The 226,097-nt window shown below is 67.4% G+C and carries 228 protein-coding genes and 4 pseudogenes (2 of these 232 cut by a window edge); 133 read left to right on the top strand and 99 right to left on the bottom strand.

Translation table 11 applies throughout. The features are described 5' to 3' along the window. A protein-coding gene (locus tag ACH438_RS28700) for a DUF1707 domain-containing protein (protein WP_397010657.1) crosses the window boundary here: on the top strand, positions 1-525 show its 3' portion. It extends 114 nt beyond the left edge of the window; only the last 525 of its 639 coding nucleotides appear in the window; its start codon lies beyond the left edge, outside the window; the stop codon is at positions 523-525. 133 nt (positions 526-658) lie between these two features. Here the strand turns inward: ACH438_RS28700 and ACH438_RS28695 are convergent, their stop codons facing one another. The 4 genes from ACH438_RS28695 to ACH438_RS28680 all read right to left on the bottom strand — a co-directional run bounded on the left by ACH438_RS28695 (position 659) and on the right by ACH438_RS28680 (position 2,849). Continuing rightward, the gene (locus ACH438_RS28695; protein ID WP_397010655.1) at positions 659-1,438 is read right to left on the bottom strand and encodes a VOC family protein; all 780 of its coding nucleotides are present in this window, start codon (positions 1,436-1,438) and stop codon (positions 659-661) included. A 100-nt stretch (positions 1,439-1,538) separates the two neighbouring features. Further along, positions 1,539-2,063 (bottom strand): SRPBCC family protein, encoded by a 525-nt coding sequence (locus tag ACH438_RS28690; protein ID WP_397010653.1) that lies wholly within the window; start codon positions 2,061-2,063, stop codon positions 1,539-1,541. Continuing rightward, positions 2,060-2,416, bottom strand: a complete 357-nt coding sequence (locus ACH438_RS28685; protein WP_397010651.1) for an ArsR/SmtB family transcription factor — start codon at positions 2,414-2,416, stop codon at positions 2,060-2,062. The genes ACH438_RS28690 and ACH438_RS28685 overlap by 4 nt, the downstream gene beginning before the upstream one ends. Positions 2,417-2,459: 43 nt before the next feature. Then, a complete protein-coding gene (locus ACH438_RS28680) occupies positions 2,460-2,849 on the bottom strand; it encodes an ArsR/SmtB family transcription factor (RefSeq protein WP_397010648.1) in 390 nt (129 codons plus the stop codon). Between the two features lie 81 nt (positions 2,850-2,930). Between ACH438_RS28680 and ACH438_RS28675 the strand changes: the two genes are divergently transcribed. Together ACH438_RS28675 and ACH438_RS28670 are read left to right on the top strand one after the other, a co-directional pair. After that, complete coding sequence (locus ACH438_RS28675; protein ID WP_397010646.1) at positions 2,931-3,626, top strand: hypothetical protein; 696 nt, start codon at positions 2,931-2,933, stop codon at positions 3,624-3,626. 31 nt (positions 3,627-3,657) lie between these two features. Then, positions 3,658-4,449: a hypothetical protein gene (locus tag ACH438_RS28670; RefSeq protein ID WP_397010644.1), complete on the top strand. Its 792-nt coding sequence runs from the start codon at positions 3,658-3,660 to the stop codon at positions 4,447-4,449. Between the two features lie 47 nt (positions 4,450-4,496). On the opposite strand, the gene ACH438_RS28665 is transcribed toward ACH438_RS28670, so the two are convergent. After that, positions 4,497-5,150 carry a class I SAM-dependent methyltransferase gene (locus tag ACH438_RS28665; protein ID WP_397010642.1) on the bottom strand — a complete coding sequence of 218 codons (654 nt, stop codon included), beginning with the start codon at positions 5,148-5,150 and terminating at the stop codon, positions 4,497-4,499. Positions 5,151-5,250: 100 nt separating this feature from the next. Here ACH438_RS28665 and ACH438_RS28660 point away from each other — a divergent pair, with 100 nt between their 5' ends. The 4 genes from ACH438_RS28660 to ACH438_RS28645 all read left to right on the top strand — a co-directional run bounded on the left by ACH438_RS28660 (position 5,251) and on the right by ACH438_RS28645 (position 8,461). Beyond that, the gene (locus ACH438_RS28660; protein ID WP_397010640.1) at positions 5,251-6,366 is read left to right on the top strand and encodes an alcohol dehydrogenase catalytic domain-containing protein; all 1,116 of its coding nucleotides are present in this window, start codon (positions 5,251-5,253) and stop codon (positions 6,364-6,366) included. A 180-nt stretch (positions 6,367-6,546) separates the two neighbouring features. Beyond that, on the top strand, positions 6,547-7,287 hold the full coding sequence (gene dapB, locus ACH438_RS28655) for a 4-hydroxy-tetrahydrodipicolinate reductase (RefSeq protein ID WP_397010809.1): 741 nt from the start codon (positions 6,547-6,549) through the stop codon (positions 7,285-7,287). 41 nt (positions 7,288-7,328) lie between these two features. Further along, positions 7,329-7,775, top strand: coding sequence for a hypothetical protein (locus ACH438_RS28650; RefSeq protein WP_397010807.1), 447 nt, complete (start codon positions 7,329-7,331; stop codon positions 7,773-7,775). Positions 7,776-7,825: 50 nt separating this feature from the next. Beyond that, positions 7,826-8,461 carry a hypothetical protein gene (locus ACH438_RS28645; RefSeq protein WP_397010638.1) on the top strand — a complete coding sequence of 212 codons (636 nt, stop codon included), beginning with the start codon at positions 7,826-7,828 and terminating at the stop codon, positions 8,459-8,461. Between the two features lie 196 nt (positions 8,462-8,657). On the opposite strand, the gene puuE is transcribed toward ACH438_RS28645, so the two are convergent. The 6 genes from puuE to ACH438_RS28615 form a co-directional block, all read right to left on the bottom strand. Next, on the bottom strand, positions 8,658-9,542 hold the full coding sequence (gene puuE, locus ACH438_RS28640; protein WP_397010805.1) for an allantoinase PuuE: 885 nt from the start codon (positions 9,540-9,542) through the stop codon (positions 8,658-8,660). 29 nt (positions 9,543-9,571) lie between these two features. Further along, on the bottom strand, positions 9,572-10,600 hold the full coding sequence (alc, locus tag ACH438_RS28635) for an allantoicase (RefSeq protein WP_397010636.1): 1,029 nt from the start codon (positions 10,598-10,600) through the stop codon (positions 9,572-9,574). After that, on the bottom strand, positions 10,597-11,811 hold the full coding sequence (locus tag ACH438_RS28630) for a DUF6986 family protein (protein WP_397010634.1): 1,215 nt from the start codon (positions 11,809-11,811) through the stop codon (positions 10,597-10,599). The genes alc and ACH438_RS28630 overlap by 4 nt, the downstream gene beginning before the upstream one ends. Next, positions 11,808-12,551: an aspartate/glutamate racemase family protein gene (locus ACH438_RS28625; protein WP_397010632.1), complete on the bottom strand. Its 744-nt coding sequence runs from the start codon at positions 12,549-12,551 to the stop codon at positions 11,808-11,810. The genes ACH438_RS28630 and ACH438_RS28625 overlap by 4 nt, the downstream gene beginning before the upstream one ends. 177 nt (positions 12,552-12,728) lie before the next feature. Then, positions 12,729-13,463, bottom strand: a complete 735-nt coding sequence (locus tag ACH438_RS28620; RefSeq protein WP_397010630.1) for a GntR family transcriptional regulator — start codon at positions 13,461-13,463, stop codon at positions 12,729-12,731. A gap of 100 nt (positions 13,464-13,563) precedes the next feature. Further along, a complete protein-coding gene (locus tag ACH438_RS28615) occupies positions 13,564-13,998 on the bottom strand; it encodes a MarR family winged helix-turn-helix transcriptional regulator (protein WP_397010628.1) in 435 nt (144 codons plus the stop codon). An 86-nt stretch (positions 13,999-14,084) separates the two neighbouring features. Between ACH438_RS28615 and ACH438_RS28610 the strand changes: the two genes are divergently transcribed. From ACH438_RS28610 to ACH438_RS28600, 3 genes are all read left to right on the top strand, one after another. Further along, a complete protein-coding gene (locus ACH438_RS28610) occupies positions 14,085-15,509 on the top strand; it encodes a DHA2 family efflux MFS transporter permease subunit (protein WP_397010626.1) in 1,425 nt (474 codons plus the stop codon). A gap of 86 nt (positions 15,510-15,595) precedes the next feature. Then, positions 15,596-16,300, top strand: coding sequence for a helix-turn-helix transcriptional regulator (locus tag ACH438_RS28605; protein ID WP_397010624.1), 705 nt, complete (start codon positions 15,596-15,598; stop codon positions 16,298-16,300). A gap of 101 nt (positions 16,301-16,401) precedes the next feature. Next, complete coding sequence (locus ACH438_RS28600; RefSeq protein WP_397010622.1) at positions 16,402-16,785, top strand: VOC family protein; 384 nt, start codon at positions 16,402-16,404, stop codon at positions 16,783-16,785. A gap of 213 nt (positions 16,786-16,998) precedes the next feature. On the opposite strand, the pseudogene ACH438_RS28595 reads toward ACH438_RS28600, so the two are convergent. Next, positions 16,999-17,835: pseudogene (locus tag ACH438_RS28595) on the bottom strand (CoA transferase); the annotation flags it as partial. Positions 17,836-18,431: 596 nt separating this feature from the next. Here ACH438_RS28595 and ACH438_RS28590 point away from each other — a divergent pair. The 4 genes from ACH438_RS28590 (at position 18,432) to ACH438_RS28575 (ending at position 21,993) form a co-directional block, all read left to right on the top strand. Then, complete coding sequence (locus ACH438_RS28590; RefSeq protein ID WP_397010620.1) at positions 18,432-18,884, top strand: flavodoxin family protein; 453 nt, start codon at positions 18,432-18,434, stop codon at positions 18,882-18,884. Positions 18,885-18,993: 109 nt separating this feature from the next. Continuing rightward, positions 18,994-19,674, top strand: a complete 681-nt coding sequence (locus tag ACH438_RS28585; protein WP_397010618.1) for a LuxR C-terminal-related transcriptional regulator — start codon at positions 18,994-18,996, stop codon at positions 19,672-19,674. Continuing rightward, a complete protein-coding gene (locus ACH438_RS28580) occupies positions 19,671-20,963 on the top strand; it encodes a sensor histidine kinase (protein ID WP_397010616.1) in 1,293 nt (430 codons plus the stop codon). The genes ACH438_RS28585 and ACH438_RS28580 overlap by 4 nt, the downstream gene beginning before the upstream one ends. Beyond that, positions 20,950-21,993 carry a hypothetical protein gene (locus ACH438_RS28575; RefSeq protein ID WP_397010614.1) on the top strand — a complete coding sequence of 348 codons (1,044 nt, stop codon included), beginning with the start codon at positions 20,950-20,952 and terminating at the stop codon, positions 21,991-21,993. The genes ACH438_RS28580 and ACH438_RS28575 overlap by 14 nt, the downstream gene beginning before the upstream one ends. 104 nt (positions 21,994-22,097) lie before the next feature. Here ACH438_RS28575 and ACH438_RS28570 read toward each other — a convergent pair whose 3' ends face one another. Next, the gene (locus tag ACH438_RS28570; protein ID WP_397010612.1) at positions 22,098-22,550 is read right to left on the bottom strand and encodes a hypothetical protein; all 453 of its coding nucleotides are present in this window, start codon (positions 22,548-22,550) and stop codon (positions 22,098-22,100) included. Positions 22,551-22,697: 147 nt separating this feature from the next. On the opposite strand from ACH438_RS28570, the gene dapA reads away from it, so the two are divergent. Beyond that, complete coding sequence (gene dapA, locus ACH438_RS28565; RefSeq protein WP_397010610.1) at positions 22,698-23,606, top strand: 4-hydroxy-tetrahydrodipicolinate synthase; 909 nt, start codon at positions 22,698-22,700, stop codon at positions 23,604-23,606. Beyond that, positions 23,603-25,807, top strand: coding sequence for an RNase J family beta-CASP ribonuclease (locus tag ACH438_RS28560; RefSeq protein WP_397010608.1), 2,205 nt, complete (start codon positions 23,603-23,605; stop codon positions 25,805-25,807). Before dapA ends, ACH438_RS28560 begins: the two co-directional genes overlap by 4 nt. A gap of 109 nt (positions 25,808-25,916) precedes the next feature. On the opposite strand, the gene ACH438_RS28555 is transcribed toward ACH438_RS28560, so the two are convergent. Both ACH438_RS28555 and ACH438_RS28550 read right to left on the bottom strand, forming a co-directional pair. After that, positions 25,917-26,480, bottom strand: a complete 564-nt coding sequence (locus ACH438_RS28555) for a hypothetical protein (RefSeq protein ID WP_397010606.1) — start codon at positions 26,478-26,480, stop codon at positions 25,917-25,919. 31 nt (positions 26,481-26,511) lie between these two features. Further along, positions 26,512-26,928: a DUF4189 domain-containing protein gene (locus tag ACH438_RS28550; RefSeq protein ID WP_397010604.1), complete on the bottom strand. Its 417-nt coding sequence runs from the start codon at positions 26,926-26,928 to the stop codon at positions 26,512-26,514. A 253-nt stretch (positions 26,929-27,181) separates the two neighbouring features. On the opposite strand from ACH438_RS28550, the gene ACH438_RS28545 reads away from it, so the two are divergent. From ACH438_RS28545 to ACH438_RS28520, 6 genes are all read left to right on the top strand, one after another. Beyond that, complete coding sequence (locus ACH438_RS28545; protein WP_397010602.1) at positions 27,182-27,799, top strand: TIGR03085 family metal-binding protein; 618 nt, start codon at positions 27,182-27,184, stop codon at positions 27,797-27,799. A gap of 99 nt (positions 27,800-27,898) precedes the next feature. Beyond that, positions 27,899-30,841: an AfsR/SARP family transcriptional regulator gene (locus ACH438_RS28540; protein WP_397010600.1), complete on the top strand. Its 2,943-nt coding sequence runs from the start codon at positions 27,899-27,901 to the stop codon at positions 30,839-30,841. 32 nt (positions 30,842-30,873) lie between these two features. Next, complete coding sequence (locus ACH438_RS28535) at positions 30,874-33,528, top strand: DNA translocase FtsK (RefSeq protein ID WP_397010598.1); 2,655 nt, start codon at positions 30,874-30,876, stop codon at positions 33,526-33,528. A gap of 57 nt (positions 33,529-33,585) precedes the next feature. Further along, positions 33,586-34,806 (top strand): acyl-CoA dehydrogenase family protein, encoded by a 1,221-nt coding sequence (locus ACH438_RS28530; RefSeq protein ID WP_397010596.1) that lies wholly within the window; start codon positions 33,586-33,588, stop codon positions 34,804-34,806. Between the two features lie 61 nt (positions 34,807-34,867). Then, entirely contained in the window at positions 34,868-35,353 is a 486-nt protein-coding gene (locus ACH438_RS28525; RefSeq protein WP_397010594.1) for a peptidylprolyl isomerase, read from the top strand. A gap of 257 nt (positions 35,354-35,610) precedes the next feature. After that, positions 35,611-37,209, top strand: a complete 1,599-nt coding sequence (locus tag ACH438_RS28520; protein ID WP_397010592.1) for a GMC family oxidoreductase — start codon at positions 35,611-35,613, stop codon at positions 37,207-37,209. Here ACH438_RS28520 and ACH438_RS28515 read toward each other — a convergent pair. The 5 genes from ACH438_RS28515 to ACH438_RS28495 are packed head-to-tail and all read right to left on the bottom strand — an operon-like array spanning position 37,196 to position 44,351. Then, entirely contained in the window at positions 37,196-40,660 is a 3,465-nt protein-coding gene (locus tag ACH438_RS28515) for a thioester reductase domain-containing protein (protein ID WP_397010589.1), read from the bottom strand. The two genes, ACH438_RS28520 and ACH438_RS28515, sit on opposite strands and share 14 nt — an antisense overlap. An 11-nt stretch (positions 40,661-40,671) precedes the next feature. Beyond that, the gene (solA, locus tag ACH438_RS28510; RefSeq protein WP_397010587.1) at positions 40,672-41,820 is read right to left on the bottom strand and encodes an N-methyl-L-tryptophan oxidase; all 1,149 of its coding nucleotides are present in this window, start codon (positions 41,818-41,820) and stop codon (positions 40,672-40,674) included. Further along, a complete protein-coding gene (locus ACH438_RS28505) occupies positions 41,817-42,878 on the bottom strand; it encodes an LLM class flavin-dependent oxidoreductase (RefSeq protein ID WP_397010585.1) in 1,062 nt (353 codons plus the stop codon). The genes solA and ACH438_RS28505 overlap by 4 nt, the downstream gene beginning before the upstream one ends. A gap of 33 nt (positions 42,879-42,911) precedes the next feature. Then, positions 42,912-43,097: a 4-oxalocrotonate tautomerase family protein gene (locus tag ACH438_RS28500; RefSeq protein ID WP_397010583.1), complete on the bottom strand. Its 186-nt coding sequence runs from the start codon at positions 43,095-43,097 to the stop codon at positions 42,912-42,914. A 12-nt stretch (positions 43,098-43,109) separates the two neighbouring features. Continuing rightward, the gene (locus ACH438_RS28495; RefSeq protein ID WP_397010581.1) at positions 43,110-44,351 is read right to left on the bottom strand and encodes a DegT/DnrJ/EryC1/StrS family aminotransferase; all 1,242 of its coding nucleotides are present in this window, start codon (positions 44,349-44,351) and stop codon (positions 43,110-43,112) included. A 182-nt stretch (positions 44,352-44,533) separates the two neighbouring features. Between ACH438_RS28495 and ACH438_RS28490 the strand changes: the two genes are divergently transcribed. The 12 genes from ACH438_RS28490 (at position 44,534) to ACH438_RS28435 (ending at position 57,636) form a co-directional block, all read left to right on the top strand. Continuing rightward, positions 44,534-45,568 (top strand): ketoacyl-ACP synthase III family protein, encoded by a 1,035-nt coding sequence (locus ACH438_RS28490; protein WP_397010579.1) that lies wholly within the window; start codon positions 44,534-44,536, stop codon positions 45,566-45,568. Between the two features lie 9 nt (positions 45,569-45,577). Beyond that, positions 45,578-47,185, top strand: coding sequence for a (2,3-dihydroxybenzoyl)adenylate synthase (locus tag ACH438_RS28485; protein ID WP_397010577.1), 1,608 nt, complete (start codon positions 45,578-45,580; stop codon positions 47,183-47,185). Continuing rightward, complete coding sequence (locus ACH438_RS28480) at positions 47,182-47,451, top strand: phosphopantetheine-binding protein (protein ID WP_397010575.1); 270 nt, start codon at positions 47,182-47,184, stop codon at positions 47,449-47,451. The genes ACH438_RS28485 and ACH438_RS28480 overlap by 4 nt, the downstream gene beginning before the upstream one ends. Further along, entirely contained in the window at positions 47,448-48,872 is a 1,425-nt protein-coding gene (locus ACH438_RS28475; RefSeq protein ID WP_397010573.1) for an AMP nucleosidase, read from the top strand. The genes ACH438_RS28480 and ACH438_RS28475 overlap by 4 nt, the downstream gene beginning before the upstream one ends. After that, the gene (locus tag ACH438_RS28470; protein WP_397010571.1) at positions 48,869-49,798 is read left to right on the top strand and encodes an NADP-dependent oxidoreductase; all 930 of its coding nucleotides are present in this window, start codon (positions 48,869-48,871) and stop codon (positions 49,796-49,798) included. The genes ACH438_RS28475 and ACH438_RS28470 overlap by 4 nt, the downstream gene beginning before the upstream one ends. 320 nt (positions 49,799-50,118) lie before the next feature. Then, positions 50,119-51,264: a hypothetical protein gene (locus tag ACH438_RS28465; protein WP_397010569.1), complete on the top strand. Its 1,146-nt coding sequence runs from the start codon at positions 50,119-50,121 to the stop codon at positions 51,262-51,264. A 13-nt stretch (positions 51,265-51,277) separates the two neighbouring features. Beyond that, positions 51,278-52,087 (top strand): menaquinone biosynthesis protein, encoded by an 810-nt coding sequence (locus ACH438_RS28460; protein ID WP_397010567.1) that lies wholly within the window; start codon positions 51,278-51,280, stop codon positions 52,085-52,087. 10 nt (positions 52,088-52,097) lie between these two features. Continuing rightward, positions 52,098-53,519: a phenylacetate--CoA ligase family protein gene (locus ACH438_RS28455; RefSeq protein WP_397010565.1), complete on the top strand. Its 1,422-nt coding sequence runs from the start codon at positions 52,098-52,100 to the stop codon at positions 53,517-53,519. 3 nt (positions 53,520-53,522) lie between these two features. Beyond that, a complete protein-coding gene (locus ACH438_RS28450; RefSeq protein WP_397010563.1) occupies positions 53,523-53,744 on the top strand; it encodes a response regulator transcription factor in 222 nt (73 codons plus the stop codon). Positions 53,745-54,077: 333 nt separating this feature from the next. Then, on the top strand, positions 54,078-55,517 hold the full coding sequence (locus ACH438_RS28445) for an NCS2 family permease (RefSeq protein WP_397010561.1): 1,440 nt from the start codon (positions 54,078-54,080) through the stop codon (positions 55,515-55,517). 228 nt (positions 55,518-55,745) lie between these two features. Next, on the top strand, positions 55,746-56,453 hold the full coding sequence (locus ACH438_RS28440; protein WP_397010559.1) for a hypothetical protein: 708 nt from the start codon (positions 55,746-55,748) through the stop codon (positions 56,451-56,453). A gap of 109 nt (positions 56,454-56,562) precedes the next feature. Further along, complete coding sequence (locus ACH438_RS28435; protein ID WP_397010556.1) at positions 56,563-57,636, top strand: GGDEF domain-containing protein; 1,074 nt, start codon at positions 56,563-56,565, stop codon at positions 57,634-57,636. Positions 57,637-57,645: 9 nt separating this feature from the next. Here ACH438_RS28435 and ACH438_RS28430 read toward each other — a convergent pair whose 3' ends face one another. Both ACH438_RS28430 and ACH438_RS28425 read right to left on the bottom strand, forming a co-directional pair. Then, complete coding sequence (locus tag ACH438_RS28430; protein ID WP_397010554.1) at positions 57,646-58,104, bottom strand: hypothetical protein; 459 nt, start codon at positions 58,102-58,104, stop codon at positions 57,646-57,648. 108 nt (positions 58,105-58,212) lie between these two features. Continuing rightward, a complete protein-coding gene (locus tag ACH438_RS28425; RefSeq protein ID WP_397010552.1) occupies positions 58,213-58,866 on the bottom strand; it encodes a peroxiredoxin-like family protein in 654 nt (217 codons plus the stop codon). A gap of 104 nt (positions 58,867-58,970) precedes the next feature. Between ACH438_RS28425 and ACH438_RS28420 the strand changes: the two genes are divergently transcribed. Both ACH438_RS28420 and ACH438_RS28415 read left to right on the top strand, forming a co-directional pair. Further along, on the top strand, positions 58,971-59,579 hold the full coding sequence (locus ACH438_RS28420; protein ID WP_397010550.1) for a TetR/AcrR family transcriptional regulator: 609 nt from the start codon (positions 58,971-58,973) through the stop codon (positions 59,577-59,579). A 45-nt stretch (positions 59,580-59,624) separates the two neighbouring features. Continuing rightward, positions 59,625-60,683: pseudogene (locus tag ACH438_RS28415) on the top strand (alpha/beta hydrolase family protein). On the opposite strand, the gene ACH438_RS28410 reads toward ACH438_RS28415, so the two are convergent. From ACH438_RS28410 to ACH438_RS28400, 3 genes are all read right to left on the bottom strand, one after another. Beyond that, entirely contained in the window at positions 60,675-61,469 is a 795-nt protein-coding gene (locus tag ACH438_RS28410; RefSeq protein ID WP_397010803.1) for a PaaX family transcriptional regulator C-terminal domain-containing protein, read from the bottom strand. The pseudogene ACH438_RS28415 and the gene ACH438_RS28410 overlap by 9 nt on opposite strands. Positions 61,470-61,951: 482 nt before the next feature. Beyond that, entirely contained in the window at positions 61,952-62,737 is a 786-nt protein-coding gene (locus tag ACH438_RS28405) for a cation:proton antiporter (RefSeq protein ID WP_397010548.1), read from the bottom strand. Beyond that, positions 62,674-62,898, bottom strand: a complete 225-nt coding sequence (locus ACH438_RS28400) for a hypothetical protein (protein ID WP_397010546.1) — start codon at positions 62,896-62,898, stop codon at positions 62,674-62,676. Before ACH438_RS28400 ends, ACH438_RS28405 begins: the two co-directional genes overlap by 64 nt. Positions 62,899-63,037: 139 nt before the next feature. On the opposite strand from ACH438_RS28400, the gene ACH438_RS28395 reads away from it, so the two are divergent. After that, positions 63,038-63,181: a hypothetical protein gene (locus tag ACH438_RS28395; RefSeq protein WP_397010544.1), complete on the top strand. Its 144-nt coding sequence runs from the start codon at positions 63,038-63,040 to the stop codon at positions 63,179-63,181. Between the two features lie 3 nt (positions 63,182-63,184). On the opposite strand, the gene ACH438_RS28390 is transcribed toward ACH438_RS28395, so the two are convergent. Further along, entirely contained in the window at positions 63,185-64,189 is a 1,005-nt protein-coding gene (locus tag ACH438_RS28390) for a PHP domain-containing protein (protein WP_397010542.1), read from the bottom strand. 173 nt (positions 64,190-64,362) lie between these two features. Next, positions 64,363-64,791 carry a TIGR03668 family PPOX class F420-dependent oxidoreductase gene (locus tag ACH438_RS28385; protein ID WP_397010540.1) on the bottom strand — a complete coding sequence of 143 codons (429 nt, stop codon included), beginning with the start codon at positions 64,789-64,791 and terminating at the stop codon, positions 64,363-64,365. Between the two features lie 135 nt (positions 64,792-64,926). Here ACH438_RS28385 and ACH438_RS28380 point away from each other — a divergent pair, with 135 nt between their 5' ends. Then, the gene (locus ACH438_RS28380) at positions 64,927-65,772 is read left to right on the top strand and encodes an SPFH domain-containing protein (RefSeq protein WP_397010538.1); all 846 of its coding nucleotides are present in this window, start codon (positions 64,927-64,929) and stop codon (positions 65,770-65,772) included. A 14-nt stretch (positions 65,773-65,786) separates the two neighbouring features. On the opposite strand, the gene ACH438_RS28375 is transcribed toward ACH438_RS28380, so the two are convergent. Both ACH438_RS28375 and ACH438_RS28370 read right to left on the bottom strand, forming a co-directional pair. Continuing rightward, positions 65,787-66,071 carry a YciI family protein gene (locus tag ACH438_RS28375; protein WP_397010536.1) on the bottom strand — a complete coding sequence of 95 codons (285 nt, stop codon included), beginning with the start codon at positions 66,069-66,071 and terminating at the stop codon, positions 65,787-65,789. A 41-nt stretch (positions 66,072-66,112) separates the two neighbouring features. Beyond that, positions 66,113-66,655: an amino-acid N-acetyltransferase gene (locus tag ACH438_RS28370; protein WP_397010534.1), complete on the bottom strand. Its 543-nt coding sequence runs from the start codon at positions 66,653-66,655 to the stop codon at positions 66,113-66,115. A gap of 246 nt (positions 66,656-66,901) precedes the next feature. Between ACH438_RS28370 and pgsA the strand changes: the two genes are divergently transcribed. The 14 genes from pgsA (at position 66,902) to ACH438_RS28300 (ending at position 79,817) form a co-directional block, all read left to right on the top strand. After that, positions 66,902-67,486 (top strand): CDP-diacylglycerol--glycerol-3-phosphate 3-phosphatidyltransferase, encoded by a 585-nt coding sequence (gene pgsA / locus ACH438_RS28365; RefSeq protein ID WP_397010801.1) that lies wholly within the window; start codon positions 66,902-66,904, stop codon positions 67,484-67,486. Then, positions 67,479-68,003 carry a CinA family protein gene (locus ACH438_RS28360; RefSeq protein WP_397010799.1) on the top strand — a complete coding sequence of 175 codons (525 nt, stop codon included), beginning with the start codon at positions 67,479-67,481 and terminating at the stop codon, positions 68,001-68,003. Before pgsA ends, ACH438_RS28360 begins: the two co-directional genes overlap by 8 nt. Before the next feature lie 81 nt (positions 68,004-68,084). Then, positions 68,085-68,540: a helix-turn-helix domain-containing protein gene (locus tag ACH438_RS28355; protein ID WP_397010532.1), complete on the top strand. Its 456-nt coding sequence runs from the start codon at positions 68,085-68,087 to the stop codon at positions 68,538-68,540. Between the two features lie 198 nt (positions 68,541-68,738). Further along, positions 68,739-69,578: a phage shock protein PspA gene (gene pspA, locus ACH438_RS28350; protein WP_397010530.1), complete on the top strand. Its 840-nt coding sequence runs from the start codon at positions 68,739-68,741 to the stop codon at positions 69,576-69,578. Positions 69,579-70,634: 1,056 nt separating this feature from the next. Then, positions 70,635-71,228 (top strand): hypothetical protein, encoded by a 594-nt coding sequence (locus tag ACH438_RS28345; protein ID WP_397010528.1) that lies wholly within the window; start codon positions 70,635-70,637, stop codon positions 71,226-71,228. A 170-nt stretch (positions 71,229-71,398) separates the two neighbouring features. Beyond that, the gene (locus tag ACH438_RS28340) at positions 71,399-71,572 is read left to right on the top strand and encodes a hypothetical protein (protein ID WP_397010526.1); all 174 of its coding nucleotides are present in this window, start codon (positions 71,399-71,401) and stop codon (positions 71,570-71,572) included. 114 nt (positions 71,573-71,686) lie between these two features. Then, positions 71,687-72,631, top strand: a complete 945-nt coding sequence (locus tag ACH438_RS28335) for a zinc-binding alcohol dehydrogenase family protein (protein ID WP_397010524.1) — start codon at positions 71,687-71,689, stop codon at positions 72,629-72,631. A gap of 161 nt (positions 72,632-72,792) precedes the next feature. Next, positions 72,793-73,962, top strand: coding sequence for a sugar ABC transporter substrate-binding protein (locus tag ACH438_RS28330; protein ID WP_397010522.1), 1,170 nt, complete (start codon positions 72,793-72,795; stop codon positions 73,960-73,962). Between the two features lie 8 nt (positions 73,963-73,970). Beyond that, positions 73,971-74,744, top strand: coding sequence for an ATP-binding cassette domain-containing protein (locus ACH438_RS28325; RefSeq protein WP_397010520.1), 774 nt, complete (start codon positions 73,971-73,973; stop codon positions 74,742-74,744). After that, positions 74,741-76,213, top strand: a complete 1,473-nt coding sequence (locus ACH438_RS28320) for a sugar ABC transporter permease (protein WP_397010518.1) — start codon at positions 74,741-74,743, stop codon at positions 76,211-76,213. Before ACH438_RS28325 ends, ACH438_RS28320 begins: the two co-directional genes overlap by 4 nt. A 45-nt stretch (positions 76,214-76,258) precedes the next feature. Then, on the top strand, positions 76,259-77,413 hold the full coding sequence (locus ACH438_RS28315; protein WP_397010516.1) for an ROK family protein: 1,155 nt from the start codon (positions 76,259-76,261) through the stop codon (positions 77,411-77,413). A 37-nt stretch (positions 77,414-77,450) separates the two neighbouring features. After that, complete coding sequence (locus tag ACH438_RS28310; protein ID WP_397010514.1) at positions 77,451-78,164, top strand: PIG-L deacetylase family protein; 714 nt, start codon at positions 77,451-77,453, stop codon at positions 78,162-78,164. A gap of 119 nt (positions 78,165-78,283) precedes the next feature. Beyond that, positions 78,284-79,447 (top strand): glycosyltransferase, encoded by a 1,164-nt coding sequence (locus tag ACH438_RS28305; protein WP_397010512.1) that lies wholly within the window; start codon positions 78,284-78,286, stop codon positions 79,445-79,447. 178 nt (positions 79,448-79,625) lie between these two features. After that, entirely contained in the window at positions 79,626-79,817 is a 192-nt protein-coding gene (locus tag ACH438_RS28300; protein WP_397010510.1) for a DUF3046 domain-containing protein, read from the top strand. A 9-nt stretch (positions 79,818-79,826) separates the two neighbouring features. On the opposite strand, the gene ACH438_RS28295 is transcribed toward ACH438_RS28300, so the two are convergent. Beyond that, a complete protein-coding gene (locus ACH438_RS28295) occupies positions 79,827-80,351 on the bottom strand; it encodes a CGNR zinc finger domain-containing protein (RefSeq protein ID WP_397010508.1) in 525 nt (174 codons plus the stop codon). A 156-nt stretch (positions 80,352-80,507) separates the two neighbouring features. Between ACH438_RS28295 and ACH438_RS28290 the strand changes: the two genes are divergently transcribed. Beyond that, complete coding sequence (locus ACH438_RS28290; RefSeq protein ID WP_397010797.1) at positions 80,508-81,389, top strand: pyridoxamine 5'-phosphate oxidase family protein; 882 nt, start codon at positions 80,508-80,510, stop codon at positions 81,387-81,389. Between the two features lie 13 nt (positions 81,390-81,402). Continuing rightward, on the top strand, positions 81,403-81,852 hold the full coding sequence (locus ACH438_RS28285) for a nuclear transport factor 2 family protein (RefSeq protein WP_397010506.1): 450 nt from the start codon (positions 81,403-81,405) through the stop codon (positions 81,850-81,852). 109 nt (positions 81,853-81,961) lie between these two features. Here ACH438_RS28285 and ACH438_RS28280 read toward each other — a convergent pair whose 3' ends face one another. Then, entirely contained in the window at positions 81,962-83,362 is a 1,401-nt protein-coding gene (locus ACH438_RS28280; protein ID WP_397010504.1) for a DHA2 family efflux MFS transporter permease subunit, read from the bottom strand. 94 nt (positions 83,363-83,456) lie between these two features. On the opposite strand from ACH438_RS28280, the gene ACH438_RS28275 reads away from it, so the two are divergent. From ACH438_RS28275 to recX, 3 genes are all read left to right on the top strand, one after another. Further along, positions 83,457-84,479: an Lrp/AsnC family transcriptional regulator gene (locus tag ACH438_RS28275; protein WP_397010502.1), complete on the top strand. Its 1,023-nt coding sequence runs from the start codon at positions 83,457-83,459 to the stop codon at positions 84,477-84,479. Positions 84,480-84,628: 149 nt separating this feature from the next. Beyond that, on the top strand, positions 84,629-85,672 hold the full coding sequence (recA, locus tag ACH438_RS28270) for a recombinase RecA (protein ID WP_397010500.1): 1,044 nt from the start codon (positions 84,629-84,631) through the stop codon (positions 85,670-85,672). Between the two features lie 2 nt (positions 85,673-85,674). Further along, positions 85,675-87,591 carry a recombination regulator RecX gene (gene recX / locus ACH438_RS28265; protein ID WP_397010498.1) on the top strand — a complete coding sequence of 639 codons (1,917 nt, stop codon included), beginning with the start codon at positions 85,675-85,677 and terminating at the stop codon, positions 87,589-87,591. Between the two features lie 105 nt (positions 87,592-87,696). On the opposite strand, the gene ACH438_RS28260 is transcribed toward recX, so the two are convergent. The 5 genes from ACH438_RS28260 to ACH438_RS28240 form a co-directional block, all read right to left on the bottom strand. Continuing rightward, positions 87,697-87,975, bottom strand: a complete 279-nt coding sequence (locus ACH438_RS28260) for a hypothetical protein (protein ID WP_397010496.1) — start codon at positions 87,973-87,975, stop codon at positions 87,697-87,699. 152 nt (positions 87,976-88,127) lie between these two features. Then, positions 88,128-89,033, bottom strand: a complete 906-nt coding sequence (locus ACH438_RS28255; protein WP_397010494.1) for an amino acid ABC transporter permease — start codon at positions 89,031-89,033, stop codon at positions 88,128-88,130. Next, entirely contained in the window at positions 89,030-89,710 is a 681-nt protein-coding gene (locus ACH438_RS28250; RefSeq protein WP_397010492.1) for an amino acid ABC transporter permease, read from the bottom strand. The genes ACH438_RS28255 and ACH438_RS28250 overlap by 4 nt, the downstream gene beginning before the upstream one ends. Positions 89,711-89,726: 16 nt before the next feature. Further along, positions 89,727-90,560: a glutamate ABC transporter substrate-binding protein gene (locus ACH438_RS28245; RefSeq protein WP_397010490.1), complete on the bottom strand. Its 834-nt coding sequence runs from the start codon at positions 90,558-90,560 to the stop codon at positions 89,727-89,729. Between the two features lie 30 nt (positions 90,561-90,590). Beyond that, a complete protein-coding gene (locus ACH438_RS28240) occupies positions 90,591-91,319 on the bottom strand; it encodes an amino acid ABC transporter ATP-binding protein (RefSeq protein WP_397010795.1) in 729 nt (242 codons plus the stop codon). Between the two features lie 195 nt (positions 91,320-91,514). On the opposite strand from ACH438_RS28240, the gene miaB reads away from it, so the two are divergent. Both miaB and ACH438_RS28230 read left to right on the top strand, forming a co-directional pair. Further along, complete coding sequence (gene miaB / locus ACH438_RS28235; RefSeq protein ID WP_397010793.1) at positions 91,515-93,068, top strand: tRNA (N6-isopentenyl adenosine(37)-C2)-methylthiotransferase MiaB; 1,554 nt, start codon at positions 91,515-91,517, stop codon at positions 93,066-93,068. A gap of 498 nt (positions 93,069-93,566) precedes the next feature. Further along, a complete protein-coding gene (locus ACH438_RS28230; protein ID WP_397010791.1) occupies positions 93,567-94,148 on the top strand; it encodes a hypothetical protein in 582 nt (193 codons plus the stop codon). A 126-nt stretch (positions 94,149-94,274) separates the two neighbouring features. Here the strand turns inward: ACH438_RS28230 and ACH438_RS28225 are convergent, their stop codons facing one another. Beyond that, positions 94,275-94,625, bottom strand: a complete 351-nt coding sequence (locus tag ACH438_RS28225) for a hypothetical protein (protein WP_397010488.1) — start codon at positions 94,623-94,625, stop codon at positions 94,275-94,277. A gap of 287 nt (positions 94,626-94,912) precedes the next feature. Between ACH438_RS28225 and ACH438_RS28220 the strand changes: the two genes are divergently transcribed. Next, entirely contained in the window at positions 94,913-95,425 is a 513-nt protein-coding gene (locus ACH438_RS28220; RefSeq protein ID WP_397010486.1) for a fluoride efflux transporter FluC, read from the top strand. After that, on the top strand, positions 95,422-95,784 hold the full coding sequence (gene crcB / locus ACH438_RS28215; RefSeq protein WP_397010484.1) for a fluoride efflux transporter CrcB: 363 nt from the start codon (positions 95,422-95,424) through the stop codon (positions 95,782-95,784). Before ACH438_RS28220 ends, crcB begins: the two co-directional genes overlap by 4 nt. 3 nt (positions 95,785-95,787) lie before the next feature. On the opposite strand, the gene ACH438_RS28210 is transcribed toward crcB, so the two are convergent. Further along, a complete protein-coding gene (locus ACH438_RS28210) occupies positions 95,788-97,188 on the bottom strand; it encodes an MFS transporter (RefSeq protein ID WP_397010482.1) in 1,401 nt (466 codons plus the stop codon). Positions 97,189-97,282: 94 nt separating this feature from the next. On the opposite strand from ACH438_RS28210, the gene ACH438_RS28205 reads away from it, so the two are divergent. Further along, complete coding sequence (locus ACH438_RS28205; protein ID WP_397010480.1) at positions 97,283-98,287, top strand: GlxA family transcriptional regulator; 1,005 nt, start codon at positions 97,283-97,285, stop codon at positions 98,285-98,287. A gap of 9 nt (positions 98,288-98,296) precedes the next feature. On the opposite strand, the gene ACH438_RS28200 is transcribed toward ACH438_RS28205, so the two are convergent. Next, positions 98,297-99,079: a phosphatase gene (locus tag ACH438_RS28200; RefSeq protein WP_397010478.1), complete on the bottom strand. Its 783-nt coding sequence runs from the start codon at positions 99,077-99,079 to the stop codon at positions 98,297-98,299. Positions 99,080-99,148: 69 nt separating this feature from the next. Then, positions 99,149-100,597, bottom strand: coding sequence for a DUF349 domain-containing protein (locus ACH438_RS28195; RefSeq protein WP_397010476.1), 1,449 nt, complete (start codon positions 100,595-100,597; stop codon positions 99,149-99,151). A 174-nt stretch (positions 100,598-100,771) separates the two neighbouring features. Here ACH438_RS28195 and ACH438_RS28190 point away from each other — a divergent pair, with 174 nt between their 5' ends. After that, a complete protein-coding gene (locus ACH438_RS28190; protein ID WP_397010474.1) occupies positions 100,772-101,644 on the top strand; it encodes a hypothetical protein in 873 nt (290 codons plus the stop codon). Beyond that, positions 101,620-102,567, top strand: coding sequence for a tRNA (adenosine(37)-N6)-dimethylallyltransferase MiaA (gene miaA / locus ACH438_RS28185; RefSeq protein WP_397010472.1), 948 nt, complete (start codon positions 101,620-101,622; stop codon positions 102,565-102,567). The genes ACH438_RS28190 and miaA overlap by 25 nt, the downstream gene beginning before the upstream one ends. Here the strand turns inward: miaA and ACH438_RS28180 are convergent. After that, complete coding sequence (locus ACH438_RS28180; RefSeq protein ID WP_397010470.1) at positions 102,550-103,212, bottom strand: TetR/AcrR family transcriptional regulator; 663 nt, start codon at positions 103,210-103,212, stop codon at positions 102,550-102,552. The genes miaA and ACH438_RS28180 overlap by 18 nt on opposite strands. Positions 103,213-103,318: 106 nt before the next feature. Between ACH438_RS28180 and ACH438_RS28175 the strand changes: the two genes are divergently transcribed. The 3 genes from ACH438_RS28175 (at position 103,319) to dapF (ending at position 106,101) form a co-directional block, all read left to right on the top strand. Beyond that, on the top strand, positions 103,319-104,233 hold the full coding sequence (locus ACH438_RS28175; RefSeq protein WP_397010468.1) for an SDR family oxidoreductase: 915 nt from the start codon (positions 103,319-103,321) through the stop codon (positions 104,231-104,233). A 101-nt stretch (positions 104,234-104,334) separates the two neighbouring features. Next, positions 104,335-105,156 carry a TrmH family RNA methyltransferase gene (locus tag ACH438_RS28170; RefSeq protein ID WP_397010466.1) on the top strand — a complete coding sequence of 274 codons (822 nt, stop codon included), beginning with the start codon at positions 104,335-104,337 and terminating at the stop codon, positions 105,154-105,156. A gap of 51 nt (positions 105,157-105,207) precedes the next feature. Further along, the gene (dapF, locus tag ACH438_RS28165; protein ID WP_397010789.1) at positions 105,208-106,101 is read left to right on the top strand and encodes a diaminopimelate epimerase; all 894 of its coding nucleotides are present in this window, start codon (positions 105,208-105,210) and stop codon (positions 106,099-106,101) included. Positions 106,102-106,146: 45 nt separating this feature from the next. On the opposite strand, the gene ACH438_RS28160 is transcribed toward dapF, so the two are convergent. Next, entirely contained in the window at positions 106,147-106,455 is a 309-nt protein-coding gene (locus ACH438_RS28160; protein WP_397010464.1) for a hypothetical protein, read from the bottom strand. On the opposite strand from ACH438_RS28160, the gene ACH438_RS28155 reads away from it, so the two are divergent. After that, entirely contained in the window at positions 106,411-106,638 is a 228-nt protein-coding gene (locus ACH438_RS28155; protein WP_397010462.1) for a MarR family winged helix-turn-helix transcriptional regulator, read from the top strand. The two genes, ACH438_RS28160 and ACH438_RS28155, sit on opposite strands and share 45 nt — an antisense overlap. Here ACH438_RS28155 and ACH438_RS28150 read toward each other — a convergent pair whose 3' ends face one another. Then, the gene (locus tag ACH438_RS28150; protein ID WP_397010460.1) at positions 106,639-107,748 is read right to left on the bottom strand and encodes an alkene reductase; all 1,110 of its coding nucleotides are present in this window, start codon (positions 107,746-107,748) and stop codon (positions 106,639-106,641) included. 60 nt (positions 107,749-107,808) lie between these two features. Between ACH438_RS28150 and ACH438_RS28145 the strand changes: the two genes are divergently transcribed. The 5 genes from ACH438_RS28145 (at position 107,809) to ACH438_RS28125 (ending at position 113,870) form a co-directional block, all read left to right on the top strand. Then, positions 107,809-108,180 (top strand): MerR family transcriptional regulator, encoded by a 372-nt coding sequence (locus ACH438_RS28145; RefSeq protein ID WP_397010458.1) that lies wholly within the window; start codon positions 107,809-107,811, stop codon positions 108,178-108,180. A 42-nt stretch (positions 108,181-108,222) separates the two neighbouring features. Continuing rightward, the gene (hflX, locus tag ACH438_RS28140; RefSeq protein WP_397010455.1) at positions 108,223-109,731 is read left to right on the top strand and encodes a GTPase HflX; all 1,509 of its coding nucleotides are present in this window, start codon (positions 108,223-108,225) and stop codon (positions 109,729-109,731) included. 208 nt (positions 109,732-109,939) lie between these two features. Next, positions 109,940-111,607, top strand: coding sequence for an AMP-binding protein (locus tag ACH438_RS28135; protein WP_397010453.1), 1,668 nt, complete (start codon positions 109,940-109,942; stop codon positions 111,605-111,607). Positions 111,608-111,746: 139 nt separating this feature from the next. Next, positions 111,747-112,547 carry a lysophospholipid acyltransferase family protein gene (locus ACH438_RS28130; RefSeq protein ID WP_397010451.1) on the top strand — a complete coding sequence of 267 codons (801 nt, stop codon included), beginning with the start codon at positions 111,747-111,749 and terminating at the stop codon, positions 112,545-112,547. A gap of 177 nt (positions 112,548-112,724) precedes the next feature. Beyond that, a complete protein-coding gene (locus ACH438_RS28125) occupies positions 112,725-113,870 on the top strand; it encodes an acyl-CoA dehydrogenase family protein (protein ID WP_397010449.1) in 1,146 nt (381 codons plus the stop codon). Between the two features lie 589 nt (positions 113,871-114,459). On the opposite strand, the gene ACH438_RS28120 is transcribed toward ACH438_RS28125, so the two are convergent. After that, a complete protein-coding gene (locus ACH438_RS28120) occupies positions 114,460-114,849 on the bottom strand; it encodes a hypothetical protein (RefSeq protein ID WP_397010447.1) in 390 nt (129 codons plus the stop codon). Between the two features lie 161 nt (positions 114,850-115,010). On the opposite strand from ACH438_RS28120, the gene ACH438_RS28115 reads away from it, so the two are divergent. The 3 genes from ACH438_RS28115 to ACH438_RS28105 are packed head-to-tail and all read left to right on the top strand — an operon-like array spanning position 115,011 to position 117,695. Then, entirely contained in the window at positions 115,011-115,265 is a 255-nt protein-coding gene (locus tag ACH438_RS28115) for a hypothetical protein (RefSeq protein WP_397010445.1), read from the top strand. Beyond that, positions 115,253-116,203, top strand: coding sequence for a hypothetical protein (locus ACH438_RS28110; protein WP_397010443.1), 951 nt, complete (start codon positions 115,253-115,255; stop codon positions 116,201-116,203). The genes ACH438_RS28115 and ACH438_RS28110 overlap by 13 nt, the downstream gene beginning before the upstream one ends. A gap of 31 nt (positions 116,204-116,234) precedes the next feature. Next, positions 116,235-117,695 (top strand): aldehyde dehydrogenase family protein, encoded by a 1,461-nt coding sequence (locus ACH438_RS28105; protein ID WP_397010441.1) that lies wholly within the window; start codon positions 116,235-116,237, stop codon positions 117,693-117,695. Positions 117,696-117,698: 3 nt separating this feature from the next. Here ACH438_RS28105 and ACH438_RS28100 read toward each other — a convergent pair whose 3' ends face one another. From ACH438_RS28100 to ACH438_RS28085, 4 genes are all read right to left on the bottom strand, one after another. Continuing rightward, entirely contained in the window at positions 117,699-118,196 is a 498-nt protein-coding gene (locus tag ACH438_RS28100) for a hypothetical protein (RefSeq protein WP_397010439.1), read from the bottom strand. 67 nt (positions 118,197-118,263) lie between these two features. After that, positions 118,264-118,698 carry a VOC family protein gene (locus ACH438_RS28095; protein WP_397010437.1) on the bottom strand — a complete coding sequence of 145 codons (435 nt, stop codon included), beginning with the start codon at positions 118,696-118,698 and terminating at the stop codon, positions 118,264-118,266. Between the two features lie 97 nt (positions 118,699-118,795). Then, on the bottom strand, positions 118,796-119,647 hold the full coding sequence (locus ACH438_RS28090) for a hypothetical protein (protein WP_397010435.1): 852 nt from the start codon (positions 119,645-119,647) through the stop codon (positions 118,796-118,798). A 232-nt stretch (positions 119,648-119,879) separates the two neighbouring features. Continuing rightward, positions 119,880-121,085, bottom strand: coding sequence for a PucR family transcriptional regulator (locus tag ACH438_RS28085; protein ID WP_397010433.1), 1,206 nt, complete (start codon positions 121,083-121,085; stop codon positions 119,880-119,882). A 150-nt stretch (positions 121,086-121,235) separates the two neighbouring features. Here ACH438_RS28085 and ACH438_RS28080 point away from each other — a divergent pair, with 150 nt between their 5' ends. Beyond that, positions 121,236-122,081, top strand: a complete 846-nt coding sequence (locus ACH438_RS28080; RefSeq protein ID WP_397010431.1) for an alpha/beta fold hydrolase — start codon at positions 121,236-121,238, stop codon at positions 122,079-122,081. A gap of 30 nt (positions 122,082-122,111) precedes the next feature. Here the strand turns inward: ACH438_RS28080 and ACH438_RS28075 are convergent, their stop codons facing one another. Next, the gene (locus tag ACH438_RS28075; protein ID WP_397010429.1) at positions 122,112-122,966 is read right to left on the bottom strand and encodes a nucleotidyl transferase AbiEii/AbiGii toxin family protein; all 855 of its coding nucleotides are present in this window, start codon (positions 122,964-122,966) and stop codon (positions 122,112-122,114) included. Next, positions 122,963-123,595 (bottom strand): hypothetical protein, encoded by a 633-nt coding sequence (locus tag ACH438_RS28070; protein WP_397010427.1) that lies wholly within the window; start codon positions 123,593-123,595, stop codon positions 122,963-122,965. The genes ACH438_RS28075 and ACH438_RS28070 overlap by 4 nt, the downstream gene beginning before the upstream one ends. Before the next feature lie 115 nt (positions 123,596-123,710). Here ACH438_RS28070 and mptB point away from each other — a divergent pair, with 115 nt between their 5' ends. The 3 genes from mptB (at position 123,711) to ACH438_RS28055 (ending at position 126,979) form a co-directional block, all read left to right on the top strand. Continuing rightward, positions 123,711-125,375, top strand: coding sequence for a polyprenol phosphomannose-dependent alpha 1,6 mannosyltransferase MptB (gene mptB / locus ACH438_RS28065; protein ID WP_397010425.1), 1,665 nt, complete (start codon positions 123,711-123,713; stop codon positions 125,373-125,375). Between the two features lie 42 nt (positions 125,376-125,417). Then, complete coding sequence (locus ACH438_RS28060; protein ID WP_397010423.1) at positions 125,418-126,395, top strand: NAD-dependent epimerase/dehydratase family protein; 978 nt, start codon at positions 125,418-125,420, stop codon at positions 126,393-126,395. 86 nt (positions 126,396-126,481) lie between these two features. Beyond that, positions 126,482-126,979: a DUF4442 domain-containing protein gene (locus tag ACH438_RS28055; protein WP_397010421.1), complete on the top strand. Its 498-nt coding sequence runs from the start codon at positions 126,482-126,484 to the stop codon at positions 126,977-126,979. Here ACH438_RS28055 and ACH438_RS28050 read toward each other — a convergent pair. Further along, positions 126,972-127,514: a helix-turn-helix domain-containing protein gene (locus ACH438_RS28050; RefSeq protein ID WP_397010419.1), complete on the bottom strand. Its 543-nt coding sequence runs from the start codon at positions 127,512-127,514 to the stop codon at positions 126,972-126,974. The genes ACH438_RS28055 and ACH438_RS28050 overlap by 8 nt on opposite strands. A 63-nt stretch (positions 127,515-127,577) precedes the next feature. Here ACH438_RS28050 and ACH438_RS28045 point away from each other — a divergent pair, with 63 nt between their 5' ends. Further along, the gene (locus ACH438_RS28045; RefSeq protein WP_397010417.1) at positions 127,578-128,408 is read left to right on the top strand and encodes an alpha/beta fold hydrolase; all 831 of its coding nucleotides are present in this window, start codon (positions 127,578-127,580) and stop codon (positions 128,406-128,408) included. 10 nt (positions 128,409-128,418) lie between these two features. Here the strand turns inward: ACH438_RS28045 and ACH438_RS28040 are convergent, their stop codons facing one another. Further along, complete coding sequence (locus ACH438_RS28040; RefSeq protein ID WP_397010415.1) at positions 128,419-129,615, bottom strand: FAD-dependent monooxygenase; 1,197 nt, start codon at positions 129,613-129,615, stop codon at positions 128,419-128,421. Positions 129,616-129,731: 116 nt separating this feature from the next. Between ACH438_RS28040 and ACH438_RS28035 the strand changes: the two genes are divergently transcribed. Beyond that, complete coding sequence (locus tag ACH438_RS28035) at positions 129,732-130,328, top strand: TetR/AcrR family transcriptional regulator (protein ID WP_397010413.1); 597 nt, start codon at positions 129,732-129,734, stop codon at positions 130,326-130,328. A 92-nt stretch (positions 130,329-130,420) separates the two neighbouring features. Next, the gene (locus ACH438_RS28030; protein WP_397010411.1) at positions 130,421-130,894 is read left to right on the top strand and encodes a flavodoxin family protein; all 474 of its coding nucleotides are present in this window, start codon (positions 130,421-130,423) and stop codon (positions 130,892-130,894) included. Between the two features lie 7 nt (positions 130,895-130,901). On the opposite strand, the gene ACH438_RS28025 is transcribed toward ACH438_RS28030, so the two are convergent. After that, entirely contained in the window at positions 130,902-131,504 is a 603-nt protein-coding gene (locus tag ACH438_RS28025) for a TetR/AcrR family transcriptional regulator (RefSeq protein ID WP_397010409.1), read from the bottom strand. Between the two features lie 51 nt (positions 131,505-131,555). On the opposite strand from ACH438_RS28025, the gene ACH438_RS28020 reads away from it, so the two are divergent. Next, positions 131,556-132,506: an SMP-30/gluconolactonase/LRE family protein gene (locus ACH438_RS28020; protein WP_397010407.1), complete on the top strand. Its 951-nt coding sequence runs from the start codon at positions 131,556-131,558 to the stop codon at positions 132,504-132,506. A gap of 55 nt (positions 132,507-132,561) precedes the next feature. On the opposite strand, the gene ACH438_RS28015 is transcribed toward ACH438_RS28020, so the two are convergent. Further along, a complete protein-coding gene (locus tag ACH438_RS28015; RefSeq protein ID WP_397010405.1) occupies positions 132,562-132,903 on the bottom strand; it encodes a DUF732 domain-containing protein in 342 nt (113 codons plus the stop codon). 121 nt (positions 132,904-133,024) lie between these two features. On the opposite strand from ACH438_RS28015, the gene ACH438_RS28010 reads away from it, so the two are divergent. After that, positions 133,025-133,480, top strand: coding sequence for an SRPBCC family protein (locus tag ACH438_RS28010; protein ID WP_397010403.1), 456 nt, complete (start codon positions 133,025-133,027; stop codon positions 133,478-133,480). 106 nt (positions 133,481-133,586) lie between these two features. Here the strand turns inward: ACH438_RS28010 and ACH438_RS28005 are convergent, their stop codons facing one another. The 9 genes from ACH438_RS28005 to ACH438_RS27965 form a co-directional block, all read right to left on the bottom strand. Next, entirely contained in the window at positions 133,587-134,675 is a 1,089-nt protein-coding gene (locus ACH438_RS28005; RefSeq protein WP_397010401.1) for a glycosyltransferase, read from the bottom strand. 40 nt (positions 134,676-134,715) lie between these two features. Next, positions 134,716-135,672 (bottom strand): alpha/beta hydrolase, encoded by a 957-nt coding sequence (locus ACH438_RS28000; RefSeq protein WP_397010399.1) that lies wholly within the window; start codon positions 135,670-135,672, stop codon positions 134,716-134,718. Further along, a complete protein-coding gene (locus ACH438_RS27995) occupies positions 135,669-136,556 on the bottom strand; it encodes a PIG-L deacetylase family protein (protein WP_397010397.1) in 888 nt (295 codons plus the stop codon). Before ACH438_RS27995 ends, ACH438_RS28000 begins: the two co-directional genes overlap by 4 nt. Before the next feature lie 400 nt (positions 136,557-136,956). Continuing rightward, positions 136,957-138,324 carry a dihydrolipoamide acetyltransferase family protein gene (locus tag ACH438_RS27990; protein WP_397010395.1) on the bottom strand — a complete coding sequence of 456 codons (1,368 nt, stop codon included), beginning with the start codon at positions 138,322-138,324 and terminating at the stop codon, positions 136,957-136,959. A 27-nt stretch (positions 138,325-138,351) separates the two neighbouring features. Continuing rightward, positions 138,352-139,335, bottom strand: coding sequence for an alpha-ketoacid dehydrogenase subunit beta (locus tag ACH438_RS27985; protein WP_397010393.1), 984 nt, complete (start codon positions 139,333-139,335; stop codon positions 138,352-138,354). Between the two features lie 19 nt (positions 139,336-139,354). Further along, positions 139,355-140,635 carry a pyruvate dehydrogenase (acetyl-transferring) E1 component subunit alpha gene (gene pdhA / locus ACH438_RS27980; protein ID WP_397010391.1) on the bottom strand — a complete coding sequence of 427 codons (1,281 nt, stop codon included), beginning with the start codon at positions 140,633-140,635 and terminating at the stop codon, positions 139,355-139,357. Positions 140,636-140,646: 11 nt separating this feature from the next. Beyond that, positions 140,647-142,122 carry a dihydrolipoyl dehydrogenase gene (gene lpdA / locus ACH438_RS27975; protein WP_397010389.1) on the bottom strand — a complete coding sequence of 492 codons (1,476 nt, stop codon included), beginning with the start codon at positions 142,120-142,122 and terminating at the stop codon, positions 140,647-140,649. Between the two features lie 158 nt (positions 142,123-142,280). Next, on the bottom strand, positions 142,281-143,498 hold the full coding sequence (locus ACH438_RS27970; RefSeq protein WP_397010387.1) for a PucR family transcriptional regulator: 1,218 nt from the start codon (positions 143,496-143,498) through the stop codon (positions 142,281-142,283). A 49-nt stretch (positions 143,499-143,547) separates the two neighbouring features. Beyond that, positions 143,548-144,177, bottom strand: a complete 630-nt coding sequence (locus ACH438_RS27965) for a TetR/AcrR family transcriptional regulator (protein WP_397010385.1) — start codon at positions 144,175-144,177, stop codon at positions 143,548-143,550. Positions 144,178-144,302: 125 nt separating this feature from the next. Between ACH438_RS27965 and ACH438_RS27960 the strand changes: the two genes are divergently transcribed. Continuing rightward, the gene (locus ACH438_RS27960) at positions 144,303-145,703 is read left to right on the top strand and encodes a cytochrome P450 (protein WP_397010383.1); all 1,401 of its coding nucleotides are present in this window, start codon (positions 144,303-144,305) and stop codon (positions 145,701-145,703) included. A gap of 1 nt (position 145,704) precedes the next feature. Here the strand turns inward: ACH438_RS27960 and ACH438_RS27955 are convergent, their stop codons facing one another. From ACH438_RS27955 to ACH438_RS27935, 5 genes are all read right to left on the bottom strand, one after another. Continuing rightward, entirely contained in the window at positions 145,705-146,706 is a 1,002-nt protein-coding gene (locus ACH438_RS27955) for a hypothetical protein (protein WP_397010381.1), read from the bottom strand. Then, complete coding sequence (locus ACH438_RS27950; RefSeq protein WP_397010379.1) at positions 146,703-147,065, bottom strand: RidA family protein; 363 nt, start codon at positions 147,063-147,065, stop codon at positions 146,703-146,705. The genes ACH438_RS27955 and ACH438_RS27950 overlap by 4 nt, the downstream gene beginning before the upstream one ends. Further along, entirely contained in the window at positions 147,062-148,159 is a 1,098-nt protein-coding gene (locus ACH438_RS27945) for an alpha-hydroxy acid oxidase (protein ID WP_397010377.1), read from the bottom strand. Before ACH438_RS27945 ends, ACH438_RS27950 begins: the two co-directional genes overlap by 4 nt. After that, the gene (locus ACH438_RS27940) at positions 148,156-149,580 is read right to left on the bottom strand and encodes an amino acid permease (protein WP_397010375.1); all 1,425 of its coding nucleotides are present in this window, start codon (positions 149,578-149,580) and stop codon (positions 148,156-148,158) included. Before ACH438_RS27940 ends, ACH438_RS27945 begins: the two co-directional genes overlap by 4 nt. A gap of 188 nt (positions 149,581-149,768) precedes the next feature. Next, positions 149,769-150,935 carry an MFS transporter gene (locus ACH438_RS27935; protein WP_397010373.1) on the bottom strand — a complete coding sequence of 389 codons (1,167 nt, stop codon included), beginning with the start codon at positions 150,933-150,935 and terminating at the stop codon, positions 149,769-149,771. A gap of 119 nt (positions 150,936-151,054) precedes the next feature. Between ACH438_RS27935 and ACH438_RS27930 the strand changes: the two genes are divergently transcribed. Beyond that, positions 151,055-151,636 (top strand): TetR/AcrR family transcriptional regulator, encoded by a 582-nt coding sequence (locus tag ACH438_RS27930; protein ID WP_397010371.1) that lies wholly within the window; start codon positions 151,055-151,057, stop codon positions 151,634-151,636. Positions 151,637-151,651: 15 nt separating this feature from the next. Here the strand turns inward: ACH438_RS27930 and ACH438_RS27925 are convergent, their stop codons facing one another. Next, positions 151,652-152,218, bottom strand: a complete 567-nt coding sequence (locus tag ACH438_RS27925) for a TetR family transcriptional regulator (protein ID WP_397010369.1) — start codon at positions 152,216-152,218, stop codon at positions 151,652-151,654. 137 nt (positions 152,219-152,355) lie between these two features. Here ACH438_RS27925 and ACH438_RS27920 point away from each other — a divergent pair, with 137 nt between their 5' ends. From ACH438_RS27920 to ACH438_RS27900, 5 genes are all read left to right on the top strand, one after another. Continuing rightward, positions 152,356-153,279, top strand: a complete 924-nt coding sequence (locus ACH438_RS27920; RefSeq protein WP_397010367.1) for an NADP-dependent oxidoreductase — start codon at positions 152,356-152,358, stop codon at positions 153,277-153,279. Between the two features lie 127 nt (positions 153,280-153,406). Then, on the top strand, positions 153,407-153,724 hold the full coding sequence (locus tag ACH438_RS27915) for a hypothetical protein (protein ID WP_397010365.1): 318 nt from the start codon (positions 153,407-153,409) through the stop codon (positions 153,722-153,724). Next, complete coding sequence (locus ACH438_RS27910) at positions 153,721-154,140, top strand: hypothetical protein (protein ID WP_397010363.1); 420 nt, start codon at positions 153,721-153,723, stop codon at positions 154,138-154,140. The genes ACH438_RS27915 and ACH438_RS27910 overlap by 4 nt, the downstream gene beginning before the upstream one ends. Continuing rightward, positions 154,130-154,720, top strand: a complete 591-nt coding sequence (locus tag ACH438_RS27905) for a TetR/AcrR family transcriptional regulator (protein ID WP_397010361.1) — start codon at positions 154,130-154,132, stop codon at positions 154,718-154,720. Before ACH438_RS27910 ends, ACH438_RS27905 begins: the two co-directional genes overlap by 11 nt. Before the next feature lie 234 nt (positions 154,721-154,954). After that, positions 154,955-155,455: a hypothetical protein gene (locus ACH438_RS27900; RefSeq protein ID WP_397010359.1), complete on the top strand. Its 501-nt coding sequence runs from the start codon at positions 154,955-154,957 to the stop codon at positions 155,453-155,455. Between the two features lie 6 nt (positions 155,456-155,461). Here ACH438_RS27900 and ACH438_RS27895 read toward each other — a convergent pair whose 3' ends face one another. Further along, a complete protein-coding gene (locus ACH438_RS27895; protein ID WP_397010357.1) occupies positions 155,462-156,934 on the bottom strand; it encodes an APC family permease in 1,473 nt (490 codons plus the stop codon). A 114-nt stretch (positions 156,935-157,048) separates the two neighbouring features. On the opposite strand from ACH438_RS27895, the gene ACH438_RS27890 reads away from it, so the two are divergent. Next, on the top strand, positions 157,049-158,233 hold the full coding sequence (locus tag ACH438_RS27890) for an ROK family transcriptional regulator (protein WP_397010355.1): 1,185 nt from the start codon (positions 157,049-157,051) through the stop codon (positions 158,231-158,233). 51 nt (positions 158,234-158,284) lie between these two features. Here the strand turns inward: ACH438_RS27890 and ACH438_RS27885 are convergent, their stop codons facing one another. Further along, positions 158,285-158,776, bottom strand: a complete 492-nt coding sequence (locus ACH438_RS27885; protein ID WP_397010353.1) for a hypothetical protein — start codon at positions 158,774-158,776, stop codon at positions 158,285-158,287. A 303-nt stretch (positions 158,777-159,079) separates the two neighbouring features. After that, entirely contained in the window at positions 159,080-159,880 is an 801-nt protein-coding gene (locus tag ACH438_RS27880; RefSeq protein WP_397010351.1) for a hypothetical protein, read from the bottom strand. Between the two features lie 389 nt (positions 159,881-160,269). On the opposite strand from ACH438_RS27880, the gene ACH438_RS27875 reads away from it, so the two are divergent. Both ACH438_RS27875 and ACH438_RS27870 read left to right on the top strand, forming a co-directional pair. Beyond that, positions 160,270-160,764, top strand: a complete 495-nt coding sequence (locus ACH438_RS27875; RefSeq protein ID WP_397010349.1) for a hypothetical protein — start codon at positions 160,270-160,272, stop codon at positions 160,762-160,764. Positions 160,765-160,868: 104 nt separating this feature from the next. Further along, positions 160,869-161,318, top strand: coding sequence for a hypothetical protein (locus tag ACH438_RS27870; RefSeq protein ID WP_397010347.1), 450 nt, complete (start codon positions 160,869-160,871; stop codon positions 161,316-161,318). 59 nt (positions 161,319-161,377) lie between these two features. Here the strand turns inward: ACH438_RS27870 and ACH438_RS27865 are convergent, their stop codons facing one another. Further along, complete coding sequence (locus ACH438_RS27865; protein ID WP_397010345.1) at positions 161,378-162,034, bottom strand: SDR family oxidoreductase; 657 nt, start codon at positions 162,032-162,034, stop codon at positions 161,378-161,380. A gap of 79 nt (positions 162,035-162,113) precedes the next feature. Here ACH438_RS27865 and ACH438_RS27860 point away from each other — a divergent pair, with 79 nt between their 5' ends. After that, the gene (locus tag ACH438_RS27860) at positions 162,114-163,016 is read left to right on the top strand and encodes a LysR family transcriptional regulator (protein ID WP_397010343.1); all 903 of its coding nucleotides are present in this window, start codon (positions 162,114-162,116) and stop codon (positions 163,014-163,016) included. A 5-nt stretch (positions 163,017-163,021) separates the two neighbouring features. Here the strand turns inward: ACH438_RS27860 and ACH438_RS27855 are convergent, their stop codons facing one another. Continuing rightward, positions 163,022-163,426, bottom strand: a complete 405-nt coding sequence (locus ACH438_RS27855) for a hypothetical protein (RefSeq protein WP_397010341.1) — start codon at positions 163,424-163,426, stop codon at positions 163,022-163,024. Between the two features lie 162 nt (positions 163,427-163,588). Here ACH438_RS27855 and ACH438_RS27850 point away from each other — a divergent pair, with 162 nt between their 5' ends. Then, positions 163,589-164,188 carry a hypothetical protein gene (locus ACH438_RS27850; RefSeq protein WP_397010339.1) on the top strand — a complete coding sequence of 200 codons (600 nt, stop codon included), beginning with the start codon at positions 163,589-163,591 and terminating at the stop codon, positions 164,186-164,188. 6 nt (positions 164,189-164,194) lie between these two features. On the opposite strand, the gene ACH438_RS27845 is transcribed toward ACH438_RS27850, so the two are convergent. After that, complete coding sequence (locus ACH438_RS27845; RefSeq protein WP_397010337.1) at positions 164,195-165,208, bottom strand: NADP-dependent oxidoreductase; 1,014 nt, start codon at positions 165,206-165,208, stop codon at positions 164,195-164,197. A 30-nt stretch (positions 165,209-165,238) separates the two neighbouring features. Beyond that, positions 165,239-165,886, bottom strand: a complete 648-nt coding sequence (locus tag ACH438_RS27840; RefSeq protein ID WP_397010335.1) for a TetR/AcrR family transcriptional regulator — start codon at positions 165,884-165,886, stop codon at positions 165,239-165,241. 111 nt (positions 165,887-165,997) lie between these two features. On the opposite strand from ACH438_RS27840, the gene ACH438_RS27835 reads away from it, so the two are divergent. Both ACH438_RS27835 and ACH438_RS27830 read left to right on the top strand, forming a co-directional pair. Then, positions 165,998-167,011: an oxygenase MpaB family protein gene (locus ACH438_RS27835; RefSeq protein ID WP_397010333.1), complete on the top strand. Its 1,014-nt coding sequence runs from the start codon at positions 165,998-166,000 to the stop codon at positions 167,009-167,011. Positions 167,012-167,342: 331 nt separating this feature from the next. Further along, positions 167,343-168,599, top strand: coding sequence for a lipopolysaccharide biosynthesis protein (locus ACH438_RS27830; protein WP_397010331.1), 1,257 nt, complete (start codon positions 167,343-167,345; stop codon positions 168,597-168,599). Here ACH438_RS27830 and ACH438_RS27825 read toward each other — a convergent pair. The 6 genes and pseudogenes from ACH438_RS27825 to ACH438_RS27800 form a co-directional block, all read right to left on the bottom strand. Then, positions 168,575-169,792: an Ig-like domain-containing protein gene (locus ACH438_RS27825; protein WP_397010329.1), complete on the bottom strand. Its 1,218-nt coding sequence runs from the start codon at positions 169,790-169,792 to the stop codon at positions 168,575-168,577. The two genes, ACH438_RS27830 and ACH438_RS27825, sit on opposite strands and share 25 nt — an antisense overlap. A gap of 164 nt (positions 169,793-169,956) precedes the next feature. Then, positions 169,957-170,610 (bottom strand): annotated as a pseudogene (locus tag ACH438_RS27820) (metallophosphoesterase family protein); the annotation flags it as partial. A gap of 66 nt (positions 170,611-170,676) precedes the next feature. Further along, positions 170,677-171,366 (bottom strand): ubiquinol-cytochrome c reductase iron-sulfur subunit, encoded by a 690-nt coding sequence (locus tag ACH438_RS27815; RefSeq protein ID WP_397010327.1) that lies wholly within the window; start codon positions 171,364-171,366, stop codon positions 170,677-170,679. Next, positions 171,363-171,938 carry an RNA polymerase sigma factor gene (locus ACH438_RS27810; RefSeq protein ID WP_397010325.1) on the bottom strand — a complete coding sequence of 192 codons (576 nt, stop codon included), beginning with the start codon at positions 171,936-171,938 and terminating at the stop codon, positions 171,363-171,365. Before ACH438_RS27810 ends, ACH438_RS27815 begins: the two co-directional genes overlap by 4 nt. Before the next feature lie 142 nt (positions 171,939-172,080). Then, complete coding sequence (locus ACH438_RS27805; protein WP_397010323.1) at positions 172,081-173,205, bottom strand: TDT family transporter; 1,125 nt, start codon at positions 173,203-173,205, stop codon at positions 172,081-172,083. Positions 173,206-173,285: 80 nt separating this feature from the next. Next, positions 173,286-174,734: an ABC1 kinase family protein gene (locus ACH438_RS27800; RefSeq protein ID WP_397010321.1), complete on the bottom strand. Its 1,449-nt coding sequence runs from the start codon at positions 174,732-174,734 to the stop codon at positions 173,286-173,288. A 119-nt stretch (positions 174,735-174,853) separates the two neighbouring features. Between ACH438_RS27800 and ACH438_RS27795 the strand changes: the two genes are divergently transcribed. Further along, entirely contained in the window at positions 174,854-175,651 is a 798-nt protein-coding gene (locus ACH438_RS27795) for a GntR family transcriptional regulator (protein WP_397010319.1), read from the top strand. A 98-nt stretch (positions 175,652-175,749) separates the two neighbouring features. Continuing rightward, positions 175,750-177,087 (top strand): ABC1 kinase family protein, encoded by a 1,338-nt coding sequence (locus ACH438_RS27790; RefSeq protein ID WP_397010317.1) that lies wholly within the window; start codon positions 175,750-175,752, stop codon positions 177,085-177,087. Between the two features lie 13 nt (positions 177,088-177,100). Here ACH438_RS27790 and ACH438_RS27785 read toward each other — a convergent pair whose 3' ends face one another. Together ACH438_RS27785 and ACH438_RS27780 are read right to left on the bottom strand one after the other, a co-directional pair. Then, positions 177,101-177,229 carry a hypothetical protein gene (locus tag ACH438_RS27785; protein ID WP_397010315.1) on the bottom strand — a complete coding sequence of 43 codons (129 nt, stop codon included), beginning with the start codon at positions 177,227-177,229 and terminating at the stop codon, positions 177,101-177,103. A gap of 6 nt (positions 177,230-177,235) precedes the next feature. Further along, a complete protein-coding gene (locus tag ACH438_RS27780; protein ID WP_397010313.1) occupies positions 177,236-178,216 on the bottom strand; it encodes an SDR family NAD(P)-dependent oxidoreductase in 981 nt (326 codons plus the stop codon). 99 nt (positions 178,217-178,315) lie between these two features. Between ACH438_RS27780 and ACH438_RS27775 the strand changes: the two genes are divergently transcribed. Beyond that, entirely contained in the window at positions 178,316-179,245 is a 930-nt protein-coding gene (locus ACH438_RS27775; RefSeq protein WP_397010311.1) for an SDR family NAD(P)-dependent oxidoreductase, read from the top strand. On the opposite strand, the gene ACH438_RS27770 is transcribed toward ACH438_RS27775, so the two are convergent. From ACH438_RS27770 to ACH438_RS27760, 3 genes are all read right to left on the bottom strand, one after another. Then, the gene (locus ACH438_RS27770) at positions 179,239-180,501 is read right to left on the bottom strand and encodes a KasA/KasB family beta-ketoacyl-ACP synthase (RefSeq protein WP_397010787.1); all 1,263 of its coding nucleotides are present in this window, start codon (positions 180,499-180,501) and stop codon (positions 179,239-179,241) included. The genes ACH438_RS27775 and ACH438_RS27770 overlap by 7 nt on opposite strands. Positions 180,502-180,594: 93 nt before the next feature. Beyond that, positions 180,595-181,191, bottom strand: a complete 597-nt coding sequence (locus ACH438_RS27765) for an SRPBCC family protein (protein WP_397010309.1) — start codon at positions 181,189-181,191, stop codon at positions 180,595-180,597. Between the two features lie 19 nt (positions 181,192-181,210). Next, entirely contained in the window at positions 181,211-181,654 is a 444-nt protein-coding gene (locus ACH438_RS27760) for a phage holin family protein (protein ID WP_397010307.1), read from the bottom strand. Between the two features lie 116 nt (positions 181,655-181,770). Between ACH438_RS27760 and ACH438_RS27755 the strand changes: the two genes are divergently transcribed. Continuing rightward, positions 181,771-182,748, top strand: a complete 978-nt coding sequence (locus ACH438_RS27755) for an oxidoreductase (protein ID WP_397010305.1) — start codon at positions 181,771-181,773, stop codon at positions 182,746-182,748. Positions 182,749-182,752: 4 nt separating this feature from the next. Here ACH438_RS27755 and ACH438_RS27750 read toward each other — a convergent pair whose 3' ends face one another. The 5 genes from ACH438_RS27750 to ACH438_RS27730 all read right to left on the bottom strand — a co-directional run bounded on the left by ACH438_RS27750 (position 182,753) and on the right by ACH438_RS27730 (position 188,423). Continuing rightward, positions 182,753-183,814: a YbhN family protein gene (locus tag ACH438_RS27750; protein ID WP_397010303.1), complete on the bottom strand. Its 1,062-nt coding sequence runs from the start codon at positions 183,812-183,814 to the stop codon at positions 182,753-182,755. A 317-nt stretch (positions 183,815-184,131) separates the two neighbouring features. Continuing rightward, positions 184,132-185,154 carry a hypothetical protein gene (locus tag ACH438_RS27745; protein WP_397010301.1) on the bottom strand — a complete coding sequence of 341 codons (1,023 nt, stop codon included), beginning with the start codon at positions 185,152-185,154 and terminating at the stop codon, positions 184,132-184,134. 90 nt (positions 185,155-185,244) lie between these two features. After that, a complete protein-coding gene (locus ACH438_RS27740) occupies positions 185,245-185,697 on the bottom strand; it encodes a hypothetical protein (protein ID WP_397010299.1) in 453 nt (150 codons plus the stop codon). Beyond that, on the bottom strand, positions 185,694-187,883 hold the full coding sequence (locus tag ACH438_RS27735; protein WP_397010297.1) for an MMPL family transporter: 2,190 nt from the start codon (positions 187,881-187,883) through the stop codon (positions 185,694-185,696). Before ACH438_RS27735 ends, ACH438_RS27740 begins: the two co-directional genes overlap by 4 nt. A 9-nt stretch (positions 187,884-187,892) precedes the next feature. Beyond that, on the bottom strand, positions 187,893-188,423 hold the full coding sequence (locus tag ACH438_RS27730) for a hypothetical protein (protein ID WP_397010295.1): 531 nt from the start codon (positions 188,421-188,423) through the stop codon (positions 187,893-187,895). Positions 188,424-188,532: 109 nt separating this feature from the next. Between ACH438_RS27730 and ACH438_RS27725 the strand changes: the two genes are divergently transcribed. The 16 genes from ACH438_RS27725 to ACH438_RS27650 all read left to right on the top strand — a co-directional run bounded on the left by ACH438_RS27725 (position 188,533) and on the right by ACH438_RS27650 (position 203,423). Continuing rightward, the gene (locus tag ACH438_RS27725; RefSeq protein ID WP_397010293.1) at positions 188,533-189,141 is read left to right on the top strand and encodes a hypothetical protein; all 609 of its coding nucleotides are present in this window, start codon (positions 188,533-188,535) and stop codon (positions 189,139-189,141) included. Positions 189,142-189,224: 83 nt separating this feature from the next. Then, positions 189,225-190,121: an MlaE family ABC transporter permease gene (locus ACH438_RS27720; protein ID WP_397010291.1), complete on the top strand. Its 897-nt coding sequence runs from the start codon at positions 189,225-189,227 to the stop codon at positions 190,119-190,121. 27 nt (positions 190,122-190,148) lie between these two features. Beyond that, entirely contained in the window at positions 190,149-190,982 is an 834-nt protein-coding gene (locus ACH438_RS27715; RefSeq protein ID WP_397010785.1) for an ABC transporter permease, read from the top strand. Positions 190,983-190,985: 3 nt separating this feature from the next. Then, a complete protein-coding gene (locus tag ACH438_RS27710) occupies positions 190,986-192,140 on the top strand; it encodes an MlaD family protein (RefSeq protein WP_397010289.1) in 1,155 nt (384 codons plus the stop codon). Then, a complete protein-coding gene (locus ACH438_RS27705; RefSeq protein ID WP_397010287.1) occupies positions 192,137-193,141 on the top strand; it encodes an MlaD family protein in 1,005 nt (334 codons plus the stop codon). Before ACH438_RS27710 ends, ACH438_RS27705 begins: the two co-directional genes overlap by 4 nt. Further along, entirely contained in the window at positions 193,138-194,187 is a 1,050-nt protein-coding gene (locus ACH438_RS27700) for an MCE family protein (protein WP_397010285.1), read from the top strand. The genes ACH438_RS27705 and ACH438_RS27700 overlap by 4 nt, the downstream gene beginning before the upstream one ends. 3 nt (positions 194,188-194,190) lie before the next feature. Beyond that, positions 194,191-195,366 (top strand): MlaD family protein, encoded by a 1,176-nt coding sequence (locus ACH438_RS27695; RefSeq protein ID WP_397010283.1) that lies wholly within the window; start codon positions 194,191-194,193, stop codon positions 195,364-195,366. 5 nt (positions 195,367-195,371) lie between these two features. Further along, entirely contained in the window at positions 195,372-196,526 is a 1,155-nt protein-coding gene (locus ACH438_RS27690; RefSeq protein ID WP_397010281.1) for an MlaD family protein, read from the top strand. Continuing rightward, entirely contained in the window at positions 196,523-197,476 is a 954-nt protein-coding gene (locus tag ACH438_RS27685; RefSeq protein WP_397010279.1) for an MlaD family protein, read from the top strand. Before ACH438_RS27690 ends, ACH438_RS27685 begins: the two co-directional genes overlap by 4 nt. Positions 197,477-197,493: 17 nt before the next feature. Then, on the top strand, positions 197,494-198,126 hold the full coding sequence (locus tag ACH438_RS27680) for a hypothetical protein (RefSeq protein WP_397010277.1): 633 nt from the start codon (positions 197,494-197,496) through the stop codon (positions 198,124-198,126). Positions 198,127-198,136: 10 nt separating this feature from the next. Then, entirely contained in the window at positions 198,137-198,790 is a 654-nt protein-coding gene (locus ACH438_RS27675) for a hypothetical protein (protein ID WP_397010275.1), read from the top strand. Positions 198,791-198,807: 17 nt separating this feature from the next. Then, a complete protein-coding gene (locus ACH438_RS27670) occupies positions 198,808-199,431 on the top strand; it encodes a hypothetical protein (protein WP_397010273.1) in 624 nt (207 codons plus the stop codon). A 129-nt stretch (positions 199,432-199,560) separates the two neighbouring features. Then, positions 199,561-200,499 carry an acyl-ACP desaturase gene (locus ACH438_RS27665; protein ID WP_397010271.1) on the top strand — a complete coding sequence of 313 codons (939 nt, stop codon included), beginning with the start codon at positions 199,561-199,563 and terminating at the stop codon, positions 200,497-200,499. A gap of 112 nt (positions 200,500-200,611) precedes the next feature. Continuing rightward, entirely contained in the window at positions 200,612-200,920 is a 309-nt protein-coding gene (locus ACH438_RS27660; RefSeq protein WP_397010269.1) for a hypothetical protein, read from the top strand. A gap of 72 nt (positions 200,921-200,992) precedes the next feature. Then, positions 200,993-202,681, top strand: coding sequence for an alpha/beta hydrolase (locus tag ACH438_RS27655; RefSeq protein WP_397010267.1), 1,689 nt, complete (start codon positions 200,993-200,995; stop codon positions 202,679-202,681). A gap of 157 nt (positions 202,682-202,838) precedes the next feature. Continuing rightward, complete coding sequence (locus tag ACH438_RS27650; protein WP_397010265.1) at positions 202,839-203,423, top strand: hypothetical protein; 585 nt, start codon at positions 202,839-202,841, stop codon at positions 203,421-203,423. Here ACH438_RS27650 and ACH438_RS27645 read toward each other — a convergent pair. Next, positions 203,417-204,121: an NAD(P)-dependent oxidoreductase gene (locus ACH438_RS27645; RefSeq protein WP_397010263.1), complete on the bottom strand. Its 705-nt coding sequence runs from the start codon at positions 204,119-204,121 to the stop codon at positions 203,417-203,419. The two genes, ACH438_RS27650 and ACH438_RS27645, sit on opposite strands and share 7 nt — an antisense overlap. A gap of 103 nt (positions 204,122-204,224) precedes the next feature. On the opposite strand from ACH438_RS27645, the gene ACH438_RS27640 reads away from it, so the two are divergent. Both ACH438_RS27640 and ACH438_RS27635 read left to right on the top strand, forming a co-directional pair. Further along, the gene (locus tag ACH438_RS27640) at positions 204,225-204,941 is read left to right on the top strand and encodes a TetR/AcrR family transcriptional regulator (protein ID WP_397010261.1); all 717 of its coding nucleotides are present in this window, start codon (positions 204,225-204,227) and stop codon (positions 204,939-204,941) included. Positions 204,942-205,039: 98 nt separating this feature from the next. Continuing rightward, on the top strand, positions 205,040-205,501 hold the full coding sequence (locus tag ACH438_RS27635) for a DUF2231 domain-containing protein (RefSeq protein WP_397010259.1): 462 nt from the start codon (positions 205,040-205,042) through the stop codon (positions 205,499-205,501). Between the two features lie 112 nt (positions 205,502-205,613). On the opposite strand, the gene lexA is transcribed toward ACH438_RS27635, so the two are convergent. Further along, positions 205,614-206,276 carry a transcriptional repressor LexA gene (lexA, locus tag ACH438_RS27630; protein ID WP_397010783.1) on the bottom strand — a complete coding sequence of 221 codons (663 nt, stop codon included), beginning with the start codon at positions 206,274-206,276 and terminating at the stop codon, positions 205,614-205,616. Between the two features lie 344 nt (positions 206,277-206,620). Here lexA and ACH438_RS27625 point away from each other — a divergent pair, with 344 nt between their 5' ends. From ACH438_RS27625 to nrdR, 3 genes are all read left to right on the top strand, one after another. After that, positions 206,621-207,025, top strand: a complete 405-nt coding sequence (locus tag ACH438_RS27625) for a hypothetical protein (protein ID WP_397010257.1) — start codon at positions 206,621-206,623, stop codon at positions 207,023-207,025. Positions 207,026-207,279: 254 nt separating this feature from the next. Then, positions 207,280-208,440, top strand: coding sequence for a hypothetical protein (locus tag ACH438_RS27620; protein WP_397010255.1), 1,161 nt, complete (start codon positions 207,280-207,282; stop codon positions 208,438-208,440). A 106-nt stretch (positions 208,441-208,546) separates the two neighbouring features. Further along, positions 208,547-209,023 (top strand): transcriptional regulator NrdR, encoded by a 477-nt coding sequence (gene nrdR, locus ACH438_RS27615; RefSeq protein WP_397010253.1) that lies wholly within the window; start codon positions 208,547-208,549, stop codon positions 209,021-209,023. Positions 209,024-209,095: 72 nt separating this feature from the next. On the opposite strand, the gene hrpA is transcribed toward nrdR, so the two are convergent. Then, complete coding sequence (hrpA, locus tag ACH438_RS27610; RefSeq protein WP_397010251.1) at positions 209,096-213,253, bottom strand: ATP-dependent RNA helicase HrpA; 4,158 nt, start codon at positions 213,251-213,253, stop codon at positions 209,096-209,098. Between the two features lie 160 nt (positions 213,254-213,413). On the opposite strand from hrpA, the gene ACH438_RS27605 reads away from it, so the two are divergent. Next, positions 213,414-214,043 (top strand): Pr6Pr family membrane protein, encoded by a 630-nt coding sequence (locus ACH438_RS27605; protein WP_397010249.1) that lies wholly within the window; start codon positions 213,414-213,416, stop codon positions 214,041-214,043. A 3-nt stretch (positions 214,044-214,046) separates the two neighbouring features. On the opposite strand, the gene ACH438_RS27600 is transcribed toward ACH438_RS27605, so the two are convergent. Next, positions 214,047-214,502, bottom strand: a complete 456-nt coding sequence (locus tag ACH438_RS27600) for a GNAT family N-acetyltransferase (RefSeq protein WP_397010247.1) — start codon at positions 214,500-214,502, stop codon at positions 214,047-214,049. 118 nt (positions 214,503-214,620) lie between these two features. Between ACH438_RS27600 and ACH438_RS27595 the strand changes: the two genes are divergently transcribed. From ACH438_RS27595 to ACH438_RS27585, 3 genes are all read left to right on the top strand, one after another. Further along, complete coding sequence (locus ACH438_RS27595) at positions 214,621-215,019, top strand: DUF3759 domain-containing protein (RefSeq protein ID WP_397010245.1); 399 nt, start codon at positions 214,621-214,623, stop codon at positions 215,017-215,019. 80 nt (positions 215,020-215,099) lie between these two features. Further along, positions 215,100-216,158, top strand: coding sequence for an ATP-binding protein (locus ACH438_RS27590; RefSeq protein WP_397010243.1), 1,059 nt, complete (start codon positions 215,100-215,102; stop codon positions 216,156-216,158). Positions 216,159-216,161: 3 nt separating this feature from the next. Then, the gene (locus ACH438_RS27585) at positions 216,162-218,003 is read left to right on the top strand and encodes a hypothetical protein (RefSeq protein ID WP_397010241.1); all 1,842 of its coding nucleotides are present in this window, start codon (positions 216,162-216,164) and stop codon (positions 218,001-218,003) included. Between the two features lie 62 nt (positions 218,004-218,065). Here the strand turns inward: ACH438_RS27585 and ACH438_RS27580 are convergent, their stop codons facing one another. Continuing rightward, complete coding sequence (locus tag ACH438_RS27580; protein ID WP_397010239.1) at positions 218,066-219,586, bottom strand: APC family permease; 1,521 nt, start codon at positions 219,584-219,586, stop codon at positions 218,066-218,068. 239 nt (positions 219,587-219,825) lie between these two features. Here ACH438_RS27580 and ACH438_RS27575 point away from each other — a divergent pair, with 239 nt between their 5' ends. From ACH438_RS27575 to ACH438_RS27555, 5 genes are all read left to right on the top strand, one after another. Then, on the top strand, positions 219,826-221,292 hold the full coding sequence (locus tag ACH438_RS27575; RefSeq protein ID WP_397010237.1) for an APC family permease: 1,467 nt from the start codon (positions 219,826-219,828) through the stop codon (positions 221,290-221,292). A 6-nt stretch (positions 221,293-221,298) separates the two neighbouring features. Beyond that, positions 221,299-222,027: an IclR family transcriptional regulator gene (locus ACH438_RS27570; protein WP_397010235.1), complete on the top strand. Its 729-nt coding sequence runs from the start codon at positions 221,299-221,301 to the stop codon at positions 222,025-222,027. A 151-nt stretch (positions 222,028-222,178) separates the two neighbouring features. Then, positions 222,179-222,859 carry a DUF5134 domain-containing protein gene (locus ACH438_RS27565; RefSeq protein ID WP_397010233.1) on the top strand — a complete coding sequence of 227 codons (681 nt, stop codon included), beginning with the start codon at positions 222,179-222,181 and terminating at the stop codon, positions 222,857-222,859. A 106-nt stretch (positions 222,860-222,965) separates the two neighbouring features. After that, a complete protein-coding gene (locus tag ACH438_RS27560) occupies positions 222,966-224,192 on the top strand; it encodes an aspartate aminotransferase family protein (RefSeq protein WP_397010231.1) in 1,227 nt (408 codons plus the stop codon). Between the two features lie 50 nt (positions 224,193-224,242). Beyond that, positions 224,243-225,124 (top strand): amidase family protein, encoded by an 882-nt coding sequence (locus tag ACH438_RS27555; protein WP_397010229.1) that lies wholly within the window; start codon positions 224,243-224,245, stop codon positions 225,122-225,124. Here ACH438_RS27555 and ACH438_RS27550 read toward each other — a convergent pair. Together ACH438_RS27550 and ACH438_RS27545 are read right to left on the bottom strand one after the other, a co-directional pair. Then, a pseudogene (locus tag ACH438_RS27550) lies at positions 225,100-225,306 on the bottom strand (MBL fold metallo-hydrolase); the annotation flags it as partial. The gene ACH438_RS27555 and the pseudogene ACH438_RS27550 overlap by 25 nt on opposite strands. A gap of 28 nt (positions 225,307-225,334) precedes the next feature. Continuing rightward, positions 225,335-226,097 carry the 3' portion of an alpha/beta fold hydrolase gene (locus ACH438_RS27545; RefSeq protein ID WP_397010227.1) on the bottom strand. It continues 44 nt past the right edge of the window, so 763 of the gene's 807 nt are visible here — the last part of the coding sequence; its start codon lies beyond the right edge, outside the window; the stop codon is at positions 225,335-225,337.

Genomic DNA, 226,097 nt, shown 5'->3' with positions numbered 1-226,097 from the left:
GAACGAACCCACACGGCAATGTCGGCCAAGACCCGCGGCGAGTTGTCGGCGCTCACCGTCGATCTGCAAGGCCCGCCACTCGATTTCGGGCCGCCGCCCGCCGCGGCGACCCCGGTCCCGGCACCGAATCGGACCCGGCTCTGGATTCTCCTCGGCGCCGGAGCGATCGCGCTGATCGTGCTCGGCGCTGTCCTCGCCTGGGCCTCGAACAGCAACAGCAAGCCCGGCGTTCAGACCCCGGTACCCGCGTCGTCGGCCTCGTCCGCGCCGACGACCAGCATGTCCGACCAGGGCCATGTGGTGACGCGGAACGAGCTGGTCAACGCGATCGGCTCGGACTTCCGGAACGACGAGGGGCACAACGCGGATCGGATCACCTGCCCGAGTGACCTGCCCGCGCAGAACAGCGCGATCGTCGTGTGCACGATCACCGACCGCGGCAATCAGTACCCCGCGACGATCACGGTGGTCTCGTTGCAGGGCAACAACATCACCTACAACGTGCGCATCGACGGACTGCCGTGACCGGCGAGCGCGTCCGCACAGGGGACCATCGGCGACCTGTCCCGGCCGAGTATCCGGAACTCACCGTGTGATCCGCCGTGCCGGGAACCCGCAGGTTTCCGGCACGGTTACCGATCGGACCGGCGGCCGCGGATCAGGCCGTCGGCGTCCCCTTGAGCAGGGCGAACTGCGCGCCCGCCGGATCGGCGAGAATGGCGAACCGGCCGACGCCCGGAATATCCATGGGCGGCACCAGCACCGAGCCGCCCGCCTCGGTGGCGGCCGCGACCCGGCCGTCGACGTCCTCGGCGCCGAAATACACCAGCCAGCGCGGAGTTTCGCTCTCCTCCATGAACGGCGCGATACCACCGAACGAGGACGCCTCCTGCTCGCCCTCGCCGGTGGACAGGATGGTGTACGGCATCCCCGGCATATCGTCGGTGGCCGTGCGCCAGTTGAAGAGCGTGCCGTAGAAGGTCGCCGCCGCGGCGGTGTCGGCGACGTGCAGTTCCACCCACACCAGCGCATCCGGCTCATTGGCGAGGTCGACGCCCTTGATATCGCCCGGCTGCCAGATCGCGAACTCGGCGCCCTGCGGATCGGCGAGATCGGCCATCCGACCGGCGGTCATGACGTCCATGGGCTGGCTCGCGATGGTGCCCCCGCCCTGCTCGACCGCCTTGGCGGTGGCGTCCGCGTCGGGGGTCGAGAAGTACACCTTCCACGCGGGGCTCGCCTCGGGGTTCATCACCGGTCCGAGGCCGGCGACGGTCTTGCCGTCCTTCTGCAGGAACCCGTATCCGCCGGCTTCCGGCGGACCCGCCATGAAACTCCATCCGAACACCGCCGTGTAGAAGGCGGCCGACGCCTGCGTGTCATTGCTGCCGAGGTCGAGCCAATTCGGAGATCCGGTTACGAATTCTGTTGTAAGCACTGTGAACAATCCAATCGTCAAGGTGTGGAATCGCCGGGATTCCCGGCGATTCCAAGAATGTCACCGTGCCCGGTGTGGCGATCGCGTGTCGGGCAAGAATTCACTTGCCGGGAATTATCGCGCCCGAGGGTGTGCCCGCCGCGATGTAGGCGGCGTAGAGCTCGTCCCAGGCGGGCGTGTGACCGGCGTGCGGACCGCCGAAATCCCGGCCCGCGGCGTACGCGTCCAGGGCGCCGAGGCAGACGTCCCAGCCCGCGCCGTTCCGGGCGGCGGTATCGGGAGCGGACAGGACATTGGTGAGCGTGAACCGGGTTCGATTGTCTCCCAATGATTCCAGGTCGAAACGGAGTTCGTCGGTGCTCCAGCTGAAGGCGAGGTGGTGCGGCGGATTCACCGACAGCACCTGACCTTTCGTGTCCTCCAGGCTCGGGTCGCCGCTGAAGCGGATGCTGCCGCCGGGGCGCAGTTCGATCTCCGCGCGGGACGGAAACCAGTGCGCGAGTTCGTCGGCGTCGGTGACGAGGTGCCAGACGTGGTCGATCGGGTGATCGTATTCGCGGGTGAGGCGGACGGCGGGGCGGCCGTCGTCGAGGATGAGGTAGGTACCGGTCGGGGTGACGGTCATGACGATCGGTCCTTTCGGGGTTCGGCCGGGTCTGCGCGTGGCGTCGCGGTGGCGTCGAGGCGGCGGCCCAGCGCGTCCAGGCGTTCGCTCCACAGCTGCCGGTAGGGCGCGAGCCAGGCGTCGAGGGCTGCCATCGGGGCCGGGTCGAGGGCGTAGACGCGGCGTTGCGCGTCCACGCGGACCACCACCAGGCCCGCCTCGCGCAGGACCCGCAGATGCTTGGAAGTGCCGGGTTGACTCAGCCCGCATGCCTCGGCGATCTCGGTCACGGGTCGCGGGCCGGCCAGCAGCAGCGCGAGGATCGCGCGGCGTTGCGGATCGGCCAGTGCGGCCCAGAATGCGGCATCGGGCATGCGCTCAATATTCCTTAAAGGTTATATGCCTGTCAAGGAATATTCACTTCTCGACGAGCGGGACGCCGTGCGCCGGCCAGTAGGCGATGAGGTTCAGTAGGCCGGGGAAGCGTTCCTCGAGATCCTCGACGCGGACGTGGCTGCGGCGTTCCAGGCCGTATTGCCGCTGCCGGATCAACCCGGCCTCGCGCAGCGCCTTGAAGTGGTGGGTGAGTGAGGACTTCGGGCGGTCGATGCCGAACCAGCCGCAGGTGTGGTCGAAGGCCTCCCGGTCGAGCAGCAGCCGCTGGACGATGAACAAGCGCAGCGGATCGCCGAGGACGCCGAGCACGGCTTCCAGGCGGAGGTCGTGAATCTCTGGTTCCGGCAGGGCATTCGGGAGATTCCCGGGTTCGGGGTGCGCCTTGAACCGGTGCGTCGCGGTCGCTGACATGCCTGTTTCCTCCGGTCGAAAACCTCTTGTACGACTTTTCTCGTACTGCTGCTAAGTTCGGAAACCCTGCCGGGGCCGACGGTGACGGTGTTCGTGGTGGAGGCGCTGCTGCTGGTGACGGCGATCGTCACGGTGCTGCGCATGCCGATCACCCGACCGGCAACCCGGGGCAGTGGTTCATGGGTGCGGATCCCGGGCGTTCCGAAGGGTTACGGCCGGCACCCGATTCTCGGGATCGCCGTGTTCGCGCCCGGTATCACCGCGACCTCCTTCGTACTGTCACTGGGCCCGGCCCTGCTGTCCGGCCTGCTCGGCTCCAGTAGCCGAATCATCGCGGGCGCCATGGCATTCGGCATGTTCCTCACCGCCACCGCGGTGCAGTTCGCGGTGCGTTCGGTGGACCGGCGCACGATCATGCTCATGTCCGCGGCGGGCACGATGCTCAGCATGATCGCGCTGGTCGGTGCGGTGCAGCTGGAGTCGATTGCGCTGCTGCTCGCCTCGGCCCTGCTGGCGGGCGCGGGGCAGGGGCTGGGGCAGCTGGGTGGCTTGTCGCTGCTGAACGCGCATATCCCCGCCGCTCGCCTGGCCGAGGCCAATGCGGCGCTCAATGTCGGCGGTTACCTGCTCGCCGGCGTGCTGCCCGTCACCGCCGGCTATCTCAGCGATGCGGTCGGACTGCCCACCGGCACAACCCTGTTCGGTGTGGCGCTGATGGTTCTCGCCCTGCTGGGTGGCGTGATTGTCGGATTGCCTGCCCGTCGTGCGGTGCGATAGCTTGCAAGCTTCGTCGAGGTAAGGGTTTGTGGTGGGGACGCACGGGGTGTGGGTGGCGGTCGGGATCGCGATGGCACTGCTGATTCCGGCCGCCATGCTGGGTGGTTCGGCGATCGTGCAGCAGCGACGCACCGCTCGGGCCGCGCGCGGCGGTGCGCCCTTGGTCGTCGGCGGAATGCTCAGGGCGACCACGGTACTGGCGGTCTTCGGATGGGTGGTGCTGGTATCCGCCCTGGTGTCGGGCTATGTGCCCGTCACTGCGGACACCCTCGCGGGCACTGCGATTCCCGCACCGCCCGACCTCGTGCAGGCGGGGATACCCGCCACCTTCCCGACGTCCGACGTGCCTCCCATGCCCGATCCGATCGCCCAGCTCAAGGTCGGTGATTGCGTGGAGGTCCCCATGGAACCCTCCACCGACAAGTCCGGCGCACCGACCTGGCAGCCGGGTGCTCCCGCTCCCGCCGACTGCACCACTCTCGACGCGAATTACCGTGTGGTGCAAACAGACCCGGGCCCCTGCACCGATCCGCTCTACCGGCTGGAGACCAGCCATCACGACCGCGCCGGCAAGCTCGCCTACCACCTGTGCCTGGCCTTCGATTGGCGGACCGGCGTCTGCTACGACACCACCCACCTGGACGAACCCAGCAAGGTCGACTGCGGCACCCGGGGTGATCACGTGGTCCAGGCAACCGCTGTATTGGAGAACACCACCGACGGCAATGGCTGCCCCCGGGACGGCCGCGGTGCGGTGTGGGTCGTCTGGGACAAAATGCGGTTGACGGTCTGCTTCCGCGGCGCGGACACGCCGGGCCGCTGACCACCTCGCACCGGTGCGAAGTACACCTCGCACCGGTGCACGGTTCGCTACTTGCGGCGTCCCACCGTGATCACATCCGGGATCAGCCAGGACGGCAGGGGCCGGCTGATCTTGCGCTGATCGACCACTTCGAAACCGGCGTCCTGCAGCAGCTTCCGGGTCTCCCGCGGCGACGGCGCGTGCGCCGGCCAGATCGGATTGCGGGTGAGCCGCTGGATCGGCCGGGCCGTGGGCGCCGACGGATGCATGGTGGCGATGGCCGCCAGGCCGCCGGGCACCAGCACGCGCTGGAATTCGCGCAGCGCCGCCGGATGGTCGAAGAAGTGGAAGGCGCTGGTGGACACCACCGCATCGATCTCGCCGTCGCCCAGCGGCAGATGCTCGGCCGCCGCATGCCGCCACTCCACCTGCGCGGAGCGGGTGCGGGCCTGCGCCAGCATGCCGGTGGAGGCGTCGATGCCGTACACGATGTCGGGGTGCAGTTCGCGCTGGATGCGCGAGGTGAGAATGCCGGTGCCGCAGCCGATATCGGCGATGCGGCGGGAACCGGCCGCGCGCAGTTCGGCGATGACCTGATCCTGCGGCGGGCGATAGACGACGTGTTGCAGGGCGGCGGTGTCGTAGGCACGGGCGACATTGCCGAAGAACTGTGTCACCACGTGATTGAGGGCCCGGTTGCCCGTGGCGAGAGGTGTGCTCATGCGTGCTCCTATCCGCTGTCCATCGAAGCAGAGAACGGACTGTCTGGGAAGGTTCCGAACCGAACCGATGCCGTACTTACGATGGAGTAGCGTCGGGCCCATGAGGATTCGTGGTGCTGTCCTGGAACGAATCGGAGCCGACGCCCCGTTCGCCAAGTCCGAACCGATCACCGTCAGCGAACTGGACCTGGGCGATCCCGCCCCCGGTGAACTGCTGGTCCGCATCGAGGCGGCCGGACTCTGCCATTCGGATCTGTCCGTGGTGGACGGCAATCGGGTGCGCCCGGTCCCCATGCTGCTCGGCCACGAGGCCGCGGGCCGCATCGAAGCCGTCGGACCGGGGGAGAACGATCTGCAGATCGGCCAGCGGGTGGTCATGACCTTCCTGCCACGGTGCGGCGAATGCGCGGGCTGCGCCACCGACGGCCGCACCCCCTGCCTGCCCGGCAGCATGGCCAACAATGCCGGTGAACTGCTCAGCGGCGGGCGGCGACTGCTGCGCGACGGCGCGGAAGTGCATCACCACCTGGGCGTCTCGGCCTTCGCCACGCATGCGGTGGTGGACCGCCGCTCGGTGGTGCCGGTCGACGACGACGTGCCCGCCGAGGTGGCGGCCGTGCTCGGCTGCGCGGTGCTGACCGGCGGTGGGGCGCTGCTGAATTCGGCGAAGCCGGCCCCGGCGGACCGGATCATGGTGGTGGGACTCGGCGGTGTCGGGATGGCCGCGGTGCTGGTCGCCGCCGCCCTGCGCGCGGGCACCGGCCGCGAGATCATCGCCGTCGACACCGTCGCGGAGAAGCTCAAGAGCGCCATGGAACTGGGCGCCACCTCCTCCTATACCCCCGCCGAGATCGCCGAGCAGAACATTCAGGCCGAGGTCGTGATCGAGGCGGCGGGCAATGTCCGTGCCTTCGAGACCGCCGTCGCGGCGACCGCGCCGGGTGGCACCACCGTGACGGTCGGCCTGCCCGCTCCCGACGCCCGCGCCAGCATCTCCCCGCTCGGCCTGGTCGCCCAGGGCCGTTCCATCGTCGGCAGCTACCTCGGCTCGGCCGTCCCCGCCCGTGACATTCCGGAGTACGTCCGAATGTGGCGCGAGGGCACCCTCCCGGTGGAGCGCCTGATCTCCTCCCGAATCCGCTTGGAGGACATCAACAAGGGCATGGACGAGCTGGCCGCGGGTCACGCCCTGCGTCAGGTGATCGTTTTCGACTGAGGTCAGAGGGGGTTTCGCGGGTCGATTCGGCCACCCGATAGGCTCGACGGCATACAACCCGACCCACGGGGTTTCAGGGGCTTGTCCCGGCGCCGAGTGGGGGAGCCGCGAGTTCCGAGAGTTGGGCTGTCGTATAGGCGTCGTCGAGAGTAAGAGGGTGACCAGGTGACCACGAACCGGATTCGTGTCGGTGTGCTCGGTGCGCGCGGCAAGGTCGGGCAGGCGATCTGTGCCGGCGTCGAGGCCGCGCCGGATCTGGAGTTGGTCGCCCAGGTCGACAAGGATGACGCACTCGAAGCGTTCACCGCCGCGGGCACCGAAGTGGTCGTCGACTTCACGCACCCCGATGTGGTGATGCCGAACCTGAAGTGGCTGGTGGAGAACGGCATTCACGCCGTGGTCGGCACCACCGGCTTCGACGCGGACCGCCTCGATCAGGTGCGCGGCTGGCTGGCCGCGAAGCCCGAGGTCGGTGTGCTCATCGCCCCCAACTTCGCCATCGGCGCGGTGCTGTCCATGCGTTTCGCCGAGCAGGCCGCCCGCTGGTTCGATTCGGTCGAGGTCATCGAACTGCATCACCCGAACAAGGCCGACGCCCCCTCCGGCACCGCCTTCCGCACCGCGGGCATCATTGCCGCGGCGCGGGAGAAGGCCGGGGTCGGCCGCAGCCCCGACGCCACCAGCCAGGAGCTGGAGGGCGCGCGCGGCGCGGATGTGGACGGTGTGCGCGTGCACTCGGTGCGCCTGGCCGGTCTGGTCGCGCATCAGGAGGTGCTGTTCGGCACCCAGGGCGAGACGCTCACCATTCGCCACGATTCCATGGACCGCACCTCGTTCGTTCCCGGTGTGCTGCTCGGTGTCCGCAAGACCCCGCTGCGCCCGGGCCTGACCGTGGGCATCGACCCGCTGCTCGAACTGTGAACGCGACGGCCGACAACAATAATCGCGAGGTCCTCAAGCGGATGGCGTTCCTCGCCATCCTGGTGCTGGTCCTGGCCTTCTACTTCATCCTGCTGGGCCGCATCGCGATCAGCCTGATGGCCTCGCCTTCGGTGCCGGGCATCATCATCGGGATCGGTGTGCTGATCCTGCCGGTGGTGGGCGTGTGGGTCGTGTACTCCAGTGTCCGTGCGGCTTTCGCGCATCAGCACCTGGCCCGCCGCGCGCACGCCGAGGACTGCGAACTCGACGTCTCCGAGCTGCCACGCCGCGCCTCCGGGCGCATCGAACGCGCGGCCGCCGACGAGCTTTTCGAGCAGGTCAAGACCGAATGGGAAGCGGACCCGGACAACTGGCGCACCAGTTACCGCGTCGCCCGCGCCTACGACTATGCGGGTGACCGCAGTCGCGCCCGCGAAATCATGCGCCGCGCAGTCGATCTGGAGAAGGCGGAGCGCACCGGTAAGTAAGCGCTCGCATTCCCCGAGCGGGCCGTGCGAGAACGGGTTACAGTTCGCCCGTGAAATTTGTAGTGGGGGGCTGCTTATCGGCCCTGGCCCTGGCGGTAGTGGGTGCGCCGGTGTCGCATGCGGATACCGCGCCGGTCTGTACCGAAACCGGCAACTCGTACACGGCAGGCTGGCAGTCCGACTGGGCGGCATACGAAGCCGCCGAACAGAATCCGGCGGATACGCGATCCCGGCAGACGGTGGATCTCCCGATCACCATCGCCGCGCCCTTCGAGAAGGTCTGGACGGTCTACTCGAACCTGCGGAACGATCTGGGCCGGCATCCCTTCATGAAGGACATGATCAACCACCGCACATGCACCGACGCCGACTCCGAGACAATCGATTTCACGGCCCTCGACAACATCCCGGTGGGCCCCTTCAGCTACCCGGCCCTCACCCAGGCCGAACAGCGCATCTACCCCGCCGAGCACTACTACTTGTCCGACAGCTGGGATCAGCCCGGTGTCACCACCCACCAGAAGATCACCTTCACCGACAACGGCGACGGCACCACCACGGTCAACGAGCACATCACCTTCGTGGCCAACCCCCTCCTGATCGCCTTCACCGTCGACAACGGCAGCTCCTCGCACCGCGAATACCAAGCGGCCCTGAAACGCGACATCGAGAACGGCACCCTCTGAAAACGGCGAATGCGGCCCGGAACCAACAGGTTCCGGGCCGCATTCTGGTGCGTCCGGCCGAGGCGGATCCCGCACACCTCGACGGGTAATCGGCGCTCACGCGGTGGAAGCCGGTGAGAGCTCGGGGCACGGGCAGGGCCGGGCGCGTCCGATCCGCCGGGGCCGGATGACGAAACAGCCCCGGCGGCAATCGGGTTCAGGACGCCGGGTGCACCTGCAGCCAGTGCTCGGCGATATCGATGCGGCGGGTCAGCCACACCTTGTCGTGCGACTGCACATAGTCGAGGAAGCGCTCCAGCGACTTGGCCCGCGAGGGGCGGCCGACCAGGCGGTTGTGCAGGCCGATCGACATCATCTTCGGGGCGCCGGCGGCGCCTTCGGCGTAGAGCACGTCGAAGGCGTCCTTCAGGTGCGCGAAGAACTCGTCACCGTTGGCGAAGCCGGCGGGGGAGGAGAAGCGCATGTCGTTGGTCTCGAGCGTGTACGGCAGCACCAGCTGGTTGTGCTCGCCCACCTTGATGTAGAACGGCAGATCGTCCGCGTACGAGTCGGAGTCATAGACGAAACCGCCGTGCTCGACCACCAATTCGCGGGTCTGCGGCGAATCCTTGCCGGTGTACCAGCCCTTCGGCGCCTCGCCGAACAGCTTGGTGAGGATCTGCACGGCCTCGGCCATGTGCGCGCGCTCGGTCTCGGCATCGATCTCCTGGTAGGAGATCCAGCGCAGACCGTGGCAGGCGATCTCGTAGCCGAGGCGCTGGAAGGCCGCCACGACTTCGGGATTGCGTTCCAGCGCCCGCGCCACACCGAAGATGGTGAGCGGGATCGCGCGCTCCTCGAACAGCCGCAGAATGCGCCAGACGCCGGCCCGCGAGCCGTACTCGTACATGGTCTCCATGCTCAGGTGCCGGTTCGGGAAGGCCGTCGCCGGAGTGATCTCCGAGAGCAGCACCTCCGACTCCCCGTCACCGTCGAGGACGCTCTTCTCGCCGCCCTCTTCGTAATTGAGCACGAAGCTGACCGCGATGTTCGCCTCGCCCGGCCAGTGCGGATGCGGCGGGTTCGGCCCGTAGCCGACCATATCGCGGGGGTAGTCCAGATCGAAGTCGCTCACGCGAGTTCCTCCTGCTCCTTGCGCAGCCGGTCGCGCGCCGCCTCGGTCAGCGTGCCGAAGAGACGCAGCCGGGCCATACCTCCGTCCGGGTAGGCGTCCAGCCGGGCCTGCACCACCGGTTCGTCCGAGTCGATGAAGAACCGGTGCCGGGTATCGGGCTGCAGCACCGTGCGGCCGAGCAGCTCGACCTCGGTGCCGTCGGCGCGAATGCCGGTGAGCGACACCGCACCCGGGCTGTTGAACAGGAAGTACGAGGTGTCGATCTCGACGGCGTTCAGCACGCCCTCCTCGACGAGCTGCACCTGCACCCAGTCGTTGGCATTGCGGTCGCGGCCGCGCGCGGTCTCCCAGCCGTCACCCATGAGGCGGGCGCGGCCCGGCATCAGGATGTTCAGCGGGTGCGAGAAGAAGACATTGGAGCAGTCGGCGATCCGGCCGCCGTTCTCCAGCGCCGCCAGATCGAACGGGCCCGCTTCCAGCCAGCGCAGATCCGGCTTGGCCAGACCGTGCACGCGCAGCCGGGCGATGCCGCCGTCCGGGAACATGCGCAGGCGCACGTGGGTCCAGCGCTTCGCCGAATCCACCGCGAACGGGTTCGGGGAGTCGCCCTGCACCTTGGCGCGCTCGACGATGGTGGTCCAGCCCTCGGCCGCGACCAGTTCCTCGACGGACGGATAGCCTTCCAGCGCAATGGCTTCCACCGAGACCTCGGGCGGGTAGTTGCCCTTGAACCAGGCGGTGTCCACCACCACGCCCTTGATCACGCCGGGCACGCCGAGCCGCACGATGGCGGTGTCGGCGTCGTCGCCCGCCGGATGCGCGCCCACGTCACCGCGCCGGCGGCGGGTTTCCCAGCCGTCGTAGACCTGGCCCTTGTGGCCGAAGGTCGCGGGGGAGTAGGTCGCCGCTTCCGGGCGGATCAAATTCTCCTTCTCCGCGAAGGATTCGTCGTTCGCCCACAGGACTGCGCCGCCCAGGGTACGGACGGCCAGATCTGGAAGTCGCGTGAAATCGTTGTCGCTCATAGAGCCGGGATCTTCCTTTCTCGCAATTGCTGCAGCACCTCGACGGTGGCAGCCGGAACCAGCGCGGTCACATCACCGGGACCAAAAGCGCCGCAAGACAATCCGCGCAGTACGACGGTCGCCAGTGCCTGCGCGGTGGCGGGCTCGTCGACGACCGCGCCGCCCTGGCGATCCAGGTAGCGGCCGATACGGGGCGCGGCCACGCTCAAGGCGTGGCGATAGAACGCGAAAGTGGCCGCCCAGCGCGTCACCAGATGGCCGGGACCCATGTCCCAGCCCTGGTAGTAGCCGTGCTCGAGCGAGCGCGTGACCAGGCGGTAGTGCCGGGCCACGGCCGCGGCGACCTCGTCGGGGGAGCCGAGCGGCAGCACCTGGGTGGAACCGTCGCACACCCACACGCCGGTCTGGGCGGCGGCGGCCTGCATGACCGCCTTGGCGTGATCGGCCACCGGATGCTCCAGCGACTGGAACTGCGGTGCGATACCGCAGGCCGCACTGTAATCGTAAGTGCCGTAATGCAATCCGGTACAGCGACCGGCGGAGCGATGGATCGCCTCGGCGACGGGCGCGGTGCCGTCGGCGGCGATCACGGCCTGTGGGGACTCGATCTGCAGCTCGAACTTCAGTGCGCCGGAAGGCAATCCGTTCGACGACTCGAGCGACTCGCACAGTTCCACGGTGATGTCGACCTGCCGCAGCGAGCGAATCTTCGGCACCGTGAACACGAAGCCCTCCGGCACGCCGCCGGCGCCGTCGAGGACCTTCTCCAGGGTCCGCACGGCACGCGCCCACTCCAGCGAGGTGAGCCCCTTCATGCGGATACCGCGCGAGCTGATCTCCGGCGGCAGCTTGGCCAGCACCTGGCCCGCGCGCACCGCGTCCGCGTCCTCGACCGCATCCGGCCGGGTGCCGTACCCGTCCTCGAAATCCAGGCGCAGATCCTGGATCGGCCGCCGCCGCAAGGTGATCAGGACCTGGTTGACCACGTCTTCGCCCGCGAGCTCGATCAGCAGCTCCCGCTGCCGCTCCGCGAGGTCGATCGCCACCGCGCCCCATTCGGCGGGCAGCGTCTCCGAGGCATCCGCCCCCGAGACATACGCGGTGTGGATCGGCTGCCCGGGGCGATCCCCGGGATACAGCCGCGCCAGTTCCGCATCGACTGTGTGCAAACGCGATTCGATACCAGCCAGCACTTCGCGCGGCAGGCTCACGAACGGACCTCCTCGGTGATCGAGAAATCGGACAACAACCCGGTGTATTGCTTGGGCAGGGGGCGGGCGAACTCGCCGCGGCCGGACTTGCGGAGTCCCATGGTGATCAGCGACTGCACCTGCAAGGTGGCGGCGGCGACACCGTCGACCACCGGCACGCCGACCTCGGCGGTCAGGTACTCGCACAGATCCGCCATGCCGGCGCAGCCGAGCACGATGGCGTCGGAGTTGTCGCTGTGCACGGCATCGCGGCAGGCATCGGCGATGACCCGGCGCGCCTTGGGATCCTCGAGCTCCAGCACGGGAATCTCGCACCCGTGAATGCCGAGGCAGAACCGCTGCATGCCATAACGTTCGGCGAGATCCGCGGCCCGGCCCGCGGTGCGCGAGAGCGTGGTCACCACGCTGAACCCGCGGCCCAGATGACTCGCGAACTGCATGGCCGCCTCGGCGATGCCGAGGACCGGACCGCGCGCCAGCTCCCGCGCCGCGTCCAGTCCGGGATCACCGAAACAGGCGATGACGTAGCCGTCCACGCCCTCGGCCTCGCCCTGCGCGATCTCGGCCAGCAGGCCCGGCACGGAAAGCGCCTCGTCGTAGTGGCTTTCGATGGAAACCGGCCCCATGGCGGGGGTGATGCCCTCTACGATCGTTCCCGGGGCCGCGACAGCTTTCGCGGATTCCTCGATGACGGCGGTCATGGCCGCCGTGGTGTTCGGGTTGATGACTCGAATGCGCATGTGACTCACCGCTTCTCGAAGCGGCGGGCGGGGCCTTTCACCTGCGCGTGCAGGGAGGCGCGGTCGTCATCGACGGTTTCAGTCATGTCGCACATCCGATCTCTCAGGGTCCCCGCCATTGGGGAGCAGAGGTGTGCGAGACGCTACCGGGCGGCTATTTCCCGGTTGTTGCTGAAACTATATATCTTCCTGACCAGCGGGTTCGGCGAAAAGTCCGATGTCCGTAGGCAAATTCTCCAGCACCCCGTTCAGGCGCTGATGGTGCAGGTCGGTGACTGTCAGCAACGCGTCCGCATCGCGGGCCAGGAACGCCGCGAGCTGCTTGCTGTGGTCCGCGTGCAGGACCACCCGGTCCATGGTGCTCACGTGCACCATGGGCTGCACCGGCTCGGTGATGTTCCAGGCGTACTCCAGCATGTGTACCACGCGCGGCATGCCCGAGGGGCGGACCAGCGCGAGATGGAAGTTCCGGGTTTCCCGGTGGTAGGCCACCGCGTTCTCGGTGAGTACCGCCTCTTCCAGCCGGGCGTGGATCTCCTTGGCCAGCTCGTGGTCGGCGCGAGTGGCGCGGGCCGCGGCGGCGGCCAGCGCGGCCGACTCCAGCCGCTCCCGCACCACATACAGCTCGCGCAGCTCGGCCGAGGTCAGCATGGTCACCTGATAGCCGAAGTTGGGCCGGTGCTCGACCAGCCCTTCACCGATCAGCGTCTGCAGTGATTCCCGGACCGGGATGGCGCTCACGGTGAACTGCCGGGCCAGATCCCCGAGCGGGAGACCGGTGCCCGGCGGCAGGTTCCCCTCCAGCACGAGCCGGCGTAATTCCGCCAGGATCTCGTGTTGCGCGTAGCCGCGCCGGGCGTCCAGCGGCGGCGTGAGCTGGGGTAAACGGGGTAGCCGCGGTCGAGAAGGCACGGGACCACCGTATATCTTCTCGTGCCGGCCCAGAGACCCAGGCCATGCCGGCTCGTCGACCAATGGCCCTGGTTACGGGCTCCTGACGTGGATTGGTTAATCAGAGTTCGCCCAGGTCCCAGCCGATTGCTTTCAGCGAAAGCCGGTGCAGTTCAGTGCGTTCCGCCGGGGTGAGCCGGAACAGCTGGGCCGCGGTCGCCTCCTGGATCAGTGCGTCGGTCTCCGTCCACCGGCGGCGGCCGGCCTCGGTGATGGTGACGGTGTTCTTGCGCCGGTCCTCGGCGCTGCGGGTGCGGGTGACCAGGCCCGCCTTCTCCATGGTGTCGATGAGCCGGACCACCTCGCTGCGGTCGATGGCCAGCGCGTGCGCCATTTCCTGCTGCGAGATGTCGCCGCTTTCGGCGAGGTAGGTCAGCACCCAGTGCTCGCGCAGCGGGGTGCCGAGCTCGGCGTGGACGCTCTTGTGCAGCTTGCCGAACACGTAGGTCGGATAGTGCAGCAGGCCTCGGGGGTGGTACTCGCGGTCATCGGGCACTCGCTGATTCTACCTATTGTTGAGTAGCTCAATCATTGATAACCTCCACTATCGAGAAGCTCATCTACAACTGAAGGAGAGGTCCGATGACGCAGGCGCGCACGGACGCCCCCGAACTTCGCGGCCCGGCCGCGGAACTTCCCGACACGATCCCCGCCCATGTCTGGCGCACCGCCGGCGTCGTCGTCTTCGGCGCGGTCATGGGCATGCTCGACACCTCGCTGGTCAATATCGGCCTGCACACCATCGGCGCCGACCTGGGCGCGTCACTGTCCACGATTCAATGGGTCGCCAGCGCATACCTGCTGGCCCTGGGTGTTTCGCTCACGGTCTGCGGCTGGCTGGCCCGCCGCGTCGGCGTCGGCCGGTTGTGGCTGGGCGCGCTGGTCGCCTTCACCCTCACCTCGGCCCTGTGCGCGTTCGCGCCCACCGCGGGCTGGCTCATCGCCGCGCGCGTCCTGCAGGGTCTGGCCGCGGGCGTCATGATCCCCGCCGGGCAGACCATCATCGGCCAGGCGGCCGGACCCAAGCGCATGGGCCGCGTCATGGGCGTGGTCGGCATCGCCGTGGTCGGCGCACCCGCCATCGGCCCGACCATCGGCGGCCTCATGCTCGCGCACTGGAGCTGGGAGTGGTTGTTCCTGATCAACATTCCACTCGGCGTCATCGGCCTGGTCCTGGGCCTGCGCTACCTCCCGCGCACCGCCGGTGTGCCGGTGCACGGTCTCGACGTGGTCGGCCTGATCCTCGCAGGCGGCGGCGTCTCGGCCGTCGTCTACGGCCTGTCCGAAATCGGCGCGAACGGTTCTCTCACAGCGGTTTCCGTCTGGCTGCCGTTCCTCGCCGGCGTCCTCGCCCTGACTGCCTTCCTGGCCCGCACTTTGCGCAGCGCCCGCCCCCTGATGGACATCCGCCTCTACGCGAACCACACCTTCGCCGCTGCGAACGCCGCCCTGTGGTGCTCCGGCGCTTCGATGTTCGGCGTCATGGTCCTGCTACCCCTGTACTTCCAGGTCCTGCACCACGACGGCCTCATCCGCACCGGCCTCCTCCTCATCGCCTATGGCGCCGGCGGCATCCTCATGCTCCCCCTCGGCGGCCGCCTCACCGACCGCTTCGGCGGCGGCGCCGTCGCCGTGATCGGCAATCTCCTGGTAGCCGCCACCTTCCTCCCCTTCGCCTTCCTCCCGCCCGACACCAACACCCTCCTCACCGAATTCCTGCTCTTCGCAGCGGGTTCCGCCACCGCGGTAGCCTCCATGCCCCTCGTCTCCGCCGCCTACGCCGCGGTCCGCCACGACCAACTCCCCGACGCCACCGCCTTCGTCAACATCGTCCAACGCATAGGCGGCGCCATAGGCGTAGCCATAATCGCCGTAATCCTCTCCCGCACAACAACTCCCACCGCAAACCCCGCCACCCCCTACCACCTCGCCTTCGCCGCCGTCACCACCCTCTCCCTCCTGGCAGCCGCCACCGCCACCATCCTCCGCCGCCACCAACGCCGCTGAGTGAACCCGCAACGACCCGCCGGTCATCGCACCCGGCGGGTCGTCGGCGTGCGAAACCTGTCGGTGCTCGCGCCTATGGTGAGGCCGTGAATCGGACTGATCGGCTTTATGCCATCGTCGAGGAGTTGCGGGCGGTGGCGCCGCGGGTGCGGTCGGCGCGGGAGCTGGCCGGGCGGTACGAGGTCAGTGTGCGGACCATCGAGCGGGATATCAGTGCGTTGCAGCAGTCGGGCGTGCCGATTTATGCGGATGTGGGGCGGCGTGGGGGGTATGCGCTGGACAAGAGCATGTCGTTGCCGCCGTTGAACTTTTCGGCGGCGGAGTCGGTGGCTTTGGCGGTGGCGTTGGAGCGGAGTTTGGATCAGCCGTTCGCGCATGCGGGGCGGACCGCGTTGCGGAAGATACTCGCCGCCATGTCGGAGGCGGATGTGGTGGCGGCGCGGGAGCTGGCCAATCGGGTGGGGTTGTTGGAGTCCGGTGAAACTGTTGTGTCGCAGGGGATTCCGCCGCTCGTGGAGCAGGCCGTGCTGACGCATCGGGTGCTGGAGTTCGAGTATCGGGATCGGTTCGGGGCGGGGACGCGGCGGCGGGTCGAGCCGATGCTGTTGTTGAACGGGCCCAATGGGTGGTACCTGGTGAGCTGGTGCCGATTGCGGGATGCGGCACGGTGTTTCCGGCTGGATCGGATGGTGGATGTCGCCCTCACCGACGAGCCGACCCTGCCGCGACCGCTGGAGAGCTGTGATCTGGATATTCCGGATCGGAAGCTGCGGATCGTCGCATTCGCTTGAACCGGCCGGAAAGTTCCGGAAACACCGACAGGGGGTTGTCGCCGGGGCGGGAGATCGTGAAGGAGCGAAAACGCACTGACCACATCTCGGGAGGAATTCTCATGACCGCACCCGCCATCAACACCGTCGCCTGGTTCCAGATCGGCAGCGACACCCCGGAGGAGGCGAAGAGCTTCTACAACAACCTCTTCGGCTGGACCTTCGCCGCGGATCCGGACCTCGGCGGCACCTACGACCTCGCCACCTACGCCGGCGGCGACCATGCCGTCGGCGGCATCACGCACACCGATGACGCGGCCGCCAACCACGCCATCTTCTTCGTCCTGGTCGCCGATGTCGCCGCCACGGTGGCCGAGGCCGAACGCCTCGGCGCGAAGATCGATGTCCCCGTCGTGACCACGCCCTCGGGCCTGGTCTTCGCGCACCTGCTCGACACCTCGGGCAACCGCTTCGGCGTCTTCAATCCGGGCGCGCCGCAGCAGTAAATCAGCGCCACACCGGATGGCTCGAACCCCGCGGAACCAACGGCGGCTCGGGCCAGGCCGGTGGCGTGTGCGAGAACCGGACCGGCGGAGCGAGCATGTGGATATCGCCGAGCGGGCCGGGGCGTCATAGGCGGCAGGATCACGTAGCGAATGCTCGTCATCAGTGCCCGCGCCGGCCGGGTCGACCAGGCCCAGCGTCTGATACCACATGGCCGTGCGCGTGAGATTCACTGTGACGTGCCAGGATCCGCCCTCGGTGGCGCGCTTGCTGAGCGCGGCGAGCGCGCCGACCGCACCCATATGACCGGTGATGAAGTCGTTGATCATGCCGGTGACAGGCAGTTTCGGATCGTCGGGGCTGCCTTCGAGCGTCATCAGCCCGGAGGCGGCCGAACCGTTCATATCGAAGCCGCCGCGCGTCCGCCAAGGCCCTTCGGAGCCATAGCAAGTCACCGAAACGACGATGATGCCCGGGAACCGGGCCGCGAGCTGATCCGGGTCGAGACCCAGCTGCTCGAGCTTGTCGCCGCGATGGTTGTTGACCACGATGTCCGTATCGGCCAGCAGCTGTTCGGCGCGTGCCCGACCGGCCTCGGTGGTGAGATCAAGATAGGCGCTGCGCGAGCCGACATTCGCTTCGGCGTAGATGAAATCGTGCTCGTAGTCGTTGGGGCGGGTCGCGCACAGCACATCCGCGCCCTGCTCCGCGAGCGTCCGCCCGACGGTCGGCCCGGCAATGGCGTGCGTGAACGACAGCACCCGCACACCGTCCAAAGGCCTTGCCGAAGCACCGAATTCGTGCACCGGGGCATCGCCGATGCGACGCAGCCCGATCACCGGCTGCCCCGCCAGCAACGCGCCCTGCGGGTGTGCGAGCCATTCCTCGGGTGTGCGCGCGACACACAGCGGCAGTCCGGCCGCGTTCGCGGTTTCCTCCAGCTCGAACGCCTCGCGCTTGGCGAACGCGGCCGCCACTTTCGCGTAATCCGGTGGTACATCGAGGAATCGGCACCACTTCGCCGCCAGATGCGGATACACCCCCGACGCCATGACGGTCCGACCGTCGGCGGTGCGATAGGGCGCGAGCAGGAACGGATTGTCGGCGACGAGTGGGAACGGCGGCAGCTCACCGGCGAGGGTCGGATGCCAGAACGCATGCGGCGTAATCCCGTGCACGGCCTGCGGCAGATCCAGCCGCAGATCCTGATCCGGCCCGCCGCGCCGCCGATGGAATGCGACCGCGGTGCTCGGCTATCGGCCGGATACGCCCGCGGGGCGTCAGCGCTGCATCTCGCGCTCGCGCTGCATCGGATCAATCTCAACGGGTCGCTGCCGTGAGATAGCCGACGGGCTTTTCACCGCACCCGATTCCGTGCTTAGGTTTGCTGTGCGGAAACTGCGCTTGCGGGCTGTATCGGGTGTTGTGGTGGCGGTCGTACTGGGCGCCGATCAGTCCGGTCGATCAAAAAGATTGCCAGGTCGGAGCCCAATGGTCATGCGGTCGAGGACTTTTCGTCATGTCTGGCACGGATTGTCATGAATTCGATCTTTCGGCCGTGCGCGCGAATCGCCGTCCCGGGCCCCGCCGGCCGGCCGGATGCGATGGCCCGCGCGCGCCGGAACGGCCGGGCGTTACGCTCGAATTCGTGCCGACGTTGCTGATCATTCATCACACGCCCTCACCGTTCATGCAGGAGATGTTCGAGGCGGTCGTCGCGGGTGCGACCGATCCGGAGATCGAGGGCGTGGACGTGGTGCGCCGCGCGGCGCTGGCGGTCAGTGCCACCGATGTGCTCGAAGCGGACGGTTATCTGCTCGGGACGCCCGCCAATCTCGGCTACATGAGCGGCGCGCTCAAGCACGCGTTCGACACTTTCTACTACCCGTGCCTGGATTCCACCAGGGGCCGTCCGTACGGCCTCTACATTCACGGCAATCAGGGCACCGAGGGCGCGGAACGCAGCGTGGCGAGCGTGACGACCGGCCTCGGCTGGGAGCAGGCCGCCGCCTCGGTGATCGTTTCCGGCCCGCCCGCCAAAACGGATATCGAACGCTGCTGGGAACTCGGCGCGACCGTGGCCGCCCAGCTCATGGCGTAATACCGGCCCGCTATGACGGCGCAGCGGTGCGCCCCCGAATTCTGGTGGCTGACACATCGGAGCCCACGACCGTCATACTCGAGAAGACATTTCAGGAGTGTGGAGAGAGGTGAAGGCCGCCGTGGAGGCGCAAGAGTCGGGGATACGCCGGATCGGGCTGGTCGAGGATCATGAGTCGGTAGCGATCGGGCTGGCAGCCATGCTGGCGCCCGAGGCCGACCTGGAGTTGGTGATCACCGCGGGCACCGTGGCCGAATTACTGGTGGCGGGACCGCAATTGGATCTGGTGGTACTGGATCTACGGCTCGCCGACGGATCACAGCCGGAGGACAATGTGCGCGCGCTCCGCGAGCGCGGCATCGAGGTGCTGGTGTTCACCGGCGCCGACAATCCGTACATGGTGCGGTCGGCCGCACGCGCCGGCGTGCTGGGTGTGGTCCGCAAATCGGAGGATGTGCCGACCGTGGTGGCGGCCGTCCGCCGCGCCGCACAGGGCGAACAGGTGGTGACCACCGACTGGGCGGCCGCCATCGACGGCGACCCGCAACTGTCGAACGTCGGATTGAGCCCGCGGCAGCAGCAGGTGCTGCAGCTGTACGCGTCGGGTGAGAAGGCCTCGCGGGTCGCCCGCATGACCGGCCTGTCCGAGCAGACCGTCAACGATTATCTGGGCCGGATCCGGCAGAAGTACTCGGACGCCGGCCGTCCCGCGCCCACCAAGACCGACCTCTACAAGCGGGCCGTCGAGGACGGGTGGTTGCCTGTCCCCGAACGGGATCCGCGCACATGACCGCAACGTCCGGCACGCTGGACGCCGCTCGGCCCGAGCGGTCCATACCCGCCGTCACCCAGCTCGTCCAGTGGCTGCGCGTGGGTTTCACCGTCGCCGAGGATCCCTCGACGGCGGCCTACGACCGCATCATGCGGCGGCTCGGTCTCTCGGCGGGCATCGCGGGCATCATCGTCGGCTGCGCCGAACTGCCCGAGATCGCGCAGCAGGGCCGGCCGCAGCCGGTGTGGTGGTCGGTGCTGGCGGTGGTGCTGTGCTTCGGCTGGTACCCGGTGCTGGTGGTGGTGTCGGCGGTCTCCGGGCCGCGGGCCATCCGCATCGTGTGTGGTTGTGCCGCCGTGAGTTTCCTGATCGCGCTGGCCACCATTCCGCTGGCGGTGCGACTGCATTCGATCGACGCCAATTCGGTGTGGCCCTATCGGGTGACCGCGCTCGCGGTGTGCGCGGCCGTACTGGCCTTCCCGACCCGGGTGACCGTCACCTATCTGCTGGCGGCCTCGACCTCGGCGGCGCTGGCCACCATCTACACGGTCAGTGCCGTGACACCACAGAATCTCACCGAGAACTTCCTGCGCTCGGCGGGTTTGTCGGCGCTGTTCGTGTGGTGCGGCACCGCCGCCACCGGCGCCGCGGCCCGCGTGGACCGGGAGTCCGCCATCGCCAGCCGCCGCGCCGCCGCACAGGCCGCCGCGCAGGCGCGGGATCGGGAACGCGCGCGCTTCGCCGCGCTCATCCACGACGCCGTGCTGTCGACCCTGCTGGAAGCCGCACGCGCGGGCACCCATTCGGATGTGCTGCGCCGGCAGGCCGAACGCACCCTGGAACAACTCGACGAATGCCGCGGCGACGACCGCGATCCGGATCTGCTGGACGCCCGCTCGGCGGTGCTGTTCCTGAGATCCGCCGTGCAGGACGTGAATTCGGGCATTCGCTTCGCCACCCGCACCTGGCCGGGCTACGACGATCTGCGCATGCCGGTGCAGGCCGCCGGCACCATTGCCGCCGCCCTCACCGAGGCGGCGCGGAACAGCCTGCGGCACGCCTCGATTCCCGGCCGCGACGTGCGGCGCACCGTCACGGCCACCATCAGCGCGGGCAGTATCCGCATCGTGTTCACCGATGACGGAGCGGGTTTCGACCTCGCGGTGGTACCCGCCGATCGGCTGGGCATCTCGATGAGCATTCTGGGCCGCATGCGGCAACTGGCCGGCGGTTCGGCGTTCGTGGAATCGGCGCCGGGAGAGGGCACCACGGTCACCCTGGTGTGGGGTGGCGATGGCTCCCATTGAAACCCGTGTGGTGGAACTGGATTCACGGTTCGGCCTGCGGGATCTGCTCGGCCTGCGCGGACGCGCCGCCTGGCTGTTCCTGCTCATGCTGGAAGCGGTCATCGCGCTCTACATGATGCCGGCCTTCGCCGACACCCCGTTGTGGGCGGCGATAGTGAGCGCGCTGCTCATGCTGATCGCGGGCGGGCTGGTGACCGCCATCCCGGTGGATCCGCTGCCGCTGCCGGTGGCGTTCTTCGCGGTCGTCGCGGCGACCGCGGCCACCGGACTCTCGGTGATGCAGCCCGCGCCGTCCATGTCGCACCAGTCGGTGTGGTCGGCCTTCGCCTCGTCCTATGTATTCAGTGTGCTGGTGTTGCGCGGGCGGATTCGCACCGCGTGGGCGGGCGCGCTGGCGGTGGCGAGCGCGGTGCTGCTGGCGGGCGTCGGCGAGCATCTGCCCGCACCGACGCTGGTCGGCTCGCTGGTGCCGATCGGAACCCTCACGGCCATCTCGTTCTTCACCGCGATCATGCGGCCCATGCAGCGTTCCTTGCGCATGCTGCGTGAGGACGCCATGATGCGGGCCGCCGCCGAGGCGACCATGGCCGCCGCCGACAGTGAACGCAATCGCCAGCTGGCGCGCCTGGACCTGGTGGCCCGGCCCATCCTGGAACGCATTGCCGACGGCGCGGAGCTGACCGCCACCGAACAAGAGGAATGCCGGCTGCTGGAAGCCGAACTGCGCGACGGCCTCCGGGCCCCGCAGCTGGTGACCGAGGAACTCAGCGGCGCGGCGCGCGGCGCGCGTGGCCGCGGCGTCGAGGTGGTGCTGCTCGACGACGGCGGTTTCGCGGGTGTCCCCGAATGGGTGCGTAAACGCGTGATCGACGCCGCCACCAGGGAATTGGATGCGGCGAACCACGGTTCGGTCACCGTGCGCGTGCTCCCGCTGGGCCGCCACGTGCTGGGCACGGTCCTGGCGCACGCGCCCGACCACGACCGCCGCACCGAGATCGACACGGATGGCCGGGTCAGCGTAACCGACTGAGCTGCAAGGCTTTTCCGGGCCGCCGTGTGGATTCGTCACCAGCTTTGCTGGATGTCCCGCCGGGGCGGGCGCGGCCGGGGAATGCCCGCCAGGGGGTTTCGTGGCTACGGCGTATCGCAGCGGCCGGGGCCACCCCTCTTCATCTGGTCGCGCAGTGCGCCCTGCACCGCGGTGGACAGCCACGAGTTGAGGGATTGCCCGCTCTGTGCGGCGGCCTCCTCGGCGCGGGCCTTCATCTGTTCCACCAGGCGCAGGGTGACGCGGCTGATGTCGCCGGTCATTTCCTCGAAGGTGGGCTGGTGGGGCTCGTCGGATGCGGTCTTGCGCACATCCACGTGCGCGTCGGTACCGTCGACGGAGACGTGCACGGTGCGGTCGCCGAGGGTGTTGCTGACCTCGGTGGCCAGCTCGGACAGCGCCGCGAGCAGCACCAGCCGGGCCGAGTTCTCGGTCGCGGCGGCCAGTGCGGCGGCCGTGGCCTGCGTCTTCTCATCGCCGAGTGCGGCGGCGGCAATGAGGTTCTCGCGCAGTTGCGCGGTGTACTTGTCGAGATCCATGACACCAGTGTGACGTCACCGATGACATCATTCAAGGAAACTCTTGACGCCATATCCAGTCGGCTGACGCGAATTCCCCGCCCCGCACGAGACCGTTCGGGTATAACGGTGCAAACCCCGTTTCGATGACGCGTTACGCTTCTGACTATGACGAACGGTGAATCGACGCGAATCGAGCTGCACGCGTCCGGCACAGTAGGTGTCGCGATGGTGACCCCCTTTACCGTCGAAGGCAAGCTCGACGTCGATGCCGGTGTCGCCCTGGCCGCCCGTTTGATCGACGGCGGCGTCGACCTGCTCGCCATCTCCGGAACCACCGGCGAGTCGCCGACCACCACCGAATCCGAGAAGTTCGACCTGCTGCGGGCCGTCGTCGACGCCGTCGGCGACCGGGCCACCATCATCGCCGGCGCCGGCACCTACGACACCGCGCACAGCATCGAACTCGCCCGCAACGCCCAGCGCGCGGGCGCCCACGGTTTGCTGGTCGTCACCCCGTACTACTCGCGTCCCACCCAGGACGGTCTGTTCGCCCACTTCACCGCCGTCGCCGACGCGACCGATCTGCCGGTGACGCTCTACGACATTCCACCGCGTTCCGTGGTCCCCATCGCCACCGACACCATTCGCCGGCTCGCCGAGCACCCGCGCATCGTCGCGGTGAAGGACGCCAAGGGTGATCTGAACGCCGGCGCCGAACTGATCGCGGAGACCGGACTGGCCTTCTACTCCGGTGACGACGCGCTGAACCTGCCGTGGCTGTCGCTCGGCGCAACCGGATTCATCAGTGTTATCGGCCATCTCGTGCCGGATCGCCTGCGCGCGCTGCGCGAGGCCTATCTCGCCGGGGAGGTGCAGCGCGCCCGTGAGATCAATGTCGGCCTGCTGCCGCTCAATCGGGCCATGTCCCGCCTGGGTGGCGTCGCCATGACCAAGGGAGCACTGCGCCTGCTCGGCATCGAAACAGGGGAGCCACGTTTGCCACAACTCATGCCGACCGCGGACCAGCTCGACGCGCTCGCCGTCGACCTCCGCGCCGCCGGGGTGCTTGCGTGACGGGCCCGGTGGGACGCCGGCCGCGTCGTACCGCGAGCCGCGCCGCGGGAGCACCCGCGCCGACACCGGACGCACCGGAATATCAGCCGAAGGCAGCGTCTTCGGCGGACGCGGGCGCGCAAGCCGCCGCGACCGAGACCACCGCGGCCGCGAAGTCCGCTGCCGCCGGGGCTGATTCGAACGCCTCCGCCGGTGCGAGTTCGACCGCCTCTGCGGGCTCGGGCCGCGCTGCCGGGAAGTCGGGCGCCGCTGCGCGTGGCACCGGTCAGCAGGATGCCGGAGGCGGTGAATCCGCTACTGCCGCAAGCGAATCCGCCAACGGTCGATCGGCCCGGGGTCGCGGCCGCAATGGCGCGTCGGCAGAGGCGCAGGACGCCCCGGCCGCCGGTCGTCAGGACGACAGCCGTGCGCGTCAGGATGATTCCGCCCGTGGCCGTCAGGATCGTTCCCGCCGGGGCGGCGCGCGTTCCCGCCAGTCGGGCCGCGGCGATCGGGCCGAGAACACCGCGCCGCCGCAGCGGGATCCGCACGCGATGGGCGCCCCGCCGAAGGCGCCGAAGGGCGGCCTGCGCGTGTTCGCGCTCGGCGGTATCGGTGAAATCGGCCGCAATATGACCGTTTTCGAGTACGACGGCAAGCTGCTCATCGTCGACTGCGGTGTGCTGTTCCCCGAGGATCAGCAGCCCGGCGTGGATCTGATCCTGCCGGACTTCGGTCCCATCGAGGACCGCATGGACGATATCGCCGCGGTCATCCTCACCCACGGGCACGAGGATCACATCGGCGCGGTGCCGTTCCTGCTGCGCCTGAAGCGCGATATCCCGGTCATCGGTGCGAAGTTCACGCTCGCCCTGGTCGCGGCCAAGTGCCGGGAACATCGCCTGCAGCCCAACCTGACCGAGGTCACCGAGGGCCAGCGCACCCAGCACGGCCCGTTCGACTGCGAGTACTTCGCCGTCAACCACTCCATCCCGGATGCCATCGCGGTCGCGATCCGCACGCCCGCGGGTATCGCCCTGCACACCGGTGACATCAAGCTGGACCAGCTGCCGCTGGACGGCCGCCTCACCGACCTGGCCGGGTTCTCCCGCCTCGGCGACGAGGGCGTGGACCTGTTCCTGGTCGACTCCACCAATGCCGAGGTGCCGGGCTTCGTGACGCCCGAGCGCGAGATCGGCCCGGTGCTCGACAATGTGATCGGCAAGGCCAAGGGCCGGGTCATCGTGGCGTCCTTCGCCTCGCACGTGCACCGCATCCAGCAGGTGATCGATGTGGCGCAGCGCTACGACCGCCGCATCTGCTTCGTGGGCCGGTCCATGGTGCGCAATATGCAGATCGCGCAGGACCTCGGCTACCTGGATGTGCCGGACGGTCTCGTCGTGGATCTGGATCAGGCCGCGAATCTGCCGGTGCACAAGCTGGTGCTGATCTCGACCGGTTCGCAGGGCGAGCCGCTGTCGGCGCTGTCGCGGATGGCGCGCGGCGATCACCGCCAGATCAATATTCGCGCCGACGATCTCGTGGTGCTGGCGTCCTCGCTGATTCCCGGCAATGAGAACGCCGTGTTCGCCGTCGTGAACGGCCTGGCTCGTCTCGGCGCCACCGTGGTGACCCAGCAGAACGCGAAAGTCCATGTCTCCGGCCACGCTTCGGCGGGCGAGCTGCTGTACCTCTACAACGCGGTCCGTCCCACCAATGCCATGCCGGTGCACGGCGAGTGGCGGCACCTGCGCGCCAACGGCGCGCTGGCCGTCGCGACGGGCGTGCCCGAGGAGCGAGTCGTGCTGGCGGAGAACGGTGTTGTGGTCGACCTGGTCGACGGCATCGCCTCCATCACCGGCCGCGTCCCGGTCGGCCAGGTGTACGTCGACGGCCTGTCGGTCGGCGATGTCGGCGAATCCACCCTCTCGGACCGCCTGGTCCTCGGCGAGGGTGGCTTCATCTCCATCACGGTCGCGGTCGACTCGACCACCGGAAAGCCGGTCAGCGCACCGGAAGTCCACGGCCGCGGCTTCTCCGACGACCCGGACGCGCTCGACGACGCCCAGGAACTCGTCGAGGCCGAACTGCGCCGCCTCACCAACGAGGGCGTCACCGACACCCACCGCATCGCCCAGAGCGTCCGCCGCGTGGTCGGCCGCTGGGTGGCGGAGAAATACCGCCGCCGCCCGATGATCGTCCCCACGGTCATCGGCGTCTGACCGGAATCCTCACGGCCGCAAGAGAAATGGCCCCCGCAGCTATTGCTGCGGGGGCCATTTCGGCGTATAAGGGCCAGCGGGCTTTATTGAGTCATCGGGCCCTGCTGTCCTACTTGTCCTGGCAGGCGGCGGAGTCGAGCTTGGCGGCCTTCACGATGCTGCAGGCGTAGTTGTGGTCGATCTTCCACTCGGTGCCGTCGGCGACGAAGGAGACGGTGGCGTTGTTCACCGGGGAGCCGTCGATGGTGACGTCGGCGTCGGCCTTGAGCTTGCCGTCGACCGGATCCTGCACGTTGGTGATCTTGATCTGGACGTTGTTCTTCTTCGCGGCGTCGACCAGCTTGGCGGCCAGCTCCGGGTCCTGACCGGCGTCCTCGATCCAGCTGGTCTTCGTCTTGGAGTCGATGGACGGGTCGAACGCCTTGGTGACCTTGTCGTTGAGTTCCTGCACGGTCGGCTTGGGCAGGTTCGGCACGGCGGTGGTCGAGGGGGCGGCGCCGGTGACCTTGGTGTCACTGTCGGTGTCGCCCTGGAAGTTTCCGGCGGGCGCGGCGGCGGAGGTGGTGGTGGTGGACGGCGAGGCCGAGTCACCGGACTTGCTGCAGGCGACCAGCCCGAAGGCTGAAGTGGCCAGCAAAACCGCGGCGGTGGCGCGGAAGATGGTGTGCTTCAACGAAATTGCTCCCCTGTATCGGAATTCGTGGCTAGAGCTGGTAGCCGGTGGTGCAGTTCCAGTGGATGATGGTGGCGTCGCCGTAGTTGCGGCCCAGCGCCTGACTCTTGGCCGCCGAGCGCGAGGACGCGGCGCCGAAGGTGTAGTAACCCTCGTTGTCCGAGTAGGCGACTGCGCCACAGCCGTCGGCGAACTTCGCCACGACCTTGCAATCGTTGTAGGTGCACTCGTTCACCGCCGCGGTCTGCGCCGACGCGCTGTCCGAGTAGTCGTACGAGTAGCCGATCTTGCCGGTCGACACCGACAGGGCGATCGCGCCGAAGTTCAGCGACTGGGCAGAGGCCGGAGCCGCGGTGCCGACGAGCAGGGAACCGGCGGCCGCGACCATCACGGCAGCGCCGGTGACGATCTTCTTCAAAATGTTGCCCTTCTTGTACTTGGGATCCACGACCCTATGGACCGAGGAGTCAAGCTACCGACCCGAATTGGCGGATGCCAACCCGGCAGCGGCTCGAATCCGCGATGTTCACCGACATCGTCCCGATGTCCGCGACTGGAATCATGATCGACTGCGCCGCTTATCGAAGGCCGGGTGATCCGCTTAAGACCCCGCTGAGAGGGCCGAAATCCGAACCGAGCAGGGCGAACCCCCGGAAAACGCGGCCGTGCGCGGGAGGTCGCGGCCGGGATAGGGTTCAGCCATGAGTATGGCCCAGAGGGAACGCCAGGCCCTGGTGCAGTCGATGGCCGAAAAGGGCCCGGACGCACCGACCCTGTGCGGGGAGTGGACCGTCCGGGATCTGGCCGCACACCTGATCGTCCGGGAACGCCGCCCGGATGCCGCGCCCGGCATCATGCTGAAGCCCTTCGCGCCCTACCTGGAACGCGTGCAGGAAAAGGTCGTTCGGCGTCCTTTCCCGCAACTGCTCGACGAGGTGCGCACCGGCCCGCCGTTCTACCTGCGCCCGGTGGATTCGCTCATGAACCTCACCGAGATGTTCGTGCATCACGAGGACGTCCGCCGCGGCACACCCGGCTGGGAACCCCGGCAACTCTCCGCCGCCGACGAGGACGCGCTGTGGAAAGTGCTGGCCCGCCTGGCTCGGATGGCCTATCGCAAGGCGGACCTGACCGTCGCGCTGGCGACGCCGGACGGCCGCCGCGTCGTCGCGCATCAGGCGGGCGATCGCAGCGTCGTATTGGCCGGCCTGCCGTCCGAACTGCTGCTGCATGCCTTCGGCCGCAATGAAGTCCGGCTCGAGGCCACCGGCGCGCCGGACGACGTGGCCGCGGTGCACGCCCTCGACCGCAGCGTCTGAGGTACCGCAGCGTACGGCGGCCTTCCCCGGTCATGAAACGATCACGCGGTGCTCGTTAGCGTCCGTGACAGTCAGTGGTTCGTGGGGAGGTAGTTCGCAATGGCCTGGGAGCTCGCAGTGCTGGGACCGGTCGAGTTGAGGTCGGATGGCGTGCCCACCGCGACCATGCCGCCCAAGCAGCAGGCCGCCCTCGTCATGCTGGCCTGCGCGCGCGGACGCGCGCTCTCGGTCGAAGAATTGGCCGACGGCATCTGGGGTGTGACCCGCCCGCCCTCCGCCGTGGGCGCCCTGCGCAACTACGCCTGGGCCCTGCGCAAACTCCTCGCCTGCCAGGAAACGGTCACCGCGCCCACGCAACAGGTTGTGACCGTGAACGGCACGGTGACCGCCGACCCGGTCACACTGTCCTCGGAATCGCGTGGCTATCGGCTGTCCGGCCCGCTGGCCATGGATGTGGACCGCGTCGAAGCGCATCGTGTGGCGGCCGATACCGCTCGAGCCGCCGGGGAATTCGATCGCGCCGACGCGATCGTGCGTGCGGCGCTGCGGGAATGGCGGGGCGATCCGCTCAGCGGAGTTTCCGGTCCCTGGGTGGAGATCGAGCGGGCACGGCTGCGGCGATTGAAGCGCTCGCTCGAGGAAGACCTGGCCGACCTGACGGTGCAACGCGGCGACTACCCGCGCGCCATCGCCGATCTGGAGGCGCTCATCACCGGTGATCCGCACAGCGAGCGATTGCGCGGGCTCATGATCACCGCCCTGTACCGGGCGGGCCGGCGCACCGAGGCCCTCGACGAATATCAGCGGATCCGCAAGCTGCTGGTCGCCGAGCAGGGCATCGAACCCGGGCCCGCGCTCTTGGAACTGCACCGGCAGATCCTCGCCGACGAACTGCCCGGAACCGACACGATGACCGCGGCCATCGCGGTCTGCACTCCCGAACCGGCGCAACTACCGCCCGACACCGCCGATTTCACCGGCCGCGAGGACCTGGTGCGGGAACTGTGCGGCGTGCTCGCCGACAGCATCCGGCCCATTGTCGCCCTCTCCGGCATGGGCGGCGTGGGCAAGACCGCGCTGGCCCTGCATGTGGCGCACCGCATCCGGGACTGCTACCCGGATGGTCAGCTCTACGCCGACCTGCACGGCGCCGGTGCGGCACCCGCCGATCCGGAACATGTGCTGGGCGCGTTCCTGCGCGCACTGGGTGTTCCGCAGCGCGCGGTCCCGTCCGGTGTCGACGAGCGGGCCGCGCTGTTCCGGTCGGCGCTGAGCGGCCGCCGCATGCTGCTCGTGCTCGACAATGCCTGCGACGCAGCGCAAGTGGTGCCGCTGCTGCCCGGCGAGCCCGGCTGCGCGGTGCTGACCACCGCGCGGCGCCCGCTGACCGCGCTGCCCGGCGTGTACTCGGCCGCGCTCCGGGTGCTCGAAACCGGTGAAGCCGTGCGGCTTTTCACCCGTATCGTCGGCGCGCGCCGGACCGCCGCCGAACCGGAGGCCGCCCGGCGCATCGTGGAACTGTGCGGCCTGCTGCCCATCGCGGTGCGCATCGTCGCCGCGCGTGTGGCGGCCCGGCCGCAGTGGACCATTGTCTCCGAGGCCGACCGGCTCGCCGCGGAACGCCATGACCTGGATCGTTTCCGGGCGGGGGAGCTGGCGTTGACGGCCGCGTTCCGGGCCGGCTACGAGCAACTGCCGCCCGCCGCCGCCCGCGCCTTCCGATTGCTGGCCGCCGCCCAGCTGCCCGATCTGCCGCTGGCCGCGACCGCCGCCGTGCTCGACACCATCGAACCGCTCGCCGAGGACGTCTGCGAGGAGCTGGTGGATCGCGGCATGCTCGAAACCGCGGGCCGCGGCCGCTACCACTATCACGACCTCATGCGGCTGTTCGCGCTCGGTCACGGCCGTGATCCGGACGCGGATGTGGTCGCGCGGTTGCTCGACTACTACCTGGCCACCATGAAAACCGTGCTGCGCGTGCGGCATCCGGGCCTGCGGCTGCGGCTCGCGCCGACCGGTCATCCGGGCACCCGCCTGACGGATCTGGATGCCACCCGCGCGTTCCTGCAGGTGGAACGCCGGAACCTGGTGCGGCTCTACCATCTCGCGGTCGCGGGTACCCCGCGGCACCGCACCCTGGCCGCGGATCTCGCGCTGGCGGTGGCCGAAACCATGCTGGCCGGTGATGCGACGGTCGACATCGAGAAGACGCTCGACGAACTCATCCGCGCCACCGAAGCGGACGGCAATAGGGTGGCGGCCGCGCGGGCCCGCCTCGCGCTGGTCTTCGTCCAGGTCTCCGAATTCGCCGAACCGCACCGGGCCGCGGAGCACATTCGATGGCTGCTGGCCGAGGTCGACGCCGCTGCCGATCCCTGGGTAGCCGGTACCACCAATGTGTACGCGGGCGCGCTCGCCCTCTACAGTGCGGATCCCGCGTGCGCCGCAAGGTATTTCGCCGAGGCGCTGCGCCACTACCGGGCGGGCGGTAGTCCCGAATGCGTCCGCGTCGCCTACTCCCTGCTGGCACAGGCCTATTCGGCTGCCGGGCGGAACCGCGAAGCCTTGGCGGCCGCCGCCCGGGCCGTCATCGGTGACAGCCAGCTCGGTCCCCGCCGCAATGTGATCTGGGCGCTGACCGAGGCAGCCTGGGTGCTCAGCAACGAGGGCGACGCCGAATTGGGCACCCGCCTGTTCGAGGCTGCCCTGCGAGTCGCCCGCCGCGCCGGCAGTCCCCGCTTCGAATCCACCATCCACGCTCGCGCCGCGCTCGCCCATCTGGCCGGTGGCCGCCTGGCCCAGGCGGTCGAACAGGCCGAACGCGCCGAAGCCACCCGCGATTCACCCCGCATCGGCATGGTCCACACCAATACGATGCTGGTTCGCTATACCGCGCTCCGCCGACTGGGCCGCACCATCGACGCCGCGGAGTACTACCGCACCGCCTGCACCCAGATTCCCGACTTCGAAGCCGCCCTGACCCGCTGGACCGCCCACCCCCCGACCCCGACCTTCAAACTCCTGGATTCCGCCGCCCCCTGACCCGCGGGGTAGTGAGCGTCACGGTGTCTGAAATGGGTGGGTCGAGTGTTGCGGATGGTCCGGGTGGGGCCGTTGCGGCTAGCCTGGGGTGCATGGCAGGTAAGGCCCGCGGCACCGCATCCTCACGTTCGCGCGCGGGATCGACGCGGGGACAGTCTCCTGCGCGGTCCCAGGCGCGTACTCCGCGTACCGGTACGCGGGCGCGTAAGGCGGCGCCACGGCGGGCGCCCGCGCGGAAGGCCCCGGCGCGGCGGAGTTCGAACACCGCGCCGCTGGCCGTCGTGCAGCGGGGTGTGACCAGCGGCTGGAACATGATGGCGCGCGGGCTGGGAGCGACCACGCGGGCCGTCAGCCGGGCGGGGGAGATCGAGCACGGGCATCGGCGCGACGGGATCGCGCTGGGGCTGGTGGCTTTCGCGTTCGTGATCGCGGCGGCCGTGTGGTTCACGGCGGGTGGCCCGGTGGGGCATTGGGTGGATACCGCGGTGCGGATGGTGGCCGGATCCGCTTCGGCCGCATTGCCGTTCGTGACCATCGGTATCGCGGTGATTCTCATGCGCACCGAACCGCATCCGGAGATCCGGCCGCGGCTGGTGCTGGGTGGGTTGCTGGTCGGGCTGCCGTTGCTGGGTATCTGGCATCTGGCGGCGGGTGCGCCGGCCGATGCGCACGGGCGTGAGCATGCCGCCGGATTCGTCGGATATGTGGTGGGCGGTCCGCTGGCGGACGGGCTCAGCGCCTGGCTGGCGGTGCCATTGCTGATGCTGGCGATAGGTTTCGGCATCCTGCTGCTCACCGGCACCACGGTGCGCGAGGTGCCCGAGGCGCTGCGCGAGATCTTCGGCACCGGGAGCCGCGGTGACGAATACGAGGGCTACTCCGACGAACCCGGCCTCTACGATCCGGACGGCTATGACGCCGACGGGTTTCCGCTGCACCGCCCCGAGGTGCGCCGCCGCCGCGGCAAGACGCCGTCCGAGAACTACCCGCCCGACGAGTTCGGCGGCTCGGACGCGGCCACCGAGGTCATCGGCGAACCCCCGCTGCAGGACGCGAAGGAGATCGCGCCCGAGAAGCCGAAACCCAAGCCGCGCAAGGCCCCGAAGGTCGTCGATCAGACCCCGCCGCCGCCGGAACCGCAGCAGCTGGAGTTCGTCACCGAGCGTGAGGTCGAGGGCGACTACCAGTTGCCGCCGCTGACGCTGCTCACCGATGGTGATCCGCCCAAGAAGCGTTCGGCCGCCAATGAATCCATGATCGAGGCGATCACCGAGGTCCTGGTGCAGTTCAAGATCGACGCCGCCGTCACGGGTTTCGTGCGCGGCCCGACCGTCACCCGCTACGAGGTCGAGCTGGGACCCGGCGTGAAGGTCGAGAAGATCACCGCCCTGGCCCGTAACCTCGCCTACGCGGTGGCCACCGAGAACGTGCGATTACTCGCGCCCATCCCGGGCAAGTCGGCCGTCGGCATCGAAGTGCCCAATGCCGACCGCGAATTGGTGCGCCTGGCGGACGTGTTGAAGGCCCCCTCGACCCGCACCGACCATCACCCGCTGGTGATCGGCCTGGGCAAGAACATCGAGGGTGAGTTCCTCAGCGCCAACCTGGCCAAGATGCCGCACTTGCTGGTGGCGGGTTCCACCGGTTCCGGTAAGTCGAGTTTCGTGAACTCGATGCTGGTTTCACTGCTGCACCGGGCCACCCCCGATGAGGTGCGCATGATCCTCATCGACCCGAAAATGGTGGAACTCACGCCCTACGAGGGCATTCCGCACCTGATCACCCCCATCATCACCCAGCCCAAGAAGGCCGCCGCCGCGCTGGCCTGGCTGGTGGAGGAGATGGAACAGCGCTATCAGGACATGCAGGCCAACAAGGTCCGGCACATCGACGACTTCAACCGCAAGGTCAAGTCGGGTCAGATCACCGCGCCGCTGGGCAGTGAACGGGTGTATCGCCCGTACCCGTACATTCTCGCCATCGTCGACGAGCTCGCCGACCTCATGATGACGGCGCCCCGGGACGTGGAAGACGCCATCGTCCGCATCACCCAGAAGGCCCGCGCCGCAGGCATTCACCTGGTCCTGGCCACCCAGCGCCCCTCGGTGGACGTGGTCACCGGCCTGATCAAGACCAATGTCCCGTCCCGATTGGCCTTCGCCACTTCGTCTCTCACCGACTCCCGGGTCATCCTCGACCAGCCGGGCGCGGAAAAGCTCATCGGCATGGGTGACGGCCTGTTCCTCCCCATGGGCGCGAGCAAGCCGACCCGTCTGCAAGGCGCCTTCATCTCCGACGAGGAGATCTCCGCGGTCGTCGATTTCGCCAAGAACCAGGCCGAACCCGACTACCAGGAAGGCGTCACCGCCGCCAAGGCCGGCGAGAAGAAGGACGTCGACCCCGACATCGGCGACGACCTCGACTTGCTCCTGCAGGCAATCGAATTGGTGGTCACCTCCCAGTTCGGCTCCACCTCCATGCTGCAGCGCAAGCTCCGCGTCGGCTTCGCCAAGGCCGGCCGCCTCATGGACCTCATGGAAACCCGCGGTGTGGTCGGCCCCTCCGAGGGTTCCAAGGCCCGCGACGTCCTCATCAAGCCGGACGAACTGGACGGCCTGCTCTGGTCCATCCGCGGCGGCGACGGCACACCCCCGGCCTCCGACGAGGACGACGAAGAGGGTTCCTGAGTAGAACGTGTTCTATATTCGGGGGACAGTTCCGGCTATCCCTCGGGAGTTCACGACATGTACCAGTGGTCCGACGAAGACCTGATGTTCCGCGACGCCGTGCGCGGCTTCATCGACAAGGAGATCAAGCCTCACGTCGACCAGCTGGAGAGCGGTGCGCTGCCGCCGTTCGACATCATTCGCAAGCTGTACGCGACCTTCGGCCTCGACGAGATGGCCCGGGAAGGCCTGGAGAAGGCCATTGCCCGCGAGGAGGCCGGGACCGCGGGTAAGGCAGGTGGCGGGTTCAGTGGCGCGGGCAGCATGGGCGTCATTCTGAACAGCGAGCTGGCCGGGGTCAGCCTGGGTCTGGTGGCCTCGATGGGCGTGAGCCTCGGTCTCACCGCGGGCACCATCCGGAGTCGCGGCACGCTCGCGCAGAAGAAGCGCTGGCTGCCCGAACTGGTCACCATGGAGAAGGTCGGCGCGTGGGCGATCACCGAACCCGATTCGGGCTCGGACGCTTTCGGCGGCATGAAGTCCTACGTCCGCCGGGACGGCGCGGACTACATCCTCAACGGCCGCAAGACCTTCATCACCAATGGCCCGTACGCGGATATCACCGTCGTCTACGCCAAGCTGGACGAGGAGGACGGCACCGACCGGCGCGAGCGCAAGGTGCTGACCTTCGTGCTGGACCAGGGCATGCCGGGCTTCGTGCAGAGCGCGCCGTTCAAGAAGATGGGCATGAACTCCTCGCCCACCGGCGAGCTCTTCTTCGACAATGTCCGCATCACCCCCGATCGGCTGCTCGGCGAGACCGAGAATCCGGCCAAGGGCGACGGAAAGGACAGCGCCAAGGAGTCTTTCGCCGCCGAGCGCATCGGCATCGCCTCCCTGGCGCTGGGCATCATCAACGAATGTCACCGGCTCTGCGTGGATTACGCGAAGTCGCGCAAGCTGTGGGGCAAGGAGATCGCGCAGTTCCAGCTCATCCAGCTCAAGCTCGCCGAGATGGAGATCGCGCGGATCAATGTGCAGAACATGGTGTTCAACGCCATCGAGCGCACGGCCGCGGGGGAGAAGGTGTCCCTCGCCGAGGCGTCGGCCATGAAGCTGTACTCCTCGCGCGCCGCCACCGAGGTCGCCATGGAGGCGGTGCAGCTCTTCGGCGGCAACGGCTACATGGCCGAATACAAGGTCGAGCAGCTCGCCCGCGACGCCAAGTCGCTGATGATCTACGCGGGCAGTAATGAAATCCAGGTCACCCACATCGCCAAGGGCCTGCTCGCCCGGTAGTCCGCCGCCGTCGGATACATTTGCGCGTCCGATACTTCCTTTTGCGAAAGGGCCCCGCACCATGGTGATCGACTCCGACAAGGTTGTCTCCATCGAGTACACCTTGACCGACGACGCCGACGAAGTGCTGGACACTTCGGTCGGCGACACCCCGCTCGTCTACCTGCACGGCGCGGACAATATCGTCCCCGGCCTGGAGCGCGCCCTGCACGGCAAAACCGTCGGCGACGAGGTGAACGTCGTCGTCGAGCCCGAGGACGCCTACGGCGAATTCGAGGCCGAACTGGTCAGCGTCGTCGACCGCAGCATGTTCGACCTCGACGAGCTCGAGGCGGGCATGCAGTTCGAGGCCGAGGCCCCGGACGGCGAGACCCAGGTCGTCACCATCGTCGACGTCGACGGCGATGACGTCACCATCGACGGCAACCACCCCCTCGCCGGCCAGCGCCTGCACTTCGCCGTCAAGGTCGTCGACGTCCGCGACGCCACCGAGGAAGAACTCACCCACGGTCACCCGCACGGCGAAGACGACGACCACGACCACTGAACCGCACTCCCCCGGACGACCGGGGTTGCTTTCGGACGGAACGAACAGGGCCGCCCCCGGTGCTCACCGGGAGCGGCCCTGATGGTTCCGGACGATCCGGCCGCGAACTCCCGCCGGCAGTCTGACCTCTCACTCGCGCACCAGTTTTCGGGCAATCAAGGCGCCGAAACCGTACCGGCCGGGACACATCCGGGAGGAGAATCGTCCGTATTTCGTCGGCGGATCGCGGCGGAAACAGGTGGGCAGGGAGGCCGGTCGTGGCGGTGACGGATTACATCATCATCGGTTCCGGGAGTGCCGGGGCGATCATCGCGCGCCGGCTGGCGGATTCCGGGGCCGGTGTCACGTTGATCGAGGCGGGGCGGCGGGACAACACCAGGCTGGTGCGGAAGCCCGGGCTGATCGGGCCGCTGCATGCGGTGCCGCAGTTGAAGAAGATGGTCGACTGGGGGCATTACACCGTCGAGCAGAAGCATGCGCTGGGACGCACCATTCCACAGACACACGGGAAGGTCGTCGGCGGGTCGAGTTCCGTCAACGGCATGGTGTTCGTGCGCGGCAACCGGCGCAACTTCGACGATTGGGGCGCTGCGGGTAACAGCGGCTGGTCGTATGACGAGGTGCTGCCGATCTTCAAGAAGCTGGAGTCCTTCGAGGACGGCGCGAATCAGTTCCGCGGGGACTCGGGGCCGATCAAGGTGATCCGCGCTCGCGATCTGACGCCCGCATCCGAGTCGTTCATGCAGGCATTGACCGAAACCACCGGTGTCGCACGTAATCCCGATTACAACGGCGCCGAGCAGGAAGGGGTCTCGATCTTTCAGCAGAGCAACAGTGACGGGCTGCGCTACAGCACGTCGGTGGGTTACCTCGACGGTCGGCCGAAAAACCTTACGGTGCTGCCGAATACGCATGTCGTGCGGATACTCGTCGAGAACGGGCGGGCTGTCGGCGTGGAATACCGGACCGAACGGGGGAGTGAAGTCCTGCGTGCCGAGCGCGAGGTGATCGTGAGCGCCGGCACCTTCGGGTCCGCGCAGTTGCTCATGCTCTCCGGGATCGGACCCGCCGATCATCTCCGCGCCTTCGGGATCGATGTGGTCGCCGACCTGCCGGTGGGGGACAACCTGCACGACCATCTGTTCGTGCCGATGAGCTTCGCCATGCCGACCGCCGTGCACCGGTCGGCGCCGGGCTACTTCGCCCGCGCGATGGTGCGGGAGTCGTTGCGGAACAACAGCACCTGGCTCGCGCGGAGCGTCCTCGAGGTGGTGGCGTTCCTGCGCACCCCGTATACGGAGGGGATACCGGACCTGCAACTACATGTGCTGCCCTGGGGGTATCCCAGCCCTAATCAGGATGCGCCGATTCGCCACACTCCCGATCCGCGGCGGTCGCTGAGCATCCTGGTGACGATGATCTACCCGCAGAGCCGGGGCACGCTGCGCTTGACCTCGGCCGACCCCACCGTCGCACCTGCCATCGACCCCAACTATCTCGCGGAACAGCGTGATCTGGACACGCTGGTGTACGGCATGGAGCTGACCCGGGAGATCATGGCCGCGAAGTCGATCGGCTCCCTGGTGGAGACCGAAATCGCGCCTGGCCCGGGGTTTCCCGGTCACGCGGAGCTGGTGAGCGAGGTCCCGAACCGCGCGACCACCGTCTATCACCCGGTCGGCACCTGCCGCATGGGTGTGGACGAGCGTGCGGTGGTGGACCCGACGCTGCGGGTCCGCGGAGTGCAGGGACTCCGCGTCGCCGACGCCTCCATCATGCCGAGCATCGTGGGTGGCAACACGAATGCGGCCACCATGATGATCGGCGAACACGCGGCCTCGCTCATTCTGTCGTGAACAACAGCTCCTTCACCTGGAAGTCATTGGCGTACTTGATGATCAGATCCTGATCCAGGTGGGGGATTGTTGCTCCCGAGCGCTCCGCCAAGGCTTGTTCGAAGTGCTTGGTGGAGACCGAGGTCCCGGGCTCGGCCGCGGCGGTTGCCGTCAAGGAGTGCAGTAGCGGCAATATGGATTGCTGTCGCTGCGGCTCCGGCAGTGCCCGCAGGGACTGTTCGAAGCGGGCGAGCCATTCCCGATAATCCGGGATCCTCGTGATGGGATGGCCTGCTGCGTTGAGCCAGTCCACGAAGGAATCGAGATTCACGCCGTCATCATGGGAATTGGCCGCGTGGAAAGTGGCATAACCCGAGTCCGTGATGAGCTCTGAAACAGCCTCGGCCACAAAATCGGCCGGCAAACCGTCGTAGTGCGGCCGAGTCCCGGCGCCGGTGCTCCCGTAGAAGGTCTGCGGGGCCAGGCCGGTGCGGAGGATGCTCCAGAATAGGCGGCTGAAGCTGTCGGCCGCGTTGAACTGTCCCGAATACTTGCGGTGCCCGAGGATCATGCCGGCGCGGAAGACCGTGACCGGCAATCCATATCGATCGTGCGCCTCGCGGAGCAGTATCTCGGCGGCCCATTTGGTGTCCCCGTACCCGCTCGCATAGCCGTGCCGGCTGTCACGCACAGGATCGATCTGCCGAAGATCGCTGTCCTCGAGGTAATCGGCGATGGGGACTCCGCTGCCGTGGATCACTCCCACGGAGGATATGAAGGCGACGGGGATGCGCCGCGTGGTCAGCGCCAAGCGAATCACTTCGGCGGTACCGAATACGTTGGGCCCGAAGAGTTCCCTGTAGGGAAGCACATGGTTCACCAGGGCGCCGGCGTGGATGATCAGGTCCACGGATTCCGCGAGACTGCGGAAATCCTGTTCACTCAGTCCGAGATCGCGAGTGTCGAAGTCACCGGCGATCACCGTGAGCCGAGGCCTGAGGGATCGGTACTCCGCCCGGAGATCGGGATCCCCGGCCTCGAATACCGCATCCAGCCGGGCTTGTGCGGCGGCGTCATCCTGCCCGCGCACCAGGCAATAGAGAGTGCCGTCCGTTTGCTCGAGCCGATGCAACCACTCCAGGACCAGGAACCGGCCGAGATATCCGGTGGCGCCGGTCAGCAGGACGCGTCGAGGCGGCCACATTCCTTGCCCGGCATCGGGATTCAGGGATGCGCTGTCGATGAACGTGTCGAGTACCAGATCACTGGCCTCGAGTCGTGGATATGCCGGATGTACGGCCGTTGCCGACAGGCCGGCCGACTCGTTATTCTGCTGTGCCGCAATGGATTGCACGATTCCGTCGATATCCATGGCCGGATTGGTGACCGTAGCGACGGTGATCCGCACCCCGTACATATCGTTGAGCAGATCGGCCAAGGTGACCGCGGAGATCGAATCGCCGCCCAGGTCGGAGAATCTCATGGATCCGGAGACGGTCTCGACCTCGGAATCCAGCATTGCGGCGACAGCCATGCGCACGCCCTGCTCGGGCGGGATGGCCGCCCCGGACCCCCGCAGCGCCCTCATGAGTTCGGCGCCGGTGTCCTCCAGTTCCCGATACTTGTTCTCCAGCCGATCGCGGTAGAGCTCGATGACCCTGGGGCGCAGCACTTTGTGTGCATCCGAGACCATGCCATTGGCTTGGGTGAAGGGCTCATCGGCAAGAAGTACCGCACGGGGCGCCTCGTAGGGCTGCAGCTTCTGCTCTTTCGCATGGCGAACGAGGTCTGCGACGATGCTCTCTGCCAGCTCCCGGGAGTCGGGGATCTGCTGCCGGGCTGCGGTCGTGGGAACCACCACCGCCAGGGGATAGGAGCGACCCGGGTAGGCGTACAAGACGATCTGGTGCACGCGCTCCGAGGTCAGATAGCTTGCCTCCAGCGTGGACAGCGGCAGGAACTCGCCCTGCGCCAGCTTCACCACGTTATTGCGTCGATCCAGATAACTCAGGCGGTCGGTCTCGATCTTCGCGAAGATGTCACCCGTGCGGTAGAACCCGTCGGCGGTGAAGATCTCGTCATTGAGCTCGGGGCGGCCCAGATAGCCGGAGATGACGGTGCGGGACTTGATCTGCAACTCACCCCGCGGATACGGCCGATCGGTCGTGTAGTACCCCAGCTCCGGAACATCGACCAGCCGGTAGGCGTCGATCTTGTGGTGCATGACGTAGCCGTTGATGAGGAGGCCGCTGCCGGCTTCCGTGGAGCCGTAGCCGTTCAGCATCTCGAAGCCCAGGAGGGCTTTCATGAACTTCTCCAGCAGCGGCGTGGTGAGGGCACTCCCCACCATGGCGGAGACCACCCGGCCACCCAGTAGTTCGACGCGCATACGCTCCAGCGTCGGCGTATCGAACTCCTCGCCTTCCGGCGGCGTACCAGACTCGGAAAGATATATCTGCCACAGCATTTCGCAGATTCTGGGGACGAAGAAGATCTCCGTCGGCCGGATCGACGCCAGGTCGGCGAAGAACGCGGTGTCGTTCTCGAATCCGGTGAAATACGCTGTGCCTCCGCACGCCAGCGTCAAGAAGACCGACACGCGGCCCACCATGTGACTCATCGGGTAGAAGTTGACGGTCACCATGCCCGCACCCGTGGCCATCCGGAGGTTGGGATCCAGATTCCAGATGATCCGCTGGTTCGAGATCCGTTGCAGGGCGCCTTTGGGAGTTCCGGTGCTGCCGGAGGTGTAGATGACGAAACTCAGGTCATCATCCTGCGAAGCAGCCAATGCCGGTACCGGACAGGAGCTTCCGGCGGCAACGGCCGTGTCGAGAGTTGCCACGGCGATGTTGTCCAGCCGTTGCTTCGCCCGAGTCACCGCGGTGCGATGTTCCGGCAGGTCCTCGTGGTAGTCGAAAACCACTATTTGAGCGATGGTTTCGCTCGTCAGGGCGCCCTCCACCGCCTTGTCGAGATTTGCGGCACTGGTAGCCAGCACCCGGGGCCTGCTGTCGGCGAGGACCGTCCGCACGGTGTCGCCCGTGGCAATGGATTGCATCGGCACCGAGACCATGCCGAGCCATATCCCGGCGAGCTCCACAGTCAGGTAGTCCACGCCGGTGACGCCGAGCGTGACGAGGAAATCCTGAGCGCCGAGTTGATGGCGATCACTCCAGTGAGCGGCCAAAGCCCCTGCCCGGGACCATAGTTCACGGTAACTGAGCGCCGTCATCTCCGGTTCGCGCGAGGGCGTGCGATACCCGACAGCCTGACGGTCACCATAACCGCGCATCAGGACGTCGACCTGTTCCGCGAAGGAGAGACCGGGCCGCGCCGCAGCCGCTTCGACAGCCGGATCGGGCTGGACCGCAGCGAGTTCCGGATCGCCCTCCGCCAGTCCGGCCAGGCGCTGGAACACTCCCTTGAACCCCTGGCTGAGAGGCGTCTCAGCGCTCGTGGTTTCTGCCATTTCTTCCCGCCTCACCACAGACGCCGCACATCGGCGAAGGACAGATCGATTCGTGGCCGCTCATCGCAGGCGAGATCGGCGAGGTATTCGCCGATGCCTGCGGCATGTTTGAAGCCGTGGGCATTGTCGCCACCGCCCACCAGCACACTCGAGGCCGTGGGTAGCGGTCCCAGCAGGAACTGACCATCCGGGGTGATGGTCAGCATGCCGAGATCGATGCGCTCCGGATTCGGTTGCAGGCCGGGCAGATATCTGGGCAGCAGTGCGGAAAGCTCCGCCCAGTCGATAGCGCCGATGGACCGATCCATGGTCTCCAGGTCCAGGCCCACTCCGTGCGCGCCGAACTGCTCCAGACCGAGTTTCACGTCGTAGTCGCCTTCGGCCCCGCACCCCCACAGCACGGTTTCGGCGTCGAGTTGCCGCATGAAGACCGGGAAATCGGCCAGCTGGTAGGAGAGGTTCGTCCCGGTCGGGCGGAACCAGGTGACCGGCATCCGCAGCACCCTGGTGCCGGGCAGTTCGACCAGCGACGGTAGCCAGGAGCCGGCGGTGATCACCGCTCGGCGCACTCGCAAGGAGCTGATCGAGGTGTGGATTCGCACCGTGTCCCCGGACTGCTCGACACCGAGGACCTGAACCCCCGAATGAACTTGCGCGCCGGCCTTCTCCGCGCAGGTCAAGGCGGCCGCCACTGCCTCCTCCGGACGGATCAGTCGTGCCGAGGGTTCCCAGACCCCGATGTCGTCCACGCCGATATCGCTGTGCTGCGGATAGCGGGCGAGCAGTGCCGCGCGATCCAGCTTCTCGATGGGGATGTCGTGCTGTGCGGCCGCGGCGAGCGTGCCCGAAACCACCTGACTGTCAGGCGATCCGATGAGCAGCCCACCGGATCCGAAGAGCAGCTCCCGCCCACTCTCGCGTTCCAACTCGCGCCAGAGGTCCAGCGAGCGGCGCGCCAGCGGCACCAGGCCCGGGTGCTCCAGGCAGGTGATCCGGAACATCCGGCTGCCCCCGTGGGAGGCCCCGAACCGGTGGGCTCTGCCGAATCGGTCGAGGCCCACCGCCCGCACCCCACGGCGCGCCAGCTGCCAGAGGGTGGAGGCGCCCCAGGCGCCCAGCCCGATCACCGCGACCTCGGCGTCCAGCGCCGCTTCGGTCACGCCTGGTTCCCGCTGTCGAACAGCGGCAGTACCTCATCGGCGAACAGCCGCAGCGTGCGCTCGGAGGTCTCGTAGTCCAGATAACCGGGATTGATCTGGATGCTGACCGAGAGATCATCGCCGTACCAGTCGCGAATCGAAGTCAGTTGCTGGGCAACATCTCCCGGCGTGCCCGCGAGCACCTTGCAATCGGTGAGCGACTTGCCGAAGTCGTAGCGCCGTACCTTGTCGATCAGCTTCTCGTAGCCGGCGTACTGATCCGAGCGCGTCTGCGCCCAGGAGGCCACCGCCTGCGACATGAGCGCGACGTAATTGTTCTCCAGCTCTTCGCCGCGTTGCAGCGCCTCGTCCCGATCCTCGGACAGATAGCAGGTGTACTTGATCTGGATTCGGCCACTGGTGTTTCCGGGCCACGCGCCACGGTAGGCGGCGAGCATTTCCAGCAGTTCACCGTGGCTGACGATGGAGGGCACCACCTGCAGGTGATAGCCCGCCGCTCCCGCCGCGGCACAGGATTCCGCGCTCGACGCCGACGCGAGAAAGATCGGCGGCGTCGGTTGCTGAATCGGCCTGGGCAGCAGGGTGACCGGCCCGAACGAGGAGAACTCCCCGTCGAACACCACATCGGTCTCGCTCCACAAGCGCCGGCACGCCTCGACGCCCTCGGCGAACCGGCGGCGGCTCTCGTCCATGGGCACGCCGAACCATTCGAATTCCTCGGGCAGGAAACCCCGGCCGAATCCGACGTCGAGCCGCCCGTCCGACAGGTTGTCGAGCATTGCGAGCTTGCCCGCCAGCTTCAGCGGGTGCGTGAAGGCGGGGATCACCGCACCGGTGGTGATCCGGATCCGCTCGGTGACCGCGGCGATGGCGGCAAGCAGGGTCACCGGGTCCGGGCTGTAGCCGCCGTACGGTGTGCCGTAGTGCTCGACGGTCTGCACATGCTCGAATCCGAAGGCATCCGCCAGCTTCGACAGCTCCAGCACCTCGCGGAAGTATTGAGCTCCCGTTTTCCGGTCCGGCGTGAAGACGGGGAAGAAGTTCAGACCGAATTTCATGGTTCTCTCCTGGTACAGAATGTCGCGGCGTGATCAGGACACGGGTTTTCCGCCGATACCCCACCGCTCCGCGGGAATCGGCTCCAGCACGATCCACACGTGGTCGCGGATCTCCTCGCCGTAGGTCTCCACCACGGCATCGGTCAGCTTCGCTATGAGCAGATCCTTGTGCTGCGGGTCGATTCGCTTTTCCAGGATCTTGACGTTGATGAAAGGCATTGCTGTTCCTCGTTATCGAAGGTGATTCAAAGAGTTCTCCAGGGCGGCGCACATCAGCTCCACCTGCTCGTCCGAAAGCGACGGATGGCAAGGGAGATTCATGTGCTCGGAGAACCACAAACGTTCCGCCACCGGACATTCACCCGGGCGATGGCCGCGCGATTGCCATTCCGGGGTCAGGTGCAGGGGGAAATACCGCAGCTGCACCTCGACGCCCTGCTCGTCCAATGCTCGGATCAGTCGATAGCGCGCTTCCTCGCCGGTCCGCACGAAGAAGGTGTACAGGTGGTACGCGTGCTCGTCACGAGGGTCGACGGCCGGCAGCCGGACCAGTTCGGGATGCGCGGCGAGCACCTCGTCGAGGCGAGCCGCGATCATGCGGCGCCGTGCGACGAAGCCGTCGAGCTTGTCCAATTGGACGATGCCCGCGACACAGGCCGGCTCGCAGAGCACCGCATTGGTTCCCGAGCCGAGAATCTGGGTGTAGGAATGCCGATAGGCCCCGTCGGCGAACTTCATCCAGGGCAGCGCGGACGGCGGCAGGCCCAGTGCGCTGCCCGGCGGGCCGAGGACGGCGTCCACCTCGTTCGAGCGGATGCGGTCGGCGCGTTCCGCCCACTCGTCCCGATCGAAGGTGATCATGCCGCCTTCCCCGAGGGTGGTGATGTTCTTCGAGGAATGGAAGCTGAAACAGCCGATATCCCCGAGCGAGCCGGGCTTCCGGCCCCGATACGAGGCGCCTATCGCATGCGCGCAGTCCTCCAGCACGAGCAGTCCGTGCTGATGTGCGATAGTGCAAATCTGGTCCATATCAGCGGGATTGCCGCCGTAATGGACGAGGATCAGGGCCTTCGTATCCGGGGTGATCAGGCCGGCAATCGCATCGGGGTCGATATTCGCCGTCTCGGCGTCGATATCGCAGAACCGGACCCGGACACCGAGGTCGAGCAACGGCTGTATCGACGCCTGAAACGTCTGGCAGGTGGCGATCACCTCATCGCCGGGTCGAAGATCGAGCAGCCGAATCCCTATCTCCAGTGCGGTGGTTCCGCTCGTCACCGAAAGTGCGTACCGGCTGCCGATATGCTGCCGGAATTTCTCCTCGAATCTGTCCCGCCACTCGCCCGCGGACAAAGGGGCATTGTCGGCGAGCAGATCGCAGACCGCGTTCAGCTCGTTCGCGTCGAGTATCGATCCCCGCCGGGGAAACGCCACCGCGTACTTCTCCGTGCGCACCATAGACGTCTGATTCATCCGAGACCCCACTCCTTCAGCGCTTCGTGTTCATGATTGCGGCGGCGTGCGGCTCCGGCCAGACGCCCGACTACTCAAGTTCGGGTCCCGGCTACTCAAATCCGCGGAAAGTTCTCGAACGCAAGGAAATTGAGTAGTTACTACTCATGAGATCGGGCCGCGAAGATGATCTCATCGAGCTCATGCGGACGCACGACCTCTTCCTGGCGGGCATCGGAAGCCAGGTACCGGAACTGATCGCGACGGAGTCGGCGGTGGCCGCGGGCTGGTTCGACGAGGCGGCGCGAGACTCCCTGGGCTACCGGTCGATTGCCGTGAGCGCGGGCACCTCGGCACCGGATCTGGCGATCGAGGCGGGCCGCAAGGCCCTGGCCGCGAGCGGGCATCGGGCCGACGACATCGGCGCGCTGCTGCACGCCTACACCCACCATCAAGGACCGGACGGCTGGTCGGCGTCGCACTACATTCTGCGCCACACCGTCGACCGGCCGGTTTCGGCCGTGGAGCTCAAACAGGGTTGCCTCGGCATGCTTTCCAGCCTCGAGATCGCCGCACACCGGCTGGCCGCCGACCCCTCGCATGATGCGGTGCTGATCACCACGGGCGACAACTACTCGACCCCCACCGTCGATCGATGGCGCGGTTCGCGGCTCTTCGTCATGGCCGACGCCGGTGCGGCCGTGGTGGTTTCGCGGCGTGCCGGATTCGCGAAGGTACTCGCGGTCGGTTCACGCTCCGATGCCTCGATGGAGGTGCTGCACCGCGCCGGCGAGGAGATCTTCCCGCCGGGCATCACCCGCGGCATCGGACTGAACTTCGACGACCGCGAAACGAAGGTCGTCGAACTGTGGGCCACCGGGCAGGCGCCGCCCATCCACAACCTCGGCACCCTGGTGGCCGCGACCGCCCGGCAGGTCCTCGACGAGGCGGGCGTGAGCATGGACAAGATCACCAAGGTCTGCCATATCGGCTTCGGCCGCGACTCGGTGGAAGCCACCGTCGTGCTGCCACTGGAAGTCGAAGAGCACCAAGAGGTCTGGGAGTACCTGCGCACCATCGGGCACACCGGCGCGGCCGATCCGTTCCTCGCACTCGAACACGTATGGACCACCGGGCAGGCCGGGCCCGGCGACCACGTGCTGATCATTGCCGCCGCCCCCGGAATGGAAGTCGGCGCGGCAGTGGTGGAAATACTCGCCCCGGCACCGACGGCTTAGGAGAAACCGATGTTGGCAGGATGCACCCCTTGGCCCGACGAGACCGCCGAACAGTATCGGCAGCAAGGTATCTGGCGCGGCGAGCCGCTCGGCATGCTGCTCACACAGGCGGTCGAACGGGATCGCGACGCCATCGCTCTGGTACATGACGAGCGCCGGATCACTTACGGTGAGCTGGACGACTGGGTGAACCGGCTGGCCGCCGGATTCGCTCACCACGGCATCGCCGCCGGCGAACGAGTGGTGGTGCAGCTGCCCAATACTCCCGAGTTCGTCGCGATCATCTTCGCGTTGATGCGGGTGGACGCGAAGCCGGTGTTCTCACTGATCGCGCACCGGGACACCGAAGTCGACCACCTGGTGCGATTGTCGGGAGCGACCCACTACATCTTCCCGGAAGCGCATCGCGGTTACGACCATCGTGCGCTCGCCGCCCGCATCGGCGCCGGGAACGCGCTGCTCAGAACATTGTTCGTGGTCGGCGAGGCCTTGGGCGACATGGTGGCGGTGGATGCCCTTGCCGGCGCGGACGATTGGACTCCGCCGCCTGTGGACCCCTCGGATGTGGCCTTCTTCCTGCTTTCCGGCGGTACGACGGCGCTGCCGAAACTGATTCCCCGCACCCACGATGACTACGTCTATCAGGTGCGGCAGACCTCCGCCGTGTGCGAACTCGGGAAAACCGATGTCTATCTGACGGCCTTGCCGATCGAATTCAATTTCACCTGGGGCTGTCCCGGCGTCATCGGCATCCTGGCCGCCGGTGGCACAGTCGTCATGGTCGACAATCCGAGTCCTACATTGGGCATGCCCCTGGTCGAACGCGAGCGCGTCACCATCACATCGCTGGTGCCCTCGGCCCTCACCCTGTGGCTGGAAGCCGCCGAGTGGACCCCGTCGGATCTGAGCAGCCTGCGACTTCTGCAGGTCGGCAGCGCGAAGTTGAGCCCCGCCATGGCCGCGCGGGTCACTCCGGCGCTGGGCTGCGACCTGCAGCAGGTTTTCGGGATGGCGGAAGGACTGCTGTGCCTGGTGCGCGCCGACGCGCCGCAAGAAGTGAAGCTGTCCACCCAGGGCCTGGCGATCTCGCCCGCGGACGAGATCCGCATCATGGACGGTGACGAGCTGGTGCCGGAGGGCATGATCGGCGAACTCGTTACTCGCGGGCCCTATACCATTCGCGGCTATTACCAAGCGCCCGAACACAATGCGCGCGCCTTCACGGCCGACGGCTTCTACCGCTCCGGTGATCTCGCCCGCCTGACGCCGGGCGGCGAACTGGTGATCGAAGGCCGGATCAAGGACGTGATCATCCGCGGCGGCGACAAGATCAACGCCGCGGAGATCGAGGAATACCTGCTCGCCGACGACACCGTCACGGCGGCCGCGGTGGTGGGCATGCCGGATGAGCTCTTCGGCGAACGCAGTTGCGCCTTCATCGTGCCGGCGGAGGTCGCCCCCACGCTCGCGCACCTGCGCTCGTCCCTGCATGCGCGCGGCGTGGCCGACTACAAGCTGCCCGACGAGATCCGAATCGTCACGGAGCTGCCGCTGACCCCGCTGGGCAAGATCGACAAGAAGGCGCTGGCCCGCACCGGGGAAGTGGTGCCGTCATGACGAACACTGCCGCTCAGGCCTTTTCGGCGGTGCCGGGCGAGCCCGAACTGCGGGCACTGCTCGCGGAGACCCTGAAACTGAGCGACCCCGCCGACCTCGACCCGGACGCGAATCTCGTGCTGCTGGGCCTGAGCTCGCTGCAGGTGATGCGAATGGTGGGTCTCTGGAACAAGTCCGGAGTGCGCGCGGACGTCGAGGCGCTGACGACGACTCCGACACTCGGATCCTGGCTGGCCTTCTTCGCGAAGCTGGAGCAGGATCGATGATCGCGATGACGGGACCGGAGCAGGTCGAGGAAGTGATCGGCGAGCTGGGCCGCCGCTACCGGACCTCGATCAGCGGTCTGGCCGATGCATTGGACCGGGCCGTCCGCGGGGAAGAACCGTCCGGGGATCCGCATCGGTTCACCTATCCCACACTGAAACTGCACGTCCCCGCCGTCGATCGCTTTGCGGGACCGGAAAGCTTCGGAGTGATCGACGAGCCGGGCGTCTACGAAGGATCTTTCGTCGGCTCGGGCCTGTTCGACGGCTACCTGCGGGAGCAGCTGAACATCCTCGCGTCGAGGTACCGCATCGACGCCGAGGTGACATCGGGCAGCACTCCGATTCCGGTGCAGTATCTTCCCGGCGAAAGACAGCCGGATCTCGCGATCCTCGAGCGGTTTCCGCGCGTCGACATCATGAAGATCGACGATTCGATTGCGGACTCCGGAGTCTCGGCAACGCATCGCAATCGTCCCCTCTTCCTCTTCGAGCCGCTCCGCGTGGAGCTCGCACTGCGCCGCCTGCAGCACTACACGGGCTCGGAGCCGGAGGACTTTCAAGACTTCGTCATCTTCACCAACTACCGGTTCCACCTCGAGTGCTTCCTGGAATACGCCGCAGCACTCAGCGAGAACGGCGGCAATGACACCTCCGGTCTCGCACACTACGAGTCGATAACCGGACCCGGCGGGTGGTCCGCCAGGCTGGACAAAGGCCCGGTCGCGCTTTCGGAGTTCCTGCGCGAATTCCGGGACAGCAGCGGGCGTCAGCAGATGCCCGCCTGGCATATGAAGTCCGATCGCGCCGGAATCACCATCATCGATATCGGCGTCGGTCCCAGCAATGCCAAGACCATCACCGACTGCCTGGCCGTACTGCGCCCGCACTGCTGGCTCATGATCGGGCACTGCGCCGGCCTGGACCACCGGATGCGGATCGGCGACCTCATCCTGCCGAACTCGTACCTGCGCCGGGACCACGTCCTCGATCGATACGTGGCCACCGATACCCCGATCCCCGCCATCGCCGAGGTACAGGCCGCCCTCGAGTTCGGCATCGAATCTCCGGCACGCACCGGCACCGTCATGACCACCGCCGACCGGAACTGGGAATGGCAGCCGGCCGGCGATATCGACAAACTGTTCGCCGCCGTCGCGGTACTCGGCGTGGACATGGAATCGGCGACCATCGCCGCCAATGGCTACCGGTACCGGGTGCCGTACGGCTCCCTGTTGTCCATCTCGGATATGCCGCTGCACAACCAGCCCAAGCTGCCGAGCTCCGCGCGAGAGTTCTACCTGAAATCGAAATTCGACCATCTGCGGGCCGCCATCGTCGCGTGCCAGAAGATGGCGGAGAACAAGAACCGCATGCACAGCAGGAAGCTGCGCAGGATCGTGAACGAGGTCCCTTTTCGATGAAAGCAATCGTCCAGAGCGAGTTCGGTGACCCTGCCGTGCTGCGAGTCGTGGAAGTCGGTGATCCGCACCTGATTCCGACCGAGGTACTGGTCCGCGTCCGATCCATCGGCCTGAATCCCGTCGAGTTCTACATCCGCAGCGGCGATTTCAAGATGCTCGGCGAACCACCGTTCACGCTGGGCTGGGACGTCGCGGGGACCGTCGAAGCCGTGTCTCCCGGGGTTTCCCGGTTCCAGGTCGGAGACGAAGTATTCGGCATGCCGTTCTTCCCCCGCGCCGCCAACGGCTACGCCGAACTGGTGGCCACCCCGGCGCGGCAACTGGCCCGGAAGCCCGCCAACCTGACCTTCCAGGAAGCCGCCGCCCTGCCCCTGGCCGGACTCACGGCCTGGCAGAGCCTCGTCGACGGAGCGGGAATCGAAGCGGGACAACGGGTTCTGATTCACGGTGCGGGCGGTGGCGTCGGACATCTGGCGGTCCAGATCGCCAAGCACTTCGGCGCGTACGTGGTGGGCACCGCGAGCGAGTTCAAGCACGAGTGGCTCCGCGGCCTGGGGATCGACGAGGTGATCGACTATCGCACAAAGGATTTCAGGCAGGCCGTCTCTGACATCGACGTCGCGCTCGATTGTGTCGGCGCCGTGACCGCCCGGGCCTCGATCGAGGTCTTGAAACCAGGAGGCACCCTGGCCACCGTTGTCGCCAGCTACGATACCGCCCTGGCGAACGCCGTGACCGACAGCGGCCGCCGCTTCGTCGGCATCGTGGTCGAGCCCGACCGCTACGCCCTGGAGCAACTCGCTGCGCTCGCCGAGTCGGGCCGGCTGAAAGTTCATGTGGAGCAGGACTTCCCGTTCGAGGATGTGGCCAAGGCCCACGAGATCCTGCAGCGCGTCCCGAAGGGCAAAATCGTGCTCTCCGTTTGATATATATTTCTGCGCTCGACCATCCGCGCATGCGAGCATGATCCGAAATCGGATTGTGTTCGCATGCGCGGTTTTTTGTCTGCGCCGGCGTCGTAAATGCGTAAATTTATTTGCGGAAAACATCCCCGAGCACGGCTGGTTGAACCTACAATGTCGTGTATTGATCGGGTTGTAGGATAACAACAGGCGCCGGGTTTTATTCGGCCTCCGGTGTAGAGGTTCCTCCAACTTTCCCTGAATGATATTGACCGGTACGAGACGTGATCGATACCGTCAGGTGACGGAAATCTCCATCGCTAATGCGGAAGCCGGCCACAAACATGCAGAAGACTATCAACGGCGTGGCAAATCTCGTTTACCGTAAAATCGGGGTTGAGCAGGGTTACGTTGATACTTTAGATCTCGTTGAATACTGGAGAGAAGATGTCCAGAAACTCAGCCACCTGATCAAGGGTGCTCGACTGGATGAGATTCGGAATCTCGCATGCCAGTGTTTCGTCAATACCGTGCGTATCGCACAGGAATATCACATCGCGTTCGGACCGCATTACAAGGCCGCAGTCAGCAGCCGAACCGACTCGGCGGGAAAGGATGAGAGGCTACTCGCTATTTCCGCCGGCCTGGTTGCCCACACCGAAGAGCTGCTCGCCGCTCTGGGTTGGTATCTCCATGGCGTCGGTGCGGAACCGAGTCAGTCCATCGCCCGCTCGGCGGTATCCATACAGAACGTCCTGATAGAGCTGGGCGAAGTCCTCGAGTTCGATTTCAGCACGTCGTTGATCGAATTCATCTCCACCGAATCGGATAACACTCACAGGCGTGGTCCCGCACGCATCTCCTCGCTGACCACCGACCAGTCCCTGCGGCTGTTCCATCAAATCAAGAATCAATCGGTCTGTGTCTTCGCGAAGGCCTCCACCGCGTGGGGAATCACCTTCTCGGGCACTGTCGGCAATGATCTCGAGGAATGGGTGGACCGTACCACCCGGGCACTGGATTATCTGTCCAGGGTCACTCAGTTCGAATCCGTGGACGCACTGCTGTGCATGTTTCCCGGCGACATAGGGGAGACGCTCCCCGTGCTCTCCGAGGCCGCACGGCTCTTCCTGGGTGGGATATTGAACAACGACCCCGGCAACGAGGGCCGACTCGATAATGTCCACGAACGAAACTGGAGATTCCGGATCTCCGGCATGACGTATTTCATCCAGGTGTTCGCACCGTGCTACGACAGCAATAACACTCGTTTCACCTTCGGGTCCGACAAGGTGTTCATCCAATTCATTTCGGAGTCGGCCTTCCATCGCGCGGTAGATCGCGATCGATGGCAGCATCCGAGAAATCTGATCCGCGAATCGGCCGCGCTGAGCGGCCGGCCCTACGACGTCCACGACAGGGAAGCGGACACCTTCGTACACAACCTGCGGGCCAAGATGCCACCGGTTCGGTGGTATGAACCAAGATAGAAATGAAGCACGTATGAGGCTGGGAAATTTCTCTTTCCTGAACTGTGTTCCCGTGCGCTGGGGGCTGGCGCACACCAATTCTCACGAAAAACTCGAACTGACCTCGGGCACGCCGACCGCCCTGGCCGCGGACCTCCTCGCCGGAAGAATCGACGTCGGCCCGGTGAGCCTCGTCGAATACCTGCAGAATACGGACAGCCTGGAACTACTGCCCGGCGGTTTCTCGATCAGCAGCCACGGCCCGATACTCTCGTGTCACCTCGTCTCCAGAACCGAATCGGCCGGCCTCGATGGCGCCGTAGTCGCATTATCGAATGGGAGCCGAACCACCACTCTGATGGCTCAGCTGCTCTTGGAAGACGTCATGGGCGTCGAGCCCGTATACCGCTCGGCGCCACAGAATTTGAGCCGGATGCTGGCTGCGGCGGATGCCGCGGTGATCATCGGTGACGAGGCCTTGCAGCTGTACGACACCAGCCCGGCTGACCTGCAGATGATGGATATCGGCGAGTCCTGGCACCGCTGGACCGGCCTGCCGACCGTATTCGCGGTCTGGGTGGTGCGCCGAGAGTTCAAGTCCGCCAACCCCGGACAGGTCTCGGCCGCGGCGGAGATATTGCGTAATGCTTTCGAGCTGGCGGGAGCGCATCCGGAGTCGGTCATCGACCAGGCGTGCGCGGAGTCGGCCCGGAACCCGGCCGGACGAGTATCCGAACAGACTCTCCGCGAGTACTACAAGACGATCGACTATTCACTGGGCGAGCAGCAACTGGCAGCGATCAGCGAATTCGCGCACCTCGCCCGTGGACGTTTCGAAAGGTGATCGAGTAACCATGTACACGATTTTCGACGAGGAACTCGATCGTGCCGCTCGGGCGATACGAGACCGGCACCGCGCATACGCGGCAGGGGAGATGGCGGACGAAGAACTCGCGGCCCTGCGCCTCGACGCCTTCCGGAACGTCGTCGCCTACGCCAAGCAGCATTCCCCGTTCTATCAGCGGCATCTGGCGGACGTGGAACCCACCGCGATCACTTCGCTGGACCCGCAAGACCTTCGCCGTTTGCCGTTCACCACCAAAGAGCACCTGCGCAACGACCATTACTCGATCTCTTCGTTGCCCCTGTATCAGGCGTGGGTCCTGTACAAGACATCGGGAACGACCGGCCGGAGCACGCTCTGCCCGCGCAACAACATCGACTCCCTGAACAACACGATCGCGCTGACCGTGTACTACGACACCATCTTCCGGCAATTCGGCGACGAACAGGTCATCGGGATCTGCGGCCCCTCCGAACTGCACGCCTTCGGTGACACCTTCGGCGAGGTGTGCCGCAATCTCGGAATCACCGGCGTGAAGATGTGGCCGCACTCCCCGATGGTCGGATACGACAAGGCATTGGAAGTATTGCGCACGGTGCCTCTCACCGGGCTTTTCGCCACCCCCGGCATGGCTCTCACGCTGGCGAAGAAGGCCCAGGCCGCCGGCCTGGATCCCAAGCGCGATTTCCGGCTCCAGGTGATCATGTGCTCGGGCGAACTCGCGTCGCCGAGCCTGCTGGAAAACATCGGAGAGATCTGGGGCGCAAAGGTTTACAACTGTCTCTACGCCTCCCAGGAAACCTCGGTCATGGCCGCGTCAGGCGCAGACGGTGAGCTCTGTACCGCGCCCCTTCTCAACCTTTACGAAGTCATCGAGCCCGAAAGCGGGAATCCGGTCGTTCCCGGAGCCGACGGAGTACTGCAGGGCGAGCTCGTCGTGACATCCCTTTACCAGGGCAGCAAGCCTCTCATCCGCTACCGCACCGGGGATCTCGTCCGGCTCCGGGAATCGGCGACCGGTTCCTCGTTACCGGGGCAAACTCTCGAAGTGCTGGGCCGGACCCGCGATATCCTCCGCATCGGAGCCGAGTACATCAGTGGCTACGACCTGGAAGAACTGCTGCTCATCTGCCCGCGCGGCTATTTGGACTATCAGATAGTCATCGACGCGGATGCGGGCGATGATCACCTGACCCTGCGGCTGCATCTGCCCGATGACACTGCGGGCGTTTACGTTCCGGATGATCGAATGGTCGAGCTGGTCCGCAACGAATTGGCTGTGCCCCTGAACATCGAATACGGCCCGATCGGCAATATCACCGAAACCGGTGCGGTAGTGAGCTGGAAGGCCGCCCGCGTGGTGGATCTCCGCCAGGACGGACCGGATACCGAGGTGGCCACCGCTACCGCAATCGCAGCACAGCGGCTCTAGCCTATGTCCGCGACACTCACGCGCCGTGAGCAGATAATCGTGGCCTTCGCGGCACAGGGCATGTTGAACCGCGAGATCGCCGAGAGATTGTTCCTCTCCATCCGGACCGTCGAAAACCATCTGCAGCGCAGCTACACGAAACTCGGCATCCACAGCCGGCACGAACTCCGCGCCGCCCGCCGTGCCGCCGAGGTCTGTGGTTCGTCCGAAGCCGTTTGGAGGTAACTACAAATCGCAGGTTGTGTGCCAGCTCACACTTCGGAGTTCTGTTCATGGCAACGGCAGGCGTCCAACAGATGTACTCGTCTCGACAACTCAGTACCACGACCACCCCGGCCCGTCGTCTCCGTGATCCGTGACGACATTCGGGCGATCGGTGGGTCCGGGCACCACGACCGTGTGCCCGCCCGACCGGACGAAAAGTTTCAAAGCTGTTGATCAACAGGCGGTTCGACCACGCTCCGGCGGAGCGAGAACCCCACAACTGCACTACCGAACCCCAGGTCCGTCAGTATTGAACGGACCGTAAGGTCGGGTGCGCCCTGAGGAGGGCACACAGTGACCCAGGTACAAGAACGTACTTCGACCGTTCCCGAGACCGGGAACGGTCCGCTCGAGCGTTTCTTCAAGATTCGCGAGCGGGGCTCGTCGATCTCTCGTGAAATCCGTGGCGGCTTCACCACGTTCTTCGCGATGGCCTACACCGTTCTACTGATTCCGCTCATGCTGAGCGGGGCCACCGATGTGAACGGTGCTCATCTCAACCTCGCGGAAATGACCACCGCGACGGCCCTGGCGGCCGGCCTGACCACCATTCTGATGGGCCTCGTGGGCAACGTGCCGCTGGCACTCGCCGCCGGCCTGGCCGTCGTGCCCGTGGTGGCATACCAGGCCGCACCGCACATGACCTGGCCGCAGGCGCTGGGCCTGGTGGTCCTGATGGGCATCATCATCTGCATCATTTCGGCCACCGGCCTGCGGACGATGATCATCAACGCCATTCCGCTGGTGATGAAGAACGCCATCGGTGTCGGTATCGGCATGTTCATCGCCATCGTCGGCCTGGTGTCGGCCGGTGTCGTCGGCCACGGCGCGGCGAGTGGCCCGCCGGTCACCCTCGGTGTCGACGGCCACCTGTCGGGCTGGCCGGTCGTGGTCTTCGCGTTCAGCCTGTTGCTCATGCTGGTGCTCTTCATCCGTAAGGTGCCCGGCGCGATCCTGATCAGCATCATCGTGTCCACGATCTTCGCGATCATCATCAACAAGATCTTCACGGTGCCCGCGAGCGCCTGGGGCATGGCGGTGCCCAAGGCTCCGTCGAGCTGGGTCTCGGCCCCGCACTTCGGTGCGCTCGGTCACGTCGACCTGTTCGGTGGCTTCGGCCACGGCAATGCCGTCACCGCGATCGTGGTGCTGTTCACGCTGGTCCTGACCGGATTCTTCGACGCCGTGGGTACGGTCTTCGGAGTGTGTGACGAGGCCGGACTCGTCGACGAGAACGGGCAGATGCCCGGCATGGGCAAGGTCCTGACCATGGAAGGCGCCGCGCAGGTCATCGGCGGTCTGACCGGGGGTTCGGGCGCGACGGTGTATGTCGAGTCGGCGACGGGCGTCGGTGAGGGTTCCCGTACCGGTCTCTCCAGCATCGTGACGGGCGGCTTGTTCAGCCTGGCCATCTTCCTCACGCCGATCGCCGGTGTGGTGCCGATCCAGGCCGCGGCGCCCGCCCTGGTCCTCGTCGGCGCACTGATGATGACGCAGGCCCGCAAGATCGACTGGAGTGATCTCGAGATCGCCATCCCGGCGTTCGTGACGATCGCATTGATGCCGTTCACCTACTCGATCACCAACGGCGTCGGCGCCGGCCTGATGGCGTACACGATCATCAAGGTCGCCCTCGGCAAGTTCAAGGAAATCCACTGGCTGGTCTGGGTCGTGAGCGCGGTGTTCCTCGCCTACTTCGCGGTCGACGGCATCGAACTGCTCTTCAACAAGTAGGACCGATCCAGCGCGAGCCGACCGGGCAGCGCACCTCGGCCGCCGGAAGCGGCCGCTGGCGGTCGGCAATGAGGGGACCGTCATAGGCAGCGCCTCGGGCGTCTGCGTCGCAGGTCTTCCCGGTCGGCTCGCGTGCAGCACCATCGAAAAGGATCGACGGCAGGGCCGGCATGCCGGAGTTCGGCCCTGCCGGCACCGCCGATCCGCGAAGCTCGCAGGAGAGCCGGTATGCCCGCTTTCAGCACTGTCTATCTCCCCGACACCACCGCGCTGCTCGTTCCGATGGGCGCCACCAGCATCGACGTGACCGTCAGGCGCGTCACCTACCACCCGGTCGAGATGCCGGGCGGGTCCAGCTACTCGGTGCAGGAAGCCCGCGCGAGCTTCGCCCGGGTATCGCCGCGGGATTGGAACCCCTACACCACCTTCGAGCCCGGCGACCCGGCCAAAGGCACTTTCGCGGTGGATGTGCTCGCCGATGTCGGCCCGGCCGAGGGTGATTCGATCACCCAGGCCGTCTTTCCGGGCGGCTCGAGCGACGACGTCACCGTCACCATCTCGGTACCCGGGCAACCGGCCCACCTCCTCGATCCCCGCCAGGATCGCCCCTTCGACGTGCTGATCGGGCGGGTATGGCTGGCCAACCCGCGTTTTCTCGACGACGAGCACGAGGACGAGCGCGCCTATCTCGGGAATCCCGCCGGGTCGATCGACAAGCACGTGGCCGATTCCACCGGTGAGATGAATCCCGCCGCCCCCCGCTACCCGTTCGGCCATGAACGGATCAGCCGATACGTGCTCTTCAGCGCGAGGAACTCGCAGGAACCCGACCGCACTCTCCGGGCCCTCCAGCAGCGGCTCGGCGCCGACGGCCCGCGCTGGAATGCCGCGGATCTGCTCGCCCAGATCCCCAACCTGTGGGCGGGCGAACTGTAGCTGTGACAGCGGACACAGTCGGCTTCGACTGGTTGCGTCGGCTGGATAGGATTGCCGAACTGTTGCTATTACTACTGTTCACAGCAAGGGTGGCGAAGAGGTAGTTCTCATGGGGCGTCCACGGGACATGGTGCGCAGGTGGTGGCGCGATCCGGTGAACTACTCGTGGCTGATCTCCATGCTCGAGGCGCATTCGGTCTACGGCCTGGTGCGGGCCGTGGCGGTCTGCGCGGGGATGCTGGTGCTCGGGGTGGTGGTGGCGACGTTCATGTCGGCCGGCGGGCCGAGTGGCGTTGTCGCACAATCGGTTTTCGCCGGGCTCATCGTGCTCAATCTGCTGTGGATGCTCCGCTGGTATCTGCGGCCACCGCCGAGCGCGGCGGAATCCCTGGCCACCCTCGTGGTGGTGGACGTGATGACCACCCTCGGCTGCCTGATGTGCGGAAATCGGCTCTACATAGCGACTTCCGTGGTGCTGCTGGTGCTGGTCGGAGTCTTCCTCTCGTTCTTCCACGGACCGCGGTCACTGGCCGCGCACGCCGGCTGGTCGGTCTTCTCCGCCACGTTGTACGCGCTGGTCGCGGCACGCGGCGATCCCGACGCCGATACCGCCTGGGTCATCGCATTGATCGCGGTGATGGTGGTGGCGGTGGTCGTCATCCTGCCCACGGTCCAATTCAGTTACTGGCTGCTGCGGATGGACTCGTTCACCGATCCGCTGACCCGGCTGCTCAACCGGCGCGGCCTGGACTACTACCTGTCCGAATGGTTCGCGCGGCAGCGCGGAAAACCCATGTGCCTCATGGTCGTCGACCTGGACAACTTCAAGCGGATCAATGACCTGCTCGGACATCCGGCGGGCGATGCCGTCCTCGTCCGGGTGGCCGACCGGCTGCGGGCGCACGTCGCGCCCAGCGATATCGTCGCGCGCATCGGCGGCGAGGAATTCGTGGTCGTCCGGCGGCTGAATCGGCCGCAATCGGTCACCGCGGCCGAGCGGGTACGGCACGCGGTGGAAGTCATGGAGCAACTGCCGGTTCCGGTCACCGTGAGCGTGGGCGTCGCCACGCTGGACGGTGGCCGGCCGGCGGTGGAAGATCTGCTGCATTGCGCCGATGCCGCGATGTACGAGGCAAAACGGCTGGGGCGCAACCGAATCGTCATGGCCACCGCGGACATCTGAACGGAAACGTCAGGGCATGAAGATCGCGGACAGGAGGAGATAGGTGCTGTCGGTATTGCCCTGCGCGTCGGTGGTCGAATTCTCGAGAATGTTCAGCTGAATCGAATGACCGCTCGCCGGGCCGTCGGTAATGCCCCACAGGTTCCCGCCGCCACCGGTCGCCGTGCTGACACTGCCGTCCGACCAGGCGAATCGGGCCGAGCCGGGTCCGCCGCCCCACGGGATCTCGTAGCTGACCTGCACGGCGTCGATACCCGGGAGCAGCGGACTATCGCAGATCCAGAGATTGCCCTCGGAATGCACGTTCTGACCCGCGCTGCCGGTACCGGGCACCAGCCAGCTGCTCACCTGACTGCCTTGATAACAGCCACCATCACCCGGTGGCTCGGCACTGCCCGGTAGTGCCAGCGCCATCGACGCCGCCATTCCGCACAGTGCGCCTGCCAGGGTGAATCGCTGAACGGACAACGGAAAACCTCTCGTCGATGAAAGGAAAAACGACGCATGATCCGGAACAACGAGAGATGTTAGTTCGCCGATAAGTAGCTGTGTGGGATGCGGCGGCCCGGCATCGAATTATCGGCCGGAAAGGGCGGCGATGATCTCGGGGACTTCGGTGCGGGCGGTGTAATCGGGTTGGATGTCGGCGAAACGCACGGTGCGGTCCGGGTCGACGATGAGGACGGTCGGCCGCGGCAAACGGGTCGAGCCTTCGGCATTGACCTGGGACAGGTCCAGGCCGAGTGCGCGCTGCGCGGCGAGCACGTCATCGGCCTGCTGGAAGGTGATCCCGAGGCGTTCGGCCACGCGGCTACCGGGATCGGACAGCACCGTGAATTCGAGTGCGGCTTTCTCTGCGGTGGAGAGGGATTCGTCGGGGGACTGCGGGCTGATGGCGACCAGGCGGGCGCCGAACGCGTCCAGTTGCGGCAGGAGTTCCTGCTGGTAGGTGCGCAAGGCGATATTGCAGTAGGGGCACCAGCCGCCGCGGTAGAAGACGATGACGGCCGGGCCGGTGGCGACGAGTTCGTCGAGGCTGACCGGTTTGCCGGTGGCGTCGTCGAGGGTGAAGGGTTCGAGCCGCTGTCCGGCCCGTACGGCGTCGGCGGGGACGCCGTCGTGCAGGAATACCTGGATGCTGCGGTCGAACGTGGCGAGCACGTCGGCGGGAAGCTGTTCGGCGGCAGCCGCTTTCAGCTGGTCGGACCGCTCGCGAATGCTGGGGGACATCGGACCTCCACGGGTCTGATCGGGTCTAGTGGACTGTATAGTCCAATAACAGGGCACCACGACCGAGACTGGACTGTCAAGTCCAATCTGTGAATACTGGGCGCATGGGAACACTGCCGACCACGGAGCGAGGACGACGCACTCGCCGGCGCATCGTCGCCGCCGCACTCGAGGTGGTGGGCGAGAACGGCGCTCCGGCAACGAGTCTGGACGAGGTCGGTGCCCGCGCGCCCGCCTCGCGCAGCCAGCTCTACCACTACTTCGAGGACAAGAACGACCTCCTGCGCGCCGTCGCCGAGGCCACCAACGACGCCGTGCTCGAACCACAGCAGGAGCTTTTCGACGGGCTCGGCACCATGGCCGGATTGCGGCGCTGGGCCGACGCCTTGGTCGCACTCCAGGAGGAACGCGGCGGCAAGGGGGGTTGTCCCATCGCCAACCTGCTCGGGCAGGTCGGGGAGCGCGACGACGATATGCGGGCCGTGCTGGCGACCGGCTTCGACCGCTGGGAGGCGTCCATCCGGGGCGGTCTCGCCGCCATGGCCGCGTCGGGTGAATTGCGCCCGGGCGCCGATGTCGACCTGCTGGCCACGTCCACGCTGGCCAGCCTGCAAGGCGGCCTGGTGCTCACGCAGGCGCGCCGGGATCCGCGGGCGCTGCGCCAGGCCCTCGACGGCGCGCTGGCCCTCATCGGCAGCTACCGGACGGTCTGAGAAATCTATCGAATCTAGAACGATCGTCGGTGATATGATCGGTTCATGACTTGCTTGGACGCAGCCGGCACGCGCACGCCGCGACGGTGGTTGCGGCGCACTCTGATCGCGGTGGGGTGCGTGATGGCCTTGCTCGCGGGTGCCGGGGATGGGTGATCTATGCCAACAGCTTCGACATCCGTGAAGAGCAGCTGACCATCCCCGGCGGCGCGCAGCCGCTGAAAGCCACACTGGCGCTGCCCAAGTCGGGAAACGGGCCCTTCGGGCTGGTCGTCTTCGTGCACGGTGACGGGCCCGCGAACGCCACCCGGGACTCGTTCTACGAACCCATCTGGGAGTCGTTCGCCAAGGCGGGGTACGCGTCACTGTCCTGGAACAAGCCGGGAATCGAAGGGGCGCCGGGGAATTGGCTCGATCAGAGCATGCACGATCGGGCGGTCGAGGCGGAGACGGCCATTGCCTGGGCTCGGCAGCGCAGCGATATCGATCCGCATCGGATCCGGGATGTGGGGGATCAGTCAGGGCGGCTGGGTCGTGCCCGAAGTGGCGGCGACGCTGCCCGATCTGCAGTTCGTGATACTCGTCGGCGCGGCGGTGAACTGGCTGCGGCAGGGCGAATACAACCTGGTCGCCGAGATGCGGCACCGCGGCGCCGCCGATATCGCCAGCGCGGTGGACCGGCACAATGCCGGGGTGCGGCTGCTGCGCGACAATGCCGACTACGCGGGATATCTTGCCGCCCGGAAAGATTCGGATCCGATGACGGCGGATCGCTGGAACTTCGTCCGGAAGAACTACCTCTCGGATGTGACCGTAACGCTGCCGCAGGTCGAGGTGCCGGTGCTGCTCGTCGTGGGCGGCGAAGACCTCAATGTCGACGTCGATGAGACCGAGCGGGTGTACCGGGAACTACTACCGCCGCAACAGCTCACCGTGCGACGGTATCCGGGCGCTTCACACAGCATCGTCAAGGCCGGCCTGGACAACGATCGGGATTGGCGTTCGACCGCCGTGGCGCTGTTCGCGCCGCGCTCGCTGTATGCGCCCGGCTATCTCGAGTACCTGCGCGATTACGTCGAGAGGCAGCCGCCGCGCTCACCCTAGAACTGGCGAATACCAGCGGAACAACCTGATGGATTGCGCAGCATCGGTTTTCGTGAGTTCCGCCCAGCAGGCCGCGGCGGCCGCGCGCGCGGCGGTCCCGATCCACGGCTGGGGGAGTAGCTGTGGCGGGAGCAGGGGATCCGGCTCGTTGGCGTGGGTGAATTCGGCGGCCAGGGCGATGGCGATGGTCAGTCGACGGATGTGCGAGGCGGTCCGCAGTTCCGGCAGATATCGTTCGGCGGCGGCGAGCAGGCGCCGATGGCCGTCCGCGATCCGATCGAGCGGCCACAGGTGCCCGGCGAGATCACGCCCGGCGGTGAGTCCGCCGATGGTCAGGTCGGTGCTGGTGAGAGTGGTGACATGGTCGTCGACGCCGAGACCTGCGGCGGCGGAACGGATTCGGTCCTCCCACGGGTTCGCCGACACGTAGAGGCCGCCCTGAATCGGTGCGCCGCCGAGCCGGAGGATGGTGTCGCGCATGGCATCTCGCGCCTGCCGCACCGACTCCGGCACGCCGAACGCGGCCAGATGCCACCGCCCATCCCATGCGGCCTGGCCCCGGTCCTGCGCGTACATGTAGCGGAGGAAGTCGAGATCGGGTTCGATGGCGCTGCGGGTCGGTTCGGTCGCGCGGAGTATCGCTTGCCGGCCGCGGCCGTCCTGGGTGAACCGGCCCTCCGCGACCAGCCGCTTGATGCACAGCCGGACCTGCTGGTCGCTCATGCCGAGGGCCGCGGCGACGTCGTACAGTTCGCCGGCGTCGATGGTCGCGTCCTCGCGGATCATGCTCTCGACGAGGGTGCGGGTGGGTATCTCCGAGTTGTCGTCCACTGTGCACCTCGCCTGCTCTGCCGACCGCGTTCATCTGCCGTACGCTCGGATCGGATTCGATCGTCCACTATACGGTCGCGGCCGTAGGCGATGCCGCGTCAAGTGGCGAGGGTGTCGCGCATTTCTATGGAGATCTCCCACGCGTCGAGATTCGCCAGCACTTTCTCCAGGACATCCGCGTCGAAGGTGCCGTTGTCGCGTGCGTCGAGCAGCGCCGAGCGCTGTGCGGCGATGACCGCGGTGTGCCCGTGACGCCTGATAACTCTCCCGGCTCGGTTCGTCCTCCGGATGCGCCGGCTCGGGGACCTTTTCGGCGCTCTCCTGCAGCAGGTCCATGATCTTGGTGCGCTCGGCCTCGTTCTGCGCCTCGATCGCGTCCCGATCGACTTCCGGTGCGGTATAGCGCAATAACGGCCCGATGGTGCCGCCCTGCACGATCAGCGACATGAGCGCGGGGCCAGCGCCCCGGCCGCGATGAGCACCGCCGTCCCGACCCCGCCGTGATCGCGCTGCACATTCCGCACGATCGAGTCGATCTGCACACCCATCGTCAGGAACACCGCGCCCTCGAGCACCAGCTCGATCGTGCGCCAGTTCTGCGAGTCCGAGAGCCGGTTCAGCGGCGAAAGATCGCGTGGCGCACGGATTCCCGTGACCAGGCCCGCGACGACGGCGGCGACCAGCCCGGACGCGCCGAGCGCCTCGGCCGGTACCGACGCCACGAACGGCACCGTGAAGGAGATGACGGTATTGACCGTCGGATCGGTCACCCGCCGGCGCACCACCAGATTGAATCGCCCGGCCGCCCAGCCGATCACCACCGCGACCGCCACCGAGTACCCGAACGTGCCGACCGTGCCCCAGAACGAAAACGTGGCCGACGTGGCGACAATCGCGGTGCGCAGCAACACGAGTGCGGTCGCATCGTTGAGCAGGCTCTCACCGTCCAGCATCGCGACCACGCGCTTGGACACCGACGTCTGCTTGATGATCGAGGTCGCCACCGCATCGGTCGGGCTCACGATCGCGCCCAGCGCCACACCCCACGCGAAACTCAGCCCCGGAATCACCAGCATGAAGAACACGCCCAGCAGCAGCGCGCCACCGACCACCAGCAGCACGGACAGCCCGCTGATCGCCCCGAACTCGCGGCGGAAGTTCATCGCCGGCATCGATACCGCCGACGAATACAGCAGCGGCGGCAGCACGCCCTCCAGAACCACTCCGGCTCGATGTGCGCCGACCCGAAAATCGGCAGGAAGCTCACCCCGACTCCGATGGCGACCAGCACCAGCGGCGCCGCGATCCCCAGCCGCGGCCCGACCACGGTCGCGGCGGCAATCACCACGAACGCCGCCACCATCACCACGAGTAGTTCGGTCACGCCATCAGACTGGCAGTACCCGGGGCCCAATCCTGACTTCTTCGTTGGCAATCGCGTTTCGCGGGCCCCGGCGGTCGCCAACCGGCGTACGGTCGAGACAACGAGACCGCCGAGGTCTCGCAACTTAAGGACGGCCCAGTTGTCCGATAAATCTCCGCGCAGCACGATGTCCAAGAAGCAGGGGAAATCCCTGAAGGAGAAACGAGCGGAGAAGAAGGCCAAGTCGGCTGCCGCTCAAACCGGCGTCGAAGCCCTCGAGAGCAGGGACAAGAAGCGCAAGTAGACCTCAGAGTTCTGCCCACGCCAGCAGCTTGTCCGCCGGCCAGGTATTGATGATCCGGTCCGCGGGCACGTTGTTGTCCAGTGCGCGCTGGGCGCCGTAGCCCAGGAAATCGAGCTGGCCGGGCGCGTGGGCGTCGGTGTCGATGGAGAAATCGCAGCCGATATCCAGGGCCAGCTGCAATAGCTCGGTCGGCGGATCGCGGCGTTCCGGCCTGGAGTTGATCTCGACGGCCGTGCCGTGATCCCGGCATGCGGTGAACACCTGCTCGGCGTCGAACTGCGATTGCGGCCGGGTGCCGCGATTGCCTTCGACGAGCCGGCCGGTGCAATGGCCGAGGATGTCGGCTTGGTCGTTCGAGACGGCGCGGACCATCCGCCTGGTCATGGCGGCGGAATCCATCCTCAGCTTGGAATGCACGCTGGCGACCACGATGTCGAGGCGATCGAGCAATTCCGGTTCCTGATCCAGTGCGCCGTCGTCGAGGATGTCGACTTCGATGCCGGTGAGAATGCGCATGGGGGAGAACTGTTCGCGCAGTTCGTCGATGACATCGAGTTGGCGGCGCAGCCGTTCGGGGGACAGGCCGTTGGCCACCGTCAACCGGGGAGAGTGGTCGGTGAGGGCGCAGTATTCGTGGCCCAGAGCCTGTGCGGCAGCCATCATTTCGGCAATAGGGGCCGAGCCGTCCGACCAGTTCGAATGCACGTGCAGGTCGCCGCGCAGCGCCTTCCGCAACTCGCCGCCGCCCAGATCCTTTGCCGCGGAACGTAATTCGATCAGGGTATCGGGTTCGCGCCCGGCCCAGGCCTGCGCGATCACCGCCGCCGTCTTCGGCCCGATCCCGGGCAGCGACTGCCACCCGTTCGACCGTCCCAGCTGCTCGAGCTGTTCCTCATCGAGCCCCTCGAGAATGTCGGCGGCATGGCGGTAGGCCATCACCCGCCGGGAATCCTCGCGGGCACGGTCCTTGAAGAACGCGATCTGACGCAGGGCGACGACAGGATCCATGCCTTCAGTCTGCGCGCGCCGCCGCCGACAGGTGCAGCGCATCCGGGATCGCGGCGAACGACTCACGCATACCCGCGCAGGCTGGGCGCGGTGAGCACCAGCCGCCGCGTGGCGACATAACGCCGAATCACCGCTCGCATGTCCGAGGAACTGGCCCACGCCTGAACCGGTGGTCAGGAATAGGACCAGCCCCGGACCGAATCCACTTCGATCCGGATCACCGGTCCCGTCGGAGTATTGCCCTGGTACTGCGGATATTTGGCGGTGAGCAGGGCAATCGGCCCGGCGCAGTCCGGTCCCGGGGCCAGAATGCGGGCGATGCCGTCGAGGCGGACCCACCACAGCTGGGTCCAGTCCTCGTCGTATTCATCGGCCAGCACCGAAACGCGGCCCGTGGCTTCGATATTGCGCAGCCGCCGCAGATCGGTCGTGGACTTGGGTTTGTGATCGACCGCGATGACGATCTCCGGCGCGGCGGAGTCCACCGATAGCGCGAAAGTCACCGGCACGAGGTGCGGCGTCCCGTCCGCGCTCACCGTGGCCAGGCGGGCCACCCGTGAGGAGCGGAAGCGTTCGAGCGCCGTCGCTGCATCCCATCGCACGAGGTGGAGCGTAGCTGGCCGGTGTCTGTGAGCGCTGTGACTCTACGTCGTAGACATGCGTCGTAGAAGCGGCCTACGCTGGGGTTGAGGCAATGATGGCCGCGCGCGGCCACCCCTCGATCGTGAGGAGGAGTTGTGACCGCACTCGGTGTTGTGATCGTGGTGGTCGTGGTGCTGCTGATCGTGCTGGCGCTGTCGGTCCGGGTGGTGACGCAGTACGAGAAGGGCGTGTTGTTCCGGCTCGGGCGGGTGATCGCGATCCGGGAACCGGGACTGAACTTCATCATTCCGGGCATCGACCGGCTGCGGCGCGTGTCCCTGCGCATCATCACCATGCCGATCCAGTCGCAGGGCATCATCACTCGTGACAATGTGAGCGTCGATATCTCCGCCGTCGCCTACTTCCGGGTCATGGACGCCGAGAAATCGGTGGTCGCGATCGAAAACGTCTACGCGGCAATCGATCAGATCGCCCAGACCACCCTGCGCAAGGTGGTCGGCCAGCACACCCTGGACGAGGCGCTGTCCGAAACCGACGTCATCAACGCGGGCATCCGCCAGATTCTCGACGTCACCACGCTGGAATGGGGTGTCGAAGTCACCCTGGTCGAACTCAAGGACATTCAGCTGCCCGACAGCATGAAGCGGGCAATGGCCCGCCAGGCCGAGGCGGAACGCGAGAAGCGTGCGAAAATCATTGCGGCCGAAGGTGAATCGCTCGCAGCGGCGGCGCTCGGCGACGCATCGGACACCATGATGGCGCACCCGCTCGCCCTGCAACTGCGCAACTTGCAGACCCTGATCGAACTCGGTGTCGACAAGAACACCACGGTGGTCTTCCCGGCGCCGCTGATGAGCGCGATCGGCGAGATCAGCGCCTTCCTGTCCCGTGAAAACGCTTCCGCGGCTTCGTATGCCGCGGCACTGCCGCAGACGCCGCCGAACGGCGCCCCGGCAGGCCAGGAATCAGGTACGCGCTGACCCCGCGGTCGGCGTTACGAGCTGAAGGCGCCCATGGTCGGCACCCACTCGACGATCCGGCGGTCCGCGAGGAGGTCCTCACGCTTGAACGGGTCGTCGGCGAAGAGCTTCGCCACCGCGTCGGCGTCGTCGCCCTGCGCCAGGATGAGCGCGCCGGAACCGTCCGGGTACGGGCCGCTGGTGAGGACCGTGCCCGCGTCGACCTGGCTCCTCAGCCACGCCCGGTGCTCGGGGCGGAATTCGTCGCGGCCCGGGATCTTGTCCTCGGCATAGACGTAGTGGACGGCGAAAACAGCCATGGGCCATCGCTTTCTGATCGAGTGAACGGGGTTCGGAAGGGTTACAGCGTCAGCAGCATGCGGGTATTCCCGAGCGTGTTCGGCTTGACGTAGGAGAGATCGAGGAACTCGGCGACACCGGTGTCGTAGGACCGGCACATCTCGGCGTACACCTCGGCGGTCACCGGGGTGCCTTCGATCTCCACGAACCCGTGCCGGCTGAAGAAGTCCACCTCGAAGGTCAGCACGAACACGCGCTGCAGGCTCAGTTCCCGCGCCACGTCGATGAGCTGCTGCACCAGCAGATGCCCCGCGCCGGTGCCCTTGATGTCCGGATGCACCGCGACCGTGCGTACCTCGCCGAGGTCCGCCCACAGCACGTGCAGGGCGCCGCAGCCGACGAGTTGCCCGTGCTGTTCGGCGACCCAGAATTCCTGGACGGCCTCGTACAGGGTGACGAGATTCTTCTCCAGCAGGATCCGGCCGGCGTAGATGTCGATCAGGTGCTTGATCTCGGGCACATCAGAGGTTCGGGCGCGGCGAACGATCGGCTTTTGAGCCGTTTCGCCGCCGACCGAACCGCTGTGAGGTACCCGCGTTGTCATGGGGTGCACAGTAGTCGGCCCGGGTACCGATAGGCTTGGTGGTGTGTCGTACATCCAGTCCCCTCACATCCCGGCATCGTCCGGTGACCGTGGCCGTTTTCCCGGCCGGTGGGGGCGCTGGTGACCGTGCAGCGCGATGAAGTCGAGGGTCGCTGGACCGATGCGGGTCCCGCGCCCGCACCGGGTTTCGTACCCGTCGCACGTCCCGAGCCGGTGCAGGCGGTGGAAGCGGCGGCGGTGCCGCTGATGACCGAACCCGCTGCGGTGCCGTTGATGAATATCGCCAATGTGCTGACCGTGCTGCGCATCGTGATCGTGCCGCTGTTCCTGCTGGCCCTGTTCGCGGGCGGCGGGCATCAGACGGGCTGGCGCTGGGGTGCGGCCGCCCTGTTCGGCGTCGCCGCCATCACCGATCGCATCGACGGGCAATTGGCCCGCAAGTACGGGCTGGTCACCGACTTCGGCAAGCTGGCCGATCCGATCGCGGACAAGGCGCTGATCGGCGCCGCGCTCATCGGACTGTCGGCGCTGCACGCCCTGCCGTGGTGGATCACCATCGTGATCGTGGCGCGCGAGCTGGGGGTCACCCTGCTGCGGCTGGCCGTGGTGCGGCGCGGCGTGATTCCCGCGGGCCGCGGCGGCAAGCTCAAGACGCTGGTGCAGTCGGTGGCGATCGGGGTGCTGCTGCTGCCGTTGTCCGGTGGATTCGCTTCGGCCGGAATGGATTTGATGTATGTGGCGCTGGTGCTGACCGTGGTCACCGGCCTCGACTACGTGGTGCAGGCGGCTCGGCTGTGGTTCGGGTCGCCGGGCGGCGGTCGTGCTGCCTGAATCGCCGGAACCCGCCACGCTCGATTCGATCGATCCGCTGACCGCCGCCGTCCCCGCCGCCGAACTGGTGGCCGCGCTGAAAACGGCCGGGCAGACCGTGGCCACCGCCGAATCGCTCACCGCCGGACTACTGGCCGCGACGATCGCGGGAATTCCGGGCGCGAGCGCCGTGTTGCGAGGTGGACTGATCGTCTATGCCACCGACTTGAAACAAGCACTCGCGGGTGTGAGTGCGGACACTCTCGCCGCGGACGGACCCGTCGCCGCAACCACCGCCGAGCAGCTGGCCGTCGGCGCTCGCACCCGGTGCGGAGCGGACTGGGGGATCGGGCTCACCGGCGTCGCCGGACCCGAACCACAGGACGGACGCCCGGTAGGCACGGTATTCCTAGGGGTAGCGGGTCCGGACAACACCGAGGTGGTTCGGTTGAACTTGTCGGGGGCACGGTGGACGATCAGGGTGGGCGCGGTTCGCGCCGCGGTCACCGAGCTCACCCGGAGTCTCCGGGGCGGGTGAAGGGACCGGGAACGCGCGGCCGACGCCGGACGTTGTCCAGTCAAACGCTGGGTCCGGCGAGACGAGTGTGAGGAGAACGAGATGACGCTGCTGCGAGAAGCCATCGGGGAAAGCCTGCGGCGCGCTCGGGTCGCCCAGAGCCGGACGCTGCGTGAGGTCTCGACCTCGGCACGAGTCAGCCTGGGGTACCTGTCGGAGGTGGAGCGCGGGCGCAAGGAGGCCTCCAGCGAATTGCTGGCCGCCATCTGCCAAGCCCTGGACGTGTCCCTGGCACAGGTGCTCTTCGATGTGAGCATGGCCATGGCCGATACCGACAAGACCACCGAGCCGGTGGGGGCGGGCGCGCCGAATGTGCCTGCGGCCCCGGCCAATGCGGTCCAGGTCGCCGCTGCTCCGGCCCTGGCCAAGGCCGGTACGGGCGTCACCCCCAGGGGTGGGGACGGCGATCTGCCGCAGAGTGGAGACGCAGCTTTCGGCCCCCGCATCGTCATTCCGGCGCCCAAGTCGGATCGTCTGGTGCTGGTGGCTGCCAAGTGATCACTGTGCTGTGGAGCCGAAAGGGATAAATTCTCTGTAGGCTTCGTGCCGGGGACGTCGTGTAGCCCTGCTGAACTACCACGAGTCTCCGGCACGCCGCTGCACAGTGGAGGATAGGGACAACAGGGGTGCGTGACGGTCGCGCACTACTGCCGCGCTGGAGAAGCTCGGCACGTCATATGGAGGCGGGATCAATCGATGGCTAATCCGTTCGTGAAGGCCTGGAAGTACATGATGGCCCTCTTCGACTCGAAGATCGAAGAGCATGCGGATCCGAAGGTTCAGATCCAGCAGGCCATCGAGGAAGCCCAGCGCCAGCATCAGGCCCTGTCGCAGCAGGCGGCGTCGGTGATCGGTAACCAGCGCCAGCTGGAGATGAAACTGAACCGGCAGCTCGACGAGGTCGAGAAGCTCAATGCCAATGCGCGCCAGGCGGTCATGCTCGCCGATCAGGCGACCTCGGCCGGCGACACCGAGAAGGCGATCCAGTACACCAATGCGGCTGAGGCTTTCGCCGCGCAGCTGGTGACCGCCGAGCAGGCGGTGGAGGACCTCAAGGTACTGCACGACCAGTCGCTGCAGGCGGCCTCGCAGGCCAAGAAGGCGGTCGAGCAGAACGCCATGCTGCTGCAGCAGAAGGTCGCCGAGCGCACCAAGCTGCTCTCGCAGCTGGAGCAGGCGAAGATGCAGGAGCAGGTGTCCGCCTCGCTGCAGCAGATGGACTCCACCCTGTCCGCCCCCGGCACCACCCCGAGCCTGGATGCGGTGCGCGAGAAGATCGAACGCCGCTACGCCAACGCCCTCGGCGCGGCCGAGCTGGCCCAGAACTCGGTGCAGGGCCGCATGCTGGACGTCCAGCAGGCGTCCATCCAGATGGCCGGTCACTCCCGCCTCGAGCAGATCCGCGCCTCCATGCGTGGCGACGCCCTGCCCGCCGGCGGCCAGACCCAGCAGATCCCGCAGGGCCAGCCCGCCCAGCAGCCTGCGCAGCCGGCCGCCCAGCCCAACTTCAACAAGGGCCAGACCGCTCAGCAGTAGCGGCCCCGGCGCGAAAGGCATTGCACGATGGGGAGATCGCGGGCTGACAACAACCCGTCCGCGACCTCCCCTGCCCGCTTTCTCCGCCGCACCCGGACAAAAACCCCGGACCCCATCCCGGGCCTCCCGTCCCCCTTCCCCTCATCCCAACCCCCGAACACCGCGGCTATCCCCGAATCTCAGCCGCACCTGGCCCCGTCCGCCGCCCCGCAATCGCCGCCGCCCCCGGTAACTTCCACCCCGCCCCTCGCGCCCCCACGCAGCGAGCCCGCGACCGCCTGGACCCCACCGGAATGGCGCGGCAGCACAGCACCCACGCCGGAACAGCGCGGCAGCAACGACTTCGGCGCCGCAGCCGGTCAGTCCGTCCCCGCACCGATTGGCGACCCGGACGCGATAACGACCGCCATCCGCCACGATCAGGCCGAGGCCCCGGCACAAGTGCGGCCCGGGTCCGATCGACCCACCACGCGCATTCGCCGCCGCAAGCGCACTCCCGACGGCGAATCTTCCACTGCGCGCGAGCCGTTTACGCCGCCGCAAGGTTTTGCATCGCCGCCAGGTGGTTCGGCGCCTGGTGCGGATACGCCTGTGACAACGCCGGGCGCTGGTCATCGCTCGGCGCAGCCGGGGTACACGTCACGCGCGGCGGGCGGCTTCGCGGGCCCCGTTGCGAGTTCCTCCAACGGTTACCGCTCTGCCGCAGCGCCCGGTTATCCGGGTGCGGGGTGGGCTGCGCCGGGTGCTGGAAATTCTGCTGCTGCACCGGGTTCGGGTGAGTCCGGGGGCACGGGGCGGAAGAAGGGGCGGAGGTCCAAGCGGGAGCGGGCTACCGAGGCGGTGCGGGAGGTGCTGGCGCCTACCGGGGTCGGTGCGGAGGAGTTGGCGCAGCGACTGCCGGACACTCTGAGAGGGGTGGGGGAGCAGGCTTTGGTGGCCGTGCGGAAGTGGGCTGATCCGCGGGAGCGGGAGTTGCGGAAGCGGCGGCGGGCTCGGCGAAGGACACTTCGGCTGGGGACTGCGTCTGGGCTGACCACTGCGGGAACTGTTGGGCTGGTGTTGATTTCGGCGCCGGCCTGGGCGGTGATCGTGGTCGGTGGCGGGGCGGTGGCCTTGGTTACCGGGGCCGCTGTGACCACCAAGCGGTATCTGGAGTTGCGGAAGGAACCGTTGCCGCAGGCGGCGTTCGTGCCGCGGAAGCTGCCGCCGATCCGGTCGATGGCGCGTGCGTCCATTACGCGGCTGGTGCGGGCCGAGCGGGCCTTGCACGAGCTCGGGGAGCAGATCTCGCGGACGGGCAGGCTGCCGGCGGAGGATCTCGCCGACACGTTGGAGACCGCGACGTCGGGTGCGGCGGCCTTGCATGCGCTGGCGTCCGATGTCGTTGCGATGGAACGGGCTTCGGGGGCGATGGGTGCGTATTCGCCGCTGGTGGACCATGTTCAGCTGATTTCGGTGCGGCTGGACGGTGGCGTGGTGGAGTTCGAGGGCATGGTGGCGGCCGCGGCGCGGGTGCTGGCCGTGCCGGAAAGTGCCGCCATTGCCGACGATTTGGGCATGGCGATGGTGCATCTGCGGGATGCCGCGGATCGGCTGGACGGCTGGGCGCAGGCCCTCACCGATCTTGCCGACGATCGCTTCCGGCCATAAGCGCTGTTCCGGGCGCTACCGCCTCGCCCGCCCGCCGCACGGCCCTCAGGGTGAACCCTGAACTCTCCCGGATTTCACTGCTGACCTGGTGATTTTCTCAGGTGCGCGGGCCAGTATGGATGGTGTCGGATCGAGCGCCTCGCCGGTTCGCAGAGCTTCGGAGGATAGAGATGCTTTGGAAGATCATCGGCGTCGTGGTGCTGGTCTGGATCGCGGTCGCCATCATCAGCGCGATCATCAAGAGCTTGTTCCCCATTCTGGTGATCAGCCTCGCGGTCTTCGGCCTGTACGCGCTGTACAAGGCCGTGTCGGGTTCGAACAAGTCGCCGGTCAACAAGCTGTAGCAGGCCCGTGCGAAGGACCGGTCGTCACCGACGACCGGTCCTTTTCGCGTCCGGACCGGAATTCCGCCGTGTCCGGAGGGGAATCGGCTCGGTGATCGGTACGTTGAGGGCGCTATGGCTACTGCAATCGTCGCCACCACGTACGGTGGACCGGAAGTTCTTTCGCCCGTAGAGATCGATGTGCCCGCGCCCGGTCCGGGTGAGGTCACGGTCCGGATTCACGCCACGGCGGTGAATCCCATCGACTACAAGCGCTACAGCGGCGCCTTCGGCACCAACCCGGCGGCCCTGCCGCTGCGGCTCGGCCTGGAAGCGGCCGGTGAGGTGATCGCCGCGGCCGCGGATGCCGAGGGGCCTGCGGGCGCCATCCACATCGGTGACGAGGTGATCATCCGCACCGAGGGCGCCTATGCCACCGAGCTGACCGTGCCCGCCGAGAAGGTGCTGCCCAAGCCCGCCGATGTGAGCTGGGAGGTGGCGTCGGGCATTCTCACCGTGGGCGGGACGGCCCTGCACATGCTGGCCGCGACGGGCGTCGGCCCCGGCGACACCGTGCTGATCCACGGTGCGGCCGGCAGTGTCGGCTCGATCGCCGCTCAGTTGGCGGTGGCCCGGGGCGCCCGGGTGATCGGTACCGCCGCCGCGGATCGGCACGAGCGGTTGCGCGCCTACGGTGTCGAATCCGTCGAATACGGTCCGGGTCTCGCCGATCGCGTCCGGGCCTTGGCGCCCAACGGCATCGATGTCGCGCTCGATACGGTCGGCACCGATGAGGCGGTCGACGTCTCCCTGGAGCTGGTGCCCGATCGCGGCCGGATCGCCACCATCGCGGCGTTCGGGCGGACGGCCGAGACCGGCATCAAGGGTCTGGGCGGCGGTCCCGGCGCGGATCCGGGCACCGAGATCCGCCGCAATGCCTGGCGTGAACTGCTGGATCTGGCGGCCGCGGGCAAGTTGGACGTGGTGATCAGCAAGACGTTCCCGCTGGACGAGGTGCGTCTCGCGCACGAGTTCGTCATCGACGGGCATGCGGGCGGCAAGGTCATCCTGCTGCCGTGATGCCCGCGGTGCGGGCCGTAGCGCGCTCGAGCGCAAAGGATTTGGCGAAACGTCCGTTCTGACCGTCTCTTCTCGCATATGTTGTTGCCCACAACATATGGCTGCGCGGCCCTCCCACCATCCCCCCGGGAGCGGTCGCGGTCTCGGGAAGGTCAAGCGTGATGAGGACGAACAACCCAGTCCGGTCCAAGAATTCCGGCCGCCGGAAGGGGGCCGGACTGGCTCTGGTCGCGGTCGGACTGGCAAGCACACTGGTATTGAGCGCGTGTGGCTCGAATTCGACCAGCAGCGGAAGCAGTAGTAGTGGCAGTTCGGCCCCTTCGGGCGGGGGCGCGAACGGCACGGTCGGCGTCATCCTCCCCGAGACCGCCACCTCCGCCCGCTGGGAAGCCTTCGACAAGCCGATGCTGCAGCAGGCCTTGAGCGCACAGGGTTTCGACTCCGATGTGCAGAACGCGCAGGGCGACGTCCAGAAGTTCTCCACCCTCGCCGACGGCATGATCGCCAAGGGCGTGAAGGTGCTGGTCATCGCCTCCATCAACAGCGAGGTCGGCAGCGCGGTGGCGGCCAAGGCCAAGAAGGCAGGCATCCCCACCATCGACTACGACCGCCTCAACCTGGGCGGCTCCTCCGACTACTACGTGTCCTTCGACAATGTGAAGGTCGGTGAGCTGCAAGGCAAGTCGATCGCCACCGCCCTGCAGGGCAAGCAGGGCGCGCAGGTCATCGAGATCGAGGGCGCGCCGACCGACAACAATGCCACCCTGTTCCACCAGGGCCAGGAGAACGTGCTGAAGCCGCTGTACGACAACGGCACCCTGAAACTCGTGCGCAGCCAGCCCATCGACAACTGGGACAACCAGCAGGGCGGCAACACCTTCGAGCAGATCCTCACCGGTAACGGCGGCAAGGTCGACGGCGTGGTCGCCGCCAACGACGGTCTCGCGGGCGCGATCATCACCGTGCTGAAGAAGAACGGCCTCAATGGCAAGGTGCCCGTCACCGGCCAGGACGCCACCGTCGACGGCCTGCAGGCGATCCTGCGCGGCGACCAGTACATGACGGTCTTCAAGCCGATCAAGGACGAGGCCGAGAACACCGCGAAACTCGCCGCGGCCCTGGCCAAGGGCGATACCGCCGCTGCGAACGCGCTGGCGCAGGGCGTGAGTCAGGATCCCAAGGGCAATCGCACCGTGAAATCGGTACTGCTGCCGCCGCAGACCATCACCCGCAACGAGGTCAAGACCGTCATCGACACCGGCTACGTGAAGGCGAGCGATGTCTGCACCGGTGACGTGAAGGCCGCCTGCACCCAGCTCGGCATCGGCTGAGGTCACCCATGAGTGAGCCGCTGCTGCAGATCACCGGCCTGAACAAGAGTTTCGGCCCGGTGCACGTACTGCACGACGTGGACTTCACCGTGCCCGCCGGCGAGGTCACCGCCCTCGTCGGCGACAACGGCGCGGGCAAGACCACCTTGGTCAAATGTGTGGCCGGCATTCACGCCGCCGACTCCGGCGACGTGAAGTTCCGGGGCGAACCCGTGCACCTGCGCGGGCCCAAGGACGCGGCGGCGCTCGGCATCGAGGTCGTCTACCAGGATCTCGCGCTGGCCGACAATCTCGACATCGTGGCGAACATGTTCCTCGGCCGGGAACGCGGGAAACCGTGGCTGCTGGACGAGGCGAGCATGGAGGAAGCGGCGCGGCGCACTCTGGCCTCCTTGGGGGTGCGCACCGTGAAATCGGTGCGCACGCCGGTGGCTTCGCTGTCCGGCGGGCAGCGGCAGACCGTCGCCATCGCGAAAGCCGTGCTGTGGAACAGCAATCTGGTGCTGCTGGACGAGCCGACCGCCGCGCTCGGCGTGGCACAGACCCGGCAGGTGCTGGATCTGGTGCGCCGCTTGGCCGAACAAGGCTTGGGTGTGGTGCTGATCAGCCACAATCTGGCCGACGTGTTCGAGGTGGCGGATCGTATCGCGGTGCTGTACCTGGGCCGGATGGCCGCGCAGGTGCGCACGGCCGATGTCACCACCGCACAGGTGGTCGAGCTCATCACCGCCGGGCGTTCCGGCGATCTGGGCTTGGCGCGACCCGAGGCGGCGGTGCTGTGAGTGAGGAAACAGTGCACGAGGAAACCGCTGGAACGAAAGCCATTCCGGGGTCCGGGACGGCGCGTGCCGCCGAGAACGGCACGGTGATCACCGATTTCGGTATCGACACCACGAATCAGTCGACGACCGAGGCGCTCCGCGACTATCTGGTCCGGCTGCGGTCGGGCGATATCGGTTCGCTGCCCGCGATTCTCGGGCTGATCGCGCTGGTCGTGCTGTTCTCGCTGCTGTCGGATGTGTTCTTCTCGCTGAACAACATCGCGAATCTGCTGGCGCAGGGCGCGGGCCAGACCATCATCGCCATCGGCATCGTGTACGTGCTGCTGATCGGTGAGATCGACCTGTCGGCGGGCACGGCCTCGGGCGTGGCGGGCGCGGTGCTGGCCCTGCATTACGTCGAGAACGGAAACCTGCTGCAGGGCATGGGATCCACGGTCTTCTGGATCTTCAACGCGCTGATGGTGCTGGGCGCGGTACTGGCGGGACTACTACGTATCTGGCCGGGGGTGGCGCTGTCACTGCTGGGCGTGGTGCTGACAGTGGTGGGCTTCCACGCGAATCCGTGGATAGAGATGCTGCTCGCGGTGTGCGTGGGTGCGGCCATCGGCTGCATCACCGGATTCCTCATCGCGAAGATCGGTATGCCGTCCTTCGTGGTGACGCTGGCCTTGTTCCTGGCCTGGCAGGGCGTGATCCTGCAACTCATCGGCCAGGGCGGCGTGCTGGGGATCAGCTCCTCGCACGTGCTCGATCAAGTGGCCAACGGGAATCTATCCACGATCGGCAGCTGGGTGTTGTGCGTGGTCGCCGCGGGCGGCTATGCGGCGGTCACGGTGGGCGGGCACATACTGCGGCGCAGACGCGGCCTGGTCACCTCGCCGACGCCATTGGTGGCGGCGAAGGTGCTGGCGCTCAGCGTGTTCGCGATCGTGGTGACGGCCCTGCTGACCGTGAACCGGTCGCCGAGCAAGCTGATCGTGATCTCCGGCGTGCCGTATGTGGTGCCGATCGTGCTGGTGCTGCTCGTGGTCGGCACGTATGTGCTGACCCGCACCACCTACGGCCGCCACATCTACGCGGTCGGCGGCAACGCGGAAGCGGCGCGGCGGGCCGGCATCAATGTGACGCAGTTGCGGGCAAGCGTTTTCGTCATCTGCTCGTCGTGTGCGGCCGTCGGCGCGATCGTGTACTCGTCGAAGGTCGGTTCGGTGGATCCCCAAGCGGGCGGGCTGAATACGCTGCTCTTCGCGGTCGGCGCGGCCGTGATCGGCGGGACGTCGCTGTTCGGCGGGCGCGGGCGGGTCGCGGACGCGGTGATCGGCGGCGCGGTGCTCGCGGTGGTGTCCAATGGGCTCGGACTGTTGCGGCAGCCGGCCGCCGTCGTCTCCATCGTGACCGGATTGGTGCTGCTGCTGGCAGCCACCGTGGACGCGATCTCGAGACGGCGCGCGGCGGTGGCGCAACGCTGAGCGCCGCAATGGTATTCCTGAGTTCATGACCGCCCGCCTGAGCTCATGACCGTCGCGCGACCGGACGAGGTGCGCCGCTTCAACCGGTCCAGCCTGCTGCGGCTGCTGCACGTCGGCGGACCGGCCACCCGGGCGGCGCTGGCCGCCGAACTCGGATTGAACCGCTCCACCATCAAGATGCTGGTGGACGCGCTCGCCGAATCCGGACTGGTGGAGGAGCGGGTGCCGCGCCTGGCCCGGGGCGCGGGCCGGCCCTCGCTACTGGTGCTGCCGCAACCGGAAGCGGCCGTGGTGCTGGCCGTCGACGTGCAGGCCGAGCACGTCGGCATGGCCATGATCGGTTTCGGCGGGCAGATACTGGGCCGCAACAGCTGGAATCTGCATGGGCGGCAACGAGAACCGGAGGAGGTCGTCACGCACGTCGCCGAATCGGCGGCGCTGCTGGCGGCGGACCTCAGCCTGCACCCCAGTGCCGCAGGCATTTCGGTGCCGGGAGTGGTGCGCCGCACCGACGGGCACGTGCACACCGCCCCCAATCTGGGCTGGACGGAGGTGGCTTTCGGCGAGCGGATGCAAGCCGTTCTGGGTGTGCCGGTCGTGATCGGCAATGACGCGGAACTCGGTGCGCTCGCCGAATATGTCCGCGGCGTCTGCCGGGGCGCCGCGGACACCCTGTTCGTCTCCGCCGATATCGGGGTCGGCGGCGGGCTCATCGTGCAGGGCGCGTCCCTGCGCGGATCGGCCGGCTACCTCGGCGAGATCGGCCATATGACGGTCCGGCCCGGTGGCCGCGCCTGCTACTGCGGCAATGAGGGCTGCTGGGAGACCGAGGTGGGGGAGGCCGCGCTGTGCCGGGCGCTCGGCCTGCCCGAGCACAGTCCGCGCGGCACCATCGTCGCGGAACTGCGTGCCCTGCAACGGGATCCGGAACCGCCCGGGCTGACCGCATACCTGGACTGGCTGGTGCTCGGCCTGGTGAACGCGGTCAATATCCTCGGCCCCGAACGCGTCGTGCTCGGCGACCTGTTCACCGCCCTGCCCGACGATATGGTGACGCGCGTGGAGGACCGGATCCGCGGCCGCAGCATGGTCAGCCGCGCACTCGGCGGCGTACGCGTCGAGAAGTCGACGCTGGGAACGGATCTCAAACTGCTCGGCGCCGCCGAAGCCGCCTTCGAGGACGTACTCGCCGGCGCATGAATCGTGCGAACCCGGCGCAAACGTGTTGAATGACCGCATGGAGCAGCTTCCCGAGGATTGGCAGCGCGGCATCGTGATCGCCGCGCATCCCGACGACATCGAATACGGTGCCGCCGCCGCGGTGGCCCGCTGGACCAGACAGGGCAAGGACATTCGCTACGTGCTGGTCAGCAGCGGCGAGGCGGGCATCGCCGGACTGCCGCCCGCCGAATCCGGACCACTGCGCGAAGACGAGGAACGGGCCTCGGCGAAGATCGTCGGCGTCAGCTCGGTGGAATTCCTCGGCTACCCGGACGGCCGCATCGAAGAATCCCTCGCCCTGCGCCGCGATCTCGCCGCCGCCATCCGCCGGCACCGCCCGGACATGGTGGTGCTCTTCAACTCCGCCGACGTCTGGGCCCGCGGCTACGCCAACAGCGCCGACCACCGCGCCGTCGGCCGCGCCGGCCTCGACGCCGTCTCCGACGCGGGCAACGAATGGATCCACCCGGAACTCGCCGACCTCCCGAAATGGTCACCCCGCTGGGCCGCCATCTACGGCGTCCCCGACGGCAGCCACGGCGTCGACGTCACCGAAACCTTCGAGATCGCCGTCGAATCCCTGACCGCACACCGCCGTTACCTGGAAGCCCTCGGCCCCGACCCGGCCGCCGTCCAGGCCCGAGCCGTCCTCGAAATGAGCGCCGGCCCAAAAGAAGGCTTCCCCGCACCCCACACCATAGCTTTCGAGCTCTACCACTACGCCGGCTGAGTTCGAGTGGCACATGAGGGACGGGACACGCCGTTGTCCGCGTCCCCCATGTGCCACTCGGCAGCTCGATGAGGGGTGGAGGGTGTGGTTGGGGTCGGTGGGTGTGGCAGTCTGTCGGCGTGCGAGTAGCTGTTGTGGCGGGGCCGGATCCGGGGCATGCGTTTCCGGCGATTGCGTTGTGCCTGCGGTTTCTCGAGGCCGGGGACGAACCGGTGTTGTTCACCAGTCCGCGCTGGTTCGATGCGGCCCTCGCGGCCGGGATCGGGGTGCGGCGGTTGAAGGGGCTCGCGCCGCGCGCCGAGGACGATGACGGTGATGCGGGTGCGCGCATCCATCAACGGGCGGCGTTCATTTCGACCGAGATCCTGCCCGAGATGAGCGCCATGCTGCCCGATTTGGTGGTATCGGATGTGCTCACCGTCGGCGGCGGAATGGCGGCCGAACGGCTGCGACTGCCCTGGGTGGAATTGTCACCGCATCCGCTGTACCTGCCGTCGAAGGGCCTGCCGCCCATCGGAAGTGGGCTCGCCATCGGTGAAGGACTGAGTGGGCGGGCGCGGGATTCGGTATTGCGCGGGCTGACTTCGCGCGCCATCCGGCGCGGTGAGCAGCAGCGTGAACAGGCCCGCGAGAGTGTCGGCCTGCCGCCGGAGGATCCGGGGCCGACCGCACGACTGGTCGCCACGCTGCCCGCGCTCGAGGTCCCGCGGCCGGACTGGCCGGACAATGCGCACCTGGTCGGGCCGCTGTTATGGGAGCCGACCGAGCACTTACTGGACCTGCCGCCGGGGGACGAACCGCTGGTCATGGTCGCGCCCTCCACCGCCGAAACCGGTGTGAGCGATATGGTTTCCACCGTGCTCGAAGCGCTCGACGGCGCGGGCGTGCGAGTGGCCGTCTCCACCCTGGACACTCCGCCTGCCGAGCTACCTTCCTGGGCCACAGCCGGTTTGGGCCGCCAGGACGAAATCCTGCGCCACGCCGCGGTCACCATCGGCGGCGGCGGGCACGGCCTGCTCGCCAAATCGCTGCTGTCCGGCGTCCCGCTCGTCACCGTCCCGGGCGGCGGAGATCAATGGGAGCTGGCGAATCGTGCTGCCCGCCAAGGCAGTTCGATTCTCGTCCGCCCCTTCACCACGGAAGCGGTACGCGACGCGGTGGACCGTATCCTCGCCGAACCCTCCTACGCCGCTGCCGCTCGTTCCGCCGCCTCCGGCATCGCGGTGGTCTCCGATCCCGTCGGTGTCTGCCACGACGTCCTCGAATCGGCTCAGACCGCCTGAGGGCTCCGCCCTGGTGGAGATCGGTGCGCCGGAGGGGATTGCTCACGTGTGTCTACGACCGTTGCCGTGGCGGAGCGGAGTGGGGCAACTCTCGCGTCGGCCGGTTCATGATGCGGCAGTGCGAGTGGGCCAAGGGGAGCGCCGTGCGGGGTCCGGGGTGGTTGGTAGGCTCGCGGCCGTGCGGTTGACGGAGTTCCAGGAACTGTTGCATACCGAATTCGGTACTGCGCGCGGCGACGCGTTGCTGACCGACCACGTGCTGCCCGCCATGGGGCGCACGGGCGCGCAGGCCATCGAGTCGGGGGTGGATCCGCGGGATGTGTGGCGTGCGCTGTGCACGGAATTCGATGTGCCGCGGTCTCGTTGGTGACCCGGCGGGTCAGTCCTCGCCGTTGAGTTTTCTGGCGTAGTAGCGGGTGGCCTTGGCGCGATTGCCGCAGATGGCCATGGAATGCCAGCGCCTGGTGCCGTTCTTCGAGGTGTCCAGGAACCACAGCACGCAGTGCGGATGCGCGCACTGTTTGATCCGGTCGGGTGTGGCTGACAGCAGTTCCAGCAGGTTGTCGGCGGCGAGCCAGGCGGGTAACCATTCCGGCTGCGGTACTTCGGGTTCGGCGGCCGGCCCGGCGGCGGACAGTGAACGCCGGATGCGCCCGCGGTCCAGGACGGCGTTCAGATCGGCGCGGGAATCACCGCGCACGGTGTGCAGGATCGCCTCGCGGGCCGTGCGCAGGGCCTGCAGCATGGGTTCGCCGGCGGGGAGTCCGAGGTCGTTGTCGGCCAGCCATTGCCGCACTCCGGCCACGTCGGTGAGTAGATCCTCCAGCCCGTCGGCCGACATCCAGCGCGTATTGAGCAGGTCCAGGGCGAGGGGTTCACCGAGGTGGGGGCGGGGATCGGGCACATCCGATCGTAACCGCCGGGGCGTAGTCATCGGCTGGACACCTCCGTCTAACCGGTCGAAGTGGTCACAAGGGTTGACAGGCTGATCCTGCTGTCCCTAGATTCTAACTAGTAAAACTACTTATACAGGTTAGATCATCCGGAGGGCATCATGAGCATCGCCTACCACCCCGGGGAACGGGCCGTTCAGGAACGCCTGGGCCAGGCCCATATCGCCCAGCGCGTCGGCCGGATGATCCGGCCCGACATCCCGTACCCGTTCGCCGAATTCCTGGCACAGCAGCCGATGATCGTGGTCGCCGCCGCCGACGATGCCGGCCGCATGTGGGCGAGCCAGCTCACCGGCCCGCCGGGCTTCACCGCGGCCGAGGACGAACGCACCATCCTCGTCAACGCTGTACCCGTCCCTGGTGATCCCCTCGCGGAGGCGCTGCATACCCCGCGGCGACTCGGCATGATCGCGCTGCAACCGCAGACGCGGCGGCGCATGCGCGCCAACGGCCGCTCCGAACCCGCCCCGCACGGACTGCGGATCACCACCGATCAGGTGTACGGCAACTGCCCGAAATACATCTCCCGCCGCGATATCGAGCAATGGTCACCAACCGCGGCCACGACCGTGCGGCGCGCCGCCGAGCTGAATTCCGTGCAATGGCTGGCCTCGACACTGGCTGACACGTTCTTCATCGCGTCCGCCGACGCCGACGGCAATACGGACGCCTCCCATCGCGGCGGCAATCCCGGCTTCCTGCAGGTGCTTTCACCCACCCACCTGCGCTGGCCGGACTACCGCGGCAACTCCATGTTCATGACCCTGGGCAATCTCGCCGCCGACCCCCGCTGCGGACTGCTGATCCCGGACTGGCGCCTCGGCTCGACCCTGCAGCTCACCGGCACCGCCGAGATCACCTGGGACGAAGACGCCTGCACCACCGGCGCGCAATGCGCCATCGACTTCACCGTGCACGAGGTGGTGGAGATCTCCGGCGCCACACCCCTGCGCTGGAGCGAACCCGAACTCTCACCTGCCAACCCCTGAAAGGAACACCGACATGCGACCGCCGCTGCCGCCCTTCGACCCGGACTCCGCGCGAATCAAGGTCCGGGCCGCCGAAACCGCCTGGAACTCACGCGATCCCGAAACCGTCGCCCAGGCGTACACGGAGGATTCCGTGTGGCGCAATCGCGACGAGTTCGTCACCGGCCGCGCCGAGATCGTCGACTTCCTGAAACGCAAGTGGGCCAAGGAGAACGGCTACGCCCTGCGCAAGGAACTCTGGGGCTTCCGCGAGAACCGCATGGCCGTGCGCTTCCAGTACGAATGGCACGACGAATCCGGTCAATGGCACCGCAGTTACGGCAACGAACTGTGGGAGTTCACCCCGGAGGGGCTGATGTCGCGGCGTGAGGCGAGCATCAACGACATCCCCATCGCCGAATCCGAGCGCCGCATCTTCGGTCCCCGGCCCGAAGGCGACGAGACGCCGCTGCCGATCGAATAGTCCTGCAAGGCAGGAGCATCGGGCACACAACAGAGCGAGGTCCCGTCCCCGTATCGGGGGCGGGACCTCGCCGCATCGTGTGCGCGCCCGCTGCGCGCGGTATCTCGTATCAGCCGACCAGGACCGGCTCCTCGATCACATCCGGTACCCGCTGCTGGACCCGGAACAGGGCGAAGGCGATGACACCCGCCACCACACCCACGGCCCCGGCCACGCCCACCGCGGTATCGAGACCGGTCACGAAGTGCGGCAGCGATATCGGTCCGCTACCGGCCCCATTGCGGAACACCGTGCCCAGCAAGGCGACACCGAGGGCGAGTCCGAGCTGGCGGGCGGTGTTCACCGCACCCGCCGCGGTGCCGCTCTGCTGCGGCGGCACGGCCGCCATACCCGCTCCGACCACCGCCGGGGCGACGATGCCCACGCCGATGCCGATCACCACGAAACCGGGAACCAATGCGGCCCAATCGGATCCACTGCCGATGATGGTCAGCAGACCGCTACCGGCGCCGAGCACGACCAATCCCGCGCCGATCGACCACTGCGGCGCCAGATCGTGCAACAGGCGGCCGAACATGCCCGACACCAGGAACGCGGTGAGCGCCATCGGCAGCATCGACAGCCCGGCCCGCAGCGGGGACAGGTGCAGTTGCTGCTGCAGCCACAGCGAGATCAGCGGGTTCGCGGCGAAGGCGGCGAAGTTCAGTCCGGCCGCCGCGATCAGGGTGGCCGCGAAACCCGGGCTGCGCAACAGCGACAGCGGCAGCATCGGTGCGGCGCTACGGGATTCGATCACCACGAACGCGATGCCGGCGATGACGCCGGCGAGGATCGTCGCGGCCGCCTGGGTATCGCCCCAGCCGTGTTCACCGGCGCGGATGATGCCGTAGGTGACCGCGGTCGCCGCCACCGCGAAGGAGATCATGCCGGGCAGATCCACCTTCCGGTCCGCGCGGCGCTGCGAAGGCCCGAACACCGAGGCGGACAGGGCGATGGTGACCGCGGCGATGGGCAGGTTGACGAAGAAGATCCATCGCCACGACAGCAGATCGGTGAGCACGCCGCCCAGCACCACGCCGATCCCGGCGGCCGCACCGGCCACCGCGCCCCAGGCGCCGAACGCGATTCCGCGATCCTTGCCGGTGTAGGTGGCGTGCAGCAGCGACAGGGTGGTCGCGAACATGGCCGCGCCGCCGATGCCCTGCGCGGTCCGCGCCGCCACCAGGAATTCGGACGAGTGCGCCAGCCCGCAGGCCAGCGAGGCGGCCGCGAACAGGACCAGACCGATGAGATAGGTGGGCTTGGCGCCGACCCGATCGGCCAGCGAACCCAGCACCAGCAGCAGGGCCGCCAGCGCGAGCGCGTAACCGTCGACCACCCACTGCAATCCGGACAGGCCGGTGTGCAGATCGGCGGCGATGTCGGGGAGTGCGACGTTCACGATGGTGACGTCGATGAGCAGCATGAAGGTGCCCAGGCATGCCGCGAACAGTGGGAGCCACTTCCGCATGATTACCTCCAGAGAACGAACGATTTCGTCATAAAGGTTCGCGCGAACGCGGGTATCCCCATAGCTGGAGCGAATACTGCGTTAGATTCCTCCTATGGATGCGGAATGGGAAGACGATTCCTCCGTAATGGATGTGCTCGACAAGCAGATCGTGCACGGCCTGGTGTGCGATGCGCGCATCCCGTTCGCGCGGCTCGGGGCCATTCTCGGCGTCTCGGAGCAGACGGTGGCGCGGCGCTATCGGTCCCTGCGGAAACTGGGGATCCTGCATGTGTCGGGGCAGGTCAATGTGGTGCCGCTGGGGCATGCGCGCTGGATTCTGCGGCTCGAATCCGCGCCCAGCCGGGCGGTGGCGCTGGCCGAATCCCTTGCGCGCGTACCGGATCTGAACTGGGTGTCGCTGCTGTCCACCGGATCCGAGGTGATGTGCGTGTGCCGGCCGCGCAGCCTGGAACGGCGGGACGAGCTGCTGCTGCGGCAGTTGCCGCGGGTCAGTCAGTTGAAGGGGATGGTCGCGCACGAGGTGCTGCGGGCGTTTCCGTTCGAGGAGGAGTGGCCGCGCTACAGCTATCTGCTCAGCGCGGAGCAGTTGCGGGAGCTGGGGCCGCGGCCGGTGATGTGGGAACCGACCGGTCCGAAGTCGTCGGTCGTGCTGTCCCGCGAGGACGAGATCATGATGACCGTCCTGGGCCGCGACGGCCGCGCGCCCTACGCGCAGCTCGCCGCCGCCACCGGGTGGAGCGCGACCCGCGTGGCGCGGCGGATGAGCGAACTGCTCGAGGCCGGCGTGCTCTACTTCGACCTCGACTTCGCTTTGGAGAGAATGGGTTACACCGCGCGCGCCTCGCTGTGGCTGCAGGTGCGGCCCGGTCACCTGGACGGTGTGGGGAAGGCGATGGCCACCCATCCGGAGGTCGCCTATGTGGCCGCCACCGCCGGGCCCAGCAATCTGATGGCCTCGATCGCCTGCCGGGACGCCTCGCACCTGTATCGCTATGTGACCGAACGGCTGGGGCCGCTGGAGGGGATCAACAATGTCGAGGTGACGCCGGTGCTGCGGCTGTTCAAGCAGTCGCAGGCGCTGGTGGAGGTGGATCGGGTGACCGTGCTGCCCTGACCGCCGAATCTTCGCCAGCGTGTCGCGGGGCGCGTTGTTTGCCTCGAACACGTGTTCGTCTAAGCTCGGCGTCGGAACTTGTCGGTGCCTCCCTCTAACGTGAGCGCCAACCACAGCACGAGACAATCCGTCCAGAAGGGGACCAGACGATGGCACCACAGGCTTTTGACCGCGACAAGGCTCTCGAACTGGCGTTGGCGCAGGTCGAGAAGAGCTTCGGCAAGGGCGCCGTCATGCGCCTGGGCGAAGAGGCGCGCCAGCCCATTTCGGTCATCCCGACCGGTTCCATCGCGCTGGATGTGGCGCTCGGCCTGGGCGGTCTGCCGCGCGGCCGCATCGTCGAGGTCTACGGCCCGGAATCCTCGGGTAAGACCACCGTCGCCCTGCACGCGGTCGCGAATGCGCAGGCCCTCGGCGGTGTCGCGGCCTTCATCGACGCCGAGCACGCGCTGGACCCCGACTACGCCCAGAAGCTGGGCGTCGACACCGACGCCCTGCTGGTCTCGCAGCCCGACACCGGTGAGCAGGCGCTCGAAATCGCCGACATGCTGGTGCGTTCCGGCGCCATCGACATCATCGTCATCGACTCCGTCGCCGCCCTGGTGCCGCGCGCCGAGATCGAGGGCGAGATGGGTGACAGCCACGTCGGCCTGCAGGCCCGCCTGATGAGCCAGGCGCTGCGCAAGATGACCAGCGCGCTCAACAACTCCGGCACCACCGCCATCTTCATCAACCAGCTGCGCGAGAAGATCGGCGTCATGTTCGGCTCACCCGAGACCACCACCGGTGGTAAGGCGCTCAAGTTCTACGCCTCCATCCGCCTGGACGTACGCCGCATCGAGACCCTGAAGGACGGCTCCGACGCGGTCGGTAACCGTACCCGCGTCAAGGTCGTGAAGAACAAGGTCGCGCCGCCGTTCAAGCAGGCCGAGTTCGACATTCTCTACGGCGTGGGCATCTCCAAGGAGGGCTCGATCATCGATATGGGTGTGGAGCAGGGCTTCATCCGCAAGTCCGGCTCCTGGTACACCTACGAGGGCGACCAGCTCGGCCAGGGCAAGGAGAACGCCCGCAAGTTCCTCCTGGAGAACACCGACGTCCGCGACGAGATCGAGAAGAAGATCAAGGAGAAGCTCGGCATCGGCGCCGACGTCACCACCGTCGCCGAAGCCGGAGCCCCCGCCGACTTCTGACCATGACCGATCGGGAACCCGCTGCGCCCCGGCCTGATCCGCCGGGGCCCACCCCCCGCCTGGACGCGGTAGAACGCCTCCGCCGCCAACTCGAAGCAGCGGACTCCCGCGCCGCCAAACGCGGCTCCCGTTCTCCCCGCAAACCTGCCACCCCCACCCTCGGCCCCGACCTCTTCGGCCGGGACTCGGCAGACCCGTACACCCGCAACTCATCGAGCGACCTGTACGGCCGGAGCTCGGCAAATGACCGGTACAGCCGGGATTCCGGCGACCTGTACGGCCGGGACTCGGCAGATCCCAATTCCGCCAATTCCGGCTGGACCTATTCCGAACCGTCCGAACCGTATTCACCCCCTGATGCGCCCTCGGCCCACACGGCCTACGATGCAACAGGTTTCGCCAAGGCCGGCCACAACCTGACCGCCCCCGAACCACCCGACGACACCCCCGAAGACCCCTGGGCCCCACCCTCCGAGCCCGCCGGGTCCCCCCGACGTTCGCCCACCGGGCGACGCCGGTCGCCGGGGCAGTGGCGAGAGGAAGCGTCCACTGCCCCCGGCGACGGCGGGAAATCCTCCGCCCCGGAATCCACGCCTCCCGGCTCATCCACCACCACCGCGAATTCTCCACGCGCGCCGCGCAACTCGGCCTACCGCGACATTCCCAGGACTTCTCGCCCCGATCACGGCGCCGCCGAACACGGCGCAGACTCCCAAACAAGTGCCAGCCGCACAGGCCGGCGTGCGAAGGCGGAGACGCGAACTGATCGCGGTGCCACCGGCGCATCGTCAGGCCCCGCTGGCGCCGCATATCGGCAAGCCGAGGAGTTCCTGGCGCGCATCACGAAAGGCGCCGCGCCGCAATCCGATCGGGACTCGGACCCTGGGCCGGTCGAGTCGGGCATCGCGACCGGTACAGAGCGGGACGGCCGGGCAAATCGCGTGGCGGAATCATTTGCTGAACTCGGTATGGCCGACCGAGATGACGGCGCCGATGCGGCCGGGATGGTCGCCGGCGGCCAGCGGCGTGGCTCGGCGGATCGGCGGGCGGGAGGCACTGCGCCGCAGGCTGATCAGGGGGTTGACGATGATTCGGAGGAGGGGGATCGGCGCGGTGGGCGGGGTGGTCGCCGTCGTGGGCGGGGGCAGCGGCCGGAGTCGGGTGCGGGGGCACGGGAATCCGGGCCGGCCGGGGGCGGGACCGAGTCGCAGGCGAAGGATGTTTGCCTGCGGTTGTTGACGGATCGGGCTCGGAGTCGGGCGGAGCTGGCGGATCGGCTGGCGGAGAAGGGGTTTGCGGCCGGGGTGGCGGAGCGGGTGCTGGATCGGTTGGCCGAGGTCGGGTTGATCGATGATGCGGCGTTCGCGCAGCAGTGGGTACATTCGCGGCATACCTATTCCGGCAAGGGCAAGAAGGTGCTCGCGCAGGAGTTGCGGCGGAAGGGGATTGCGCCGGAGGATGCGGAGCCCGCACTCGAAGCGATCACCGCCGAGGACGAGAACGCTCGCGCCGCCGATCTGGTTCGCCGCAAGTTGCAGTCCTTGTCTCCGGACCTCAGCCGGGACAAAGCCATCAGCCGGCTGGTTTCCATGCTGGCTCGGCGAGGATACGCGCCTACCACCGCGTATTCGGTGGTGACGGCGGAACTTTCGGCCTCGGGTCTCGACCTGCCGCGTGAGACACCTCGGGCCGCACAGCCCGAGAAGCCCTCCGTGCCGGCGAAGACCGACGACGACGGTGAGCAAGAGGGCGAGGGCTCGGACGAGGACAGCGCCGCCGAGTTCGTGCGCCGGAAGATGCGGTCGTTGCCGCCGAACCTGGAGCGGGAGAAGGCGATTCGCCGCTTGGTCGGCATGCTGGCGCGCCGCGGCTACAACCAATCCCTCGCCTACAAGGTGGTCAAGGCCGAATTGGGTTGAGGCCAACCGCTTTCATGGTGGCGGCGCCGAAGCTACCCGGCGGTTCGGTAAAGCTCACTCCACCGAGGCTACCCAGCATCGAGCGGGCTCTGGTTGCGGCGTCGGCTAGTGGTGGATGCCGCGGGGGTGGGTGGTGCCGTGGCGGCGTTGGGGGCCGCGGGTGGCGCCGCGGTCGGGGCGGCGCGGGGTGGCGGATCGCGGTGCGGGTGCCGGGATCGCGGATTCGGTGGTGTTCGAGGCTTCCATGCGCCGGCGCCCCTTCACTGTCAGCAGTGCGCCCACGGCGGCGGCGATGGCCGCGCAGACCGCCGCGAGCGGTGTGATGATGCTGATCAGCGTGAGGCCCAGCGCATATTGTTTTCGGCCCCGGTCGTACTCGCCCATGAACAGAAGTATGCGAGTCTCGCTGCCGGATTGTCCGCAGGTCGGGGGACTTGTGACCATTGGATTCCTGGTCAGGCGTACAGGTTTCGCCTCCGGATGCGAAGCGGCCCGGGTGAACCATGTTCACCCGGGCCGCTTCGTGGAGTACGCGCCTACTTCGGCGCGGTGTCGCCGGCCGCGCCGGACATCACCATGTCCATGCCGGGCGGCGGGGTGCCGCCGGTGGCGGCGAGTACCGTGCGGGAGCCGCGTTTACGGGTGCGCAGGAACTTCTCCAGACGCGTCGCCAGCACCGTCAGCGCATAGTTGACGATGATCATGACGGCCGCGATCACCAGCAGCGACGGAATGGTGTTCTGTTCCGCCGCACCGAGTTGCTGCCCCGACCGCACGATCTCGCGGTAGGTGATCTGGTAGCCCAGCGCCGTATCCTTCAGCGCCACCACCATTTGCGAGACCAGCGCCGGCAGCATGGCGGTGATCGCCTGCGGCAGCAGGATGGTGACCATCACCTGGGTCTTGCGCAGCCCCAGCGCGACCGCCGCCTCGGTCTGCCCCTTGGGCAGCGCCTTGATCCCGGACCGCACGATCTCCGCGATGACCGAGCCGTTGTAGATGGTCAGCGCCGTCACCACCGCCGCCAGCGCCAGCTGATCCGACTGGAACAGATTGTTCTGCGCGAACAGTGAGAACAGGAAGATCATCAGGATCAGTACCGGAATGGCCCGCGAGACCTCGACCACCACACCGGCGATGATCCGCACGATCCGGTGATCCGAGAGCCGCAGAATGCCGAAGATCATGCCCAGCACCATGGCGAACACGATGGACAGCAGCGCCGCCTCGATGGTGCCGCGCAGACCCGGCAGCAGGTAGGTGCTCCAGATGTCGCCTTCCACGAACGGCTTCCACTTCGCCGCCGTGAACTGCCCCTTGTCGGAGAGCCCGTGATAGAGGAACCACACGGCCGCGATCAGTACCGCGGCCACCACCACCGAGTAGAGGCGGTACCGCATGCGCGCCCGGGGACCGGGCGCGTCGTAGAGGACCGTGCTCATCGGCGTACCTCGAATCGTTTGGCCAGCCAACCGAAGAACAGACCGGTCGGCAGAGTCAGGATCACGAAGCCGAGCGCGAAGATGGCGCCGACCTGCAGGGCCGCCGCCTCGTTCTCGTTCATCTCCGCCATGAGCAGCGCCGCCTCACCCACGCCGATGGCGGAGGCGATGGTCGAATTCTTGGTCAGCGCGATGAACACACTGCCCAGCGGCGCGATGACCGCCCGGAAAGCCTGCGGCAACACCACCAATCGCATGTTCTGGGAGAAAGTCAGGCCCAGTGAACGCCCGGCCTCCGCCTGTCCCAGCGGCACGGTATTGATGCCCGACCGCAGCGACTCACACACGAAAGCCGCCGTGTACACGCTCAATCCGAGCACCGCGAAACGGAAATTGTTCTGCGCCAGATCATTCGGCCCCTTGGCGGCCAGCCGCAACCCTAGGGTGGTGTACAGGCCCAGCGAACAGAACACGATGATCAGCGTCAGCGGCGTATTCCGGATGATATTCACGTACGCCGAACCCGCCCACCGCGCAATGGGAATGGGCGAGACCCGCGCCGCCGCCACCAGCGTGCCGAGAATCAACGCGAACAATGCCGAGGACAGCGTGAGTTTGATGGTCACCCAGAAAGCGTCGAGCAACTGGGAGTGATATCGGGAAATCAGGTCGAACATGGTCGGCCGCCGCGGCTCAGTACCGGTCGACCTGCGGCGGCGCCGGGATCTGGAGGCCGGTGGCGCCGAATTCCTTCTCCAGCGCGGCCTTCCACGACCCGTCGTCGATCATGGCCTGGATGGCGTCGTTGATCTTGCCGCGGGAATCGGTATCGCCCTTCTTCAGGCCGATCCCGTACTTCTCGGTGGTGAACGGCTGCCCGACCAGCTTCAGCGCGCCCGGCGACTGCGCCGCGTAACCGCGCAGAATGATGTCATCGGTGGTGACGGCATCCACGGAACCGGACTTCAACGCCTCCACGCACAGCGAGTAGGTGTCGTATTCCTGTAGCTGAACTTCCTTGGCGTAGTGGTCCTTCACGTACTGCGCGGGCGTGGAGCCCTTGACCGAGCACAGCTTCTTGTTGCCGTTCAGCGAATCCGGCCCGGTGATATCCGTATTGTCGGAGCGCACCAGCAGCGACTGTCCCGCAATGTAGTACGGCCCCGCGAAGTCGACCTTCTGCTTGCGCTGATCGGTGATCGAATAGGTGGCGGCGATGAAATCCACCTGCCCGTTCTGGATCAGCGTCTCACGCTGCGCGGACGGTGCTTCCTTCCAGGTGATGTTCTCCGGCTTCACACCCAGCTTGCCGGCCACATAGGTGGCGACGTCCACATCGAAACCGCTGTGGCTGCCGTCCTTGTTGAGCAGTCCCAGGCCCGGCTGGTCGAACTTGATGCCGATGGTGAGCTTGCCATTGGCGGCGTTCTGTGTGGCGGACTTGCTACTGCCGCCGCCACAGGCCGTGACGGCCAGCGCGAGCGCGGCCACTCCGGCGGCGATCCGGAGCGCGTGATTGATCCTCATCGGGAGTCCTTGTCTAGGAAGGTAGGTCGTTCAGTGGCTGAGGATCTTGCCCAGGAAATCCTTGGCGCGATCCGACTTGGGGGCGGTGAAGAAGGCGTCGGGCTCGGTGTCCTCGACGATCTGGCCGTCGGCCATGAACAGCACGCGATCGCCGGCGCGGCGCGCGAAACCCATTTCGTGGGTGACCACGACCATGGTCATGCCGTCCTTGGCCAGCTGCACCATGACGTCCAGAACCTCGGACACCATTTCCGGGTCCAGCGCGGAGGTCGGCTCGTCGAACAGCATGACCTTCGGGTCCATGGCCAGCGCGCGGGCGATCGCCACCCGCTGCTGCTGCCCGCCGGACAGCTGCGCCGGATACTTGTCGGCCTGATTGGCGATGCCGACTCGTTCCAGCAGTTCCAGGCCGCGAGTCCGGGCCTTGGCCTTGTCGATTCGGCGCACCTTCACCGGCGCCAGGGTCACGTTCTCCAGGATGGTCTTGTGCGCGAACAGGTTGAAGGACTGGAACACCATGCCCACATCCGCGCGCAGATTGGCCAGCGCCTTGCCCTCGGCGGGGAGTTGCACCCCGTCGATGGCGATGGCACCGGAGTCGATGGTTTCCAGCCGATTGATGGTTCGGCACAGCGTCGACTTGCCGGAGCCCGAGGGTCCCACCACGATCACGACCTGCCCCTTGGGCACCTCGAGATTGATGTCACGCAATACGTGCAGCGAGCCGAAGTGCTTGTCCACATTCCGCATCGAGATCATCGGCGCGGACGTGCTGATGGATTCGGCAGCGTCGGTCATAACCGGTGAACTTAGCTGGGATGTGGCCGAAATGCTCGCCTTTGTCGTGTCATGCCTGTGAATGGGCGGTGAGCAACCTGCGAGACCTGGGTCACCGAGCACCGAGCGCGTTTATGGTCGTCCGAGGTCAGCCATTACCCTGGTTGGGTGAATTCGTTGGCGCAGGTTTCAGCACGTGGCGAAGCAGTCCGGGACGACGCGCGGACCTACGAGGTCCGCACCTACGGCTGCCAGATGAACGTGCACGATTCCGAACGCCTCTCGGGCCTGCTCGAGGACGCCGGCTACATCAAGGCCGCCACCGGCGCGACCGCCGACCTGGTCGTCTTCAATACCTGCGCGGTCCGCGAGAACGCCGACAACAAGCTGTACGGCACGCTGGGCCACCTCGCGCCCATCAAGGCGGATCGGCCCGGCATGCAGATCGCCGTCGGCGGCTGCCTGGCCCAGAAGGACCGCGACACCGTGGTCAAGAAGGCGCCCTGGGTGGACGTCGTGTTCGGCACGCACAACATCGGCTCGCTGCCGGTACTGCTGGAACGGGCCCGCCACAATGAAGAGGCCCAGGTCGAGATCATCGAATCGCTGGAGGCCTTCCCCTCCACACTGCCCGCCAAGCGCGAATCCGCGTATGCCGGCTGGGTGTCGATCTCGGTGGGCTGCAACAACACCTGCACCTTCTGCATCGTGCCCGCACTGCGCGGCAAGGAGGTCGACCGCCGGCCCGGCGACGTGCTCGCCGAGGTGCAGGCGCTGGTCGATCAGGGCGTCATGGAGGTGACGCTGCTCGGGCAGAACGTGAACGCCTACGGCGTCTCCTTCGCCGACCCGACCGAGGAACGCGACCGCGGCGCCTTCGCGAAACTGCTGAGCGCCTGCGGCACTATCGAGGGCCTCGAGCGCGTCCGCTTCACCTCGCCGCATCCGGCCGAATTCACCGATGACGTCATCGACGCCATGGCCGCCACCCCGAATGTCTGCCCGCAGCTGCACATGCCGCTGCAGTCCGGCTCGGACCGCGTGCTCAAGGCCATGCGCCGGTCGTACCGCAGCGCCAAGTTCCTCGGCATCATCGAGAAGGTCCGCGCGGCCATGCCGCACGCGGCCATCACCACCGACATCATCGTCGGCTTCCCCGGCGAGACCGAAGAGGACTTCCAGCAGACCCTGGACGTGGTCCGCCAGGCCCGCTTCACCAGCGCCTACACCTTCCAGTACTCGATCCGCCCCGGCACTCCCGCCGCGACCATGCCCGACCAGCTCCCCAAGGCCGTCGTGCAGGAACGCTACGACCGCCTGATCGCCCTCCAGGAACAGATCTCCCTCGAAGGCAACCAGGCCCTCATCGGCACCGAGGTCGAACTCCTGGTCGCGGAAGGCGCCGGCAAGAAGAACGCCGCCACCGCCCGCATGTCCGGCCGCGCCCGCGACGGCCGCCTCGTCCACTTCCGCCCCCCGGCAAACCCGGCCCCCGGCACCGAAATCCGCCCCGGCGACATCGTCACCACCGACATCACCGGCGCCGCCCCCCACCACCTCATCGCCGACGGCGCCCTCCACACCCACCGCCGCACCCCAGCCGGCGACGCCCACGAACGCGGCATCACCCCGAAGACAGCCCCCATCGGCGTCGGCCTCGGCCTGCCCCGGATCGGAGCGCCTGCCCCGGAGCCGGTCTCCACCGGCTGCGGCTCCAGCTGCGGCGAGTGAAAGCGGCCCATATCCAGGAAGCACCGCCCACCTGCGACTCCGCGTGCTGGGCGCTGGTCATGGTGCCCGCAGCGGCGACCGCCCCGACCTGCGTCGACAGCCGCGGTAAATTGCGGCTCGATGCTGCGGTGAACGGCGTGAGCGGGGGCGGGTTGCAGCTGCCATGACAGCGCGCAGCATGCCTCTGCCTCGGGGTTTCAGGGGTTTACCCCTGAGAGCTACGAGAGTTGTTTCCACCCCGGCGCCAACTACGCAGCGTCATAGGGCAGGATCGCTGGGGAAGCGCGACGGATTTCGGCCCGCGGGAACTTCCGCCGCGCCCGGCACGACCAGTTATCCGTCGCTTGCGTGTGGCGGATGCCGCAGGAGCGAGGATCGCACCGCATGACCGAGCAGCCCGATGAGGCCCGTGACCGGCCGGAAGCCCCGGCGACACCGGAAAACGCAGCAGTACAACCCGACTCGACGCCCGAACAGGCCGAAGCGAACGAGGAGACCATGAAGGCAGCCGAGCCCACCCCGGATTTCGAGCAGTTCCGCGCGGAGCTCGAGGCCGTCGAACGCAAGATCGCCGGTGAGATCGATCCCGGCATCCGCGCCATGGTGGTCGCCGGTGCGGTGTTCCTGCTGCTGATCTCGCTGGTGCTTCCGCACGCCGGTCACGCCCGCGGTTTCGATGTCCTGCTGTCGGATGCCGCGGCCGCGGCCGAGCACATCGGCCTGCCGTCCCGTGTCTTCGTCTGGTTCACCACGGTCTTCGGTATCGGTTTCTCGCTGCTGGCGCTCATCACCCGCCGCTGGGCGTTCTCCTGGATCGCCGCCGCCGGTTCCGCGATCGGCAGCGTCTTCGGTGTGCTGTCCATCTGGCACCGCAACACTCCCGAGCCGGGCAACTATCACGGCGCGGGCCCGGGCATCGGCCTGATCATCGCGACCTTGGCGAGCATCGTGCTCACCTTCCACTGGGTGCGCGTGGTGTGGAACCGCACCTCCGTGCATCTCGCGGCCGAGGAGCAGCGCCGCATCGTCGAGGCCAAGGCCGAGGAAGTCCGCCGCCGTCGCCTGTTCGGCGAGGACTGAGCCGCAGATTTCATGAAGAAAGGCCCGGGGCAATCGAATCCGATTGCCCCGGGCCTTTCTTCATGATCGGGCCGCAGCCCCGATGCTCCGGCGCCCCGCCGCGCAACGGGCCGCCGTCGCGGTGGTTCAGGCGGCCGCCGCGTGCCGCAGCTGCCGCATGACGGTGTCGGGATCCGCCACATCGACGACGAGACGGGTGAAATCCGCGCCCTGCAGTTCGATGAGCACGCCCTGCCCGCCGAACCGGGTGTCCCAGAACTCCTTCCGGCCCTTGCCGCGGAAGATGCCCGCCGCGATCACACCGGGGAAGAATGTGCCCGGCGCCCGCACCCACGGCGGACGCAGGTCCACCGGCGCGGACGTCACGCAGGCGACATTGCGCAGATCGAAAGTCACATGCTCGCGCAGTGCCAGTACCCGATGGGTTCCGGTCACACGCACGGTCACAGTCGTTCCGGTGACCTCCAACTCGACCATCCCGCACCTCGTTTCGTCCCGACTTCGTCAACGAGTTCCACAGTGCCCGCCGTACCTGGCGGGAGCCTGAGGGTTCTCTGGTATTTCCTTAGGGCTTCATCAGCCCCGGACCAGCGGTGATCTCGCGCACATCGGCCCCGGAGATCATGGACGAGTGACTAACCTCTACGGTGTTGTGCGGCGGTGGGGCTCGCCGCTCCGGCGTTCTGCCGGAAAAACCGCGGCGTTCGCCGCCAACAGTCCCTACGCCATCAACCCGAGTTCGGGATTGGAGTAGGGAGAAGTCTGTGAGCAGCGAGCTGAGAACGCCCGGCGGGGTGGAGCCGGTCGACCCGGATATCGATCTGCACGTTCCCGAGCAGCAACGGGAACTGTTGCGGTCGCAGGGCGCGATCCTGTCGGCCATTTCGATCGGCGGCGCCCTCGGCGCGCTGGGCCGTTATGGATTGGCGCTGGCCTGGCCGACTCCGCCGCACACGTTTCCGTGGGCCACCTTCGTCATCAATGTGGGCGGCTGCTTCCTGATCGGCGTGCTCATGGTGCTGGTGACCGAGGTGCGGGTGGCGCATCCGGTGGTGCGGCCGTTCCTGGGCGTCGGCATTCTAGGCGGCTTCACGACCTTCTCGACCTACGCCAATGACATTCGCGGGCTGCTGCGGCCCGACACCGTGGGCACGGCTTTCGGTTATATGGCGCTGACGCTCGTGTGTGCGCTGCTGGCGACGCTGGTCGCGTTGCGTGTCACGCGTGCGGTGTATCAGGCTGCGCGGCAGCGGAATCGGCAGGAGGTCGCGGCATGACCGTGGTACTCGTCATCCTCGGGGCCATGGTGGGGGCGCCGTTGCGCTACCTCACCGATCGGGCGATCCAGACGCGGCACGACAGCGTATTCCCGTGGGGCACCTTCACGGTGAACCTGATCGGCTGCATGATTCTCGGCGGGATCACCGGGGCGGCGGTCTCGTCGCCGTGGGTTGCGCTGCTGGGCACCGGGTTCTGTGGCGCGCTCACCACGTACAGCACGTTCAGTTTCGAGACGGTCCGGCTGGCCGAGCAGAACGCCTACTTCTACGCGGCGCTCAATGTCGTCACCAGTGTGGTGGCAGGGCTCGGCGCGGCGCTGCTGGGTTACAGCGCCGCGCAAGCCATCTTCGGCTGACCTTCAACCCCGTTCCGGGCGGTAGGCGAGTCCGGCCGCCGTGGCGGCGATCCCGGCGACCACCATGTAGATCCAGCCCGCCCGGAATTCGGTCAGCGTGCGCTGGGCCTGATCACCGAGGATCGCGGTCAGGATGGCCACGCCCAGTGCGGAACTGGTCTGCCGCGCCATCATCAGCGTGCCCGAGCCCAGCGAGATCTGGTCGGCGGGCAGCAGGGTCGAGGCCCCGAACAGCGGCGGCTGCAGCAGTGCGGTGCTGATCCCGCCGCAGATGGCGCCCGGAATCATCACCACCGCATAGGAATCCGAGAATCCGCTGGCCAGCACCCACCAGGCGCAACCGGCCGCGATGGTCGCCCCGCCCAGCGCCGCCGAGGTCCGAGCGCCCACCAGCGCGATGAACCGTCCCGAGAACGGGGACAGCAGCAGGCAGCTGATCGGCATGATCGCCACGCCGAGGCTGGCCCGCAGCGTCGAGTAGTGCCATTCCTCGGTCATGAACAGGGTGGCTTCCAGCACCATGGCCGCGAAGGCCAGGTAGTAGCAGAACACGCCGAGGGTGGCGATGCGGAACGGCTTGTGCCCCAGCACCATCGGGCTCACCACCGGATCCGGGTGATGCCGCACGTGCCACACGAACCACGCCGACAGCAGCACGGCCGCGACCAGGCAGCCCAGCGTGCCGGGCGCCGCGTAACCCCAGTCCGGGGCCTGCACGAACACCGTCGTGAAGGCCGCGGTCGCGCCGAGGATCAGGGCCGCGCCGAGCAGATCCAGCCGCCGGTTCGCCCGCACTTGAATGTCCGGCAGCATCCGCAGCCCGAAGGCGAACGCCACCACCGCGAACGGCACGTTCAGCAGGAAGATCCACCGCCAGCCGGCCTGCAACAACAGTCCGCCGATGACCGGTCCGCTGGCGCCGCCGGCCGCCGCGATGGCGGTCCAGATGCCCATGACCTTGGTGTGTTCCGACTTCTGGAACACCGGCAGCACCAGACCGAGCCCGGTCGGGATGAGCAGTGCGCCCGCGGCCGCCTGCACGATGCGGGCGATGATGAGCGCCGCCAGATTCGGCGCCAGCCCGCAGGCGATGGATGCCAGCCCGAAAAGGGCTATGCCGATGAGGAATCCGCGCTTGCGGCCGGTGTCGTCGGCGAAGCGACCGGCCGGGACCAGCAGGGCGGCCATCACGATGGTGTAGGCGTTGAGCGTCCACGACACCGCGCCGGTGGAGGCGTTCCCGAAGGAATGCTGCAGGGCCGGGAAGGCGACGATGACCGCGAAGAGATCGAGAATGGCGAGGTACTGGGCCACGCCGGCGATGGCGAGGACTCGCCATCGCCGGGCGTCGAGGGGGGGTTCGGTGTCGGGCCGGGGGACTGCCCGGGTGGTCGTTGTCGTCATGAATTCGACTATGCGAGCGAAGGATTCCCGCCAACAGTGGCAGAAATGCCATGATGCGCTAGATTTCTGACAGGCGGCGCGCTAGATTCCGGACATGGAGTCAGCCAGCGCTGGAACGATCGCCGTCGCCGTGGCACCGGGCATGCCGGTCTTCGAAGTGGCGATCCCGTACCAGGTCTTCCATGAACCGCCGGTCGGCGTGGACCCGGCCACCTGGTACGACTTCCGGCTGTGCGGTCCGCGCGAGCATCGTTCCGCGGAGATGCGCGATCCGTTCGTGGTCCTCACCGATCACGATTACGACGATCTGGTCCGCGCCGACACCGTCATCATCCCGTCCACCCCGAACGTGCGCGAGGACCCGCCCGCCGACCTGGTCGACGCCGTCCGCGCCGCCTACGACCGCGGCGCCCGCATCGCCTCACTGTGCTCGGGCGCCTTCATTCTCGGCGCGGCGGGCCTGCTCGAAGGCCGCCGCATGACCACACACTGGCGGCACCTGGACGCGCTCGCCGAACGCCACCCGAATCTGGATGTCGACCCGACGGTCCTCTACATCGACGACGGCCGCATTCTCACCAGCGCGGGCACCATGGCCGGAATGGACCTGTGCATCCACCTGATTCGCAAGGATCTCGGCTCGGCCGCCGCCAATGCCGCCGCCCGCCACCTGGTGGTCCCGCCGCACCGCGCCGGCGGCCAGGCCCAATTCCTGCAATCCCCGGTGCCCGCGGTCGCCACCGACTCCGGCCTCTCGGCCACCCTGCAGTGGGCGATCCGCCGCCTCGACAAACCGCTGACCGTCACCGACCTGGCCCGCCACGCCAATACCAGCGAACGCACCCTGTCCCGCCGCTTTCATGCCGAAATCGGCGGCACCCCACTGCAATGGCTGCTGACCCAGCGCATAATCCGAGCCCGCGAACTCCTCGAAACCACCGACCTCCCGGTCGACGTGGTCGCCGACCGCTGCGGCCTCGGCAGCCCCGCCAACCTGCGCGCCCACTTCGGCCGCGAAGTAGGCATCTCCCCGAGCGAATACCGCCGCACCCACCGCGCCACCCGCCACGAAGTGATCACCACCCCGGTTACTACGTAATCGAATCCTTCAGCGCGACAGGATGTATTCGCCGAGGAGGTCGTATTCCTCGGCGGCGATGCCGTCGTCGAGGGGGACCGCCACCGCGACGGTGCCTTCTTCCTCGCCGACGAAGAGGGCCGGGTCATTGCAGTCCGCGAAGCCGATGGCGTCGATGCCCGCGTAGGCCGCGCCGCCGCACCAGCCGTGGTCGGCGACCACCAGATCGGGCATGGGCTCACCGGATTGGGCGAGTTCGGTGAGGACCGTACGGATCGGCTGCGCTGAATGGGTGTGCGCGCGGCGGCCGATATCGACCACCATGGCCACGCCGCGGTCGTAGCGGATCTCCAGATGGCGCCAGCCCCAATTGGTATCGGTGTCGAAGCCCAGGCCCGCGCCCGCTTCGACCACGGTGCCGCCGGCCACTTTGAGCGCGGCGGCCAGCTGTTGATACAGGCGTGCGAGGCGGGCCGGATGCCCGGTGGCGAACAGGACCCGCTGTTGTTCGCGCAACGCCTTGTCGAATCGGGCCGCATACCGATCCAGTGCCGCCGCAGTGCGTTCCGGGTCGATGGTGTCCTTGCCGCGCCGGTAGTTGAGGCGGGGATCGACGCCGACCTTGCGGACCATGAGATCCAGGATCGCGTCCTCGGTCCACTGCGGGCCGGGGTTCAAACCGAACAGGAAATCCGGTTCGCGTTCGGCCAGCCGGCGATAATGCTCGAGGTTGTTCTCGCGCGAGGTGGCGACGCGTCCGGCCATTCCGGTCGCCAGCAGATGCGCGATGAGTTGTTCCCGGTTCGGCGCCATGCCATCGAGATTAGCGACAAACGAAAAGGTCCGGCGGTCAACGGAACTCGTCGACCGCCGGACCTTCGCTCAGCGCTGGCTGACCGCGCCCTCGGCGGCGTCGGCCCATTCCCGCCACTGCTTGGCCTGTTCCAGGGCCTTTTCCGCATCGCGGGTCTTACCGGCGGCCTGTGCCTTGGCGGCCTGCTCCTCGAACTGTGCGACCCGCTCCCGGAATTGGGCGGCGCGGGCCATGGCCTCGGGATCGCTGCGGCGCCACTGGGCGTCGACGGCCTCGCGGACCTTCTTCTCGATGGTGCGCAGGCGCGATTCCAGATCGTGCATGCGCTCGCGCGGCACCTTGCCGATGGCGTCCCACTTCTCCTGCAGGTCGCGCAGGGCGGCGCGGGCGGTGTCGAGGCCGGCTTCGGGATCGATATTGCCGAAGTGCGCGAGCAGGTCCTCCTTGGCGGCGGCATTCTGCTCGAATTCGGCGTCGCGTTCGTTGGCGGCGGAGTTCCGGGCCGCGAAGAAGATGTCCTGCGCGGTCTTGAAGCGGCGCCACAGCTGTTCGTCGGCCTCGCGCGGGGCGCGGCCGGCGGCCTTCCACTCGGCGAGCAGGTCCCGGAAGACGGCGGCGGTGCCGGACCAGTCGGTGGAATCCGACAGTTCCTCGGCGCGCACGCAGAGTTCTTCCTTGCGGGTCTTGGCCGAGGCGCGTTCGCGATCCAGTTCGGCGAAGTGGGCGCCGCGGCGGCGGTTGAACGCCTCCCGCGCCTTCGAGAAGCGCCGCCACAGCGCGTCGTCGACCTTGCGGTCCACGCCGCGGATGGTCTTCCACTCGTCGAGGATCTCGCGCAGCCGGTCGCCGGCGACCTTCCACTGGGTGGAGTCGGCGGCGATCTGCTCGGCCTCGGCGGCGAGGGCTTCTTTGCGCTCGGTTTGCTCGTGCCGGGTGCGTTCCTTCTCCTCCTTGGCGTGCGCGGCCGCCTCGTCGGAGTGCTCGATGATGGCTTTCAGGCGGCCGGTCAGCCCGTCGATATCACCGATGACGGAGGCTTCGGGCAACGTTTCGGCAAGCGCCTGGGCCGCTGTCTTGGTCTTGCGGGCGTCGGTGCCGGCGGCCAGGCGGGCCTCCAGCAGCGCCACCTCGGTGGCCAGGTCGTCGAAGCGGCGGCCGAAGTGTGCCAGGCCTTCGGCCGCATCACCGGCCTGCCAGGACCCGATGACGCGTTCACCGTCGGCGGTCTTGACCCATGCGGTGCCGTCCTCGTCGACGCGTCCCCACTGGCTGGGGTCGCTCACGGTCGGCACGACCACCGGATGCGGATGGGGGGTCGCCGGGCCGGGCGTGGGCTTGACGGCGTGTGGTTTGGGGGACTCCGGTTTGCGTCCACCGGCTCCGGGACGGGGTCCGGCGGCAGTCGCCGGGGACGGTCGCCCGCCCTGACCTGGAAGGGGTGCGGCAGCGGCGCCGGGCAGGGGCGTCGGGGTCGACTCCGGGTGGGTAGCCTTCTCGGTTCCGTTGTTCTCGGTCATTGCTCCTCGTCCCTGCCGCGCGTCACGGCTGCCTGGTTACGCCCTAGCTCATCCGTCTAGCTCATCCCATTCAACCAGGCTGAGATGCGAAATGCTGTCTTTGAGCCCACCTCGGTGGCGCGGCGACGCAGGCGGATGGGGCTGGTGAGGTGCGTTAGCGCTACGGTTGACGGCGTGTTCCGTGTTGCGTCGCTGGTCCCCTCGCCGCCCGTGCTGGTGCCCGAACTCGGGGGCGCGGCCGGCGCCGCGGCGGATACCGAGGTGGCGGAGTTGCGCACGGCCGTCCTGCGGGCCGCCCGTGAACTGGCCGGGCAGGCCACGCGCTGGATCGTGGTCGGCGCGGACGAGGCGACGCGGGTCATCGGATCGGATGCGGTGGGCACATTCCGGGGATACGGCGCGGACGTGCGTGTCGGTTTGACCGGCGGCAGCCAGGCCGAAAACGAGGACACAGATCCGGCCTTGCCGCTGCCGGTGCTGATCGCGGGCTGGTTGCGCGCGCAGGTCGCACCCGCCGCGGTTGCAGTGTCCCGTCCGGCCACCGATACCCGCCTGGGCCGTGAACCGCACCTGGACACCGAATCGCGCGTGGACACCGAATCGCGCGTCTCCGTTGGAGCTCCTGCAGTTGGCGAAGCGTCCGTGGTGGCCGAAGCTCGCTTGGTTGCGGCGGATCTGTCGTCCGCGGAGTGCGTCGCCTTCGGCCGGGCGCTGCGGGCGGAGCTGGATGCCGCGCCGGAACCGTACGGTGTGCTCGCCGTCGGCGATGGCGCCGCGACGTTGTCCACCAAGTCACCCCGCTACTTCGACGAACGCGCCGAAAAGGTGCAGGCAGAGATCGATCGCGCGCTCGCCGCGGGGGATCGGGATGCGCTGGCCGCGTTGGATCAGCAGTTGTGCGCCGAACTCGCAGTTGCCGGGCGGCCGGTATTCCAGGTGCTCGCGGGCCTGTTCGCCGAAAACCCCGAGGTCGAAACCTTGTACGCCGCTGCCCCGTTCGGGGTGGCCTACCAGGTGAGCGTGTGGCGCCCGGGCGGGTCGGCGTGATCCGGCCTGTCGCGGTGGTGGGCCCGACCGCCACCGGAAAGTCCGATCTGGCATTGGATCTGGCAGAACGCCTGCACGGCGAGATCGTCAATATCGATGCGATGCAGTTGTACCGAGGCATGGATATCGGCACCGCCAAACTGCCTGTCGCCGAGCGCCGCGGTATCCCGCATCACCAGCTGGATGTCCTGGATATCACCGAGACCGCGACGGTCGCCGCGTATCAGACGGCGGCCCGCGCGGATGTCGAGGCGATCCTCGCGCGCGGGCGCACGCCCGTCATCGTGGGCGGTTCGATGATGTATGTGCAAGCGCTGCTGGACGATTGGGATTTCCCGGCGACCGATCCGGACATCCGCGCCAAATGGGAAGCGGTGCTGGAGGAGAAGGGCGTCGTCATCGTCCACGAGGCGTTGAAGCAGGCGGATCCGGTGGCCGCGGCCACGATCCTGCCGACCGACGGCCGCCGCATGGTCCGCGCGCTCGAGGTGGTCGAGCTGACCGGCCGGCCGTTCGCGGCCTCGGCCCCGCAGATCGGTGAACCCCGCTGGGGCACGACCATTCTCGGTGTGGACCGCGAGACGGCCGAACTCGATGCCCGCATCGAATTGCGTACCGCGAAGATGTTCGAATCCGGGCTGCTCGACGAGGTGCACACGCTCCTCGGTCAGGGTCTGCGCGACGGCCAGACCGCCCGGCGCGCCATCGGATATGCGCAGGTCCTCGACTTCATCGACGGTGAATACGATCTCGCGGAAGCGCAGGAGCGCACCTTCATCGGCACCCGCCGGTATGTGCGCCGCCAGCGTTCCTGGTTCCGCCGGGACAGCCGCGTGCACTGGGTGAACGGCGCCGATCCGGACCTGGTCGTGCAGGCGCGGGCGATCGTGGACGAGGCCGCGCATTCAGTCGTCGGCGAGTAGGCCTTTCGCCACCGTGTTCAGCATGTCCGTGAGGGTGGCTTCGAAATCGAGTCGCAGTGCGGCGAGGTCGGAGTACTGCTCGTAGGCGGCGAGCATGGCCGCGGACGGATGGCTGTGGCCCCACAAGGCGCCGGCCGACATCTGTGTCATCCCAACGAATTTCAGTGCTCGATCACCGGTCAGTTCCGGAATGACGCGTTCGACGGTCGCCGCGAGTTCGACCGCGTTGGCATAGGCGGTGCGCTTGAACCGGGCGGCGACCTCGGGGGAGATGTTCCGTTCCAGCACCGCGGCTTGCGCGCCGAACAGATCGCAGAGCACGGGGTCGGCGATGAGTGTCCGGACCACGCAGCCGACCAGTCGCTCGCGCCGGGTGCGCAGGTCGCCGCCGATCTCGGCGAGCAGGGGAGTGAGCTGCGCGAGCCAGTCGCGGCAGGACTGGTCGAGGAGTTCCAGCAGTACGGCTTCGAGTGATTCGAAGTAGCGCAGCACATTCGACTTGGCGAGTCCGACGCGCCGGGCCAGCTCGTTGAGTCCGACGTCGGCGACGGGCATTTCGGCGAGCATGGCCGCGGCGGTGGTGAGGATCGCCTGCCGGCGTTGTTCGCGCTGCTCCTCGCTGCGGGCGCGTTGGAACTGGACCATGCTGCCAGTATTTCAGACCACCGGTCTATTGACAAAGGACCGGTGGTCTCTTAGCGTTGAACGCATCAACAGACCACTGGTCTTTAATCTCCCTGGAGGTTCCGATATGTACGACGTTCCTGATCAGACCGGCAAAACCTTCGTCATCACCGGTGCCAACAGCGGTACCGGCAAGGAAGCCACCGCCCGCCTGGCCGCCGCCGGCGCGCAGGTGATCATGGCCGTGCGCACTCCTGAGAAAGGCGAGCAGGCCAAGGCCGAAATCCTCGCGCAGCATCCGCAGGCGAAGCTCGAGATCCGCCGCGTCGATCTCGCCGACCTCGCCTCCGTCCGGAGCTTCGCGGACGAGCTGATCGCATCCGGGCAGCCCATCGACGTGCTGGTCAACAATGCCGGCGTCATGACCCCGCCCACCCGCCAGACCACCGCCGACGGCTTCGAGCTGCAGTTCGGCAGCAACTACCTCGGTCCGTTCGCCCTGACCATGCTGCTGCTCCCGACCCTGTTGCGCGCCGAGCAGCCGCGCATCGCCACCATGAGCAGCGGTGTCGTCTGGCAGGGCCGGATCCGTTTCGACGATCTCCAATGGAAACGCCGCTACCGCCCGATGCCCGCCTACGCACAGTCCAAGCTGGCCGATCTGATGCTGGCTCGCGAGCTGGACCGGATCGCGCGCGAGCGCGGCTGGAACCTGTCGAGCACCGCCGCCCACCCCGGTTACACCCACACCAACCTGCAGACCGCCGGCGCGAGCCTCGGCCACGACGGTCAGCGGCGTTCGCTCCTGACCAATCTGACCTTCCTGCCCAGCCAGCAGGTGGACACCGGCACCGAACCACTGCTCTTCGCCGCGGCTGACGCGGCCGCGAAATCCGGCGAATACTACGGTCCTACTGGACGATTCGGCCTGGTCGGCCCCACCGGCCGCGCCCGCGTGCCGCGCCGGACCGGCAATCCGGACACGGTGCGCCGCCTCTGGGCGGAATCCGAGCGCCTCACCGGTACCCGCCTGCCCGATTGATCCCGGGGCGGCATCTCGCATGCGCACTGCGGACACTCCATGGGCAAGGGACACGCCAGATCACGGCCCGGGATGTCGGGCCTGCGCGCTACCTTGCTGTGATGACGCGCCGGGCGAATACTCGCAGTGCCGCCGTCGAGGTTTGGCACGAATACCTGAGCAACAAGGCCAAACGCTTGCGGGACGGCCGATTCCTGGTGCACGGCAGGCGCGCCATCACCCGGGCGCTCGAATGTCGTTGGCCGCTGGAGACTCTCGTCTACCGGCTCGGCGCGCCGGAACCGTCGGAGTGGGCCCGGCAGGTGCTCGATACCAGCGGGGTGCCCAGCGTCGGTCTGGTGCCGGAGGTGATGGCCGGGCTCGCGGAACCGTCGGGCCCGGTGCCCGAACTGGTCGCGGTCGCGGTATCGCAGCGGACCGAGCTGGAGGATTTCGCGCCGGGCACGCCGTGGGATCCGCCCACGGTCGTGGTCTACGACCGGCCCGCCTCGGCGGTGCGGCTGGGTGCGCTCATCCGGTCGTCGGTCGCGTACGGCGCGGGTGGCGTGATCGTGACCGGTACGGCCGCAGACCATTACGACCCGCAGAGTGTGCGGGCCTCGGACGGCGCGCTGTTCGCGATCCCCGTCCTGCGTGCGTCCGGTCCCGCGCAGGTGGCGGCGTTCCGGGCCCGGCAGCGGGACCGCGGGATCGCGACCCGTATCGTCGGCAGTGACGATCACGGCGGTATCGCCGTCGACGAACTCCGGTTCGGCGACGCCACCGTCCTGGTCCTCGGTGACGAGAGCGAGCGGCTCGCCGCCCCCTGGCAGCAGGTGTGCGATGAGCTGGTGTGCGTTCCGACCGACGGCACGCTGGGCGCGCCGGCGGCGGCCGCGGTGGCGCTATACGAAATCTCGCGGCAACGCCGGTTGTTGCGGTGAGAGAGTCCAGGAGTGGTGGGAAGGGTTATGAGCGAGAACGGTGCGGCTGATATCGAATTCAGCAAGGGGCACGGCACCCAGAACGATTTCGTGGTGCTGCCAGATCCGGATGCGTGGCTGGCACTGAGCGAATCCCGTGTCGCCGCCCTGTGTGACCGGCAGCGCGGCATCGGCGCCGACGGCGTGCTGCGGGTCGCCCGCGCGGGCGCGCTGGTCGAGAACGGTGCCCTGGCCGGACTGCCCGCGGACGTGAGCGCCGAGGACTGGTTCATGGACTACCGCAATGCCGACGGCTCGATCGCCGAGATGTGCGGCAACGGCGTGCGCGTGTTCGCCCACTACCTGGTCGCGAACGGGCTGGAGGAGCGCACGGAATTCGTGGTCGGTTCGCGTGCCGGCGCCCGCCCGGTGATCGTGCATCACGCCGATCCCGTGCACGGTGAGGTCACCGTCGCCATGGGCAAGGTCACCGTTCTCGGGACGTCGGCCGCGACCCTCGACGGTCACGAATTCACCGGTCTCGGTATCGATGTCGGCAATCCGCACCTGGCCTGCGTCGACCCGGACCTGACCCCGCAACTGCTGGTCGGCCTGAATCTGGAGCACGCCCCCAGCTTCGACCGCACCTTCTTCCCGCACGGCGTGAATGTCGAGATCCTCACCGCCCTCGGTGTCGGCTCCGACGGCGAACGCGGCGTGGACATGCGCGTCTACGAACGCGGCGTCGGCGAAACCCGTTCCTGCGGAACCGGAACCGTCGCTGCGGCGGCCGCCGCCCTGGCCCGCGACGGCTTCGACCTATCCACCGACACCGGCCACGTCCAGGTCCGCATCCCCGGCGGCACGGTCACCGTCGCCATCGACAACGGCGCGGCCACTCTGCGCGGCCCCTCGGTCCTCGTGGCTACCGGCCGCATCGCCGCCAAGTGGTGGCAGGACGCCTGAGCCGAACGTGGTTGCGTAGCACTCGAGCGGTACCTACTGCCTGAACTAGGGCGTGATGACGAGGCGCTGTGCGGTGCGCGGCGCTTCGGCCCAGGCCTGTTCGACCTGTGACAGGGGGACCGGCCGGGCGTCGATCTCGAAGGTGCCCTTGGTGATTTCGGCGGCCAGTTCGGGGAGTTCGCCGAGGATTTCGCGGGTGCCGACCGAACCCTGTCCGCTGCCGACGATCTGGAGGCGCGCGGCGCGCAGTGCGGCGGAGGGGATGGGTGCGGTCGCGCCCGCGACTTCCTCGGCCTCGATAAATCGACCATGACCGGACTGGTCGGCCGCGCCGAGAAACGCGGCCTCCTGCAACGCGCCCCGAATCCCGACGACGGCCGCGCGGTCGACGTCTTCGTCACCGAAGCGGGCGCCGCCCTCATCGACCGCGCCCGCGCGCAGGTGGATCGCGAACTCGCACCGCGTATCGGCGAACTCAGCCCCGCCGAGCAGCGCCGCCTGCAATCCCTGCTGGAGCGCATGCGCCCCTCGCGCTGATCACGCCGCGTCGGCCCGCTCGTCGTCGAGGGCCGGGTAATCGGTGTATCCCTCCGGGCCGCCGACGTACATGAAGTGGCTGTCGCGCACCGGATTCAACGCTGCCCCGAGCCGCAATCGTCGCACCAGATCGGGATTGGCGATGAAGGCCCGCCCGAGCGAGATCAGGTCCGCACCTGCCGCGAGCAGGGCTTCCGCGGCGGCCTTCCCGCCGTCCTCCGGCAACGGCACACCCCAGCCGAGCCGCGGATTGGCCATGAGCACGCCTGGCCACAGTGCCCGGATCTGCTGGAACAGCGCACTTTCCGGCTCGGCGAAGACCAGGTGCAGATAGGCGAGCCCGCGTTCGGCCAAGGCCGCGACCAGCACCGGATACAGCGCCTCGGTGTCATCCTCTTCGATGCCGTTGGCCCGGCCGTCGGGGGACAGCCGCACGCCGACGCGCTCGGGCCCGATGGCGGCGGCCACGGCATCGACCACTTCCAGGGTGAAGCGGATGCGGTTCTCGATGCTGCCGCCGTATTCATCCGTGCGGTGATTGGTGTTGTTGGACAGGAACTGGTGCAGCAGATGCCCGTTCGCGCTGTGAATCTCGACGCCCTCGAACCCCGCGGCCCTGGCATTGCGGGCGGCGTTGACGAAATCGGCAATGGTGGACTCGATCCCGTCCCGGTCGAGTTCCCGCGGCAGCACCGATTCCTGGCGTCCGCTCGGCGTGTGAATGTCTTCGGGTAGCCGAATCGGTGACGGCGCAACGGGAGTCAGTCCACTGTTGTCCGGATGCCCGACCCGTCCGCCGTGCTGGATCTGCACGAACATCCGCCCGCCCGCCGCGCGTACCGAAGCGGTGACCCGCCGCCATCCAGCGACCTGCGACTCGCTGTAGAGCCCGGGAATGTTCGGATAGGTCTGCCCGACCCGATTCGGTGTAGCGGCCTCGGCGATGATGAATCCCGCCCCGGCCCGTTGTGTGTAGTACTCGACCATGAGATCCGATGGTGTCCCGTCGGCTTCCGCGCGGTTGCGGGTCAGCGGCGCCATCACCAGTCGGTGGGAAAGCTCCAGCTCACCGAGCTGGAAGGCCTGGAAGATCGGTTCATTGTTCGTCATGCCGGTAAGGTAAAACCTGACATCAATGTGAGGTGCAAGCGTCGAATCCCGGAGTGCGGCATGCGAATCGGTGAACTGTCCCGGAGAACCGGTGTGAGCGAACGCTCCCTGCGGTATTACGAGGAGCAGGGCCTGCTGGTGCCGACCCGCACACCCGGCGGTCAGCGTGACTATCCGGACTTGGCCGTGGATCGGGTGATTCATATCCAGGAGTTGTTCGCGGCGGGCCTGAACAGCAAGAAGATCTTCCGCATCCTCCCGTGCATGCGGGACAGCGACGGCGGCGCGAACGAGCGCGCCACGCCCGAGCTGGTCTCGGAGTTGCGGGCCGAACGCGACCGCATCGACGACACGATCGCCGACCTGCTGCGCTCCCGCGAAGTCCTCGACGAAGTGATCGATCGAGCGGGGGAGCGTTTCGCCGCGAAATAACCGAATGCGGGTTCTCGTTGGTTCGTGGGACCATGGAGGCGTATGAGTAAATCAGAAACGTACGAGTTCACCCCCGCCGACGAGTTCGACGAGGAGATCACCGACGAGGCCGACAGCGGTCAGAACGGGTGGTCCGCCGCGCCCACGGTCGGTGAGCTGCAGCTCGAGGAGCGCAGTGCCTTGCGCCGCGTGGCCGGGCTGTCCACCGAACTCACCGACGTCACCGAGGTCGAGTACCGGCAGCTGCGCCTGGAGCGCGTCGTGCTGGTCGGCGTCTGGACCGAGGGCAGCGCCGAACAGGCCGAAGCGAGCATGGCCGAACTGGCCGCACTCGCCGAGACGGCCGGTTCGGAAGTGCTGGACGCGATGGTGCAGCGGCGTGACAAGCCCGACAAGTCGACTTATCTGGGTTCCGGTAAGGCCGAGGAGCTGCGGGCCGTCGTGCTCGAGTCCGGCGCGGACACCGTGATCTGTGACGGTGAATTGAGTCCCGCACAGCTGACCGCGCTGGAGAAGGTCGTCAAGGTCAAGGTCATCGACCGGACGGCGCTCATCCTGGACATCTTCGCCCAGCACGCCACCTCGCGGGAGGGCAAGGCGCAGGTGTCGCTGGCGCAGATGGAATACATGCTGCCGCGACTGCGCGGCTGGGGTGAGTCCATGTCCCGGCAGGCCGGTGGTCGCGCCGGCAGCAATGGCGGTGTGGGTCTGCGTGGTCCCGGTGAAACGAAGATCGAGACCGACCGCCGTCGCATCCGTGAGCGAATGGCCAAGCTGCGCCGCGAGATTCGCGAGATGAAGACGGCCCGCGACACCAAGCGCGCCCGCCGCACGCAGAGCGGTATGCCGCAGGTCGCGATCGTCGGCTACACGAACGCGGGTAAGTCGAGCCTGATGAACGCGCTGACCGGTGCCGGAATCCTGGTGCAGGACGCCCTGTTCGCCACCCTGGATCCGACCACCCGCCGGTCCGCGCTGGAGGACGGCCGCGAGGTCGTCTTCACCGATACCGTCGGTTTCGTCCGCCACCTGCCGACCCAGCTGGTCGAGGCCTTCCGCTCGACGCTGGAGGAAGTGACCGGCGCCGACCTGCTGCTGCATGTGGTTGATGGTTCGGACCCGTTGCCGGATCAGCAGATCAAGGCGGTCCGCGAGGTCATCACCGACGTGCTGCGCGAAACCAAGACGCAGGCCCCGCCGGAACTGCTGGTGGTCAACAAGATCGACGCACTCGACCCGATGCAGCTGACCCAGCTGCGCGGCTGGCTGCCCGAGGCGGCCTTCGTCTCCGCCAGCACCGGGCAGGGCATCGAAGCGCTGCGCGACCGCCTGGGTGTGATCCTCGGGGGCCTGGATGTCGAGGTCAGCGTGCTGCTGCCCTACAGCCGCGGCGATCTGCTCTCGCGCATCCACGCCGACGGCCGCATCCTCAGCGAGGAGCACGAGGAGTCTGGCACCCGTGTCCGGGCCCGTGTCCCGCGCGCTCTTGCGGGGCCGCTCTCCGAGTTCGCGCATGCGGGCGCGGGAGTGTCCGAGCCTTCGGAGTCCTGAGCCCAGTACGCATACCGAGTCGCACGCCGCCGATGAATCTTCCGATTCACTCGGCGGCGTGACTCTTTCACCCCGAGTCCCACTCAGCCGGACGATTCCGGCGAATCCACTTCGAGCGCTTCGGTCTTCGTCACGCTGAGATACGTCGAACTTGTGCACTCGGGTGAGTGACCTGGTCGAGACTCGGCATATGGAAGGCGAATCGGACATGACGGACCTATCGACCGGCGAGCGGCGCGCGGATATCGCGACCATGCTGCTCGACCGGCTCGGCGATCAGCGCCCCGGCCTGCGTACCCGCGAGACGGACTGGACCTGGGACGAGGTGGTGCGGGAATCCGCCGCGCGCGCCGAGCTGGCCCGGACGCTGCGGCAGGACGGTCCGTTCCATATCGGGGTGCTGCTCGAGAACGTGCCCGATTTCGTCTTCTGGCTGGGTGGCGCGGCCCTGGCCGGCGCGACCGTTGCGGGCATCAATCCGACGCGCGGTAATGCCCAGCTGGAAGCCGATATTCGCTATGTGGACTGCCAGCTGATCGTCACCGACGCGGCGGGCATGGCGCGATTGCAGGAGCTGGATCTGGGCCTCGAACCGGATCGTTTCCTGCTGGTCGACGACCCCGGTTATGCGGCCCGGATCGCAGCGCATCGCGTCGAGCCTGTCGTGGCTGCGGGTCCGGAATCGCTGCTGCTCCTGCTGTTCACGTCCGGCACCACCGGTTCGTCGAAGGCGGTGAAGTGCAGTCAGCGCCGTCTGGCGGTTATCGCCTATGCCGCCAGGGACAAGTTCGGTCATCACCGCGAGGATGTCGACTACTGCTGTATGCCGCTGTTCCACGGCAATGCCATCATGGCGTTGTGGGCGCCGGCACTGTCGGTCGGTGCGACGGTGTGCCTGACGCCGAAATTCTCTGCCTCCCAATTCCTTCCGGACATCCGATATTTCGGCGCGACCTTCTTCACCTATGTGGGTAAGGCCCTGGGCTATCTGATGGCCACGCCCGAGACGCCGGAGGATGCCGGCAATTCGTTGACGCGCGGCTTCGGGACCGAGGCGTCGGTGGCCGATCAGGCCGAGTTCCGTCGTCGGTTCGGCGCCGAGTTGTTCGAAGGCTACGGATCCAGCGAGGGTTCGGGGCTGGTGGCCCTGGACCCTGCGGCGCCGCCCGCCGCGCTCGGCCGGCCCGCGCATCCGGGTGTCGCGGTGGTGCATCCGGATACGTTGATCGACTGTGCCCGTGCGGAATTGGACGAGTACGGTCGAGTCCGCAATCCGGACGAGGCCATCGGCGAGATGATCGACAAGGCCGGAGCGCTCGTTTTCGAGGGCTACTACAAGAACGATGTCGCCGACGCCGAGCGTATTCGCAACGGCTGGTATTGGACCGGTGATCTCGGCTACATCGATACCGCCGGGTTCCTCTACTTCGCGGGCCGCAAGGGCGACTGGATTCGCGTCGACGGCGAGAACACGTCGGCGCTCATGATCGAGCATGTGCTGCGCCGGCATCCGCGGGTGATCGCGGCCGCAGTGTACGGCGTCCCCGATCCGCGTTCGGGTGATCAGGTCATGGCGGCCATCGAGGTGGCCGACCCCTCCGTGCTGGATGTTGTCGAGTTCGCCGAATTCCTTTGTGCCCAGGACGATCTCGGCAGCAAGGGTGCCCCGCGCCTGCTGCGGGTGTCGGCGAACCTCCCGGTGACGGGCTCGAACAAGGTATTGAAACGGGAGCTGCAGGAGCAGGCGTGGCGTACCGGCGACCCTGTTTACCGGTGGCAGGGCCGTGGTAAGCCCGAATACGAGCGGATGACGGTCGCCGGCAGGGCGGACCTGGAAGCCGAATTCGTCACTTTCGGCAGGCAGCGTCTGCTATGACCGCTCCTCAGTTCGGCAGTGCCGAGTGACCCTCGTTACGATGACGTGATCGCATGTCTTGCAGGGAGGGTTTGTCGTGTCGCGGGATGGAAGAGACACATCGCAGGGGCTCACTGACGGTGCGCCGCTGCATATTCATTTGACCGAAACGGATCGGCGGATCATCGATCTGCTGATCGCGCCGTCGCGGGCGTGGTTCAGTCCGCGGTTCTACGGCATGGAGAACTTCCCGGAGCAGGGTCCGGTGCTGCTGGTCGGCAATCATTCCCTGGCCGGGGGGACGGATGCGCCGCTGCTGGCGCACGAGATTCTGGTGCAGCACGATCGGCTGGTCCGGGGGCTGGCCGAGAATGTGCTCATCGATGTGCCCGGGTTGCGAGATGTCTTGCACCGCTGGGGAATCGTGCGCGGCAATCGCCACAATTGCACCACGCTGCTGGAGCAGGGTGAGGCGGTGGCGGTGTTCCCGGGCGGCGGGCGGGAGGCCATGCGCGGGAAGGGCCAGAAGTACAAGCTGCTGTGGGAGGGCCGGACGGGCTTCGCGCACATGGCGATTGCGGCGGGCGCCCCGATCGTGCCGATCGCCATGGTGGGCGGCGACGATATCTACGACATCATCTTCGACGGGGATCATCCGGTGATGCGGCCGTTGCGGGCTGCGGTCACGGGTCTGGGGCTGCGGGCCTCGCTGACGCCGCCGTTGATCCGCGGGCTGGGGCCGACCTTGGTGCCGAAGCCGGAGCGGTTCTACTACGCGCTGGGTACGCCGATCGACACGAGTCCGTGGCGGGATGCGGCGGATCCGCACGAGGCGGCCGAGGAGTTGAAGGCCGTGGTGAAGAAGTCCCTCGAGGGTGAGCTGGAGTTCCTGCTGGCCGAGCGCGCGCGTGACCGCGGTCGCAGTCTGCTGGGTCGTACCTTGTCGGCCGTCGGTCTCTGACGCGGCTGCGTCCGCCGGCTAGGTTTACCGGCGTTCTTTGCACCCGTCCTGCGTGGTCAGCGTGGACCAGCGCAGTTCGGACCACTTTTCTGCCCCTCGAAGTGAACGACGGTTCGGGTTCCGGGTACCGTATCGGGTACAGGCGACGAAGCCGTTGTGGTCACTCAGGAGGTTGGCGTGGAACGCACCCTTTTCGAACCCGAACATGATCTGTTCCGGGAGTCGTTCCGTAAGTTTCTCGATCAGCATGTAGCCGGGCGCCACGAAGAGTGGGAGCAGCAGGGCATCGTCGACCGCGCGGTCTGGCTGGAGGCCGGTAAGCAGGGGTTCCTCGGCATGGCCGTGCCGGAGCAGTACGGCGGCGGTGGGGTGAAGGACTTCCGCTACAACGCCATTGTGACCGAGGAGGTCACCAAGGGCATGTACTCCGGTCTGGGTTTCGGTCTGCACAATGATGTGATCGCGCCCTACCTGCTGGAGCTCGCCAACGAGGAGCAGAAGCAGCGCTGGCTGCCCGGTTTCTGTTCCGGCGAGATCATCACCGCCATCGCCATGACCGAGCCCGGTACGGGTTCGGATCTGCAGGGCATCAAGACCCGCGCGGTGAAGGACGGCGACGACTGGATCCTCAACGGCGCCAAGACCTTCATCACCAACGGCATCAATGCCGACATCGTCATCGTGGTGGCCCAGACCGATCCGGACAAGGGCGCTATGGGCTTCTCCCTGCTGGTCGTCGAGCGCGGCATGCCCGGTTTCGAACGCGGCCGCAACCTGGACAAGATCGGGTTGAAGGCGCAGGACACCGCCGAACTCTCCTTCGCCGACGTCCGCGTCCCCGGCAAGAACCTGCTCGGCACCCAGGGCCAGGGCTTCATCCACCTCATGCAGAACCTCCCTCAGGAGCGCCTCTCCATCGCCGTCATGGCCGCCGCCGCCATGGAAGCCTGCCTCGACCTCACCTGCCAATACGTCCGCGACCGCAAGGCCTTCGGCAAACCCATCGGCGCGCAACAGAACACCCGCTTCGTCCTCGCTGAACTGGCCACCAAGACAACCGCCGTCCGCGTCTTCACCGACCGCTGCATCGAACTCCTGAACCAGGAGAAGCTCACGGTCGAAGAGGCCGCCATGGCGAAATGGTGGAGCACCGAAGAGCAGCTCGACCTCATCACCAAATGCCTCCAACTCCACGGCGGCTACGGCTACATGCGCGAATACCCAATAGCGAAGGCCTACATGGACGCCCGAGTCCAAACCATCTACGGCGGCACCACCGAAATCATGAAAGAAATCATCGGCCGCAGCCTGAAACTGGCCTGACCCAACCGTTTTCGTCCCGAAGGGGTGCTCCTCTGGAGTACCCCTTCGGCGTGCCTGTGCCGATCAGGAGCCCGAGCCGGATGGAGCCGGCGGGGGATTGTTGTCGACGACCGCGTCACGGTAGTCGACCTTGGTCAGCGTTCCCCAATCATCGCCGCCCGCATGGGCGCCGGGCCAATCGTCCTGCAGTATCGACGGGACATCCTGGGACGGGCAGTTGATATGAACGCGCACGCTCTGGTGCGGCGGAGCGTAGGGTCACATTGACGGTCTGGTCCAGTGCGCCGGGCGCGTCGTAATCGCAATAACCCACCGCCGCAATCCGGTAGGTGTCGTCGGTGTCGTTACGGCAGTTCAAGTGGTCGCACGAGACCCCGGGCGCGAGGTCTTTCGCAGCGGCCTGCGGCGCCAGGACACCGAGTCCGGCCACGGCGAGCGCAGTGACGCCGAATATCAATCTGTGACGCATAGTTCCCCTTCTCCGGAATACGGATCGCGGAAGAGCTTGCGGCACAAACTTTCCAGCCTCACCCGATCGATGACAAGACATGAACTTCAGAGGCTCGAAGGCCCAGCGGAGTTCACAACGCTATCCGCCTTGATTCCACTCGATCATGGTCTGCTGGTAGGAGTCGAGACCGTTGGCGTAGTCGGCCGTCACCTGCATGGGCCGGCTGTGTTGAGAGGGCTCCAGCAGGACGGGATTCCCTCCGGCCGTGCACTGCTGCGTGTACGAATACAGGCAGATCATCTGCCCGTTGGAATTCCAGATGGTTCGAATAGTGCCGGCCCCGAGTTGCCTGGCCGCCAAAGGATCTCCGAAGTTAGCGGTGGTGCCCTCGCCCAGTTCCAAACTGTCGCCGAGCCCACTGACCAGTTGAAAGTATTCGTCACTGTTCGGTGCGGGCACCCGCTCCCACCGCTGATCCGCCGCGATCCGTCCCTCGGAATCGAATTGACACGCGGTGAGGGCGACCATCGGACGTACTCGGGAACACGGCCCGCGGGTCGCTCTCACCGCATGCGAGTCTCGACGCCGCGATCGAGTGGAGTATCGATCAACTCCCGCCCCTGGACCGGGACCTGCTGCTGCGATTGTGGCCGTTCGACGGCGGATTCGACTGGCAGGCAGCAGATTTCGTGCGCGCAACAGGTTCGGACGGTGCGACCTTCGCTGGACTGGCCTCGCTGGTGGATCGATCGGTGCTGGCCGCCGAGGTGACCGACGGGCGCGCACGCTATCGAATGCTGGAGACGATTCGCCGCTACTGCCAGCGGGCCGATCCCGCACCGGCGGAAACCCTTGCCGCCCATGCACAGTGGGTGCGCGAGTTCATTGCGGGCCAGACCGCTTTGTTCATGGGCCGCGATATTCGGAGGCGGTGCGCACGCTGACAGTCGAGATCGGCAATATCCGCGCGGGCATCGGCTACGACCTCGAACACGATCCGCTGCACGCACTCCGCAGCCTCGGCGCGTTGCGCTACATGTGGGCGACGGTAGGCGTGGTGCCCGAAGGCATCCGGCTGCTGCGGCAAGCGCTGGCCGCCTGCCCGGAAGCGCCGGCGGTGGATCGCGCCCGGGGCCGGGTCGCGCTGGCGCTCACCTCGACACATATGGGCGCGGCCACCGAGGCGCTCGAGCACGCCGAAGCGGTACTCGCCCTCCTCGACGACACGGATCCGGCGCACGACGACCTGCTTCTGGAAGCGCATCTACGGCGCTGCAATGCATTGGCCGACCTGAATGATGTGGCGGCGCTCAGGGTGGCGGCCACCGCCTTCGCTGACGCCTGCACAGGCCGCGATGCCCCGGAATACGCCCTGTGGGGTCTAGGGATCGTCCGCTTCCAGGAGGGCGACATGGCGGCCGCGATCGAAATCCATACGCGTGCACACAATCTCAGTGTCGAACGGGAATTCATCGCCGGCGCGGGCATCACCGACCTGATGCTGGCCTGGTGCCTGCTGGCTGACCCCAAACGTGAGATGCCTGCCGTGCGACAGGCTCTCGACCTGTTGGTCCGTGCGGTCGGCTACTTCGAGCAGCAACCCAACTACTCCGACCAGCTCGCCGCCCTCCTGGCCGGAGTGTTCGCATTGGCCGAACTCGGCCGCCGCGATATCGCCGAACCGCTCTACGCCGCCGTCCGCGCGCACGCCGCCCGCCTGGGCACCGATCCACGCCGCTACCTCGGTTTCGCCGGCCCCGACCTCGCCCGCCGCTTGGACGATCACGTCGGCGCGGTCCCCGAACCCGAGCAGGTCCTACCGTGGGACACCATGATTGCGTTCTTCACTGACACCGTGACGATATTGCCCGCCGCACAATAGGAGTCACGGGAACTCAGAATCGAGGAACTCCATGACCATTGCGCGCCAACTGTCGATCGGCGGCAAGGACGTACCTGCCCGGACGGGCCGCACCACCGACGTGATCAGCCCCCACACCGGGGTGGTGTTCGCCACCGTCGCCGCGGCGGATGCCTCCGATGTGACCGCCGCCGTAGACGCGGCGGCCGCCACCTTCGACGACTGGTCCTCGCTGGGTCCGTCTGCTCGCCGGGCGATCTTCACGAAAGCCGCTGAACTGCTGGATTCCAGCACCGAACGAGCCGCGCAGCTGATGGCCGGCGAAACCGGCGCCACCTTCGGCTGGGCGGTCTTCAATGTCACGCTCGCCGCCGATATCTTCCGCGAGGCCGCCGCCGCGGTCACCGCGCCCCGCGGCGAGGTGCTGACCGCACAGCAGGAGGGTGTACTCGGCCTGGCGGTGCGCGAACCGGTCGGCGTGGTCGCGGCTTTCGCACCCTGGAATGCGCCGACGATCTTGGGCGCGCGTGCGATCGCCGCACCGTTGGCGGCCGGTAATACCTTGGTGCTCAAGGCGAGTGAGTCCGCACCGTTGTCGAGCGGATTGTTCCTCGCCGACCTGCTGCACGAGGCCGGATTGCCGCCCGGTGTGCTCGGCGTGATCACCAACGATCCCGTCGACGCGCCGCAGATCGCCGAGACCTTGATCGCCGACGAGAGGGTGCGCGCGGTCAACTTCACCGGCTCCACAGCGGTAGGCCGGATCATCGGAACCCTTGCCGCACAACACCTCAAGCCCGCCGTACTCGAGCTCGGCGGCAAGAACTCGGTGATCGTGCTCGACGACGCCGACATCGACTACGCCGTCGCCGCCGCGGTTTTCGCGGTCTGCGCCAACTCCGGCCAGATCTGCATGTCCGCTGAACGTCTCCTGGTACACGAATCCATCGCTGCGGAGTTCACCACGAAATTCGCCACCGCCCTGGCCGCCCTGCCCACCGGCATCCCAGAGGACCGAGCGACGGTAGTAGGCCCACTGGTGAGCACCGCCGCCGCTGCACGCATTGCCGCCCTGGTCACCGACGCCGTCACAAAGGGCGCGAAAGTACTTGCAGGCGGCGGTGATCCGAACGGCGCCTGGTACCCGCCGACACTACTGACCGACGTGCCCCCGGACGCGGAGCTGTACCACGCCGAATCCTTCGGCCCCGTCTGCGCCCTCACCACGTTCGCCACCGACGAGGAAGCGATCACCAAGGCCAACGACACCGGTAACGGCCTCTCCGCCGGCCTGATCACCGAGAACACGACCCACGGTCTCCGCGTCGCCAGGCGGCTCCGGACCGGCATCGTGCACATCAACGACCAATCCGTGGCAGACGAACCCCAAGCCCCGTTCGGCGGCTTCCGGAATTCCGGCTACGGACGCTTCGGCGGCCGATGGGGAATCGAGGCCTTCTGCAACACCCGCTGGGTCACCATCGCGACCGAACAGGCGCACTTTCCAGGCTGACCTTCAGTGATACAGCGTGGGTTCGATGACCAGATCGAAGAGCGGGGTGTCCACGCGGACGGGCGTCAGCGCCGTCGATGTCAGTGCGGCCGGGTCGGTGTCCGGACCGGCGAAGACGCAGTGCCCGTTGGGGTTGATGACCAGTGAACGATTCGAGTCGGCGGGGTTCGAGTCGTAGGCTCCGGCGAGTGCTGCGGCGCCGGGGATGCGCACTCGTGCCGCGCCGCGGAGTTCGACTGCCGAGCCCGGCGCCACCGGGATCAGCTGGTGGACCCAGGGTGCGATGAACGGGTGGGCGACGATGGTCGTCGCGTCCGGCTGGTTGCGCACGGTCACATCGGGGAGCTGGATGGGGGAGTAGGCCGGGGTGAGAACCTGATTCTGGCTGACACCAGCACCATTGGCCACTTGGGCGTAGTCGGGGCTGAACGTGTCAGCGTGGGCGGCGCCTGCGCCGGCCACCGTTAATGCGACGCCTATACCAATCGTCACGATCCTCATGGCGCAGATCATGGGCGTGGGCCGGTGGGATCGACACCATTAGGCTCACCGCGATCCGAGTTCGCGGTCATTGTGCCGTGGGCAGGAAGTAGACGACCTCCCAGAGGTGCCCGTCGGGGTCGGCGAAGTAGCCGGCATAGATTCCCCAGGGCCGCACCAAGGGTGCGCGCACGATGGTGCCACCCGATTGCTCGACGCGCGCGAGGATGCGATCCACTTCCTCCTCGCTGTCGGCGAAGTAGCCGAGGCTCATGGGTGAACCGGTGGTGCGCGCGTAGTCGATGCCGGCGTCCTTGGCCAGGTTGACGCGTTCGTACAGCGACAGGATGAGCCCGTTGTCCAGCGTGAACATGGCGACCGCGCCACCGGGTTCGTGGTCCCCGCCCGCGAATTCGGTGCCGATGATGCCGGGTGAGGCCAGAGCGAGCCCCTCCCGGTAGAACCGCAGTGATCGCTCCAAATCCTCCACGGCGAGGGTGATCGCTGCGATATTGGCCTTCATACCGGAACTCCTCCTGATCGATGTCAACCCGTCTGGATACGAGTCAACACCGCCGGACCGGTCTCGGTCTTGAAGGAATCGGACATCCGCGGAAGGGCTATTCCGCCAGCCACTTATAGCCGGAGTCGCCGGCGACATCGCAGGTCAATACGACGCCACCCGCACTCTTGCTCTTCTGTCCCGGGGTATCGCAGGGTTGACCGGCGAGGGCTCGTGAGTCGCCCGGCGGGGCGTGCTTTGTCGTGGTGGTCGAGTCGGAGGCGGTGCAGGAGTAGGCGATTCCGTAGTTCGACGTCGACGCCTTGCCGAGGCAGCCGAACGGCACCGCGCCCGATGAGCTGAGCTGCATCGCCGACCCCGCGTTCTCGTTCACGCAGATCAGCCCGGTCTGATCCATGCGGCAGTCGTAATTGTCGAAGGTCAGTCTGCTGCCGTAGTTCAGCGTGTTGCCGTCGCCGAGCGTGAACTGACCGGGATCACCTTCGAGATGCCCGACCCCGAGCGTGGTCCCTGGATAGTCGACCCAGCCACCCACCCATTCGCCTTCCGCCCGCGATTTCGGCCGGGCAGGCGGATTGTCCAGCGTCGCCATGCAGGTCAGCCCCTGCCAATAGCCGGTGACCACCTTGGGCGTCATGCACCGGATCTTCTTGGAAGGACTGAGGAATGCGACGGCCGAGCCGAGATCATTGACCGTCCCGTCCGTCGCGGTCGCGGTGTGAAAGGTCGAAGCATCGACCGAGGTCCCCGCCTTGACCCACGCGGCCACCGCGGAAAGCGGCGCACCAGCGGCCGGCGGCCCCGACGGTGCGGCCGAGGCCGAGGTGGTGGGCGCGGCTGTCGGCTTGACGCTCGGCGCCGCGTTCGTGGCCGGTGCGGTGTGTTTGCCGAAGTGACCGGCGACGAGCACCCCGGCGAGCGCGAGCACCGCCACTGCGAGCACCGCCACCAGCCCGACGATCGTGTATCGCCCTGTCCGCGAACTCCTTCGCGGGCTCGGCGGCCGGTCGGGCGCCGGTCCGTACCCGGTCACGGCGGGGAACACATCGGTGTCCTGCGTCCATAGATCGTCCGGCCGACGGTCTCCCGGTGACATTGCACCCCTCATCCCGATATCTCTTGCGGCACTGCGGAATACCCGAGCCCAGTGGGGGAGCTTACGGGCCGGTGACACCGGAAGCCTAGTGGGTGAATGTCCGATCGGTGCGGGCGGCGACGGGCAGCGCGCGCAGTGCGGCGCCGAGTTCGAGGACGGCCTGCGGGTCGCCGAGCGAACGGTCGGTCACCTCCTCGATCCGGCGCAGGCGGTAGCGCACGGAGTTCGGGTGCAGGAACAGGCGGCGGCCGGCCTCGGCGGCCGATCCGCCGGCGGTGTACCAGGTCCGCAGGGTGTGCAGCAGCCGTTCGCGTTCCTCGTAGGGCAATGCGAGCAGCGGGCCGAGCGAAACTCGCACCATCCGTTCGGCTTCCACCGGTGCTGCCGCGATGAGCATGGCGAGCGGGTCGTCGTCGAAGCGGGCGACGCCGCGGGCGCGGCCGCGCAGTCCGGCGAGGGCGAGCCGCGCGAAGTGCAGGGCCTGCGGGGTCTCCGGCAGCGCGTCGTAGGGCGGGCTGATGCCCACTCGGGTGTGCTGTTTGCGCAGGGCCCGCAGCGCGGCGGGTTCTCGCGGCTCCGGGAGTGCGAGGACGCCGATCTGCTGATCGGGCAGTAGCCGCCAGGCCGAGGTGATACCGGCGGCGCGCAATGCGGTTTCGATGCCGGGCAAGGCTTCCCGGCCGGTGGCGGGCACGTCCGCGGCGACGACCACGTACCGTCCCGTGGCGGGCAGACCGAGTATTCGTGTCGCCTCGCCGAGGGTGACCGGGTCGGCGATCATTCCGGTGAATAGTGCTTCGACCAGTACGGAACGCTCATGTTCGCGTTGCAGCATGAGTTCCGAGGTCATTTCGCGGTAGGCGGCGGCGACCGCGATGGCGTATTCGCCCGACAGCGCCCACACATCCGCGGCGACCGCGACGAGCATGGCGTCGGTGACAGTGGCGTGGCGCCGGGATTCGGAGACGAGTTCGGACCACAGGAATTCGAATCCGATCCGGAAGGCGTGCAAGGTTTCCGCCAGCGGTACGCCCTGTCGCGCGCGGAGTCGCCCGGTCTCCTTCGGCGGTTCCGGATCGACCGGTGCGGTGGAGGTGAAGTGCCGCAACATCAGCGTCAGATTGCGGGTGCAGGACGTCCGGATCGTGCCGAACGGCACCTGCGCCTCGTTGCGGTAGGTGTCGAGTTCGGCCAGAAACCGCTGGGCCAGCCGCAATCCGAGGTCGTCGATGCGTCCGAGCAGCATGTCCGCGACTTCGATGACGGCGTCGGGCGGGGTGGATCCTGGCATTTGCGCAGATTACCGGGGTCGCGTTTGTCCGTGGTGACAATGCCCGGGTCCGCGATATTGTCTTCGCGCCCATCGGATCCCGGTCATCCCGGTGCGACGATTTCGCGTGTTGTCATCCAGCCCGAATCCGACGCCGCCGGGAGTATTCGAATGTCCACCTTCACCAGTACCGACGGCACCGTCATCCACGTCCGTGAATGGCTGCCCGCCGTCGACCCGATCGGCATCGTCCAGATCGCGCACGGCATGGGCGAATACGCCGCCCGCTACACCCCGCTGGCCGAAAAACTGGCCGCCCGCGGCTACGCCGTCTACGCCCCCGACCACCGCGGTCACGGCCACAGCATCACCGGCACACCCGGCGACCTCGGCCCGAACGGCTGGAACCTACTGGTAGCGGACCTGGTAACCCTCACCCACCGCCTCCGCGACAAACACCCCGACCTCCCCGTCGTCCTCTTCGGCCACAGCCTGGGCTCCTTCGCCGTCCAGCAATACATCCTCGACCACGCCGGCCTCGTCGACGACGTAATCCTCTCCGGCACCACCGCGGTAGACGAACTCTTCACCCGCATAGCCGCAGCCGACGGAAACCTCCTGTCCCTCTTCAACGCCCGCTTCCAGCCCACCCGCACCCCCGCCGACTGGATCAGCCGCGACGAATCCCAAGTAGACGCCTACCTGGCCCACCCTTGGTGCGGCTTCGAACTGGCCCCCGAAAACATGTCCCAGCTAGCCGAAGTAGCCACCACGCGCCTGACCACCCCCACCACAGTCCCCACCGACCTCCCCCTCTACATCATGTCCGGCACCGAAGACCCCCTGAACGACCGACTCCGCCTCACCAACCTCCTCATTCACCGCTACCGCACCGCCGGCCTCACCGACATCACCTACAAGACTTACGAAAACGCCCGCCACGAACTCCTCAACGAACTCAACCACGAAGAAGTAGAAGCCGACCTAATCGCCTGGATAACCCGCGACGCAACATAATCCCGCGCAGCGATACCTTCCCCGCACCGTTCACTCTGGGTTCTGAAGGGCCGGCGCGAGGGCGCGACTCAGGCGTTCGGTGAACTCGTCGTGGGCGGATTCGAGTAGCGGATAATCCTCCGCGAAGCTATCCCAGTCGACACACCTCGCCCAATGCGTCAGGTAGGCAAGGTATTTTGAAGGTGTCTGCCGGTGAGCTCGGCAGAAGGGCAGCACAGCATCTCGGAGCAGATCAGGTGCACAGTGCTCGGCGAGTAGCACGGCGTCGAAGAGATCCTTCCCCCGGGCTCGGCTCTCGTCATTGGTTTCCGCTTCCAGCCAGGCCAGCTTCCAGGCCAGGCTGAGCGACGGGTCCACGGTGGGCAGAACTATCGGCGCGCCAGAACTGCACAACTGCGGGATTACGGTGCGGATCGGTGCGGTGGGAAGGGTTTCACCGAATGCGAAATCGATATCGAGGTACCCGCTACCGGCGTCGGTGGATTCCCAGAGCACAGCCACTCGGCGGCCCGGAATATCCCCGTACGGGAATCGATGGATATTCTCCGCGCAACCGGTCGACGGTCGAATGCGGACGCCACCTGCCGCAGCGGCCAGATCGGCGGCACGAGCAACGAGGTCCTCGTGCATGTGATCTGCCGGAACGTCGTTCCAGCGCCAACGATGCGGTACCACAACGAAGTCCAGGTCCACCGGCTCCCGTGCCTTGGCTCCGAACCAGGCCCGCAAAGTGACGCTGCCGCGCAGCACGAGGTGCTGATGCCAGTTGGAGGTGGCGACGGCAGTCAGCACATGGGACATGACCTGCCGTCGCGCCTCGTACCAAGGTGCGCGGGGACCGGTCGCATCCTCGTGTACGACTCGATCCCACGATGATTCGGTCACTCGATCCAGCCTGCGTCGATCGACTCGTCACTGTCGTGCACGACGAATTCGCGCTCGGTGGAGAGTATTTCGTGGCCAGCGGACCGCAGCGCGTCCAGCAGGCCGGTGTAGCGAGCAGCAGCGGTGATGTCGCCGACAAGCCGGCAGCGCTGCGTCACGAACCGCTCACTGCGCCCGTCGGTGCGCTTCCTGCGGGCGTTGACCGAGAGATGTGCACGGTGCGGTACCGCGAGTGCTGTCAGCGCCCGAAGGTCGGAGTCGGGTGCGAGCAAAAGCTTGATGTGATGCTCGAAGTAGTAACCCGCCCCCAGCGCAACGGCTTCCGGATCGGTGGCGGGCACTCCAACGGCCCAAGGCGTGGCCTCGATCTTGGTGCGAACCACCGGAAATCCCGCCACATGGAGCCTCGCGACCAACGACCCGATCGAATCCCGCACCGCGGAAAAGGCCCCGGCCGTGGCAACGGTCAGCATCGGCTGGTCGACGATGCGCCCGTGCTCCAGCACGATGTGAACGAATTTGAATCCGTTTGCCGCGGCATACCGTTCGAGCCGATCGGCATCAACGGCGCGCACTGTGAGATGCGCTTCGAAGTCGCCTTGGAAGGTCGGTGATGCGGTCGCGGTCATCGAGCCATCCTCGCAAACCGTGCGGCCCGGCGTCGCTCGGATTTCCCGCGCGCGTATCGGCCGGTTACATCGCGGGTCGCCATCGCGGCCGGTGGCGCGGCTAGGCTTCCGTTGTGTGGGCTGGACGGAGTTGCGGCATAGAGGTTTCGAGCTCGGTTGTTCGGTGATCGGGCTGCGGGGGTCGGCGGACCGAACAGTTTCTCCGGGCAGTCCGGAGGCTGTGGTGCGGCGCCTTGACCACAGGGAAACGGTGGAGTTCAGGCGGATTCGGCTGCTCGGTGGGACCGGGGCGGTGGTGATGGGGGTCAGTGCGCTGGGGGTTGGGGCGTTGCCGGTTTATCAGAATCCGTTGTCGGGGGTGGCGGTGGCGGGGTTGTTTGCGCGGGTGCCTACGGCGATGTTGGCGATGTGCATGATCGGGGTTGTTGCGGTCGTGGTGGCTTGGTTGTTGCTGGGGCGGTTCGCTGTTGGGGCGGTGGGGCGGATCAGTGTCGGGCAGTTGGAGGGGACCTTGCTTGTTTGGGGGTTGCCGCTGGTGGTGGCGCCGCCGATGTTCTCGACCGATGTGTATTCCTATTTGGCGCAGAGTGAGATTGCGCAGCGTGGGATGGATCCCTATGTGGTGGGGCCGGCGACGGGGCTGGGGCTGGGGGATGTGCTCACGCGGAATGTGCCCAATATCTGGCGGGAGACTCCGGCGCCTTATGAGCCGCTGTTTTTGTGGATAGGACGCGGGATCGCTGAGATCACTGGTGACAGTGTTGTTTTCGGTGTTTGGGCACATCGGGGGCTCGAGCTCGGGGGACTCGCGTTGATTGTGTGGGCGCTGCCGCGGCTGGCTCGGCGTTGTGGGGTGCCGCCGGTGGCGGCATTGTGGCTGGGGGCGGCTAATCCGCTGGTGCTGTTTCATCTGGTGTCGGGGGTGCACAACGAGACTTTGATGTTGGGGCTGATGCTGGCCGGTGTGGAGGTCTGCCTTCGGGGGATTCCGGAGGGTGGCGGGTCGGGTGCGGCGTCGATCGACCGAAAGGGTTGGGGGCTGCTGGTTTTCGGGGTGGTGCTCATTGCGCTGGCGGCGATGGTGAAGGTGCCGGCGATCATTGCGCTGGGATTCGTCGGTGCGGCGTTGGCTCGCCGGTGGGGGACTCGGCCGGGTCCGCTCCTTGCTGTCGCGGCGGGGTTCGCGGCGGTGGCTGCGACGACGATGATGCTGGTCTGCTGGGGTAGCGGGCTGGGGTTCGGCTGGATTCATACCCTCGGTGTCGCGGGGGCCGTGCGTAGTTGGATGTCGCTGCCCACCGCGCTCGGTGTGGTGACCGGATTCGGTGGTGCGCTGCTCGGCTTGGGTGATCACACCACCGCGCTGTTGAGCGTTACTCGGCCGATCGCCGTCGTTGCGGCCGGGTTCGTGAGTTTGCGCAGGCTGATGGCGACTTGGGGTGGGCGGATCCATCCGGTCGGCGGGCTCGGGGTGGCGTTCAGTGCGATCGTGCTGCTGTCGCCGGTGGCGCAGCCGTGGTACCTGCTGTGGGCGATCATGCCGCTGGCGGCGTGGGCGACGACCAGGACGTTCCGGGCGCCGGCGATAGCGCTGTCCGCGGTGGTCGCGTTGCTGCAGATGCCGCGCGGCGCGGATTTCGGGGTACTGCAGATCATTCAGGCGGCGTCGGCTACGGCGATCGTGGCAGTGGTATTCATCGCACTGACCCGTCATACTCTGCCTTGGCGATTCACCCTTCCGGGGATGGAACGCAGCCTGGCGCAGTCGACGCAGGATTAATTCCGTTGTCGCTCTGCCGCCGCGACTGGAAGATCGACATTCATGGAGCGATTTCTGGTCACCGGCAGTGCAGGTCACCTCGGCGAGGCGCTCGTCCGCACCTTGCGTGCACAGGAACACGAGGTAGTCGGCCTCGATATTCTCGAGTCCCCGTTCACGACGATCGTCGGTTCGATCACCGACCGCGACCTCGTGCGCCGAGCTCTCGAAGGTGTCACTCACGTTCTGCACACCGCCACCCTCCACAAACCGCACGTCGGTTCCCACGGCCGCCAGGACTTCATCGACACCAATGTGACCGGCACTCTCACCGTGCTGGAGGAGTCAGCCGCAGCCGGAGTCGAGAGCGTCGTATTCACCAGCAGCACCAGTACTTTCGGCCGCGCGCTGACTCCCGCCCCCGGCGCTCCCGCCGCCTGGATCACCGAATCCGTCCACCCCTTGGTCCGAAACATCTATGGCAGTACCAAAACCGCCGCCGAAGACCTCTGCGAACTGGCTGCCCGAGACCTCTCCCTCCCGGTAATAGTCCTCCGCACCTCCCGCTTCTTCCCCGAACCCGACGACCGCGACGAAGTCCGCAGCACCTACGACGACACGAACCTGAAGGTCAACGAATTCCTCTACCGCCGAGTGGATCTCGCCGACGTAGTAGACGCCCACCTCCTGGCCGCCCGCCGAGCCCCCGAAATCGGCTTCGACCGCTTCATAATCAGCGCCACCACCCCCTTCACCCCCGCCGACCTCCCCGACCTGGCCACCGACGCCCCCGCGGTAGTGGCCGGCTACTTCCCCGAACTAGCCGAGGACTACCACCGCTGGGGCTGGCAAATGTTCCCCACCCTGGACCGCGTCTACGTCAACGACCACGCCCGAAAAGCCCTCTCCTGGACCCCCGAATACGACTTCCCCACCATGGTCGCCCTGGTCCGCGCAGGCAAAATCCCCCGCAGCCCCCTCGCCCTCACCGTAGGCGCCAAGGGCTATCACCCCACCCCCACCGGCATCTACACCTCCTGATCCGCATTCCGGTTACACGATGAGTGCCCGGTGATCGGGTGTCCGAATCGGTGATCTCGGGGTTGGGGCGCAGGTAGCGTGGCGGGATGGGGATCAGGGCTGTGGGGTTGGAGGGGCGGACGTTGCCCCGGCGGTTGGTTACGCCGGGGCGGTTGCGGGTGGTGATGAATTTGGCGCCGCCGTTGTTGTTTCTGGGGGTTCGGGTGGATCGGTTTGCGGAGGATTGGACGGGGGCGGAGGTGAGTTTGCGGGTTCGGCGGTGGAATGCGAATCACAATGGGGCGGCGCCGGGGTGGTCGTTGTTCGCGATGGTGGATCCGTTTTTCGGGATGATGGCGTACGGGCAGTTGGGGAGTGGGTATCGGGTGTGGAATACGGCGGCTGAGATCGAGTTTCTGGCGCCCGGTCGCGGGACGGTTCGGTCGCGGATGGCGATGCCGCGGGAGACCGTGGACGAGATCCGGCGGGTGACCGATGGCGGGGCGAAATCGGTTACGGAGCATGCGGCTTCGATCGTGGACTCGAATGGTGAGCCGATTGCTCGGGCTCGGCAGCGGTTGTATGTGCGCCGGCAGGTCAGGTAGCAGTCGGGGGTTCCTCACCCGGGAAGAGGATCGGGCTGATCAGGTATGGCTTGCGATCCGCACCGGGGGTGTTCGCGGCGAGAGGGGTGACCAGGTCGCGGAAGCCGGTGAGCATGGTGTCGAGTTCCTCGGGGGTGAGCCAGAGGGTGGCTTGGCGGTAGCCGACGGAGTCGGCTACCGGGTCGGCGTGGGGGCGGTCGAGGTAGGCGTTGAATTCGGAAATCAGGACGGCCATGGCGGCGGCGAAGGCCTGGCGGTGGTCGTCGGGGGTCATGGTGGTGGCGGCTTCGGGGGTGATGGTGGGGCGGTCGGGGCGTAGGCGGTAGGAGCGTTCCACCGCGCCGCGGACTCGGCGTTCGTCCGCGATTTCGAGCATTCCGCCGTCGGCGAGCAGGCCGAGGTGGCGATAGACGCTGGTGCGGGGGATATCCGGCATGCGCTCGCAGAGCTCGCCGGCGGTACGGAGTCGGCCGCCGGAGAGGGCGTGGATGATGCGCAGGCGTACCGGGTGGAGCAGCAGCTCGGTGGGGTCCATACCGCTACTATCCCATTTCTGGTACCGTTCCCAAAGTTGGGATCGTACGGGAGGGTTGTTGATATGCGAGATGTAGCCGGACGCCGAGTCATGCTGCGCGGCAATGAGATCTACTTCGAAGAACGCGGGGCGGGGGACACCTGGGTGGTGTTCGAATCCGGTTCGGGCGCGGCGCGGACACTCTGGGATCAGGTCGTGCCGCTGCTGACGGATATCGCGCATACCGTCGCCTATGACCGGGCCGGCCGCGGCCGCAGCGGACCGGCCGAGCAGCCGCAGAGCGTCGATGACATGGCGGCCACGCTGGTGGCCTTGGTGCAGGAACTCGCGCCGAGCCGGCTGATCCTGGTGGGCCACAGCTTGGGTGGGCTGATCACGCGGCGGGCCGCGGAATCACTGTCCCCGGCGGGGCTCGTCCTCGTCGACGGTTCACCGGAGAACGCTCCGACGTACGACGATTGGGCGCCGACCGCCAAGAAGACCGACCGCATCCTCGCCGTGCAACAGGCGCTCGCCCACGTCCCGCCGCTCATGCGAGTACTGACCCGCGCCTACAGCCGCAAGTTCCCCGCCGACACCTTCGCCACCATGCTGGCCGAGGACTTCACCCCGCGTGACATCGCTCAAACCCGCCACGAGATAAGGGTTTTCGGCGCGGCGATCAGCGAATTCCGCCGCACCCCACCGGAACCGCCGAAGTCCGGCGTCATCGTCATGGCGGCGACCCGCGCCGCGCGTTACCAGGCCGCCAGCCTCGATGTCCTGCGTGAGTATCAGCGCCGATACGCCGAGCGGGTCGGCGGCGAGTTCGAAGATGTCGATTCCGAGCACATCGTCCCCGCCGAACAGCCGGAACAAATCGCCGCAGCGATTCGCCGGCTCGTCCAGGCGTGAGCGCAGACCGTCAGCGCACCGCCGTCGCCGGCAGCGGATAGCTTTCGAGCGCACCGGTATTGGCGGACTTCGCGCTCATCCGAGTGAATATCCCCGACATGACAGGCGACGACAGGATCCGGTAAGTGAAGTTGCGCCGCCGAATCTGCCACTCGGTCGCAGGTGCGAGGAACCGCCCCGCATTGGCGGCGAACTTCTGTGACTTCTCGACCGTCGGCCGCATGATCTGCTCGTAGCGCGTGAAGGCGAGCCGATGATCGCCATCGGCCGTCGCGAGTTCACCGGCGAGCGTGTAGGCCCCGAGCATGGCGTGCCCGGTGCCATTGCCGCCCGGGCCAGCACACCAGGCCGCGTCGCCCAGCAGCGCGACCCGTCCGGTGGACCAGTTGTCCAGCCGAATCTGGCTGAGCGAGTCGAAGTACAGGTCCTCGGCGTCCCGCAGAGCCGCGAGCAGCTCCGGCGCCTTCCACCCGACGTCCGCGAAATGCGCTGTCACGATGCGCTTCTGGGCATCGGCATCACGCCGGTCGTATTCCTGTGGCGGCGCGGCGAATACGAACCCGATCATGGCGCGGTCGCTGTCCCGGCCGCTGCTGATCGAGAGATAACGGCTCGGCTCATTGTGAATCAGCCCGCTGTGGTCGAGTCCGAAGCTGTTCGGCATGCTGAATGCGGCCACGTAGTAACCGAGGTCGGTCCGGAAGCTGCTCTCATCGCCGAAGGCGAGCCGCCGCACCGCGGAATGCAGCCCGTCCGCGCCGATGACGAGATCGAAGGTGCGCGCGCCCCCGCGGGCGAAGGTCACGTCGACTCCATTCTCGTGCTCGCCGATCCCGGTGATCCGGTCCCCGAACACGTACTCCGCATCGTTCCTGCTGTGCTCGTACAGGATTCGCGAGAGGTCCCCGCGGTCGATCTCGACCTCACCGCTGAACAATGCCGACGGGAATCGGGTCAGGGTTCGCCCGTCGCCATCGACCACCAGCTGATCTCCCATGCCGGTCTGCTGCGTTCGAATGTCGTCGAGCACCCCCATGCGCTCCAGCAGCGCCACTTGCTCCCCACGGAAATCGACCGCCGCCGCGCCTCCCGTGCGCAGTCCGGCCGCCTGTTCCACCACGGTGACGTGATACCCGAGCTGCCCCAGCCAGAAGGCCAGTGACGGCCCGCCGATGCCTGCTCCGGAAATCAGGATTGACCTGGTCATGTGCGCTCCTTGCGGTTCTAGCCGGGCTTGGTCCTCCGATAGTACAAATGTCTTATCCGATCGGTCAATCCATTTGGATAAGCCAATTGGCTAAAGCCTTGGCTAGCATCGGCCCCATGGGAAACCGCGAGGATCTGCTGGCCGGCGCGCTGGAGTGCCTGAAGGAGAAGGGCTGGGCGCGCACCACGGTCCGCGATATCGCCGCCGCGGCAGGCGTCAATCACGCCGCCATCGGCTACCACTTCGGTTCCCGCGACGCGCTGCTGACCGAGGCGTTCATGCGTGCCATGGAGGACTGGGGCCTCGGAATCGAAGCCGAGGCCGAGGCTGCCGTCGATCCGGCCGCCGGCCCGCGTGAACGCTACGAAGCGATCTGGCGTCAGACAATTGCCTCGTTCACGCGGAATCGGAAGCTGTGGCTGGTTTCCATCGAAGCCGGTATCGAGGCGCAACGCTCGCCGCGCGTCGCCGAACTCATGACCCGCGCGATGCAGGAGGGCCGAAGCGGGCTCGCCGCAGGACTACTCGGCGTCCCCGAGGACTCCCTCGCCGAACGGGATGTGCGAACGCTCGGCGCCGTGCAACTGGCGCTGATGTCCGGCGTCCTGATGCAGTGGACGCTCGACCCGGATCACGCGCCCTCGGAACACGACATCGCCGACGGCCTGCTCGCCTTGTCGGAACGCATAACCGGCACGCCGCAGCCTATGTGACAGCCGCCACACCACCCGTTTGTCACGCTCCCCACTTGTGCGGTGTCCGAGGGTTGTCCGGAACCGATGCAGGAAGCGAAAGGGGAATTGTCGTGCGGGCAATCATCGTGTGCACCTCGGTGTCTCATGGCAATACACGCAAGGTCGCCGAGGTCATGGCGCCGGTACTGGGGGCTCGCATTGCCGAGCCCGAACAGCTCGATCCGGCAGAGCTCGATTCGTACGACCTGGTGGGGTTCGGGTCGGGAATCTTCCTGGGGCAGTTCCATTCGCAATTGCGGGATTTCGTGCGATCGCTGCCGCCGGCGCGGCGGCGCAGCGCATTCGTGTTCGCCACCAGTGGTTTCGCCGATGCCGGGTTCCAGCGGTTCTCGCGTCCGATGGTGGCGCTGCTGGAGCAGCAGGGATTCGAGGTGGCGGATACGTTCTCGTGCCGGGCCTTCGACACATATCTGCCGTTCAAACCGGTCGGCGGGATCAGGAAGGGCCGCCCGAACGCCGTCGATCTGGATTCGGCGCGCATATTCGCCGAAGGACTGCGTGACCGGATCGCCGCCGCGTCCTGAATTCCGTTCAGCCGACGCGGAATGCGCGGCTGGCGGTGTCGACGAGTTCTCGTGCGGTGGCAGGGTCGATGGGTTGTCCCGCGACCATCCACCGGTAGATCAACGGCCCGAAGATGAGGTCTCGCACCACTTCCGGGGCGAGGCCGGGCTGAATCCGCCCCGCCCGCTGGCCGCGCTGGATGAGTTCGGTGACGGCGACCGCGGGCGGGCCGAGATGGGTCAGGCAGACCTGCTCGGCCAATTCCGGATCGTGCCTGGCCTCGGCCTGTAGTGCGAAAAACGTTGCCGCGTAACCGGTCCCGGTGATGGTGGTGGCGAAGACGACGGCCAGGGCGCACAGGTCGGCGAGCGCGTCGCCGGTGTCGGCGGCGTCGAGGGGCGGCACGGTGGCGGCGAGCGCGCCGGCTGCCAGCGCGGCCTTGCCGGACCAGCGCCGGTAGATGGTCGGCCGGGTCACGCCCGCGGCGGTGGCCACGGCTTCGAGGGTGAGTGCGGCATAGCCGTGTTCGGCGAGCAGTGCGATGGTGGCCGCGGTGATGCGCTGATCGATGTCGTCGCGGCGGGGGCGGCCGCGGCCGGGAGTGTGATAGGGCGGGGGTTGACTCGGCACGCCGCCATCGTACTTAATTTACGAGTCGTATCGTAAATCGAATGGGGAAAGATGAAGGCCTCGAACCAGCTGTGGCGGTCGCGGATCGGCGGGTTCGCGCTGATCGGGCCCCTGCTCATGGGCGGCACCACGATCCTGTCCGGGACCGCGCACGCCGAGGCGACCTGCGCTCCGGCCACGGTGACCACCGTGATACCGATGCGGACACCGCTCCTCGACTGGTCGGAGAACATCGGTTACGACGCCCAGGGCGACCTCTGGGTCTCCCGGATCCTGCGTGACAAGGTCGAACGATTCGACCCGCAAGGCCATTTGCTCACCAGCGTCGACGTCCGTTCACCCGGTTCGGTACGCCTCGGACCGGACGGGCTGATGTACGTGGTCTCGGGAGATTCGCCCCTCAATCTGCTGCCCGGTCCCGCCACGGGCACGGTGCTGCGCTTCGACCCCACCGCCGACAATCCGGTAGCGCAGGTCTTCGCCACCGGCCTGGGCATGCCCAATGGGCTCGGCCTGGATACGGCGGGCAATGTCTATGTCGCCGACAGTCGCCTGGGCCTGCGCCGCTTCCACCCCGACGGCGTGCTCGATGCCGACTGGACCGCGCGGGCACCGCAGAATCTCGACCTCGCCGGCGGTGTGGACGGCATGGAGTTCAACGGCCTTGCGGTGGTAGGGGATTCGATCTACACCACGCTCAGCTCGAGCGTCACCGGCCGCGTGCTGCGGGTGCCGATCGACGCCCCGCACAGTTTCGAGGTGACCGCCGACATGTCGTCCGCCGGCACCCTGATGCCGGACGATCTGGTGGCCGCCGGCGGTGGGTTGTACGTGACGACCACGCTCGGCCAGGTGGTCCGGGTCGATTCGGTCACGCACGGCGTGTGCACGATCTACTCGGGAGAACCGGTGACCTCGGTGGTGGTCGATCCGGCCGCGCCCTCGGATCTGCTGGCGGGCACCGAATCCGGTGACGTGCTGCGCCTGCACCCGAACGGCTGAACGCACTGCGGGCGCCACCCGCAAGGGGTAGCGCCCGCAAGGGTGGAGCGAGTGTTCAGCCGCAGAGGCTGCCGGCGGCGACCGCGGCGTCGGCCACCAGGGAGGCCTCGTCCTTCTCGTTCTGGCCACCGGGGAGCTGGTCGACCAGGTCCGCCTTGGTGACGCCGTTTTCGAAGGCCTTGCAGTCGGCGTAGCCGACATCGATTGCGGCCGAGCGCGTATTCTCGTCGGTCAGCTGGTCGCCGTGGGCTTGGAGATAATCCACGAACACCTTTTCCTGCGCCGTGAGCGTGCTGTGGTCGGCAGCGCTCGCAATGGCCGGCAGGATGCCGGATGACGCCACGAAAGCTGCGGCCACAATGCCGAAAGTCGCGGCGAGACGGCGGGTTTTGCCCACTGAGGACTCCTCATCGAGATCGGAACGAACTCGGCGAGCCTAACGGTTCCCAGACACGCTGACGAGCCCCCCGCCCGAACAGTTATGGAGGGGCGAGTGGGCGGATGAGAAAGTGGACCCCATGACCGACGAAATCGAGGTTCCCCGCATCGTCAGCGTGTCCCGCGACATCGCCGCCGCCGCGCCCGACATCTTCGAACTGATCGCCGACCCCGCGCAACAGCCGCGCTGGGACGGCAACGACAACCTGGCCGAAGCCGCTGCGGGACAACGGGTCCGCGCCGTCGGCGACGTCTTCGCCACCACCCTCACCAACGGCGCCGTCCGCGACAACCACGTCGTGGAGTTCGAGGAGGCCCGCCGCATCGCCTGGCAGCCGGCCGTCCCCGGCGAGGAACCGCCCGGCCACCTGTGGCGATGGGAGCTCGACCCCATCGACCCCACCCACACCCGGGTCACCCACACCTACGACTGGACCCGCCTGACCGACGAGAAGCGCATGGTTCGCGCCCGCGACACCAAGGAGGAGCGCCTGCAAGCCTCTCTGGACAAGCTCGCCGGTCTCACGGAGAACTGACCCAGCTTCTCCGGGCACGCTGGGGGCCGACGCAGCTTCCCCTGGCTCACCGGGAGTTGATGCGGCATGTCCGGGCTCGCTCAGCGCTGGTCGGGCAGGTTCGGGCTCAACGTAGTTCGGTCAGTCGCTGCGTAATGGTTTCGGGGCCGGGCATGGCCGCCATCTCGGCGGCCACCTCGCGCGCGGCCGTGGCCAGGCTCGGGTCGGTGATCAGGCGGGTGATGTGGTCGGCGGTGATGCGGCGGGGTGGTACGGCCAGGCCGGCACCGCGGCGGGACACCAGGGTGGCGTTCCAGCCTCTGTCGCCGGTGTCCGGGGTGAGCAGTTGCGGCACACCGGCATTCAGGGCGGCGTAGACGGATCCCGCGCCGCCGTGATTGATCATGGCCGTGCAGGTGCGCAGTGCGTCACCCAGCACCGTCCAGCCCACCGTGCGGATATTCGGCGGCAGCTCACGGTGGCGTTCGACCCCGCGATCCGGCCGGACTATGACGAACTCCGCAGCCACGTCCGGTGCGGCCCGCACGACCGCGGTCAGGAACGGCGTCGGGCCGTCACCGAGCATGGTGCTGCGGGTGACGAGAATGCGTGGGCGATCGGCGGGCTCCGACAACCATCGCGGCATGGGCGAGCCCGCGGTCGAGAAGGGTGTGTAGCGCATCGGCCAGCCGGTGACCCGCACCAGGCTGGGCGGGGCGATGCTGAGGACGGCGGCGTCGGATACCTCCGGCATCCGTAGCCGTTCGAGTAACCGAGCCGAAATCCGGTCGCCGTGGTCGAGGCCGATATTGTGCAGCACCGCGGGGATCTGCAGTCGCGTCGCGGCCGCCGCCGCGACGGCCGCGAAGGGTTCGTGCACGATCAGGCCGGGGGAGAAGCGCTCGGCCAGCGCGGTGACCCGGGCCGCCATCCGCACATTGACCGCGGTGAAGACCCGCGCCGCTACCTCCGGGTCGGCGCTGCCGATGAGCGCGCTGCGCGCGGCCAAGGGATGGAAGGCCAAGGCGCGGAGGGGGACCCGCACGTTCATCGGAGCGGCGACGGTGTCCACCGGGAGCAGGTCGCGCAGTGCCGTCGCCACCTCGTCGCCGGAGGCCAGCAGCACCTCGTGTCCGGCCGCGCGCAGGTGCAGCGCCAGCGGCACGATCGGGAAGGCATGACCGATCAGCGGGGTGGCGACGAAGAGCACTCGCACCTCGGTTACTTCCCTTCCGCCCGAACGTCTTCGGCCCCGCTCATCGCCCGAGCGCATCGGCGAGGACCGGCCAGCCCGCGGCCAGTTGATCCCGCCAGTACGGCCAGCTGTGCGTGCCCGCGGGCGCAAAATCGTAGGTGGCCGCGATGCCGAGGTCCTGGAGCCGCTGTTGCAGGACTCCGGTGCACAGCCGGGCGCCGGATTCGATCGCCCCGCCCTCGATGATGACGTCCGGAAGATCCGGCGTGCCGAGATTCTCGTGAATGCCCGGGAAACCCGTGGCGGCATAGAAGTACAGCGATTTCCCGGCCAATTCGGCAGCGTGCGCGGGGACATCGTGGGCGGCCCAGTCCGGATCCGCGATCGCACCCCACATATCGTCGGGATCGGATCCGTCGGTGGAGATGATGTACCTCAATTCCGCCTGGCCGACCGCATCACTGGTCTCGTAGCAGCCGCTCAGCGCGGCGACGGCCCGGAACAAGCCGCCGGACCGCTCCGCGAGCATGACGGCGGCCTGCGCGCCCATGGACACACCCACCACGGCATTGCGGCCGTCGCCCCGGAATCGCGCGTCCAGCAACGGCGGCAGCTCGCGGGTGAGCAGGGTTTCCCACCGCTGCCGGCCACGCACGGGATCGTCACGCTGCCAATCGGTGTAGTAGCTGCCCGCGCCGCCGACGGGCAGTACGACGTTCACGTCCTTGTCGGCGAAGAAGTCGACCGCACCGCCCTGCGCGGTCCAATCGTTCTGATCCGGGCGCGCCGAATCGATGCCCTCCAGCATGTACACGGTGGGGCGAGCTCTCCGGTTCTGTTGCGGCAGCAGCACATCCACCTGCACGATGCGGCCCATCGCGGGGGAGTCGACGAAGACCTGCAGCCAGCGATCGGTCACCGCCACGACGTGATCGATGCTCGCCGTCTCCTCACCGGCGGCGCGGGGCGCGGTGACCGATACCGCGAGCAGGACCGCGAGCAGCACGAACCACCTCATGCGGAATCCGTTCCGTGAAACTGCCAGACCAGCTCGCCCCCGCGCTGGCTGTGCGCGCGTTCCATGAGTGCCCGCAGCTGCCGCGCACCGCCCAGAGCCGCTGTCTGCGTGCGATATTCGGCCATGGCCGCGAACTTGGCCTCGGCGTGCTGTCGGCTCACCGGTAATGCGGCCGAGGTCCACTGTCCGGGCCCGCCCGGCAGACCGGCCAGCTCCACCGCACCCGGCCCGCGGATGAGCAACGACATCGCCTCCATCTCGAACCCGGCCCGCGGACTCGCCCAGCCCGGTGCGGACCGGAATGCGAAGGGGCGCAACCGCGCTACCGGATGCCGCCGCCTGCAGCATTCCGCGAGCGCGTTGAAATCCTCGTAGAACAGCAGACGCGCCGCCATCGCCGGATCCCGGGCCGCGCGTAGCGCCGCGGTGGCAGTGATGACGTGGTCGACGTGATTACCGATTCCCAAGGGTGCGAGCACGATCGTGCCGTCTTCCCGCTGCTCGCCGATGACTGCCCGATGCACGGCCGCGGTGCCGGGGTCGTAAACGATCGCCCGGGAAGTATGAAACAGCGATAGCGGCCCGTGCGGTGCGGGCGCGCGAAAGATCCGCTCGTGCAGCCCGAGCCGTCGCGCCTCGACGCCCAGCAATGCCAGCGCGCGATCGTCCTCGCGGCGACGGGAGTCATAGTCCGCGAACGCTTTTCCACGTCCGCTACTCGATGCCCGGTTCTCCCCGGCGGAAAAGATGGTGAGTACTCGCACAGCCTGACCGCTCTCGACGCGAGCCGCGATCAGCCCCCCGATCGCCAGTACCGCATCATCGAAATGCGGTGACAAGACCACGATCCGCCGCGCCTCGCCGAGTACCCGAGCCACCGTCATGAGCCGATCTCCTCCCGCCGAACGAGAGGCGCGGAGCGCGAACCCCACTCGGTGAGCACTCCCACCGTACTGTCCGCCCCACCGCGACACGTCCGGAACCGCGATGGCCCTGCCCGAGGACGCGCCCGAGGCGGGGTGGGGCATTTTGGACGCGCTTTGCCGGGATGGTTCTGCCGCCGGAGGCAATCGGCCCCGGGGCAGGTTGGATCTGCCCGCGTGCGTTCGAGGTTGGGGGGCTGGGAACGCAGCGAAGCCGGGTGACGGGATCGGCTGGTGGGACGATCCCGGCACCCGGCAACGGCCGGCCCGCCGCGCGGCGGACGCCGAGAGCCGGTTCCCGGGTGGGAAACCGGATTTCGGCCGTGGGCGACGCGGGCGGTTGGACCGCGTCGGAGGAGTTCTAGGTGACGATGCGCAAGGGATGCTCGATGAGCTCCTTCAGCTGCGCCAGGAACTGGGCGGCGACCGCGCCGTCGATGGCGCGGTGGTCGGCGGACATGGTGACGCGCAGGATCTTCCGGCTCACCACCTGACCGTCCTCCAGCCGCAGTTCGTCGGTGGCGCCGCCGACCGCGAGGATGGCGGCCTCCGGCGGGTTGATGACGGCGGTGAAGTGTTCGATGCCGAACATGCCCAGGTTGGAGATGGTGAAGGTGCCACCGCCCATTTCGTCGGCGCGCAGCTTGCGGTCGCGGGCGCGCTCGGCCTTGTCGCGGCTCTCGGCGGCGATCTCGGAGACGCTCTTGCGGTCGGCGTCGCGCACGACGGGAACCAGCAGACCGGCGGGGGTCGCCACGGCGATGCCGAGGTGAATGCCGTGGTGCTGGTACAGCTTGTCGCCCGCGAAGGACACGTTGACGGTCGGGTTCGCCCGCAGTGTCGAGGCCACGGCCTTCACCAGCAGATCGTTCACGCTGACCTTGCCGCCGGTCTCCGCGAGGGTCTTGTTGACCTGGGCGCGGAAGGCGAACAGCTCGGTCACATCGATCGCGCTGGTCAGATAGATGTGCGGCGCCTGCTGCTTGCTCTCGGTGAGCCGCGTGGCCGACACCCGCTGGATCGTGGTGAGCGGAATCTCGTCGTAGGTGCCGGAAGCCGGTGCGGGGTAAGCGGTTCCGGCGGCGGCCGGGGCCGAGGTGGCCGCCGCGGCGGCGCCGTTCACGCTGGATCCGGCATTGGCAGAGCCGCTGCCGGGCACCGCCGCAGCGGATCCGCCTGCGTTGTGCGCGGATTCGACGTCCTGCTTCCGCACGCGGCCACCGGGGCCGGTGCCGGCGACGGTCGCGATGTCCACGCCGAGCTCACGGGCGATCTTGCGGGCCAGCGGCGACGACTTGATCCGGCCACCGTCACCGGACGCGGAACTCGCAGGCGCGGTGGTGGTTCCGGCGGAGTTGTCCGCGGTGGCGGGGTTGCCGGGCTGCGCAGCCGGGGGTGTCGGTTGCGCAGCCGCGGCGGTTTCGGCTGCCGGGTGAGAGGCCGGGGCCGAAGGCTGTGCCGCCGAGGCGGCGGGCTGGGCCGCGGTCGCGCCGCTGCCGTCGCCGACGATGGCGATGGTCTCGCCGATCGGGATGCGGGCGCCGGCCTCGGCGATGATCTGCTCGAGCACCCCGTCGTCGTAGGCCTCGAGTTCCATCAGCGCTTTGTCGGTCTCGATCTCGGCGAGTACCTCGCCGCGCGTGACTTTCTCGCCGACCTGCTTGAGCCAGGCCGAGATGACGCCGTCCTCCATGGTGTCGGAGAGCCGGGGCATGGTGATTTCAGGCAAGGTTCTTGTCCTCGATCTCAGAGGGTCTCAGCGCCGCTTGCCCACGGCCGCCAGTGTTTCCACGGCGGCGGTGTACAGCGAGTCGGCGGACGGCAGGGCGAGTCGTTCCAGCGGCTTGGCGTAGGGCAGCGGCACTTCGGCCATGGCCACGCGGCGTACCGGCGCGTCCAGGTAGTCGAAGGCGCCGTCGGAGATGGAGGCCGCGACCTCCGCGCCGATGCCGTAGGTGAGCCAGTCGTCCTCGCCGATGACGGCGCAGCCGGTCTTCTTGACCGAGGCCACCAGGGTGTCGCGGTCCAGCGGCCGCAGGCTGCGCAGGTCGATGACCTCCGCGGAAATGCCTTCGGCGGCCAGCTTTTCGGCGACCTGGGTGCACACCGTCGCCATGCGGGAGTACCCGATAAGCGTGATGTCGGTGCCCTCGCGGGTGATGGCGGCCTTGCCGATCTCGGCGGCCGGCAGATCGTCCGGCACTTCGCCCTTGGTGTTGTAGAGCGACAGGTTCTCCAGGAACAGCACCGGATCGTCATCGTCGATGGCGGCCTTGAGCAGCGCCTTGGCATCGGCCGGCGTGCTCGGCGCGACGACCTTCAGGCCGGGCACGAACGCGTAGTACAGCTCGATGTTCTGCGAGTGCGTCGCGCCCAGCTGCTGCCCGCCGCCACCAGGGGTGCGGATGACCATGGGCACATTGGTCTGCCCGCCGAACATGCCGTAGATCTTGGCGGCGTGATTGACGATCTGGTCCAGCGCCAGCAGCGAGAAGTTGATCGTCATGAGTTCGACGACCGGGCGCAGGCCGAGCATGGCCGCGCCGATGGCCGCGCCCACGAAACCCTCTTCGGCGATGGGAGTGTCGCGCACCCGCTTCTCGCCGAATTCGGTCAGCAGGCCGGCGGTGATCTTGTAGGAGCCTTCGAAGACGCCGATCTCCTCCCCGATGAGGAAGACGTCGTCATCGCGCCGCATCTCCTCGCGGAGGGTTTCGCGCAGCGCTTCACGATAGGTCATGACAGCCACGGTGATGTCCTTAGAAGGTGAAGAGCGGATCGGCGGGCAGGCGACGGGAATCGCCCGCGACCGGCGTCGCATAGTTGTAATCGAACAGGCTGGCCGGATCCGGATGCGGGCTGGCATCGGCGAATTCGACGGCCGCGACGACTCCGGCGGTGACCTCGGCCTCGATGGCGGCGGCCGAATCCTCGGTCAGCACACCGGCGGTCAGCAGCGCCTCGTGCCAGATCACGATCGGATCGTTCTCCCGGGCCACCGAAACGGCTTCGCTGGTGCGGTATTTCGCCGGGTCGACCACGGAGTGGCCCTTGAGCCGATAGCTGACCGCCTCCAGCAGCGCGGGCTTGCCTTCGCGCCGCGCGGATTCGATGAGGTCGCTCGCCACCTCGCGCACGGCCAGCACATCGGTGCCGTCCACGCGCTCACCGCGCATGCGGTAGGAGGAGGCGCGCTTCCACAGATCCGGTTCGGCGGAAGACTTCTCGACGGTGGTGCCCATACCGGTCTGGTTGTTGATCACCAGGAACACGATCGGCAGATTCCACAGCGCCGCGATGTTCAGCGACTCGTGGAAGGCGCCGATGTTCGTGGTGCCCTCACCCATCTGGCACACCACGACATCGTCGCCGCCGCGGTAGTCGATGGCCAGCGCCGCGCCCACTGCGAGGGGAACCTGGCCGCCGACAATGGCGTAACCGCCGAGCAGCCGGGTCTCGGTGTCGTACATGTGCATGGAACCGCCCCAGCCCTTGGAGGTGCCGGTGGAGCGGCCGTACAGCTCGGCCATGACGCGGCCGGGCGCGATGCCCTTGGCCAGCGCGTACCCGTGCTCGCGGTAGTTGGTGAACAGGTAGTCGGTGGGCCGCATGGCCGCGCCGACGCCGACGACGGTGGCTTCCTCACCCAGGTTCAGGTGGCAGTAGCCGCCGATCTTGGCCTGCTGGTAGGACTGCGCGGTGCGCTCCTCGAAGCGGCGCACGAACAGCATGTCGCGGTACAGGGTGCGCAGGTTCTCGGGATCGGTCGCGGCGATCCGGTTCGCGAACGAGTCGTGCTCCTCGGCGGTCCGATCCACCAGGAGATCGGTGGGCGAGGGCAGGCCTGCGGCGAGGTCGCTGTCGGCCCCCAGGTCACCGGCGGCACCGGTCTGTACGCCGTCGGCGATTTCGGTCTGGGCGGCCTCGGCGGATTCCGCCGAGACGCCTTCTGCGGGTGCGGCCTTCGCGTTGTTGGCGGGACGGCTGTCGGCGGGCCGGCTGCTCTTGCGGGCGGGCTTGCGCGGGGTTGCGGTGGTCACGATGGTGCTCCTCAACGCTTCCGGGGCGGTGCGACGTGTACCGGCAGGCCGAGCCCGGTCAGGGCCGCCTCCATGTCGATCTCGCCGAGGGTGGGATGGGCGTGAATGGTGTCGGCCAGTTCCTCGAGGGTCGCCTCCAGCGAAATCGCCAGCGCGCCTTCGGTGATCAGATCACTGGCCGACGGGCCGATGATGTGCACGCCGAGCACTTCCTGATGCGCGGCGCCCGCCACGATCTTCACGAAGCCCTCGGTCTCGCCGAAGGTCTTGGCCCGGCCCAGGGCCGCGAACGGGAACTTGGCGGTGATCACCTCGTGCCCGGCGGCGCGGGCGGCGTCCTCGGTGAGGCCGACGCTCGCGATCTCCGGGTGGGTGAAGGTCGCGGCCGGGATCACCGTGTAGTCGATGTGCGCGTCGTGCCCGGCGATCACATCGGAGGCGGTCAGGCCCTGATGCGAGGCCACGTGCGCGAGCAGCGCCTTACCGGTGACATCGCCGATGGCGTAGACGTGCTCGACCTCGGTGCGCAGCTGCTCGTTCACGGGGATGAAACCCCGTGCGTCCGTGGCGATTCCGGCGATGTCCAGGCCGAGCTCGGCGGTGTTCGGGCGGCGTCCCACGCCGACCAGCACCACATCGGCGTCGATCTCGCGCGCCTTCGGGCCGCCGACGTTCACGCGCAGGGCGTCACCCGCCTGGGCGATGCCGGTGACGGTAGAACCGGTCAGCACGGTGATGCCGCGCTTGCCGAACGAGCGGCCCAGCGCGACGCCGATCTCCTTGTCCTCCAGCGGAACCAGGCGATCCTGCATCTCGACCACGGTCACCTCGGAGCCGAAGGTGTGGAACAGGCTCGCCCATTCCGCGCCCACCGCGCTGCCGCCGATGACGACCAGTCGCTTGGGCACCTCGGTCAATCCGAACGCGCCGTCGGAGGTGATGACGCCCGGCAGATCCGCGCCCGGCACGGGCAGCAGCGCCGGCACCGAACCGGTCGCAATGATCACGTCTTTCGCGCTGATCGTGCGGGTGACGGTGGCCGTCGGCGCGGCCGCGTAGCGCGGCCCGCCCGGGAAGATCGGCGACTGACCGGCCTCGAACACCTGCACGGTGGTGGGCCCGGTGCTGGAAATTTTTGAAGTGAAGCGCGCATGACCTTCGACGACAGTCACCCCATTGGCCTTCAACAGGCCGGCGACACCGTCGGTGAGCTCCTTGACGATCCCGTCCTTGCGCTGGCGCACGGCGGCGAAATCGAAGCGCACATTATCGGCGTGGATGCCGAAATCGGCTGCGTCCTTGACGGTTTGGAAGATCTCGGCGGACCGCAGCATGGCCTTGGTCGGAATGCAGCCCCAGTTCAGGCAGACCCCGCCCGGACGCTCCTTCTCGACCAGGCCGACCTGCAGGCCGCGCTGTGCCGCACGGATGGCCGCAACGTAGCCGCCCGGCCCGCCGCCGACCACCAGTAGATCGAAATCCGGCACTCGTGGTGCTCCTCATCCTCGATGATTACGACCCACGCCGGGTTGTGGCGTGGGTCATCCTCCACGAGTTTCGTGGTCACCAATTGCACAAACAATGCCCTCGAAGTCCAGAAATCCGGGCCCGGGACTGGGCGCAGCGCCCAATCCGGTGCGCGGGACTACTGGTTGCCGGCGCCTCGTTCACGCAGTGGATCACCGAGTTCCAGCGCGGCCAGAGCGAGGGAAAGTTCCAGGTAGGAGCGCTGCCCCTCCAGTGGACGGCCCAGCAGGGTGGTGATGCGCTGCAGGCGATTGATGACCGTGTTCCGGTGACAGTGCAGCCGCGGGGCGGCATTGGCCGCCGAGCAGTTCTCGGCCAGCCAGACCGACAAGGTGCGCACCAGAATGTCGCGTTCCTTCGCCGGCAGTTCGAGCACCGGGCCGAGCGTGCGGGTCACCAGTAGCTCGGTCAGATCGGGGGAGCGGAGCAGCATGGCTTCCGGATAGCGTTCGTCCAGCGAAACCAGTACGGCCGCGGCCTTATCGGGCACGGTGTCGAGCGCGAGCAAGGCGAGGGTGTGCGCGGCATCGATGCCGGCCAGTCCCGCCACGGCGGGGGAGACCGCCGCCCGCCCGCGCACCTGCGGCCGAAGTTGGTGCAGCACAGCCTCGATGGTGCGATGTTCGAGCGCGATCAACCCTACGGTCGAGTCCGCGCGATCATGCCATGCGGAGCGAATTCCCATGGCAGCCAACGCTGTTTCCGATCCCGTGCGCAGCGGATGCGCCTCCCCGCGCGCCACCACGACGACATAATCGCCGTGCACCGGCAGGTTCAATTCCCGGCTCGCGCGCGCGGCGAACAACCCATCGTGCGCCCGCCCGGCCAGCACGTCTTCGATCAACCCGTGCCGCCGGCGTTCGTCCCGCCGCACCCGATCCAGCTCGGTATTGCGATAGGAGGTCACCAGCGCCGACGACATCCCGTCGATGACCGCCCACATGGCCGTACCGGTCTCCCGGAACTCACCGGGCGCCACCTCACCGGCCTTGTCCAGCAGCGCCTCCCACACGATCCGCCCGCCGAGCCGGAAGGTGCGCTGCATGGCCTCCAGGGGTACGCCCTGCTCAGCGCGCTGTTTACCGATCGCGGCCGCGACATCGTCGTGCTCGGCATCGGCGGCTTGCCCGCCCAGCAGGTCCAGGATCCGGGTCAGGAACCGCTGGCACCCGTCCCGCAGATCCGCCCGGGTGACCGCCGAATAGTCCGTCCACTCCGGGTTGTCGGTGAAGACGGCGGCCATCAACCGCCGGGTCAGTTCGGGGATTTCGTTCCGGAGGGCCGCGGCCAGTTCCGGTGAGCTCGCCGCGGGCCCGCTCTTCCTGGGTGCCGCCACATCGGCCCACGTTACGCGGTGTGCGCGCGGGGAGTGGAACCGCTGCTGGTCAGAGGCTGTCGAGGTAGGTGCGGCCGAGCGTCGAGACGAGGTCGACCAGGCGGGCGACGATATCGTCCGCGGTGCAGTCGAGGATGCCGGACTGCCAGGCGTCGATGAGTTCGACGAAGCCGCCGACGCTGGCGATCGCGTCGATGTGCAGGGCCGTCTCGTCGGCGTCGGGGCGGACGTAGGTGCGGGCGGCGCTCACCACCAGATCGGCGGTGAGCTGCAGCGCGGCCCGGCGCGAGGACTCCAGGGCCGGGCTGCCCGCGTGATGCATGAGCAGAATGCTGCCGTAGGCCGGATCCGCCGAAATGCGTTCCAGCACAGCCGAGGCCGCGAGCCGGATGATGTCCGCCAGGGGCCGGTCGGTGTTCTCGGTGAAGATCGTGGTGAGCGCGGTGAGCATATCGTCGCGCACGGATTCCCAGGCGGCGACGAGCAGTTCGTCCCGGTCGGTGAAGGCCTCGTAGAAGTACCGGTCGTTGAGCGAGGTCCGGGCGCACACCGCGCGAATGGTGACCGCGGTCCAGCCGTTCTCGCGCCAGAGTTCCAGCGCCGCGTCGATGAGGCGTTGCCGGCGCTCGGTGCGTCGTTCGACGGCACTGCGCCCGCCCCAGGTTCGTGCTGTGGTCACGGTTCCCATCTTGACAAGGGCCGGGACCCACCACAAACTGGTGACAGCCGCAGACAGTTGGGACGCGTGTCACCAGTTCGTTGTGGTTTCCGATACAGAGTCGTATCGCCCCGAGGAGGGCCGGCATGGCGATTCCAGCGCATGCGCCCAGCAAACGCACCAGTACCCCACTGGCGACCTACGAGGCGCTGGTGATCGGGCTCGACCATCGAGCCGGCATCATCGGACGCGTCAAGAACGCCGACATCCTGCGATTCCGGGCCGGGACTCGCCGCTATGCCGTACTGAACCACCCCGACTATGTGGATCACGTCCTGCACGCCGGGCGGCCGCGCTACGAGAAATCGTTCGAATACGAGATGCTGCGCGCGATTCTCGGCGTCAGCCTCTTCACCGACGAAGGCGAATCCTGGCAGCGGCATCGCACCCTGCTCGGGCCCATGTTCGCCCGCAGGCACCTCAACGGGCTCATCGACCTGATGATCGATCCGATCCGGGTCCGCCTCGACGCCCTCGACACCGAACCCGGCCGCGTCGAAGTCGACATGGTTTCCGAGATGGTCCAGCTCACCCTCAACGTGGTCGGAAACGCCTTGTTCGGCACGCAGTTCGGCCGCATTGCCGTACGCATGTCCGACATGGTCACCGGCGGACTGCGATTCGCCGAACGGCTCGAGCGCGTCTTCGTCATCGCCGCGCCGCCCCGGCAACTGTGGCGGGCGACCGCCGCTGTCGCGTTCACTCCCATCCCGCTGCCGCCGCCGTTCCGTAGGATCCAGCGCATCGTCCGCATCCTGGACGGCGAGGTGTGGGCGCTGGTGCACGACCGCGCGGCCCACCGCACCGACAGCCCGGACCTGCTGAACCTGATGCTCGAAACCTCCGACGAGAACGGCCCGCTGCCATTGCGGCGAGTGCGGGACGAGGCGCTGACCTTCATGCTGGCCGGGCACGAGACCACCGCCAACGCCATGTCCTGGATGTGGTACCTGCTCGCGCTCAACCCCGTAGCCCGCGCACGACTCCTCACGGAGGTAGACACCGTGCTGGCAGGCAGGCCGCCCACCGTGGCCGACCTGCCCCGATTGCCCTGGACCGCGGCCTGTTTCCAGGAAGCCATGCGTTACTACTCACCGGCCTGGGTGATTCCGCGCGTCGCCGTCGAGGACGATGTGGTGGGCGGGCACCACATTCGCCGCGGGACCACGGTCATCATGCCCACCCACCACATCCACCACGACGCGCGATGGTGGCCGGACCCCGAGGAATTCGATCCCGCCCGCTTCCTCCCCGGCGCCGGCCGCGACCGGCCCCGTTCGGCGTATCTGCCGTTCGGCGGCGGCAAACGCATGTGCATCGGCTCGAGTTTCGCGCTCATGGAAGCGGTGCTGATCACCGCCATGTTCAGCCAGCGCTATGTCTTCGACCTGGTCCCCGGCCATCCCGTGGAACCCGAGGCCACGCTGACCCTGCGCCCGCGGCACGGATTGCGAATGATCGCGCGCCGCAGGCATATCGGGCCGTGAGTCAGGCGCGTTCCAGGATGGTCGTCACCAGCATGGTGTGATCCTCCAGCCGGCGTTCCACCGACCAGCCCAGATCCGCGAACGCCTGCTCGTACTCGTGCCGCGTCCACAGCCGGACGCCGGTCACCGCGTGGTAGATCTCGTAGGTGGGCGAGAACCACGGCTGCTGTGTCCAATTCGGGGCTTCCAGCAGATAACCGTCGCCGATCACGAAGCGGCGCAGGTTGGGAAACCAGTCCATCCAGCCGCGCAGCACCGCGGCGATGCCGTCGCCGTCACTGGCGAGCTGATGCAGCAGGAAGAACGACATGGCGGTGGTGACCGCCTCGCGGTCGACGGCCGCCAGCCAGGCGGGCGGTTCGTCCTCCGGCTGTACGGAACCGGCCAGCAGGGTGATGCGATCGGACAGGCCACGGTCCGCGAGTTCGCTTGTGGCTGTCTGGATCACACCGTCCTCGATGTCGACGCCGAGGAAACTCTCCTCGGGCGCGAGCCCGGCCAACGCGGTGACGCGGCCCGCGTCGGCGCAGCCGAGATCGATGGTGCAGCCCGGGATATCGGCCGCGATCGACCGCCCGATGGCCTCGAAGATCTCCGGCCGGCGCCGCGCGATATCGGTGCACCCGCGCGCCACCTCATCGGGTTCGGTTGCGGCGGGGATGTATTCGCGATGCGGATTGGCCGACAACTGCCGGAAGGTGGGCTCCCAGCCGCGTACCGCGACCCGCACGAAGCCGCGATTCTTGCCGACATCGTGCCCGGTGTGGGTGAGGTGATACCGGCGTCCGCGCCGGATCAGGAACCCGGCACGGACCAGCCCGTCCGCGACGGTGTCCTGGATACCGGTCGTGGGCGCAATGCTGTCGCCGCCCAGAAGGGTCACCCACCACCCCCAATCGTCGGCGGCGACAATGAGCTGACCGGCGGTCTGCCCTTCGATGACGTCTCTGATGGTGAAATCGCCGATGGCGGAATGCTGCACGAGCGGGGTCACTGCGGTCATGATCGATCTTCCTGGGGTGCGGCGACGGCGATCGCCTGGATTTCGATGAGCAGCCCGTCGATGGGCAGAGTGGTGACGGTGGTCGTCCGCGCCGGTGCGGCCGTCGGAAAACTGCTGCGGAACACGCTGTTCCAAGCCGGAAACCAGCACCGATCCGCGAGATAGCAATCGAGTTTCAGAATCAGGCCGCGGGAACTGCCCGCGGCGGCCAGAGCATTGTCGAGCTGCCGGAAGACTTCCGCGGCCTGCTCGTCGAAGGAATCCGTGAGGGGGGCGAAGGTGACGGGGTCGACGGCCGCGAGACCGGACGTGAAGATCAATCCGGAACCGCTGCGCGCCGCGGGAAACGGGGCACTCATGCGGCCGCCCGCAGAATACGGTCGCGGTCGATATCCGCGATGGTGGCTGCGCCGGACAGGATCATGAGGGTGCGGAGTTCCTCGGTCAGGAGTTCCAGCACCCGGTCCACACCGGGCTGACCGGCGGCGGCCAGGCCGTAGATGGCGGCGCGGCCGATGATCACGGCATCCGCGCCGAGGGCGAGCGCGAGGTAGATATCGCTGCCAGTGCGGATGCCGCTGTCCAGCAGGATCGGAACGCGGGGGCCGGCCGCGGCGCGGATGGCGGGGAGCATGTCGAGGCTGGCCGGGGCGGGATCCACTTGGCGGCCACCGTGATTGGAGACCACCAGGGCGGACGCGCCGATATCGAGGGCGCGTTCCGCGGCGGCAGGGGTCAGGATGCCCTTTGCGATCCAGGGGAGTTCGAACTCGCGGGCGACGGTCGCCAGCTCGGCCCAATCCCAGACCACGCCACCGCGTTTGAGGAGCTGACCGAAGACCTCCGCGACGCCGGGAGCGCCGTCCTCGCCGGTGAGATTGCCGGCGAAGTGACGCTGGTCCGGGTCGAAGCGATTGCCCATGTTCCGGGTGCGGAAGCCGCCGACCGGGCAGTCCACCGTGACGCAGAGCGCCTCGAAGCCCAGCCGGGTCACTCGCTCCGCTACCAGGGCGGCATGGGCAAACGGGTGTATCTGCGCGATGCGGGCCGCACCGGGCGCGGCGGCCCGAACCTGCTGGTAGGAATAGCTTCCCGCTTCCGGCGCGATGGACAGGGCGCCGCGGGCCTGCGCGGCCCGAGTCACCGCGAGGTGCCCGTCCGGATGGTAGAGGGCATCACCGCCGAACGGCGCGGTGAGGATCGGCGTCTCGAGCGGCAGGCCGAGCAGTTCGGTGCGCGTGGACGGCGTTCCGACACCGCTCATGGGTTCGGGCAGGATCCGCCAGCGGTCGAAGGCGGTGCGGTTCTCCCGGAGCGTGATCTCCTTGCCCGCACCGCCTTCCACGAAGTCGAGCACGTCCGCGGACAGTGCGTTGGCCGCGGCACGGTGGATCTCCTCCAGGGTGCCGAAGGCGACGCGCGTGGGGTAGAAGCTGTCCAGCTGGGCGGTCACGCGGCACCTCCGGCAACGGCCTCGTCCGTGAGGGCGACCGCGGGGGCGGTCCTGGTTATCGAATGACGTCTGCCGTACCCGAGGTAGAGCGCGATGCCCGCGGCACTCCAGACGACGAACCGCACCCAGGTGAGCGCCTCGAACGTGGTTGCCAGCCAGATGCATCCGCCGATGGCGAGCAGCGGCACGAACGGCATGAGCGGCGTCCGGAACGGCCGCGCCCGATCCGGGTCGGTGCGGCGCAGGATCAACACGCCCAGCGACACGATGAGGAAGGCGAACAGCGCCCCGATATTCACCAGCTCGGCGACGGTGTCGATGTTCAGCAACCCGGCCACCACCGCGACCACCGCACCGATCACCAGGCTCAATCGCACCGGCGCACCGCGCGAATTGGTGCGGCACAGCGACTTCGGCACCATGCCGTCCCGGCTCATCGCGAACACCAGCCGCGTCTGCCCGTAACACACCATGAGCAGACCCTTGGTGAGTGCGATCACCGAGGCCACCAGGATCACCTTACCGATCCAGCCCGCCCCGATGGCCGCCAGCGCGGTAGCGACCGGCGCGGCATTGTTCAGGCTGGAATACGGTGCGACACCGGTCAATACGGCGCTCACCGCCACATACAGCGCGGTCGCGATGACGACCGAGCCGATCATGCCCCACGGCAGATCCCGCCGCGGATCGCGGGTCTCCTCGGCGGAGGTGGCGACGATATCGAATCCGAGGTAGGCGAAGAACGCCAGCGCGGCGCCGGCCGCGATCCCGTGCACGCCGAACGGCAGGAACGGCGACCAGTTCCCCGCGTGCAGATGCGGGGACCCGATCACCACCACCAGCGCCAGCACACCGATCGTCAAGGCCACGAGTGTTTTCACCACGACCGCCGCGATTTTCACCTCGAAAACCAGGACGGCGACCAATACGGCGACAATCAGCACGGCCGGAAGATTCACCACCCCGCCACTGCCGGGCCCCGCGGTAATGGCCTTCGGCAATGTCACCCCGAACAGTGAATTCAGTGCCGCACCGAATAATCCAGACCAGCCGATGGCAATGGCGGAGGCCGCCACCGCGTATTCGAGCAGCAGATTCCAGCCGACCAGGAATGCGGGAATCTCACCCATGGTGGTGCGCGTGTAGGTGTAGGCGCTGCCGGAGACCGGCGTCATCGACGCGAGTTCGCTGTAGCACAGCGCCACCAGCACGCAGATGGCTCCGGCCAGCACGAACGACAGCATGATGGCGGGTCCGGCCTTGGTGGCCGCGGCCACGCCGGTGGTGACGAAAATGCCCGCGCCGACAATGGATCCCACGCCCATGGCGATGAGGTCGAGCCGGGTCAGACTGCGTTTGAGGGAACCGTCGGCAACGGGCGGCGGGGCCGCGGGGGAGCCGATTCGGGTGGGTGCTGCCATTTCTGGAATCCATTCACGGGGAAGGAATTTCGGTTGTATGCATTCCAGTGAAGCGGTCGCAGTTTGTGTTCCGGTGAACTCACGTAACGAGTCGGTTTCGTCGATTTCCGAATTAACCTCTGATATAGGCGATATCGGCGCACGCGAATACCGCGCGAGGGTTTCCCGCGCGGAATATATGCGGCGAATTATGCGATTGTGGAGATCCGATCGGGGTCGATGTCAGCGGCGCGCGTCATCGCGCGCCGGCGGACGAGGGTGGTGGCCGCCGCCACCGCGAGCAGCACGACCGCGGCCGCCAGCACGGCATCGCGCATCGACCCGAGGTTGGCGATGACGCCCAGGCCGACGGTGGTGACGGCGGCGCACAGGTACGCCACCGTCGCGAAGCGTGAGGAAGCCCGGGCATGCTGATCGGGAGGCGTTGCGGCACTGACGATCCGGAGGCCGGAACGATACGCGATACCCTGCCCGACACCGGCCACCACGCCACCGGCCAGCAGCAGCGGCAGGCTCGGCAACCAGGACACGGCCGCGGCGATGAGGACTCCGGCGATGATGATCGCTTGCGTCGTAACCGGTTCGGCAGGCAGGGAATTCGGTGGGAGCAGTTGTTGCGCCAGCCAGGCGCACACCAGGTAGAGCGTCACCGGCAGTGCGAGCAGGGTGAGATTCGTGGTCTTCAGCAGTTCCGCGCCGTAGCTGGGCAGCAGCGCGACGACCAGCCCGGCCGACACCCACGCGGCGATTCCGCTGAGGTACCCGGCAATTCGCGGTTCCTCGGCAGGCTGTCGTGCGGATGCCTTGTGTCCTGCCGTGCCCGGCCGGACCGTGCGATCCGCCAGCACGGCGAGTGCGACCAGACCGAGCAGCACCGCGTGCGCGAGGTAGACCGTGACGCCGGGCGCGGGCAGATACTGTGCGACCGCCGCCGCGGCGACCGTGCCCAGCGCGGAACCGAGGACGGTCGCCGCGGCCAGCGCGGTCCGCCCGCTCTCCCCGCGTCGTTCCAGGATCAGTCCCGCGAGCGAGCCGGTCACCAATCCCACCGACAGCCCGGCGCACACTCGCGCGATGGTCACGGGCCACGCCGAATGCGCCGCCGCCATCCCGGCATCCGCCGCGATGCCGAACGCGCTCCCGACTCCGATCCGCCACCACCATCCCTGCCGCGCGCGGGGTGTGCCCAGCAGCGACAGCGTCGGCGTCAATGCGAACAGGTAGGCCGCGAAGATCACCGTGATGAGCAGTGGTGCGAGTCCCCAGGCATGCCGGTAGTAGGGCATCATCCCGGTGGCCAGATTGGGCTGCGCCATGATCAGGACCAAGAGTGCACCCGGTGCCGCGGCTCGCATCCCGCCCCCTAACTGAGGAGATCTTCTCTGTTAGAGCATAGTTAAGTGAGAAGAACTTCTCTACTCGAGCACTGCCGGTCGACGCGAGCGAGGGCTCCCGCAGGATGGAGGATGTGCCCGTGAACACCCGCAGCGACGCCCAGCGCAGCCGAGTGCTGCTGGTCGACGCGGTCCAGAGCCTCCTGCACGCCGGCCGCGTCGGCTTCTCCATCCCCGAACTGGCCGCCGAGGCGGGGGTGGGGGTGGCCACGGCCTACCGGCATTTCGCCACTCCCCAGGACGCCATGCAAGCCTTCCACCGCCGAGCCATAGAACAGCTCTTGGAAGCCCTGACCGCCCTGGATCCGGACCCCGACCCCGTCCGCCGCTTCCACGACTGCTGCACCACCTGGATCGAGCAGGCCATGCAATGGGGCCCCGCCGTCCGCTACGTCCGCAGCAGCAAGGGCTTCATCGAACGTCTCTCCGCCGGTGACGAATCCATCGTCGCCATGCACGACACCCTCGCCGCCATCCTCGAATCCCTGTCCCGCGCAGGTAAAACCACCGAATACGACCTCACCTACGCGGTTCTGCTCTGGATCACCATCTTCGACGAACGCGTCATCTACGACCTCACCGAACACCGCTCCTGGACCCCCACCCAGGTAGCCGACCATCTCACCCGCGCCGTGGCCGGTGCTTTGGGTATCACCGTGTAGCTGGGCCGGTTCGGCTCACGCGGCGGCGGCCGCCCGGACTTCGGTGAGGGTCCGCTCGACGAGGGTGGTGAAGTCTTCGGTGTTGGCCGGGTCGATCCAGCGTTTGTAGGTGATGTCGATGGTGAGGGCGCCCAATTGGGCGATCACCGAGGCGGTCAGGCCGGAGACGCCTCGTTTTTCGAGAGCGGTGGTCATCGACGTGACGAGCGTGAGGTTCTTGAGGGCCTCGCGCTCCAGGAGTTCGGGATTGGCGTCGATCACGGCCTGCCTGAGGGTGAGGGTTTCGCGGCGTTCGGAGGTGAAGCGCTCCTTGCCGGCCGCGGTCAGGGCGGCGGCCAAGGCCTCGAGCGGGGTCGCGGACGGTGGCGCCGCGGCGATTTCGGTGCCCAGCAGGTCGACCCTGGAGTCGCCGCCGAAGAGGACTTCGCGCTTGTCGCGGAAGTAGCGGAAGAAGGTGGTCTTGCCCAGTCCGGCGCGTTCGACGATATCGATGACGGTGGTGTTCTCGTATCCTCGCTCGGCGAAGAGGGTGAGGGCGGCGCGCATCAGTCGTTCTCGGGCATTGGGCTCCCAGCGGGGCATGGACGCATTTTAGGGCACTCGGTTCCCGCATCGGCGCCGTGAGGGAACTTGGTTCTGTCAAGTGATGGAACTTGGTTCTCTCATGGTATATCGTGGGTAATGGAACCAAGTTCTGTCACTCAGTCGGGAGTCGGCCCATGAGCCGAGTCGTCATGTACGAGACCTACGGAGGTCCGGAAGTGCTGGAGCTGCGGGAGGTGCCGGAGCCACATGCCGGACCGGGCGAGGTCCGCATCCGGGTGCGGGCGGTGAGCCTGAATCCGATGGACAGCGTGTTCTCGTCCCAGCCCGAGTTCGCCGCGCGGTTCGGCCTCACCGTGCCGTCCGGCTTCGGGTACGACTTCGCGGGAGTCGTCGACGAGGTCGGGGCCGATGCCACCGGATTTGTGGTGGGGGACAGGGTCTTCGGGGGTGCGATGGCGCGGGCCGCCGCCGACTTCGTGGTGGTCGCGACGCCCGCCGAGACACTCTGGCAGACGCCGGAGGGCATCGGCGACGAGGTGGCGAGCAGCCTGCCGGTGGCCGGTCGCACCGCTGCTGCCGCCGTCACGGCGATCGGGCTGCGGTCCGGTGAGACCGTCCTGATCGGCGGCGCGGCCGGTGGCGTGGGTGTTTTCGCCGTGCAGCTCGCGCGGCTCGCCGGTGCCGAAGTGATCGGGACCGCCTCCGAGGGGACCTTCGAGTTTCTGCGGGAATTGGGTGCCGAGCCGGTGACGTACGGGCCGGGACTCGAGGACCGTGTGCGGGCGTTGGCTGCGGGCGGTGTGAGTGCGGCGATCGACCTGTTCGGCACCGAAACAGCCTCGGCCGCACTCGAACTCGGCGTCCCGACCGCGCGGATCACCACGATCGCCGCAGGTCCGAACCCGCCCGGCGGTGTCCGCGCGACGAGGGGAGGGGCCGACGCCTCACCCGCCGATCTGGAACGGCTCACCGCCGCGATCCTCGCCGGCGATATCGCGGTGCCCATCGCTGCGACCTTTCCGATCGAGCAGATCCGCGAGGCGGTGGAACTGCAGGCGGGCCGGCACGTCCACGGGAAGGTCGTCATCACCCTGTGAGGGAGGGCCTCGGGGGCCCGTAAATAAGGGCTTGTATGCCCGCCCCACCTGAGTATCATACGATCGTATTAGATATTGAGCTGCCAAACATGGCAGTGCCAATACGTTCGTATGGAGGGTGGGAAAGATGTTCAGATTGCTGGATCTACTCGGCTTGCTGGCGCCGGTCGCGGGTGCGGCGCTGGCCGTGTTCTACCGGCGTCGGCTCGGCTCGGCCTTCCCGTTCGCGCTGCTGGCTTCGGTGTTCGCGCTCATCGCGTCCGGCATCGCCATGGTGTCGGATCGGGTGCGATGGTTCGGCGGCAATGCCGAGGGGATCGTCGATCGGATGGAAGTCGGTGCGGGACTGCGGAATCTGTTCCTGATCGCGGCATGGGTGCTGTTGCTGGTCGCCATCGCGCGGTCGCGCGGGACCGTGGCGCCGGACGCGGGGGTGCGGCGGTGAGCGGGACCGCGCTGTTCTCGGTGAGTGAGGTCGTGGTGGTGGTGCTCGCCGTCGGCACGATGGTGTTCGGCGTGCGGCTGGCCCGGCGGCATCCCGCCGCGGGCTGGGCGACGGTGGCCGGTGCCCTGGTCTGGCTGCTCGCCGAGGGCGTGCACTGGCTGCAGGCGGACGCGATCATGCCGCGACTGGAAGGGGAGGGCCACGGCGGGCTGCGGGTGATCGTCAGCATGCTCGGCGAGGCGGTGTACTTCGGGATCGGCGGGATCGGCATACTGCTGCTGTTCTTCGCGACGGTCGTCGATCGGGCACCGCGCGCCGACGGCCGGCCGGAACCGGTGGTCATGGCGCGGCAGGTGCTCACGCAGGCCTGGCGCTACTACAACAGCCGTAACCAGGGAAGGCGAAATGGCCGCTAGCAGAGCCACACCCGACAAGGCCGAACGCCGCACCCAGCTGCTGGAGAGCCTGGCCGACGCCATTGCCGAAACCGGGCTCGAAGGCGTCAGCATCCGCGACCTGGCCACGCGCGCCGGCGTCTCCATCGGCACCGTGCAGTACTACTTCTCGACGAAAACCGAACTCCTGCTGGGCGCCTGGCATCACGTGGCCGCCCAGGCCGAACAGCGCTACCGGCAATCCGGCATCGCCGACCTCTCCGCCCGGGAACAATTGCTGAGTTTCACCGAACTCCTCATCTCGCCCACCCCGGAACACCGCCTCTCCCACGTCTGGCTGGCCCTGGTCTCCCGCGCCGCCCACGACCCCGAAATCGCCGACCTCCACCGCTCGCAATGGCAGGGCACCGCGGACATGCTCGGCCGCATGCTCACCGCCGCCAACCCCGCCCGCGAGCCCGAATCCGCCGACGCCGCAACCGAACTCCTGGCCCTCCTCGACGGCCTCTCCATCTCCGTCCTGACGGAGCCCACCCGGGTATCCCCCGAACGAGCCCGCCGCATAGCCCGCACCTGGGTCCGATCCTGGCTGGATTCCTGATGGCTCGCACCGGGTAATTCGGTTTGTTCGGTTGAACTTCTTATCGAGGTACGGGAATTCAAATGATGAACCGACTGTTTGGATTAGGATTGGGGTTGCCTGAAAAGTGGTGGGACTCTAGCTGATTGAGAGTTTCCCGGAGTGGTGGGGTAGTAGCATGAATTTCCTGGGCCGAAGCGGATTGCGGGGCCCGGGCGCGTAGGTTTTTGCGCGCTTTGCTCTAAGGAGATTCGCATGAGTAATGGGTATGTTTACAAGGATATTTTGATTGCCAATACCCGGACGGGTGGCGAAAATGCCAATATTCTGTGCGCCGTGAACAACGGGCATGCTTGGGTTCCGCAGTTGCAGGTGAATAATTCTCCTACGTTGCCGGCGAACTGCCGGTGGAACATCGGATGGGTGGATCAGGGGGCGCAGTTCACCGTGGAGTTCCTCGATCCTTATGGCAACGCCTATCGTCTGGCGTTGCCGTCGGACATTCAGGACGGGACATTGTGCCTGTTGGTGGCGGAGGGGCAGTCCGGATACTGCACGTCTTGGGCGTTTCCGTATCCGACGCGGATGTTGTCGGGGTACGGGTCGGGGTTGCATCCCTATGAGGGGACGCAGGGGACCATGTCGCTGGACAGCGGGAAGTATCCGAATCCTGTGGCGTGGACGTTCAATTCGAGTGTGAATCAGACTTGGCAGTACGGATACGACATCAATGACTTGAAGCCCATGCCGTTCTGACCGCGGTCAGGCGAGACGCTCGCCGATATCAGGCCGCCGGGGATTCTGCGGCTCGGCGGCCACGTACTCCTCGCGAGTCTCCCTGGGGCCGAACGGCCAGATCTTCTCCAGGCGTGACCAGATCGCGAAGGAGATCAATCCCAGCGCCACCCACGCGAGCGACCATTCGATGGGATGCACGCCGGGATTGGCTTTGTCGGCATAGCAGTAGATGACTGCCCAGCCAATGGCCGCGATTACCAACGGAAGTGGGAAGAGCAGCATTCGGTAGGGGCGGGTGAGGGTGGGCTGGCGGCGGCGGAGGATCAGGAGAGCCGCTATCTGGGCGAAGGATTGGACGATCACCATGACCGTCGTCAGGAGGGAGATGAGGACGGTCAGTGGGGGATGGGTGGCGGAGGTGCCGACGTGGCGGGCGAGGACGAAGCCTGCCGCGGTGATCGCGCCCATGACCAGGAGTCCCAGCATCGGGAAGTCGTGGCGGGGGTGGAGTTTCGCGAAGGAGCGGAAGAAGACCTTGTCCCGGGCGGCGTCGAAGGGCACCCGGGAGCCGCCGAGCAGGCCGGTGAAGACGGAGGCGAAGGCGGTGATGAGGATCAGGATCGTCACCACGTCGGCCGCGCCCTTGCCCAGGGTCTTCTCCAGCACCGCGGAGGCGACCGACTGGGACGCGACATTGTTCGGGTCGAGCATGTCGTGCCAGGGGATCACGCCCAGGACGCCGATCTGCATGCCCAGGTAGATCACCATGACGGCGAGGATGGAGTACACCACCGAGCGCGGCAGCACGCGGCCCGGATCCTTCAGCTCCGCACCGAGATACGCGGTGGTGTTGTAGCCGAGGTAGTCGTAGATGCCGATGGTGAGGCCGGAGGCGAAGCCCAGCCAGAAGGAGCCGTGGCCGAGGTCGACGGCGTGGGCGGGCCAGGTGAAGGCCATGCTCGGGTGGAAGTGGGTGAAGGCGGCCAGGATCACCGCCGCCACGGACACGATCATGACCGCCCACATGACCACGGTGATGCGGCCGATGCTCTCCACCCGCCGCCACAGCAGCAACACCACCAGCGCGACCACGGCCAGGCCGACGATATCGCCCTGCCCGGTGGTCATGGACGGCCACAGATAGGTCAGGTACTGCACCAGGCCCTGAACGCCGGTCGACATGATCAGCGGAATGAAAAGTATTGCGGTCCAGACGAACAGGAACGGCATGAGCCGTCCGCTGCGGTACTGGAAGGCTTCGCGCAGGTAGATGTAGGTGCCGCCGGCGCCGGGCATGGCCGCGCCCAGTTCGGCCCACACCAGCCCGTCCGCCAGAGCGAGCACGGCACCGGCTAGAAACCCGATGACGGCCTGCGGTCCGCCGAAGGCGGCGACCATGAGCGGGATGGTGACGAACGGGCCGATGCCGACCATCTGACTCATATTGATGCTGGTGGCCTGGAACAGGCCGATGCGGCGGGGAAGCGGGCCGGACATGGCGTCCTCCGGAAAGCACTGGGGCGTATGGATTTTGTAAAGTTAAATTCCTTTACTATCTCAGTCAAGGGGTAGCGCAGATCTGCTCCGGTCGGCACGGCAGGATGGCAGGCGATGGACGAACTTCCTTGGAACCGGCAGCGTTTGCGCAGCAACAACGAGTGGCTGCTGCTCGAGCAACTGCGCACCGCCGGACCCTGCTCGCGCGCGCAGCTGGCCCGCGACACCGGACTGTCCAAGCCGACGGTGTCCAGTGCCCTTGCCGCACTGCGGCAACACGGCCTGGTCCGGGAGGTCGGCACCGTCGCACCCGGACGCGGGCGTACCGCCGTGCTGTACGAGCCCGATCCGACCGCCGGATACGTGCTCGGCATCGATGTGGGCCGCGCCCGCCTCCGCATCGCCGTGGCCGATATGTCCGGAAAGGTGCTGTCCCGCAAGGATGTCGCGAACCGCGCCCGTACCGCGACTTCGCTCGCAGAGGTGGTGGCCGGCGCGGTGAACGAGACCCTCGCCGCCGTCGATGTCCCGCCCGAGCGGGTCGTGCACGCGGTACTCGGCAGCCCGGGCGTCTTCGATCCGGAGGACGGGCGGGTGCACTACGCCGTCAATCTCCCCGGCTGGGGCCGGGCGGGCTTGCTCGCGGAGATCCGCGAAAGGCTCGGCGGCCCGGAGCTTTCCATGCACAATGACGCGAACCTCGCCGCCCTGGGCGAATACGCCTTCGGCGCGGGCCGCGACAGCCGCCTGTTCGTGTATGTCCTGGTGGGCACCGGTCTCGGCGTGGGAATCGTCTCGCACGGCGAACTTTTCACCGGCGCGCACGGCGCGGCCGGCGAGGTCGGCTTCCTGCCCGCCGCCTTCGGCGATCCGGCGGCGGGCTCCTCGCGCCGCGGTGCGCTGGAGGAGGCCGTCTCGGCCGACGCGGTCGTCCGCGCGGCCCGCGAGCGCGGGATGAGCGGACGCCTCACGGCCAAACGCGTTTTCGACGCGGCCCGCGCCGGCGACCCGATCGCCGTCACGGTGGTGCGCGAGGAGGGCGAACGCATCGCCCTGGTGGTCGCCGCGGTCACCGCCGTGCTCGATCCCGATGTGATCGTGGTCGGCGGTGGTCTGGGCGGCAGCGCGGACCTCCTGCTCGATCAGGTCCGCGCCGCCCTGCAACGCACCACTCCGCTGCGCCCGGCCGTCTCACCCAGCGAATTGGGTGACGACGCAGTCCTCTTGGGCGCGATCGCCACCGCCCTGCGCGTCGCCCGTCCCCAGGTCTTCGACCGCCGCACCCCCACCGGACGTTAGCCGGAGCGAACAGCCAGCGGCCCAGGGATTCTGCTGCATGCCGGATGTTCGCTAGGCCAAAGGCATGGTGGCGCTGTTGGAGTGATCGATGTATTCGGTGCGGAGCAGTTGATGGGCGTGGCCGAGTTCGGCGATGGCCTGCCGCCAGCGCGAGTCGGATTCGCCGGAGTAGGGGTGACGGCCCACGGACAGCAGGGCGCGGGTGGCGGCGGTGGCGTGGTTCGCGACCGCCAGCAGCGCGGGGATGGGGGCGGCGCTGGTGTGGCCGGCCAGGTCGCGGATGCGGGTGTGCAGGGCCGCGGCGTATTTGGAGGCCTGATCCAGGGGGTCGAGCTCGCTGGGATCGGCGGGGGTGCTGGTGCGGGCGCGCTGCAGTTCGATGCTGATGCAGCGATGCAGCGCGGTGAGGAGGGCGGCATGTTCGGCTTCGGGCGTGAGCGCCGGATTCTCGGCGTCGAGCGCGGGGAATTGGTCGGTGCGGAACTGGTCGTTCTCGATGTGCAGCAGTGCCAGTACGGCGCGCAATTGTGCGATGGTGACCACGTCTAGGCCTCTTCTGGAGTGGTGGTTCGGGGTGCTGGGGACGCCTCTTGTCACCGGCCTCCGGTAGCCGTGAACCCTCGACACGGCTACCGGCGGCAGGAAGTTTGCCACGACTTCACTACAACCTGGGTACGACTCGACCACATGGCATGAAATGTCAGTTCATCTGTTCCCAACTGTGCACGAAGCAATCACTCAGCATTTGAAAAACCCCCGTCCGGACCGGAATTCCGGTGCGAACAGGGGTCTGGATCGCCGGCGACCCGGCGCTGAAATGTCAGTACTTCAAGACGTGCAATAGCGTCAGTACATCACGACGTGCAATAAGGCGACGCCCGCGGTGAGCGCCGCGCCGCCGACGGTCCAATTGGTACCGGCGGGCTGCGTGCTGAGCACCACCACGGCGTACCGCAGCGGATCGAAGGACGGGCCCACGAGGCCGGTCGTATCGAGCGTGGTGCTGGCGTCCATATCCATCCAGCCTTGTTTCACCGCCCAGGTATAACCGGGGAAGGCATCGGGAATACCGAAATACTGGTTGGTTCCGTCGGCCGCGGTCGCGGTGGCGCCACGTAGCGCGTTCATGATCAGATCCCGCGACGGCTCCGGCACCGAGTTCTCGATGTACTGGTAGATCGTCACGACATCCCGTGGCGTGGTGAGCGTTTCACCCCACTCCCCGTCATCGCCGGGCGCGGTGGTGCCGCCCAGCCCGATCAGGCCGATCATGCGGTTCACGATGTCGTCGGAACCGTTCTGTACCCACAGGTTATCGGAGATATCGTCATCGCTGGTGGACAGCATCTGCTGGATCTGACCCGAGGTGCCCGGATCCGGCTGCCAGTTCTGGCTTTTCAGCGCGTCGATGGCGATGAGCAGCTTGACCACGGACGCGGTGTAGAACTGCTGACCCGAATTGAGGTCGGCGACAGTGTCTCCCGTGCGCATGTCGACCACGTCGATGCCCGCGGTGGTGCCCGGTGAGATGGCCTGGATCGCGCCCTGCATCTGCTGCGCCAGAGTGGCGGCCGAAACCTGTGCCTGCCCAGGGCTTATCGGCGGTGTCGCGATCTCCGGAACGTTCGCTACGGCGGTATTCGGCAAGTTGACGCCTCCTTGATCGTGGTGGTGCACGACGGCGGATGCCTGTGGTGATGCGATCAGCGCCACGGTGGTGGCGGTGGCAAGGCAGCTGGTTGTGACCCACATCCACCGCGGTCGCGGTAAACGGGCCTTAATTCGGGTCATAACCAATTAATTGGCATCAAGCTCGAGACCTGGAGGCTTCGTACCTGTCAGTTTTCTGTAAATGATCGCCCTTTCTGATCTCGGTTCGGCCTCGGTCTGAAAGAGCTACCGTTCAGCGAACTAGCATCACTGGTGGGTCGGGATTTATCCCGATGGAGACAGTGATGAAGACAAGTCGAGAAGCTCTCCGGAAAGCCCTCGTAAAGTGCCTAGCCCCCGTGGGAATTGGCGCTCTCATCTCCCTTGTGCCAGTGATCGCACCGATAGCCCAAGCCGACGACGACTACGGCGGCGGCTGCGTCCTGTACACGAACAACATTGCAGCAACAGTGGATTCGCTGCGTTTCCGATGTGACCCCGGACAGCAGGACGCCCTCTTCCGCGACGCCCCGCGCGGCGATGTACCCGTCGGCACCATGGACGGCTGGGTGATCAGCCCCCGCGACATGCAGTCGTGGACGCCCGCGGTGTGGATCGGCAAATCGTTCTACACGGGTCCCAACGGCGGCTACCTGCTCAACCGCGTCACCCCGGCCGGCATCGAGGCGTGGCCCGCCAATGTCTACTCCGGGCCCTCCGTCCTGGACGGGCAACCCGCCTGGATCCTGGACTACGCGCCCTCGCCGAGCCCGCAGCTGATCGACGAGATCCGCGAGATCACGCCCGGCGTCTGGTTCGGCTACTCGTATCAGCGCGGACCGGGCGGGTACGCCTACCAGCTCAGCTTCGCCCTGGCCTGAACCCGAATCCGGGTCCGCCTCCGGGACAACCCGGAGGCGCGAGAACACCTGTGCCGCATAGGTTCGACAGGGACACCGGCCCACCCGACGAACAGGGGGACAGCATGTCCACCACCACGAAGCCGCCCACCGTCCCCGCCTATGTGAACTGGATCGTGCAGCGCATGCTGCACTCGCCGCTGCACCCGATCTTCAGCAAGACCCTCATGGAGATGACCCTGACCGGCCGCAAGTCCGGCAAGCAGTACACCGTGGTGGTCCGCTACCTGCGCGAATTCGACGACATCGTCTGCTTCACCGACAGCAAATGGTGGCTGAACCTGCGCGGTGGCGCCCCCGTCGAAATGCTGATCGCCGGACGCGCCGTCCCCGGCACGGCCGTCGCCGTCACCGACCGCACGACGGTCACCGCGGCTCTCGCCGAATTCCTGGACAGCACGCCCGGGGATGCGAAGTACTACGGCGTCCGCCGCACCCCCGACGGCCGGCCGATCGCCGACGACATCCGCGCCGCCGCGGAATACACCACCATGGTCCGCATTACTCCCAACTGACGCGGGCGGCGGACAGCGAAACAGGCTGTCCGCCAATACCCTTCGAACGCCGTAGAACCTCAGGCCAGCCGGCCACCACCGTCGACATGCAAGGTCGTGCCCGTGAGGTACGGGTTGGTGAGCGCCGGCAGCGCCGCGGCGGAGACATCGGCGGGCGTGCCCACCCGGCGCGCGGGATTGCGGGCGGCCACCGATTCGAACAGCGCGGCCTTGCCGGGACCGTCCCACGCACCGGAGTCGATGATGCCGGGCGACAGCGCGTTCACCCGCAGCGGCGCCAATTCCACCGCGAGCGCCTCCGCGAGGGTCGCGGCCGCCGCATTCGTCGCGGCCATGACGGACCGATCGGGCATGGGCCGCCAGGCGGCCACGCCGGAGAACAGCAGGATGGACCCGCCGGGCCGGAAGCGCCCCGCGAAATGTTTGGCCAGCAACAGCGGGCCGATCACCTTCGCGTCGAATGCGCGGTGCACGGCCTCCCGATCGAGGCCGGTGACCGGCCCGTTGGCGGGATCGGCGGCGAGGGAGACGAGATGGTCGAGCTCGCCGACCCGCTCGGCGAGGGCCGCGAGGGAAGCCTCGTCGGCGAGGTCGACCGCCGGGCGGCCCACCGAGACGACCTCGGCACCCAGTGCCGCGGCGTCGGCGGCGAGCTGTGCGGCAATGCCGGATCCCGCGCCGATGATGACCAGTTTCTTGTTCAGCAGTGTTGTCATGCCGGGTACAGCATTCGTGGCGCTATCGCTCATCCCTTCGGGCTACGAATCTTTTGGATGCTTCCCATAGAATTTGCGAATGCCTACCTTGCGTGCCCTGGAATGCCTGGTTGCCGTGCTGGATGCCGGATCCATGACGGAAGCGGCCGCCGTCCTGCACATGTCGCAGCCCGCGCTGTCGCATCAGCTGGCCGCGCTGGAACGTGAGATCGGCGCACCGGTGGTGGAACGACTGCCGCGCGGAGTGCGCGCCACGGTGGTCGGCCGGGCCGTCGAAGCGGACGCGCGGGCCGCACTGGCCGCGGCGGACCGGGTGATCGGGTCCGGGCGGGCCACCGCGCGCGGTGCGGGCGGACAGCTGCGGGTGGCCTGTGCGGAGAGCCTGACCGCCGGGCTGCTCGCGCCGGTGCTGCGCACCTGGATCCGCCGCAATCCGCTGGTGCGATTGACACTCACCGAGGCGACGAGTGCCGACGCACTGGCGGAAATGGTCGATTCGGACCGTGCCGATGTGGCGGTGGGACCGCGCCCCTCACACTGGGCCGGCAGCGCCGAGACCGTCGGTGTCGAAGAGGTGGTGGCGGTGCTGCCGCCGAATCATCCACTGGCCGAAGCGAAGTCGCTCGACTTCGAACGACTGCGTGACGAACCGCTGGTGCACTATCACGCCGACAATGGGCTGGCAGGTTGGCTCGATGCCGAGGCAGCCCGTCACGGTGTGCCGCTGTCCCCGGTCATGCGCACCCGCCAGGCCTCCACCGCGGCGCAGCTGGCGGCCGCGGGACTCGGCATCGCGCTCATCCCCACCACCGGCTTGGTGGCCGGCCTGCCGGGCGTACTGCGCCGCCTGCGACCAGCCTTGCGACGTGAACTGGTCTGCCTGATCGGCAATCCCAGCGATCCGGTCGTGCGCCGTTTCGCCGCGGATGTGGTGAAGCGCGGTGTCCCGGTGCCCACCGCGCTCGTGGCCAGGCTCGAATAGCGCCTTCAGCTCGCGCGATACACCTTGCGGGCGGTGGTGAGCAGCGGGATCTGCAGCGGGAGGCGCAGCAGCACACCGGCTTTGAGCGGTGCGGGCTTGTCGCTGGCCAGCCAGTCCCGGGCCATCTGCAGGTTGCCCGGCAGGACGGCGAGGAACAGCAGGAAGGCGAGACGGCCGCCGAGGCTCCGGGTGCGGCGCGGCAGGAGCAGTGCGCCGGCGGTCAGTTCGACGACCCCCGAAGCGTAGGTGTACGTACGGGGTTCGCCGGGGAGTTCCGGCGGAATGATGTCGTCGAAGTACTTGGGTGCGACGAAATGGAGTGCGCCCATGCCCAAGAGGAGCGCGGACAGGCCGAGAGCACGTGTGCGGACGCTCTCGGAGGGGGAAGTCTGGGCCAGGTCTGCTGCCATCGCTGCATCGTAGCCGGTAACCATCTGAGACAGCAGGGGCCGTCCGGTGAATTCCGCAGGGGCCCGAAGGAATTGACCGGCCCGGCGATTCGCGGCACGCCGCGCCGCCGTGTGTTCTTCGAAGTGAATATTAAATCGGGGTTACATGCCTACCATCTACGCATGTCAGCCACGCAAGACGGCTCGACGATGATCGAGGGCCGGGTCGTGCGAAAGACGGCCGGCGCCCTGCAGCTCACCTTCCACAGCGGGCCGGGTCACCCGCTGGCGGTGGCGGTGCGGGGCGCGGACCGCCATCGGATCACCTACGCCGACGGATCGGTGGTGTGGGTGCGCTCGAGCGATGTCGCGGCCACGGTGCTCAGCCGCGGCGACGGCAGCAAGATCGGCACCATCGCGCTGGCCGACACCTCGACCGCCGTCGGGTCCACCGCCGGAACCCTTTTCCATTTCGTCCCCGACCCGGAGGAACCCGCCACGCCGGAAATGTTCCATCTGCGCCTGCTCGACCGCATGGGCGCGGAGATCGGCCGCCTCGATGTGGTGCGCACGGTCCGCGGCTGGGCGCTGGGCCGGATCGCCAAGGAGCTCAACGACACCTACATCTGGTGGGACCGGGACGGGCAGCCGCTGCCCGTCCCCATCCTCGGCACCCGGCTGCTCATGAGCCGGCAGCTGGACCGGGTGGAGTGCGATGTCCTGCTCGGTGCGTGCGTGGACATCGCTCTCGGCCTGCGCCCGTATGTGGCGGCCATGCGGTGAGAGCCGTCAGTCCCCGACCTTGATGACCAGCTTGCCCAGGTTCTTACCGGTCAGCAGGCCCTGGAAGGCCGCGACGGCATTGTCGAGCCCGTCGACGACATCCTCCAGGTAGACCAGTTGCCCGTCCGCGATCCACTGCGTGGCGGCCGCCTGGAATTCGCCTGCCTGGTGCAGGAATTCGGTCTGGATGAACCCGCGGACGCTGAGGCTCTTGCGCAGGATGGTGCCCATGAGCAGCGGCAGCCGATCCGGTCCCGCGGGCAGGTCGGTCGCGTTGTAGTTCGCGATGAGCCCGCACACTGGAATCCGGGCGAATTTGTTCAGCAGCGGCAGCACCGCGTCGAAGACCGCGCCGCCGACATTCTCGAAGTACACGTCGATCCCGTCGGGCGTGGCCGCGGCGAGCTGCTCGGCGAAATCCTGGGCGCGATGGTCGATGGCGGCGTCGAACCCGAACTTGTCCCGCAGCAATGCCACCTTCTGCGGCCCGCCCGCGATGCCCACGGCCCGCGCGCCCTTGATCTTCGCGATCTGCCCGACCGTGGCGCCGACCGGACCGGTGGCGGCCGCGACGACCACCGTCTCACCCGGTTTCGGCTGCCCGATGGTGAGCAGCCCCGAATACGCGGTGAATCCGGGCATGCCCAGCACACCCAGCGCGGTGGTGAGCGGTGCGGCGGCCGGATCCAGCTTGCGCAGGTAGTTCACGTACTCGACCGAATGCGTCTGCCACCCGCCGTAACCGAGCACGATATCGCCGGGTTGCAGTGCGGGATCGGTGGATTCGAGCACCCGGGACACGGTCGCGCCGCACATGGCCTCGTCGATCCGCACCGGCGGGGCGTAGGAGGGCGCGTCGCTCATGCGGCCGCGCATGTACGGGTCCAGGGACAGATACAGGGTCTGCAGCAGCGCCTGACCCGGCTGCGGGGGATCCAGCTCGGCGGTCTCGGTGCGGAAGTTCTGCGGTTCCGGCATGCCCGTCGGCCGGGATGCCAGGACGATGCGGGTGGTCTTCATCGTTGATACGACCTTTCGCTCGGCGACGCCTCATTCTGGAACATCGGCGCTCCAAGTATCGAAGCTGGTCATGATGTGGCGGCGCACAATGCGCCAATCGGGTACGAGGCTTGCGGCGGAGGGGACCGATGCGGTAAGAAGCACGCCCGCGATGGTGATGACGGTGATCCGCATCCAGTCCCGGCCGCCGGGGCGATCGGCCAGCCCGCCGAGCACCTGCCGCGCCACCGAGAAGACCGTCTCCTCCAAGTGCTCCACGAGATGTGCGACGGTGGCGGCCATTTCGGGATCGGTGCGCGCGGCGGCCAGGAATTCGAAGGCCACGCTCACCGGGGCCACGTGGGCCAGTGTCCACAGCTCGTCGACCAGCACGCCGACCCGCTCCCGATCCGAACCCGTGCCGGTGGAATAGGTTTCGACGACGGCCTGCGCGGTCTGGTCGGCCAGCCGGCGCAGTGCCGCGTCCAGGAGTTCGGCGCGGGTGGGGTAGTAGTGCTGCACCGCGCCCTGGCTCAGGCCGGCGCGTTCGGCGACGCCGCGGGTGGTGGTGGCGGCATGGCCGTTCTCGATGAGGCTGGCGATGGTGGCGTCGAGCACGGCGGTGCGGGTGTCCTCGCGCTGTTCGGCTCTGGTGCGGGCCACCCGTCCCCCCTTGATGTTTCCCGTCGTGACCGGCACCCGCCCACGATACCGTTCCGGCAACAGACCAGTCGTATGACTTGTGAAGTCGCCCGACTGGTCAATACCCTTGTCACACAGCCGAAAGCGAACACGACGAGGTGATCGGCCATGGCACCACAGGACATCCGGATCTGGCGACGCGGTCCGGCCCCCACTCCCGCCGGCTCCGGCGACACGCACGACTACGGGTACTTCGGCCCGGGATCCCAGGTCTGGCGGGTGCTGCTGCATCCCGTGGTGACCCCGTTCCTGGCCCCGGTCACCGCCCTGCTCGAACTCACCCACCTGGGCCTGCAGCAGGTCGTGCTGGATCACGACCCGATCGCGGTCGAGGCCCGCGCCCGCACCGGCATGAGCCCCATCATGGCGGTGCGCCGCGCCCAGCGCACGGTCGGCGTCCCGGTCCCGATCATCCTGGGCGACAAGCCGACCGCCGACCGCGTGGCCGCCCGCCTGCGCCGCTACCACGCACCCATGACCGGCATCGAACCCGGCACCGGGCAGCCCTACAGTGCGCAGAACGCCGAACTCACCCTCTTCGCACACGTCACGATCATGCAGGCCGCCCTGCTCACCTACGAGCACCTCGCCTACGAGGGCCTGCACGCACCGCATCGGCTGCCACCCGACGAGCGTGATCGATTCTGGTTGGAGGCCAAGCAATTCGGCCTCCTCATGGGCGCGGTGCCCGACCAGATCCCCGTCACCTGCCGCGAAGTCGAGCTCTACTACGCCGGCATCGCCGATCGATACGGCGTCGCCGACAACCTCTTCCACGATCTGGGCCTCGCCCCCATGCTCGAAATGGCCCGCGAATTCTCCCCCTCCCAACTCCCCGAACTGGCCCCGCTTCTGCTCTCCGCGGCCTTCACGCCCCAACTGATCGCGGTGCTCCCCAAACCGGCCCGCCGTAATCTGGGCATTCCCGCGGTCCTCGACCCATTTCTGGACACCCTGCTACGCGTGACCCGACCGGCCATGCGCGCCTTCACCTTCCGCCCCTTCGGCGACGCCATGGCCCGCCGCGTAGCAGGCCCCGACGCCCTCGCCCTCGCCGCCAGCGCCCGCCGCATCCAGGTGGCGGGAGGGGGCTGGTGGAAAGGCGTGCAACTAGCCGGCTAATATCGAGTTTTCCTGCGCGAGCGTCGTTCTGGTAAATACTATGGCGGTACTGCCTCTTGGCAGTCACGGATTCGGCTAAGCGCTGTCGCGTCACTCGGCTGGTCCCCGTATCGCACAGAGGAGCGCTGCGGGCTAACCAACGAGCATGTGCGATCGTGGCGGGTTGGGTACGTGCGGCGTGCGGAAGGCCCTGTCTCACCCCCGGTCCGCTTTGAGACTGGATCGGTCCGGCAGGTAGCACCGCACACCTGCGGCCAGGACCGTTCGGGCCGCAACCGGGCGATGCTCACTGTCGCTCACTGTTCAGGAATGGTGTCCATTGTTCGACCGCTTGCGTGCGCGGGTCGCGTCTGACGGATTGCTTTCCGTCCTGCGGGATATCGGATTCGTCAGTCTCGGCAACTACGGGCAGTTCCTGGTCACCGCGGTGACTGTGCCGCTGACGGCGCGGATGCTGGGGGTGAACGGGGTCGGGTTGCTGGCCATCGGGATGTCGGCGTATTTCCTCGGGTCGCTGCTGGTGGATCTGGGGATCAATTCGTTCATGGCGGCGCTCATCGACGAGGAGGGGCTGGACGGGCTGCGGGGCAGTTATCTCGCGGTGCGGGCGAGCATTCTCGGGGTGAGCGCGGTGGTGCTGGTGGCGGGACTGGCCTTCGGGGCCGGTAGTCATCTGCGGATGATGCTGCTCGGCGCGTTCGTGGGCGGGTTCCTGTCCATGTCGGAGGACTGGCTGTTGGTGGGGCAGGCCAGATTCGGCGCGTCCACCTCGTATCAGATTGCGGGGCGGGTCGCGTATCTCGGACTACTGGTCGGTCTGCTCCCGCGGCTGCCGCATCCGGAGACGGTGCTGGTGTGCCTGCTCGTCTCGTCGATGGTGACCGTGGCGCTGACCTGGCGGGATTCCTGGACCAGGTACGGGCGTCCGGCGCGGCCGCGCAAGATCCGTTTGATCCTGCGCCGGGGGATTCCGGTGCTGGCCTCGCGCCTGCTGGTGACCAGTTACGGCCAGGGCACCGCCACCGTGTATTCGTCCGTGCTGGACGCGGCTTCGCTCGGCCTGTACTCGTCCTCGGACAAACTGGTCCGCGCGGTGCAGTCGCTGCTCGACCCGATCGGCCTGGCCCTGCTGCCGCGCATGGCCCGTGAACGCACCGACCCGCGCTTCCGCCGGCACGAAATGCGTGGGCTGGCAGCCTGTATCGGGGTGGCGGCGATCGCCGTGCTGGGCATCTGGGTGACCGCGCCGCTGGCCGTGCACCTGATCTACGACGATGATTTCCGCGGCGTGGTCCCGCTGTTGCGGCTGGAGGTGTTCATCCTGTTCGCCACGGCCACCAGCTCTTTCATCACCACCGCCATCCTGCCGGTGCGGCAGGACACCACCGGCATCATGATCGGCGCGGTGGTCGGGACAGCGGTGGCGGCCACCGCATTGCTCCTCACCCTGCGCACCCACTCGGTGTGGACGCTGGCGTGGGGCACGGTGGCCGCCGAATTCTGTGTGGCCGCTTGGTATCTCGCGCGCACCGCGCAACTGGCCGCGCGCGAGCGGAGCCGGCGTTACGAGTTACCCGCCACCCACTGATCCCACGGCAGCGTCCAGTCGCCGTTCTGCCAGACGGCCAGTGCAGGTCCGCCGGTATTGCGGACCTCCACCACGTCGCCGGGCAAGGACCAGTTGTAGAACCACGACGCGTTGTCCTGATTCAGGTTCAGGCAGCCGTGCGAGGTGTCGGTATTGCCCTGCGCCCATACGGTGGTATCGAGTTCGTGCAGGTAGATGCCGTCGGTACTGATCCGGGTGGCGTACGGAATCGCTTCCTTGTAGCCCAGCCGCGAATTGATCGGCAGGCCATAGCTGGAGGAGTCCATGATCACCGGATTGCCCTTGTCCATCACGGTGTAGACGCCGGGCATGGTGTAGAAGGAGAACGTCTTGCCCGCGATGACCTCGGTGCCGCCCCGGCCCATGGAGGTAGGCATGGTGCGGATCAGATTGCCGTTCTCGAAGACCTGCACCATATGGGTGTTGTCATCGGCGATCGACACGTGCGACGGGCCGATCACGAAGTTGGTCTTGCTGTCCTCCTGGCCGAAGAGGCCGTTGCTTACCTCGGCGCCGTAGAGGTTGGCGGCCACGCTCACCTTGGTGCCAGGCTTCCAGTACTCCTTGGGCCGCCAGTGCGCATTGCGGTTGTCGAGCCAGTACCAGGCGCCCTCGACCGGCGGATCGGCGGTGACGACCAGTCGCTTCTCGGCGGCGGCGTGGTCGGTGATGTCCTCGTCGAAGTGGGCGACGATGACCATGCCCACGCCGTAGGTGCCGCCGTCGGCGATCGACTCGCCACCCGTGGTGTTCAGATACACCTTGGTCTGGTTGCCGGGCTTGATGGTGGTGAAGCTGGAGGTGATCGGCCCGATGGGTCCGGTCACCGCCATGCCTTCGGCCTTGATCGTGTAGGTGCGCCCGTAGCCGAGTTGCTCGTTGGGCTTCCACGCGGTCTTGTCCGGCGTGAAGATGCCGTCGATGGCCTTGCCGTCCTCATTGGTGAGCGTGACCGAGGTCAGTACACCGCTCGAGGTCGTCACATTGACGGGCGCGGCCGGATCCACCTTGTCCGTGCCCTGCGCCGGGCTCACCGAAATGACCTGAGGCGCGGGCGCGGTCGTATCGATCGGTCCGGTCGGTATGGAGGAGGACGAGCACGCAGCCAGCACCACCACCATCGCCACTAACCAGCTCGCGGCGACGGATGACCGAAAACGGCGGGGTGGCATTGGCTCTCCCTCCTGTAATCGCCGTGCGCCGCACTGCAGCACAGCATCTTGTTACTGCCCAGCCTAGTAGGTTACCTGGTCACCGGGGGTGTGCTCGCACACCCTGGTGCCGTACACACCCGCGACACGCCGATGCGTCGCGACGGATTCGCAGTTTCCTGCGGTTATGCGAGGGCCTGTTCCTTGATTGCAAGCATCTGTTGACCTTTTTGATACGTAACCTCACGGATTCCGAGGGCCGAATGCAGCTTGCCGGCGGGCAGCGTCACCGGTGCGGGCGCCGGACCGTCGCCCGGCTTCGGCAGCGGGTACGCGGTGGTGGTGCCGCTGTAGAAGGTGATGTTGCCTTCGGTTTTCGTGAACAGTTGGTGTACATGGCCATTCAAGCAGGTGACCGATGAGAACCTTTTGAAGTTGCTGAGAGCTTCCGTGGCATCGTCTGTGCCCCAGCCCCATTGGGGGTACATGGCGAACAGCGGGATATGGCTGAACACGATTATCGGTGTGTCACTGGACAATCCGGCCACATCGCTCTTGACGAAATCCAGCTGGTCCGTTCCTAGATGTCCGAGACTCTTCAGGTTCAAGGTATTGACCAGACCGATCACGTGCACGCCCGCGATATCGAAGCTGTACCAGCCGTCGCCGCGGGTGCCCTTTCCGAAAACCGACCGGTACCGCTGGCCGGCGTCATCGGTCGAATCATGTTCTCCCGGAACAGTGAACACGTGCCCCGTCTTGAACTCGTTCATCATCTGTTTCACCTGATCGAACTGACCCGGCGTGGACAGATGGGTCAGATCCCCGGTGTGGATCAGGGAGTGGTTACACCGGGCGGAGAGACAGCTGATTCCGGAAGCCGTTGCGCCGGAAATCGTTTCGGATCAGGCGGGCTCGGTGGGCGCGAAAACCTCGATGGTGCCGTTGTTCTCACGCACCTCCAGATGCGGCAGCGGCGCCGGGGAGATCGGCAGCTGATGGGTCGCCACCATGCCGTCCACCGTGAACGAGGTGCTGTGGCAGGGGCAGCGCAACAGCTCGGCGGGCGCGTCCAGCCACAACTTGCAGCCCTGATGGGTGCAGATGCCCGAAACCGCCACGGGCACACCGCGCTCGCGGCGCACGAAGCCGTTGAGCGTCCCGACGTCGAAGGCGACCGTCGCGCCCTCGGGCAGATCCCGCGCCGCCGCGACCGGATGCCACGCGCCGTTGTTGGGCACGAGGGTGGGCTGCGCGGCGGGCGCGGTGCTGCCCGGGCGCGCGACCAGCGTGTGATCCACCACCGCGCCCACCGTGGCCGCGGCTGCCGCGGCCGAGGTGCCGATGAGCAGGTTGCGCCTGCGGGTGAGGAGGCCCGGGCGGGCCTCCGGTTCGTCGCCGTCCTGCTCGGCGGCCAGGCGTCGTTGCAGGGTGGCGAGGAATTCCTCGCTCGGTGTATCGCCGCCCATGCGCGCCGCGCGCAGCTCGATGGCCGCGCGCAGCTCGGCGGCCTCGGCGTCGTCCGGGCGGAATGCGGTGGGCCGTCGCCCGGCCAGTAGCTCTTCGACATATCGCCGCACTTCGCGCCCGCTCACCGCACACCTCGCTCGCTCAGCTGGGCGGCCATCTGGATCGCCCTGTGCTGCAACACCTTCGCATTCGCCACGCTGACACCCAGATCGGCCGCCGCCTCCCGTACCGACAAGCTCTGCAGGAAGCGCAGTTCCAGGATCCGCCGATAGCGGTCGGGGAGCTGGTCCAGCACCTCCTGCACCTGTTTCTCCGCCCGTGCGCCGTCGGTGATCTCCGGGAGGTCCTCGGGCAGGTCGTTGTCGTCGATGGTAGTGATCTCGCGGCCCATGCGGGTCCGCCAGTAGGACGCCAGCACGGTGCGGGCGGTGGCCTTCAGGTAGGCGCGGACCTCCGGCACGGTCGCCGAGATGCGCAGCGGTTTGAGGGCCGCCGTGAAGACCTCGGCGGTGAGGTCCTCGGCATCGGGCCGGTAGCCGACCTTGCCTGCCATCAACGCGTACACCCAGGTGACATTGTCGCGGTAGACCGCTTCCCAACTGGAGTACCTGTCACCGGACACCAGCCACAGCTCCCGACCCGGGCCGGGCTCTTCGACCGTTCTCGCCCGGCGACCCGATTCCGCCAGCCCAACCATGAACCGCTGCTTTCCGACGCTGCCGACGACGCGTGTTCACGTCTTTCAGTAGATAGGGCGTCGGGTTACACCGCAGGGGATCGCGCCGAAAATGGCCCGGAATGTCCGGGCCATTCGGTTCGATGCGAGCGTGCGGCCGGGCTCAGCCGACGGGACGCAGCAGGTTGCCGTGCAGCACACCGTGCACGGTCCGGACCGCGACCACGGCCCAGGCGGCGACCAGCAGGCCGTAGAGGGCGACGGCGGCGACGGCGAACATATCCGCACCGGTGTGGACGAACAGCGCGGTGCTGCCGGTGACGCAGCAGCCGACGGGGAAGGTGAAACCCCACCAGGTCATGTTGAAGGGCATCGACTTCCGGCAGTGCCAGGTGACCGAGACGGCCAGGGCCAGCCACAGCATGGCGAATCCCCAAGTGGGAACACCGAACAGCATGGCGAACACATCCAGCCCGGCGGCCTCGCGTTCGTTCAGCGCGGTGGGTGCGACATTGGCGAGCAGTCCGGCGGCGGTGACCGACTGACCCAGGGGACCCAGCACCAGCCACACGGTGGCGACCATGCCGGCCGGGGGCATACCGTGGTGCAGCAGCCGCGACCAGAGGATGGTGGTGGTCACGAAGGCGGCGATCAGGCTGATCCCGAACATGGCCAGGCAGGCCACCAGCATGGTCAGCCGCGGCTGCCCGGCGGGAGCGTAGGGCACCAGCAGCGCGCCGAGCGCGGCCGAGACCATGGGCGGCACCACGGGCATCAGCCAGCCGCCGAAGGCCGCGTCACCGTCGAAGGTGTGCCGGGTGATCATCCGGAAAGGAATGGCGGCGGCCGAGATCAGACCCAGCACGGTGCCCGCCGACCACAACACCCAGTCGACGGTCAGCGCGGCGTTCAGCCCGATCACGTCCTTGCCGAGCATGAGGGTGCCCGCACCGACGGTCAGCAAGGCCATGGGAGGTGCGCCGTAGAACTGCATCATCACGGGATTGGCGCCGTGAGCTCGCGCGGCCTCGGGGTGACGCCGCCAGTGCAGCACCCAGGCCACCGCCATCACGATCAGCAGCGCGGCGGCCAGTGCCCACACGACGGTGGCGGCGCCGCGCAGCCCGTGGAACTGCAGGGGCAGGGTGGCGGCGGCATTGGCGACGATGCCGGTGCCCATGACCACCGCGAACCAGTTCGGGGCGAACTGCCGCAGACTGTTCGCCGGTGCGGCCTCGGGTACGGCAACCGAGGTCTGTTCGCTGGGGCGCAAGGTCAATGTGGTCATGCATCCAGCATGGTTTCGCGGCGAACTCCCCGGTACCGCCCGCACACCGATGGATGCATAGACCCGTTCTATGACCCCGCTCAGCCGACTATGGAGAAGCGGTGCGGGGCGGGGGTGGTGCGGCGGTGGCGGGCTATGTCGAGGTCGGTGGGGTGGGAGCGGCGGGCGTCGTATTTCTCGAAGACGGCGGCGAGCTCGGGGGACCAGCGAGCGAACTCGGCGCGCAGCGGGCCTTCGGTTTCCAGTTGGCAGAGGACGCCGAGGCCGGTGAGGAAGGAACGGGCGAAGGGCGTGACGTAGGCGGGCATGTCCATTTGACGGTGGACGTTCGTCAGGCGCGGGGCCAGCACGAAGCGGACGCGTTTGCGCAGCCAGGAGTTGGTGAGCCGGAAGGTCGGCTGGCACAACGGTTCGCCGACCAGGTCCAATGCGGCGGCCAGGGCCTGGACGTCGTAGCTGCGGCCGGGCCGGACGAAGCCGTGGCGGCGGATGGCGGCGTCGATCTCGTCGGTGCCGCCATTGAGGGCGGCGTCCATGACCTCGCCGACCAGTTCCTCGAAGCCGGTGGGCGGCCAGGGCGTGCAGGCGCCGAAGTCGACGACGCCGAGCCGGCCGTCGGGCAGGATGCGGAAGTTGCCGGGATGCGGATCGCAGTACAGCAGTCCGGTGCGGGACCAGGACGAGAGCAGGAATCGCATGATGAGCATGCCGACGCGGCTGCGCTCCTCCGGCGCGCCCGCCTCGATGATCCTGGAAACCGGTGTGCCGGTGAGCCATTCGGTGACGATCACATCGCCGCGCTGGCTGATGACGGTGGGCACCACGAAGTCCGGATCGCCGGCGTAGGCCTCGGCGAAGCGGCGCTGGTGCTCCGCCTCGGCGGCGTAGTCGAGCTCCTCGGCGACGCCGGTGCAGATGGCCTCGGTGACCGCGGGTACGTCCGCGCCGGGCGCGAATACCGTGGCCAGGACCGAAAGTCGGCGCAGCTGCTGTAGATCGCCGAGGACCGCGGCGCGGGCTCCCGGATACATGACCTTCACCGCGACCTGTCGCCCGTCGCGCCAGATCGCCCGGTGCACTTGCCCGATGGAGGCGGCCGCGGCGCGGCGTTCGTCGAATTCGGTGAAATGCCGGCGCCAGTTCTCGCCCATGCTCGCGGCCATGGCCTCGCGCACGGTCACGGGCAGCATGGTGGGCACCGAATCCTGTAACTGGGTCAGTGCGGTGCGGTAGGGCTGGGCGATCTCCTGCGGCAGCGCGAGTTCGTAGAGCGCGAGCAGTTGCCCGAGTTTGGTGGCGCAGCCCTTCAGTTCGCCGAGTACCTCGAATATGTGCTGGGCCGTGCGCATCTGGATTTCGAGGTCGACCTCGGCGGCGGATCTGCCCAGCGCGCGTTTGCCGACCCCGGCGGCCTGCCGCCCGGCGAACGCGACCGGAATCCCGGCGAGCCGGGCATTGCGGACCGCGGTACGCACGGGCGGCAGACCCCCGGAATCCCCCGAACGACTTCCGATCCGCCGCATGGCCATGGTTCACCTCACCGGCTCACTCTGCTGCCTCACTTCGCTGTGTGCGCCGCACGTGCAGTTTGGCACACAAAAGCTTAAACTGTCTGGGACGTATTCGAAAGTTGTCGAAAGGTGACAGGATGGGTGCCCAGACGGTTGTCGCCGATGTCGCCGACGAAATCGCTCGACGCGTTGCGACCGGGGAGTACGCACCCGGTGATCTGATTCCGTCGGTGCGCCAGGTGGCCGAGGAATTCGGGATGAACCGGGCTACTGCGCAATTGGTGCTGGGCCGCCTGGAATCCTACGGTTTCGTCGACGCGCATCGCGGTCGCGGTTTCACCGTGCGTGATGTGCGCCTGGCCGGCGGGGTGGATGTATACCGGCGGCTGTTCCGGTTGTCCATGCACGCGCCCGAGGTGGCGGCGGAGATGTTCCGCAATATCCTCATCGTGGAACGCGCCATCGTGCTCGAGGCGCTGCTCGATTACACCGAGTCCGAGCGCGCGATCCCGCCGCAGGAGTTGCACGAGGCGGTGGACGAGCTCGAAACCCTCGCCCGGGCAACGGAACCCGATCATGTGCGGATGCTGGAGCTGGAGATCGGCCTGGTGCGCACGCTGCTCTCGGAGCTGGGTCACTCCATGCAGCGCGCGGTGCTGAATTCGGTGGGGGAGACGCTGTTCGAGGTGCCGGAGGCGGTGGACGCGTTCTTCGCGGCCTCGGCGGATCTGCACGTGCTGGTCTGGCGTGCGCTGCTGGCGGTGTGGGAGTCGGAGGCCGGTCCGAGCGAGGCGCAGCTGGCCTTGTTCGAGGATCTGTTCGGCATGTACCACGACAAGGTGGAGGCGCGCTTCGCCGAGCTGACCGGTCCGGCGGTCGAATCCGGAGCCCTGGCAACCGATTCCGGGACGCAATCGCACGCCGCCACCGCTTGAGGATTGCGGATCGCTGATTGACCAAGTGTCTCAGACACTCTAGTTTCGAGATGTGCCCCTCGGGCACGGCAACGGCGAGACGGAATCGAGGCACACCCATGGCAGGCAAGCGACGAACGGGTCTGGCACGGTCGGCGAAACTCGCGGCCTTGCCCATGGGCATCATGGCCCGGCGCATGACGGCCACCGGTAAAGCCATCATGACGGGCGCTGAACGCGGCAGCGTCGACGAGGCGCTGATCGACAAGGCCGCCGACGAGGTCTTCCGGGTGCTCGGCGAACTCAAGGGCGGGGCAATGAAACTCGGCCAGGCGCTCAGCGTCGCCGAAGCCGCGGTCCCGGCCAAATTCGCGGACCGCTACCGGGACGCCTTGACCCGCCTGCAGAATCAGGCCCCGCCCATGCCGGTGCAGCAGGCGCACCGCGTGCTCGACGAGCAACTGGGCACGCGCTGGCGGGAACGCTTCACCGAATTCGAGGACAAACCGGTGGCGGCCGCCAGCATCGGCCAGGTGCACCGGGCGCAGTGGCGGGACGGCCGCACGGTCGCGGTGAAGATCCAGTATCCGGGCGCGGATGTGGCGCTCATGTCGGATCTCAAACTGCTGCAGATGCTCTCCGGCACCTTCGGCGTCTTCATGCCCGGCGTGGACGTGCGCGCGCTCATCGACGAGTTCGTGGCCCGCACCGCCGACGAACTCGACTACCGCATCGAGGCCGATCATCAGCGCACCTTCGCCCGCGCGCTCGCCGACGACCCGGACTTCTTCGTGCCGCGGGTGATCGCCAGCGCGCCCAAGGTGATGGTCACCGAGTGGATGGACGCCACCCCGCTGAACCGGATCATCGCCGAAGGCACGGTGGCGCAACGCAATCGGGCGGGCATTCTGCTGGCGGAGTTCGGACTGTCCAGTCCCAAACGCGTCGGCCACCTGCACTGCGACCCGCACCCCGGCAACTTCCAGCTGCTGGACGACGGCCGGCTCGGCATCATCGACTTCGGCGCGACCATCGCCCTGCCCGACGGCCTGCCGCCGGTGGTGGGTGAACTGGCCCGCTACGCCGTCGCGGAGGACTACGAACGCCTCTTCGACACCCTGCGCGACAACGGTTTCGTCCGCCCCGGCCGGCATCTGGACACCGAGCCCATCATCAACCTGGTCGCCCCGATCATCGCCGAACTGGACGGCGAGAACCTGCGCATCGACCGAAGGCTGTTGCAGGAGCACATGACTCGCGCGGTGGACGTGAAGAACATGTCCGTCCACAACACCATGGCCGTCCGCACCCCGCCGGAACTGCCCGACCTGGTGATGCTCGGCCGCGTCCTGGGCGGAATCATCGGCGTCTGCGCCCAATTGGACACGGAGGGCCCGTTCCTGCGCCTGGTCGAGGAATGGCTGCCCGGCTACGCCGTGGAGGGCGAAGCCGCCTGAGCCGATGCGCCCCTCAGCCGCCGGCCAGCATGGCGGCGGCGAGGAGTGCGCCGATGATGGCCAGCGCCAGCATGACCAGGATCATCCGGTTGCGCGGGGTGGGGGGTTCGGCGGGCGGTTGCTGGTCCACGGACCGGTCCATCGGGTGTCATCTCCTGATCGGTATCGGGGGTGGCGGCGGGTCGTCGTACTCCGGTGGTTCCCAATAGGTTTGCAGACCCGGCCGCTGGGGCATCAGTTCGGCTGCCTCACGCGCGACGCCGATGACGGTGGGATGGTCGATGACATAGCGCACGACCCGTTCGACCTCCGGCCCGGTGGCCACGCGCGCGAGGGCGCGGGCGGTGCGGGGGAAGGCGCGCGTGAGGACATAGGTCAGCCAGGATTCCAGGCGCAGCGGCACCATGGCACGGTTTCGCGCAATGGCGTCGACAATGCGCCGACCGGCCTTGTCCGGATGCATGCCCAGCAGGGTCATGCCCTTGACGACGATCTGCCGGGTGATGGCCACCTGTTCGGCGCTGAGCGTGGCCAGGGTCGCGGTGGCGGCCAGATTGGTGGCGATCAGTCCGGGGCAGATGGCGGTCACCCGAATTCCCTGTCCGGCCAGTTCGACTCGCAGCGCGTCGCTGAAATGCTTCACGGCCGCCGAGGTGAACGCGTACGGCGTCCCGAGCCGCACCGGCGTGAACGCGGCGATGGAGGACACATTGACCAGGTGCCCGCCCCGCCCGCGCTCGGCCATCTGTGCGCCGAACAGCTTGCAGCCGTGCACCACGGCAAGCAGATTCACATCGACGATGCGTTGCAGATCGGCCCGGCGGATATCGAAAAACGGCCCGCCGACCACGATTCCGGCATTGTTGACCACGATGTCGGGCACCCCGTGCACGGTCCGCACGTAGTCGGCGAAGGCCTCCATGGAGGCGATATCGCCGACGTCGAGGGCGTACGAGTAGGCCCGGCCGCCGTGCGAACGGATAAGTGTCACAGTGTCTTCGGCGGTGGCGAAGTTGATATCGGCGACGATGACGGTGGCGCCGCGCGCGGCGAGCGCCTTGGCGGTGCCGCGTCCGATGCCGCTGCCCGCGCCGGTGACCACGGCGATTCGCGGGTGGAAGGGTTTCATCGCTGGCTGCTCCTAGCTGGAGAACAGAGTGTACACTGTCTGGGACAGCAATCGAAAGTATTGTCCGGCAGCGCCGCAGCCGCGGAATCAGGGGACTTCATGTCAGGCTTCGACAACGAGGTTGTCGTCATCACCGGCGCGGGCGGCGGCATCGGCCGTGCGGTGGCCCAGCGCTTCGCGCGCCGGCGGGCCATCGTCATCGCCGCCGACCTGGACAAACAACGCGCGGTCGAAACCGCCGAGACCATCACCGCTTTCGGCGGCGACGCCACCCCCTACGCCGTGGACGTCGCCGACGCCGCCGCCATGGAGACCTTCGCCGAGGACGTGCACGCCGAATTCGGCACACCCCGGGTACTCGTCAACAATGCCTGCTACACCACCGCCGGCCCGTTCCTCGAACACACCATGGCCGACTGGGAACGGCTCATGGGCGTGAATGTCTGGGGCCTGGTGCACGGTTCGACCTACTTCGGCAGGCAGATGGCCGATTCCGGCCGCGGCGGCCGCATCATCAATGTCACCTCGGTCGCCGCCTTCGCACCCATCCCGCTGAGCACTCCATATTGCACCACCAAGGCCGCCGCGCAAATGCTCACGGAGGGCCTGCGATTGGAGTTCGCCGGCACCGGCGTCGGCGTGACCGCCGTCTGTCCCGCCTTGGTGCACACCGGCATCTACGACAACGACGATGCCGACACCGAGCAGACCGCCGCCGCGGCCCGCACCCTGAGCATCTCCGCCCTGGCCCAGCGCTACGTGGCGCACAGCCCGGACAATATCGCCCGCACCATCGTTCGCGTCGCCTCCCGCAATCCGGCAGTGGTCCCCACCCCGATCGAGGCCCGCGCCCTCTACCTCGCCACCCGGGTCTCACCGGGCGGCGCCCGCCTGGCGGCCCGCGTTCTCCACCCGGACCGCCTGACAGCCTTACGCGCCCGCCTCACCCGCCCGGGTGCCCTGTCCCGAATAGATGACTACCTGGCCAGGAAACTCGAGAACCGGCCAGGCCCGGAGCGAAATCAGTAGCGGCCGAACAGGACGGCGGCATTGTGGCCGCCGAAGCCGAACGAGTTGTTGAGGGCGTAGGAGATCTCGGTGTGGCGGGGTTTGGTGTGCACCACGTCGAGGTCGATCTCCGGGTCCTGGTTCTCCAGGTTCAGGGTCGGCGGGATCACCTGATCGCGCAGGGTGAGAACCGAGATGATGGCCTCGAGGGCGCCCACCGCGCCGACCGAATGGCCCAGTGCCGATTTGGGCGCGTACACCGCGGGGTGAGTGCCGATGGCGGCGGCGATGCCCTTCGCCTCGGAGAGGTCGCCGATGCTGGTGCCGGTGGCGTGCGCGTTCACGTGGTCGATTTCGGAGCGGCTCACCCCGGCGGTTTCGATGGCGCGGCGCATGGCCCGGGCGCAGCCGAGTCCCTCGGGATCCGGTGCGACCATGTGGTATCCGTCGGCGGTGAGTCCGGCGCCGAGCAGCCGGGCGAGCGGTTTGGCCCCGCGCGCCAGGGCGTGCTCCTCGGATTCGAGCAGCAGCAGGGCGGCCGCTTCACCGAAGACGAAGCCGTCGCGGTCCCGGTCGAAGGGGCGGGAGGCGCGTTCGGGTTCGTCGAGCCGGGTGCTGAGGGCGCGGGCCATCGAGAATCCGGCGATGGCAACGGGATTGATGTAGCCCTCGACGCCGCCGGCCACGATCATGTCGGCCTCGCCGAGAATGATGGAGCGCCAGGCGTGTACGAGCGCTTCGCACCCGGAGGCGCAGGCGGACACCGGGGTGACGATGCTGGCGCGGGCGCCGATCTCGAGCCCGACCACGCCGGAGACGCCGTTGGGCATGCTCATGGGCACCGCGAAGGGGGAGACCTTGCGGTAACCGTGGTCGCGCATGGCGTCATTGGCGTCCACGATGGCATCGGCGCCGCCGAGGCCGGTGCCGATGCAGACGCCGAGGCGGTCCTTGTCGACCTCGGGGGTGCCGGCGGTGGCCCACAGCCGCTTACCCATGGCGTAGGCCATCTGCTGCACATAGGACATGCGCCGCTTCTTGATGCGGTCCAGGTCGCTGGTCGGGTCGTGGACGAGCTGACCGCCGATATTGACCGGCAGTTGTAGTCGCGCCACTTCCGGATCGGAGAGGGTCTTGATGCCGCTTGTCCCGGAGAGCAATCCCGCCCAGGTGCCCTCGGTATCGGGGGCAATCGATGTGGTCATCTCCACGGCGGTGATCACGACACTGCGGAACCCGCCGCTGCGAGTGGAGAATTTGTCCAGCGTATTCACTATCTTCTAATCCTTAACGACCAATTGGCTGGGAGTGCAGTGAAATTGCGGTCGTTCCGAGACTAGCGGTGTTGGTCGCGCGCGGCAGCGCCGAGATCAAATACGGTCGGCCAGGCCGCGAATTCCCCAGCGTGCGAAGGGGCGTACGAACGGCGCGCCCCAGCGCAGCGGCAGGAAGGTGAAAAACCGTGGTCGGAAGGCTATGGTCCAGGTCAGCAGGGTGCCGTCCGGGGTCTCCCGCAGCTGGTAGTCCTCGGCGAAGGAACGGACGAGCACCGGCAGCGAAATTCGGGTTCCGCTCACGGCGAGTCGCCGGTCGGGGGCCTGCACGATGACCTTCTCTTCGACGCCGAACAGCAGTCCGTCGAAGGTGCGCAGCGCGCCCTCGCGGAGGTAGGTGTCGCGATAGCGAATGCCTTTCACGAACGGAATCCAGGAGAAGGTTCCGTCGAGTTGCAGGGCGTCCCATACCTTGTGCGGCGGGTAAGGGAATTCGCGTTGCGCGGTGACCGCGAAAGTGGCTTCGGTCCGCAGGAATTCGTCGAGGTCCGCGGCGGGTACCTGCTGCACCTTGAATCCGCCGCCACGCTGTACGGCCGCGGTCCAATTGTGTAGCAGCAGTGCGCCGATGCCCGCGCCGATCGCGCCCACGACGAGCAGTGCGACCACGACAATGATGAGGGTGGTGAGCATGATTCGATGTCCTTCGCGATCAGCGGCCGTCGTGGGTGGTGGTGTCGCGGCGCAACCAGGTTTGCGCCGCACTGCTCAAATAAGCGGCGCCCGTCACGGCGGTGCGCACCGTGCGGAGCCGAGCCAGCTGCCACAGGCCGAGCAGGGCGGCGCAGCCGGCGGGCACCAGCATGGTCGCCGAGGTGAGGAGCAGCGCGGCCCAGTGCGGCATCCACTGGCTCAGCAGTTCGACCAGGAAGGCGAAGAAGTAGACGGTCCCGTAGGCCGCCGCGACGAGCGCGAATCCCAGTGCCGCGAGCACGATCACGCCGCGCAGGAGCTCGGCGACCAGGAAGCGCGCGGCCCGTTCGAGCCGCGGCCGCAGCCATTCCAGTGCGGTGTCCAGCAGCAGCCGCAGCAATTGCTCGAACTGGCCGGGACGGACCTCGACGACCGTGTGGTAGCCGGATTCATAGCTCGCCATGAGCGATCCCCTCTGTCGATCGTCCCCGGTGGCTTCGGCCACACCGCGGGACCTGTCGGATCCTCATAGGATCAACTAGATTGTCTCAGACGGCAACCGAACAGGAGTGTGACCGGATGACCGAGGTGCAGTCGGCCCCGACCGATACCGCAACGCCCCCCTTCCTCCCGCGCCGCTGGACCGCGGCCGACATCCCCGACCAGAAGGGCCGGACCGCGGTGGTCACCGGCGCCAACAGCGGCCTGGGCCTGCGCACCGCCGAAGCCCTGGCCGCCAAGGGCGCGCACGTGATCATGGCCTGCCGCAACGAACTCAAGGCCGCGGCCGCCCTGGAATCGGTCTCCGCCGCCGCCACCGGCCCGAAACCCGAAGTGCTGCCGCTGGATCTGGCGGATCTGTCCTCGGTCCGCCGCGCCGCCGACCACTTGGAAGTGCGCGGCGCCGCCATCGACATCCTGATCAACAATGCGGGAGTGATGGCCCTCCCCAGGAACATTCGCACCGCGGACGGCTTCGACGCCCAGTTCGGCACCAATCATCTGGGCCACTACGCGCTGACGGGTCTACTGCTGCCCACCTTGCTCAGATCCGACGACCCGCGCGTGGTGACGGTCTCCTCGGTGGCGGCCTGGGGTGGCTTCATCAACTGGTCCGACCCGAACTGGCGTGTCCTCTATATGCGCTGGCTCGCCTACAGCCAATCCAAACTCGCGAACCTGCTCTTCACCGCGGAACTGCACCGCCGCGCCCGCGCCGCGGGTACCGGCCTGACCGCCGTCGCGGCACACCCCGGGCTCTCCTCGACCCACCTCTACGACTCGGACGGTGAGAAGGGCGTGGGTGGCCGGCTGGCCGCGGCGCAGCAGCGAATGATCGTGTCCCTGGCCCAATCCGATTACATGGGCGCGCTGCCCCAGCTGTATGCCGCGACCACGCCCGGTCTGCGCGGAAACTCCTATGTGGGACCGGCTTTCGAGGCCTTCGGCTATCCGCGCCGGGCGCTGCGAAATCCGTTGGGCTACAGCCGTCTCCAGGCGGGGGCGCTCTGGCGCTTGAGTGAGCGCCTCACGGATGTGCATTACCGGTGGCCGTAGGCCGTCAGATGTGGCGGCGGTGGCTCAGGTAGGCGAACGAGGCCAGGCCCAGGGGGACCTGGCACCAGAAGGTGATGAGCCGGAAGCCCAGGGCCGCCGCCACGGCGACGCCGCCGGTGAGGCCCGCGACCGCGGTCAGTCCGGCGGCGATGGTCAGTTCGCGGGACCCGGCGCCGCCGGGTGTCGGCAGCAGTGGCGCGAGCGCGACCGTCACCAGCTGGACCACGAAGGTGTCGGCGAGGCTCAGATTCGCGCCGACCGCGTGCAGCACCGCCCACAGCGCCACCACCATGAGCAGCGGTTCGGCCACCGCGCACAGCCACAGCAGGGCGGCGTGCCCGGGCCGGACCGCGGTGGTGGTCAGTGATTTCAGCGCGGACCGCGCCTCTGCCGGGCCGTGCCGCAGCAACAGCTGGCGCCAGCCGCCGCGCGCCGCGACCTTGTGCCGCACCATGATCACGCCGAGGACGATGAGGGCGAGGAGGATCGCGAAGGCCGCACCGCCGAGTCCGGCGGTGAGCCACGGATGTCCGCCCGCGACCCGCAATGCCGCCTCCGAACGCGCGGCGAGACCGTGCCAGGGCGGCCGCGCCCCGCTGTGGTTCATCAACCGGGGCATGGCCACCGCCGCGATGGCGATCATGGGTATGCGCACCATGCCCGCCGCGAATCCGAACAGGGTCATGGAAGCGATGGCGGCGGTGTGGGTGAGCCCGGCGCGGCGCAGGAAACGCAGCCGCACCAGGACGGAGGCGGTCGGCACCAGGCCGAGGGCGGGCAACGCCAATTGCAGGGCGAACAGTTTGCGCGCCGAGGTCTGCGGCGCGGAGGTCTCGGCCGCGGAGGTGTGGGCGGGAATCGATCCGCGCATCATCCACACCGAGCACGGCCAGAGCGCGATGGTGGCCACGCCCGCCACCACCAGCCAGCGCCAATCGGCGCCGGCCAGCGCATGGGCGCTGACGGCGACGACCCGGTGCTGCCACAGGGCGGCGCCGAGCACCACGGCGGTGCAGAGAACGGTGGGTAGCAGCTTGCGGAGTGCGGCGGGAACCCCCGGAGCCATCGGCTCTCCTTGCATCGCGGACGATATCGCGGTCGGTGATCGAACTGCGCGTCTCTGATCGACTGAGCGTCTTCGGTCAACCCTTGCATCGTGGACGCGACCCTCGACATTAACCCGTCCGGGTGAAGGGCGACCCGCGTTCCGGCACAACAGTGGGCACATGCCGGACAACAGGAGGTGCGCGCGGGCCGCCCCCGGGACCCGCGGCGGTTCGGTGGGGTACACATCGGAGCACCGCGGGCCGGGTTCAGACTAGCCCTGTCCCAGACAGATTGCAATCGAACCTTCGAATTGCAAAGACGCCGAGCGGATTACGCTCAGGCGCCTGCCAGGATCCCTTGAACAGCCTCGGATCGGAAGAAAGGTTCGACGCGCTGCCGCACCATACCCGCCAGTACGCCATCGCGTTTCGCGATTTCGATGACGGGTGGCGCGTACCGCACGAATTCATCGCGCAGCAGCTCCGGAGTTATCCCGACTTCCTTCCACAATCCGGCCACCGTGTAATCGCCGTAGTAGCCGAGCAGGATTTCCGCGGCATCGCCCACGAGTTCGGCCAGATAATCGTGATTCTTGACCGTGGTGACCAGATCCAGGACCGCCGCGAGCAATGCGCGCAGCTCGTCGAGTTCGATGAATTCGCGCAGATCGCTCACCGGCTCGCCGGCGAAGAGGTCGTACACCTCCATGACCGCGTCGGTGAGCGGAGTCTCCTTGATGACGGTCAGGATCGCGTGATTGGTGCGCTTCGCCGCGTACTGGGCCGCCGCCGCACCGGCCTCCCCGAGCCGCTCGCCGAAGGCCTTGTCACCTGCGCTGAACACCCGCCCCACGGTCCTGTCGCCCAGGGAGAGCGCGGATTTCACCACCGGTATCCGCTCGGCCCGGCTGCGCGCGGCGTCGGCCGCGCCGGACACGATGCGATTGACGAAGGTGGCGGCCACCGAGCCCACCAGCGGGCTCTGCGCGAACCGGTCGAGGCCGCGCTCGAACATGTGGTGCATGCCGAGCACGGTGGCGACCAGCCGGGCGACACCGTCGCGGTCGATCACATCGCCCAGCCGGAACTCGTCATTGGCCGCGAGATCGTAGAGGGCATCGGCCAGCGCCTCGAACAACTGCCGATTCGCGGCGCTGTTGTTGGCCAATTCGATGATCGACAATGCGGTCCGCTGCACCGAATCCCGATCCAGTGCGTCGGATACCTTCAGGGTTTCGGCGACCGTGAAGGTATCGCGCAGAATCGAATCGGTATGGGCGACCAGCAGATCGCCGGTGACCTGGTCGACGATATAGTCCACGGCGGCGTCGATGAGCTTGTCCGCCATTTGTGCTGCCATCGCAACTCCCCATATTCCTGTCCGTGCACTACGGAACAGACACTTGTGATCGAAAGTGTCTCAGACGCAATGGCATACCGCAAAGCGAACCTACCGACCCGCTTCCTGATCGCGTTGCCGCCGGATTCTTTCCTGTCGAGCCTCCTGATCACCGCGCTGGCTCGCGGTGAGAGGCCAGACCTGATATGTCAGCACCACCTGCCCGGGCCCGCAGTCCCGGGACAGCCGCAGCGTGGCGCCCGCGCCGATGGGATTACCGGGCTCGGTGAAGACGACCTGCCGCCCGTCCAGCGGGGTACTGCAGACGTAGGTGACGTCCACCGATCCGGGCTCCGAATCCGGGTTGTAGCAACTGATTTCCAGTCGCGATCCGTCGGTGCGCGTGGCTCCGCAGTCGATCTCGGCGAGGGTGCCGGCATCGGCCCGGGCCGGGTGCCCGGACGCGGCCGAGGCGGGGCCGGTGAGCAGCGCGCCGAGGATGAGGCAGCCCACCGGGAGCGCCGCGAACCGACCGCTCCATTTCATGCCGCGACGTCTTCTCATGCCGCGACCTCTTCCGGCTCATCGGCCGGCGCGGACCGGACCCCGCCCTCCGACAGCCCGATCCGCCGATGCAGCCGTTGCGCCCACTGTGGCGCCCACCAGCATCGATCACCCAGCATGCGCATGATCGCCGGCACCAGCAACAGTCGAATCACCGTGGCGTCCAGAATCAGCGCCATGATCATCCCGTAGGCGATGTACTTCATGAGCACCAGATCCGAGAGCCCGAACGCCCCCGTCACCACGATCAGCACCAGCGCCGCGGCGGTGATGATGCCGCCCGTGTGCGCGGTTCCGTACCGGATGGCCTCCGGGGTGTCCGCCCCGCGCTCGCGCGCCTCCGCCATCCGCGACATGAGGAAGATCTCGTAATCGGTGGACAGCCCGAACACGATGGCCACGATGATCACCAGCACCGGGAAGCTCAAGGGCTGCGGCGTGAAATCGAGCAGTCCGGCACCGTGCCCGTCGTAGAACACGAAAGACAGGAAACCCAAGGTGGCGGTGAGGCTCAGCCCGCTCACCACCACCGCCTTGAGCGGCAGCACGAACGAGCCGAAGGCCAGGAACATCATGACGAACGACGCGATCACCAGAATGGCCAGCAGTATCGGCAGGCGATGGATCACCCCGTGGATCGAATCCCGTTCCAGCACCGGCAGGCCCGTCACATACATGGTCACCCCGGACGGCGGCGTGATGGCGCGCAGCCGGGCGATGACGGCGTCGGCGTCGTTCGGATCGACCAGACCGGCTTGATACACCTTCACGTTCACGCCCGCCGCGGCCACGCCATTGGAGAAGGGTTGTTCGAACCCGCTCGTCAACCCCGGTGTCTTGTCCGCGGCCGCGACGATGGCATCCAGCGTCGCCCGATCCGCGCCCGCGATCACCAGTTTGACCGGCTCCACCCGTTCCTTCGGGAACACCGCGTCGAAAGTCTGCTGCGCCGTGCGGGTTTCATTGCCCGGCGGCAGGTACTTCTCGGTGAGCCCCGCGTACTGCACGTGCAGGAACGGCAGGATCAGCCCCAGCAGCACCAGCATGATCGGATAGGCCAGCAGCGCAGGACGTTTCATCGCCCAGGTGGCCAGCCGCGACCAGAACGAGGCATCGATCTGGGCTTCGGTGCGGGTGCGGGAGAACCGCTTCAGCCCGAAGGCGTCCACCCGTTTGCCGAGCACCGCGAGCATGGCCGGCAGCACGGTGAGGGACAGCAGCGCCGCCAGCGCCACCGCGGTGAGCGCGCCCAGCGCCACCGAGCGCAGGAAGGTCATCGGGAAGATGAGCACCCCGGCCACGCACACCACGATGATCGTCGCCGAGAACACGATGGTGCGCCCGGCCGTCGAAACGGTAATGCGCACAGCGTCTTCCGTGGATCTCCCGGCGGCGATCTCCTCCCGGAACCGGCTCACCATGAACAGTCCGTAGTCGATGGCCAGCCCGAGCCCGATGAGCGAGATGACCGCGTCGGCGAACTGGTGCACGTGCATGACATCGGTCAGCAGTTTCATCACGCCCCACGCGCCGATGATGGTGAGCCCGCCCACGATCAGCGGCAGCGCGGCCGCGATCACGCCCCCGAAGACGAAGAACAGCACGATGGCCACCACGGGCAAGGCGATCACGTGCATGCGCTGGATATCGGCCTGCATGGTGAGCCCGACGGCATCGGCCACCGGAACCCGCCCGGCGATACGCAGGTCCAGTCCGGGAATGCCGAGCTGATGTTCGATGCGGTGGTAGCAGTCGACGCTGTCCTGATCCCCGGTGCCCTGCAACCCGATACTGATGAAGGCCTGCGTCTTGGTCGCGTCGATGAATCGGGTCTTGCCGAGGCTGCCGTTCCAGTAGCCGCTGACATCCTTGATCTCGGTCTTGTAGTCGGTCAGCAGTTTCTGCGTCAGCACCCGTCCGGCGGCCTCGATATCCGGATCGGTGATGTGGCGTCCGGCGGGTGCGGTGTAGAGCGCGATCACATCGCCGTCGAAGTCACGCCCGAAGGTGTTGTCGGAGAGTTTCGCACCCGCCACCGATGCGCTGGTGTCGTCGAAGAAGCCCTGTGCGGTGAGCCGGTCCTGATATCCGTGACCGAAGAGGCCCGAAATCGCCATCAGCGCAATGAATCCGGTGATGACGGCGTAGCGTGCGCGGTAGGTCCACCGCCCCAACCAGTGGAACACGGTGCACCCCTAGGACTGGCAGGCCGGTGATTTGTAGTCGGTCTGGGCGAGGATGCCGCAGATCTCGTTGACCGGGATCTTCCACTCGCCGTTCACTGGAACCAGATCGAGGGGCGCGGAGCGGCGATTGCCGTTGCCGTCCTTGTCGAGCCAGAAGTCGGCTTCGAGGGTGTCGCCGTTGAGCGTGACCGAATCGGAGACCACGCCGAAGGTGGCATTCGGGTTCTCGGACATGGCCTTCTGCAGCTGGGGGAGGTCGGAGCGGAAGACCTCGCCGCCCTGCACGATGGACAGCCGTTGATCGTCGCTGACCTGATGGCCCTTGCCGAACAGGTCCTGCAGCTTGGTGTTCAGCTGGTCGGCGGTGAGCGGATCGGGGGTCTTGCCGCCGGCCGCGGTGCTCGCGGCGGTGGTGGTGGGGGCGACGGTGATGGTGATGTCGCTGCTCCGGACATTGCCGGAGCTACATGCGCTGATTGTCGGAGACAGCACAAGTCCGAGTGCTGCCAGCGAAAACGCCATTCTCAGGCGGTAATTCATGTCCCCTCCATGTGATCGCGATCTCAGTTTGCCTATCCGTGGGCCGTGGGTCACAGTATGCTAACCACTGTCTGAGTCGGTAGGGCAAGATTTCATGCAAGGAGGCGCCGTGGGGGCAGCGCGCAAGCCGCGGGGATCGGCGTTCGCTTACATTGCGGGACTGCTGGTTTCGGCCGCGCTCATCGGTGGCGGCGGGGGAGTGGCCCTGTGGTTCCGGGCGCATCTGGGCGCGCCGCCGCCCATCGTCGTGGTGGCGGAGCGGCCGGCCGCGCCGAGTGCGAGCGTCGTCCCGACCACCCGGGTCACCACCACGACGCCCGCGCCCGTGGTGCCGCAGGAAGCCATTCCGCCGCAGCTCCCGGACTCGGACGCCTATACCGCGGCCCCGGCGAGCGGGATGCCGGGCTTCGCGAACAGGACCGCGAACCAGTACGGCTGGTTCGGCGGCGACGGGGTGTCCGCGCGCTGTGACGAATGGAATCGCGCGACGGTCGTGGGGTCCACCGCGCAGACGCTGTTCGTGGTGTGCGGATCGTATTTCAAGGCTTACGAACTCGCGACGGGCACGCCGGTGCGGCTCGCGGTGGATGCGGGCGGGGGCGCCTGGTCGGGCTCGGGTGCGGGCGTCTCCATTCAACTGACCCAGAGTGTTTTGACTTTATTGCGCAATGGCGCGAATGCCGATGTGCAGAGCGTAGTTCAGTGGTGGACGCCCTAGGCGTTCGTCGATTTGCCGATATTCGCGGACAGTGTGGTCCCGTACGCGTACATTGTCTCAGACGGTGTGCAGGGGAGGTTTGAATGAGTACGTTGGCAGTCCCCGAGGAGGCCGTCCCGGCCGCTCCGGAACCGGCGCCCGCCTGGACGGCCCTGCCGCCGGTGATCCGCCCGTTCATCCGGCTGGCGCTGTGGGCGTGGCACACCCTGCTCGGTTCCATCGGCACCTTCGGCCGGCTGGTCCTGCTCGCTGTGGATTCCGTCTACGGCCTGGTCCGCGACATCGTCAAGCTGAATCACCCTTGGCGCGAGACCATTACGCAGGCCTGGTTCATGATGAGCGTCTCCGGCTGGCCGGCCATCCTCATCTCCGTCCCGCTCGGCGCGATCATCCAGATCCAGGCAGGCTCACTGGCCGCGCAGGTCGGCGCGACCTCACAGGCCGGCGCGGCGGGCGGGCTCGGCGTGATCCGCCAGGCCGCCCCGATGATCGCGGGCATCCTCATGGGCGGCGCGGTGGGCGCGGCGGTCGCGGCCGATCTCGGCGCGCGCAAGATCCGCGAGGAGATCGACGCCATCCGCACCCTGGGCATCAATCCCAATCACCGCCTGGTCGCGCCGCGGCTGGCCGCCATGTTCATCGTGGGCCCGCTCATGTGCATCCTGGTGGTCTTCGTCGGCATGTCGACCATCTACGCCATGACCCTCATCCAGGGCGGCGTACCGGGCGCCTTCTTCAATTCCTTTGCGGCCTTTGCCAGTACGACAGATCTGATCATCGCGATCGTCAAGACCGTCATCTTCGGAATCCTGGTCGTGCTGGTGGCCAGTCAGCGCGGGTTCGAGGCGTCCGGCGGCCCCAAGGGCGTGGCCGACTGCGTGAACGCCACCGTCGTGCTCGGCGTGATGACCACCTTCGCCGCGAATGTGCTCATCACCCAGCTGCTGACCATCTGGTTTCCGGACAGTATGGGGTTCTAAGTGGTTGTGCCATCGAAATACCGTGCACTGGGCGGCAGAACGATCCAGCGGGCGGGCGATTCCCTCGCGCCCGTGGTCGGACTCGGTCACCAGTTCGCCTTCGCGTATCACGTGCTGCGGGCCGTCCCGCGCACCCTGCACCGCTACCGGCGTCAGATCGGCGTCGTGTTCATGGATATCGGCTGGGGCAACGGCCGTGTCATCGTGGGCGGCGGCACCGTCGGGGTGGTGGTGTTCATGGGCCTGATGACCGGTGCGGTCATCGGCATCGAGGCCTTCCGGCTGCTGGACATGCTGGCCATGGGCCCGCTCACCGGATTCATCTCCTCGTTCGCCAATACCCGGGAGCTGGCGCCACTGGTGGCGGCCATCGCCTTCGCGGCGCAGGCCGGCTGCCGGATCACCGCCGAGATCGGGTCCATGCGCATCTCCGAGGAGATCGACGCGCTGGAAGCCACCGCGGTGGAGCCGATTCCGTTCGTGGTGACCACCCGCGTGATCGCCGGGGTGCTGATCGTGGTGCCGGTGTATCTGGCGTCCCTGTCCTGCAGCTACTTCGCGACGGCCTTCTTCATCAAGGTCGTGCACGGGCAGGCGGGCGGCACTTACGACCATTACTTCCAGGCCTTCCTGGCGCCCAAGGACATCTTCCTGTCGCTGTTCAAGGCCGTGGTGTTCGTCATCGTGGTGATCCTGGTGCACTCCTACTACGGCTTCTACGCCTCCGGCGGGCCGGAGGGCGTGGGCGTGGCCTCGGGGCGGGCCATCCGCGCCAGCCTGGTGCTGGTGGTCATTCTCGACCTCATGCTGACCACCGCGCTGTGGGGCATGTTCGTCAGCGATATCCGAATCACGGGATAGCCCATGGGAATCGCGAAGTATCAGGCGATCAACGGACGTGGGCCTAAACCGTGGCAACTGCTGCTCACCGGGCTCGCGGGCGGCGCGCTGCTGGTGGTGATCTCGCTGCTGTTCACCGTGTACATCAAGGGCGGCTTCACCCCGAAGTTCATCGTCAATATCCAGGCCGAGCAGGTCGGTGAGGGCATCGTCTCCGGCGCGGACGTCAAGATGGACGGCCTGCGCATCGGACAGGTGAACAAGGTGGAAAGCCTTGGGGCGCAGAAACAATACCTGCAGATCTCGGTCGAGCCGGACAGCGCGAAGTTCCTGGCCGCCAACGTGCACGCCCGGTTCGTCTCCTCGAACACGCTCGGCATGACGGCCCTGGAACTGTTCTACCTCGGCCCGCGCGGCACCGAACTGAGGAACGGGGCCACCATCACGCTGCCCGCCGACTCGCAGACCGTGACGGTCACCTCCATCATCCGCATGGTCGGCGATCAGCTCGGCAAGATCGACACCGGTCCCATCGACCGCATCGGCAAGGTGCTGAACTTCGAGGGCAGCGCCGACGGCATCGGCCGGATGATCTCCACCGCAATCGATCTCGGCCGCATGAAGGTGGGCGACCAGATCCTGGTGGGCGTGGACCCGCGGCCGGCCCTGCAGGCGGCGGCCGACAACAGCGGGGATCTGGTGAACGTCGCGCACGGTGCGCTCGACATCTTCCGCGCGCAGGCCGCCCGCATCGCCTTCCTGACCGAGCGCAGTGACGATTTCGAGGCCATCGTGTCGGTGATCGGGCAGGTCATCGGCGATGCCATCAATATCGTGCCGCAGCCGGGTTTCACTCAGGTGGTCGACGCGTTGCTCAGTATCGCCAAACCCATTTCGGGCGGGGCGAGCGGACTCACCAGCTTCTACAACCGGATCCCGCAACTGCTCGATGCCGTGGACCAGGCGTTCGTCGCCAATCCCGATGGGACGGTGTCGCTCCGGCTGCAGGTGCTGCTGGCGGGGTTGCCGTATCTGGCGGGGGACCCGAAGGTGATCGCCGCCGGGCCGCAGACGGTGCCCGGTGGTCCGTCGCTGATTCCCGGGCTGCCGCAGATTCCGGGACTGCCCATCCCGCCCGGGCTGTTCAGCGCCCCCGCACCGCAGGGAGGCGGCCGATGAAATCCGTTCGCTCCGCGGCCATCCGGCTGGGCATCGTCGGCGTGGTCATCATGCTCATGGGCGCCATGATCTGGACGGCATTGCAGACGCCGGTCAAGGACAGGGTGCGCGGCTACAACGCGCACATCACCGACGTCTCCGGCCTGAAGAAGGGCTCGGACGTGCGCATGGCCGGCGTACAGGTCGGCAAGGTCACCGATATCGCCCTCGACGGCAATGTCGCCTTCGTGCAGTTCACCGTCGCCGAAGGACAGGAGGTGTACGACAACACCGAGGTCTCGGTGCTGTTCACCTCGCTGGTCGGCGACCGCTACCTCGCGTTGCAGCAGAAGGCCGCGCCGGGCAACAGGATTCCGCCCGGCGCCACCATCCCCGTCGAACGCACCCACGGCTCCTTCGACATCTCCGAGCTCTTCGACGCCGTGCGGCCCATCTTCGACACGCTGTCCTCGGGTTCCGTCGACAAGTTCCTGGAGAACCTGCTGCTGGTGGTGTCCGGGGACGGCCGTGGCCTGGGACCGGTCATGGACGACCTGAACCAGATCCTGAAGGTGGCCTCCGATCAGGAACCGACGGTCACCCTGCTGGCCGACAATCTCTCCGGACTGGTCAACAGATTCCAGGGGCAGTCACCCAAGATCGACCACATGATCGACCAGTTGCTGGATCTGGTGGATCAGCTCTACGGCAAGATGGATTCGCTGAAAGGCCTGATAGACAAGGCGATTCCGGGCATGAACGCCTTCATGCCGCTGTTCGACCGGCTGGTCGGCATCTACTACGACAACTTCCCGGGCATGGACCGCCTCTACAACGATCTGCTCGGACCGGAGCTGGCCGGCTTCATCCGCCAGACCCTGGCGGCCGCCCCGCTGGCCGCGCACACCCTCGACAGCCTGGTGGACGAACCCAAATCGGGGGAGACCTGGAGCTGCCTGAGCGGACTGCCCATCCCGGCCACGATTCTCATGGGCATCGAGCGAATGGGGGAATGCCGATGAACCGCGCCTGGAAGCTCCCGGCGGGACCGCGAATCAGCCTGCCGCGCTTGACCATCCGCAGCGCGGAAGGACAGCTCCGCTTCGAATTCCGGGTCGGTATCGCCGCCATCATCCTGACGGTGGCGGCGCTGGTGGCCGCGGTGGGGGCCTTCGTGATTCCCTTCGGGCAGACGGTGTATCGGGCGGACTTCCTCAATTCCGGTGATGTGCGCAGCGGCGACGATGTGCGCGTCGCGGGCATCTCGCTGGGCAAGGTCCGCAGTGTCACGCTGGTCGGCGATCACGCCGAGATCGCCTTCGGGCTGGACAGCAAGGTGCACGTCGGGCTGGACTCGCACGTGGTGATCAAACTGCTCACCCCGATCGGCGGGCGCTATCTGTCCATCGAACCGCAGGGGCCGGGATCGGCCGCGGGCAGGATCATTCCGCGCGAGCACACCCGGACGCCCTACGACCTGTCGTCCGCGCTGGAACAGGCGACCCCGGCGCTGGCCGCGCTCGACGCGGGCAAACTGCGCGAGACCATCGGCAAGCTGGCGGGCGCCTTCGAACAGCAGCCGGATGCGCTGAACGGGATCCTGAACAGCGTCAACAGCCTGTCCGGCATCATCGCCCAGCGGCGCGACGAATTCGCGCGCGCCCTCGACGTGGCCAAGGAATACCTGGAGACGCTGACCAACAAGCTCGACCGGCTGCAACTGGCCGGGCAGCACGTGCTGGAGGTGTATCGGATCGTCGCGGCCAACCGGGACGGACTGGTCGCCCTGGTGGCGCAGATCCGGCGGCTGTTCGACTACGTCACCCCCGTGCTCTCCTTCGCCGACAAGCAACTGGGGCCGGCGCTGGAACCGCTCTACGACAGCATGGACAAGGAAGTCGCGGACCTGGTCGGCAACAAGGACGCCCTGGCAAGCCTGGACCAGAACGCTTCCGCGCTCCTGCAATGGTTCGCCGAGAACTCCGACAATCCTTATCTGCGCATCGACGAATCGGGAGCCACCATCACCGATACCCCGCTGTGCCCGCACGGAAAGCCGGGGTGCTGAGCGATGCGCGTGCGAAATCCCTTGCGGGCCTTCCGGGGTCGCGTGTTCCCGCAGTCCCGTCGCGGCCGCATCGGTGCGCTGGTCGGGGTCGTCGCCGTCGTGATGGGGCTCATCGTGGCCGTCACCGGCAAGCAGTACTACGACAGCACCGAGGCCCCGCTCGCCGTATGCGCCGACTTCCGCGACGCCGTCGGCCTGTACAAGGGCAATCGGGTCACCATGCTCGGCATCCAGGTCGGCAATATCGTCGGCATCGAACCGCGCACGGACGGCGTGACCGTGCACATGACCGTGAACCGCAAGGTCCGGCTGCCGCAGCAGCTCGGTGCGGTCACCATCGCGAATTCCATTGTCACCGACCGGCATATCGAACTCGGGCCCGCCTACAACGGCGGCGGCACCTTCGACTACCGCAAATGTATTCCGCAGGACCGCACCAAGACGCCGGTCGGCTTCACCGAATCCATGCGGGCCGTCGCCAACCTGTCCGAGGACCTCACGGGCAAACCGCGCGACGCGCCGCTGCAAGAGGCGGCGCCCAACGTACTGGGTGATTCGCTGCAGCGCATCGCCACCCAGGTGCACGACAGCGCGGTGCCGCTCAACGGAGCCATCCGCAATCTCAGCGATATCCTCGGCGACTCCGCCGCCGGCGCCAACTACCTGATGATGGCCATTCTCAAGGAGTTCCGGAAAGTCGGTCAGAACCTGGACCAGGGCGTCTCCGATGGGGACTTCCTGCTCGACGCCACCACCGACGCGCTCGACATAGTCAATCGCATCGGGCCGGACCTGGTGGGCATCGTCAGCGATATCGCGGTGTGGGTGCCGCCGCTGATGAACCTGCTCATCTACAAGTGGGGCAAGCTCATCATGCTGGGCCTGGACGGGCTCATGCCGGTCCTCTTCAAGGTGCTCGACCACACCCAGCACATGGTCGACTTCGCCAAGGACATTCCGCCCGCACTGCAGGGCGCCGCGCGCGCCTTCGACGAGAACCTGGGCGCGGGCCGGATACAGCTCGTACCGCCCAGCTTCCGCATCGATCCGTCGCTGGCGCAGGACATTTGCGGCATGGTCAAACCCTGGTTCCCGCAATGCAATCGGAACTTCGCGCCCGGCGACACCGTCGACTTCGGGCTGGTGCAGCTGGTCATGTCCGCGGCCGGGGGGAAGTGAGGAGCATGCGCGGAAAGCATTGGAAGACAGCGCTGCTGGGGACGTTGACCATCGCGGCGGTCTCCGGCTGCGCGGTGCGGCCCCTGGACATGCCGCTGCCCGGCACCCGCTACGGCAAACCCACCTATCAGGTCCGGGTCGAATTCGGTGACGTGCTGTCGCTGCCGTTGAAGACCAAGGTCGAGCTCAATGGCGCGCAGGTGGGGATCGTCGAATCCGTCAGTGTGCGACCGCGGCCCGACGCGCACGTACCGCAGCTGCCCGCCGATCAACAGCCCTACTACCAGCCCACCGCCATCCTCGATATCGACCGCAATGTGCACCTACCGGCCGAGACGCAGGTGGAGATGACCCAGCAGACGTTGTTCGGCGACACCTTCGTCAAGCTCAGCATTCCGAGGCAGACGTCGGGGCGAATGCTGTCGCAGGGCAGCGTCATTCCCATCACCCAGACCAAACAGGCCACCACCGTCGAGCAGTACATGACCGCGGTGGTCAGCTGGGTCACCGGCGGCAATGTGCCGTTCGTGCAGAGCTTCGTGACCAGCGTCAACGGGGCCTTCCCGCCCGACACCGGCGATTTCAAGGACTTCATGGCCAAGTTCGCGGTCACCATCGACCGCATCGGCCAGAACACCTCGCAGCTGAGCCGGATCCTGAACAATGCCACCGCCGCGCTGGACACCTTCCGGCAGGCCGACGACGTGTGGCGGTTCGTATTCGATCAGGCACCGGTGCTGCTGGGCGTGGTGCAGCACGTGCTGCCCGACATCCTGCACTTCGTTGACGCGCTCCGGAATCTGGCGTCCTATGCCGGTGATGTGCTGATCGACAAGAGCAATCCGGCGGTGGCAAAACGGGTTTCGCTGGCCAACGGGTTCCTCGACGCGTGGACGCCGCTGCTGCAGGCCATGATGGCCGCGCCGGATCAGGTGCCGCGCACGCTGGCGGCGGTGAACGCGCTACTGGAGAACAAGATCGTGCCGTTCCTGTCGGCGCGCGGGCTGCCGTCCTTCGTCGTCTCCGATGTGGTGCCGCAGACGCCGCCGGATCTGCTGACCGGGGATCCCGACAAGGATGCGCGCATCACCGCCGCCAATGAACAGGCCTTCCGCGATCGGGTGGATCCGATCCTGAAACTCGTGGGGTTGCTGCGATGACCCGAAAGATCCTGGCCTCGGCGCTCGCCATGGTGTTCATGGCGCTCGCCGCCTCGGCCTACCTCACCTACGGCGTCTTCGGGTTCCGGCCCGGCGAACAGAGTTATGCGCTGCGGGTGCTGCTGCCGAATTCCGGTGGGCTCATGCAGACCTCGCCCGTCACCCTGAACGGGCTGCAAGTGGGGCGCGTGCAGCAACTCGTCAAGGCCGAGGGCGGGGTGCTGGCCCGGCTGTCGGTCGAATCGCAATATCAGATCCCCGCGGATGCCATTGTGACAGTGGCGAATCTGTCCGCGGTGGGGGAGCAGTACATCAACTTCGCGCCCAAATCCGCGCACGGGCCCTACTTTTCGAACGGCTCGCTGGTACCGGCCGGACAGGTGGTGCAGCCGCTGACCATCGCGCGCGCCCTCGGCGGCGTACAGGGCGTGATGGCGCAGCTGGATCCGAACGCCATCAACACCATCCTGCAGGGCGCGGATGTCGCCATCCAGGATGTGGGGCCGAGCATCCAGAAGCTCGTCGACTCCGGCAGCATGTTCGCCACCACGCTGCGGCAGAACCGCGACCTCATCCAGCGGCTGCTCGGCTTCCTGGCCGGCGCGGCCACGCAATCCACCGGCGACAAGCTCACCCTGCTGCGCTCCACCGCCGATCGGCTCGCCCACACCCTGCTGCCCGAACTGCCGGTGCTGCTCGACCAGCTCATCAGCATCACCCAGGAAAGCGGTGGGCGCGAAGTGATTCCGTTCATTCCGCTCGGGCAGCGGCTGGTGCAATACCTGACCACCCTCATCGGCAAGGGCGGGCCCGCACTGGAGGTGCTGCGGCCCTACCTGTTCGATCCCGCCGAACAGATCGACCTCGATCTCGGCAAGACCATGGACGGACTGCTCGCCGCCTTCCCGGACGGCAAGGGCTTCCGGCTCCTGGTCGACATCCCGCACTAGCGAGAGAAAGGGTACGGATGACATCTCGCTGGAAAGACCTGAACGACAAGGGGATACCCGTCCCGCTGCTCGGGCTGGCCGCCGCATTGCTGGTGGTCGCCACCGTCGTGGGAGTGATGACCTACCGCAACTGGGACCTCTCCGACCGCAACCAGGACCTGTCCGCGACCCTCGCCGACTACCGGCGCAAGGAAGCCGACTGCACCGCCGCCATCAAGGCCGGCACCGACTTCCTGCTGGCCGCCAATAACTTCGACTACCGCAAACCCGACGACTGGACCCCGCGCATCGCCGGGCTCACCGCCGGCACCATCCACGACTACTTCACCGATCCCAAAGTGGGACAGGACAATACCGCCTTGATCAAGGCCGGGAAGCTGCTCAAATCCAGCACCGTCGCCGACGTCGCCTGCGCGGCACAGACCGACAAGACCGTACGCGTCGTCGCCCAGCTCGACGAGAGCACCCAGAACATCCAGACCCCCGACCCGGTCAAGACCACCTCGGCCGTATGGGTGGAGGTGGCGCGGCAGGACAGCGGCTGGAAGGCCGTCGACTCCGGGCGCGGCGACCAATCCCTCACCACCGACGTGACCGCCACCCAGGCGCCCGCACCCACCCCGCCGGTCACCGGCGACCAGCCACGATAGGAGGCCGACCATGACAACGGGAACCACAGAGGTGGTCGGTGACGAGGACGAGCTCGTGACCGATACCGGGCCCGTGTTCGATCGGCGCCGCCGGGTCGCCGCCATCGTGGCCGCGGTGATCGTGGTGGTAATGGGCTCCGCGTGCGGGTATTTCGCGTACCAGCACGGAGATACCGCCGATCGAGTGGCGGCGGCACGGGCGCAGGCCGCCGACCGGGATGCCGCGTCGAAGGCGGGGGCCGACTTCCTCACCACCATGTTCACCGTGAACGACAGCAGCCTCGACCACTGGGACAGTGCGGTACTCGCGGCCACCACCGATTCCATGCACGATCAGCTGGGGCAGTGGCGGCAGGTACTCGACAAGCTGGTCAAGACGCATACGGATATGACGAGCACCGTGAAGGACATCGGTGTGGCCTCGCAGAACGGTGACGCGATCACCTTGCTGGCCGTCATCGAATCCACCGGCAGTACCGATCCCACCAATCCCCAGCCTGGTACGACCGACAGCTCCGCGTTGGTGGACATGCGCAAGATCGGCGGGCAGTGGAAGGTTTCGGGTTACGGGCCCGCGGGCGGCGTGCCACCGGCCGCCGCGCCTACCACTCCACCGGCCACCGACGCCCCCGCGCCGACCACCGGCGATCAGGCCCCGCGATGAGTACGGAAGAACGACGTATGAAGACCTCCGCCGCAGTGAAATCCGTTCGTACGATCGGCCCGCCGCTCGCCCTCGTGGCCGCCGTCGTGGCAGTGCTCGCGGTGCTCGGATTCGGTATCGGCGCATGGCATTTCGCCTCGGCGGACGACGGACTGCGGCACACCGTGGCCGGCTTCGATGCCCAGGCCGCCGACCGCGCCGCCGCCACCAAGGCCGGCGCCGACTTCCTGTCCACCGCCTACACGGTGGACGCGGTGAACGACAAAGGCATGGCGAAATGGAATACCGCCATGACCGCGGCCACCACGGACACCTTGAAGGATCAGGTGCGGCAAACCAAGGCGCTGCTCAGTCTGCTCACCGAGGCGAATGCCAGCATGACCGGCGCCGTCTCCGATTCGGCGGTCATCAGCCAGAACGACAATCTCATCCGGGTGCTCGCGGTGGTGAAACTGACCGGAAAGGCCCCTGGACAGAACGATCCGACCACCGGATCGGTCACCGAGTACGTCGACCTCATGAAGGTCGGCGGCGCCTGGAAAGTCTTCGGCTACAAGGATATCGGCGCCAAGAGCGGCCCCGGGCAACCGGATGCCGGCCTGCCCGGATTGCCGCTGCCGCAGCCGAGCGGCGGCAAATAGCGGGGCTATCGCGTGCAGACCGGTCGTCTTCTCTGTGGCCCAGCACAATTCGCTGATCATGCGAGTAGGCTCGGCCACAGTGGGGTGCTGCCGGCGACGTGAAGATGGGACACGACTGTGGCGAAATCCATGACACCACTGGAACTGCTCACCGAGCTGGAGCCGGTCGCGGAATCGAATCTGAACCGGCATCTCTCGCTGGCAAAGGACTGGCATCCGCACGATTACGTGCCCTGGGACGAGGGCCGCAACTTCGCCGCCATGGGCGGAACCGACTGGAGCCCAGCCGAATCCGGCCTCAGCGAAGTGGCCCGCGCGGCCATGATCACCAACCTCCTCACCGAGGACAACCTGCCCAGCTATCACCGGCTCATCTCCGAATCCTTCTCCCGCACAGGGGCGTGGCGCAGCTGGGTGGACCGCTGGACCGCCGAGGAGAACCGGCACGGCATCGCGCTGCGCGACTATCTGGTGGTCACCCGCGGCGTCGATCCGGTGGCGCTGGAACAGGCCCGCATGATCTGCGTGTCCCAGGGCGTCGACGACCCCACCGGCACCGGCGACCATCGGGTGCTGCACGGCGTCGCCTACGTGACCTTCCAGGAACTGGCCACCCGTGTCGCGCACCGCAATACCGGCAAGGTGTGCGACGACCCGGTCGCCGATCGCCTGCTCGCGCGGGTCGCGACCGACGAGAACCTGCACATGGTCTTCTACCGCAATATCTGCGCGGCCGCCCTGGACCTGGTGCCCGACGCGACCCTGGACGCCATCGCCATGGTCATCCGGAACTTCCGCATGCCCGGCGCGGGTATGCCCAACTTCCGCCGCAACGGCGTGCTCATGGCCAAGCACGGCATCTACGATCCGCGCCAGCACCTCGAAGAAGTGGTGCTGCCGGTGCTGCGTAAATGGAACATCTTCGAGCGCACCGACTTCACTGCGGAAGGTGAGCGCACCCGCGAGGAGCTCGCCGCCTTCCTGGATCAGGCCGCCAAGGACGTGATCCGCTTCGAGGAACAGCGCGACCGCGCCCTCGCCCGCGAGGCCGCCCGCCGCGAACGATAACCCGGTGTGCAGGGGCGCCTGTGGATAGTGCCCCCGTTCTCCACAGTTTCGCTGCCCGCCTCGCTGCCCCCGCCTTCCGAGATTAGAGTTCGGCTCGGAAGAAGGGGAACACATGGGGGACATGCTCCGAGCCGACCTGGAAGCTCTCCGCATCATGGCGGCAGACCTCCGCGGCCAAGCCGACGTCATAGCGGGAATCGACCCGATCGACCTGATCGCGAAAGTCGGCCGCGCCATGCCGAACTCCGCCATCGCCACCGCCGCGGCCACCGCCGACACCCCCCTCTCCGACGCCTGGCGCACCCTCTCCACCCGCCTCCACACCCTGGCCGACACCACCGACCACGGCGTCACCACCTACGAGGCCACCGACCAGGCCCTCGAAACCCAACTCGACAACTATCTCCACGACCTACCCTGACCGCGACTTCCACGCGCGATTCCGGGCAGCAGGCCGTCGATACGGCTGCGGCGACAAGTAACTCGATCTGTCGTGGCTCGAGATTGGGGGCTGCTGGTGCGGGCGACCGTGTCGCAGGTGCGGGGCTGGCGGCCGGAAGAGGCTGCGGCGGCGTCTGATGCGCTGGCGGTGGCGAATCTGACGTTTGCCGAGGCCATGCGGGTTGTCGGGCGGCGGGTTGATGCGGTGGTCGAGGGGTGGCGGGGTGCGGCGGCTACCGCCGGGGCCTTGCGGGCTTATGAATCCCAGTTGGCGGCCAATCATCTCGGGGCGGCCGTGCTCGGGATCGCGGATGCGCTCGCCGAGGCGGGTGGGCTCGCGGGTGTGCGGGAATCGGTGCTGGATATCGAGGCGGAAGCCGGTGATCACGGGTGTGTCGTCGGTGAGGACGGGAGTGTGGCTGCGCCGCATGCGGATACCGGCAATGCGGCCTTGGACCTGGCGCTGCAGGTTTGTTTCGATGCTCGGGCGCAGGTGTTGCAGGCGCGGCTGATCTCGCTGCTGGAGACGGCGGGGGAGATCGATGCCCGGGTGGGGGCGCGGCTCACGACCGCGGTGGAGTCCTTGGTCGCGTTGCGCCACGCACCGCAGGGCACGGGGATGAGCCGGGCTGTCGCCGACATCATCGACGGCCGGGCGGCAATGCCGGAGGATCCGAAAGCTGTTTGTGCGCTCTGGGATTCGCTGTCACCGGCAGATCGGGATGCGCTGTTCGCCTACGATCCGACGCTCGGCGGCCGGGACGGGATCCCGGTGCTGGATCGCGACTTCTACAACCGGCAAGAGCTCGAACGGCTGCGGACCACCACGGCATCCCGGCTGGCCATCCTGGACGGTGAGCATCCCGAGTGGGCGCGTCGCGATGAGCTGCCGACCACCTCGGAGGAGTGGATTCGGCTGCGCCCCTGGGAAGCGGAGCGCGTCGAGCTGTCCACCCGGCTTGCCGAGTACGAGATCGTCGCCCGTGATCTCGAGCCGGGCCGCTATCTGCTCGGCGTGGACGACCACAGTCACGGCATCATCGCCCTCGGCAATCCCGACGCCGCCCGCAATATCGCCACCTTCGTCCCCGGAACCGGTGCGACGCTGAGCGATATAGAGGAGGGCATCGCGCGCGCCACCACGCTGCGCTCCGCCGCCGAGGCCGCCGATCACCGGGCGCGCACCGCCGTGATCGCCTGGTACGGCTACGACGCACCGCCCGATCTGCTCGCGGCCACGAGCGATCGCGCGGCCGATGCCGGTGCGCCCCAGCTGGATCGGTTCGAGCAGGGCCTCCGCGTCACCCACCGGGAGGCGCCCGCGCACACGGTCGTGGTCGGCCACAGCTACGGCACCACCCTGATCGGCGCGGCCGCCGCACACGGTAACTCGCTGGCCGCCGATGACCTGATCCTGGCCGGCAGCCCCGGCTTGGATGTGGACCGCGTGACCGATCTCCGCCTGGACGGAATCAGCCCGGACCGGAACGGATCCCATGTCTTCGCCACCGCCGCCCCCGGCGACCCGGTCCCGGCCTTCGGCCGCTTCGTCCACGGCCCGGAGCCGACCGATCCCGGCTTCGGCGCCACCGTTTTCGAGTCCGCCGGACCCGCTGCCAACTTTCCGCTAATGCCCGATATTCCCGTTTTTCCGTGGGCGCACGGAAATTATTGGGAAAGCGGCAATCCCGGCCTCATCAGGCAGGGTGAGGTCATTACCGGAACCTATTACCAACGGTAACGGTGACCGGGCGCGCATCGTACTGCAGTGCGCTTATGGGTAGCGGACGCATTGCGGCGAGGTGTGAGAATTTCTACTGGTCATGTGCCCAAGGTGGTTTGAAACGGTTGGGTACGTGCTACTGTTCCGGGGAGTAGGAGCAGGGAATCGGAGACAAATGCGCACCGAGAACATCAATAGAAAGTTCAAACTGCACGACGAGCGCAGGAGTGCCGCCCAACTTCCGGAGCAACTGCATGGTTTGGATGTGGTGGGTTTCGTCCGGATCGATGAGTTTCCCGCCGAGTTGCTGAACTCCTTCGACGAATTCGCTGGTGGCTCGGTCGCCCCGCACACCCGGATCTACCGCAATGCCCAGCCGCACGGCATCGATGCCTGGGTCCTGGATCTGCTGCGGCAGGCCCGCATCGGAGACCGCTTCTTCCTCCGCACCGGCCTCGAGTACTTCCCGTGGGCGGATTGCCGGGTGCTCGACCACCGCTGGCTCGAATCCCTCCGCCAGGTGCTCGGCCCCAATCAGGGCTTCATCTCGCAGGACAAGACCTCGGCCGCCATGATCATCGGCGCGCAGTACGAGGTCCTCGGCTTCGCCCGCGGCCCGCACCTCACCGCGGCGCCGCCGACGCCCCCGCCGCCCCCGATGGAAACGGCCCAGGCACCGGTCGAGGATGCCCAGACCGTCCTGATCCATCGCGTCCGCGAAGACGTCCCGCCCCGTCCCGTCAGCGATTCGATTCAGTAGCCGATAGTGAACCGCCGCTGCACGAATCGCGGCAACTCGGCCTCGTCGATGAGAGCGATCGCCGCATCGTCGTAGGAGACGCGACTCGCTCCCCGCGCATCCCGGACCGGCTGATCGCCGCCGATCCGGAAACGGCCGGTACGTTCACCGGGCCCGATGGCCTCCGCCGGGCTGAGATAGGTCCAGAGCCGGTTCGAGGTGCGCAGCACGTTCAGCGCATCCCGGTGCCCGCGCACGGCTACCGCGTATTCGCGCGGAATGCCGAGTCTTTCGAGCCCGTCGCCGAGTTCGGCCTCGGGCTTGTCCACCTTGACACGACCGGGCGCATCCTCGAGACTCCCGGCCCCGCCCACCACGATCAATCGGGTGCGCGGATGGGATTCCAGCGCCTGTAGCAGCGACCGTGCGACGGTGGCGTAGACCGTCGGATCCGCCACCGACTGTGCCACCGTCGCGGCGAAATCCTTTGCCGCATTGCCCGGTTGATAGCAGCTGATCAAGACGTCCATGCCCGGCAGCTCCGCCGCGACCGCCGCCGAGTCGAACACGTCCAGGCTCACCCAGGTCAGATTCGGGTGGGTCTGGTTCGCATTGGCGAGATCGCGCGTGAACGCCTTGACGTGGTGGCCGCGTTGCAACGCCTCGAGTGTGGTGAGACGGCCGATATTGCCTGTGGCGCCGATGATTCCGATGAACACGGTTGCTCCTGCGAATAGTAAACGGTGACGACGTAAGAAAACTACACGGTGTGAAGTCATGTGACAGTGTCGATTAATCTCACACTGTTGTAAAGTGCTCGGCGTGAGTATCGTGCAGCCGACCCGGCGGGAACTGCGTCGCATTGAGACGACCGACGAGATCAAGCAGGTTGCCCTGCGGCTCATGGCCGAAGGCGGTCCCGGCGCCATCACCCTGCGCGCCATCGCCCGCGAGATGGGCATGACCGCGAATGCCGTCTACAGCTACTTCGCCACCCGCGACGACCTGATCACCACCCTCATCGCCGAGGTCTACGGCGAACTGGTGGATGCCACCGAAGCCGCCCGCGACGCCTTGCCCGCGACGGACGCCGCGGGCCGAATCCTGGCGTGGGCCTGCGCTTTCCGTGACTGGGTGCTGGCGAACCGGGAAGGCTTCCAGCTGATCTACGGCGATCCCGTGCCCGGCTATCAGCCCCCCGAGGGCGGGCCTGCGCCGGAGGCGCTGCACCGCGCCTGCGCGGGATTGGTCGGCCTGGTCGCCGGCGCGTGGCCGGCGGCGGGACCGCGGTACGCGGACGAGGACTACGACTGGCCGGATTTCGGTCCGGCGCTGGCCGAGATGGTCCGTGCGGAATTCCCGGACCTGCCACCCGTCGCCGTGGCGGTGGCCTTGCGGATCTGGGGCCGCATGCACGGACTCGTCGCCCTGGAATCCCATGGCCAACTGGACGATCAGATCGCCGATCGCGGCAAGCTCTACCGCGGCGAGATGAATCGGCTGATCCGGGAACTCGGGTTGACGCCGCCGGGCCGCTAGTCGCGCGACATGCCGTCGGTTCACGATCGAACCGGGCGGGGCTCGCTTACGTTGTTCCGGGTACGCCGGGTTGCTTCGGAAGCGAGGATGCGCTGAGTATGTCGACTTTCAATGGTTTACCCGCACATGTGCTGTTGGTGCACTTCATCGTTGTGCTGGTGCCACTGACGGCGGTGTTGCTGATCCTGTGTGCGGTGTGGCCGGCGGCGCGGGTGCGATTGATCTGGCCCGCGGCACTGCTCGCGGTGGGCATGCTGATCCTGACGCCGCTGACCACGAATGCGGGGGAGTGGTTCCGGGACCACATCGGCGATACGCCGGCCATTCAACGGCATCAGCATCTGGGTGATCAGATGGTGTATTTCGTTGCGGCACTGGTGATCGCGGCGGCCGTGCTGGTGTTCGTGCACGTGCGCGGGAACCGGGGCAAGCCGGTCGGGCGGGCACTGCTGACGGTGATCGCGGTACTGGTCGTCGTGGCCGGGGGCGCCGCCACCTGGCAGACCTATCGCGTGGGAGATTCGGGGGCGCACGCCGTCTGGGGCGGCACTGTTTCCTGAAATACGACGGCCTGAAATACGACGGCCTGAAATACGACTGCCTGAAAGGACGACTGCTGTGACCCGGCGCCCGGTCTGCGGGGCGGCCGCCGGGTCACGGCAGTGCGCACGGTCAGATCTTGCGGATGACCGTGACAACCTTGCCTAGAATCTGGGCGTCGTTGCCCGGAATCGGCTCGAACAGGGGGTTGTGCGGCATCAGCCACACCTGGGATCCCGTGTGCTTGAACGTCTTCACCGTGGCCTCGCCGTCGATCATGGCGGCCACGATGTCACCGTTCTCGGCCACGTTCTGCTGACGCACGACCACCCAGTCGCCGTCGCAGATGGCGGCGTCGATCATGGACTGACCGACGACCTTCAGCAGGAACAGCGAACCCTCACCGACCAATTCGCGCGGCAGCGGGAACACGTCCTCCACCGCCTGCTCGGCCAGGATCGGGCCACCGGCGGCGATCCGGCCCAGGACCGGAACATAGGTCGGGATCGGGTGCTCGCCCTCGGCCTCGGTATCGGCGCCGATCGCGCGTAGCTGCGAGACGTTCGCCGCGGCGCGCATGCCCGTTTCGTCCAGACCGCGGACATCCACGGCGCGTGGACGATTCGGGTCGCGGCGCAGGTAGCCCTTGCGTTCCAGCGCGCGTAGCTGATGTGCCACCGAGGAGGTGGAGGTCAGGCCGACCGCGTCGCCGATCTCGCGAATGCTGGGGGGATACCCGCGATCGCTGACCGAGGTGCGGATGACGTCCAGCACCTTGCGCTGGCGAACGGTCAGATCCGTACCGGTGCCGGGCGATTCGGGGGCGCCGTCACCGGCAAGACCGACCGGCCCGTTGTCACCGTCCACGCTGCCGTGTTCGCTCACCGCCGCAGTCCTCCGTTCCCGCTTGCGTCTCATCGGAATTCGATCACCGGGGCAGTGTTGCCGGCGCCCCGGGATGCTGTGCCTCGACTGTAGACCGTGTGACGCCTGTGATCAAACATCTGTTCGACGCATGTCGCGGATGTCGGTGACATTGTCGGTGGGGCGTGGTAGTAATTCGAACATCAGTTCTTCGAACACATGAGCGAGTCAGTCGTCCAGCATCATCCGGTCAGTCCACCTTGGAGGTATGTTCGATGCGCACTGTGGTCAACGAAACCGAAACGCTCGGAACCGATCTCGGGTTCGACAGCATCCCTGTCGAGATCCGGAACGGTCGGCTCCCCGCGCCCGTCGCCACCCGCGTACCCCGTCGTCCCGTACTCGAACAGCGCGCCTGCCGGGCGCGGCTGCAGCCGGTCCCTCGCGACCGGGCCCGGGCCGGCCGCGTCCACGTCGTCGAACGACGTGTCGCCACCCGCGCGCACGGCCGGCATCCGCTGACCCGGGTGCAGCGCGCCCAGGTCGGCTTCGCCGCCCTCGCCGTCACCGCCCTCGTCAGCGCGCTCGCCGTGGCCGGCCTCATCGGCCTCGCCCAGCTGCGTGCCGGGAACTTCGATTCCCAGACCGCGCCCGTCGTGCAGATGTCGCCCGCGCGCTGACGCTGCTGCGGGGTTGTCCCGGCGCCCGGTTGTGCCGGTCGGCCAGGGGTTTGGCCGAATATGCAGATTGAAAACTGAAACGCGTTGCTACCGTCCCGAGTGATCCAGGCAACATCTCGGCGGCCTGGGCGAACATCTCGACAGGGGGCGCCATGGCGCACGGTAGCGGCGGATCACAGCGGCGAACGCGGACGGCGGCATTCAGGGGGATCGTCCGCACGGCCGGACTGGGCATCGTCCTCACCCTCGGGCTGATGTCGGTTCCGGCGGCGCACGCCGAATCCGCCTATGCCGCATACCTGGATCTGCCGTCGATCAATGGCGACGGATCCGGTGGCGGCGGTCTGAACCCCGCGCTGCCGCTGGATGCCGGCGAACTCGGCACGGCACTGGACGAGGCACGAGCGGCCGGCGTCGCACCGCGGCGCTACGCCACCCTGCTGCACCAGTACTGGCTGGTCGTCGCCACCCGCAATGCGGATATCGATCTGGCCGCGTGGGATCCGCGCCGCGGCGTGGCCGCGAACTCCGGCACGTTCACCCAGGTCTATGTGAACTATCTGCGGCTGAACAATGCGCACCCGGACTACTACTGGACCGGCCTGGCCGGGCTGGCGGGCGGGTCGTTCGCCTCGGGCTTCTTCGATATGAGCGATGTCGCCTCGATCGTCAGCGTGCCCGGCATTCACCAGCTGGGCGGCACGGTGTCCGATCTGCTGCGCGGCACGCCGCCGGACCTGCTGAATCAGCTGCCCGGCGATATCCGGCTGCTCGGCACCGCGGGCGAGCGGCTCACCGCGGCCGATCTGAGCTGGTACCAGACCCGGCTCATGATCATGCAGAAGCACATCTTCATCGACCAGGTGCCCATGCACGAGGCGTACGCCGCCGCGGGCCTGGCCGGGGTCGAGGAGATGTACCGGGCCGGTGTCCTCGACGACAATGCCATCACCGCCTGGCGCGAGATCGCCGCCGGCACACCCTGGGGGCTGAACGACGCGGCGCTGCGCATGACCGATCGCGAGCAGAACCAGATCATCGCCGACCAGTGGGACGTCACCGCCCGCGGCCGCGGCGATATGGGCCGGGTGATGACCTATGTCAGCACCATCGCCGGCAAGGCCGCGGTACCCGGCGTCCGGGCGCCCGGCGTCTTCGCGCCCACCACGCTCACCGCCGGCACCATGTCATTGCGCCTGCCACTGCCCGACTTCGACTGGGCCGATCGTGATACCCGCTGGAACTACATCACTCACGACCTGCTGCCGCGCTACCTCGAGCTGTGCGGGAATCCGGCCGTCGCGAGACCTGTTCTGGCGGAGCCCTTCTCGGCCAAGCTCGCCGAGGGCCGGCTGCTCGTGCGGCTGCCGGATCTGCTGGCCGACCTCGCCACCGGATGGCAGCTGACGGCCTGATCGGGGGCCGGTAACCCGGGCGGCCGCACCCTTTCTGCGGCCGGACGGGTATCCTCGAGATTGCTCGAGGTTTTTGTGGAGCCCACGCATCGACAAAGGATCCCGGATGCATTGCCCGTACTGTCGCCACCCGGATTCCAGGGTGGTCGACTCGCGTGAAGCAGAGGAAGGCACCGCCATCAGGAGGCGACGTGCCTGCCCGGAGTGTGGGCGCCGCTTCAGTACGGTGGAAACCGCGATCCTATCGGTGGTCAAACGCTCCGGTGTGAGTGAGCCGTTCAGTCGCGAAAAGGTCATTCGCGGCGTCCGCCGCGCCTGCCAGGGCCGCGAGGTCGATGACGACGCGCTCATGCTGCTCGCCCAGCAGGTCGAGGATGCGGTGCGCGCCAAGGGTTCCCCCGAGGTGCCGAGCCACGAGGTGGGCCTGGCCATTCTCGGCCCGCTGCGCGATCTCGACGAGGTGGCCTACCTGCGTTTCGCCTCGGTCTACCGATCCTTCAGTTCCGCCGAGGATTTCGAGCACGAGATCGCCGAATTGCGCAAGCACCGCGCCGAGCACGCGGTCGGCGCGGTCGCCGAATAACCGCACCACCCCGACTTGCCGGTCCGGATAGTTGTTGTACGACAACAGCTATCCGGACCGGCTCTTATCCGGTCAGCGGCGTCGCTGGGGTGGCCGGCGCGCGGTGTCCATGGCCTTCTCGATGCGCTTGGCGGAGATCGGATACGGCGTGCCGAGCTGCTGCGCGAACAGGCTCACCCGCAATTCCTCGATCATCCACCAGATTTCGATGATGTCCCGGCCGCCCTTGCGCGCCTCGGGCAGCGCGTCGACGAGCTTGTCGTAGGCGGCGTGCACGCGGTCGAGTTCGATCATGCCCTGACGATCGCGATTGGCGGCCGCGGGCAATGCCTCCAGTCGCAGGCGCGCGGCCTCCAGATAGCGCGGGAGTTCCCGCAGTCGCACACTGCCCCATTCGGCGATGAAGCCGGGGAACACCAGGTCGTCGAGCTGATGCGTGACATCGTCGGCGGCCTCGCGGTCCCGGCTCTCGGCCAGCGCCGCACGCACCCGATGCGCCTCGGCCAGTACCGGCACCACCGCGCGGACGATATTCGCCACGGCCGTGGTGAACCCGGGCCGGACCTTCTCGACCAGCGTGCGGAACTGTTCCGGACTGCGCACGGGCCCGCCGTTCGCGGCAATGAGCTCGTCGGCGGCGCAGGCGCGGCAGTCCTCGACCAGCGCGTCCAGCGAACCGTACGGATTCTGGCTCAGCGCAAGACGATCCTGCGGCGGCAACCCGGCCGTGACGGCGCGGGTATTGCCCGGCAAGGCGCCGAGCAGCAACGTGCGGGTGCCGGTGCGCATGGCCGTGGCCTGCTGGGCGGGGGAGCTGAGCACCCGCACCGCAACACCTTCCGGCTCCGCGACCAGCGCCGGATAGCCGGTAATGGTCTGCCCGCCGACCTGCCGTTTCACCGAGGATTCCAGGGTGCCCAGCGATTCGGAGGTCCAGACCGTGGCCGCGGGGCGTTCGGCGGCATTGTTGGCGCGGGCCACCGACTTGGAAACCTGCTCCGCCAGCTCGGCTTTCAGCTCGGCCAGGCTCTTGCTGCGCGCTACCAGGGCGCCGGACGGGTCGGTCGCGGCGTAGGTCATGCGCAGATGGTCGGGCAGTCCCGCCGGATCCAGCTGGGCCGCGGTGATGGTCACCGATCCGAGCCGCGACAATTCGCGGGCCAGGCCGGTGCGTAGCGGTTCCGCGCGAGGCGTGAGCTGGGCCAGCGCCGCCTGGGCGAAATCGGGTGCGGGAACGACCAAGCGGCGCAACTGCTTCGGCAGCGTCTTGATGAGGGCCGTCGCGAGTTCCTCGCGCATGCCGGGCACCAGCCAGTCGAAGCCGACGTCCCGCACGTGCGCGAGCTGCGCCACCGGAATGTGCACGGTCACACCGTCATCGGCCTGACCGGGTTCGAATTGGTAGGTGAGCGGGAAGGTCAGCTCGCCCTGCCGCCAGCTGTCCGGGTAGGCGGTCGGATCCAGCAGGGCGGCATCGTCGTTCACCACCGTCGAGGAGGTGAAGTCGAGCAGGTTCGGATCCGCGCGCTGCGTCTTCTTCCACCAGCTGTCGAAGTGCCGGACCGACACCACATCGGCGGGAATGCGCTTGTCGTAGAAGTCGAACAGCACCTGATCGTCGACGAGGATGTCGCGGCGCCGGGCCCGATGCTCCAGATCGGCCACATCCTCCAGCAATTCGCGATTGCGCTCGAAGAACTGGTGCCGCGTCTGCCACTCACCCTGCACCAGTGCGTGCCGGATGAACAGCTCCCGGGCCATCTCCGGATCGATCCGCCCGAAGTCCACCCGCCGCTGCGTGACCAGCGGAATCCCGTACAACGTCACCCGCTCGTAGGCGAGCGCCGCGCCACGCTTCGACGACCAATGCGGTTCGGAATAAGTACGTTTGACCAGATCCCCGGCCAGCCGCTCCGCCCACTCGGGCTCTACCCGAGCCGCCATCCGCCCCCACAGCCGGGACGTCTCCACCAACTCGGCCGCCATCACCCACCGCGGTGGCTTCTTGGCCAGCGACGACCCCGGGAAGATCATGAACTTCGCATTCCGTGCGCCCAGGAACTCCCGGCTCTCGGCCTCGCGCACTCCGATATGCGACAACATTCCCGCGAGCAGCGCCTGATGAATGGACGTAGTGTCCCACGGCAAGGCCCCATCCGCCGCCTCGAGCACCGCCGACACCGCGGAACGATCCGCACGGCCGCTCCTGCTTCCGGCGGAGTCGCTCGCTGCGCCGGAGGAGTTTCCACCTCGCTGGGAGCGGCCGCCGCGGGTGTTGATCTTGGCGCCGATCGATTCCGTTGTGCTGTCGGCGTTTCCGCCACCACGGCTGTCGTCGCCGGCCGCGTCGGTATTCCAGCCCAGGCCGCGGGTGATGGTTCTGAGCTGGCCGTGCAGGTCCTGCCATTCGCGGATGCGGAGGTAGTGCAGGAACTCGTCGCGGCAGAGGCGGCGGAACTGGTTGGAGGACAGCGCGTTGCGCTGTTCCCGGAGGTAGTCCCAGAGCTTCAGGTAGGCCAGGAAGTCGGAGCCGTCGACGGTGAAGCGGGCGTGTTTGGTGTCGGCGGCCTGCTGGTGTTCGACGGGTCGTTCGCGGACATCCTGGATGGACAGCGCCGCGACGATGATCAATACCTCGGGCAGGCAGCCGGTGCGGTTCGCCTCGACCAGCATGCGCGCCATGCGCGGATCCACCGGTAGCTGAGCCATTTCGCGGCCGATGGGCGTGAGGACCAGACCGGCGTCGGGGATGGTGCCGGTCTCGCCCTCGGCGCGGCGGGCCAGCGCGCCCAGCTCCTCGAGCAATGCGATGCCGTCGCGAATGGCCCGGCCGTCGGGGGCCTCCACGAACGGGAAGCTCTCGATATCACCGAGCCCCAGCGCCGTCATCTGCAGGATGACCGCGGCCAGATTGGTGCGCAGGATCTCCGGTTCGGTGAACTGCGGCCGCGATTCGAAGTCGTCCTCGGCGTACAACCGGATGGCGATACCGTCCGCCACACGGCCACAACGCCCCGACCGCTGCCGCGCCGACGCCTGTGAAATCGATTCGATCGGCAGCCGCTGCACCTTGGTGCGCATGGAATACCGCGAAATACGCGCCGTACCAGGGTCGATCACATACCGGATGCCGGGCACGGTGAGCGAGGTCTCCGCGACATTGGTGGCGAGCACCACGCGCCGCCCGGTGTGCGCGCTGAACACCTTGTGCTGCTCCGCCGCCGAGAGTCGCGCGTACAGCGGCAGAATCTCGGTGCGCGCCAGTTTCATATCGCGCAGGGAGTCCGCGGTATCCCGGATCTCGCGTTCACCGGACAGGAACACCAGAATGTCCCCGTCGCCCTCGGCGAACAGTTCGCGCACCGCATCCCCGATGGCATCGGTGGGATCGCGGTCCACCACCCGGGTGTCCTCGTCCTCGGGATCCTCGGCCGCGACCGGGATCTCCAGCGACAGTGGCCGATACCGGATCTCCACCGGATACGACCGCCCCGACACCTCCACAATCGGTGCGGGCGTGCCGTTCTCATCGCTGAAGTGCCGGGCGAACAGCTCCGGATCGATGGTCGCGGAGGTGATGACCAGCTTCAGATCCGGCCGCTTCGGCAGCAGCTGCTTCAGATAGCCGAGCAGGAAGTCGATATTGAGACTGCGTTCGTGCGCCTCGTCGATGATGATCGTGTCGTAGCGGCGCAGCATCCGGTCGCGCTGGATCTCGGCCAGCAGGATGCCGTCGGTCATGAGCTTGACCAGCGTGCGATCCGAGGCCTGATCGGTGAACCGGACCGTATAGCCGACGACATCGCCGAGTTCGGTGTCCAGCTCCTCGGCAATGCGCTCGGCCACCGTGCGCGCGGCCAGTCGCCGCGGCTGGGTGTGGCCGATGGTGCCGCGGATGCCGCGGCCCAGTTCCAGGCAGATCTTGGGTAGCTGCGTGGTCTTGCCGGAGCCGGTCTCACCGGCCACGATCACGACCTGGTGCTCGGCGATGGCCTTGGCGATATCGTCGCGGCGCACGGAGACCGGCAACTGCTCCGGATACCGGATGACGGGTACGGCGGTACGGCGGTTCTCCACCCGTTGCCGGGCGGCGTCGATCTCTGTCTCGAGATCGGTGAGATCGCCGCCGCGGGCCTTGTCGAGCCGGCGACGCAGTCGGTACTCGTCGCGGATCGAGAGATCGGCCAGGCGGGAACGAAGCTCGCGAAAGGTGGCGGCGGTCCTGGTCATTGCACCGTCAAGCCTAGCGAAAGGCTGCTCCGGGCCGGTCGCCGCGGTGCTGCGATACCGATCTCACCGGGCGCCGCCCAGGCATGGCCGCGCTTGCCGGGAGTGTGCTCGATCGGCGTATCGTCCGCATTCCGGCCGTTTTCCGTGCGAATATCGGCCCATGGCCGCACGAGGTGGAACGCCGGGATGGATTCGCGCGCTGCGCATCGGGTTCGGAGTGATGGGGGTCGTGGCGCTGAGCTGGATCCCGCTGAGCAACCTCGGCAATGCGCAGTACTCATACGGCAACTACTTCAGCTACTTCACCATCCAGTCGAACATGCTGGCCGTGGTGGTGCTGCTGGTCGGCGGGTTCCGCGATCCGCAGAGCCGGCGCTGGCAGCTGGTGCGCGGCGCGAGCACGCTCTACCTGGTCATCACCGGCATCATCTACGCGGTGTTGCTCGCGCATATCGATGTCATGCTGACCGATCGGCTCACCAATGACGCGCTGCACCGGATCCAGCCCATCGTGATGGTGGCCGACTGGTTGCTGGTGGCCGCTCCCGGGATCAAGCTCACCGTCGGGGTGGTGCTGGGCTGGCTGATCTATCCACTCGTCTACGGCGCCTACACCTTGCTGCGGGGACCGCTGGTGGACTGGTATCCGTACCCGTTCATCGATCCGCGCAGCCAGGGCTACCCGTCACTGTTCGGCGGACTGGCGTTGATGGCCGTCGTGTTCGCGGTGCTGGCCGCCTTGGTGGCAGGCTTGAACGGCCTGGTCCCCAGAGCCGTTGCGCGAGCCTGATATTCAGAGGGCCAGTGTCATGAACACGCTGTTCGGATCCTCGGTGTAGTCCGCGAACGGGCCGGACCGGGTGAATCCGTGCCGCTCATACAGTCGTACGGCGGGCAGAAAGAACTCCTCGGCGCCGGTCTCCAGGTGCAGTCGCTCGTATCCGCGCTCCCGGGCCGTTTCGATGATGTGCGCCAACAGTAATGCGGCCACGCCGCGGCCTTGCCGGGCGGTGGTGGTCCGCATGGACTTGATCTCGCCGTGCTGTGGGTCCAGTTCCTTCAGGGCCCCGCACCCGGCCAGCTCGTCCTTGTCCCACACCGACCAGAAGGTGATGTCCGGTTTGCGCAGCCGGTCGAGGTCGAAGGCGTGCACGCTCTCCTCCGGCGAGGTGTCGTACATCTCGGCCACATGGGCCTCGAGCAGGGCGATCACATCCGGTCCGGTGAGGTCGTCGAGAACGATGCGCATGCCGCCGAGGCTATCGCCCCCATTGCTCGAGAGGTTGCTGAGGACCGGGTTCGGGCGAGAGTTCCACCGGTACTGTCGATTTCGTCAGTATCTGCAGGGAGAAAAGGGGAAGGGCCCGATGGGACTCTTCGACATGTTCGAGTCACAGCACAACCAGGTCTACGGCGGGCAGGCGCCGGAGAACAACTGGACGCACGAACTCATCGCGGGCGCAGCCGGTTTCGAGGCCATGCGCATGTACGAGCATCACCGCGAGCGCGAGGGCATCCAGGAGCATCACGAACTCGGCAAGGAACTCATCGCCGGCTTCGCGTGCGCCGAGGTCGACAAGCACTTCGAGAACCGCCGCCTGAACCACCTGGAACAGGAACAGGCCCGCCAGCAGGCCGCGCAGCAGGCCCAGTACCTGTACGACCAGCAGTACGGCCAGTACTACCCGCCGCAGCAGGCCCAGTACCTGCGCGAACAGCAGTACTACCCGCAGCAGGGCCAGCCCTACTACCCCCAGGGCTACTGACCCGCCGGCCGAAAATCAGTGGATTGCCGATGACGTGCCTGCCTAGCCTTGACTGATATCAACAGCTAGGAAGGACACGTTTGGAAGCGACTGTCTCGGTGACCCCGGATCAGTTGCCGGAGTTGCTGCTGCATGTCGCGGTCGTGCGTCCGGTATTTCTGTGGGGGGCGCCCGGAATCGGCAAGAGTTCACTCGTGCGCGGGTTCGCCGAGGGACTCGGGCTGGAATGCGTGACCCTGCTGGGCACGCAGCTGGCGCCGGAGGATCTGATCGGGGTACCGCAGATCGTCGAGGATCGGAGCCGGTTCGCGCCGCCCGAGATGATCGCGCGCTCGGAGCCGTACTGCCTCTTCCTCGATGAATTGAACGCGGCGCCCGCCGAGGTGCAGAAGTCGTTCTACTCGCTCATCCTCGATCGGCGGGTCGGAAACTATGAACTGCCCGCCGGATCGGTGGTGATCGGGGCGGGGAACCGGGCCACCGACAACGCCCTGGCCCGGCCGATGGCGTCGGCGCTGGTGAACCGCATGGTGCACATGCATCTGCGCGCCGACGTGGACGACTGGCTGAAGTGGGCCGCGCACAATGACATTCACCGCTGGGTGGTGGAGTACATCGTGCAGCGGCCGGATCACCTGTGGTCGGCGCCGCCCAAGACCGAGCAGCCGTTCTCGACGCCGCGCGGGTGGCACATGCTCTCCGACGCACTGCACTCCTACGGGGAGGGCATCGACGACACGACCCTGTGGGTGGTGGCGTCCGGAACCCTCACCACCGCACACGCTTCCGCGTTCCGCGCCTACGTCAAGACGGTGCGGCACGCCTTCGACCTGGAAGCGGTCATCAAGGGCGACGCGGCCTGGCCGCGCGATCCCGGCGACCGCGATCTGCTGTATTTCCTGTCCGAAACGTTCCGTGCCCGGCTGGTGAAGGAGCTGCCTGCTTCTCGCGAGCATGTTTCGGCCGGGGTGAAACGCTTTGTGCTGCGGGCGAAGACCATGCTGACCGAGCTGGCCGAGATCTCCGTGGAGTGCGCGCAGCTGGTCATCGCCTCCGACGAGGACGGGGCGCCGGTGCTGCCGTCCTGGTTCCTGGTGGAGGTCACCCGCGATCTGCCGCGGCTCGCCGCGCGGAGGTGAGCGATGGCGGGACGGCAGACGCGTAAGCGCCGCACGAAATCCGATCCGTGGGCGGAGAACCGGGACAACGGGTGGGCGATCGTGCGTGATCATCCGATCTTCCGGCGCATGCACAACGGGCACTACCACGGGCTCTTGGCGGCCGATGGCGAGCTGCCGTCCGAAATTCCGGCGGTGATCTCCGCGTACGGCACGATCCACTTCAACCCGAAAACGCGTGCTTCCGCGGAGGACTGGGCGTGGACCTTCGCGCACCTGCTGCTGCACGCGGGATTCGGTCACCTCGACCCGCGTGCAGTGCCGGAGCGTGCGATCGAGCCGAACACCTACACGCCCAGTTGGCTGACCTTCCCTTTTCAACCGCATCCGGCCTATCGGGCGGCCTGTTGCGCCCTCATCGACCAGTACCTGCTGACGCTGAAGATCGGCCGCCCGCCCGAAGCATTACCGGACGCGCCGGGTGGCACGGCGGAACTCGCACTGGCCGAACGCTGGTGGGACAGCGCCATCCCGGACGAATACCGCCGGCACGAGTTCCCCGACTTCGTGATCGGCGATGCCGCCATGGCCAAGCAGGCCGACCACCGCACCAAGTTCGCGACCGGTGTCGGCGAGGCCGCCCGGGACGCGCTCGCCGAGGCGGGCCGTGACGTCACGCGTGGTGCGGCGAAGGTGCCGCGCGTGTGGGATCGCGCGCTCAACTGGTTCGTCTCCTCCTACCCGCTGCTGGGTGCGCTGGCGGCCGGAATGAAGCTCGTCGCCGACGCGGAAGTGGCTCGGGGCTGGGATATTTCCATCGCCGCCGTGAATGCCGAGGCGGCGGAGATCTATATCAACCCGTTCGCGGGTCTCACCGATGAGGAATGGCGTTTCGTGCTCGGCCACGAAATGCTGCACGCCGCATTGCGGCACGGCGAGCGCGCCGGCTGGCGCGACCACTATCTATTCAATGTGGCCTGCGATTACGTGGTCAATGGCTGGCTGGTCGAAATGGGCGTGGGCGAACTCCCCGAGGGATTGCTGTACGACCCGGAGCTGAAAGGCCTGTCCGCCGAACAGATCTACGATCGCATTTCCGGTGACCTGCGCCGCCTGCGCAAACTCGCCACGCTGCGCGGTCGCGGCAAGTCCGACATCTTCGGCGAACCATTGCCGCACACCGGTGCTCCGGGCCGCTATGTCGACCTGGACGACTACTATCGCGGCGCCTTGTCGACGGGCTTGGCGTATCACCTGTCGAGTGGCCGCGGTCTGCTCCCGGCCGGTCTGGAACAGGAGATCCGCGCGCTCGATCAGCCCGCGCTGCCGTGGGATGCCCAACTGGCCCAATGGTTCGACGAGCACGTCCCGGCAGTGGAGAAGCGCCGCACCTACGCTCGTGCCTCACGTCGTCAATCCTCCACGCCGGACATCCCGCGTCCCGCCTGGCATCGCCCCGACGAGTCGGTCCGGCTGCCCACTTTCGGTGTGGTCCTGGATACCTCCGGCTCCATGTCTGCCGAACTGATGGGCAAGGGCCTGGGCGCCATCGCCGCCTATGCGCGGGCTCGTGACGTGCCCAGCGCCCGCGTGATCTTCTGTGACGCAGCCGCTTACGACGCGGGCTACCTCCCCGTGGACGATATCGCCGCCCGGGTGCGGGTCCGCGGGCGTGGCGGCACCACCCTGCAACCGGGCATTCGCATGCTCGAACGCGCCGAGGATTTTCCGGCCGATGGCCCTATTCTCATCATCACCGACGGCATGTGCGACGTCCTCCGCATCCGCCACGAACACGCCTATCTGACTCCCGCCGGCGCGAGCCTGCCTTTCCGTCCGCGCGGCCCGGTCTTCCGCATGTGCTGAAACGCCGACAGGGCCGTTCCGGGATGAGGAGGTTCCGGAACGGCCCTGTCGGGTTGGAGGATTCAGCGTTCGTGTGTTTCCTCCAGGACTGTGCGGCCCAGCAGGGCATAGCGGTCGGGGGAGCGGCGCTTCAGGTATTCGGCGAAACCGAAGCCGCCGATGGCGATTGCGGCCACCAGCCAGGGGGTGGCCTTGAGGATCAGGGAGCTGGATTCGTCACCGGCCGCGGTACCCATATTGAGGACCAGCAGCAGGACCACACCGATCATGGCCAGGCCACCGAGCAGCGGCGCCAGGAAGGTTCGGAACCAGTGGCGGGTTTCGGGGTGGTTCTTGCGGAAGTAGTTCAGCACCGCGAAGGAACAGGCGGCCTGGACCACCAGGATGGCCATGGTGCCGAGGATGGCGAGCAGGGTGTACGTGCCGGTGTAGGGATCCTTTCCGGCCAGGCCGAAACCGGCCACCAGCAGGACTGCGACGACCGACTGCACCAGCCCGGCGATGTGCGGGGAGCCGTGCCCGGGGTGGGTGCGGCCGACAGTGCGCTTCAGCACCGGGAACACGCCTTCCCGGCCGAGGGCGTACAGGTAGCGGGCGGCGCAGTTGTGGAAGGCCATGCCGCAGGCCAGAGATCCGGTCATCATGAGCCACTGCATGGCGCTCACGGCCCAGTGACCGACGTAGGTCTGGGTGGGGTGGAAGAAGACGTCCATCGGGTTGGCGGAGCCGGCCAGATCCTTCGATTCGCCGATTCCATTGCCGGACATGGCCATCCAGGACACGAACACGTAGAACACGCCCACGCCGATGACGGCGATCATGGTGGCCTTCGGGATGATGCGCTTGGGGTCGCGGGACTCCTCGCCGTACATGGCCGTCGATTCGAAACCGACCCACGACCAGAAGGCGAAGAACAGGCCCAGGCCGGCGGACGGCCCGGTGAAGGCATTGATCGGGTTGAGCGGCGCGAAGGAGAAGCCGTGCGGCCCACCGCCGTGCAGTGCCACCGCGATACCCATGATGGCCAGCACCAGGCATTCCGTGCCCAGCAGCACCACCAGCAGCTTCTCCGCGACGGCTACGCCGAACCAGGTGCCGACCGCATTGATGGACAGCATGATGATCGCGAACACCCACCACGGCACGTGCACACCGAACTGTGCCGCAACGGTATTCGTGCCGAAGCTGGAGAAGATGCCGACCAGCGAACCCTCGAACACCATGTACGCGAAGGTCGCCAGCAGGCCCGACGCCAGACCCGCCGACCGGCCCAGCCCGAACGAGATGAACCCGTAGAAGGCGCCCGTCGCGGTGATGTGCTTGGACATGGTGGTGAAGCCCACCGAGAACACCGCCAGCACCACCATGGCGATGAGGAACGCCGCGGGCGTGCCGGTGCCGGTGCCCGCCGAGATCATGAACGGCACATTGCCGGTCATGGCGGTGATCGGGGCCGCGGTGGCGATGGCCATGAACACCACGCCGACCAGGCCGATCGCATTGGGCTTCAGCCGGTGGACGGTTTCGGCCTCCGCCGCGGCGGGCGGCGAGGCGGTGTCTGGGCGTTCTATCTGCTGGGTCATCTATCCATCCCTCTTGCAGCCCGCCACCAGGGAAAAACCGGGTGGCGGGTTCACTTCCGATGGGGCGGAACGCTATCGGCGGCCTGTAAACACGGACGGCGTGCGACGGTGACCGCCGGCGAGAAACAGCGGAGATGTTCGTCTCGAGCAGGGACAACTCTTCGTTACCGGAGTTTACGTCGGCGAAATACCGGTCCAGCACCCTGTGGCAATCCATGGCGAGAGAAAGGCGTGCGCGGATGACATCGGCCCCGCCGAGCCCACCGATGGTGGTCCGGCGCTCCTCGATACGCGGATTGACCCGGCGGGAACTGCCTTTCGTGCCCGTCTTCGCGCAATCCGTGGCAGCCATCGCGCCCTCCGGGACCGCCGCGGTGACACCGGCCTTCGTGATCGGCGCGGCGGGCGGCGGGGCGAGTGTGGCGGCGTTTCTCGCCGCGGCGCTGCTGGCCTGGGGCGTGGCCCTGGTCATCCGGCCCATGGCGCAGCGGCTCGCGGTGACCGGCGGGCTGTACACCTACGTGGCGCAGGGGCTGGGGCCCGCGGTCGCGGTGCCGGTCGGGTGGTCGGCCATTGTCGGGTACGGCAGTGTGAGCGTGGCCGGGCTGATCGCGGTCGGCACCTACCTCGATCAGATCGCGGTCACCGCGGGGATCGGCGGATTCGGCGGGACGGCCACCATCGTCGGGCTGTTGCTGGTGGCGGCGGTCATCGCGGTGGTGCTGATGGTGCGCGGGATTCGGCTCTCGGCCTCGGCGACACTGCTGGTGGAATGCGTTTCGGTGGTCACGGTGCTGGGACTCATGGGGTATCTGCTGACCCGTGGCGGGCACGACCTCACCGCGGGGCGCGCGTTCGCGTGGCACGGTGGGACCGGCAATCTGGCCATGAGCGCGGTCGTGGCGATCAGTGCGTTCGTCGGATTCGAGAGTGCGACAACACTGTCCGCGGAGGCGCATCGGCCGTTCCGGTCGGTGCCCCGGACGCTGATGTGGACACCGGTGGCCGCGGCCGTCATCTATCTGATCGCCGTGTCCGCGCAGGCCGTGGCCTTGGCGGCCGATCCGGGTGCGGCCAATAGTTCGACGCCCGTCGCCGAGCTGCTGCTGCAGGACAATTCGCGGGTTCTCGGGGCCGTGCTGGATCTGGGCGTGGCGGCCTCGTTCTTCGCGTGCACGGTCGCCTCCCTCAATGCGCTGGTGCGAGTGCTGTTCACCATGGGGCGGGAGGGCATCGCACCGGCGGCGGCCGGGCGGGCGCATCCGCGCTTCCACACGCCCGCGCCCGCCATTGTGGCGGCGGTGGGCGTGGTCACCGGGTGCGCCGTCGTCTACCTGCTGTCGGGAGCCGAACCGCAGGACGGGATCCGGTCGTTTCTCACCTTGAGCGCCCTCGGCTACCTGGGTTCCTATCTACCGGCCTGCCTGGCCGGACCCGCGCTGCTCCGGCGCATAGGCGAATCCAGCAGGAGGATAACGATTCTCGGCACCGTGACGGCGATACTGCTCGGCATTCTGATGATCGCGGCCGCCTGTTCGACCCAGAGCGGTAATGCGGTGCTGGTGACGGTGTACGCGGCCGTACTGCTGGCTTCGGTGCTCTTCACGATCGGCTTGCGGGTCTTCGCGCCGGATCGCTTGCGCGGCATCGGAATATACGACGAGCCGCAGCACGCGGATCTGCTGCAGAGCCCGGTCTTCCGGTAGCCGCGCATGAAGGATTCCCGGCGCACGAACACCGTCACCAACTCGATCGCCATACTCGAAACCGTCGCGGACTCCGGGACCGGGGTCACCGCCAAGGAGATCGCCGAGCGGCTCGGGCTGGCCCCGGCCACCACCTATCGGCTGCTCAATTCCCTGGTGGCCGACGAATATCTGGTGCGGACCGCCGATCTGCGCGGGTTCGCGCTCGGGGCCCGGTTGCGCGGGCTGGCCGCGGCCATCACCGTTCCGGCCGTGCCGACGACGGCGCGCGCATTGCTCGACGACTTCCGGGCCTCGACCCGATTCGCCGTGCACCTCATGAACTTCCGGCCCGCCGCGATCCAGGTGATCAACGAGGATCCCGATCATCCGATCCCGGGGGAGCGGGAGCTGGCGCGGCATCTGCACGCGTCGGCGGCGGGCAAACTGCTGTTGTCCTCGCATACCGAATGGCGGGCCATGGTGGCGGCCCCGGCGCGGATCGCCGCGCGCACCAAGATCGATCACGCGGCGCTGGCTACCGATCTGCAATCCATTCGTGAGGCCGGATACGCCAGGGCCGCGGACGAACTCGTGCCCGGGATCGCGTGTCTCGCACTGCCCGTGTACAAATCGTCCGGCACCCTCGCGGGCGCGCTCTGCCTCAGCGGACCCAGTAATCGGCTGAGCGTACTGGAAACCCACCGCGACACCGCCCGCGACTGCGCGGCCCGGCTCGGGCCACTGCTCTACTGAATTCTTTGCCGCGCTTCCGGGTGCGCCGCCAGTGGCGGTGAGAGGCAGGGAAAAGGCAGTTACCGGCCGTCGCGGCAATGCGAGCATGAGAGCGGTGCGAACATTGATCCTCGAGGAGTTCGGTCACTGTGCGGAGAGGTGGTGGGTCCCGGTGGTATTCGTGCAGGAATACAGCCTGTTGCGATGGTGTGTGGTGGCGGCGTTCGGGGCGGTCGCGGTGATCATGGTGGGCCGGTTGGCGGCCGTGGGACAGGGTCGCGTGGCGATAGCCGGAGACGGCCGCGCGGTGGATGTGGAATCGGATGCGGCACATCTGCTCATGTGCCTGGTGATGTTGGCGATGCTGGTGTTCCCGGCAGCGGCCGATCCGCGCGCCCTGCACGGTGTGCTGACGGCCATGGTGGTGGTGTACGGGGTATTGCTGGCGGGCCGGATGCTGCAGTGGCGCGGTGTATTGCGGTGGCCCGGTGGAGAGGATGCGGCGGCGGCTCCGTCGCCGGGACGGCACCGGGTGGCGGCACTCGCCTACCACCTGGTGGCCGCCGCGGCCATGCTGTACGTCATCGGTGTGCCCGGCGCGCAACAGGATTCGCACGCCATGGCCGGAATGGGCGCGATGCCCGCGATGGGGGAGCACGCCACCTGGCCGGTGCTCGCCCTGGCGGCGTTGTTCGCGGTGGACGCCCTGGCCATGCTGATCCCGAGAGCCCGCCGGATGCTGTGGCATCTGCTCCCGCACCCCGCGGGCCGGGCCGGCTCGACCGCGGTGGCGCCGCACCTGGTCATGGATGTGGGGATGACCTACATGCTGATCGCCATGGTAGCGGGGTAACCGGGGGTCGTTCGCGCTGCTCACCATCGTGATGGTGAGATGTAGGGGGTAGGTAGGCCGTGCCCTCGCCGGGGCGCGCCGGTACAGGGTGCATGGAGGTGGCGGTATGGGTTCGCTGTGGCATGGCTTCGCCGATATGGGTGCGGTCGAGCGCGACGGTGCGTTCGTGGTGGCGCGCGGTGAAGGCGCCTACATCTGGGACGAGGGCGGCACGCAGTACCTGGACGCCACCGGCGGCCTCTGGTTCGCCAATATCGGCCACGGTCGTCGCGAGATCGGTGACGCGGTCGCCGCGCAGCTGAGCCAGGTCGCGCACTACTCCAACTTCGGCGACTTCGTCTCGCCGGTCACCCGCGACCTCGCCGAGCGGCTCTCCGCGCTGGCCCCGGTCCCGGGCAGCAAGATCTTCTTCACCTCCGGCGGCTCGGACGGCGTCGATACCGCCGCCAAGCTGGCCCGCCGCTACTGGCAGGAGATCGGCCGCCCGGAGAAGACCCTCATCGTCGGCCGGCAGCGCGCCTACCACGGCATGCACGTCGCGGGCACCTCGCTGGCGGGCATCCCGGTCAACCGCGAGGGCTACACCGGTGAGTTCATGCCCGACGCCCGCACCATCGAATGGGATCAGGCCAAGGCGCTGACCGCTCTCATCGAAGAGGTCGGCGCCGAGCGCATCGCGGCCTTCTTCGCCGAGCCGATCATCGGCGCGGGCGGCGTGTACCTGCCGCCCGAGGGCTACCTCACCGAGGTCCGGCAGATCTGCCGCGACAACGACATCCTGTTCGTGGCCGACGAGGTCGTCACCGGCTTCGGCCGTATCGGCGGATCCTGGTTCGCCTCCTCGCGTTTCGACCTGCAGCCCGACCTGATGACCACCGCCAAGGGCCTCACCTCCGGATATGTGCCCATGGGCGCGGTCTTCATCGCCCCGCACATCGCCGAGCCGTTCTTCGCCGGCGGCGTCTGGTGGCGGCACGGCTACACCTACGGCGGGCACGCCGGCGCGGCCGCGGCCGCCATGGCCAACCTCGACATCATGGAGCGCGAGAACCTGCTCGAGGCCAGCAAGAACCTGGAATCGCTGCTGCATGAGCACTTCTCGCCGCTGGCCGACCACCCGCGGGTGGCCGAGGTGCGCAGCGGCCTGGGCGCCGTCGCGGCCGTCCAGCTCGCCGACCCGGCCGAGGCCCTCGCCATGGTGAAAACCCTGCGCGCGCACGGCGTCTCGACCCGCGCCGCGGGCCAGGGCGCACTGCAGATCTCGCCGACCTTCGTCATTACCGACGCGCAGGTCAAGGAGCTCTCCGAGCGCTTCGCCGCCGCCCTGGGCTGAGACCGCCGGGACGGCCCGCGCACTCGATCATTCGTCGGTAGATTCGGCTCATGGAGTGGAGTTTCCGGTCGGCCGAAGAGCTGTTGGCTGCCTTGCGTGCCGGTGAAGTGACCTCGGTGGAACTGACCGAGGAGGCGATCGCGCGCATCGAACGCGATGACAAAGCGATCAATGCGATCTGCGTGCCCGACTTCGATCGGGCACGCGACGCCGCGCGTGAGGCGGATCAGGCGCGTGCCCGTGGCGAGGACCGGCCGCTGCTGGGTGTTCCGATCACGGTCAAGGAGTCCTACAACGTCGCGGGGCTGCCCACGACGTGGGGGATGCCGGCGTTCGAGGACTATGTGCCGGCCGAGGACGCGCTGCAGATCGCGCGCGTCAAGGAAGCCGGCGCGGTCGTCCTCGGCAAGACCAATGTGCCGCTGATGCTCGCGGATCTGCAGAGCTTCAACGACATCTACGGCACCACCAACAATCCGTGGGATCACGGTCGTTCGCCGGGCGGCTCCTCCGGCGGCTCAGCCGCGGCCCTGGCCGCCGGATTCGGTGCGCTGTCACTCGGTTCTGATATCGGCGGTTCCTTGCGCAACCCCGCGCACTTCTGCGGCGTCTACTCGCACAAGCCGACGCACGGGCTGGTGGCGCCGCGTGGGCATGTCCCGCCGCCCGCACCGGCGCTGCCCTCCGACCGCGATCTCTCCGTCGTCGGGCCGATGGCACGCACCGCCCGCGATCTCTCGCTGCTGCTGGACGTGATGGCCGGACCCGACCCGCTGTCGCTCGGCGTCGCCTTCGAGCTGAATCTGAAGCCCGCGCGGCACGAACGGCTCGCGGACTTCAGCGCGATCTTCGCGACCGTGCCAGGACCGATCAACGGCACCCCGAGATCGAAGCCGCCGTCGACCAGGGCATCGAGATCGCAATGGTCGTAATGCTCATGGCTCACCACGACCGCGTCGATGCGGCCGAGACTCCGCACGGTCGAGGCGACCGGCTCACCGTGGTAGTAGTGCGCGGTCTGCGTGAACCAGGGATCGGTGAGAACGCGAATATCCCCGATCTCGATCAACTGGCAGGCATGCCCGATCCGGGTTACCTGCAATGAAGTAGTCATGCTGAATCTCCCTGCCTCTCAACGAATATCAGAACTTGCCCAGATCCAGCAGCGCCCCGAGCAGCTCCTCGGGCGTCTCCACCTGGGGCAGATGGCCACTGCGAGGCAGCAGCGTGAAGACAGCGCCCGGAACAGCAGCGGCATAAGCCTTGCCGTACTCGGCATCGACGATCCCGTCGCTCTCACCCCACACCACATGAACCGGCAGATCGAGCCCGCCGAGCCGATCGGCCAGCGTCGGATCGAAGGGCACCGGTCCCGTGTATCCGAGCATCGCCTGCACATCCGGACTTGGCCCGGGCTGACCGGAACTCGCCGGTGCCGGCGCCTTGCTCGGATCATGGAACGAGAACGCCCGAATCTCCGGCAGCGAAAGCCCGCTGATATTCGTCATCGGATGCCCGGCCACCTCGATCCCGGTCCCATTGACGATCACCACCCCACTCACCCGCGGACTCCCGGCCAGCGCAACCTCCGCGGCCACCCACCCGCCGAACGAATTCCCGATCACCGTCACATCACTGAGATCCAACTGCTCCAGCAGCTGCACGTACATCCGCGCCAGCCCGGCCACATCGTCCACACCGGCCGCCTTCGGCGTCCCGCCGAACCCCGGATGAGTAGGCACCAACACCCGCGAATGCGTGCGCTCCGCCAGCAGATCCGCAAACCCGGCCATAGTCGGAACGCCCCCACCGCCGTGCAGCAGCAGATACGGCCGCGTCCGATCCCGATCCTGCACGGTCACCTCGACGGTCCCGGCGGAACCTCCAGGGAGAGTGTGGATTTCG

The organism is Nocardia sp. NPDC020380 (genome assembly GCF_044386975.1).
Classification (GTDB): Bacteria; Actinomycetota; Actinomycetes; order Mycobacteriales; family Mycobacteriaceae; genus Nocardia.
Note: the sequence above shows the minus strand (reverse complement) of the source record. Positions and strands in the feature narration are given on the sequence as shown.

Excerpts from the sequence above, each read along its gene's own strand:
- ACH438_RS27940 (WP_397010375.1), bottom strand. The coding sequence starts at position 149,580 with ATGGCAGCACCCACCCGAATCGGCTCCCCCGCGGCCCCGCCGCCCGTT.
- ACH438_RS27790 (WP_397010317.1), top strand. The coding sequence starts at position 175,750 with ATGGCAGGCAAGCGACGAACGGGTCTGGCACGGTCGGCGAAACTCGCG.
- hrpA (WP_397010251.1), bottom strand. The coding sequence starts at position 213,253 with ATGACCAGGACCGCCGCCACCTTTCGCGAGCTTCGTTCCCGCCTGGCC.
- ACH438_RS27950 (WP_397010379.1), bottom strand. The coding sequence starts at position 147,065 with ATGAGTGCCCCGTTTCCCGCGGCGCGCAGCGGTTCCGGATTGATCTTC.
- ACH438_RS27595 (WP_397010245.1), top strand. The coding sequence starts at position 214,621 with ATGGGACTCTTCGACATGTTCGAGTCACAGCACAACCAGGTCTACGGC.
- ACH438_RS28205 (WP_397010480.1), top strand. The coding sequence starts at position 97,283 with ATGGAGTCAGCCAGCGCTGGAACGATCGCCGTCGCCGTGGCACCGGGC.
- ACH438_RS28435 (WP_397010556.1), top strand. The coding sequence starts at position 56,563 with ATGGGGCGTCCACGGGACATGGTGCGCAGGTGGTGGCGCGATCCGGTG.
- ACH438_RS28390 (WP_397010542.1), bottom strand. The coding sequence starts at position 64,189 with ATGGATCCTGTCGTCGCCCTGCGTCAGATCGCGTTCTTCAAGGACCGT.
- ACH438_RS28210 (WP_397010482.1), bottom strand. The coding sequence starts at position 97,188 with ATGACGACAACGACCACCCGGGCAGTCCCCCGGCCCGACACCGAACCC.
- ACH438_RS27600 (WP_397010247.1), bottom strand. The coding sequence starts at position 214,502 with ATGCGCATCGTTCTCGACGACCTCACCGGACCGGATGTGATCGCCCTG.
- ACH438_RS27720 (WP_397010291.1), top strand. The coding sequence starts at position 189,225 with ATGAGTACGTTGGCAGTCCCCGAGGAGGCCGTCCCGGCCGCTCCGGAA.
- ACH438_RS28505 (WP_397010585.1), bottom strand. The coding sequence starts at position 42,878 with ATGAAATTCGGTCTGAACTTCTTCCCCGTCTTCACGCCGGACCGGAAA.
- ACH438_RS27580 (WP_397010239.1), bottom strand. The coding sequence starts at position 219,586 with ATGACCCAGCAGATAGAACGCCCAGACACCGCCTCGCCGCCCGCCGCG.
- ACH438_RS28420 (WP_397010550.1), top strand. The coding sequence starts at position 58,971 with ATGGGAACACTGCCGACCACGGAGCGAGGACGACGCACTCGCCGGCGC.
- ACH438_RS28535 (WP_397010598.1), top strand. The coding sequence starts at position 30,874 with ATGGGTGGGTCGAGTGTTGCGGATGGTCCGGGTGGGGCCGTTGCGGCT.
- ACH438_RS28180 (WP_397010470.1), bottom strand. The coding sequence starts at position 103,212 with ATGGTCCAGTTCCAACGCGCCCGCAGCGAGGAGCAGCGCGAACAACGC.
- ACH438_RS28000 (WP_397010399.1), bottom strand. The coding sequence starts at position 135,672 with ATGAGGTGGTTCGTGCTGCTCGCGGTCCTGCTCGCGGTATCGGTCACC.
- ACH438_RS27810 (WP_397010325.1), bottom strand. The coding sequence starts at position 171,938 with ATGGTTGGGCTGGCGGAATCGGGTCGCCGGGCGAGAACGGTCGAAGAG.
- ACH438_RS27620 (WP_397010255.1), top strand. The coding sequence starts at position 207,280 with ATGTCGGTTCCGGCGGCGCACGCCGAATCCGCCTATGCCGCATACCTG.
- ACH438_RS27685 (WP_397010279.1), top strand. The coding sequence starts at position 196,523 with ATGACCCGAAAGATCCTGGCCTCGGCGCTCGCCATGGTGTTCATGGCG.
- ACH438_RS28095 (WP_397010437.1), bottom strand. The coding sequence starts at position 118,698 with ATGAAGGCCAATATCGCAGCGATCACCCTCGCCGTGGAGGATTTGGAG.
- ACH438_RS28195 (WP_397010476.1), bottom strand. The coding sequence starts at position 100,597 with ATGACCGAGAACAACGGAACCGAGAAGGCTACCCACCCGGAGTCGACC.
- ACH438_RS27855 (WP_397010341.1), bottom strand. The coding sequence starts at position 163,426 with ATGGCAGCAGACCTGGCCCAGACTTCCCCCTCCGAGAGCGTCCGCACA.
- nrdR (WP_397010253.1), top strand. The coding sequence starts at position 208,547 with ATGCATTGCCCGTACTGTCGCCACCCGGATTCCAGGGTGGTCGACTCG.
- ACH438_RS28515 (WP_397010589.1), bottom strand. The coding sequence starts at position 40,660 with ATGGCAGAAACCACGAGCGCTGAGACGCCTCTCAGCCAGGGGTTCAAG.
- ACH438_RS28610 (WP_397010626.1), top strand. The coding sequence starts at position 14,085 with ATGACGCAGGCGCGCACGGACGCCCCCGAACTTCGCGGCCCGGCCGCG.
- ACH438_RS28545 (WP_397010602.1), top strand. The coding sequence starts at position 27,182 with ATGAGTATGGCCCAGAGGGAACGCCAGGCCCTGGTGCAGTCGATGGCC.
- ACH438_RS28685 (WP_397010651.1), bottom strand. The coding sequence starts at position 2,416 with ATGCCCGATGCCGCATTCTGGGCCGCACTGGCCGATCCGCAACGCCGC.
- ACH438_RS27570 (WP_397010235.1), top strand. The coding sequence starts at position 221,299 with ATGAAGGATTCCCGGCGCACGAACACCGTCACCAACTCGATCGCCATA.
- ACH438_RS28500 (WP_397010583.1), bottom strand. The coding sequence starts at position 43,097 with ATGCCTTTCATCAACGTCAAGATCCTGGAAAAGCGAATCGACCCGCAG.
- alc (WP_397010636.1), bottom strand. The coding sequence starts at position 10,600 with ATGAGCGACAACGATTTCACGCGACTTCCAGATCTGGCCGTCCGTACC.
- ACH438_RS27775 (WP_397010311.1), top strand. The coding sequence starts at position 178,316 with ATGTCAGGCTTCGACAACGAGGTTGTCGTCATCACCGGCGCGGGCGGC.
- ACH438_RS28625 (WP_397010632.1), bottom strand. The coding sequence starts at position 12,551 with ATGCGCATTCGAGTCATCAACCCGAACACCACGGCGGCCATGACCGCC.
- ACH438_RS27575 (WP_397010237.1), top strand. The coding sequence starts at position 219,826 with ATGACATCGGCCCCGCCGAGCCCACCGATGGTGGTCCGGCGCTCCTCG.
- ACH438_RS28255 (WP_397010494.1), bottom strand. The coding sequence starts at position 89,033 with ATGAGCACGGTCCTCTACGACGCGCCCGGTCCCCGGGCGCGCATGCGG.
- ACH438_RS27995 (WP_397010397.1), bottom strand. The coding sequence starts at position 136,556 with ATGACGGTGGCTCGGGTACTCGGCGAGGCGCGGCGGATCGTGGTCTTG.
- ACH438_RS28245 (WP_397010490.1), bottom strand. The coding sequence starts at position 90,560 with ATGAGGATCAATCACGCGCTCCGGATCGCCGCCGGAGTGGCCGCGCTC.
- pspA (WP_397010530.1), top strand. The coding sequence starts at position 68,739 with ATGGCTAATCCGTTCGTGAAGGCCTGGAAGTACATGATGGCCCTCTTC.
- ACH438_RS27670 (WP_397010273.1), top strand. The coding sequence starts at position 198,808 with ATGAAGACCTCCGCCGCAGTGAAATCCGTTCGTACGATCGGCCCGCCG.
- ACH438_RS27800 (WP_397010321.1), bottom strand. The coding sequence starts at position 174,734 with ATGGCCATGCGGCGGATCGGAAGTCGTTCGGGGGATTCCGGGGGTCTG.
- ACH438_RS27900 (WP_397010359.1), top strand. The coding sequence starts at position 154,955 with ATGAGTAATGGGTATGTTTACAAGGATATTTTGATTGCCAATACCCGG.
- ACH438_RS28225 (WP_397010488.1), bottom strand. The coding sequence starts at position 94,625 with ATGGTCGAGTTGGAGGTCACCGGAACGACTGTGACCGTGCGTGTGACC.
- ACH438_RS28525 (WP_397010594.1), top strand. The coding sequence starts at position 34,868 with ATGGTGATCGACTCCGACAAGGTTGTCTCCATCGAGTACACCTTGACC.
- ACH438_RS28055 (WP_397010421.1), top strand. The coding sequence starts at position 126,482 with ATGGGGATCAGGGCTGTGGGGTTGGAGGGGCGGACGTTGCCCCGGCGG.
- ACH438_RS28200 (WP_397010478.1), bottom strand. The coding sequence starts at position 99,079 with ATGGCGCCGAACCGGGAACAACTCATCGCGCATCTGCTGGCGACCGGA.
- ACH438_RS28530 (WP_397010596.1), top strand. The coding sequence starts at position 33,586 with ATGTACCAGTGGTCCGACGAAGACCTGATGTTCCGCGACGCCGTGCGC.
- puuE (WP_397010805.1), bottom strand. The coding sequence starts at position 9,542 with ATGGTCGGCTACGGGCCGAACCCGCCGCATCCGCACTGGCCGGGCGAG.
- ACH438_RS28170 (WP_397010466.1), top strand. The coding sequence starts at position 104,335 with ATGACGCGCCGGGCGAATACTCGCAGTGCCGCCGTCGAGGTTTGGCAC.
- ACH438_RS28070 (WP_397010427.1), bottom strand. The coding sequence starts at position 123,595 with ATGACCGCGACCGCATCACCGACCTTCCAAGGCGACTTCGAAGCGCAT.
- ACH438_RS27740 (WP_397010299.1), bottom strand. The coding sequence starts at position 185,697 with ATGAGAAGACGTCGCGGCATGAAATGGAGCGGTCGGTTCGCGGCGCTC.
- ACH438_RS28580 (WP_397010616.1), top strand. The coding sequence starts at position 19,671 with ATGACCGCAACGTCCGGCACGCTGGACGCCGCTCGGCCCGAGCGGTCC.
- ACH438_RS28600 (WP_397010622.1), top strand. The coding sequence starts at position 16,402 with ATGACCGCACCCGCCATCAACACCGTCGCCTGGTTCCAGATCGGCAGC.
- ACH438_RS27690 (WP_397010281.1), top strand. The coding sequence starts at position 195,372 with ATGCGCGGAAAGCATTGGAAGACAGCGCTGCTGGGGACGTTGACCATC.
- ACH438_RS27700 (WP_397010285.1), top strand. The coding sequence starts at position 193,138 with ATGAACCGCGCCTGGAAGCTCCCGGCGGGACCGCGAATCAGCCTGCCG.
- pgsA (WP_397010801.1), top strand. The coding sequence starts at position 66,902 with ATGACCGAACCCGCTGCGGTGCCGTTGATGAATATCGCCAATGTGCTG.
- ACH438_RS27585 (WP_397010241.1), top strand. The coding sequence starts at position 216,162 with ATGGCGGGACGGCAGACGCGTAAGCGCCGCACGAAATCCGATCCGTGG.
- ACH438_RS27760 (WP_397010307.1), bottom strand. The coding sequence starts at position 181,654 with ATGGCGAGCTATGAATCCGGCTACCACACGGTCGTCGAGGTCCGTCCC.
- ACH438_RS28050 (WP_397010419.1), bottom strand. The coding sequence starts at position 127,514 with ATGGACCCCACCGAGCTGCTGCTCCACCCGGTACGCCTGCGCATCATC.
- ACH438_RS28370 (WP_397010534.1), bottom strand. The coding sequence starts at position 66,655 with ATGACAACGCGGGTACCTCACAGCGGTTCGGTCGGCGGCGAAACGGCT.
- ACH438_RS28010 (WP_397010403.1), top strand. The coding sequence starts at position 133,025 with ATGACCGACGAAATCGAGGTTCCCCGCATCGTCAGCGTGTCCCGCGAC.
- ACH438_RS28080 (WP_397010431.1), top strand. The coding sequence starts at position 121,236 with ATGTCCACCTTCACCAGTACCGACGGCACCGTCATCCACGTCCGTGAA.
- ACH438_RS28375 (WP_397010536.1), bottom strand. The coding sequence starts at position 66,071 with ATGGCTGTTTTCGCCGTCCACTACGTCTATGCCGAGGACAAGATCCCG.
- ACH438_RS28340 (WP_397010526.1), top strand. The coding sequence starts at position 71,399 with ATGCTTTGGAAGATCATCGGCGTCGTGGTGCTGGTCTGGATCGCGGTC.
- ACH438_RS28440 (WP_397010559.1), top strand. The coding sequence starts at position 55,746 with ATGCCCGCTTTCAGCACTGTCTATCTCCCCGACACCACCGCGCTGCTC.
- ACH438_RS27650 (WP_397010265.1), top strand. The coding sequence starts at position 202,839 with ATGCGCACCGAGAACATCAATAGAAAGTTCAAACTGCACGACGAGCGC.
- ACH438_RS27845 (WP_397010337.1), bottom strand. The coding sequence starts at position 165,208 with ATGAAGACCACCCGCATCGTCCTGGCATCCCGGCCGACGGGCATGCCG.
- ACH438_RS28470 (WP_397010571.1), top strand. The coding sequence starts at position 48,869 with ATGAAAGCAATCGTCCAGAGCGAGTTCGGTGACCCTGCCGTGCTGCGA.
- ACH438_RS28145 (WP_397010458.1), top strand. The coding sequence starts at position 107,809 with ATGCGAATCGGTGAACTGTCCCGGAGAACCGGTGTGAGCGAACGCTCC.
- ACH438_RS27710 (WP_397010289.1), top strand. The coding sequence starts at position 190,986 with ATGGGAATCGCGAAGTATCAGGCGATCAACGGACGTGGGCCTAAACCG.
- ACH438_RS28690 (WP_397010653.1), bottom strand. The coding sequence starts at position 2,063 with ATGACCGTCACCCCGACCGGTACCTACCTCATCCTCGACGACGGCCGC.
- ACH438_RS28450 (WP_397010563.1), top strand. The coding sequence starts at position 53,523 with ATGTCCGCGACACTCACGCGCCGTGAGCAGATAATCGTGGCCTTCGCG.
- ACH438_RS28475 (WP_397010573.1), top strand. The coding sequence starts at position 47,448 with ATGATCGCGATGACGGGACCGGAGCAGGTCGAGGAAGTGATCGGCGAG.
- ACH438_RS28260 (WP_397010496.1), bottom strand. The coding sequence starts at position 87,975 with ATGGGCGAGTACGACCGGGGCCGAAAACAATATGCGCTGGGCCTCACG.
- recA (WP_397010500.1), top strand. The coding sequence starts at position 84,629 with ATGGCACCACAGGCTTTTGACCGCGACAAGGCTCTCGAACTGGCGTTG.
- ACH438_RS28035 (WP_397010413.1), top strand. The coding sequence starts at position 129,732 with ATGGGAAACCGCGAGGATCTGCTGGCCGGCGCGCTGGAGTGCCTGAAG.
- ACH438_RS28275 (WP_397010502.1), top strand. The coding sequence starts at position 83,457 with ATGGATGCGGAATGGGAAGACGATTCCTCCGTAATGGATGTGCTCGAC.
- ACH438_RS27730 (WP_397010295.1), bottom strand. The coding sequence starts at position 188,423 with ATGAATTACCGCCTGAGAATGGCGTTTTCGCTGGCAGCACTCGGACTT.
- ACH438_RS28460 (WP_397010567.1), top strand. The coding sequence starts at position 51,278 with ATGAGGCTGGGAAATTTCTCTTTCCTGAACTGTGTTCCCGTGCGCTGG.
- ACH438_RS28660 (WP_397010640.1), top strand. The coding sequence starts at position 5,251 with ATGAGGATTCGTGGTGCTGTCCTGGAACGAATCGGAGCCGACGCCCCG.
- ACH438_RS27560 (WP_397010231.1), top strand. The coding sequence starts at position 222,966 with ATGGGTTCGCTGTGGCATGGCTTCGCCGATATGGGTGCGGTCGAGCGC.
- ACH438_RS27745 (WP_397010301.1), bottom strand. The coding sequence starts at position 185,154 with ATGGCAGCACAAATGGCGGACAAGCTCATCGACGCCGCCGTGGACTAT.
- ACH438_RS28575 (WP_397010614.1), top strand. The coding sequence starts at position 20,950 with ATGGCTCCCATTGAAACCCGTGTGGTGGAACTGGATTCACGGTTCGGC.
- ACH438_RS28410 (WP_397010803.1), bottom strand. The coding sequence starts at position 61,469 with ATGATCCGCGAGGACGCGACCATCGACGCCGGCGAACTGTACGACGTC.
- ACH438_RS27835 (WP_397010333.1), top strand. The coding sequence starts at position 165,998 with ATGGCACCACAGGACATCCGGATCTGGCGACGCGGTCCGGCCCCCACT.
- ACH438_RS27895 (WP_397010357.1), bottom strand. The coding sequence starts at position 156,934 with ATGTCCGGCCCGCTTCCCCGCCGCATCGGCCTGTTCCAGGCCACCAGC.
- ACH438_RS28485 (WP_397010577.1), top strand. The coding sequence starts at position 45,578 with ATGTTGGCAGGATGCACCCCTTGGCCCGACGAGACCGCCGAACAGTAT.
- ACH438_RS28425 (WP_397010552.1), bottom strand. The coding sequence starts at position 58,866 with ATGTCCCCCAGCATTCGCGAGCGGTCCGACCAGCTGAAAGCGGCTGCC.
- ACH438_RS27750 (WP_397010303.1), bottom strand. The coding sequence starts at position 183,814 with ATGGCTCCGGGGGTTCCCGCCGCACTCCGCAAGCTGCTACCCACCGTT.
- ACH438_RS28040 (WP_397010415.1), bottom strand. The coding sequence starts at position 129,615 with ATGACCAGGTCAATCCTGATTTCCGGAGCAGGCATCGGCGGGCCGTCA.
- ACH438_RS27695 (WP_397010283.1), top strand. The coding sequence starts at position 194,191 with ATGCGCGTGCGAAATCCCTTGCGGGCCTTCCGGGGTCGCGTGTTCCCG.
- ACH438_RS28335 (WP_397010524.1), top strand. The coding sequence starts at position 71,687 with ATGGCTACTGCAATCGTCGCCACCACGTACGGTGGACCGGAAGTTCTT.
- ACH438_RS28355 (WP_397010532.1), top strand. The coding sequence starts at position 68,085 with ATGACGCTGCTGCGAGAAGCCATCGGGGAAAGCCTGCGGCGCGCTCGG.
- ACH438_RS28540 (WP_397010600.1), top strand. The coding sequence starts at position 27,899 with ATGGCCTGGGAGCTCGCAGTGCTGGGACCGGTCGAGTTGAGGTCGGAT.
- ACH438_RS28680 (WP_397010648.1), bottom strand. The coding sequence starts at position 2,849 with ATGTCAGCGACCGCGACGCACCGGTTCAAGGCGCACCCCGAACCCGGG.
- ACH438_RS28045 (WP_397010417.1), top strand. The coding sequence starts at position 127,578 with ATGCGAGATGTAGCCGGACGCCGAGTCATGCTGCGCGGCAATGAGATC.
- ACH438_RS28105 (WP_397010441.1), top strand. The coding sequence starts at position 116,235 with ATGACCATTGCGCGCCAACTGTCGATCGGCGGCAAGGACGTACCTGCC.
- ACH438_RS27665 (WP_397010271.1), top strand. The coding sequence starts at position 199,561 with ATGACACCACTGGAACTGCTCACCGAGCTGGAGCCGGTCGCGGAATCG.
- hflX (WP_397010455.1), top strand. The coding sequence starts at position 108,223 with ATGAGTAAATCAGAAACGTACGAGTTCACCCCCGCCGACGAGTTCGAC.
- ACH438_RS27635 (WP_397010259.1), top strand. The coding sequence starts at position 205,040 with ATGTCGACTTTCAATGGTTTACCCGCACATGTGCTGTTGGTGCACTTC.
- ACH438_RS27935 (WP_397010373.1), bottom strand. The coding sequence starts at position 150,935 with ATGCGAGCCGCGGCACCGGGTGCACTCTTGGTCCTGATCATGGCGCAG.
- ACH438_RS28230 (WP_397010791.1), top strand. The coding sequence starts at position 93,567 with ATGAAGGCAGCCGAGCCCACCCCGGATTTCGAGCAGTTCCGCGCGGAG.
- ACH438_RS27870 (WP_397010347.1), top strand. The coding sequence starts at position 160,869 with ATGTCCACCACCACGAAGCCGCCCACCGTCCCCGCCTATGTGAACTGG.
- ACH438_RS28240 (WP_397010795.1), bottom strand. The coding sequence starts at position 91,319 with ATGATCTCGATGCGGAATGTGGACAAGCACTTCGGCTCGCTGCACGTA.
- ACH438_RS28315 (WP_397010516.1), top strand. The coding sequence starts at position 76,259 with ATGACCGTCGCGCGACCGGACGAGGTGCGCCGCTTCAACCGGTCCAGC.
- ACH438_RS28480 (WP_397010575.1), top strand. The coding sequence starts at position 47,182 with ATGACGAACACTGCCGCTCAGGCCTTTTCGGCGGTGCCGGGCGAGCCC.
- ACH438_RS27905 (WP_397010361.1), top strand. The coding sequence starts at position 154,130 with ATGGCCGCTAGCAGAGCCACACCCGACAAGGCCGAACGCCGCACCCAG.
- ACH438_RS28665 (WP_397010642.1), bottom strand. The coding sequence starts at position 5,150 with ATGAGCACACCTCTCGCCACGGGCAACCGGGCCCTCAATCACGTGGTG.
- ACH438_RS27605 (WP_397010249.1), top strand. The coding sequence starts at position 213,414 with ATGGCCGCACGAGGTGGAACGCCGGGATGGATTCGCGCGCTGCGCATC.
- ACH438_RS28650 (WP_397010807.1), top strand. The coding sequence starts at position 7,329 with ATGGCGTTCCTCGCCATCCTGGTGCTGGTCCTGGCCTTCTACTTCATC.
- ACH438_RS28495 (WP_397010581.1), bottom strand. The coding sequence starts at position 44,351 with ATGAATCAGACGTCTATGGTGCGCACGGAGAAGTACGCGGTGGCGTTT.
- ACH438_RS27955 (WP_397010381.1), bottom strand. The coding sequence starts at position 146,706 with ATGACCGCAGTGACCCCGCTCGTGCAGCATTCCGCCATCGGCGATTTC.
- ACH438_RS27660 (WP_397010269.1), top strand. The coding sequence starts at position 200,612 with ATGGGGGACATGCTCCGAGCCGACCTGGAAGCTCTCCGCATCATGGCG.
- ACH438_RS28150 (WP_397010460.1), bottom strand. The coding sequence starts at position 107,748 with ATGACGAACAATGAACCGATCTTCCAGGCCTTCCAGCTCGGTGAGCTG.
- ACH438_RS27795 (WP_397010319.1), top strand. The coding sequence starts at position 174,854 with ATGGGTGCCCAGACGGTTGTCGCCGATGTCGCCGACGAAATCGCTCGA.
- ACH438_RS27705 (WP_397010287.1), top strand. The coding sequence starts at position 192,137 with ATGAAATCCGTTCGCTCCGCGGCCATCCGGCTGGGCATCGTCGGCGTG.
- ACH438_RS27985 (WP_397010393.1), bottom strand. The coding sequence starts at position 139,335 with ATGACCTATCGTGAAGCGCTGCGCGAAACCCTCCGCGAGGAGATGCGG.
- ACH438_RS28285 (WP_397010506.1), top strand. The coding sequence starts at position 81,403 with ATGCGACCGCCGCTGCCGCCCTTCGACCCGGACTCCGCGCGAATCAAG.
- recX (WP_397010498.1), top strand. The coding sequence starts at position 85,675 with ATGACCGATCGGGAACCCGCTGCGCCCCGGCCTGATCCGCCGGGGCCC.
- ACH438_RS27865 (WP_397010345.1), bottom strand. The coding sequence starts at position 162,034 with ATGACAACACTGCTGAACAAGAAACTGGTCATCATCGGCGCGGGATCC.
- ACH438_RS27920 (WP_397010367.1), top strand. The coding sequence starts at position 152,356 with ATGAGCCGAGTCGTCATGTACGAGACCTACGGAGGTCCGGAAGTGCTG.
- ACH438_RS27765 (WP_397010309.1), bottom strand. The coding sequence starts at position 181,191 with ATGCTCACCACCCTCATCATTGTCGTGGTCGCACTGCTCGTCGTGGGC.
- ACH438_RS27805 (WP_397010323.1), bottom strand. The coding sequence starts at position 173,205 with ATGACCACATTGACCTTGCGCCCCAGCGAACAGACCTCGGTTGCCGTA.
- ACH438_RS28020 (WP_397010407.1), top strand. The coding sequence starts at position 131,556 with ATGAAGGCCTCGAACCAGCTGTGGCGGTCGCGGATCGGCGGGTTCGCG.
- ACH438_RS27785 (WP_397010315.1), bottom strand. The coding sequence starts at position 177,229 with ATGGACCGGTCCGTGGACCAGCAACCGCCCGCCGAACCCCCCACCCCG.
- ACH438_RS27755 (WP_397010305.1), top strand. The coding sequence starts at position 181,771 with ATGACCGAGGTGCAGTCGGCCCCGACCGATACCGCAACGCCCCCCTTC.
- ACH438_RS28330 (WP_397010522.1), top strand. The coding sequence starts at position 72,793 with ATGAGGACGAACAACCCAGTCCGGTCCAAGAATTCCGGCCGCCGGAAG.
- ACH438_RS27890 (WP_397010355.1), top strand. The coding sequence starts at position 157,049 with ATGGACGAACTTCCTTGGAACCGGCAGCGTTTGCGCAGCAACAACGAG.
- ACH438_RS28250 (WP_397010492.1), bottom strand. The coding sequence starts at position 89,710 with ATGTTCGACCTGATTTCCCGATATCACTCCCAGTTGCTCGACGCTTTC.
- dapA (WP_397010610.1), top strand. The coding sequence starts at position 22,698 with ATGACGAACGGTGAATCGACGCGAATCGAGCTGCACGCGTCCGGCACA.
- ACH438_RS28455 (WP_397010565.1), top strand. The coding sequence starts at position 52,098 with ATGTACACGATTTTCGACGAGGAACTCGATCGTGCCGCTCGGGCGATA.
- ACH438_RS28280 (WP_397010504.1), bottom strand. The coding sequence starts at position 83,362 with ATGCGGAAGTGGCTCCCACTGTTCGCGGCATGCCTGGGCACCTTCATG.
- ACH438_RS27555 (WP_397010229.1), top strand. The coding sequence starts at position 224,243 with ATGGAGTGGAGTTTCCGGTCGGCCGAAGAGCTGTTGGCTGCCTTGCGT.
- ACH438_RS28060 (WP_397010423.1), top strand. The coding sequence starts at position 125,418 with ATGGAGCGATTTCTGGTCACCGGCAGTGCAGGTCACCTCGGCGAGGCG.
- ACH438_RS27915 (WP_397010365.1), top strand. The coding sequence starts at position 153,407 with ATGTTCAGATTGCTGGATCTACTCGGCTTGCTGGCGCCGGTCGCGGGT.
- ACH438_RS27925 (WP_397010369.1), bottom strand. The coding sequence starts at position 152,218 with ATGCCCCGCTGGGAGCCCAATGCCCGAGAACGACTGATGCGCGCCGCC.
- ACH438_RS28490 (WP_397010579.1), top strand. The coding sequence starts at position 44,534 with ATGCGGACGCACGACCTCTTCCTGGCGGGCATCGGAAGCCAGGTACCG.
- ACH438_RS28570 (WP_397010612.1), bottom strand. The coding sequence starts at position 22,550 with ATGGATCTCGACAAGTACACCGCGCAACTGCGCGAGAACCTCATTGCC.
- ACH438_RS28325 (WP_397010520.1), top strand. The coding sequence starts at position 73,971 with ATGAGTGAGCCGCTGCTGCAGATCACCGGCCTGAACAAGAGTTTCGGC.
- ACH438_RS27625 (WP_397010257.1), top strand. The coding sequence starts at position 206,621 with ATGCGCACTGTGGTCAACGAAACCGAAACGCTCGGAACCGATCTCGGG.
- ACH438_RS28100 (WP_397010439.1), bottom strand. The coding sequence starts at position 118,196 with ATGAGGATCGTGACGATTGGTATAGGCGTCGCATTAACGGTGGCCGGC.
- ACH438_RS28175 (WP_397010468.1), top strand. The coding sequence starts at position 103,319 with ATGTACGACGTTCCTGATCAGACCGGCAAAACCTTCGTCATCACCGGT.
- ACH438_RS28155 (WP_397010462.1), top strand. The coding sequence starts at position 106,411 with ATGACCGGACTGGTCGGCCGCGCCGAGAAACGCGGCCTCCTGCAACGC.
- ACH438_RS28310 (WP_397010514.1), top strand. The coding sequence starts at position 77,451 with ATGGAGCAGCTTCCCGAGGATTGGCAGCGCGGCATCGTGATCGCCGCG.
- ACH438_RS28135 (WP_397010453.1), top strand. The coding sequence starts at position 109,940 with ATGACGGACCTATCGACCGGCGAGCGGCGCGCGGATATCGCGACCATG.
- ACH438_RS27675 (WP_397010275.1), top strand. The coding sequence starts at position 198,137 with ATGACAACGGGAACCACAGAGGTGGTCGGTGACGAGGACGAGCTCGTG.
- ACH438_RS27680 (WP_397010277.1), top strand. The coding sequence starts at position 197,494 with ATGACATCTCGCTGGAAAGACCTGAACGACAAGGGGATACCCGTCCCG.
- ACH438_RS28085 (WP_397010433.1), bottom strand. The coding sequence starts at position 121,085 with ATGCCAGGATCCACCCCGCCCGACGCCGTCATCGAAGTCGCGGACATG.
- ACH438_RS28465 (WP_397010569.1), top strand. The coding sequence starts at position 50,119 with ATGCAGAAGACTATCAACGGCGTGGCAAATCTCGTTTACCGTAAAATC.
- ACH438_RS28120 (WP_397010447.1), bottom strand. The coding sequence starts at position 114,849 with ATGGTCGCCCTCACCGCGTGTCAATTCGATTCCGAGGGACGGATCGCG.
- ACH438_RS27850 (WP_397010339.1), top strand. The coding sequence starts at position 163,589 with ATGTCAGCCACGCAAGACGGCTCGACGATGATCGAGGGCCGGGTCGTG.
- ACH438_RS27860 (WP_397010343.1), top strand. The coding sequence starts at position 162,114 with ATGCCTACCTTGCGTGCCCTGGAATGCCTGGTTGCCGTGCTGGATGCC.
- crcB (WP_397010484.1), top strand. The coding sequence starts at position 95,422 with ATGACCGTGGTACTCGTCATCCTCGGGGCCATGGTGGGGGCGCCGTTG.
- ACH438_RS27960 (WP_397010383.1), top strand. The coding sequence starts at position 144,303 with ATGGCGATTCCAGCGCATGCGCCCAGCAAACGCACCAGTACCCCACTG.
- ACH438_RS27825 (WP_397010329.1), bottom strand. The coding sequence starts at position 169,792 with ATGCCACCCCGCCGTTTTCGGTCATCCGTCGCCGCGAGCTGGTTAGTG.
- ACH438_RS27780 (WP_397010313.1), bottom strand. The coding sequence starts at position 178,216 with ATGAAACCCTTCCACCCGCGAATCGCCGTGGTCACCGGCGCGGGCAGC.